This is a genomic window from Microbulbifer sp. TB1203 (assembly GCF_030997045.1).
Taxonomy (GTDB): Bacteria; Pseudomonadota; Gammaproteobacteria; order Pseudomonadales; family Cellvibrionaceae; genus Microbulbifer.
The window spans coordinates 1,614,805-1,845,490 of the sequence record NZ_CP116899.1 but is presented as its reverse complement, the minus strand read 5'-3'; the positions used below and the strand labels follow the sequence as shown (position 1 = coordinate 1,845,490).

The following is a 230,686-nucleotide window of genomic DNA, read 5'->3' as shown; positions in this document are numbered from 1 at the left end:
ACCCCAGCTTTTGCACCGGCGACAGGTCCTCCGGCGACAACCTCTCCAGGGCGAGAAACACCGCGAAACAGGCCGGGGCGAGCCACAGCAGCGAGCCGCGCAATTTCCCCAAGGTCTGCCAGAGCGCGGCGTTGCCGGCCAGCAGGTAGCCGTAGACAAAAAAGGTGAAGAATTGCGCATGGCCGTACCAGTCGTCCAGCAGTGCGTGGTTGGAGTTGCCGAAGCGGGGGAACAGGGTGAAACCGTAGACCAGCATCGGCAGTACAGGGAGGGCGATCAGGCCGTAGCCGTTGACGCGGGACAGCAGCCGCTGCAATGTCGCTTCGCGCTGGCGCAGCCAAATTGCGGCCGGGATCAGCACCAGGGTGTAGCACAGGAGGTAGGGCAGGTACCACAAATGGTTCCAGGTGATGCCGGCGAAGTCGCTGCCGGCAAAGGCGCCATCCGGCCATGGCTGGAAAGTGAAATACTGTTTCAGGAAGGCCAGATAGCCCGGTTGCGTCGCGCCGTTGGTCAGGGCTTCCAGGTAGGCCTGGGGTGGGACCACCACCAGCATGCCGAAAGCCAGCGGCAGCAGCAGTCGCACCAGCCTGTTGCGGGTAAACTCCCCGGCTCCCGATTTACGGAATATGAACCAAGTGGCCGTGCCGGAAATCAGGAACAGTAAGGGCATGCGCCACTGGTTGACCAGAAGCATCAGCAGTTGCAGCGTGTCGCTTTGATATTGGCTCTTGATATGCCAGCCCCAGTCCGCCACATAGAACATTCCGACGTGGTAGAGAATCAGCAGGGCGAAGGCCAGCACCCGGATGGCATCGATATCGTAGCGGCGGGTACCGCTGTCCAGAGTAGGTTGCATCGTGATGGCTCCCGTTGGATATATCGTCATGCTGCCGCCGGATCGGGCCCTTCGCCAGCGCCCAGGGGCGGATCGCGGGGCATTGGGGGCGAACGGCGGAATAGGGGGGCGGACGGCGGCATCCTCGCAGAGCGTTTTGGGTAGAATGCCGGGAAGAGGAGTTTGAAATGACGTTGCACAACTATCTTTCCCGGCGCAGGGTGTTCGAGGTCGGATTCTGGGGGCTGTTCTTTCTGGTGCAGTGGTTGGCGCAGAGCGCCGTGGTGCTGATGGAGAACGCCCGCCTGGATCTCGGGTTCGCGCCCTGGATGCCGTTGCTGTGGGAGGGCAGCAGTCTGGCCGTGCAGGCGGCGCTACTCCCCCTGGTGTTGCACTGGGACAGTCGCTTTCCGATCCGCACCGGCCATCTGAAACACGGCTTGGCCATCCACGCACTGCTGACTGTTCCCTGGTCGTTGATACACGTGCTGGGGATGGTGGCGATTCGCGAGTTGGCCTACGGCCTGCAGGACAGTAGCTACGACTTCGGCCACTGGCCCAGCGAACTGTTTTACGAATACCTGAAAGACTTCCGCGCCTACGCCGGCTATCTGTCTTTGATTTACTTGTACCGCTTTATCCTGCTGCGCCTGCAGGGTGAGGCCAGCCTGCTGGGCCGGCCGGACGAGGGCGAACCGGTGGAGTCGGTGGAGAGGCCGGAGCGGCTGCTGGTGAAAAAGTTCGGCAGGGAGTTTCTGGTCAATGTGAAGGACATTGAGTGGGCGGAGGTGGCGGGCAACTATGTCAACCTGCATGTGGGCAACCGCATCTACCCGCTGCGGGATACGCTGAGCAATCTCTATCGGCGTCTCGACCCGGACAAGTTTGTGCGGGTGCACCGCTCCTACCTGGTCAACCTGGACTCGGTGGCCGAAATCGAACCGCTGGAAACCGGCGATGCGCGCATCCATTTGACCAGCCGGATCCAGGTGCCGGTCAGCCGGCGCTACCGGGAGTCGTTGAGAAATTGCCTGGCCTGAGCCCGATATTGCAGAGCGCCGCTCAAATCAATCCCGGTTTTGGGCTTGCAGCAATCGTTCGATACCCCGCGCCGCGGCCACAAAACCGAAGGTGCCGGTAACCATGGTGGCGGCGCCGAAGCCGCCGCTGCAATCCAGTTTGACTCCGTCCTGCATGGCGCTCTTCTGCCGGCACACTTCGCCTCCGGGCTGTGGATACACCATGGGTTCATCGGAGTAGACGGCGTCCACGCCGAACTGGCGTTTGCGGGATTTCTGGAAATTGTGGAAGCGGTATAGGTGCTGGCGAACCTTGGCCAGCATGGGGTCGCTGACCGTGCGGCCCAGGTCGGCGCAGGTCACCCGGCCGGGGTCCCGTTTGCCGCCGGCGGAGCCCACGGTGACCAGGCGCAGCTTGCGGGCCTTGCAGTAGGCGATCAGGGCGGCTTTTACCCGCGCCGAGTCGATAGCGTCGATTGCGATATCGATGGGCCGATCAGGGTCGAGCAGTTGGGCCAGGTTGTCCGCGGCGATAAAGTCTTCTTCCGTGTGCACGGCGATTTCCGGGTTGATCTGCCGCAACCGCTCGGCCATCACATCGACCTTGATTTTGCCGATGGTGTCGGCCAGCGCGTGACTCTGGCGATTGCTATTGGTGATGCACACGTCGTCCAGGTCGATCAGGGTGATCCGTCCCACGCCGGAGCGGGCCAGGGCCTCGGCGGTCCAGCTGCCCACACCGCCGATACCGATTACCGCGAAGTGGGCCCGCTGTAGTTTGTCCAGGGCGCTCTCCCCGTAGAGGCGGGCGACGCCGCCGAAACGTTGCAGGTACTGATCAGTCAACATCAATCTCTTCCAAAAACCTCTGCCGCTCCTCCGGGCTGGGCAATTTGCACTCCTGCCGTTTGCCGAACAGCCGGTAGCGGTTGCGGGCTATGCCGTCGTATACAAGATCCCGGATCGCCCGCGGTACGAAGCGCAGCGAGGCCAGGTAGCGCCAGGGAGCGGGCAGTTGCGCCAATATCCGCTGGGCGGCCTCGCTTTTGTGGTAGTCCACAAGGGTGTCCCCGCGGCGCTCCAGGTAGATTATGGTTTCATAGGTGTCCAGCGGCAGGCCCAGGCGGGCCAGCAGTTGCTGTCCGGCGGGGGATTGTACCCGGCACAGGGTAAAAATGGCGTTTTTGTCTCGGTGAAGAACGAAGCGGCTCCAGCCGTTGCAAAGGTTGCACAGGCTGTCGAAGAGGATGATTTTGTCTGGGAGGGCCCCTGGCATTTTCCGTCGGTGTTCGGTCTGGAAGCGGTCGCTGGCCGCGATCGATCCGGGATCAAGCCGTCAACGATCGCGGCCAGCGGCCGCTCCTGCTTTCCCCAATTCCAGTGGGAGGGGGATCAGTGCACGTGGCCGTGGTCGATCTCTTCCGGGGTGGCTTCGCGCACGGAAACCACCTCGATATCGAAATGTAGCTCTACACCGGCGAGGGGATGGTTGCCGTTGATGGTCACCTGGTCACCGTCGATATCGATAATCTCCACTTCGATGGGTTGGCCCTCGGTACTCTGGGCGCGAAACGCCATGCCCACTTCCAGCTTGTCAACACCTCCAAAGGCGCTGCGCGGCAAGGTCTGGATCAGTTCGGGGTTTTGCGGGCCGTAAGCCTCTTCGGGGGGGATCACCGCGGTGAATTTGTCCCCGATACTCTTGTCCAGCATCTCCTGTTCCAGGCCGGGGATAATGTTACCCACGCCCTGCAGGTATTTCAGCGGTTCGCCATCGGCGGAGGAGTCGATGACGGTGCCGTCGGCATCTTTCAGGGTGTAGTGCATCTCCACTACGGAGTGGTTGGCAATCTTCATGGGTAATCCTAAGAAAAGGTAGGTGGATTGAGTAGCGCTTACCGTACGCTACGGAGGATATAGGCTGTGAGTGGCCATTGTATTGAGCGGCCCGCCCGGTCGCAACTGGTGTCCTGTCCCGCCTCTAATGGCGCATGCGGCCATATGCTAGGCGCGTGAGCGCAGTAGTAGCCAGCTAATTCAAGCGAGCGCAACGACGCAGATGGCCGCTTATCGGCTTGCCCGAAGGGAGCCCCGGCCAGACGCCAATACTATGTTGCAGCCCTTGGGGCACGCCATTCCCGGCGGACTGCGCCTTGCCTTGGCACCCTGGGCGGGGCTCTGAATACGCCATTAGAGGCGGGACAGGACACTAAGGGTAGGGGGGGCAGGAGGCCTCAGCAGGCGATGGAGAGATCCTGCTCGCAGCTGAGATACAGGTCGCCGGCGGTTTCCACCAGGCGCCTGCTCAGCTGGCAGGTGAATCCCAGCTCGATAAGCCGGGCCTCGATGAACTCCAGCAATGCCCCAAACAGGGGGGAGTCGAGTCCCTGGGCGAGAAAGCTGGCGCGGGCTGAATGGATTGGTTCCGGCTGTGCGGACAGCGCGTGGTTGAGAAACTGGGCTTGTCGGCTTTGTTGTTTCTTGTGGTCGCAGGATTCGAAGCTGGAAAGGTGTCGGCCGATTGCCTGGTAAAACTCACTGACGGTACGGTTGACAATTCGAGAGCCGCCGACCTGATCTAACAGGCTTTGCATATCGCTTCCCCCCAAGAGAAGTTAAAGCTAAAAATAACTGGAACAGATTTTTCCGCGGAGCTTGAAAAAAGCGGCAAGGGCAAGCTGGCGAATGCCGGGCTCCATGCGTAACAACGTTATGGGGGGAGCCTAAGGCATAACACCAATACTGCCAACGGCACTCCAGAAAATTGTCATCTTGTTCGTCGGGTTGTTTTACTGCATTAAAATAGGGGTTTTGGGAATAGGTGCGCGCTGTTTTCCCGCCGCTTCTTTTTGGCTTTGCCATCAATCGGTTAGCGGGCAAAGGACGAGTGATTTGCGATTGTCTGCCGATAGCCACGGAAAGACGACGCGTGCGCCGGCCTTTGCCACCGGAGTGGAAAGGGACGACTCCGGGGCAGTGAAGCGGGCAGCTGCACTTTTTTTCCAGGCTGATAGACTTGCGCAGACCGGCGGGTCCGTGGGCCCGCACTCCGGACTGACCTATCTGGGGAGGGGGTGTCCCTCTTCCCACCCGTTAATCAAGGGGCTGACATGGCGAGCATCTTTACTCAGATTATCAATGGCGATCTGCCCGGGCATTTTATCTGGCGCGACGAGCAGGCGGTGGCGATTATGACAATCGCGCCCATCAGGTCGGGTCACTGCCTGGTGATCCCGGTGGAGGAGGTGAATCACTGGGACGATGTGCCGGAGGAGACCGCCGCCCACCTCATGCGGGTGTCGCAGAAGGTCGCCAAGGGTCTCAAGGCGGTCTACCAGCCCAAGCGGGTGGGGGTGATGGTGGCGGGCCTGGAGGTGCCGCACACCCATATCCACCTGATTCCGGTGGAGGCGCTGGGGGATTTCGATTTCTCCAAGCAAAAGCCCGCCGACGCCGAGGCGCTCGCAGCGGAGGCGCGCAAGATACGCGAGGCCCTGGTGGACATGGGTCACAGCGAAGCGAATTGCGGCTGAATCCGGTAAAGTTGTCCCCGGCCTGCATCCAGGATGACCCGGCGGTTCGTCTATATGGCAGTGTCGGCAACTTCAGATCGAGAGGAATCCATGATCACAAAATCCTACCTGACCGCTCCCCTGGCGGCGCTGTTGCTGCTGGCGGCAACCCTGGCCGGCGGCATCCGCGCGGAAGAGGCCACCAGCAGGCAGTTCCCCCTGTCGGGTTTTACCCGCGTCGTCCTCGAGGGGAGCTCCAGTCTGGAACTGGTGCAGGGAGATGGCTTCGAAGTGATAGCCACCGGCTCTGAGGAGGCCATGCCCCATGTGAAGGCCGAATTGCGCGGCGAGTCCCTGGAACTGTCGGTGGAGCCGGAGCGAAAGTTCTTTTTCGGCGTGATCAGCGTCAGCGATGAGTCGTCCGTTCGCTTTCGCGTCACTCTGCCGGTGGTGGATGCGGTCGTGGTCACCGGTTCCGGGGAGGTCCGTGCGGACACCCTGGAGAGTGAAAACCTGGAGCTGCGGGTCACCGGTTCCGGCACACTGAAAGTGAACAAGGTGGCCGCCGAGTCTCTCTCTGCATCCCTCACCGGCTCCGGCGACCTGCTGCTGGGAACGGTCCTGGCAGTGCGCGGTGAAACCTCTATCAGGGGCTCCGGTGACATGCGCCTGGACAGCTTTGCCGGGGAGACGCTGGCGGCGAATATTACGGGTTCCGGCGACATGGTAGTGGGGGGCCGCGTGGGAGAGCTGGACATCGGCCTGATGGGGTCCGGCGATTTTGTCGGCCGCGGCCTGCAGGCGAAGAGTGCCGGTGGATCGATCATGGGCTCCGGCGATGTGGTGCTGCGACGCCCCGGCAGGGATTCCTTCTCGGTGATGGGCTCCGGCGACGTGGCGTTGGTGGAGTGACCCCCTCCTTATGAGCGACAGCCGTAGTGCGCGCCTGAAAGGCAAAGTACGCCAATGGCGCCGTGAGGCGCGGGAAAAGTCCCACTGGGCCGCCGAGCGGCTGCTCGACCGGCGCGTTTGTATCGGCATCACCGGTCTCAGTGGCGCCGGTAAATCCACCCTGATCACCAGCCTGATCCACCAGTTGAAGCACCCGCATAAGGCCCAACTGCCCGGCTTCGCCCCGGCCCTGAACGGCGACCTGTTGGGTGCGGAGATCAAGCCGGCCTTGGACAGCGGTCAGCCGCCCTTCGAATACGAGCAGTGCCTGCAGGCGCTGCTGGCGCAGCCACCGCGCTGGCCCGAATCCACCCGTGAGCTGTCCGCTCTCGAGCTGCATATCCACCTGCGCCGGCGGCACCGGTTGGGTCGCCCCAGCACTCGGACACTGGTCCTGGAATTGCGCGATTATCCGGGCGAATGGCTGATGGACCTGCCGATGCTGCGATTGGATTACGATGACTGGTGCCGCCAGCAGAGTCATATCATCGGCGCCGACTCCCGCGCCGGAATGGCGCCGCAGCTGGTTTCGCAACTGGCCGGCCTGGCGCCGGAGGCAACCGCAGAGCCGGGCCGGCTCGACGCCTTATGGCGGGACTACCGCCAGTTCCTGCTCGACTGCCGCAGCCAGCGCAAGCTCAGTTATTTGCAGCCGGGACGCGCGCTGCTCGACGGTGAAAATTACGGCGTACTGCCGCTGCTGGATCTGCGCGGCCACAGGCGCGACCAGTTAGAGGCGCTGCCGGCGGAGAGCAACTACCAATACCTGGCGCAGCGCTACCGGGATTATTTGCGCGAGCAGGTGGCCCCCTTTGCGGAGAGCCATTTCCGTCACCTGGATCGGCAACTGGTCCTGGTGGATATGATCGGAACCCTCTATGCCGGCGAGCAGGCACTGGATGATATGCGCCTCGCCTTCGGCCATATCGCCGACACTTTTCGCTACGGCCGCTCCGGCCCTCTGAGCAAACTGTGGCGGCCGCGGGTGGACCGGTTGGTATTCGCCGCCACCAAAGTGGACCAGGTGCTGGCCGCGGACCACGACGCCCTGCGCCAGCTCCTGGGGCAGCAGTTGCAGCAGGCATTCGCCGGCGCCCATCACCGCGGCTTGCCGCTTTTCTGCGAGGCCATCGCTGCAGTGCGCTGTTCCAACGAGAGTCAACGGGAAGGCCGCCGCATGCTGGTGGGACACGATATGGAGGGGCACTACCTGGGGTTCGAAAATGCGGAAATCTTTGCCCATGTGCCCCGCGCCGGAGAGGAGTGGCAGCACTATGCCGGCGCCGCTCCACCGCAGTTGCGCCCGCCGGCGGGGATGGGCGCGGGCCAGGGTATTCCCCATATCCGCGTCGACGCGTTGCTGAATCTGCTGCTGGGAGACAAAGTGTGATGAATGGAGAGACCGGCGGGCGTCGGCGGACGCGCATCGAATCTCTGGATGAACCGGAATCCGTTTCCCCCCAGCGGGCCTCCACCCGGGTGGAGGCCCTGGAGGAAGAGGCAGAGGAGCTGCCGCGCTCCATCACCACCGGCGAGTCCCTGCCGGACCGGGTGTCCTTTTCCGAGCTGCGCCTGCCGGTATTCCGCCTGCGCCTGTGGAAGCCGGCGCTGTTGGCGGCGCTGGGGCTCGCCGGTGGGGCTGTGGGCTGGGAGCTACGCCAACTGTTTACTTGGGCGATGGACAGGCACTGGAGTCTGGGAGTGCTGGCGGGCACGATAATCGCGTTTTTTGGCATCACTATTATCAGTGCGGTGTGGGAATATTTTCGCGCCGGTCGGCCGCTGCGCAAGCTGGAGAAAATCCAGGGGCGAGCCCGGGAATTGCGCGATTGCCGCAGTGCCGGGGAAGTGCCGCCGTTTCGCCGGGAACTGCAGCAGCACTTTGCCGGCGAGCCGCAGGGTGTGTTGTTGAGCCGGGTACTGGACGAGGCGCCGGACTACTACGACAGCAGCGAGTTCCTGCAGCACTTGGAGGTGACTTTCTTTGAGGCGCTGGACCAAGAGGCGCTGCGGCGCATCGTGCGCCACGCAACTACCACCGGCGCCCTGGTGGGTTTGAGCCCCTTTGCCACCATCGATGTACTGGTAGCGTTGCGCCAGTCCCTGCGCATGATCGACGACGTCGCGCAGATCTACGGCGTGCGACCGTCGGTGGTAGTCCGCTGGCGGCTGTTCAAGAAAGTGCTGGCACTGGTTGCCTACAGCGGCGCCAGTGAATATGCGGTGAGCGAGTTGTGGCCGGAACTGGTGGGAGACAGCGTTCTGAGCAGTGTCTCCGCGCGCCTGGGCCAGGGAATGGGCGCCAGCCTGTTTATGGCTCGCATTGGTCTGGCGGCGATCCAGGGCTGTAGGCCGATTCCGTTTTCGGAAAAACAGCGCCCGCGTCTGGGCGCTCTGACCAAACGCATCGCCAGCAGCCTGAAGGAGCGCTTCGTCGGCAGCGGCGCGGCCCTCCAGCCGGAACAAAACAAGCTTTAGGGGTTCAGGCGGTAGATTCGGTAACTAACTCACACCCCGGTACTGTGTTGGAAAAGCCCTGCGAGTCTTGCAGTTTTTTCCCTGCCGTGCGGCCTGGGTGAAGAGATTGGTTACAGAATTTATCGCTTGGACCACCGGGGTACCGTTTACCGGAACTGCTTCTTCATCAGCATGCGCGTATGATGCCGATCCACCAGTTGCGCCAGCGTTTCATAGCGGCGCTTGATAAAGGGCGCGGGGTTGTTGTTTCCTGCGTCATCGGGGTATTCGACACCCTGACGCACATGCTGCAGCTCTTTGGCCAGGGCGTCCATCGCGGTAAATATTTTCCGGCTGATTTCGCTGCTGTAGAAAACGTTGCCCTGCGCGGTGTCGATCAGGTAATCGTCGCATTCCTTGAGCCATGCCGAGCGCTGCTCCAGGAACTGAATGGTATTGCGAATGCCCCCCCGATACGCTGGGTTGAAATTCTCATTGACATACTTGTCCAGGCTTCGCATACCCGAGCCGACAAACTGCTCCACCAGGCTCTCGCAGTATTCCGGGGTGAGGTATGAAGGGTGTGTTTTGGCGTTGCTGATACCGCTGACCATCAGAAGGCAGAGAAACCAGAAAGCTCGCTGGATAGGGAAAGTGAGGGTGTCCATTTCTGTATCGCCTATATTTTGTTGTTTTTCGCTACCAAGCTTATTTTTGTGACAAGCATCACATGAATAGCGAAAGTGTAAGCTGAAGTCAACGACTAAAAGGTAAAAATAGTCATTATTGTACCAATTGCTTTTTGGGAAATCGTTCGTCGCGTTAAATTGGATAGAACGTCGGCAGTTTGCCGGTGTTGTTTGGATACACTGCACGAGTAACGGGAGTTCACCTTGTCGGAATTCGAATTTGATTTATTTGTGATCGGTGCCGGGTCCGGGGGCGTGCGCGCAGCCCGCATGGCAGCAGCGGCGGGCATGCGCGTGGCGGTGGCGGAGGATCGCTATATGGGCGGTACCTGCGTCAATGTGGGCTGTGTGCCGAAGAAACTGTTTGTCTATGCCAGCAGTTACAGCGAGTCCTTCGAGGATTCCGCTGCTTATGGCTGGCGGGGCAAGACCGCCGACTTTGACTGGCCGATCCTCCGCGACAACAACGCAGCGGAAATCACCCGACTCAACGGCATCTATCGCAACCTGCTGGCCAATGCCGGTGTGCTGGTAGTCGACGGCCGCGCCCGTGTTGAAGGTCTCCACCAGGTTGCAGTGGATGATCGGGTGTACACCGCCGAACGCATTCTTGTGGCCACCGGCAGTTGGCCGTATGTGCCGGAGTTTCCCGGTCGCGAGTACGCCATTACCTCCAATGAGATTTTTTCCCTGGAGACATTTCCGCGGCGCATCCTCGTGGTCGGGGGCGGTTATATCGCCGTGGAGTTTGCCGGGATCTTCGCCGGGCTGGGAGCCGAGACCCATCTCTCATACCGGCGCGACCTCTTCCTGCGTGGCTTTGACCGGGATATCCGCGAGTTTGTGCGCGACGAGATTGGCAAGAAGGGTGTGCGGTTGCATTTCAACCACCGCATTGAAGCAATTGAAAAGCAGGATGACGGTAGTCTGCTAGTGCGAGCGGACGGCGGCGGCGCCCTGGCGGTGGACACTGTGCTCTATGCCACCGGCCGTGTGGCGAACACCAGGGGGCTCGGCCTGGAGGCTCTGGGGGTGGTGCTGCATCGGGATGGCACTATCTCAGTGGACGATAACTTCCGCACCAGTGTGCCGTCGATTTACGCCCTCGGTGATGTCACCGGGGAGCCGCAGTTGACGCCTGTGGCGCTGGCCGAGGCGATGGCGCTGGTCAAGCATTTGCAAACTGGCCAGCCGGCGGAGATCGACTACAACCACATTCCCACCGCGGTATTCTGCCAGCCCAATATCGGCACTGTGGGACTCTCCGAAGAGGAGGCCCGCGATTCCGGTATTTCCGTAGTGGTCTACAAGTCCGATTTCAAGCCGATGCGGCATACCGTCAGTGGGCGCGACGAGCGTACGCTGATGAAGCTGGTGGTGGATGCCGACACCGACCGGGTAGTGGGCGTTCATATGGTGGGCCCCGACGCCGGCGAGATTATCCAGGGGATGGCAGTGGCGCTGAAGGCTGGCGCCACCAAGGCAGTCTTCGACCAGACCATCGGCATACACCCGACGGCGGCCGAGGAGTTTGTCACCATGCGCAATCCGGTTGCTTAGCGCCAGTTTGGAGTCTTCAGAAAATCGCTCCCAGGCCAGGTCTCAATAAAAAAGGCGGTGCAGGGCACCGCCTTTTTTGTCCGATGTTCCATCTAGTCGACGACTGGATCCAGGCTCTGATGACGTAGCGTTTTACGGCGTTCGCTGCGCTCTTTCAGGCAGCGTTCGGCGGATTCAAAGGCGCCGTTCACCGCACGGTGAATGGATTCGCTTTCGTTGCTGATGGTGAGGGGGCTACCGCTGAGCGCGAGTTCCACCGAAGCCTTGAACTGCTTTCCTTTGGTTTTGTGTTGGTGGGGGGCTTCGAGAACCACGCGGCTTCGTATGATTTCGCCACAATAACGTTCCAGCTTATGTAACTTCTTCGATACCGTGTTGGCCAGGGTGGGAGACTTGTCGATATCGCGGAACACAATGTTATCGTTGGGCGCAGATTTCATGGGCAATTACCTCCGGTTAAGAGAAACCTTGCAGGCCGCATGTGCGGTTTGCTGAAAAGAAGGTAGGGCGCCCTTGAGGGGGGATGTCCAAGAGTGACAGCAGTTAACCGGATCACCAGGGTCGCAACTAAAGATTTGCTGACTGAACAGCTGGGGATGTTTTACGCCCGGGCCGGAAACCTACTGGATTCAGGAATCCTCTCCCTGTCACCCATAATGCTTGCATGCACAGAAAAATCAAGCGTTGTGATGGTAAAAATGTCACAAAAAGCTGTTGGCGTGCGGCCACAGGCATATGATCTTGCCATTTATCACGTATTGGAGCTTATCTGTCGGATGGTCATTGCCCGCCGGGGGGCTGCTGCGTAGAATTGTCCCCTCGTGTAGCGGGCTTCGCCGGCGAATGGCGATTAGTGACTAAAAAATGACCGCGCGCGCTTTTTGTCTACTGATTCCAAAAAAACCGAGTAACGGGTTCTTTACTATGACGGTAATGCGGTACAGCTCGCTGATACTGGCGGGTCTTGCAATATTTTGGGGGGTGGAAGTCGCGGCGCAGAGCCAGGCATCCCTGTCGGCTGAGAAAAATCGACTGGCACGTATGGAGCAGTCGATGGAAAACCACATGGTGGAAATCGAGGACATCGAAAACGAGCTGGTCTCCTACGAATACAAGCTGAAACGCGCCAAGGAGTCCCTCGCCGATGCCCGCAAGAACTACGAGGAGAGCCGCCGCGAGCTGCAGCAGGCGGAGCGCGATTACCAGCTCAACAAGAGCTCCGACAGTGAGCGCCGGTTCAACAAGGCCAAGCACGGCTTTTCCATGGCGGAGCGCGGAGTGGACAGCCGCAGTCGCCGCGTCGAGTTTATCCAGTCCAACTACGACGATCTGAACGGCCAGCTGAACGTTGCGCGCCAGGCCGTTTCGCGCAGCGAGAGCCGTATCGCCGAGCAGCGGATCAAAGTGGAGCAGATGGTCAATGCCATGCTGGCCAAGGCGGATGCGGAGAAGCGCGCTGCAGCGATGGCCAGGAAAGCCGCTCCTGTCAAGCCTGAAGTCCCGGCCCCCTCGGTGGCCGCGATGAAGGTAGAACCGGAGCCGGAACCGGAAGAAGAGGTGGCCGCGGAACCGCAACGGGAGGTGGACGCGGAGCTGGTGGAATATGTGCGGCGGGAGAAGACCCGTCTGGACAAGCTGTTGGCGGATGGGGATAAGGGCAAGCACACCTTCCGCAGCCTGGAGCTGGAACCCTCTCACGGAGAGTCGCTGTCGTTTGAATTCCTGGGCCACAACCAATACCGCCTGGTTGCACCGGTGAAGGCGGGGCGCCAAGTATACCAGATCAACACCTGGAAGTTCCGCCGCACCATTCCCAGCGACGACGACGGGGAGCGCTATGTGTTTATCTTCGATGGCCGGCGCCTGTCCCGCCCGCGCCTGGTGATGTATCCGGAGTATGTGCTGTCGCACCTGGATTGAGAATCCCGCAGGGCCCGCATTCGCGGGCCTTCTTTTTTGCTGTCGCAAAAATTTACCGACCGCTTTTCAACTGCGTCTCGAATAGGGGTACATACTGGCTGCCTCCCGGTGCCGTGTGGCTTCGGTAGAGGGTGATATTGTCCAGACACAGGGTGAAGTCCAGCGCCAGCGGGTCCAGGCGGGCGAATCCGCGGCGACTGCGCGCCAGGGTGAAATGGGGGCGATACACGGCGCCTTCCGGCGTCATACCCAGGCGCATCATCAGTTGGCGGCACTCCTCGTGCAATCTGTCCAGTTCCGGGTTGGTCAGCAGCTCTGCAGCGAGCAGCGGTGAGCGGCCCTTGGGGAAGGGGTGCAGTGACACTATCCGGGCCTGGCAGGGAGGCAGCTGATCGGCGATCGCCGCCAGTTCCACTTCGATCGTCGGGATCAACTCGTCCGGGGTTTCCCCAAGGAATGCCAGGGTGAGATGGCGGTTTGCATGGCTGGTCCAACGCACCCGCTCGGATCTGCCCAGCTGCCGCCGGCAGCGGTCGACCAGGCCGTCCAGGAAACGCTGGGTGGCAGTATCGGGGCTGATGCCGATAAACAGGCGGGAGCTGGCTGTTTCTCCAGTGTCTTGCCCGAGCCGCATAAATTTTTTCTTCTCCCTTGAAAACGCTTTTACCAGCCATATTTATTGTTACAGGCGGCGGGCTCCAGTGAGGCGCCGCCCAATCAGCGCCCGGTCTGTCTCGCCCGGTCCGTCTATAGACGGGGGCGGGCGAAAGACGGGCGAACTTTAAATATTGCTCTGAATTGAGGATATGACAATGCGTAATTTAGACTTTTCTCCCCTGTACCGCACCGCCATCGGCTTTGATCGCATGGCCAGCCTGCTGGACGCGCTCACTACCAGCGAGCAGAACCAGCCCGCCTATCCGCCCTACAATATCGAGTTGACCGGTGAAGACAGCTATCGGATTACCATGGCGGTAGCCGGCTTTGAGCAGTCCGAGCTGGATATTCAGGTGGAACAGAACCGCTTGGCGGTCACTGGCAAAAAGCCGGCGGAAAACGAGCAGCGCAATTTCCTGCACCGCGGCATCGCCGCGCGCAACTTCGAGCGCCGCTTCCAACTGGCGGACCATGTCAAGGTAACCGATGCCAGCCTGGCCAACGGCTTACTGCATATCGAGCTGGTGCGGGAAATTCCCGAGGCGATGAAGCCGCGCAAGGTCGCCATCAGCGAGAGCAACCTGCTGCAGGCGGACGAGGCGCATAAAGCCGATTCTGAAGCCGCCTGAGTTTGTCGGCTCACTGCCCCCTGTGCCGCCAGACGGCGGCACAGGCCTACTACTGCGATCGATTTCGCAGCTATCACCAGTGCGCCAACTGCGCGCTGGTTTTCGTTTGTCCCGAATACCATCTGAACCCTGCAGAGGAGCGGGCCTACTACGATCTGCACGAAAACTCCCTGGAGGACAGTGGCTATCGCCGTTTCCTCGATCGCTGTGCGCAGCCTCTTCTGGCCGAGCTGCCGCCGGCATCCGAAGGACTGGATTTCGGCTGCGGCCCGGCACCGCTGCTCGCGGAAATGCTGCGTGAAGGCGGACACAGGGTGCACACCTACGATATTTTCTACGCGCCGGATCCACAGGTATTTGTGCGGGAGTATGATTTCATCGCCGCCACTGAAGTGGTGGAGCACCTGGTCGATCCCCGCGGGGAACTGGAACGCCTGTGGTCGCACCTGCGCCCCGGCGGCCTGCTGGCGCTGATGACCAAACTGGTGATTTCCCGGGAACGCTTCGCCAGTTGGCATTACATTCGCGATCCCACCCATATCTGTTTTTTCAGTCGGGAGACTTTTCGCTGGCTGGCGCACCTGTTCGATGCCGGGTTGGAACTCGTGCACCGTGATGTGATTCTTCTGCGAAAAAATAATTAAGGATCGCAGAACGGAGTTCGGCGCTCCGCCCCCATTGTTCAGGGTACGCACAGCACCTTGTAGCCTGCTTGCAGGGCCAGGCCGCGCGTATACAAAGCATCGCTTTGTGCGCGGTTTGGCGACCCGCCATGGATGGCGGGGCCGGGGGCCAGATAGAAAGCATAATAGGTGTAGCGCCAAGGACGGCGAGCGCAGGGCCAGATGCCGACACCGTCCGCCTGCAAGCAGGCTCCTGGCCACAAATTCCGAGTCCCGACTTACGTATTCACCCGAAACAGTTTCGCCCGCACCGTGGTGCGATACTCGCTCGGCGTCGTGGACAGAAACTTCTTGAATAGCGCGGTAAAGTGCCCCATGTCCTGATAGCCCACCTTCTCGGCAATCTCGTTGACCGACAGGTTACTGGACTGGAGCAGTTCCCGGGCCATATCCACCCGCACATTCTGCAGGTATTGCAGCGGTGTCTGCCCGGTGGCCAGTTTGAAGCGGCGGTTGAAGGAGCGCACGCTCATATCGAAGTGGCCGGCCACCTCGCTCAGGCGAACTTCCTCGCTGCAGTGTTCCTTGAGCCAGGTTTGCGCCTGCACTATTTCCTCGTCCGGATGCAGATGCACGGCGCCCTCGGAGTAGGCGATTTCCTCAAAGGGGCGGCGGATCTCGTGGGAGAAGTTGCGTTCCACATGGCTGGCCACCGCCGGCCCGTAGAGCTGGCGGATCAGATGCACGGTGACATCGGCCAGGGCGTTGACGCTGGCGGCGCAGAACAGCTTGTCCGCCTGGGTGATAAAGTATTGGCGCTTCAGCTTTACCTTGGGGTAATCGGCGGCGAAGCGGTCGAAATAGTGCCAGTGGGTTGTGGCCGGTTTGCCATCCAGCAGTCCCGCGGCGGCCATAAAGCAGACTCCGGTGCCCACGGCGGTGATAGCGGCGCCACGCTCCGCCTGGCGCCGCAGCCATTCCAGTAACGGCCCGCTGCGTTTCAGCGCCGGACGCGGGTTGCGCCACAGGGCAGGCAGGTAGACGATATCGCTATCCGGTGCCTCCTCCAGGGCCAGATCCGGCGTCAGGGGGAAGCCGGAGCGAGTCTTTACCGGGGCGCCGTCCAGGCCGACGGTCACAAGGCGGAGCGGCGTGGCGTCGCCGCTCACCCGGCCGCGGCTCTCGGCACCGCGCAGCATTTCCAGCGGCAACACGGTACCGGTTGCCAGCATCTGGTCGATCAGCAGAAAGGTGACTGTACGCATTACATCTCGGGCGCTTCAGCGCTTTTGGCCAGATAATCAATTTTGCTGGCCAGTATGCCCATAACCGGGCCGAATCGCCAGCCCCTACACTGCCCTTCATACGCAATTGGTCAATTTTTCTCAGCGTCACGCTGGAGGTCAGGATGCAGCGGCTACCCGTAATAACCGCATTTGGCGGCTTCAACCCCGCCGGGCGCAGCTCTTTCAACCGCGGCTACCGCCGCCTGGTTCTGGATAGCCTGAGCGCCGCCGAGCGTCGGGACACCCTGTCGGACCTGGCGGCGCTGATGGGCCTGCGCAAGGGCGCCGAGGCGGACGGGCCTCTGGATGCGGAGCTGGAACGGCAGGTGTTGGATGGGACCCTGGTGCGCGAGCTGGAGCAGCGTTTCTACGATTACCGCCACTGCCACTTTCACCAGGCCGCGGAACTGAAGAGTACCGAGGGCTTTACCTTTGAAATGGCCGCCCGCCAGTTGCCGGAACCCCTGCCGGCGGACTGGCAGGTGGAATCCCTCGGCGACGGCCGGGTGCGCGTGCGGGCCGGTGGCCTGTCGGTGATGCTGGACAGCTACCGGGAGATCTCCGTGGCCTCCGCCGGGCAGTTGCCCACCGGCTTCGAGCCGGGAGAGAAGTACAATTCCCGCTTTCATCCCCGGGGATTGCAGTTGGCGATCCTGGGGGCTTCCGATGCGGTTCAATCGCTGGGTATCGACTGGGACAGGGTGGTCGCGGCGGCGGGCCCGGACAGAATTTCCGTGTACGCCAGTTCCGCCATGAGCCAGTTGGACCCCTATGGTAACGGCGGCCTGCTGCAGTCGCGCCTGCGCGGTGGACGCGTCAGTTCCAAACAGCTGGCCCTGGGATTGACCAGTATGCCGGCGGATTTCGTCAACGCCTATGTACTGGGCAGTGTGGGCACCACCGGTGCCGTGGCCGGCGCCTGTGCCACCTATCTCTACAACCTGCGCAGTGCAGTGGAGGATATCCGCTGCGGCCGCTCGCGGGTGGCGGTGGTGGGGGCCGCTGAGGCCCCGCTGGTGCCGGAAGTGGTGGACGGCTATACCACCATGGGTGCGCTGGCCAATACAGACGGCCTGCGCAAGATCTTCGGCGAACAGGTCGATTATCGACGCGCCAGCCGCCCGTTTGGCGAGAACTGCGGTTTTACCCTGGGTGAGGGCACCCAGTGGGTTGTGCTGATGGACGATGAGCTGGCATTGGAGCTGGGCGCGACCATTCACGGAGCGGTGGCCAATGTATTCGTCAATGCCGATGGCACAAAGAAATCCATTTCCGCTCCGGGTCCGGGCAACTATCTCACTGTGGCCCGGGCCATGGCTGAGACCCGGGCCATTGTGGGGGACGAGAGTCTGCGCCGGCGAAGTTTCGTGCAGGCCCACGGTTCCAGCACGCCGCAGAACCGGGTCACCGAGTCGGCGATTTTCGACCGCCTGGCCGGCGCCTTCGGCATAGAGGCGTGGCCGGTATGCGCGGTCAAGGCCTACCTGGGGCACACCGTCGCCGCGGCCAGCGGCGACCAGCTGATTGCCAGCCTCGGGGTTTTCGATCGCGGCATCCTGCCGGGCATCACCACCATTGAGCGGGTGGCCGACGACGTGCACCACAAGCACCTGGATATCGCCCTGCAGCACACTGAGCGGGACCCGGAATCCCTGGATGTGGCTTTCCTCAACTCCAAGGGTTTCGGCGGCAACAACGCCACTGCCAGCGTGCTCGCACCGCACCTGGTGCGGCGTATGCTGGCCAAGCGCCACGGTGAACAGGCGTTGACCGCCCACCGCAAGCGCAATGAAGCGGTGAGCGAACAGGCCGCCGCCTACGATAGGCGCGCCAGCCGCGGCGAACTGAGCGCTATCTATCGTTTCGGCGAGGGACTGGTGGACGAGAGCACCATCGAAATGTCCGCCGAGCGGATCACGCTGCCGGGTCTCCCGGCCGTGGAACTGCCGGACAGCAATCCTTTCGAGGATATGGTGTAAATACACCGGGTCGGAAGGAAAGGTTATTCATCTCCCGGGATACGGGTGGGCGCCCCCTTAGATGCATCCCTGCACTTCCGCTGGATGGCACCCCGCCATCCCTAGCGGTCGTACGCTCGTAATCAGCATCCCTGCCTCATATGGTCCCGGGAGCCTTCCTTCCGTCTAAGTTAGAACGTGGCCACTGAATAGTGGCCATTGGCCGGTAGTTTGCGGCACACTAGCCACTCGACACCCAACCACCGGCCACTAATCAGCATGGCGAACATGGAATCGGTGATCCAGTCACCGGAAGTCAAGGGTAATGACGACGTGGGCGCGCGGCTCAAGGCGGTGCGCAAAATGCACGGCTGGTCCCAGCGCGAGCTGGCCAAACGCGCTGGGGTTACCAACGCCACCATCTCCCTGATCGAGCAGGGGCGAGTCAGCCCCTCGGTGGGTTCCCTGAAAAAAGTGCTCGACGGCATCCCTATGTCCATGGCGGACTTTTTCACCCTGCAGTTCGATGATAACCCCCATATCTTTTTCCGCGCGGACGAAATGCCCAACGTCGGCACCGGTCCCATCCAGTACCGCCTGCTGGGCGCGAGCAATGGCAAGCGCGCCATGTCCATCCTCTACGAAGTCTATCCGCCGGGCCAGGATACCGGGCCAGAGCTGTTGAGCCATGACGGAGAGGAGGGTGGAATCGTGGTGTCCGGGCGATTGGAGGTAACCGTGGGTGCCGAAGTGGCGATGCTCGGCCCGGGCGACGGCTACTATTTCAGCAGTCGCCGGCCGCACCGCTTTCGCAACCCCGGCGACTGCGACTGCATCCTGGTCAGCGCCAATTCACCGCCCAGCGTGTAACGGCCGGGCCATCCGATTTGTAAGAAATAGTATTCAAACAATCGTTTGAATCTGGCTATACTAGGACTTGACTGACTGTAAGGGGGGGATTGCGTCACCGCTTGCGAGTGGGGAAACCCGACAGTCACGAAGGCAATTTTCGACCCCGGGCAGGATTCCGAGCCCCGAAAAAAAGAGGTCAATTCATGTTATTCAATGGCAAGGCACTCTCAGTGCAGATGCTGGACAACGGCATCGCCGAACTCAATTTCGACCTGCAAGGCGAATCCGTCAACAAGTTCAATCGACAGGCGGTTGCGGAGTTCTCCCAGGCGCTGGACGCCATCGAGGCGGCAGACGGCGTCAAAGGTGTACTTCTCACCAGCGGCAAGGATGTGTTTATCGTCGGTGCCGATATCACTGAGTTTGGCGGAGCCTTCTCCGCCGGGCCGGAAGGTATCGCCGAGCTGATGAACAAGAACAATGAAAATATCAATCGCCTGGAAGACCTGCCGGTGCCCAGTGTGGTGGCAATCAACGGCTACGCCCTCGGTGGCGGTTTCGAAGTGTGTCTCGGCTGCGACTTCCGCGTGATGAGCGACCAGGCCAAAGTGGGCCTGCCGGAAGTGAAGTTGGGCCTGCTTCCGGGCTGGGGCGGTACCGTGCGTTTGCCGCGCATCGTCGGCGTGGATGTGGCCGCCGAGTGGATCGCCGCCGGCAAGGAGCAGAAAGCGGACGCGGCGCTCACCGCCAACGCGGTGGATGCGGTGGTGCCCGCGGATAAGCTCAAGGACGCAGCGCTGAAGCTGCTCCAGCGTGCGATCGACGGCAAACTGGATTACCGCGCCGTCCGCGAAATCAAGAAGTCCCCCATCCCGCTGAACGACACCGAAGCGCTGATGGCCTTCTTCACCACCAAGGCATTCGTCGGCGCGCAGGCGGGCAAGAACTATCCCTCGCCGGTGGCGGCGGTGACCTCCATCGAGCAGGGTTACAAAGTCGACCGCGACGAGGCGCTGAAGATAGAGCAGCAGCAGTTTATCCAGTGCGCGCAGACCGATACCGCCAAGTCCCTGGTGGGCTTGTTCCTCAACGACCAGGCGATCGGTAAGGTAGCAAAGGGCTGGGAAAAGAAAGCCGACAAGAGAATCGAGCGCGCCGCGGTGCTGGGTGCGGGCATTATGGGCGGCGGCATCGCCTACCAGTCCGCCTACAAGGGCGTGCCCATCAAGATGAAGGACATCGCCCAGGACGGGATCGACCTGGGGCTGAAGCACGCCAATCAGTTGCTTTCGAAACTGGTGGAGCGCGGGCGCCTGACCGCGGAAAAAATGGGCGAGGTGCTGAACCGCATTGAGCCCACGCTCAGCTACGACGGCTTCGACGATGTCGATGTGGTGGTGGAAGCCGTGGTGGAAAATCCGAAGGTAAAACACTCTGTGTTGAAGGAAGTGGAAGGAAAGGTCACCGAAGATACGGTGATCGCCACCAACACCTCCACTATCTCCATCGACCACCTCGCAGAGCCGCTGGAGCGCCCGGAAAACTTCCTCGGTATGCACTTCTTCAACCCGGTACACAAGATGCCGCTGGTGGAAGTGATCCGCGGCGAGAAAACCTCCGAGAAGGCCATTGCCCGGGTGGTGGCCTATGCCAACAAAATGGGCAAGAAGGCCATCGTGGTGCGGGACTGCCCCGGATTCCTGGTCAACCGCGTGCTCTTCCCATATTTCGCCGGCTTTTCCATGCTGGTGCGCGACGGCGCCGATTTCCAGGAAATCGACAAGGTGATGGAGCGTTGGGGCTGGCCCATGGGCCCCGCTTACCTGATGGATGTGGTCGGTATCGATACCGGCGTGCACGCAGAGAAAGTAATGGCGGAGGGCTTCCCGGATCGCATGGGCAAGTCTTTCACCGCCGCGTCCGACGTGATGTACGAAGCCAAGCGCTACGGCCAGAAAAACGATAAAGGCTTCTACAACTACGAGGAAGACAAGAAGGGCAAGCAGAAGAAGGTGCCTACCGAGGAGTCCTACGATCTGCTCAAGCCCCATGTGTCCGAGCGCCGCGAGTTCGAAAAAGACGAAATTATCGAGCGCATGATGGTGCCCATGGCCACCGAATTGGCGCGCTGCCTGGAAGAGGGCATTGTGGAATCCCCCGCGGAAGCGGATATGGCGCTGATCTACGGCCTGGGCTTCCCGCCCTTCCGCGGCGGCATCTTTGCCTGGCTCGACAATATGGGCCTGAAGACTTTTGTGGAGATCGCCGACAAGTACGCCGACCTGGGAGAGCTGTACAAGCCCACCGAACGCATGCGGGAAATGGCCGCCAAGGGCGAAACCTACTATTCATAACAGAACAATCTTCCTGTAGGAGCGGCGGGGCGGCCATCCGCCGCTGGCCGCGATAGCAGAGAGTCGCGGCCAGCGGCGGATGGCCGCCCCGCCGCTCCTACAGCGATACTGGAGAATTGAAATGAGTTTAAATCCCAGAGATGCCGTAATCGTCGACTATGCCCGCACGGCCATGGGCCGCTCCAAGAACGGTATTTACCGCCATGTACGCGCCGACGACATGTCCGCGGAGCTGCTGAAGAAATTCCTGGAGCGCAACGACAAACTGGACCCCGCGGAGATCGATGACCTGATCTGGGGCTGTGTGATGCAGCGGGACGAGCAGGGCTTCAACGTGGCCCGTTTTATCCTGCTGCGTGCCGGCCTGCCGCACACCGTACCCGCGCAGACGGTCAACCGCCTGTGCGGCTCCTCCATGTCCGCGCTGCATACCGCCGCCGCCAGTATCCGCGCCGGCCTGGGCGATGTCTACGTGGTCGGCGGCGTCGAGCACATGGGGCACCTGAACATGATGGAACACGTGAGCCCCAACCCAATGCTGGGCCGCACTATGGCCAAAGCCGCGGGCTCCATGGGCATGACCGCGGAATACCTGGCGATGATGCACGGTATCCAGCGCCAACAGATGGACGAGTTTGGCGCGCGCTCCCACCAGCGCGCCGCCGCGGCCACCAATGAGGGCAAGTTCAACAAAGAGATCATCGCCATCGAAGGCCACGACGACGACGGCGTGCCCTACCTGGTGGAGAGCGACCAGACTATCCGTCCGGACACCACCGTGGAAAAGCTGGCGGAACTGAAGCCGGCGTTCGACCCCAAGCACGGCCAGGTGACCGCTGGTACCTCCTCGCAGATCACCGACGGCGCCTCGGTGATGCTGGTGATGTCCGCCGAGCGCGCCCAGTCCCTGGGCCTGACGCCCATCGCCCGGGTGCGCGAGATGGCCGTGGCCGGTGTGGATCCGTCGATTATGGGTTACGGCCCGGTGCCTTCCACCCGGAAGGCACTGAAGAGCGCCGGTCTCAGTATCGGGGATATCGACAAGATGGAGCTGAACGAGGCCTTCGCCGCCCAGGCGCTGCCGGTGTTGAAAGACCTGGAGCTGCTCGACCAGATGGACGAGAAGGTGAACCTCTACGGCGGCGCCATCGCCCTGGGTCACCCCTTTGGCTGCTCCGGCGTGCGTATCACCGGTACCCTGCTGTCGGTGATGCAGAACGAGGGCGGGGACCTGGGTGTGTCCACCATGTGCATTGGCCTTGGCCAGGGTATTACCACGATTGTGGAAAGAGTGTAGGCTTTGTCGCGGCCTTTATAGGGCCGCGTGAAAGCCCGGTAGGAGCGGCCGTTGGCCGCGATCAATTGTGGATTGAACCACTCTCGATCGCGGCCAACGGCCGCTCCTACATTTAGTGGAGAGTCGTTTTGTTGCAAGTCGTCGATCACCCATCTCCCGAAACCTGCCTTGACCAACTGCTGGCCGCGCGGGATCAGTCCCCTTTCTCCCTGACGGTGCGCTTTGTGCATTGCCAGTACTACCTGCCCGGTGAGCCGGAACTGCCGCTGCTGACACTCTTCTGGCGCGAGACGGAGGGCGGCCCGGTGTACGCCGCCGTTGGGAAAAAAGCCGAACCGGACGAGGGGGAGGGCGCGCGGCAACTGGCCGAGCGACTGGAACTCCCGGTTTTCGACCTGGATGCGCCGCTGCCGCTGCAGCCGGTATCGGTTCCGAAACCCTGGGGGCGGGAGATCTGGTACAGCGGCATCGAGCAGCGGGGTCAGTCGGGGGTGGGTGAGCCGGGGCGGCTGGTACCGCTGCCCTGGCTGCTGGCGGCGCTGCCGCGGCGTTTCGCCGCCGGCGACGAGCGGGGTATAAACCTGCTCAAGATCCTCGACCCCTTGCCGGATGAGGTCTACGGCGACCTCTATTTCGAGATGCACGAGGAAAAGCGCGAAATCTATATCGTCACCCGGGTGGATCCGCGGGCCTGGCCCGATGGGCGCGGTGCCATTCGCTTTGGGTTCAACCAGCGCAAGCGCCGGGAGATGGGATCCGACGAGGCGTTTCTCGCCGCCTACCGCGAGGCCGTCGCCGAGTACCGGCTGGTGCGGGAGGAGGTGGATCACCGCTTCGATATCCTGCGTGAAGGGGGGGGATACGACGCCAATGAACCGCTGCCGGCGGAGCTGTTGAAGGCGTGGGCGGACCAGCTTCCGCAAGAGCTGCACGGGGAAGAAAAGCGCCTGCGCGCGGCCATGGACAGCTTTACCGCGCTGCGCCCGCTGGAGGTCGGCGATGTGATTTCGGTCCCCACCCATACGCCACACTCGCTGCAGCACGGTGTGCGCACGGTGGAGTTCCAGACCCCGGTGTACGAGCGCAAGATACTCTCCTTTGCGCAGAAGGTGCTGACCCAGGGGCATTGGGATACGGAAGAGGCGCTCGCCAAGGTGCGGCTGGATACGCCGGAACAGGCGCCTTTCCTGGAGCTGGAAAGCGACGGCCACTTTGTGCGCGAGCGCATTGTGGACTTTGCCGACTTTACCGTCGACCGCATCCGCTTCTTTGTTCCCGGCGACTATCACCTGGATGGCGGGGAGAGTTATCGGATCGCCATGGTGGTCGGTGGCGAACTGAAGTTAGGCGGCATTCCAGCAGAGGCGGAGACCGCCTGGCTGCTGGCCTCAGGGGCGGCAATGGACGTGGTTTCGGCTGTAGCGGGAACGGCTCTGCTGGTCGCTGAATCCAAGCGTTGAACTCGATGGCGGCCCCGCCGCCGGTGGCCGCTCGCCCGACAGCCTGATCGGCAAATGTTTCACGAATGCCCCCGACAGCGGGGCCTTCGCATCAGATGTCGGCATTCTTTCCCGGGTCCCTATATATTGAAGCCCCCCACCGCCTGTGGCACAATCTGCTCCCCTCGCCGCCGGGCCCCGGTGTGTATGCGGTAAATTGCATAGATATCAATGAGTTAGCGTCGGGGAAGTTTTTGGGGACGTGGTGGAATTGGTAGACACGCCAGATTTAGGTTCTGGTGCCGCAAGGTGTGGGAGTTCAAGTCTCCCCGTCCCCACCAAAGCGAATTCCGCAGCCCGTGCCGCCTGAGGGTGTAGGCGCGGGCTGTTTGTATTTGGCGCCCCGGCGCAAAAAGCAGAAAGAGTCTCACGAGGATCAACATGCAGGTTTCCATTGAAACAACTTCCGGCCTGGAGCGTCGCTTAACGGTTAATTTGCCGGCGGAAATCGTCGACAAGGAAGTGGACAAGCGCCTCCAGCAGGCGGCCAAAACCGTGCGCATCAACGGCTTTCGCAAAGGCAAAGTGCCGTTGAAAGTGGTACGCCAGAAGTTTGGTGCCGGTGTGCGTCAGGAAGTGCTTGGCGAAGTCATGAGCCGCTCTTTCTACGAAGCGGTGCAGAAAGAACAGGTGAAACCCGCCGGCCAGCCGAGCATCGAGGCCAAACAGACCGCTCCCGGCGAAAACCTGGAATACACCGCTACTTTTGAGGTTTACCCGGAAGTCGAGCTGACCGACCTGGGAACGCTGAAAGTGGAGCGTCCCGCGGCGGAAGTCACCGACAAGGACGTGGACAATATGATCGAAGTGCTGCGCAAGCAGCAATCCGATTGGAAGGAGACCAAACGCAAGGCGCAGAAAGGCGACCGTGTGACCATCGATTTCGTCGGCCGCAAGGACGGCGAGGAGTTCGAGGGCGGCAAGGCGGAAGGCCAAAAGCTGGTGCTCGGTTCCGGCCAGATGATCCCCGGTTTCGAAGACGGCATTCTGGGGATGAAGCCCGGTGAGGAAAAGGATATCGAGGTCACCTTCCCGGAGGATTACCAGGCGGAAAATCTGCGCGGCGCCGAGGTCACTTTCAATATCAAGGTCACTGCGTCCGAAAAACCCGAGCTGCCCGAGCTGAATGAAGAATTCTTCAAATCCTACGGTGTGGAAGAGGGCGGTGAAGAGAAGTTCCGCGAGGAAGTGCGCGGCAACATGCAGCGCGAATTGAAAAACGCGGCGTTGAACAAGGTCAAAACCCAGGTGATGGACCAGCTGTTCGAGAAGCATCAGGTGGAGCTGCCGGCGGCACTAGTGGCCGGCGAAGTGCGCACCCTGCGCAGCCAGATGGTCCAGCAGTTTGGCGGCCAGATCCCTGCGGAAGACGCGGCGAGAATGCTTCCGGATACCATGTTTGAAGAACAGGCCAAGCGTCGCGTGGTGCTCGGCCTGGTGGTTGGCGAGATCGTCAAGCAAAACAAAATCTCGGTGGATGCGGATCGCGTCAAGACCAAGGTCGAGGAGCTGGCCTCCACCTACCAGCAGCCGGAAGAGGTGGTGGAATACTATTACAGCAACCGCGAACTGCTGTCCGGTGTGGAGTCCGTCGTGCTGGAAGACCAGGTGGTGGATTTCGTGTTGGAGGCCGCCGAAGTCAGTGATGTTGAAAGCAACTACGACGATGTGATCAAGCCCCAGCAACAGGGTTGATGCCTGCCGATCGGCGTTCGCAAGGGTGGGCGCCGATCTTTTCCTTCCCCTTCCCCGGCTGGCTTTCTCACGCCTGACCGGTTAAGCTCAGAAAGACCGATTTTTTCAGTTTTGCGCCGCCGGCCCGGCGTTCTCGCCTAATAGCCAAAAAAGGAAGCAACGGTACCTATGGCACGTTTCGAATATCCCCAGTCCTCTATTGATCCGACAGCCACCGGCCTGGTGCCCATGGTGGTGGAGCAGACTGCCAGAGGCGAGCGCTCCTTCGACATTTACTCCCGTCTGTTAAAGGAGCGGGTGATTTTTCTGGTTGGCCAGGTTGAAGACCATATGGCCAATCTGGTGGTCGCGCAGCTCTTGTTCCTCGAGGCGGAAAACCCCGACAAGGACATCCACCTGTATATCAATTCTCCCGGCGGGTCGGTGACCGCCGGCATGTCTATCTACGACACCATGCAGTTTATCAAGCCGGACGTGAGCACCATGTGCATAGGTCAGGCCTGCAGTATGGGTGCCTTCCTACTGGCCTCAGGCGCCAACGGCAAGCGTTATGCGACTCCAAACTCCCGGGTGATGATTCATCAGCCCAGCGGCGGTGCTCAGGGCCAGGCCAGCGATATCCATATCCACGCGCAGGAAATCCTCAAGATCCGCCACCGCCTGAATGAACTGTTGGCGCATCACAGCGGTCGCAGTGTGGAGGAAATAGAGCGGGACACTGAGCGCGACCACTTCCTGGCCGCCGAGGAGGCGAAGGAATACGGCTTGGTGGACGATGTGCTGGCACGCCGCCTGGTTGCCGAAAAATAAGACCGGTTGGTCATTTCTGGTCGACTGAGGTGCCGATTGTCTGATCTGGCATTCGGAACCCCGGGTGCCATCACAAAGGGCTTGAAAAACCCGCCAAAACACAGCATCTTGCTATTGAACAAAGACCGATTGATAGCCGGGCCGCCGGCTGGCTGAGAGACCACGGAGTATTTTGATGACCGACCAGAGCAGCGGAGAAGACAACGGCAAACTGCTGTACTGTTCCTTCTGTGGCAAGAGCCAGCAGGAAGTGCGCAAACTGATTGCGGGCCCGTCTGTGTTTATTTGCGACGAGTGCGTCGAGCTCTGCACCGATATCATTCGCGAAGAAGTGCAGGAGAGCGCCGAGGGCCCCGAGGGGCGCCTGCCCACGCCGAGGGAGATTACCGACATCCTCGACCAGTACGTGATTGGCCAGGAGCGCGCGAAACGGGTGCTGGCAGTGGCGGTGTACAACCACTACAAGCGACTGCGCAGCAAGAGTGGCGTCAAGGGCAAGGAAGAAGTCGAGCTGAGCAAGTCGAATATTCTGCTGGTGGGCCCCACCGGCAGCGGCAAGACCCTGCTGGCGGAAACCCTGGCGCGGCTGCTCAACGTGCCCTTTACCATCGCCGATGCCACCACCCTCACGGAGGCAGGCTACGTCGGCGAGGACGTGGAAAACATTATCCAGAAATTGTTGCAGAAGTGCGATTACGACGTGGAAAAGGCCCAGCAGGGCATTGTCTACATCGATGAGATTGACAAAATCTCGCGCAAGTCCGACAACCCCTCCATCACCCGGGATGTCTCCGGCGAGGGCGTACAGCAGGCGCTGCTCAAGCTGATCGAGGGCACTGTGGCCTCGGTGCCGCCTCAGGGCGGTCGCAAGCACCCGCAGCAGGAGTTCCTGCAGGTGGACACATCCAACATCCTGTTCATCTGTGGCGGCGCTTTCGCGGGGCTGGACAAGGTGATCCGCGACCGTTCGGAGAAGGGTGGTATCGGCTTCAGCGCCGAAGTGAAGTCTAAGGACAGCAAGAGCAACTTCGGCGAGGTACTGCGCGACCTGGAGCCGGAAGACCTGGTGCGCTACGGCTTGATCCCGGAGTTTGTGGGCCGCCTGCCGGTCACCGCCACCCTGGAGGAGCTGGATCGCGTCGCACTGGTGAAGATCCTCACCGAACCTCGCAATGCGCTGACCAAGCAGTACGCCAAACTGTTCGAGATGGAGAGCGTGGAGCTGGATTTCCGCCCCGATGCCCTGGACGCCGTGGCCACCAAGGCCATGGAGCGCAAGACCGGCGCCCGCGGCCTGCGTTCCATTATGGAGTCCGTGCTGTTGGAGACCATGTACGACATCCCGTCCACCGACAACGTGGCCAAGGTGGTGATCGACGAGGCGGTCATCAAAGGGGAATCGGCGCCGCTGCTGGTCTACGAGAACAACGAGTCACAGAAGGTCGCTCCCGAGGAGTAAACCGGCAGGCTGCGAAGAAAAGCCCCGCTAAGGGGCTTTTTTTGTTCGTGCCGACCACCAGATGGCTTGACCGGTCAGATCTTCGGCCCTGCCGTTTTTTATGTCGGCGCAAATTCCCGTTTAGATTAGACTTGTATTCCAGTCGCCGGCCCCCAATCTTTAGCAACTAGCTGGCGGTGACCACTTGAGACTGACGGTTCTTTGACCAGAAGCCATTGAATGCCGCGCCAACCCCCAGTGTTCGGGCCGAGAGGAGTTCCATGGACCAGCCATCCGATACCACACTTGAATACCCGCTGTTACCGCTGCGTGACGTCGTCGTCTATCCGCACATGGTGATTCCGCTGTTTGTCGGCCGGGAGAAATCCATCGATGCGTTGGAAGCGGCGATGCGCAACGACAAACAGGTACTGCTGGTGGCACAGCGCCAGGCGTCCGAGGATGATCCCGGTGCGGAAGATATCTACCGGGTAGGCACCGTTGCCAGTGTCCTGCAACTGCTCAAACTGCCCGACGGCACCGTCAAGGTGCTGGTGGAGGGCAGCCGCCGGGTCAATATCCTGGAGGTCACCGACGGTGACACCCACTACCGGGCCACAGTCGAACCCATGGAGACCGAAGAGCTGCCGGAGGCTGAAGCTGAGGCTCTGGTTCGCTCGGCGATGACCCAGTTTGAACAGTATGTATCGGTCAGCAAGAAGGTCCCCAATGAGGTGATCACCTCCCTGTCGGGCATCGACGAGCCGGGCCGCCTGGCGGATACGATCGCCGCGCATATGTCCCTGGAGCTGCCGCAGAAACAGGAGCTGCTGGAGACCGCCAGCGTCAAACAGCGCCTGGAACACTTGCTCGGCCTGATGGATTCGGAAATTGATCTGATCCAGGTGGAGAAGCGCATCCGCGGCCGGGTCAAGAAGCAGATGGAGAAGAGCCAGCGCGAGTACTACCTGAATGAGCAGATGAAGGCCATTCAGAAAGAGCTGGGTGAAATTACCGAGGAGCCCAGCGAAGTCGAAGAGCTGGAGAAAAAAATCGCCGAGTCGGGTATGTCCGCGGAGGCGGAGAAGAAAACCCGCGCGGAACTGGGCAAACTGAAAATGATGTCGCCTATGTCTGCGGAGGCGTCGGTGCTGCGCAGCTATATCGACTGGATGCTGAGTGTACCCTGGAAAAAAGCCAGCCGCGTGCGCCACGATCTGAAAAAGGCGGAGGAAATCCTGGAAAAGGACCACTACGGCCTGGAGGAAGTCAAGGAGCGCATCCTCGAATACCTGGCAGTGCAAAAGCGGGTGAAGAAGGTCAAGGGGCCTATTCTCTGCCTGGTGGGGCCGCCCGGGGTGGGCAAGACCTCATTGGGTGAATCCGTCGCCCGTGCCACCAACCGCAAGTATGTGCGCATGGCCCTGGGCGGTGTGCGCGATGAAGCGGAAATCCGCGGCCACCGGCGCACCTATATCGGCTCGCTGCCCGGAAAGCTGGTGCAGAAGATTTCCAAAGTGGGGGTCAAGAACCCTCTATTCCTGCTCGACGAAGTGGACAAGATGGGTATGGATCAGCGTGGTGATCCCGCCTCGGCACTGCTGGAAGTGCTCGATCCGGAGCAGAACAAATCGTTCAACGATCACTACCTGGAAGTGGATTACGATCTATCCGACGTGATGTTCGTATGCACATCCAACTCCATGAACATTCCCGGCCCGCTGCTGGACCGCATGGAGGTGATTCGCCTGCCCGGTTACACCGAGGATGAGAAACTCAACATCGCACAGCGTTACCTGGTGCCCAAGCAGCGCAAGGCCGCCGGTTTGAAGGACGACGAACTGTCGCTGGGCAACGATACCGTGCGTGATATCGTGCGCTATTACACCCGTGAGGCTGGCGTGCGCAACCTGGATCGCGAGATTGCGAAGATCTGCCGCAAAGTGGTGACCAAGCATGTGCGCGAAGAGACCAGTGAAAAAATGGTCGTCAAACCAGAGCAACTGGAAGACCTGCTGGGTGTGCGCAAGTATGATTTCGGCCGCGCGGAAAAGGAAAATAAAATCGGCCAGGTGATCGGCCTGGCCTGGACCGAGGTAGGCGGCGACCTGCTCACCATCGAGGCTTCTGCAGTCCCCGGCAAAGGCCGGGTGGTCAAGACCGGCTCCCTCGGCGACGTGATGCAGGAATCGATCCAGGCCGCGCTCACTGTGGTGCGCGCGCGGGCCCAGTCTCTGGGCGTTGCCCCGGACTTTCACGAGACCCGCGATATTCATATCCATGTGCCGGAGGGAGCGACGCCCAAGGATGGTCCCTCGGCGGGTATCGGCATGTGCACCGCGCTGGCCTCGGTGCTCACTGGAATCCCGGTGCGCTCGGAAGTGGCCATGACCGGTGAAATCACCCTGAGGGGAGAAGTTCTGCGGATTGGTGGTCTCAAGGAGAAGCTGCTTGCGGCACACCGGGGGGGAATCAAGACGGTGCTGATCCCGGCAGATAATGAACGCGACTTAAAGGATATTCCGGACAATATCCTGCAGGACCTGGTCATTAAACCGGTCAAGTGGATCGATCAGGTGTTGGAGCTGGCGCTGGAGCACAAGCCGGAGTCCCTGTCCGACGAGGAGTATTCGGCGCTGCAGAAACAGGCTGAGGAGCGCTCGCAACGTTCTATACACACTCACTAAAAACTCCGTTGAATCAAGGACATCGACAGCAGGATCTTCGCATTGCAGCCTGTGGAATAGGCGCAAACCGGCGGCGCGCCGATCTGGATGCCGAAAGCGCCTGTCCATGGATGGAGCGGGGCGACGAAAGTGCAGTGATGGACAATTCCAGGACTTGCCCGCTTAGGCTAAAAAATAATCTGCCCGTGACAGAAACCTGTTGGAGTTTTGTCCAACTACCCGGAAAGCCCCGTGGTTCCTTGACCCGCTACCGGGCAGTTGGTATAAATCGTGGCTTATTGACCGGCACCTAAGTGGCCGGCGATTGAAGGCTCGAACGCAAAGGCGTTCCGGAAGGAGGTGTTCCGGAAGGGGCGCCTGAAACATACTTAAGAAAAGAACAGAGGGATTAAGCGTGAATAAGTCCGAACTGATTGAAGCGATTGCCGCATCTGCAGATATTCCGAAAGCAGCTGCCGGCCGTGCTCTGGACGCAATGGTAGATAGCATTACCGGTGCCCTGAAAAAAGGCGATCAGGTGGCTCTGGTAGGTTTCGGCACTTTCGCCGTTAAAGAGCGCGCTGCGCGTACCGGCCGCAACCCGCGTACCGGCGATGAAATCCAGATTCCCGCGGCCAAGGTTCCGGGCTTCAAAGCCGGCAAGGCCCTGAAGGATGCGGTAAATTGAAGGATGCGGTAGAGAGTGCGGTAAATTAAGAAGCCTCACACCAAACCGAAGCTTCAGAGAGGCGTATCACTCGGATGCGCCTTTTTTGTATCTGATACGGGAGCCCGATACATTGGGCTTCAAGAATAAATTTTAGAGTCAACAGTCGGAGCTGAGCATGCTTCAGTCCATGCGAGACAACCTGAAGGGCACCGCGGCAGTTATTGTGGCGGGCTTTTTTGGTTTTATTATGGTCATTGGGGGAATTGATTTTTTCACCGGTGCAAGTGGTGGGTCCGCCGACAAGGTGGCGGAGATCAACGGGGAGAAGATCACCAATCTGGATCTGCAGCGCGCGATCCAGAATCGCCGGAATATGATCATGAGCCAGTATGGTGACAACGTCCCGGCGGACCTCCTGAGCGACGAACAGTTGCGCGAGCCGGTTTTACAGCAGCTGGTTAACAGCGCGGTTATGCGCCAGGCGGCACAGGACAGCGGCATGGTGATGAGCCCGGCGGGAGTGGACAAGGAAATTGTGCAGATTCCGGGTTTCCAGGTAAACGGCAAGTTTGATCCACAGACCTATCGCGACGCCCTGCGTCGTATGGGATATAGCCCGGCTGGTTTCCGCCAGATCATGGAGCGGGACATCGTCCTGCAGCAGTACACAGACAGCGTGTCGGAAAGCGCCTTTGCCACCCGCGAGGATGCCGAGCAGGTGGTGGCCATTTCCATGGAAGAGCGCGACTTCGACTACGTGGTACTCCCGGTACAGGATCTGCTCGCGGAAACCACGGTTCCGGACAGCGAGATCGAAGCCTACTATCAAAACCACCAGGACGAATTCCAGCGCCCCGAGCAAGTGGCCATTGAATATGTTGAGCTGAAGCCGGCGCTGTTTGCCGACAATATCGATGTGTCGGAAGAAGATGTGCGCGCCCAGTACGAGCAGGAGGTGGCCAACTTCCAGGAGCAGACCCGCCGTCGCGCGGCGCACATTCTGGTGGAAGAGGGTAATGAGGAGAAAATTGCCGAAATCCAGGCCAAGCTGGATGCCGGCGAAGATTTTGCCGAACTGGCGAAAACTTACTCCGATGACATCGTTTCCCGCGAGGAGGGGGGTGATCTGGGCTTTACCACTGGCGACGTCTTTCCTGAGCCCTTCGAGGACGCCCTGGCGGGCCTGGAGGAAGGGGAGGTATCCGCACCGGTAACTACTGAGAGCGGTACCCACTTTATCAAGCTGTTGGAAGTGGCCGGCGCCGAGCCCCCAAGCTTCGAGGAGCGCAAGGCGGCCATTGCCGCGCAGCTGCGCAATGCGGAAGCCGAGCGTGAATTTGTCGACGCCCTGGGGCGCTTGGCGGATCTCGCCTACAACGCCGAAACCCTGGCCGGGCCGGCGGAGGACCTGGGTGTTCCGCTGCAGACTGCCGGGCCGTTCAGCCGTGAAGGTGGCAGCGGCATCGCCGCCAACGACAAGGTGGTGGCTGCGGCCTTTGCTCCGGAAGTCATGGTTGATCGCAACACTTCCGACGTGCTCAATCTCAGCGAAAATCACGCCCTGGTGCTGCGGGTTACCGAGCATCAGCCGGCCGGGACCTATCCGCTGGCGGATGTTCGTGAGCAGATCGTCGACCGCCTCAAGCGCGAAAAGGCCAGTGCACAGTTGGCCGTTCGCGCGAAGGAATTGGAGCAACAGTTGGAGCAGGGGAGCGATTTCGCCGAGTTGGCGGAGGCGCAGGAGTTGACCCTGGAGACCAGCGATAAGACCCGCCGCGGGGGGTTCGGCCAGCGCGGTGAGATTATCGAGCATGCTTTCTCTCTCCCCGCTTCGGATTCCCGCGATAGGACGACCAGCCGTTTCGCCACTAGCGCCGGAGACCAGGTAGTGCTGCAACTGCGCGACGTGCGTCCCGGAGAGCTGGCCCGCCAGAGCAGTGAGCAGCGCCGTGCGCTGATGCAGCAGTTAGCGTCGGTAAACGGAAGGGCGGAGCTGGCCGCGGTACAGAAGTTCCTGGCCGACAAGGCGGATATTGAGGTTCAATAGTGGCGAGTGGTCGGTGCGCTGTGTGTCGCCGATCACCCGGAAAGCAAAAAGCCCGCTCGTGCGGGCTTTTTGCTTTCTCACTTCCCAATTGACTGTTGATTATCCGCTCGCGGCGCTGTCAACAAACAGGGTCAGATGCTGGCCCGGCTGCAGGTAGCTCTTCTCGGTGATCCTGTTCCAACGCAGGATATCCTTGATTTCGAGACTGAATTTCCTGGCGATGCGGTACAGTGAGTCTCCGCTGCGGACACGGTAAGAGAGCTTGCGGGTGGTGGGGCTGTCGCCGCCGGTGTTGTAGGCGACCAGCTTCTGTCCGGGACGCAGGGTGTCCGCGGGGGCCATGTTGTTCCAACTGGCCAGTTGGCGGATCTCCACGCCGAGGGAGCGGGAGATTTCCCACAGGGTATCGCCGGGGCGCACGGTGTAACTGGTCTTGCGTCCACTCCCGGAGGACTGGCGACCAACCCGTTGGTCCAGGGTGTAAGCGTACTGCGCGCCGGGGCCGGAAGCGCTGGGAATCAGAAGAGTGTGGCCGGCGCGGATGGTATTGCCGCGCAGTTTGTTGGTCTGACGGATCGCTGCCACGGTGGTCTCATAGCGCCGCGCGATGGTGGACAGGGTATCGCCGCGGGCGATCGTGTAGCGCTGCCAGCTTACTCTCTGGTCTTCGGGCAGTCGGCTGAGAGCATTGACAAAAGTGTCCCGTTTTTCTATCGGCAGCAGCAACTGATGCTTGCCGTTCGGATCGGTGGCCCAGCGGTTGTAGCCGGGGTTGAGTAGCTGGAGTTCCTCGATCTCGATCCCCGCCATGTCCGCCGCCTGGGCCAGGTCGATTTGGCTGCCCACATCCACGACGGCGTAGTAGGGCTGGTTGTCGATATCGTGCAGAGGGACGCGGTAGTAGTCGGGGCGCGAAACCACCTCCGCCAGGGCCAGTAGCTGGGGTACGTAGCGCTGGGTTTCCCGTGGCAGCTTCAGATCCCAGAAACTGGTGCCCAGGCCGCGGCGGCGGTTTCTGTCTATGGCGCGGCTTACGGTGCCTTCGCCGGCATTATAGGCGGCCAGCGCCAGCTCCCAGTCGCCGTTGAAGCGCTCGGAGAGATAACTGAAGTACTTGATGGCGGCGCGGGTGGACTCGTGGACATCCCTGCGGCCATCGTACCACCAGTTCTGGTGGAGGCCGAAGGAGCGACCGGTGGCGGGGATGAACTGCCACATACCGGAGGCGCGGGCGTGGGAATAGGCGAAGGGGTCGTAGGCGCTCTCAACGATGGGCAGCAGTGCCAGCTCCAAGGGGTGCCCCGCTGCTTCCAGCTGTTCCGTCACATGGAAGATGTAACGGCGGGAACGCTCGGTGACCCGCGCCATATAGCCTTCATTGCGGGAAAAGTAGGCGATGTAGTCCTTCACCTTGGGATGGTCGATATGCCGCTGCAAACGGAAACCACGGCGCAGCCGGTCCCAGATGTCCACCGGCGGCAGGGCCCGCTCTCTTGGGGCCTGGGTGTAGCTTTCGGCGGTACTGGCAGCTATATCAATCCCTTTGCCCGTGTGTTCTTGCGCAATATCGGGTTTTGGCGCCTGGGCGCAGCCCCCCACCGCCGCGGCGAGCAGCGCGACGGCAAACTTTCTGTGAACCATGTGATATCCAGGTGTCTATTATGGCTTGCGGCTCAAGGCTCTTATTCGAGATATACCTGAGCTTTTCGTTGTAATTATCTGATTCTAAAGACGAGGAGAAGTTTCGGTCAATGATAATTGACTAAAAATTGTCCTTCCAGCGGCGCAGATAGGCGAAGACTTCCACTTCATCCGGGTTTTCTGCGGCCCCATGGTTGGCTGCCTGGCGGGCCAGGGCGGGGATGTGGCAGCGCAGGAAGGGGTTGGTGGCCAGTTCTTCACCGATGGTGGAGGGGAGCGTGGTTTTGCCGCTGGAGCGCAGTTCCTCGACTTGCGCGAGGCGGTTGTGCACCGCCTGGTTGCCGGGTTCCGCCGCCGCGGCGAAACGCAGGTTGGCGAGGGTATATTCGTGGGCGCAGTAGACGCGGGTTTCCGGCGGCAGGGCGCTGAGTTTGGCCAGGGAGCTGTACATCTGCGCCGGTGTGCCCTCGAACAGCCGGCCGCAGCCCGCCGCGAACAGGGTATCGCCACAGAAAAGGTGGTTCTGCTCGACTCGCCCGTCATTTTCGCGCAGCAGCAGCGCCAGGTGGTCCAGGGTGTGGCCGGGCACGCCGATCACCGAAACCGGGAATCCGAGCACTTCGCAACGGTCGTCGGCGGTCAGCGGGTGGGTGATCCCCTCTACGGAGCCGGGGCCGTACACCGGGCAGTGATACTTTGCCGTCAGTTCAGCGATGCCTCCAGTATGGTCCCAGTGATGATGGGTGATCAGGATACCGTCGAGTTTGCGCTCCCCCAGGGCATTCGAAACCGGGCCCGCATCGCCGGGGTCTACCACCCAGTCCTGCTCGTCTCGCTGCAGGTGCCAGATATAGTTGTCACTGAAGGCTGCTATGGGTGAGATTGTGAGCATTTCCACGGCCCGTTACTCTTGGGTGAATAACAGTATCATAGGCTGAAGGGCGTTTGCCGGGAGGGGCTGTGAAAACTGGTCGAATATTGCGGCTTTTTCCGGGAAAGTAAAAAATTCATACTGTCCCAGCAGATCGGGTAAAACCGGGTTTCAGAGACAGGGACAAAGAGGGAATCTATGGAGCAGAAATCCATTCCGGGCCGGCGGCGGGGTGAGCAACCATCCCTTGCGCAGTCCTGCCCAGCCCTCGCCAGCTGGTTTGCCAGCCGGCTGGGAGAAGAGATACTGTCACAGCAGCTCGCCCTGGCCCAGCCGCTGGTGGAGCGCCTGTTCGGCTACCACTTGATGCAAGCGGGGGTGACCAGTGCGGTGGATTTCGCCGCGTGTAGCCGTATCAACCACCGCTTCCGCTTCAGTGCCTGCCGCGGGCAGAAGGGTGCAGCCCAGGTGGAGTTCGAGCAGTTGCCACTCCCTTCGGAATCGATCGATGTGGCTCTTCTGCACCACCTGCTGGATTTTTCCCCCCAGCCCCACCAGGTACTGCGGGAGGCGGCGCGGGTGCTGATCCCCGGCGGCCATATGGTGCTGATCGGCTTCAACCCCTTTTCCCTGTTGGGGCTGTCGCGGCTGCTGTTCTCCGGCAGTGCACACCAGCGGGGTAACCAGTTGCGCGCGGCGCGGGTGGCGGACTGGATGAATCTGCTCGACCTGCAGGCGGGCAAGGTGGAGAGGGGATTTTTCCGGCTGCCGTTGCAGCAGCGCGAACTGTTGGCGAAGACCGCCTGGATGGAGCGCCTGGGGGCCCGCTGGCACTTGCCTTGGGGAGGCTTTTACATCATAGTCGCGCGCAAAGAAGTTGCGCGTATGCGCATGATCAAAATCGACTGGCGCGGGGAGCGCAAACCCGCGATCAACGTGGTCCCTTCGAGTTCACGGATTGCCGCGCGACGGCGCCATCAGAAACATTAGGAACCTCTGAAAAACTACTGAGTGTGCCTGGCGGTGTCCGCGCGCCACATTTTTTTTAGAGGCTTCCTAGAGCCGGTATCGCCGGCTTTTTATTGCAATACAAAAAAGCACTCATCTTGAAACAAGTCACTATTTATACAGATGGCGCCTGCCGCGGCAATCCCGGGCCGGGCGGCTGGGGAGCTCTGCTGGTTCACGGCGATGCGGAGCGCGAACTGTTCGGTGGTGAGAAACACACCACCAATAATCGAATGGAACTGATGGCGGCGATCAAAGCCCTCGGGGCGCTCAAGCAGCAGTGTCGCGTGGATCTGCACACCGATTCCCAGTACCTGCGCCAGGGCATTACCAGTTGGATACACAACTGGAAACGCAATGGCTGGAAGACCGCGAATAAAAAACCGGTAAAAAACGCTGACCTCTGGCGCCAACTGGAAGAGGGCATAGCCCACCACGAAGTGCACTGGCACTGGGTCAAGGGCCACTCCGGGCACCCCGGTAACGAGCGCGCGGACCAACTCGCCAATCGCGGCATCGATGAATTGGGAGGATAGCAATGCGTCAGGTTGTTCTGGATACCGAAACCACGGGCCTGGACCCGAAGAGCGGTCATCGCATTATCGAGATCGGCTGCGTGGAAGTGGTGAATCGGAAGCTTACCGGGCGTCACTACCACCAGTACGTCAATCCCGAACGGCAAGTGGACGACGGCGCTATCGAAGTGCACGGCATCACCAATGAGTTTCTGGAGGACAAGCCGGTCTTCGCGCAGATCGCCGATGAGTTTATGACCTTCTGCGAAGGTGCGGAGTTGGTGATTCACAATGCGCCTTTCGACGTGGGCTTTATCGATTGGGAGCTGAAACGGCTGGGCAGCCCGCGCTGGAAGAGCGTTATCGCCCACTGTGGGGTGTTGGATACCCTGGCGCTGGCCAGGGAAAAGCACCCGGGGCAAAAGAACAGTCTGGACGCCCTGTGCAAGCGCTATTTCGTCGACAACTCACAACGGGACCTGCACGGCGCCCTGCTGGATGCCGAGATTCTCGCCGACGTCTACCTGACCATGACCGGCGGCCAGACGGATCTTATGCTGGCCCAGAGCGGCGAGCGCAAGTCCGAGGCCGGGGAAAACCAAAGCGAACAACGGGATCCCGCTCCTGGCGCCATTCGGCGGCTGGCAGCGGACAGACCGCAGCTGGCGGTGCTTCAGGCCAGTGCCGAGGAGGAAGAAGCGCATCGGGAGATGCTGGCGCTGCTGGAAAAATCGGCCGGCAAGCATTTTTGGTAGGGTGAAGCCTGCCGGGTGCCCCTGAAATTGGTTCGTGGCGGCCCTCCTGTTGCCGGTAGCCGTTCGTTCAACAGCCTCATCGGTCTGTTTTTCAGCCGCAGGCGCTTTTCTTGAACGGCTCCGGCTATCAGGGCCTTCGCATCACTAAGTCGAGGCCTGGGCGGCCCCGCTGCCGGTGGCCTTAGCATCAAGTTCGGTATTCTTTCCCGAGTCCCGAGTCCCGAGTCCCGAGTCCCGAGTCCCGAGTCCCGAGTCCCGGGGGCGAGTAGCTACACCATATAAATTACACAGACCAGCGCCACTATACTGAGCACCACCGTATAGGGCAGGGCCATAATCACCATGCGCCCGTAGGACAGGCGGATCAGCGGAGCCAGTGCGGAGGTCAGCAGGAACAGGAAAGCCGCCTGACCGTTGGGTGTTGCCACGCTGGGCAGGTTGGTGCCGGTGTTGATGGCGATGGCCAGCTTGTCGAAATGCTCGCGGGTGATCTCCCCCGCAGTCAGGGCCGCTTTCACTTCGTTGATATACACCGTGGCCACAAACACATTGTCGCTGATCATCGACAATATGCCGTTGGCCAGGAAGAGCATGCCCGGCTGCTGCGCCGGCTCCAGCCCGAGCACGAAGTGGGTCACCGGTTCGAACAGGTGCTGTTCGTGAATCACTGCAACGATGGCAAAAAACACCACCAGCAGGGCGGTAAAGGGCAGGGCCTCTTCGAACGCGTGGCCGATGCGGGCTTCCTGTACCACGCCGTTGAAAGCGGTCAGCAGTACGATGATCATCAGGCCGATAATACCCACTTCCGCCACATGAAAGGCCAGCGACAGCACCAGGATGACCGCGACTATGCCCTGTACCCAGAGCTCGGCCACGTCGGTAGAGTTGCGTTTCTTTTCCTCCTCTTGGGAGAAATTCATCAGCACTTCGCGCACCGCGTTGGGCAGTTTGGCGCCGTAGCCAAAGAGGCCGGTCTTTTCCAGCAGTGCGCAGGTCAGCAGGCCGGCGAAAAGCGTGGGGATGGTGACCGGGGCCATATTCAGGAAGAACTGCAGGAATTCCCAGCCCGCCTTTTCCGCGATCAACAGGTTTTGCGGTTCGCCCACCAGAGTGGTCACGCCGCCCAGGGCGGTGCCCACGGCACCGTGCATAATCAGGCTGCGCAGGTAGGCGCGGAACTGGTCCAGGTCTTCCCGGTGGTATTCCACCACGTGGTCATCGTTGGAATGGTCGTGCTCGTGATGGTGGTGAGGCTGGTTGGAGGCCACCCGGTGGTATACCGAGTAGAACCCCACCGCGACGGCGATCAATACGGCGGTGACTGTGAGTGCGTCCAGGAAGGCGGAAAGCACTGCGGCCACAGAGCAGAACAGCACCGAGAGCAGTGTCTTGGACTTCACATTGATCAGTATTTTGGTGAATACGAATAGCAGCAGGCTCTTCATGAAGTAGATTCCGGCCACCATAAACATCAGCAGCAGGATTACTTCGAAATTTTCCGTAACCTCGTGGTACACGGCGTCGGTGCTGGTCATTCCCAGCAGCACCGCCTCCATCGCCAGCAGGCCTCCGGGCTGCAGCGGGTAGCATTTGAGGGCCATGGCGAGGGTGAAGATGAACTCGCCGATCAGCACCCACCCGGTAATAAAAGGACCGGTGGCGTACAGCAGGACCGGGTTGGCGATCAGGAACAGGGCAATCGTCAGCTTGTACCAGTCGGGCGCTTCGCCCAGGAAGTTCTCTGTAAAAGCCCGGCCGAAGCCGTTGCCGGAAGCTGTGAGGGCGTTATTGTATGTGTTCATTTTAACTTTCTTGGTTAACTGCTGGCCTGGATAGCGCATCGTGGGCCGGAAGACCCGCGGGTATACCGAGGGGAACGCTACCCAGTTTGGGGGAAAATTCAAGTAGTTTCGCCAGTCCTTGCCTCTATGCCACTCGATTTGTCGATTATTCGATAGAATTTGTCCGCTCAGAGGTGGACTCTTGAGGGGTTTGGTATAAATTGCTTTGTGGTCGACCGAAACCCCCTGTTCTGGTCGAATTTTGTGCAAAATAATAATGCAGCGGTGTAAGCAGTGACTGAAGTGCGCGATATCAATATAACTTCCGTGAATGTGGTGAAGGAAGAACTGGTGGCGACTATAGACGGCGCTGCCAGTTGCCTGGACCAGTTTGCGGCGGATCACAACAACAAGCAGTCCCTGACACAGAGCCTGGCGGCATTGCGCCAGGTGAGTGGCGTTTTGCAGATGGTACAGCTGCACGCGGCGGAGCTGTTGGCCCAGGAGATGCTCAGTGCATTGACTGATCTGCAAGAGGGGCGCCAGGAGGCCTCCAACGACCTGATGGAGGGACTGGGTACCGGGTTCTACGTGATTACCCGCTATCTCGATTTCGTGCAGAACCGCAGCACCGCCCGGCCGGAGTTGCTGATTCCCTATATCAACAACCTGCGGGCGGCGCGCTCGCAGCCGCCGGTGCCGGAGAGCCATTTCTTTCGCTGCCGCCTGGATGCCAATGTGCCCGGCGCGGTGTCCTCGGCGGTGATGTCCGAGGACCTGAACAACTTCGTGCGCCGTTTCCGCCACATGTACCAAGTAGGGCTGCTGGCGCTGCTGCAGGGCAAACCCTGCAAGCCCGCCTACACCATGATGGCGCGCGCGCTGCAGCGTGTCGCCAGTATTTCCGCCGGGCGCCCCAATGGCAGGCTGTGGGCGGTGGCGGGAGCGGCCCTTGGGGGAATGGCCTCGCGGGAGATGCACATCAACCGCGCCCGGGTGATGGTGTTCAGCATGTTCGACCGGCGCCTGCGCACCCTGCAGAAGGAGGGGGATTCAGCGCTGGACCAGCCAGCACCCCCGGTACTATTGAAGGAGTGCCTCTACTGGCTGGCGCTGTCCGTGCCCGGCGGTCAGGGCGCCCGGGTGCTGGAGGCCTTCTCGGTGGCGCCTTTGGGCTACAGCGAGGCGGAGCTGGAGCGTGAACGAGCCAGCCTGGGTGGGCCGGGGGCCACGGCGATCACCGCGGTGGCCGGCGCCCTGGATGAGGAACTTTCCGGCGTGCGCCGCATGCTGGACGATATCGAGATGATCGGACTCACCGGCCTGGATGACGAGGACGGACTGGTGGGTACTCTGCAGCGCATTGCCAGCACTCTGAAACTGCTCAATTTCAGGCGGGTCGGCGACGGTCTGAGCGAGGCGGTGGAGGAGTACCACAGCGCCGCGCCGGCCGGCGGTGCGGCGGCGGAGTCGGCGCTGCAGAAGCTCACTGGCCAGGTGCTGATGGTGGACAGCACCATCCGCGCCCTGCGCCAGAGTTCCAGTATCGACGTGGACGAGTACGGCCAGGCGGACATCGCCCTGGAGCACAGCCAACTGGCAGAGGCGGAAGTGGCGGTGCTCAAGGAAGCGGAGGCGGGCCTGTCGCTGATCAAACGCGCACTGGGATCCTATGCGGAGTCCGGGTTCGATCACGGCCATATACGCAATGTATCCACCACTCTCAACAGCGTGCGCGGTGGACTGGTGGTACTCAACCTGCGCCGCGCGGCGGCGGTGGTGGAGCGCCTTGTGGACTTCGTCGAGGCGGTGATGGACCAGCGGGAGGCGGCTCCCGGCCTGGAGCAGTCCCTGGATATTTTCGCCGACGCCATTATCAGCCTGGAGTACTACCTGGGCGAGGTGAAACTGCACCGCGATGCGGACATGCAATCCCTCAACCTGGCTGTGGAAAGCCTGGAGGCCCTCGGGTATCCCGTTGAGGTAGCCTGAGCCGGTGGCCGGATTGGATTTCATTCCCGCTGCCAGTGCCCGTCCACAGCCGCAGTTTTCCCTGCATATCGCTGTGGCGGAGGGGCAGTTGCTGTGCTCTGGAGCTGAGTTCCTGCACAGCGATTTTCCCTTCCCCGCCAGCGCTGTCGTGTCCAGCCACTACCTGGGAGAACTGGGCGGAAGGGCGTGCGGCGTGCACCTGCTGTCGGAGCGCCTGCCGGCGGGGACCTGCAACTGGCGGGGTCTGCGCAGTTTGCTGGGGGAAGTGGACGAACTGCATTTTACTCTCGCCGGACGGGCGCTGCAGGTGGCCAACTGGGACATCGACCACCGTTTTTGCGGCCGTTGCGGCGACGTTACCGACTACCACCCCAGCGACCGTGCGCGGGTCTGCCCCCGTTGCCAACTGGCGGTGTACCCCCGAATCTCCCCCTGTGTCATCATGCTGGTTACCCGTGGAGGGGAGTGTCTGCTCGCCCGCCACCGGGAGCACCCCCACGGCCTGCTGACCGCACTGGCGGGCTTTATCGAGCCGGGAGAGAATGCGGAGCAGGCCTTGGCGAGGGAGGTGCGCGAGGAGGTGGGCCTGGAAGTGGGTGCCTGCCACTACATCGGCAGCCAGCCGTGGCCCTTCCCCGGCCAGTTGATGCTGGGGTACATCGCCGAGTGGGCCGGTGGTGACCTGAAACCGGACGGGCTGGAAATTGCTGAGGCGGCGTGGTTTCACCACAGCGAACTGCCCTCAGCCATCCCTCCGCCGCAGACCCTTTCCGGACAGTTGATTCGGCGGTTCGCGGAAGAGGCAGCGTAAGTCCATTAACAAGAGTCCAATAACAATATGTATATCGCGATAACTTTCCTGTTCGCGCTGCTGGCGCTGCTGTTGATTTTTTGGGGCGGCAAGGTACTGTTCGGCGGCAGCTGGCTGCTCGGCTTTATTCGCGGCAGTATCGGTATCCTGCTGCTCGGCGGTGCCCTGTTGATCGTGCTGGTGGCGGCGGATATCTACAGCTACAGAAACCTGGCGAAGGAGCACAGTGTGGGCACTGTGTCCTTCGAGAAGCTCGGCGACCAACACTTCCGGGCCAAGTTTGCCGACGAGGACGGAATGGCTCAGCACTTCGAGCTGCGCGGCGACCAGTGGCAACTGGACGCGCGAATGCTAAAGTGGAAAGGCCCGCTGGCGCGCTGGGGCATCCAGCCGGCCTACCGCCTGGACCGCCTCAGTGGCCGTTATCTCACCCTGCAGGATGAGCGTGACAAGGAGCGCTCTATATACCAGTTGCGGGAGAGTGATTACGGTGTCGATATCTGGCGCACCCTGCGCGGCGTTGATAACCAGTTGCCGTTTGTGGATGCGGTCTACGGCAGCGCGACTTTCCTGCCCATGGGAGACGGCGCTGTCTACGAGGTGCGGATCAGCCACACCGGCCTGCTGGCGCGGCCGCTGAACCAGCAGGCCACCTCGGCGCTCGACGAGTGGCAGTGAGTAAAGTTGTAATTCAAGTTTCGAGGCTCAACTTGTGCCACCGGCAGACGCCTCGAACTCTGAAACTTGAGTTGTAACGGCCCGAATGGAATACGTCTTTCCGGCCCGAGCCGGATAGATTTGAACTCCGAAATCAAAGTAATAAATACGAATATGGAGGTTTAGTGGAATTTCTCAGTGAGTATGGCCTGTTCCTGGCCAAGGTGGTGACCATTGTCGCCGCACTGTTGTTGATTATCGGTTTTGCGGTGGCCAATCGGGAACACCTGAAAGAGCGTATGCAGGGGCATATCAGTGTCACTCACCTCAATGACCGCTACGAAGAGATGAAAGAGACACTGCTGGAGGCAGTGTTGGACAAAGGTGAATTCAGCCACCGCAAGAAAGAACTGGCGAAGGAGAAAAAAGCGCGGGAAAAGGCGCTGGCCAAGGCGAGAAAAGAACGGCAAAAGGCCGAGCGCCGGGAAAAATCCGCAAAGAAAACCGATAGTTCTGTGCTGGAAAGCACCGATACCCCGGTGCCGGAGCAGGCGGAAGCGGACGCCGAAGCCGGAGATAAACATCCCGCCGCAATATCCGCGGCGCCGGAGAAAAAAGGCCGTCGGCGTATTTTCGTGATGCATTTCGACGGCGACATCAAGGCCAGCGCGCTGTCCCAGTTGCGTGAGGAAATTACCGCAATCCTGCAGGTGGCGGAGCGCGGCGACGAAGTGGTGGTGTGCCTGGAGAGCCCCGGCGGTCTGGTGGCCAACTACGGGCTCGCCGCCAGCCAGCTCGCGCGGGTGCGCGGCGCCGGTGTGTGGCTCACGATTGCCGTGGACAAGGTGGCAGCCAGCGGCGGCTACATGATGGCCTGTGTGGCGGATCGCATACTGGCCGCGCCCTTTGCCATGCTGGGGTCCATCGGTGTGCTGGCGCAACTGCCCAACTTCAACCGCCTGCTCAAGCGCCACGATGTGGACTTCGAATTGTTCACCGCCGGGGAGTACAAGCGCACCGTGACCATGTTCGGGGAGAACACACGGGAGGGGCGCGAGAAATTCCAGAGCGACCTCGAGGATATCCACCAGCTGTTCCAGCACTTTATCGCCGAGTACCGTCCGAAACTGGATATCGCCAAGGTAGCCACCGGCGAGGTCTGGTTCGGCCAGCGCGCGCTGGACCTGGGCCTGGTGGACGAACTGAAAACCTCGGATGAATATCTCACCCGCTGCGCACAGGATTCGGAACTCTACCAGGTGGAGTACAAGGAAAAGCGCAATATCGCCCGCAAGATGGGGCTGGCGGCGCAGGCGGGCGTGGAGTCGGCGCTGATGCGGCTGTTTTCCCGCCTGGCGGCCTGGCGCCACCAGGCGCAATAATTTTTATAGTGGCCGGTAATTGGCGAATCAGACGCGGAAATGGTGGCTGGCTGCGATCGGAATAAGTTTATGGATAAGACCTTTCGCGCAATCTGGGTCGAAGAGGTGGCTCCCGGCAAATACGACCAACGGGTGGTGCGGCGCCGGTTGCAGGACCTGCCGGACCACCCGCTGTTGCTGGCGGTCTCCCACTCTTCGCTGAACTACAAGGATGCGCTGTCCGCCTTCGGCAATCGCGCCATCACCCGGGAGTATCCGCACACTCCGGGTATCGACGCGGTGGGAGAGGTCCTGGAGGACAAAAGCGGTACCTATGCCCCCGGTGAGCGGCTGTTGGTCACCGGCTACGACCTGGGGATGAACACTCCCGGGGGCCTCGCCGAGCGCATCGCCATCCCCCCGGGCTGGGCTCTGCCACTGCCCGAGGGCCTGACTGCGCGCGAATCGATGATCCTGGGCACCGCCGGCCTCACCGCCGGTCTCTGCGTGGACAAGCTGCTGGAGGCTGGAGCCCGTCCGGAAGACGGCGAGGTGCTGGTGACCGGTGCCACCGGCGGCGTGGGTTCTATCGCCGTGGCGTTGCTGGCCAAGCTGGGTTTCCGCGTGGCAGCGGTGACCGGCAAGCTGGAATCCTCGGGATTCCTCACCGGTTTGGGGGCCTGGAAGGTGCTCGATCGTGAGTCCCTGGCGCCCTTCGCCAGCAAGGCCATGGCCAAGCCGCTGTGGGCCTGGGCAGTGGATACCGCGGGTGGTGAGACCCTGTTCAACGTCATCAAATCCCTCGCCTACGGCGGCGGTGTGGCCGCCTGCGGCATGGCCTCCGGCGCTCAGTTCCAGGCCAATGTATTCCCGTTTATCCTGCGCGGTATCAGCCTGCTGGGGGTGGACAGCGTGGAACTGCCACTGGAGAAGAAGGCCGCCACATGGGAAAAGTTGGCGGGCGACTGGAATATCGGTGAGAAGCTGCAGAGCATTGCCGAAGACATCTCCCTGGAACAGGCGCCGGAGTTTCTCGCGCGGCTGCACCGTGGGCACGGTATCGGGCGCTATGTGGTGGATATGGCCCTATGATGGGATCATATGGACCCGGCAGAGCCGAGCAGGTCCGTTTTACGGCAACCCCGGGGAACTCTGTTGTCCGCAAAGGTCTTACTTTGGCTGAAGTTTATCTCCGCTAGGTATCGGTAAAACAAAATTGTCCTCAAATAACGAATTGCCCAAACTCCCCTACAAATCCAATGCCCTGGTGCTGTCCGGCGGCGGTGCCCGTGCCGCCTACCAGGCGGGGGTGCTCAAGGCGCTGGCGGAACTGGTACCGGAGAGCGAGCCCCATCCCTTCCAGATTATCTGCGGCACTTCCGCCGGGGCGGTGAATGCGCTGTGGCTCGCCTCCCATCCGGGCAGTTTCAGGGAGTCGGTGGATCGCCTCTGTGCCCTGTGGATGGATCTCACCGTAGACAATATCTACCGCAGCAGCTGGCGCAGCCTGCTGGGCAATATGCTTTCCATCACCTGCTCACTATTCAACCAGGGGGTGGCGCGGCAGAGACCACTGGCACTGCTGGACAATACGCCGCTGCGGGAGCTCGTGGATGAGATTATCTATTTCGACAATATCCAGAAGCATATCGACGCCGGCCACCTGCGCGCCGTGTGCGTGAATGCCCTGTCCTATAGCGAGGGGGAGTCCGTCAGTTTCTTTCAGGGCGCCGAGGAACTGGACGAGTGGCGCCGGTTCCGGCGCTACGGCCTGCGCACCCGTCTGACCGCCGACCATCTGATGGCCTCGGCGGCGATTCCCACCCTGTTTTCCACGGTCAAAATCGGCGACGACTATTATGGCGATGGCGCCGTGCGCCAGCTGGCGCCCATCAGCCCGGCGTTGCACCTGGGGGCCAACCGGGTGTTTGTGGTGGGGGTGTCGGACAATCGCTCCCCGGTGCACTGGGGCAAGAAGCGCCACAAGCCGCCGCGGCATTCTCCCTCCATGGCGCAGATTGCCGGGCAGCTGTTCAACGCCGCCTTTATCGACAGCCTCGAGGGGGATATCGAGCATCTGGATCGGGTCAATCATTTGCTCGGTTCGGTGTCGGAATCGAAGCTCGGCGACCTTGCGCCGCTGCGTCCGGTGGAATCGGCGGTGATCGAGCCCTCCCAGAGCCTCGACCGTCTGGCGGGGCGCAAGGTTCGCTATCTGCCGCCGGCGGTACGCTGGCTGTTTCGTTCCACCGGTGCCACTACCTCCGGCGGCGGCGCCTCGGCGGCCAGCTACCTGTTGTTTGAAAAGCCCTTTATCGGCGAGTTGATCGAACTGGGCTACCAGGACGCCATGTGGGAACAGGACAAGTTGCGCGCCTTTCTGCAGCCGGAGACCGAGTCGGTGCAGGAAGAGCGTAAGGGCCTGTTCGGAATTCGAGTAAAACCGGCAACGGAAGCAGAAAATGGCAATACGCAATCGTAATTTCGGGATCTCCCTTTCCATCCTGTTGCTGACCGCGGTCGTTTCCGGCTGCAGTGCACCGGGAAGCCGGCCGGAGCCGTCCCGTCTCCGCACCGCGGAGGAGAGCGAGTACCGCCGCCTGCTGGCTGAGGCACAGCAACTGTCCTTCACCCTGGATTTCAACCAGCTGCGCCGCGCCTTCGTGGCGTCGGCGGAATACAACCCCCATGGGGGTGTAAAACTGGCGGGATTGCCGGAGGCCTACGGCGCGGTGGAGAGCGCCGAGTTCGGGGACTGCCTGAAGCATGTGGACCGGGTGCTGGACAGCAACTACATGAGCCTTGAGGCGCATATGATCGGCGTGGTGTGCAGCGGCCAGGCCGGCGACTTCGAGCGGGAGGACCGCCACCGCTATATGGTGGAGGGCCTGATGTCTTCCATTGAAAGCAGCGGCGACGGCAGGACCCAGGACAGCGCCTACCAGACCATCAGTACGTCGGAGCTGCGCGGCTTTGTGCGCCTCAAGGGATTGCAGGTGCTGGACCAGGATATCGTCTACGACAGAGAGGGTATCTACGACAAGATGCGCGTGCGCGATCCGGAGTCCGGAGAGGAGTATCCGCTGTTTTTCGATGTCAGCCGGCAGTTTGCGAGCGAGATGGATAACCGCAAGGAGTAACGCGCTCTATTTACTTGTCATAGCGGCTTGCGCCGGCGGTAACGCGTTGTAGGAGCGGCCCGTGGCCGCTCCTACATCAGGAACTGCGAGAGTTTTTCCCAGTCGAAGCGCCGCGTCTTCCGGTCGCTGAACAGAATTTCCACCCGCTGCTCCTCCCATTTGATTACCCGTCCGTAACCGAGCTTGCGGTGGCGGATGCCCTCGCCCAGGGCCGGCTTGCGTATGGCCGCGCGCGGGGCCTCGATCTCTGGGTTGTAGTCGCAGGCCTCCAGATAGCGCAATGCCAGCCGGGTGACCGGCACCGGACTGTGCAGCGCCTGCGGGCGCTCACGCAAGGCTTCATCTACGAGTCGGCACAGCGGCAGCTGCATTTCCTCGAGGAACAGCGAGGGGCACTGCTGCGCCTCGCTGTTTTCCCCCGGCCGGGGATTTTCCGGGGTCAGAAGGTAGAGTTTTTGGCGCGCGCGGGTCACAGCCACATACATGAGCCGCCGCTCGCTTTCCACCGACGCCGGCGTGGAGAAATCCCGCTGTGGCTGGTAGGGCATATGGTGTCGGGTGAGGGAGGGGATGATCACCTGATCCCACTCCAATCCCTTGGCCTGGTGCATGGTGGTGATCTGCACCGCCTTGGCGGCGGTCTGTTCGCCCTCGCGGTGCTGGCGCTGCAGCTCGCGCAAGTGCGCCAGTGCCTCGGCGGGAGGGCGGCGCAACTGATCCAGGTACTGGCAGAAGGCCTGCACGGTCTGCTGTTTTTCCTCCCCCTGCTGGCGGGTAAAACTGTCGTCGCCGATGCCGTCGAGGTAGTCCAGAGCCGTCAACTGCCGACGCAGCAGCTCGCCCGCCTGGCCGCGCCACTGTTCGATCTCGGTGAGCAGTTCGGCGCGTTGGCACAAGCGTCTGGTCTGCGCTTTGCTCAGGGATTCCGGCAGCAGGCGCAGCAGGTTTTTTCCCCAGTCGCTGTCGCAGCGGGCCAGCTCGGTACACAGGGGCTCCAGCTGCGCCCGGGGGATGCGGATATGCGGTGCGGTCAGCCATTCGTAGAGTCCCCGCTGGCGCCGTTCCGCAGGCAGCTCGGCAAAGCGGCCAGCGGCGATATTCAAACTCCAGAACAGCGGGCGCAACTCCCGGCGGGACAGCACTGTGTTGCGATTTCCGGAACGGTAGGGGATATTGCCGGCGAGCAGCGCCAGCTCGATGGGCGCGGCCACGGACCAGAGGCGCACCAGGATGGCGATTCCCTTCAGCGATTCGCCGCGTTTGCGGCAGCCGCGCAAATGGTCCACCAGCCAGCGGCTCTCGTTGCCGGTGGCCACGGTTTCAATCACCGTCCGCTGTTTGCCGTTGGCGGATACGCAAAAAATATCCGCGCGCTCGCGATTGTTTTCGATAAAGTGGTTGGCGGCCAGGGAAAGGGCGTGGCCGTAGCGGAATGTGCGGCTCAGCTGGTAGACGTTGGACGGGGGAAAATCCCCGTCGAAAAATTTCAGCAGAAAGCTGGGCTTGGAGCCGCGCCACTCGTAAATGGTCTGGTCTGGGTCGCCGATGGCGATCACATTGCAGCTCTTGTTACTGGGGCGGCCATAGAGCACGCGCAAAAGGAAGTGCTGTACCTCGTTGATATCCTGGTACTCGTCCACTAGGATATCCTCGTAGTAACTGCCGTACTCCTCGGCGATTTCCGGGCACAGGCTGAGCAGTATCGCCGGGTCGTAGATCAGGTCCGCGTAGGTCACCGCGCCCTGGCTGCGTCGCCACTGTTCGAAGCTGCGGAACACTTTCAGGAAATACATGTACTCGTCGCCGAGTTTCAATTCCTGGAAGGCGCTCAGGTCGCCGGTGAGAATGGACTTGCTGTAGTCGATAAAAAATTCCGCGGCCTCGATTTCCGACTGCTTGCGCGCGCGGATGTCCTCCAACTCGTAGGGGGCCGCGCACTTTTCGATGGCTTTCCAGATCTGCAGTTGCACCGTGGGCTGGGGCAGGGGGGTGAGTCTGGCGGGGGCGATATGGCCATTGGCGATCATGCGCTGGTAGAGGCGGTAGCCGAGGCTGTGGAAAGTGTGCACCGCCGGCGCGGGCGCGCAGTCCAGCTGCTGCAGCCGCCGCTCGAAATCCTCCCGCGCACTGCGGTTGTACATCAGCACCAGCATGCGCTCCGCCGCCACCCCGGCCCGCAGGCGGTTCTTGATGTAGTGCAGCAGCGCGGTGGTCTTGCCGGAACCGGCCACGGCGATAATCTTTGCGTGGCCGCCGGGATGGTCGGCGACGGCCTGTTGTTCTTCCGTGAGTGGGTGCATGGGGACTGCCGATCAAATACTGGATATTTTACCAGTGCAGTGCGCCCTGTGCACTCCCCGCTGAGTGGAATGCCACTAAGTTACGAGAGTTGGCAGCAGGGCCTTCGCATCGAGGTTATCGCTCGAGTTACTGTCTCGTGCCACTCACCACTGATCACTCCCCACTGGCCTCCCCCCTGCGCAGCGCCAGTTCAGCGATATAGGAAGACAGGAACACCCGGCCGCTCAGTTCCTCCAGCAGGCGCGAGCGCCCCAGGCGGTCCAGTACCGGACCCTTTACCTCCGACAGGTGCAGGCGGATATTCCGGTCCTTCAGGTCCCGGTTCACCTGCTGCAGCCGCTCCAGCGCGGTACCGTCGATTCGGTTTACCGAAGACAGGATCAACACCAGTTCGCGCGCCTGTGGATGTCGTTTCAGCTCGCTCAGCAGGCGGTCTTCCACCGCGCTGATATTGTTGAAAAACAGGCTCTCGTCGATACGCAGGAAGAGTATTTCCGGCGATGTCTCCACCGTGTGGCGCAACACGTTGCGGAAATGCTCGGTGCCCGGCAACCTTCCCATCACCGCGATATGCGGGCGGCTGCTGTGCCAGATCAGGGAGGCGAAGGAGAAGCCTACACCCAGGCCGATGCCCGCCTCGATCCCGAATAGCATTACGCCGAGAAAGGTGCCGAGCATCGCCAGGCCGTCGGCGCGATCGTAGCGCCAGATACGTGCGAATCCCCGCATATCGATGGAGCTGGCGGCGGCCACGATGATGGTGGCGGCCAGCACGGCAATCGGCAGGTGGGCAAAGATTCCGGTGAGAAACAGCAGCACCAGCCCGATCATCAGGGCGGTGAGCACTCCGGCCATCGGGGATACAGCGCCGGCTTCCTCGCTGATGACGGTGCGCGACAGGCTGCCGGTCACCGGCATGCCGCCGGACAGGGCGCTGGCGATATTGGCGGCGCCCAGCCCCCGCAGTTCCGCGTCCGCGTCCAAGCGTTCGCCGCGCTTGGCCGCCATGGCCTGGGCCACGGACAAGCTGCCGATGAAATTGAGCAGGGCGATGATCAGTGCGGGCAGCAGCAACTGGTAGCTGGTATTCCAGTCGAAAGGGGGCGGGCGGATTTGTGGCAGGCCGGGGGGCAGGGGACCCACAACCGGCAGGAATTGCTCCAGGTCCAGCGCCACCACCAGGGCAGTGGCGGTAAGTACCACCGCCATGGGTATGAGCGAGGCCAGCAGCTGCGCTGCGTTTTTTCCCATTCCAAACCGGCACAGCAACAGCGGCAGCCAGAGGCGGGCGGCGATCAGCACCAGCAGCGCCGCCAGCCCCGTCCAGGTGGAGAGGGGGATGGCGTCCGGCAGATTGCGCAGGGTGGCGAGGACCAACTGCAGCGCGGTGACCCCGGTCGCAGGCACGCCGAGCAGGGTGTCTACCTGGCCGACAATGATCAGCACCGCGGTGGCGGCGATAAAGCCGGTGATCACCGGATGGCTGAGCAGGTTTGCGAGAATGCCCAGGCGCAGCATCCCCAGGGCGAAGGAAAACAGTCCGGCGAGCGCGGCGAGCAGTGCGGCGGCGGCGATGTACTCCGGGCTGCCGGGAGCGGCCAGAGGGGTGAGGGCGGAAGCGGTCATCAGCGACAGCACCGCCATCGGCCCCACCGATAGCACCATGCTGGAGCCGAAGAGCGCATAGCCGAGCAGCGGCAGCAGGCTGGCGTAGAGACCGATATGCGGCGGCAGTCCGGCGAGCAGCGCATAGGCGAGCGACTGGGGCACCAGCATCATGGTGGTCACCAGCGCGGCGCTGGTATCTCCCGCCAGCCACTGGCGCTGATAGCCCTTCAACCAGTCCGGGACCAGCCTCTTTAGCCGCATAGTTTCGCGCTTTCCCTCGCTGCTTCGGTCAAGCCGGGTTTCGGGAGTACAGATTCAAAAACCTGACCGGTAAATATTAAACCCATCTCGCCGTCCCTTCGGGCTCAATGTCACATCGATGGTCTGGACTCCGAAACCTGAATATCAAGATATCAGAAAGCGGTGGTCCGCAGGATGCGGAGTGCCGCGACGGCTGGAGTTGCTCTGCCGTCTCCTGTCTCAGCCGTCCGATGTGGCGCGGCGGCTTTCAATTACCTGAAAAATACCCATGCCTACCACCATGGCGGCGGCGAACACCAGCGCCTTGAATTCACCGGCGCCAGTGGCCACGATGCCAGGGCCCGGGCAGAAGCCTGCCAGGCCCCAGCCGATGCCGAATACCAGACTGCCCAGTACCAGCCGACGGTCGATATCCCGACGCTCGGGCAATTTCAGCTCGCCGCCAAAAAGCGATTTGCCGCGCTTCCCGGTCAAATAAAAGGCCGGCATGCCGACGCAGATGGCGCCGGCCATCACCAGTCCCAGGGAGGGGTCCCAGGCGCCGAACAGGTCGAGGAAGGCCAGCACCTTTTCCGGGTTGGCCATTCCGGAGAGTAACAGGCCGACGCCGAATATAAGCCCGGCGAGGAAAGCGGAAAAGAGTGATCTGTTCACTTAGACTCCCAAAAGGTGGCGTACGACGTAAACCGTGGCAAAGCCGCCGCCCATAAATGCCAGTGTCGCCACCAGCGAGCGGGGGGATAGTCTGGACAGGCCGCAGACCCCGTGGCCGCTGGTGCAGCCTGCGCCATAGCGGGTGCCCACACCCACTAGCAGCCCGGCGGCGATCAGAACCGGGTAGCCCGCCTCGATGCGAATCGGGGGCAGGGCGGTGAACAGTGCCCAGAGCACGGGTGCGGCGAGCAGGCCAAGTATGAACGCCAGCCGCCAACCGGTCTCGCCGGCGGTGCGCGCGAACAGTCCGCCGACGATGCCGGAGATTCCGGCGATACGCCCGTTCAGTGACAACAGCAGCGCGCTGGCCAGGCCGATCAGTCCCCCGCCCGCCAGTGCAGACAGGGGGGTGAAAGCATTCCAGTCTATGGTCATACAAGTTATTCCGAACAGTAGAGTTGGTAGAGGGTTTGCAGCAACACCAGCACCCGCTCGTCCGCCACCCGGTAGTACACGTGCTTGCCCTCGCGGCGGGTGGCCACCAGCCCCTCCCGGCGCAGCACGCCCAGTTGCTGGGACAGGCTGGGCTGGTAGATGCCCAGCCTGTCCTCCAGGTCGCCGACACAGAGCTCTTCCTGGCTCAACTGACACAGCAGTAGCAGGCGGTCCCGGTTGGCCAGGGACCGCAGCATCAGCGAGGCATCGCCGGCAGAGGCGCGCATCTTGTCGAGACTGATGTTGGAAGTGTCGGCCATGGTTGCCCTGTGTGCTCATAAAGTTTACATGTAAACATTATATTGATTTATATAATATCCACAAGTATATTGTTGGTGTTGAGATTGGGAGACGAGCCTATGTCAGCCGCTAAACCGCTTACCCAGGTCCAGCCGTTCCTCGACCCGGATACCGAAACCTGGAGCTATGTGGTCTACGACCACCCGGGCGGCGCTGCCGCGGTGGTGGACCCGGTGTTGGACTTCGACCCAGCGTCCGGTCACACCAACACCGCCGGCGCCAAGCGCCTGGTGGAATTCATCCACGCAGAAAAACTCTCGGTGGAGTGGATACTGGAGACTCACGCCCACGCGGACCATCTGTCCGCCGCGCCATTTATCCGCAAGCAGCTAGGTGGAAAGATTGCTATCGGTGACAAGATCCGAGAGGTGCAAAAGATTTTTCGCGAGGTGTTCAACCTGGAGAAACAGTTCCTTATTGACGGCAGCCAGTTCGATTACCTGTTTCACGATGGCGATGTATTCAATGTTGGCGAATTGGAGGCGCGGGTATTCTATGTGCCGGGTCACACGCCGGCGGATATGGCTTGGATGATCGGTGACGCCCTGTTTGTAGGCGACACTCTTTTTATGCCGGACGTGGGCAGTGCCCGCTGCGATTTCCCCGGAGGCGATGCGGGCAGCCTGTACCGCTCGGTGCAAAAACTGCTGGCGCTGCCGGAGGATATTCGCATGTTCATGTGCCACGACTATCCGCCCGAAGGTGGCCGCGAGCACCGTTGCGAGACCACCGTGGGCGAGCAGAAACGCAATAATATCCACCTGCACCAGGGGGTAAGCGAGGCCGAGTTTGTTGCCATGCGCACCAAGCGCGACGCCAACCTGCCCATGCCCCGGCTGATTATTCCGTCTATCCAGGTGAATATCCGCGCGGGGCAGATGCCACCGGCGGAGGACAACGGGGTTATCTACCTCAAGGTGCCGATCAACCATCTTTAAACCCGGGTTTCGGAAGGCAGAATGATTCCTTGGGGCTCGAAGCCGACATGGGCGGTGAGGGTGGGCTCAATATTTGCCGATGAGGTTTTTGAGCCCGCCCCACCGCCCCTGTCGGCGCCCCGGACCGATTCCAGAATTCAGCAGTTGGAGAGAGCGATGGATATCAAACAGTTGGACAGCCAGGTGTCCATATCCGCAGACATCACCTGCGCAGACCTGCAGCAGCTGGCCCACTCCGGCGTACAGGTCGTGGTGTGCAACCGGTTGGAAGGAGAGGTCGATGACCAGGCCTCATTCGCGGAACTTTCCCGGGCAGCTGCGGGTTGCGGTATCGAATTTGTGGCTATTCCCTTTGCGCGCGGCCAGATGCAAGCGGTCCACTGCAAGGAGTTCGCGAAAATCCTGGACAGCGGCAAAAAGGTCCACGCCTTCTGCCGCACCGGCAATCGCGCCTGCAATTTGTGGGCAGCGGCAAAATGCACGGTGGGAGAAGACGGAAAAACCCTGATGGAAAAAGCCCGCGGAGCGGGGTTTGACGTCAGCGGTACGCTGGTTGTCTTCGGCCGCTAGCGGGATGGGCGCCGTGTATCGACTGGCGGGCTACCTGGCCATTCCCGGCTGGCTCAGGCAGTACAATCGCCAGCAATTGGGGCGTGACCTCCTGGCTGCGGTTATCGTCACCATTATGCTGATTCCCCAATCGCTGGCCTACGCACTGCTCGCGGGCCTGCCCGCCGAGGTTGGCCTCTACGCGAGTATCGCGCCGCTGATCGCTTACGCCTTGTTCGGCAGCAGCCGCAGCCTGTCGGTGGGCCCCGTGGCGATAACCTCCCTGATGACCGCTGTCGCCCTGAGTCAGGTGGCTGTTCAGGGCACCGGGGAATACCTGTTGGCGGCGTCGATGCTGGCGCTGCTGTGCGGGCTGTTTCTGGCATTGATGGGATTTCTGCGCCTGGGCTTTCTTGCCAACTTCCTCTCGCACCCGGTGATTTCCGGGTTTATCACCGCTTCCGGATTGCTCATTGCTCTCAGCCAGCTCAAACATATTCTGGGTATTGATGCGGGTGGCGAAAACCTGTTGCAGTTGGGTACATCGCTGCTGAAGAACCTTCCCGGAATGAATACTCATACACTGGCGATAGGCACTCTGGTGGTGCTGTTTTTATTCTGGTCGCGGGGTGGTGCCACAATTTTGTTGACCCGCTTGTCATTATCTACCCACAGCGCCGCGCTGTTGGCAAAAGCGGCCCCGGTAGTGGGCGTGCTGGTCACTGTTATGCTCAGCCTGGTGCTAGGTCTGGAGGAGAGAGGTGTGGCGCTTGTGGGTGCCATTCCCCGCGGGCTGCCAGAGCTGCAGATACCCGGTCTTTCCTGGGAACTGGTCCGGGCGCTGATGCTGCCGGCGGTGATGATTTCGGTCATCGGTTATGTGGAATCCGTATCCGTGGGCAAGACTCTGGCTGCCAAGCGCCGCCAGAAAATTGATGTGAACCGCGAGCTGGTCGGCCTGGGTGCGGCCAATGTGGCCTCTGGATTTTCCGGCGCTTTTCCGGTGACCGGGGGATTCTCCCGCTCAGTGGTCAATTTTGACGCGGGGGCGGAGACGCAGATGGCGAGTGTCTTTACCGCTATCGGTATCGCCTTGGCATCAATGTTCCTCACCCCCTTCCTGTACTATCTGCCGAAGGCGACACTGGCGGCCACCATTATCGTCGCGGTCCTGTCGCTGGTGGATTTTTCCATACTGAAAAAAACCTGGAATTTCTCCCGCAGGGACTTCGCCGCTGCGCTCGTCACTATCGTGGTGACATTGCTTGCGGGAGTTGAGGCGGGTGTTGCCTGCGGTGTTGCCGCCTCGATTATGCTGTTCCTATACCGCACCTCCAGGCCGCACATCGCGGAAGTGGGGTTGGTGGAAGGTACTGAACATTTCAGGAACGTCAGGCGGCACAATGTGCTGACGGTGCCACAGATACTGACCATCCGCGTGGATGAAAGCCTGCTGTTCTCCAACGCCAGCTATCTTGAGGATCGTATTTATGCCGACCTGGCGGGAAATACGCAGGTTTGGCACGTGATCCTGATGTGCAGTGCCGTGAACGAAGTGGACTGGAGCGCGCTGGAGGTACTGGAGTCGGTGAATGAAAGGCTGCAGGAACTGGGTGTCCGCCTGCACCTGTCCGAAGTCAAGGGGCCGGTGATGGATGGGTTGCAGCGCAGTGGTTTCCTGCGGCGGCTTTCCGGGGAGGTTTTTCTCACCCAGTTCCAGGCTTTTTCCAAAGCCCGGGAACCGGGCAGTGTTGATGCCGGGCAGCCGGCCGCGATAACCGAAAATGTCTGAGGGTCGGCGCCGGGGATGGCGCCGGTCGAAAAATATCAGTTTTCGAAGTATTCGAAGGCGTCGATTCTGTCCAGGTAAACGCCATCGAAACCGGCCTCTATTATCCTGTCCAGGTAGGCATTGTTCTCTCCGTAGATTAACGTCTGCCAATCCTGTTCCCAGTACTCCACATAGTAGTTGCCAACCCAGTCGGGGTCTTCTTCCTCCAGCCATTCCGGGGGATTGGATGGCCAGTGGCTCTGCCAGTAATAGCGATAATTCTCCGCCTGGCCAATGCTCATATAGGCGATCAGTAACCGCTTGCCACCATTGCGCTTTTGCTTTAGCTGCTCTATCTGCGCCGGGGTGTACTCCACTCCATCGAAGAAGAAATCGATAATGACCACGTCGTAGTTGGTATCGCTGATATCGTTGACCAGCTCCTGGCGAGTCGAGGAGAGCCTAGGATTGATCAGGTAGAGGAAGTTCCTGGCATCGGAGAGCTGTTCGATATCCTCGGCATTTTCATTGTTGATGGTGAGTGGGTAAGTGGGGATATTGTCCAGTTCCCGGTGGTCCGCAGCGAAGGAAATATATCCGAGGTTGGCGTTTTGCTCGTAGGAATCATCCATATTGTTCTGGCTGAAGGCGTAGTCGGTAACCAGAATGGTGATGTCGCCGCTGTCCTTGGCCATATCCAGGAAGGTGCGGGTCCACAGGCGTTCCTTTGCCGGCGTGGGTTGGTCATCCTCGTCGTAGCCATAGAACAGGGACTCCTGTCCGATACCGTCTATGGCGCTGACATAGTCCGCATCGGCGGTGCCTGTGTCGTTCCCGGTTGTGCTGACGATTTCTGCGCCATTCTGGGGAATAATGATAAAGTTTCCGTCGGCACCTTTTGCGTACTGACTGATATTCCGGACGAAATCCCGCATCTCTTGTTTGTACTCGACGCTCTCCTCTCCGCCGCCGCCACCGGGACTGCGTTCCGGAAATTCGTCCAGGTTGCAACCAAACAGAAATAAAGGCAGTAGGAAGATTGCGTAGCCGAACCGTTTCACATTACATCCCTCCGGGTAAAACTCGTAGGGGCCGACGGTAACAGGGATGGGTGGAACGGGCAACCGAAAAGCGGCATCGGTCGGATGCCGCTTTTGCAGGCTGATTTTGTCTGAGGACTACTGGTAGACCCTGGCGTAATCCACATACATGCGCTGTGGAAATACACTGGAACCATCCGGGCTGCCCGGCCAGGTGCCACCGACGGCCACGTTGAGCAGAATAAAAAACGGAGCTGGGCGAGGAGATGCGCGCTTCGATGCGGCCGTAGGTGGCACTGGGATATGGGGAAGATTGGCGTTGTTTTTGTGTTGGGGGAGGAAAGAGCCGGGTGGGTCAATTTGCAGCGCTCCACGCCTTCAATGTTCTAGCTGTCAGCCGTTTTGACCTGAAAGACGCCATCCGTATCCTTTTCCAGTTCATAGTAGAACCAGCGCTTGGTCTGGCTGGACTTTTCCCGGCGAAATGCAATCACCGCCCGGTGGCCGTCGGTGCGCAGGTTGATGGAGCCGTAGACACCCACATTGCGTTTGAACAGCTCGTCCAGTATCTCGTTGCGCTGGTTTTTCAATTCCTGTTCCCTGGCCGGGTCGTCTTCTCTTTTGATTTTCTCCACCAGCCCGTCCAATTTCCGGCGCAGGGACTGGTCTTCGTGTTCGCGGGTGGAACGCTGCAGTTCGGTGCTGAGAATCAGCGGGCGCTCGCCCCGCCCCTTTTTGCCCAGCAGGCCGAGCAGGTCGGGGCGCGGGTGCACGTGGCTCTCCTCATCGCCGGAAGAGACCACATAGCCGGCGGGCGCCGTGGCCTCGAGAAATTCCTCGGTGACATCGGAAGAGCCGTGGTGGCAGCATTTCATCAGGTCCGCGCCAAAGCGCTCTCTGGCCCGCTCGATCATCGCCCGGGTCTCGGTCAGGGTGGTGGGGGCCGCGCCACCGTTGCCGTAGTGACGCATCAGGAAGTGTTCTGCGGGTACATTGAGATCTCCGCCGAACAGGATGGAGAAGCCCCTGTATTGCAGGCGCAGCAGTACTGAGTGGCCGTTCTTGGTCTTGGCGGTGTTCATCGCGGTTCCGCCCATGGTGGCGGGCAGGGCGCGCAGGCCGGGTTTGCCGTTGGGAGCTCTCTCCACCACCGGGCCCAGCACCTCGATGTTCAGCTCCGGGTTGTCCGAGGGGGAGAATCCGGGCATCCAACTGCGGCCGTCTTCTTTCTCTCCGTGAGCGGTGGACAGCATGGCCACATCGCCAAAGCGCTCGCTCTCCAGTGCAGTCCAGATCAGTTCCGGATACCACTTGCCCCCGCGCACCGCCGGGTCGGCGTATAAGGCACGGGCGGAGAGTTTAGTGGGGCGGATATCGGTGAGAAAACCGCCTTCGAGCGGCCCCAGCAGGTCGGGACCGGTGCGCTCCATCAGGCCGTTGTGGTAAACGTTTTCGAAGGAGATCTGCGGGTTTTCAAAAACCTTCTGAAAACCCCGGTAGTGGTCGCTGTCCGGATGGGTGATCACCGCGGCGTGGAAGCGGAATTTGTTCTTGAAATCCCGGAATCGGTACTCCAGGTAGCCCTTCATGTTGTCGCTGATACCGGCATCGATGATCAGGATTTTTTCTCGCGTGCCGATCAGCGGTGTAGTGAGGATGCAGCCATCTCCCTGTCCCACGTCGAGGAAAATCATCTCCAGCAACCGCTCCTGCTGATAGTCCTCTTTTTTGATGGCAAAGGTATCCCCGCCCCAGCGCACCCTGGACCACTTTTCGTCGATATCGTCGACTATGCGCAGCCAGTCCCCCCAAAGCAGTTGCCGCTTCCTGGTTCTCAGGTTGTCGATATCGTAGAGATAGACAACCGGCCCTTTGGCATAGCGAATCCTAACCACGGCCCCGGACCTTCCTGTTTTGCGGTTGACGGTGCTCTCCCGGCGGCGCCGCAGTCTCCAGTCAGGCAGTTGGCCGGTTGTCGCCGGGAGCCTCGGCTTATCCTACTTCGGCGGACCGCGGCGGCCGAAAATCAGTGCCAGCACAAAAAGTATGATAAATATAAAGAAGAGGATTTTTGCCGCGTCCGTAGCGACGGTTGCGACACCACCAAAGCCGAAAAAGGCGGCGATAATCGCAACAACAAAGAAAATGATTGCCCAGCGCAACATGTTTGAACCTCCTGCCCGGCCTTTGTCTACTGGATGATTACCTAGTCCAATAGCTGCTATGCGGGCTAGCGTCTAGATTAGGGTGCCGAAAGCGGAGCCACCATATTTCCGCGTCAATGACGGATCTAAAGTGGACTGCAGGATACTGGTCAGTATGGCCAACTGTGACTGGCGCTCCAAACTCAGTACCGCAAACGCCATCATCCTGGACAGACGTCCCTTCTCGTCAAGAAGAGACACGGCGCCATACGAATTCTCTTGATGCCATAACGATAGACCGTTTAGTCATTCAGAAGTGAGCTAGGGTTAAATACAGTCATAGCGATGACATGGCCAAATGCGGCCTGTCCAACCGGCTGCGGCAGCGTAATTCCCCGGCGCATCGATGGCAGCCTCCGCACACTGCTGGCAATGGCTGGCCTCGTGCCCAGCCCTGTAAATCTCTGCGATATGAGGAGAAACCCCCATGGCTGAGCTTATTGAAAAAGGCGACATCTACTTCTTTTATCGTCCCAAGGTGAATAAAGAGAAGGTCACGGGTATCGACGACATCCAGCGCTTCCATCTCGTTCTGGTACCCGAGGGACAGGAGAAGGCCCGGCTATTCATCGTGGGCAAGAAGCGCCTGCCCGAGATTGCAAAAGGCAAGTCCCGTTCCACCACCCGGGAATGGATGATGAATGAGCTGACGGACAAGCCGGAGAAAATCGGCGAAGAGTTCAAGCCGCTCAAATACACAACCAAAACCCGGGGGAAGCAGGATCAGGGCGAAGCCGTCCCGGTCGGCGAAGGCCGCTATGCCCTGTTCGAGCGGGAGGATAGCACCCGGTTGGGTTACAAGCTCAGCCGTCCCTCCAAACCGGGAAAGGCCCAGAAGGAACTGGGTATATTACCGGAGGCGAGCTTCGTGATCTCCGTACGCAATCCCGAAGTCAAAGTGCGTGGTTTTCCAGAATCGGAACCCGCCTATCCCAAGAAACTGCAGAAAAAGTTTGCCGACGAGCGCTGGATCGATGTGGACGATCCCAAGCTGCTGAATTACGAGAGCGCACAGCTGGTATTGATCGGAGCACACGACACCTTGGAAAAGTCCGATGTAAAGATTACCGGCAAGCCGAACCTGTTCAAAAAGCTGGGTTTGAAATCTGCTGATTGGCCCACCGATGCTCTGGAAAAGGGAAAATTTGCCAAACCGCAATTCAACGTGGAAGCAAAATCTCCGGAGGGTGATCGCGGCAAGGGTGGCAGGCGGGGCGGCGCCAAGGCGACCAAAACCGGTTCGGCCGCAGGTATCGCCCGCTCCCTGAAAGGGGTGGATTTTCCCAAGGATCATGACGGCCTGGTGCAGTACGCCAAGTCCCTCGATGCCCCGGACGAGGTGGTCGAGGTGCTGGAAGAGTTGCCGAAGGGCCCGTTCCGCAATATGGCCGAGGTCCAGAGAGCGCTCGGGGAGGTGAGGTAATGGCCCAGTTCAGCTGCGACACCTGTGGCGAAACGTTCGACCAGAAATCCCGCTACGAGCGCCATAAAATGACCTCCCATCCTCCGCGAGCCCCCTCGGCGGCAGACCTGGAGAAAGCTTTGGGAGGCGTGGATTTTTCCCAAGCGGCGCGATGAGCTGGTGGACGTGGCCGAAGAGGATGAGATAAACGCATACTCAAAGACCTGCCGGACAGGCGATATAGAGACGCCGCCGAGGTGGCTCGGGCCTTTGGCAAAATGCGCAGCCACGAAGAAAAACCCGAATATCAGCCCAGCAAGAAAGGTGGCGCCGAGGCCATGAACGCACCCTCCGCTGCCAAGATTGCCAGCCTCTTCTCCGGCGTGGATTTTCCCGCGTCAAGCCACGAGTTGAAAAACTATGCTCAGGGCAGAGCCAGCGATGAGGAGATGCGGGTGATCGAGAAGTTCCATGACCACACCTATCGCGATATGTCGGATGTGGCGAAGGAGGTGGGTCGGGTGACCTGATTGGGGCGGAGCGGGATGCTCCGTTACTGAAAATCGTTATTCGCGTTAATCATCCCCCTCCTCTCAGCGGAGCGGAATTCCCGATACATATTGGTGACTGGGTTTTACTGGCCATCGCATAGGATTATTAAGGATGGGGGCTGCGGGAAGAATAAAAAAGGGCAAGACCTTCCGGCCTTGCCCTTTCCGTATTTTCACCTCAGGGGTGAAAATTCCCCCAGTGGTAGCCGGGGGAGAATGTCACAATGAATTAGAGTGCGACAATATTTTCCGCCTGCAGGCCTTTGGGGCCCTTGGCTACGGTGAACTCGACTCTCTGGCCTTCGACCAGGGTCTTGAATCCGGTATCGGCGATTGCACTGAAGTGTGCAAAGACGTCGGGACCTGATTCCTGCTCAAGAAAGCCAAAACCCTTGGATTCGTCGAACCACTTTACGGTTCCTGTAGTTGTATTACTCACAATCATTTCCTAAAACAATAACAATGTTGTGCCATTGAAAATGGCGGGTGTAGCGGGAAACAAGCGGGAGTTACTAACTAAAGGACGAGGATTATGGGTATAACTTCGTAACAGGAGAGAATAAACAGGTAGCTTGTGTTCTAGCTGTCCGACAGTGTATAGCTGTTTGGAGGAAAGTCAATCTATTAATGCAAGGGCATTAAACATAGCCGCCGATGGCGCGGTGACCCGCCGGGACGGTTGTGACCGTATCACTGAGTGACTCGAACTGCCAGAGTGGTCCCCTGCTCAGGGTCCAGGGCGCAGATCTGCCTGCGGCAAGGTGAAGCGCGGCTGGTGGCGACTGCTACGCAACGATGGATATGCCCGCCGGCGTATACAGACTCGTCGGTCGCGCCGCCAAAGATGGGATCAGGGCCGGAATGTGCCGTCAGTTGTTTGCAGTTCTCTGGTCATAAACACACTGTTCGGATCTTCCCGGTAATCGGCAAAGGGTCCGCAGTATTCAAATCCGAAACTGGCGTAGAGCCTTCTCGCCGGTTCGAAGGCGGCCATTGAGCCTGTTTCCAGGCTCAGGCGCCGGTAGCCGCGACTGCGGGCCTGGTCGAGTATATGTTGCAGCAGTTGCCGTGCGACACCTTTTCTCAGGTAGGCCGATGCGGTGCGCATGGATTTTATTTCCGCATGCCGGGTATCCAGTGCCTTCAGTGCCCCGCAGCCCATCAACTCGGGGCCATCCCAGGCGCTCCAGAAAGTGATTTCCGGCCGGCGCAATGCCTCCAGGTCCAGCGCATGGATACTTTCCGGGGGAGAATGCTGGGCCATGCCGCTCAGATGCTCGCTCAATAGCTCGGCCACTTCCGGGCCGTTCAGGTCATCTACTTTGATTTTCATACAGGTTGAACTTCTCTATCAAAAATGCGCTAGAGGACAGACTCGATATACTCTTTCAACGCGGCGGCATTGTTATAGCGAGTTTCCTTCGAGCTGAACAGGAATACGGCTTTCCGGGACTTTATGTTATCGACCAGTTCATCGACCGCTTCACGGTTATCGTCGAGCTCGGAAAAATATCGCTTCTTGAACTCGGGCCACTTCTCCGGATCGTGCTGGTACCAGCGCCGGAGTTCATCGGAGGGAGCGATATCCTTTAGCCAAAGGTCGACAGCCGCCTTGTCTTTCGACAGGCCCCTGGGCCATAGGCGGTCTACCAGGATTCTCATTCCTTCTCCGGATTCCGGCTTTTCATAGACTCTTTTAATACTAATGGCCATAGGGACTCTCCTGTTGCGGTGTAAACAGAATAGTCGTGGCACCGGGTCTCTGTAAGATGGACATGTCGCTGCACTCAGTTGACTCGCGACATCCCTGGTGCTCGCCCGCTTCGCGGGCGCCATCGGCGTCCAAATCGGCTTTCCTGTCGATTTGTGCCCATTCTGCAATCACAGCTAGCGAATCCCGGTTCCCATCACGCAGCTGGCTGCGCATACGCTGCAGCGGAGCCTGGCCCACTCTCCCTGGGAATTGCTGTATCGCATAGTGGCCGCGATCTGTTCGTCGTCTCTCCCTCCGTAAACGTAATTTAGCCATCTTCTCCGGATGCAGAGTGGATAAGCGAAGCGCATCCACCACAGCTCCGTGCGATAGAATATACAGTGTTGCCCTTGATCAAACCATTGTAATCATGCACAAGGTAGTGCCGGCGCGAGTAAATACTTTGGCTCCCGAATGCGAATTTTGACTATCTATAATGACTTAGTCACAATCTGCTTTCAATTGTTTTGCCCTATTGAGCTGATTACAATAAACACTTCCCCTCAATAACGATTTATAAACTGGGATTTCCATGAAATTGCGTTCTTCTATCTTTACCCTGGTAACATTTGCTCTCACATCCTGTTTGACTGCATGCGAACAGGGCAACAGCGAGAGCCAAGTCTCTCCACAGGATGAAATAAAACAAACGGAAAACCAGCAAGTACCCGGGCTTACAGAAGCGCGCAATCCGGTGATCTGGGCCGATGTCCCCGATCCGTCCGTACTGCGTGTGGATGATACTTATTACATGAGCAGTACCACCATGCACATGAACCCCGGGCTGCCGATTATGAAGTCCAAAGACCTGATGAATTGGGAACTGGTGAACTATGCCTACACGACACTCACCGATTCAGCGGAAATGAACCTGGAAGAAGGGCAGGACTCTTACGGCCGTGGCTCCTGGGCAAGCAGCTTGCGTTATGTAGATGGTGTCTACTACGTGAGCACCTTTGCCAACAACACCAACAAAACCTATATCTATAAAACCCGCGATATTGAAAATGGGCCATGGACTGTATCGGTATTGCCGGAGCTCTATCACGACTCCTCATTGTTTTTTGAAGATGGCCGGGTATTCCTGGTCTACAGTCGAGGTGATATTCGTATTGTTGAGCTGACTGCAGATGCTTCGGCGGTTAAACCCAATGGTATAAACCAGCTGTTGATACCCGACTCATCGGCCATTGCAGGCGACGATATTATGCTGCATGCAGAGGGCTCCCACGTACAAAAAATCAACGGCCGCTACTATGTATCATTGATTACCTGGCCGCGAGACGGTATGCGAACCCAATTGGTATACCGCGCGGACAAGCTCACCGGTCCTTATGAAGGCCGAGTTGTTCTGCAGCATCAAGGTATCGCACAGGGTGGCTTTATCGATACGCCAGAGGGTGATTGGTATGCATTCTTGTTTAAGGACAATGGTGCGGTTGGCCGCATACCCTACCTCGTGCCGGTAACCTGGGAGGACGGCTGGCCCTTACTGGGGGAGGGCGGCAAAGTCCCGAAGAAGCTGGGTTTTAGTGTTAAAGGCACCAGCTTGCAGGGCATTGTGGCGTCGGACGAATTCAATGCTGGCGAAAGGCAGGTCGAATCCCTGGGGCTGGAGTGGCAATGGAATCACAACCCCGACAATAGCGCCTGGTCGCTCACCGAGAGGCCCGGATACCTCAGGCTGACCAATGCCCGGCTGGACGAAGATTTTCTTAACACCCGCAATACCCTTACGCAGCGGACTTTTGGCCCGCAAAGCTCCGCTCAGGTCGCGCTGGATGTAACGAATATGGAGGATGGCGACGTAGCCGGCCTGGGCGCCCTGCAAGCCAACTACGGCTATGTGGGCGTGAAGCGAAACAACGATGGCTACGAGCTGGTGATGGTTGAGGGAAGCTCTGAGGAAGTTCGGGAGCTGGGAGCGCTACCCATCGATCAGAAAACTGTGTACTTGAAAATTGATATGGATTTTCGCGATCAAGCCGATCTTGCCCACTTCTACTACAGTCTGAATGGAACCGAGTGGGACTCTATCGGCGCCCCCCTGAAGATGTCTTATACATTGCCCCACTTTATGGGTTATCGTTTTGCGCTGTTTAATTACGCTACCCAAAAAACCGGTGGATTCGTGGATTTCGACTACTACCGGATAGGCGCCCAGTAACCACAGGAGCTCGGCTGGCCAATGGACAGCCGCATAGAGATGACACAAGAGAAGGTTTTCCTCCCCTCTACCGCACTAACGCATCTCTATAGAAACCATCTACAGAAAGGAACTCAAAAGCTATCACTTTTCTCATTTGGTATCTCCCCGGTTGGTGATGATGCTCTTAATCGTTCCCCTGTGGCATGATTCGACATGAATACACGATTTTTTATAAACTGCAGAAGCATACATCCTGCGAGAAGGAGTACACGCCATAAACAGATCTGCCCTCTCTATCGAAGCGGCCGGTCGGTGGGCTTCGCAAAGAGGAGGGGTGAATATGTTGGCTGTGGGGCTATACTCCTGGGACCATTTCCAAGGTTTTTGAAGCAATCACGGTCGGTGGGATCAAGCGCCGAAAGTGCTAATGGAAACACCTGCGGAGCAGACAGAAGGAATTGAATCCATGTCAAATCACGATTCAAGCAGCGCTAACTTGGCAGTCCAGAGCCCGTATATCCTGGTTAACCGCTTTGTTCCCAAGCCGGGTATGATGGATCGCTTTATCACGCTGCAAATGGCGGAGACTGAGAAAATGCAGGATACGGCAAAGCAGTACGGCTGGCTGGGCAACCAACTGTACCGCGCGCTCGATGACAGTAGCGTTACCGTAGTCACCTTCTTTACCAGCCGCTCCAGCCAGCGGCAGTGGGCGGATTATCCCGGATTTACCGATCACCTGGAGCGCATCAGGCCCCTGCTGCAACAAGTGGACTCTGTGCCCTGCGCCCTGGCCGCCAGCTACGGTGATGAATTACCGGTTTAACCGGAACTGCGGCCAGATTGCCATCAAATAGCTCGACGCGATCTATTTTTCAGGATCTTCTGGCCGCCATCATTAAACGTAACAACAATACTGTTATCTTTTTTGGAGCGGCTAATGCCCTTCACAGGAAGCAGCTCTTCATCGGTCCATTTTTCACCGGATTTTTTCCAGAGCATTAGCGTGGCGTAGATAGCAGGTTGTTCTTTGCTTCCAGCAAGCTTGTGTGAAAGGTTGATTACCGCACTTTCATCACTGACCGGGTGCAGCCCCCTGGTGCTCAGGGTCGTCATATTCTCCCAGCCGAGCAGCGGAACCATTGCCAGTTGGTAAGCGCCGTTGTCGATAATTTGCGCATCGTGTCCTCTCACTTTGCGCAGGCTTTTACGAATGTCTTTGTCGAGTCTTGGCAATGCATAGTGCCCCAAGCGAAACTCCGTCGGGGTTGTACTGAGGTTCTCGTCTACGCGTAAAATTCCATTTGGTAGTGGTATGTCCGCAAGATTGAGGCGCACCTTTTCGTCGGTTTCCAGCACGGCGCTGCGGTAGTAAACGCCGTCGCTATATTGATTGAATTCAAACAGACGCAGAGCTTCCCACTCATCTTTCTTATTTTTGATGACGTAGTTCATGGCTACTTCGCCATTCGCGCCATCGGCCTGCCAGGGAAAGGCGCTGTTATAGGCCAGGCGGTTGTAGTTTTCGCTGCCGCGGAAGGCCTCCCAGTTGTCGATAACCGCTACATGACACCACGCTCTCACTTCCGATGCGCCGATACTTGGGTAGTTAGTGATGAGAATCTCTGAGCCCTTTTGAAACCTGTTGTGCACAGTATTCTTGGCTAGCTGCCCTTCCCAAGGGCCTTCATTTTCTTTGGCAGTCCAGAATGCGTTATCTTCAGGTATGAGTAACGCCATAAATGCTTTAAGCGACCAGTAGGTGCTGCCGCGTACGCTGTAGGCTTGCACGGCAGGTTCATAGGCGCCATAGAATCCCAGGGTGGGTACGCGCTCATGTAGGAATTGCGGATTCTGTAAAAATTGCAGCAGGTTGCCCGAGGCAATACGGCGCATCCAGCCGTAGTTGATTTCCGGGTCATCGTTCAAACCCATTAGCGGGAAAGGTGTAATGCTTGCAAAGCGATAGGCGATACTGCGTCCCCACATGATCATCTCGCCGCTGCGGCTGAACAGGTAGGGATAATTGCCGTTGAGGTCACGAAAATTGACGAGAAACTGTTTGGCAATTTCAGGGTAGTGCTGTTTGCCGAAAAATTCGGTCCACAGAATACCGTACATCTGAAAAGCCCACATGCTGTAGTAGTCGTACGCCGGATTGTCGTTGTACCAACCATCGCCGCGATAGTGTGCGAGCGATGCTTGTAAATACTCGACCAGCAGCGCGTCGTTGACCTCATAGCCCTGGGATTTAAAGAAGCTCAGAACATAGATATTAAAAAATTTCCAGTTGGAGGGTACCGTCGGCCCGTCTCCATAGCTGATCATGGTGGCGGCGAGTGCATCTTGTTGCGCCTTTGTGAGCGGGTCCCAGAGTACTTCGGGCGCGACGAACAGGGATATCGCTACCGCTCCAAACTCCACCAAGTTTTGGCTCGGCCCACCATCTTTGGCGCGCGGGGGTATGTAGGTACTGCTTTTCGGGTTGGTTAACTCAACGAGATGGTGACGATAGTAGTCTGCGAGTCTTATACCATTAATTTTCAGATCGGGATTCTGCTTGAGCAGGACACTGGCATCGAATAGCGTACGCGAGAGACCTTCCAATTTTGCAGTGACTGAAACCGGATCTCTTACAGGGCGGGTGGCGCTGGGATGGCTCGGAAACAACATTGGGTTATCAATATTGTCGATATGACTAAAGGCGCCCTCCAGTAAGTATAGCGCAGCATCTTCCCAGTGCTTTCTGGTCATGCCCGTGTGGGGACTGAGTTGGTAGTTCGGTTGGTCGATTATGAATATATTGTCCTGAGGAGGGGGTTGGGCATTTGCCAAACTCACCAAGGCCGCTAGCACAAGGGCGCTCAATGTGTGAAAGCTGAACTTTAGAGTCCTATTCATCTACTTTTCCAAGGTGGCTGAGCTACATGGTTCAACTCGGTTATTCTTTTACCAAACGATACATTTCCGAGGCCGCGAGCAGGAAAGCGCCGACGCCAAAGTTGGCGGTGGATTCTGCATCTACCACTTGACCGGGAATGGCCCTTTCGCCAATTGGCTGAACGTAGCCAAGTTTTCCGTTTTCCTGGAGTGCTGTTTCGGTAAGGTATCCCCAGGACTTCGACACAACAGGCAGATAAGTTTTTTTATCGAGATAGCCGTTATTTATGCCCCATAAGTATCCGTAGGTAAAAAATGCAGTGCCGCTGGTTTCGTAGCCGGGTGCGTGTTCCGGGTCAAGCAGGCTGCGCGTCCAGTAGCCGCCGGGTTGCTGTGCGCCAGACAGGGTGGCGGCCATTTTTTGATAAATGGCAATATATTCGTCGCGATGTTTGTTATCTTTGGGTAAATCGGCCAGGACTTTTGCCAGGCCGGCAAATACCCAGCCGTCTCCCCGAGCCCAAAAGTCTTTGCGGCCGTTTAAACTTTTATGCGCGGGGTAAACATATTTAGCATCGCGAAAAAACAGACCGGTTTCTTCGTCGTACATAATGCTTTTGGCGTAAGTGAAGTACTCGTGTAATTTTTCCAGGTAGATTTCGTCGCCGGTCACTTGATACAGTTTTGTCATTACCGGCATCACCATGTAGAGGCCGTCGGCCCACCACCAATAGTCAACCGCATCGGTGGCCATTTGATATTCCATGACTTCCAATGCGCGGGCGATTTTCTGTCTGTCGCCGGTAATTTGATAAAGATCAATATAGGTTTGAAAACAAATTTGCCAGTCGCCGAATAAAACATGTTCATCGGTTTCGCCGTAGCTGTATTTCCACTCCGCCCGGTTATTCGATTTGGCTCCCATCCACTGATTGCGCTCACCCCAACGCAGGGAATAGTCCAGATAGGCTTGGTTGCCGCTGACGAAGTAGGCCTCCATGTTGCCGGTATGGTAGGCCGCATGTTCCCAGAATGCCCAACCCGGTTCCGGATTTTGGGTCTGCCAGTAATCGTTGACGCGGGCCAACTGTTCCAACACCTCCGTTGGGGCGGGCAGGGGTTGCACAGATTGATGGCTTCGCGTTGCACAGCTACTGGTGATTAAGAGAAGGGGGAGCACAGCGAGCAGGTTGCGAAGGGTATTTCTATTCATGTTATTTCAGCTCTGATGATGCCGATTTTTATGGATAAACGTTTAACTGCTAACATTAAATCATATAAATAATATTGTAAAGACTGGTAGCGCTCTAAGAGGTTGACCTAAACTTTGGCCAAATATGAGGATGTTTTAACGATAAGAGCAACTTTTTTAGAGCTATTTTGCCAGGTGAGAATGCGGTTGCAATCACCAGAACCAGGGAAAGGTGGCGGATAGCGCTTCGGTATGTTGGGGGGCGGGGGATGCGACTACTTCGCGCCGCAATCAGGCTGAAACAGGCCAAATGTATTGCCCTCGGGATCTATAAAGTAACCCTGCCAGCAGACACCCGGAACTGCAAATTTCTCCAGAGCCAACTGGCCGCCATTTTCGATTATTTTCTCTGCCACGGCATCGAGGCCATCGACCTCAACGGAACAAACATAGGCGTTCGTGCCTTGTCCTGATGAAGGGGTTGGCGCGGGGCGTTTGAGCAGAGCTCTGCGTATGCCATCCGTTTCGATGCGCCAATACGGAATGGGTAATTCTTCCTGCTTCGTAAAACCCCAGCCAAAAACCTCCCGGTAAAATTGTACTGCAGAGGCTGGGACGTCAGCTCGAATCTCGAAACACGCTATTCCCATTCATCCTGTTCTCCCGGGGCGTCAGCGCTGGTCCCGGTTCGGAGAAGCGCCAAAATATAGCATGTTATTGGCTCCGGAGCGGGCCATGGCGATGTCCAGCAAGCCATCCTCATCAAGGTCCGCGACCGCGAAACCGTACGCAACGCCCTCGCCCTCGCCGAATGGTATCGGCGTAAAAGCTTCCGGACCGTCGTTGAAGTATACGGTCGGTCGCGATTCGACATATCCCACGATCACATCCGTACGGTCGTTTTGATCCAGGTCGGCTATGGCTATCGCGTACGGCGTCGCCTGAGAGGCTCCGAGCCGCTCTGCCGGGGAGTAGGTCCCGTCAGCCCGGCCCCAGAGGATGGCCGGACCGGTACTTTCATCAATCACGACCAGGTCTAGCAGCTGATCCCGTCAAGGTCCGCTGCCTTGGCACTCCGAATCTCAGCATCGGGCGGGCCAAACGGGCGACGTTCCTCAAAACCACCCTGCGTGTCGTTGAGATAGATGTAGCTCTGTCCTTCGTCCCGATGGGGCACGGCCAAATCGAGAGCGCCATCGTTGTTGAAGTCGGCAGTTGTGATCGTGGTTGCCGAACCCTGGGCAAAGCCTACACACTTTTCGTCAAAGCGACCGTCGTCGATGCCGAAGCAGATATGGCTCCTGCCGAGATCGCCACGACTACGATTCGCAAGTACTATGGTGGATCTCGCTTTCATAGAACTTGAGACTGATACGCGGCGGATGAACTGCAACGTTCCTGCGAGAACATCCGTAGCGCAAACCGTCCGGCGTCGGTGTTCCGCAGGCGCAAGACCTCTTCGCGCATTTCGGCGGGTACAGTGTCGAGTGCGGGATGGACAGCACGGTATTCGGCAGGAAACAGCACCGGCGCCGCGAGTGCCGCAAAAGTCAGGTCGGCGGCGGTAAAGCGATCGCCAGCCAGAAACCAGCGCCCGTTACTCAGGCGTTCGTTCACTTGCCGAAAAACGCCCCGCACACGCTCAAGTGAGTGCTGCGCGCTTTCCGGCGTGATCTTATACGCCGCGCGGACCAGGCGGCGCGCGAGCGGAGTGATCACTGGAAGCAAGTACGCCTCAAGCCGCGGTACGCCCTGCGACCATGCCGAGCGAACCAGCTTCGCTTGCGGGAGCAACTGGGCGTAGGCCCAATGCCGCGTATGCGGGCCAAGCTCCGTGTCGAAATACTGCTCAAGCCTGTCAACGTCGCGCCGAAGCGCGGCATCGCGCGGGTACAGCAGGTCGCCACCGCAGATCGCATCCGCATGCACGAGGATATCGGTGGAATCAATGAAACGATTGCTTCCATGTACCAGCACCGGTACGGTGCCGCCGTCATTGCGTTTCGTCGCAAGTCGGTGGAGCAGGGGCGCGTGCGGCTCTTCCCGGTACGGCAGCGCGACCCGGTCGAGCGCCCATCGCGCCTTCTCGCAGTAGTGGCTGAGCGGGATGGTAATGAGGATGGCGGGAGCGGTGTCGCTGCTGATCATGGGTTCGGACCGGTTCATCAATCAGGAACACCAACGCCGCCCGTCTTTTGTGCGCGGAGTTCATCAAAGGCTTGCAGAGCTTCATCGGCTACGTGTCCTTCACCTATCTTGCATACTGCTCCTTTCATTTTCGCAGAGAAGCCTTCTCTGAACGCCACTTCGATAACTCCACCGGGCATGTTTACCGAAACTTTTGAACCACATAAACCAAGTCCGAAAGCAACGGCTGCTGCAGCTGTACTGCTGCTACCTGAAGCGAACGTATATCCCGCTCCACGCTCCCAAATCTCAATCTGAATCTTGTTTCTATCAATAACCTTCATAAACTGCACGTTTGTCCGATTGTCAAACTTCTCATTGTTCTCAATAACAGGGCCATATTCTATAGCCAATGCGGGCGCCAGCTTATCCACAAGGATCACGCAGTGAGGATTTCCCACACTGGCTCGATAAAACTCGAAAAATCTTCCAGCGATGTTTATAGTTTCAGATCTAGGACTTTGAAACTTCTCAATGCTGTGACTAAATCTTACCTCACCCATTTCGATTGAGACTAGATGGCCGAGGTCGTGAATGGTCGCGCGGACATCTCCACCTTTAGTTTCTACTGAAAATTCGTCCTCGCCTACCAAGCCAGAATCCCACAGATACCTGCAAAATATCCTTAGGCCATTCCCACTTTTTTCAGCTTCACTGGCATCAGGATTGAAAATCCTAAGCGCGAAATCGCTGCTCTGGCTCTTCAAAGGCCCGTAGAGTATGCCGTCTGCCCCTATCCCGTAGTGGCGATCACACATCATCCTAACTTCGGAGGCAGTGATTTCGTGGCCCAAGTCTTTAGGATCTACTACTAAATAATCATTACCCAGAGCATGGTATTTAGTAAATCTCATGTATCCTTAACCTCCCCAAAACCATAAAAAAACGCGCAATTTATTGCAAATCCAGTACACGAAGACCTTTTGGAGGACTCGTTATATGCCTCTGCAACTGGCTTCGCTCCAAGCTTCTTTTTGTAAATCATACCTACTTTATAGATCTTTAAATCTACATTCATAATAATTTTGAAAATTTTCCGCAATACTTGCGCGCGAAGTGCGCGGTATTGGATATCCCGCGGAGGCGTGAAGCGTCGGAGTAAGCTAGAAAAGAAATGCCAAAAGCCACCTGGGCAATAAAAGGATCAGTCATTGTGCGCGACGCTACTAAAACCAGCCAGCACACTCTATCCGCGCAGCTTGTAGAACCGGACGTACCAGTCACGTGCACCGCCTACTGAAACATTGTCCATATGGCGATGGAAAGTTGGGGCAAACTTTCGGTGATTCGTTCCACTGTCATCGGTAACCGTAATTAAACCACCGCCGCAGTCGTATCCGCTACAGCTTCCGCCTTCCGATGGCATGCTCCTTGGTGAAAACCATTTGATGGCACCGTTCGTGGTGTCGTGCCCCATATCAACGGCAAGGACCTCTTGGGCAATCTGGCGCGTGTCATCAGTGGCGGCCTGGCCGTGGGCGTCAGAAAAATGGTCCCGCGCCGCAGTTGCATCTCGGGTGTTGAGGCGCACCATTTGGTTGCGAACCGCCCAGGCAATAGCGCGTTGTTCAGATTCGTTGCCGACGCCCATTTCGGAGCGGATGATTCGGGCCACGGTTTCGACGTTTGCGCTACTGTAGTGATTACTGCGGTAATTGCTGAAGGCACCGGCACGAGTCGATACCTGAACATTGGGAGAAACCAGGCCGCTACCGGTCGCGTAAAGGTTTTCACTTTTCCGTGTGGTGGAATTGTAGCGGTATGCATAAAGAACGCTATCCAGGCGATGGCGATATGATCCGTCATCCACCATATAAGTGCCTACATGGGAATAGCCCCGCTTTCCGTCCCAGTTTCTTGTATAGCTATCTCTTGGAAATGATGATTGAGGAGGATAGGTCGCCAGGTTGAGTGAGTTCCCACTACTGTCTTCGAGGTCGGACCGAAACCCGCGAACTTCACAGTTAAAGCGGACCCCGAAATCGACCGCATCTCCCGGTGCATTGATGCTGGCCGGGTTAACGGTATGGTCGTCAATGATCGTGTCGGGCGCATCGCTGCTGGTACAGCGGCGTCGCTGAATAAATGGTTGTGGACCGCTGGCACCGGTGCTTTGTTGCACTACGTGAGTCAGCTCATGGGCGAGTAGGTGCCTTCCATCGCTCGTTTCCGGAGAATATTGTCCAGCTCCAAACACGACATCCTGTCCTGAGGTAAAGGCGCGGGCGTGCAGGGAGTGTGCAACATTTCCAGCGTTGGAATCCGTATGAACCCGAACTTGACTGAAATCGCGACCAAACCGTGGTTCAAAAAAGCCTCGTACCGAATCGGATAACGGGCGGCCCCCTCCCTTTATGTTGTTAATTTGTGCGGTAACGTTGCTGGAGGCAGCGGTCGTCGCTGTCGAGTTCTTTTTCTTCAGTTGCAGCGTTTCGCCCTCCGTTTCCGGAGTTTGACGCTGTATTACATCGCCTTCATCTTCATTCGGCTGCTGTTGCAGCTCGTCCGAGCATTCAGCGCACAGCCTTTGCACCGTCGATGGTTCCGCCTTGCGTTGAATGTCCGGTGTCTCCTCCTCTTGTTGAGGTTCCGGCATTCGCATTACCCTGTCGGCAACGTGATCGGCTTCCTGTTCGTAGCTGTCGTTTGCGCCACCAACAACGAGCTTGGCTTGCACAAGGGCGCCTGCGGCCGGATCGAAAGTTGCGGATTGATTAACACCTGGGAGTTCCGCAATTTTCCCGCTTTCCATCTCAGGCAGTCGCCTGCCCTGATCGCCACTATCGATTAAGCTCCGCTTGTCCATAGCGATGTGCGACCAAAGTCTATTTGGCCTGGAAAGATTGGAGGCGTTTTCTTTGTGTTCGGCCTTTCGATGGTTCGCCAGAGCTTTACTTCGCGGCTTGCGTTGAATTGTGGAAGGTTGCATTCGGCGCCTCCTCCTTGCTTACAAAGTTGTGCGCCACAAATTTGCGCAAAATGCTACGCCGGGGTTGAAAAGCGTCGTCTTTATACTCACGTAAATCCCGGAGACGACACTTGGCAATCTTGCGAATCACATCCTCTGGCAGGGCTTTGTTGTAGGCAACCTGAAGGCCGGGGTCTCCAGGCTTATAGCTAATAGATACTTTTAGCAAGAATGCTTTCATAGCCCAGCCCGTCAAGCCTAAAGATAAAGTAGTACGTTTCGACCTCTTCCTGTTCTGCCTCATCATTCGCTCCGGCTGGAGTGACCGGGCCCGTCGACCCAGTAGCGCCGGCATACCTCAATAAAATCCTGGGCTACCGGGCTCAAATCCCGGTCCTTGCGATAAAACAAACCCACCTGGCGTTCGATACGGGCAAAGTCGAATTCATTCAGCGCGCGGAAATGCTGGATGTGCGACAACTGCCGTGTCACTTCCGTGCTGATGTAGCCCACGGCCAGGCCCCGGTCGATAAGGTTCAGGCGCACGTTCAGGCTGCTGATCTGCCAGATCATGCGGAAGTTATCGCGCAGCTTTTCCTGGTAGGGCCGTTGGTCCGGCTCGTCCAGGGAGGACACCACCAGGGGGATGCGTTGCAGATCCTTGGCGGTCATCTCGACGCGGTGGAGCGGGTGCTCCGGGCTGATCATCAGCAGGCGGTGTTCGTTGTACAGCGGGGCGGTACTGAAGCGGTCCATCCGTGTCTGGAAGGGGCCGAGCCCCAGTTCAACCTCACCGCTCATCACCGCTTGCACGATGGCGCGTGATGGCTGCTCGACCAGCCGCAGCCGGGCCTCCGGCCAGCGGCCGATAAAGGTGTGGATCAGATTCGCCCCGGCGAACCGGTTGTTGGTGCTGTCGATGGCCACGCTCAATTGCTGGTCCAGGCCGCGCGCCAGCCGCGACAGGTCTCCCAGCACCGCCTGCTCCTGCTGTAACTGGTCGTCCACGTAGCGGTAGAGGCGGCGGCCCGCCTGGGTCAGGCGCACGGGCCGGTCGCGGATCAACAGCGGCTGGTTCAGCTTCACTTCCAGTTGCTTGACGGCCTGGCTGACCGCCGACTGGGTGAGATGGAGCTCCTGGGCCGCGGCCCGAAAGCCACCGGAGCGGGCCACGGAGTGGAAGATACGCATTTCACTGCTTTCCAGACGCATGATAAGCCCTGCTAATCGTTCGTTTATAAAGTTTAATTAGATTAACAGCGACCCTCGCATTTTAATAGCGCCATCACAAACACAGTGTGAGGAGATTGTCATGACCGAGGAAATCAACGCAGGTTTGGAAGGCGTTGTCGTAGGTGAGACGGAACTGTCCAACGTGGAAGGCGATATCGGCCGCCTGACCTATCGCGGCGAGCCCATAGAGGCGCTGGTTGAGCGGGACTTCCCCGCCGTGATCAACTGGCTGATGACCGGTGAGTGGCTGGATGCGGAGCAGTGCCGGGAACTGGACCGCTGGCTGGCTGACGAATCCGAGCTGAGCGCAGTCGAGGCCGGGGTGCTGGAACAACTGCCCCGCGACATCCACCCGATGGCGGTGCTACAGGCCCTGGCACCCATCGCCGACCTGACCCCGGCCCAACAACCGCCGGCGTGGCTGGACGGGCAGTGGGTGCCCGGCATGGTCCTGGCCGCCCGCATCAATGCCGCCGTCCGGGTATGGCACAACCTGAGCCAGAGCGGCGACGTCTTCGCCGTACCCGCCGGTCTGGGTTTCCTGGAAAAACTGCTCTACGGTATCAACGGCGCCGCGCCCGGTGAACAGGCCCTGCAGGCCATCAACGCCACCCAGATCCTGCAGCTGGACCACAGCTTCAACGCCGGCACCTTCGCCGGACGGGTTATCGCCAGCACTGGCGCCAGCCTGTCCGCCAGCGTCGCCGGCAGCCTGGGGGCTCTGTCCGGCCCGTTGCACGGCGGTGCCGACGAAGCGGCGGTGATGATGGCGCGCGAGATCGGCAGCCCCGAGAAAGCTGACGAATGGGTGCGCGACGCCCTGGCCAACAAGGTCAAGATCATGGGCATGGGCCACCGCGAATACAAACGCCTCGACCCCCGCGCCGCCATTCTCAAACCCATGGCCCGCCAGTTCTGCGAAGGCACCGAATGGCAGCTGCTGATGGAAACCCTGGTAGCGGTTGAGGACACCTGCCAGGATGTCTTCAGTGCCAAGGGGAAGGAAATCCATGCGAACCTGGAATTCTACAAAGGCGCCGTCTACCTGGCGCTGGGCATTCCGGAGCGATACTTCACCTCCCTGTTTGCCTGCAGCCGTGTGTTCGGCTGGATCTCACACTTCCACGAGTTCAACAGGGACCCGCGACTGATCCGCCCGCGTGCGCTTTACGTCGGCCGTTGATGGTAATCTCCTCCCTGATTCGAAAAGCACCCAGTGCGCTTTGCCATTCCTGTTCATCGTAGTGTTGCACGTTGTTTGGAACTTATAATTTCGGGTGGGCAAAGCTTGTAGAGTGACACAGAGAGGATAGCCCTTCGCGAGACGGTGACTCCGGGCCATCCATGGCCCTGGCCCTTCGGGCGCCTTCGGCGTCCAAAACGCAATCCTGCCGTTTTGTTTGCGGTCATGGATGGCCGTGGAGAGCGTACAGGGATGTATTTAAGGGGGGCGCCCAGCCCGTGTCCCGCAAGGGGCTACCCTCTTCGGCTCCCAGGTTTGAACTGCGAAACCCGGGTTAATAAGTTCTATCAAGAGCAAAACTCTACGCTAGGTTGCAGCCTGATCGTCGAATAGGAACATTTGCACGTCCTTATCGTCAGGCGCCAGAATTCGGCGATCCGCCGCGCAAGCGCGTCCGCACTCAGTTATAAATGCCTCTTTGATCTCAGCCAGAGAGTCAAAGTGCAAAGTTGCAACAAGGTAAGGATCAGTAGCACCTGCCATGGCAACTATAGGGCCCTCGCTGACCTCATACCTCTTGAGGCCGGGCAATTGTTTGGCCAGTGGGACGGTGACACTGAAGTAGTGTTTATCAAACGCAGCGGGATCTTTCGGTGTTTTGTAAATGACTACCATACGTGCCATTGAATGCTCCTTCGAGTCAGTGTGGATGATCTTCAGGCTGTGCAACCTAACCGGTTCATAACGAGCTTTGTTTGTAGTGTTCGGGGGGCAGTATGGTTTTTCCCGTCCTTGCGAGCGATGCGGCCAAATGACATTGAGAGGGTGATTTTGTGCCATATCTTCCGCGTATGATCTTTCGGAGTGAAAGAGGTGGAGGGGCATACGACGCTGATGAATGTCTACATCCTGATTTATGAAGAGGTTGTGTTCTCATTGGCGGCAGCGCATGGCCGGCGGCTTTTGAGATATCCCTGGTTGCCCAGAGTTGGTTACAACGATGGCAAAACCTTTCGCAGTACTTTTAAGCGCTTTTAGGATGTCGCCGAAATTCTGAGCGTTTTGACCAACAGTCTGTGGAGGCTGTCTACGGCCTCGGAACCCTGCGAAGCTTTACTTCGATAGACCGACACCTCCATGGGTTCAAGCGGCCCCAGGCCATGGTCGCTGCCGAGGATTTCCAGATGGGATGGAGCGCTGCACTGGGTCAATACGGCAACGGCAAGGCCACTTTCAACGGCTGCAATCTGCCCCGCGAGACTGGAACTGTTGTAAACCAACCGATACCGACGACCCTGTAAGGCCAGCGAGTTGATTGCGCTGCGTCTTGCAAGGCTGGTGCTCTCATAGACGGCTATGGGTAATGGGTCTCGTCTCCATATCTGGAATTGAGGGGATCCTACCCAGACCATTGGTTCGTGGAATAATAACGTTCCGTGCCGAGGGTGATCCCTTGAGACCAGTGCCAGATCCAGATCACCACGCTCAACACGGGGAATCAAAGAGGTCGATTGTTCGCAGTTCAATTCAATTTCCACTGAGCCATGATGTGGCGCAAAGCGTTTCAGCGCAGGGGTAAGGTACTTGGCTGCATAGTCATCCGGAACGCCGAGGCGAATACGACCTGTCAACTCTTTGCCATGAAACGCAGCCTGAGTTTCGGCATGCAGGTCGAGTATTCGGCGGGCATACCCTAACAATCGCTGCCCTTCGGGTGTGAGCTGATGTTGACGTGGGCCTCGCACAAGAAGCCGGCAGCCCAGGGCGGATTCCAGCTTTTTCAGTTGCATACTTACGGCGGACTGAGAGCGATGTACCTCCGGAGCAGCCGCGGACAGCGAGCCTGCATCCACCACCGCAACAAAGCATTTGAGCCAGTCCATCTGGATATCCTGGTTCGTCATCGGCGTAACTCAACTATCAGTTTATCGAATAGCTCATACCCGAATTATGCGCTTTTCTCAAAGCCGCGCCCACTGCATTGTGCCGAATGAAGCGTGAAAATCAGAGGAGCAGGAAATGGAAAGCACCGATATGGAGCTGCACCAACTTAACAAACCGCTGGTTTGGGCCGGTTTCAAGCAGTTGGCTCCAATTTCTGTCTTTGTGATCGCATTCGGCGCCGCCTTTGGCCTGGCTGCGACACAGGCTGGGCTGAGCGACTCAATGATTGTTGTCATGAGTACGCTGGTCTTTGCCGGTGCTGCCCAGTTTGCCGCTCTGGATCTGTGGGGGCCACAGATACCGTTTTTCACCATGATGATTACGGTGTTTGCGATCAATGCACGGCACCTGCTCATGGGCGCGACACTATATCCCTGGCTACGCCACCTGCCACCGGCAAGACGTTATGGAGTGATGCTTGTCGCATCTGATGCCAATTGGGCGATGTCCATGCAAGTCTTCAGCCGTGGGCAGCCAGGGCTGGGACTGTTGCTTGGTGGTGGTCTGGCCCTATGGTCCTTTTGGGTGTTCGGCACCTGGCTGGGAATCTATTTTGGTAACGCTGTGAGTGACCCCAAGAGTCTTGGACTGGATATGGTCATGGGGTGTTTTCTGCTTGCCATGGTGGTCGGTGGAGAAAAGAACCTGCAGGTGTTGGTCATCTGGACCATCGCAGCTATCGCATCACTGCTGGCTTACTGGTACCTGCCGGAAAACAGCCACGTGATTGTGGGAGCACTGGCAGGCGGCGTTGCTGGAACGATTGGGGGGAATCAGGAAAATGAACGTTGAAACGGCGGGAGTGGGCACCCTGGCCATCGTTCTGTCCATGGCGGTCGTGACACTCGCAACCCGCTGGGGTGGCATCTATGTGATGTCTTTCGTACCGATCAGCTACCGGGTAAAACAGTTTATTCAGGCCATGTCCGGCTCTGTGCTGGTAGCACTCCTGGCACCTATGGCGGTTGCAGGTGATAACGGAGCTCGTTTGGCGTTGTTGACCACGGCAACCATTATGCTGTTGTTGAAAAAGCCGTTACCAGCAATCGCTGCCGGCATATTGGCAGCAGCGTTATTAAGGCAGTTCTAGAGGTACCAGGATAAGCGGATCAACTTACGGAATCCTTGTCATAGATTTTTATTAAATATTTCCTGGTTAAATAGGCGGCACCAATTGCCATTAATATGCCGAGAGTATCTGCGGTTAGATCTGCCAAATCAAAAGTTCGAAATGGTATAAACGCTTGACTGATTTCTTCACCCAGAACAAATAGTGCAACCAGAACTCCACCATAATAGATATTTAGCCAACCAACAGTAAATGAGCGAAATCGGGAGGCGACAACGACAGTCAAGGTTAGTGTGCCAAAGAGGAAAAAATGCCCGATCTTGTCTCCGTAGGGAATGGACTTTACAAAATCGAAAAACAAGCTGTCACTGCCATTATTGGCAAGGTAAATAACCCATAAAATAAATAGGAAAAAACTCGTAGATATCGCAGTTGTTAATTTAGGCATAACTCTTACCCGGAAAATTCTTTGAGTCTTATCCCGCTTCGGCGGTATACACAGCCGGGCCGGACGTTGGGGGCGGCGGCAGGCGGCCGCCTCGTTCGCCGTTTCTAAAGGGTTTTCATCCGGCAGGGTCCGACGCGGTCTTGCCTGTGCTGCGTACCGAGAAGGCGTACCAGTCCAGTCTTCGGGTCACCAGCATGACTGCCGCCAGGGCCGCGAACAACAGCAAAGCCCCCAACAACAATGCATAGTCTTCCGCCATCAGGATGCCGTAGATCAGCCCGAGTACCAGCAGCAGGCTGCCGGCAAACCCCCAGCCGGCCCGGGCCGAGCGCAGCACCGCCATCAGGTAGACGCCGATCAGGCCGCAGCAGGCCAATGCCGCCGACAGGTAGGCCAGTACGAAATCGATATGCTCGCTGAGGGCCACCAGCAACAGGTAGAACATGGCCAGTGCCAGCCCAACCAGCAGGTACTGCATGGCGTGCAACGGATAGCGGCGCAGCACCTCGAACAGGAAGAAGGCGGCGAAGGTGAGGCCGACAATCAGAAAGCTGTATTTCAGGGCTCTTTCGCTGGATAACAGGCCGGTGACCGGCTGCACCAGCCGCACCCGCATGGCCTGGCCGGCGTCGTCGCAGGCCTGGCCGTTGCGGGCGCAATGGATGGCGCTGGCGGCGGCCAGGCTGTTGGTGCGCCACTGGCTGGTAAAGCCTTCCGCACTGATCTCCCGGTCCACCGGCAGCACCAGTCCTTCAAAGCTGGGATGGGGCCAGTCGGCGCGCAGCCCCAGGCGAGTCTCCTTGGCCAGGGGCAACAGCGCCAGGGAGTCGGTGCCGTTCAGGTTGAGCCGCACCTTGACGGTAAAGGCGCCGGTCAGGTCCGCCGGCAACTGCACCGCAATCACGGAATCTCCCAGTGCTTGCGGCAGTTGTTCGGTTTCCACCAGTGGCAGGGGCGTGTCATTGACCAGAATCTGGGGCCGTTCCACCAGGCCTCGCAGGTCACTGATGCGCATGATTAGCAGGGGCGGCCGGGACGATACCACCTGCTCCGGCTCGTCCACCGCCTGCCAGTTGGCGGGGAACACCGCTTCCAGAGTGAGCAGGCTGCGATAGACCGGGGTGCCGTAGATGCCCCGGTAGCGCATTTCGGTCTGCAACTGGCCGTCCACGCTCAGGGTGTCGGGAATCTGGCTTTCCAGCACCGAGCGCTGCTCCACCGTCGCGCAGCGCTCCTGGCGCCGGCAGTCTCCGCGCTCCACCAGTTGTTCGCGCACCCGGGGCACCACCACCAGGGGGCCACTGAGGGTCTGTTCGCCGCTGACTTGCCGGGCGATCTGGTATTTCACCTGCCGGGCCTCGTTGCTGCGCTCGGCAACCTTGCCCTGGATCATCAACAGGGGCACCACCAGCAACAGCATGAGGCCGGCGATGGTGAGCAGTTTTAAAAACAGTGTCTGACGCATGGGGTTCCTCTCCCTTCTTCTAACGGGGTTGTTCGCGAGGTCCCAGCATGGCGGGTCGGTTTGGGGGTTTTATGGGGATTGTGTGGGGAAGTGGTGGATAGTCGGGGAAACTATTAAGCAATCGCTGAATAAATGCATTTCGTCACTCCGGCGTAAGCCGGAGCCCAGAGAAACCGTGGATTCTGGATTCCGGCTTGCGCCGGAATGACGTTAATCAGAGGTCCTTAACCCGCCGGCAGAACCAGGCTGGCGCACACACCGTCACCGGTGTTTCCCACCGACAGACGCCCCCCATGGAGAGCGGCGATTTCCCGCACCATGGCCAGGCCCAGGCCGGAGCTTTTTTCCCGGCCCGGGGCGGGCAGGGAATAGAAGCGTTCACTGACCCGCGCCAGCGCGTAGTCGGGAATAGTCGGGCCCCGGTTGGTTACCGCCAGGCATTGTTCCCCGCCGGCATCAGTGACGGTGACACTCAAGGTAGAGCCCGGTTCGGCAAAACGCAGGGCGTTGTCGAGCAGGTTGAACAGGGCCAATTGCAGGGTTTCCGGCTCCACCCAGAGGGTTTCCTCCTGCGGCCCCTGCACGGTGAGGTTTTTTTCAGCGAGCAGTGGATAGCGGCTTTGCTGCCAGTCCCCCAGCAGGGGGGCCAAGGCCAGCCGTCGACGGGCGGGCAGGCTTTCCAGCTTTTCCAGCCGGGCCATGGCCAGCAGCCGGTCGAGCAGTTCACTCAGGCGCTGGCTTTCATGGATCACGTTATCGGTGAAGCGGTGCAGGGCAGGGTCCGTCACTTCCTCGGCGAGGATTTCCCCCGCACCACGAATCGCCGCCAGCGGGCTCTTCATTTCGTGGGTGAGCAGGCTGACGTTATCTTCCAGCCGCGCCCGCTCTTCCAGGCGACGGCGCATAGCGGTGACAGCTTCGGCCAGATCGCGGATTTCATCGCGGCCCCGCAAGCGGGGCGGCGCCGGTCGCTCGCCCTCCGCCACGGCCTGTGCATAGTGACGCAGCCGTTGCAGGCGGCGGGTCAGCCACCAGGCCAGCAACATCCCCAACAGCAAACAGGCGCCCAGCACCAGCCCCCCATAAAGGGTCAGTTGTCGTTCCGCCCGGTCCACAAAGGGCTGGATGGAGCGCCCCGGTTTACCCAGGCTTACCACCCCGACCAGGGTTCCTTCATGGCGGATCGGGGCGGCCACGTACATCACCGAGGTGCCGGGATCGGCCGGATCAGTGCGGGTGGTCCGCGCGCCGTAGCGACCCTGCAGGGTCAGGTATACGTCGTTCCAGCGGGAAAAGTCCATGCCCTCGTCCCGCCCTCGGGAGTCGAACAACACCGTGCCGGTGGGGCCGGTGACATAGACGTGGGTATGGATGGCTGCCTTTTTCAGGCCCCAGATATCCGCATCCAGGTCGCGGCCGGCGTAACGGTTCAGGGCGGCGCGCAGCTCGGGTGTGATCACCACCTGGCCCTGTCGGGTATCGCTGGCGATGATTTCCGCCAGCAGGTTGGCGGCATCCACCAGGGTTTCCTCGGCGGATTGACGCACCAGTGGTTTGGCCTGGCCGAACACCAGATCCAGCACCAGCCAGCCCAACAGGCCGAGAATGAAAAAGTAGAACAGCAGCAAGCGCCGGCCCAGTTTCATGGGGACTCCGTTTCCAGGTAGTAACCCAGGCCCCGGCGCGTGGCAATCAGGCCGTCACCGCCCAACGGGCGCAACTTGGCGCGCAGGGTTTTGATGTGGCTATCCACACTGCGCTCGAAGCTGTCTTCGTCGCTGTCGCAGACATCCAGCAATTGCGCCCGGCTAAACACCTGCCCGGGACGCTGCACCAGCGCCGCCAGGATGCGGAACTCGGAGCGGGTTAATGCCAACGGCTGGCCGCGGAACAATATCCGCGCCCCGGTCTCGTCCAGCTCCCACGTTTTTTTTCCAATAGGCGCCGACGGCGCGCCCTGCAGTCGTTTGAGAATGGCCCGGATCCGCGCCACCACCTCACGGGGACTGAACGGCTTGGTGACATAATCATCACCGCCCAGTTCCAGCCCGAGGATGCGGTCGACCTCGTCCTGGCGCGCGGTCAGGAACAGCACCGGTACCTCGCTGAACCGGCGCAATTCCTTGAGCACCTCGAAGCCGTTCACATCCGGCAATCCCACATCCAGGACCACCAGCGAAAAATCCTCCTGCCGCAAGGCGGCCAGCGCCTGCTCGGCCAGGGTCACATGGGCGACTCCAAAATGCTCGCGTTCCAGGGCAAACATCAAGGGCTCGGCGATACGGGGTTCGTCGTCTACGATCAGGATTTCAGGCACGGGCTGTATCTCGTCTGCAGGGGAAAAAGCGCTGGTAGGGTGCGCCGCGCGCACCGGAAGGCTGAGAACCGCCCGTACGGGTTTCCTCGCATACGGCTCAAGCTTCTCCAAGGCTTTTTTAATCCGGCGGTTTGGCTCGTCAATCAACTGGCGCACCACATTACGACGCCAGTCGGTGCCTGGCAAGATACACGCTGCGTATCCTCCGGTCTTCGATGCCAAGGGACGCGCCTCAATCCCCGCTTGCGGAAGCGCTTGGGCGCGGCCCCGAGAAAGGCAGCTGTGCTGTTTGTAAAGGCAAGCGCGTCCTGCCTTTGATCAGAAAGCATCTCCGGGCCGGGATACAGGGACTCGCGACTGATCCGCCCCCGCGTGCTTTACTTCGGTCGTTGAAGTGGCTGTGTCGGCGGGGTGCCGACGCTCCCGCCGGCCTCCCTAAACGAATCGTCAGATGGAGATACTCTTCGTTTGCGCCAGTAAATAACCGCCGTGGCGGCGCAGCTACTGCCTAAACCTCCGGCAAGTATCCAGGTCGTCAGCCCGGTCGCGGCACATAGCGGACACATCGTCAAGCTCCTCAATATTCATCGTGCTTGCGCCACCACTGGTAGGGTGGGGTTTGCGGAACTTCTCCCGGGCTGTCCTCCCAGAGTTCCTGGCGGCCCATTGGCGTGAGATCGAGATAAGAAAAATTGGAACCCAGGTATTCCGCGCCGCGCAGGGTGGTGTGGTAGCTGCGGTAAATAGTGTCGTTATCGCGGATAAATACGCTTACGCCAAACATTTCGCCGTTCTCGCGGGTCGCGCCGAAATCCCTGTTGAAATCGCTACTCTCGGAGGAGTACCACGGAAACTGCCAACCCATACGTTCCTTGAATGCGGCGAGCTTTGGATATGGGGCGAGGGAAACCAGCGCCAATGAGGTATCGCGCGCGTGGATATGGGCGATATGCCCCATATTGTCGACCATCATCGAGCAGCCGGTGCAGGGCGACTCGGCAAACATAAAATGGTAGACAATCAGCTGCTTGCGCCCTTCAAACAAGTCCAGCAAGCTGACTTTGCCCTCGGGGCCGGTAAAACTATAGGTTTTGCTGATTTCCGTCATCGGCAGGCGGCGGCGCTCGGCGTTTAACGCATCCCGGAGCCGGGTGTGCTCCTTTTCCTTGATTCGAAAAGCATCCAGTGCGCTTTGCCATTCCTGTTCATTAATTATCTGGTTCATATCGATCTCCGTTTGTAGTACTGGGGGGGCAGTATGGTTCTTCGCGCCCTCGCGAGCGATGCGGTCAAATGACGTGGAGAGGGTGGTTTTGTGCCATATCCGCGCGTATGATCTTTCGGAGTGAAAGACACAGAGAGACATGCGACGGTGAAGAATGTCTACATCCTGATTTATGAAGATGTTGTGCTCTCCTCGGCGGCAGCGCCCCTGGATATATTCATGCGCACCAACGACATCCTCACGCAGATGGGGCGGGCGGCGGCTTTTGAGATCTCCCTGGTTGCCCAGCAGGCCAGCGAGATTCAGCTCGGCAGTCCCGCGTCATTCGCTTGCCAGCGCAGCCTGAAAGAGGTGCCGCCAAGGTCCGACGGCCATAATCAGAACCTGATTCTCGTTCCCGCTTTCGCGGGCGAATGGGATCTGTTACGGAGAAAAAGCAGCGCGGCGATAGCATGGCTAAAGCGGCACTATGAGGCGGGAACGGAAATCGCGAGCTTGTGCAAGGGCAGCTACTTCCTGGCGGAGGCCGGATTGCTGGAAGGTAAAGCCTGCACTTCGCACTGGGCCGTTATCGACGATATGCGTCAGCGCTTCCCGAAAGTGGATCTGCAACCGGATTCCGTACTCACCGATCAAAACGGCATATATACCGGTGGCGGTGCATTTTCGTCGTTGAATTTGATTTTGTATCTCGTTGAGAAATTCTGCGGGCACGATGTGGGAGTGCAGGTCGCCAAGAACTTCTCCATCCATCGCGATCATATGAGTCAAGCGCATTTTTCCGTATTCAGTGGCCTGAACCGACACGGTGACAAGGCAATCCTGAATGCACAGAATTTTATTGAAGAACACTACGGCGAGGATATCAGCATCGAGCAGGTTGCCTCGCATGTGAATATGAGCAAACGCAATTTCATCCGCCGCTTCAAACAGGCGGTTCAGGTTACGCCGATTGAATATATTCAGCGTGTGAAGATCGAAGCCGCCAAAAAAGCACTGGAAAGCGGCAAGAAAAATATCCAGGCCTTGACCTACGAAGTTGGCTACAACGACAGTAAAACCTTTCGCAGCACTTTTAAACGCCTTACCGGAGTTACACCGCAGGACTATCGTAACAAGTACGGACGTTTGTAAGGGCTGTAGGGGAGGGCAGGTGAAACCAGTGAACTATAAGTTGCGAGATTGAAATACAAAAAGCCTGTGGAATTTATAGCCCGCACATAGCGGGCATAGTACTCAAGAATCTCTGAACAACGACTTCGTCACTCCGGCGGTGATCATCGCTTCGAGGGCAGAGAGGCGCCAGGCCGGGCCTCGAACTTCGGCACGGTTTGGTTTTCCATTCGCTCGCCTTGCTTATCCCATACCACGATCTCCACCGGGAACGCCTCGCTCCGGGTCATGGCATCGACCTTGGCGACGATCACCTCGCCGGCGCCGTCCACTTTCGGATTCCACACGAACACACCGACATTGCCGTACCATACCGCGGGCGCATCGGCCTCCAGGCGCAGGTCGGGACAGATCACATAGCCTCGGTCCTCCAATACACGCAGAGCGCCCACCGGCGCGGCCTTGATCACCGGGGGCGTATTTTCTTTGCTGTACGCAGGGCAGATGCGAGCTGCGCGCTTGATGGCGTATTCGTACACTTCGCGGTCGGATTGCGCCAGAGCGGTGGTGCTCAGGCCCAAAGCCAGCGCGGCGGCGCCGAAGGTGATCTTGAGGATATGGGGCATGGGGTTGACTCCTGTTCCATAGAGATTAAGACGTGCCCAAGGATAGCGGTTCTTGGAGAGAGATTTAAGCCACTATTTTAGACGGTCGCCGGACGGTCGTTCATGGAATGCCGACGGTATCGCAGATATGATGTGACCCCCGTTGTGTTTTGCCGGGGCGCTAAAACAAAAGGTCTAGTGCCTGATCGGACGGCCAGATTAGGCGCTCCCATGTTTACGTTCCCATGGTTCAACGTCTCCCGGGTACACTTCCATCAGCGGGTGGGCTTCGGGGAATTCCGTCTTTCGCCACATTTGGTACGTCTCGGGGCTTCGGGTGCAAAGCTTCTCCATTAGATGATTCCATTCGTACTCCAGTTGTCCGGACGTTACCGGAAGAGTGAGGTGCTTGCGAACGATCCGGAACTTGCTCCTATCGAAATGATAGCCGCGCGCCATCGCCTCTGAATAAATCCCACTCAAATAGAGCGACATCGCCGTGAGTGGTGCAGGGTGGTTTCTGAACCGGTCGAGTTGTGGGTGGTTGCGGTATCCCCGAGTTTCGCCTCGAAGAACAGCTTGTGCCAAGAGGGCTTCCCGCCACAGGGCTACCAGTCCCTGGCGGTCCAGATATTTCGGGTGCAATGACCACAGTCGCATAGCGGTTAGCTGGTGGCCTCATCCATGGTACTTGTTCGGATTGCTGCTCATATGGAACCTCAACAATACTTCTTCATTATAGCTCGGGAGCTGAGCCACATCCCGCTGATCCGCTGTCTCCCGAGCTGCTCGTTGTACTCCTGCTGCTGCCAATCTTGAAGCCGGCACGGCTTTCGTCCGCCGGTATGCTGCGCGGCCGGACGGCCACGCAGCAGTTTTGGAAATCGTTTGGGAAAACAACTCCGCTCCCATTTCAAAAGCATAAACAGCCGTAGCTGTTTATGCTCCTGAGGTTTACTTGCGATAGTTGTCCAAAACCATGCCCGCTTCGCCAATGCCATCTGCGACAAAGCGCGCGAGATTACGTGCCCCATTCTCTTGGAAATGTGTGCCGTCGATCGAGCCGTCAGCACGCACAAAAAAGAAGTCCTCTGGCGTCGGTGAGGGACAAATCGCCGTTAAGTGGTCCACTGTCTTTCGATTCAAATCGATCAGGGGTATACCTTCGGCAGATGCGAGCTCCCGCATTGCTTGCGCCCACCGGCCGGTGCCGTTTCCACCAGTACAATACGCGGAATTTCTGGGGGTCGGCGTAACGAAGCCCAGATTGATTCCTCGCGCACGGGCACCGTTTATGTATTGCGACAAGTAGGATTTAAAATCGGTATCCGGATCCAGATAGTAGGGAATAGTTTGCCCATTGATGGTATAGGTTGCGGTTCTGTGGCCATCATTGGTACCAAACTGCACCAGTAAATAGTCACCTGCGTTGGCCTCTGCCCAAATAGCATCGAGACGCCCTTCGTCAATAAAACGGCGTGCGGTACGCCCCCCAACTGCGTGGTTATAAACATTGACATTGGCGTTATACTGCTCCGGCAACATTTGGCCCCAGCCTGCCATATCGTTAGGGCTTGACGTATCGGTATAACTTGAAACGATGGAATCGCCTGCCAGGAAAACATTTACCGGGGTTGAGGTATCAACTTTTAGGTGTTGGGCCAAAGGAATATTCAGATCGCGGAGACCTTGCACCACGAGACCAGCAATATCGTAGGCTCCACTTGTGTCGAAATGGGTATGGTCGTTACAGAAGAACGCGCCGACCGCTCCGCCAGTGCTTTCCGATACGTCACCGCCACCCGGAATCGGGCAGAAACCCCGCTCGTTATACAGCTGAATACTGCGTTGGTGTAGATCGATGACGGGCACACCAAGACTTGCACCTAAATTAATGGTTTCTGATAAAAATCCGCGTGTTGCCACAGCGGTACTGCCAGAACAACGGATCGCTGATACAGGTGTGATAAATATCGGCGTTGCGCCTCTTGCTCGAGCCGCTTCGGCCATCATTTGATAAGCCTCCATGAAGGCATTGGAACCGACGTGTCGCGGACAGGTGCTGGAACCATCATTAATACCAAACTGAATGAATAAATAGTCACCGTTTTTCATGCCGGACAGCGTGGTTTGCCACCGGTTTTGCAAGATCGGATTCCCACTGGAGTCGGTATTTAAAATACACTCCCCATCACTGCCAACACTGGATTGCACGTCGTAAAGCCAGGTGCGAACACTACGCCCACCGACTGCCAGGTTTTGCACGCTGACATTGCCGTTAAAGTAACTTGCAAAGTCGCGGCCCCACCCGTGTGGACAGGAAGACCCACCATTCATCACGGTAGAGTCGCCAGCCATCCAGAGGGTAATGGCGTCGCTGCTTCCACACTCATTGGCGCTGATGCCGCTGTTCCCGGTGATGCTCAAGGAGTCAATATTACCCAGACCATCGGCAGTGGTGGCTTGCAGGCGGATCGTGTGCGTGCCCTGCTCAAGCCACAGTTCAATCGTCTCGCTGTTCGCCCAGGTTGTCCAGCCATCGGTCACCGCAAACGCCACGCCGTAAAACTGTGTCTGGCCGTCAATCAGCACATCGCCAGGGCGTCCATTCGCGCCGCCATTGGCATAGCGCCACTGCAAACTGTAGGTGCCCGCCTGACTGACCTCGATTTGCCAGTTGACCCCAGTGCCTGTGGCGTTGTCGGTGTTGGCAAAACCAGTGCCGGTAAAGCCGTCATTGTTATTGTCGACCGAGCCGTCAACACGGCAGAAGCCGGTGGTGTTTTCCTCGATTACGATTTCCGTAGCTTGGCTGCTCTCGACTGTCAGCGAAAAGTCTTGTGTGCTTTGGGCGCCGCAGCTGTTGGTGTAGGTCGCCGTCGCGGTGCAGGAAGAGTTGGGGGATACCGTCTGCTCCCGCGATGAACCCGATGTGCCGCAGCCGTTCCAACTCCAGGAGCCCGAAGTCGGATGCGGGCCAAGCTCCACGGTGCTGCCGGCTGAGAGAGTCAAACTGGAGGTTTCCTGCCAGCTGCCGCCATCCACACTCGCGTAAGGTGTTATCGCCGTTGGAGCGCATCCGCCGCTGGAGGACGAACTGCTTGACGAGGAGCTGGTACTCGACGAACTGGAACTCGACGAGCTGGAACCCGTTCCCCCGTCACCCCTTACCGTCACGCTCGCCGCCGGTACGTTGCCCGGTGTCGCGGTGAATCCAAAGGAAGTCGAACCACCCGGTGCGATCTCGGCGTTCCAGCCTGCCGGCCCAATTGCGAAGTGTTCACCGTCGCTGGATTGCACCTCGCCGTTCCAGATGCTACCGATTTCAACGGGCATGTCGAACTCGGCGGTCCAGTTCGACAGCGTGGTGGTGCCATCGTTGGTAACAGTGACCTCGGCCTGAAAACCCGAGCCCCAGTCGTTGGTGATGGTCATGGAACCCTGGGCACCGTATACCGTCTGCCACGTAAGGCATAGAAGTATTGCAGCCAAGCTGCGCTTGATGTTTATCATGATAAACTCTCCACTAGTGGGCCATGTGCCCGGTTCGCTTTCGCCTAAGTTCACGTTATGGATTGCGCAAGTAATCTATGATGCCAATATTTTGTTGGCGAAGTTCACTAACGATCATTTGCGCAAACAATTCCGCTCCCATTTCATTAGAGTGAGTCCTATCGTTATCGACAAAATAGGCCTGTGCCGCGGAGCGGCCGATACGTTCCGCCCATTCACTGGAAAGCTTCATCAGGTCGATCAAAGGCACGTTTTGCGCGTTTGCCACGCCGATAAGTTCATTGCGGATGTTCAGGTCACCCCAGATATGCTGCGCGGATAATGGATCGCCAGTGTTGCGTATCATCGGGGTGATCAGTATCGGATTTGCACCTTTACTGCGAATGGCGGTCACCATATTCGTGATCCTCGATCGATAGAGCGACCCGGAGGTGGTTTTATCGTTATGGCCCAGTTGGATCATCACCCAATCACCGGGGTTCAATCGGGCATTAATCCTGTTCCACAAGCCGCCCCCGTCGGTCCTGAATGCCGCGGTGCCTTCACCGGAATCCGCGTAATTGGAAATGGATATGTCATTTCCAAAATAAGCCGGGATAAACTGGCCCCATCCGGTATATCGGGATTCGGCCGGCGCCCACAGTTGGGGTAGCTGATCGGCGACGGTCGAGTCCCCGGCAATAAATAACGTTCTCGGGCTGGTCACCGGGCTGGCGCTTAATGCAGTCAAGGCTCCGGTACCCTTGGTAATGCGCAGATTCAATCCCGATGTACCATGGTCCGACTGGTAGGGCTCGCCCTCCGGATCTCGGACATCCACCAGAAAATCCACGCAACGGTCGGCGGAAGCGCTTTGTTGGGGCGAAGTAAACATTCGCCGCCGGGATTCGGCGAAGACTTCGAGGTCGCCACTGTATCCGGTATCAAACCTCATGGCCACACGGTAGCTGCCAACACCGCCGCCCAGGAGGCATACGGCCGGATCGCCGCTGCAGGATAACAGCGAATCACCATCTCCATTCATGTCATTACATGAATCCGGGACAGCATTACACGCCCCGGGATTTAAGCCACTACCGACAAGCGTCAGGGAATCGACATTGGGCAGACCGTCGGCGGTTTGCGGCACCAGACGTATGGTGTTTTCACCTGCCTGCAGCGCAACGGTAATGCTTTCATTGGCCCAGTTTGTCCACGAATCGGTTGAATTAAAATTGACGGTGCCTGCTACGAAACCATTTACCTCGATGCTGGCCGGGCGATTACTGGCAGACGCAAATCGAACATCCAACGTCGCGCTGGTCGCGTGGTCCGCATCCACACTGTAATCCACGCTCGCACCGAGTGAATTGTCGGCATTGGCAAATCCACTGCCGGTAAAACCGGCATGGTTGTTGTCTATCGTGCCGTCCACACCGCAGAAGCCGGTAGTGTTTTCCTCTATTAGGGTTTCCGTGCTTCCGCCGCTCTCCACTGTCACAGGGAAATCCAGTGTGCTTTGAGCGCCACAGCTGTTGATATAGGTTGCCGTTGCCGTGCACGAGGAGACCAGCGACACAGTTTGCTCCCGCAGGGAACCGGACGTGCCGCAGCCGCTCCAGCTCCAGGAGCCGGAAACCGGGTGAGGGCCGAATTGCAAGGTACTGCCGGCGGAGATGGTAACTTCGGCAGTCTGCTGCCAATCGCCGCCGTCCACACGGAGATATGGTGTGATCGCCGTCGGAGTACACCCGCCGCTCGACGAACTACTGCTGGAAGTGGACGACGAACTGGAAGACGTGCTGCTCGATGATGAATTGGAGCCGGCTCCACCGTCGCCGCTGACGGCTACACTTACTGCCGACAGGTTGCCCGGTGCCGCAGTGAACCCAAAGGCAGTGGAATCGCCTGGTGCGATGTCGGCATTCCAGCCCGTTGGCCCAATCACGAAGTGTCCGCCGCTGCTGGATTGCAGCTCGCCGTTCCAGATGCTGCCGATTTCAACGGCCATGTCGAACTCGGCTGTCCAGTTGGATAGGGTGGTAGTACCGTCGTTGGTGACGGTCACCTCGGCCTGGAATCCCGAGCCCCAGTCATTGACGATTGTCATGGAACCCTGCGCAGCGAAAGCCGGCGAAAATACGAGATACAACAGTACCGACAACAGGTATGTTTTTGTGCTGGTCATTTGATAATCCCTCGCTTCAGAGCGGCTCGAGCAGTGTGCAGAGGCACCATCTGAACCCCCCGTAACTTGTTAACTTCCGTATTGATACTGCGGCCGTTATCTCCGCATGGAGGCGCTTCGGCCGATAAATGCCTCTGAAAAACACCGCGCTGGGGTCCGGCAGTACCCGGCATCCCATTCCACTACTCGTACGTTCTGGTGACCGCGTTCAGTCAACCGCCGCCACCATTCGCTACGCTGTAAAACCGCTTCCAGGAAATCCTCTTTAGATTTCTCTGTCAGCGCCTTAGCCACCCAGTGAGGTCCGAAACAGGACCGCTTGCAGCACAGAGATAATGCCCGTAAGACACAGGTGAGAGGGGAAAAAGAAAAGCAAGATGGGAAATACTGATCGCTGAATTGTGACGGATATCACTTTCTGAGTGCGGCTGTGAAATGTGGATATTTGGCGGCAGTTCCCTCCTGCGGAGGCCGCCACCTGACTTCTCTGTCATCGCTCTCAACCATCTCTTTTTATATTCTCACCCTGGAGGCAGGGCAAAACTGTTATTTATAATATAAATTAAATGGTATTGTCAGCGATAGGGGCATAATGCTGTCGTCCAACTTTGATCCGGAACAAATATTTTTACCAGGTTTAGAGGCAGATGACACAATCTTTTACTTATTGGAGCTGACTGCGGGGCAAAGCTCGTCTTTAGGTCGGAGAAGGACCGCGCAGGTGTCGCAATATTCATTGTTTCGGTGCGCCAGTGGAAAAATCAAGTCATCACCTGGAGGGTCACAGAGGCAGGAACTGAATGGCACTACACTAAGTTATCTTATTGCCATCCTTTACATTCTGAATGCAGCGTGTTAGATCAAACCCTTTGAAATTATCCCTTCGTGGCCTCGTCCTTCGTCTTCATTACCCCCCAGACTCTAATCGATAGCTTATCCGCTGAGGGAATTAGTTTCTCGGAACACAAGCACCTTCTGTGCGAAAACGCTAGCGCAGCGAGCCGCACAAAAGGTACCTGTAGTAGCCGTCCCATGGAATAAAATGCTAGGTGTTAGGCTCTAGAAGCTCGAAGCCGTAGGAATTATCAATGGCGCACAACCACTTTCCGTTGTTGTCTTTGATATAGACATAAATGGCATCACGCTCCTTTGAATAATCCGAATCAAGCTTTTTGGGTGACTCTATAAAAGATTTAGCAAGTACTAAAGCGATATCACCAGCTTCGATTATAACCATCTCTCCCTGTGAGACTTCTAAGCTGTCATTGAAATATTCGGAGATTTTTTGGTGCGCCTCTCGAATTTCTCTTCGGCCATTAGCTAAAAGTCCAGGCCTTACAACCAAGGCAGCATGCTTAGTATAAAATTCTGACGATTGCATCAAAATCTCTAGTATTGATGGCTTGGTCAGCTTGGTGGATCTCTTGCTTTATTGGATGGTTTGTCATATTGCCTCCTTTGGCTTTAGTTGAACCCCGGAGGCAGAAACAAAAAAACCCGCCTCTAGGGCGGGTTTTGTAATCAATCACACGTCAGCAAACCCACCATTCGTTTTGAATGATGAAAATAATTTGCTCAAATTTGACCGATTTAGTATTCATTTTTGTAATGCTGGCCTACTTTGAAAAATATGTCAACTGTGAGTTTACTGCTTAACACATTTGTATAGTGACCATGGAGGCCAATATCTCTTGCCTCATATCTCAATTGGTATTTGGGCAAGAATGCCTAGGAAGCCCCATCCCGTCAAGCCTGAAGATAAAGTAGTACGTTTGTCCACATTGTTCGGGCGTAGCGCCAAGCTTGGCCACCAAGCGCCCCTCGGATAGCTCAAACTATTTGAAATGGCTCGCTTACTATTATTACGCGCTATCGCTCTCAAATTTTGTCTATATCCAGAAGCTGCCGAGTAAAGCGAGATAAACCCACAAATAGAGCAAAAAAATACCAAAATATAAAAGAGCATTGGCTGCTCATGAACTGTCAACAAAACTTCTTTTGGCCTGAAATCTCCTTTAAGAAGAAACTTCCCATCAAGCAATAACCATGGAACTACGCCAAAGAAAAGGATCAAACTGATGACAAGATTGATAATTGGTGGCTGGCTGGCCTGTCTCTTCTTTCCAAATTGTAGTAATGCTTTGATTTTCATTCTCTAAATTACTAATCTATCACGTATAGTAAGCTGTTCCCTGGAACGATCCGTTATGTCGATGATGGCACTAGCCAAACTATCACTCCCAGTACTCAATAATTTTAGAAACCTCATTACCTTCAAATTCAAAAACTGATAGATGAATCTTTCCGCTGGCAACCTCAAGCCTTTCTACAGCTGCGGCACCGAATCCAGGTAAAATCCTCAATATTTTGTATCTTCCTTCAGTAAGCTTGTAGTGCTTGGTAGTAATATATTTCGCAGCATTGCCGTAGAGTTCTTTTCTGGTGTAGGTGCCACCATAAACTTTATGCACATAAACGAAATATTCCGTATACATATTAAACAACTTATCTAAATCATTGATGGATGCAGTGGAAAGCATTGCTCTATTTTGTGCTTCATTTACAGCCTTGACTGCATTCTCAAGATCGATAGAAGAAGGAGTTTTAGCTCCACAACCTCCCGAAATGCTGAGCATCAGGAAAACAGAAAAAATGCGCAGTTTGTTCATGAATAATTCCTTTTTATTACTGCAATGCGATAGACATGACGTCGCAGTCATGCGTTTGTCGCGCGGATTGCTGGTCTATATCCATATGTCATTAGTCGCTGTACGTTCACTAACATCTCCGTCACCAGTATTTAAGACGCCTTGCGGTTCAATTAATAGCATTTTGACTTCTTTTTCGGCATAGGGCTTATGGGCCACACCCGAATGGCACTGACTTAAGCGTAAGTTATTGAGTGTGCGGCACATTTTATGCGGCCAGCCCCATCCGCTGCTTTGGAGGGTGCCCATGTTTTCTCACATACGCCCTCGCTTGTTCTCGCGGCAGCATCAGGAGCGAATAAGGCTTTGGTCGTCGCTTTATCGCTCGTGGCTCAATCCTGCCAGGTCGGTTACCGACGATATTTTTTGCAATCATATGCAACAGCACTAACAACTTCTCATTGTCGCTGATATCAAAAGAGCGCTGACGGCATGCCTGCCACAGCTGTAGACAGTGCTTGAAGCTCAGTTGGCGAGGAAGAATTTCTGATAGGGATGCCGCCTCAGCCATTATTGTTCTGATCAGATTGTGCGCCAGAAAATAGACCCAGATTTCCTTGATGACCATGTCTGGAGTCTTACAGCTTAAAATTTCCATGCCGAGTGTGGTCTTTATGTTGCGAAAATCAAGCTCAATATGCCAGCGGCTTTTGTATAAATCCTTTATTGCTTTCCTTGGTGCATCGCCTTCAGAGAGAAAGGTTGTAACCAAAATTTTTCCGCCGACCTTGATCTCACGCATAGTAACGGAGTCCGGCGCAGCACGATAGGAATCTTCTGTCATCCAATTCGGTTTTTGCTTCGGCTTACAATAAGTGACCAAGTGATCTTTTGGGCCAAGCCTTTTTCCTTTACGAAAGTCAGTCAACTTTTTACGCATCCCATTTTGTTCAAAGATGCAGTCAACTCCCTTCGATACAAGCTCTGCAAGCAGGAAATAGCTGGGATAACAAGCGTCTCCTATGGCAACATCACCTTCCTCAAAGCAACCGATTATCGACCGTAGAAGCGACTGTTCTCCGCTTCCCTTGCCGCGATAAGGACCTATGCCAGCATCCAAAATGGTCCCGCTGCCCAGGCATACAACTCCGACGATACGACAGATCGGAAAACCAAGCCCTGGGGCTTGGGCCTGCTGCTGGGGGAAAACCTTTTGGTTTTCCACTGTGTCCGGCATTGTCGTCGTAGTTCCATCTATCAGTTTCACTGGCCGTCCTCGCCATTTCCAGTGATCAGAGGCCGTAGCGCTTGTCAGCTTACCGGTGAACCGAACCAGTTCGGAAATCATTTCTAGTGGCAACCTCTTGCGGGCTTTACAGTAGGCACTGGTACCGGTGCTGATCGGGGGTAAGTCGCCAGTGAGGCGCGCTATGGCAGCTTGATTGACAATATTCTGGCAGGAGCGATCGGCATGCATCGCTTGCGCCAGGAACATGGAAAGTGTTTCTGTGGGCGGAAAGGTTCGTTCACGATGATCTGGAAGCAGCCCTTCAACAATCTCGAACAGTTCCTTGCTTGTCAGTAAATTGAAGAAATCGTAGGAATTGGTACGCTCTGCGCATTTCTTGATCCGACACCGTTGAATGCTGGCATGTTTCTTATTAGGATGCATGTAGGCTGGTCCTCCGTGATTAGCGTTTTGTTTGGTCGCAATTAGCTTATCACGGAACCAGCCTTTCTTTATACTTTTCAAACACTTACGCTTAAGTCAGTGCCATTCGGGCCACACCCTTGGGTACAACAAACATCTCCCCTGCTGACAAATTTACACACCCATCTCTAAAATCAATACGAAGATTCCCTTCCAGCACTATAAAGGTCTCGTCAGTATCTTTATGATCGTGCCATACGAAATCACCTTCAATCTTCACTATCTTGAGTTGATAGTCGTTCATCTCAGCAATTACTTTTGGCGACCATTGTTCATCAAATAGGCTCAGTTTATCTTCAAAATTTATTGGTTTGTATTTCATGTTATCCTCGTGTCGTACAACGGCTCAATCATTCGCCGCGTTAGCTGCTGCATTGACTCGGTTATGTGATTCCATTGTTCTAATTTCTTTCTGCAATTGTTCAATATAATCCGTCATTGAATGATCAGATGATGATTTGGAAAATGGGACTTTAAGAGCATTTTAAAAGCCCAACATTCGTAGATAAGCTATCTTTTTGCAACCAAATCTCAGTGCCAACATGTTTACAAAAAAATGGAGGGGTAAAAGGAACCGCATCCGCATTGTTCACTACCCGAATCGTTTTTTCGGCTAAATTTCCATAGAACTCTTTGAATCTACTCAAACCTACAGCTGGAGATCCAAATGTTATTACATGTTCCAGGTTAGAGTGCATTTCATCTGGGAACAAACTCCGAAACTTAGCCGCGAACAAAACTGCAAGAGCCCCGCCAAGTGAATGCCCAGTTATTACTAGCTTTCTATCTAATAGTTCGTATTCTTTAAGGTAGTCAACAATTGCATCAAGGCTACGTAATTCAGTAGTCTTATCTCCATAATCTAATGTTCTTTGGAATCCTCTATGAACAAATACATTGGGTGCTTCTGGACAATCTCGCAATAGAACAGGAAAAGCTTTTAAATTGGCAATAGCCCAATCTACACACTCACTCGTCCCTCTGAAGGAAATAACAACCGTATCTCTGTTACAAAAAAATCGGCAGTATCCACGGCCAAAGGAACCATGAATTATTTTTTGATGTTCAAATGGAATATCCCTATAGCTATAGATGTTATGACGGATTGGACCTGCATAAGTAGCTTTACTAATTCGCGCTAGCTCCCAACATTTTTTTAGTATTTCAATGTTAAGCATAGAGCTTTCCTAGCACATAACGTTTGGCATGAGCGCAGCCGGTCGGGCATCTGCTCGATGGAAGGGTTAAGCGCCTGCATGCCTACTGCTGAGCCCTGAGCATTGAAGCCATCTTCTGATGGATCAAGTTGATTGCTTTGAGCGGCCGAATCAGAACCTTGAACTCTACGATCCTTCCATCATCGTTCCACTTGATCATGTCCACACCGTTGACCGTGATCTCTTCAAGTTCTACCTGAAACTCCAACACGGCGTCTCGTGGGCCGACGACTTCTCGAACGTACTTGAAGGTTTCATTGAAGAAGACGTGGAGCGCGACAGCAAGGTATTGAGCGGTGATTGCTTTGCCGGCCTGAGGCCTATGAACCACGGGTGAGTAGAAAACCACGTCTTCTGGTAACCGTTCATTGTAGGGCGTCATTCACCACGGCAATCTGAAACACTATTCTGGCCACCGTCAACAACACGGAGGCCAACTATGAATTCTACAAATACCCACACCCCACGCCCGCGTCGATCCGCGGAGCAATGGCAATCACTCATCGACGAATGGCAAGTCAGCGGTATGCCCGCCACGCAGTTTTGCACCGAGCGTACGATCGGCTATGCCAGTTTCTGCCAGTGGCGCAAACGTCTGGCCACACCGGATCTGAATATTGTGCAAGACCGGAAAGCAGAACCTGACTTTATCGATCTCGCCACGCTGAACGTTGGTTCATCCTCAGGCTGGGAGATCGTACTGAGCCTCGGTAATGGCGTTGAGCTGAAGCTGAGTCAGAGCTAATGTTCTCGGTAGGAACCCGCGCGAGGATCCTGCTGTGCACCGAGCCCACGGATATGCGCAAATCCTTCGGTGGGCTATCGGCGCTGGCCAAAAACCAGCTCGATGAAAACCCGCTCGAAGGTCAGTACTTCGTCTTTATCAACCGCCGCAAAACCATGATGAAGGTGCTGTACTTCGAGCCCTCCGGCTACTGCCTGTGGAACAAGCGCCTGGAGCAGGGCCAGTTCCCTGTGCGCTCTTCAGCATCGGGGAGACGCTGGCTGAGCTGGTCCGACCTGCAGCTGATCCTCGACGGGATCGAGGTGCAAAAATCCCGGCAATTGAAGCGCTATAAACACAATCCATAGTGTCATCTTGGTACAATCCACGTCATGAAACGCGCTGACAAATCCGAAGACATCTTCTCCGAAGAGGCCCGCCAGGACCACGCACTCCTGTCTGCAGAGCAGCAGGAGAACGCGCGTCTGCGCGAAGAAAATGCGCAGCTGAAGAAGCGGCTCGACTGGTTCAATAAACAGCTCTTTGGCCAGAAGTCGGAAAGACGTCTGGCGGAAGCCAATCCTCATCAGCCCTCCCTGCTGGGCGCGGCTACTGAGTCCGCCCCCGTCGAAGGTGAGAAGATCACCATCACCTACCAGCGCGGCAAGGCGCCCAAGCAACGCGGTGAAGATTGCGTCAATGACAGCGGCCTGCGCTTCGGCCCGGACGTTCCGGTGCAGGTCATCGAACAGACACCGCCGGAGCTTATAGGCCCTGAAGCAGATCAATTTGAAGTGATCGGCACCAAAACCACCCACCGCCTGGCCCAGCAACCGGCCAGTTACGTGGTGCAGGAATATCGGCGCCCGATCTTGAAGCGCAAAGGCGAGGACAAGCCACTGCCCAGCCCGGCACCGGCCAATGTCCTTGAGAAGAGCATCGCCGACGTCAGCTTCCTGGTGGGCATGCTAGTGGACAAGTTCCAGTACCACCTGCCGCTGTACCGCCAGCACCAGCGCCTCACTCAGGCGGGTGTAACCCTGAGTCGCGCCACTCTCACCAACTTGTGCAGGCGTTCCATCGAGCTGCTACGCCCCATCGCGGCGGCACAGCTCCTCAGTATCCTGCAAAGCCGGGTGCTGGCTATGGATGAAACCCCGATCAAGGCCGGCAAGAGCGGCAAATCCAGTGCCGGCCCCGGAAAAATGAAACAGGGCTACTTCTGGCCTCTGTACGGGGAACGCGACGAAGTGGCCTTTACCTTCAGCGCCAGCCGCGGGCGCGCGCATATCGAGAAAATCCTCAAAACGGACTTTACCGGCACGCTGCTGAGTGACGGCTACACCGCCTATGCGCGCTTTGTCGAAGAGAATACCGGCATCACCCACGCCCAATGCTGGGTGCACAGCCGTCGCTATTTTATCGATGCAGAACAGCAAGAACCGCAGGCAGTTCGTTACGCCCTGGACCACATTGCCCGTCTGTACAAGATTGAAGAGGAAATTGCCAAGGCAGGCTTCACTGGCGACAAGAAGCGTAGCTACCGGCTCGCCCACAGCAAACCGGTAGTGGATCAGTTCTTCCAGTGGTGTCAGGCCCAAATACAGCGCACAGACCTGATTCCCTCCGACCCGCTCACCAGAGCACTCGGCTATGTGATCCAGAGAGAGCAAAAGCTCAGAGTGTTCCAGGAGGACCCGGATTTACCCCTGGACACCAATCACCTGGAGCGCGCCCTGCGTCCGATTCCAATGGGCAGGAAGAACTGGATGTTCTGCTGGACCGAGCTAGGCGCGGAGCATGTGGGCATCATCCAGAGCCTGATTACCACCTGCAAGCTGCACGATATCAATCCGTACACGTATCTCACGGATGTGCTCCTTCGAGTTGGCCAGCATCCGGCCAGAGAAGTTGCAGATCTGACACCGCGAATGTGGAAGGAAAAGTTTGCAAGCAATCCCTTGCGATCAGACATCTACCGCTGGGGCAATGACGTCTTAGAATGAGCGGTTACGTCTTCTGCGAGGAGTGCATTGAGGCCCTTCGCATTTCGTGACGCCACAAGTTCGTGCCATGTGGACAGTGTGTCGATAGTCATGTGCTTCCTCTTGGTGAGATTTGTATTGAGGTGCCTAACGATTCTGAAAAATCAGCGCTTCCAGCCATATTATTGGCAGATACTTGTTCGTTATTTAAACACAGCCCTTTCGATATAGTCATCTATCCCGGAAGAGGACCAGTGCACCAGCCGTTTCTGGGAAGGCCGCTTCAAGTCCCAAGCGTTGCTGGACGAGCGGGCGCTGGTGGCTTGTCTGGCCTATGTGGACCTGAACCCGATTCGTGCGCAAATGGCGGAGACTCCGGAGGAATCCGCGCACACATCGGTCAAGCGGGGCATCGCAGCCGCCAAGCAAGGTGAGCAACCACTGTCACTCTTCCCTTTCACCGGTAATCCGCGAGAGCTCATGCCCGAGGGCATACCCCCGCGGCTCGAGGACTACCTGGCGCTGGTGGACTGGACCGGAAGCGCTCTTCGCGAGGACAAACGTGGAGCCATTTCCGACCGCCTACCACCCTCTGGAGCGGTTGCAAATCGACCCGAGAGACTGGCTCTACCTGAGCCGGAACTTCGAAAGCCGCTTTAGGTCTCTGGTTGGCTCCGCCCAAGCGATACGCGCCGCCTGCGAACAGCTCGGTAAACGCTGGGCGCAGGGAGTTCGTGAGTGTGAGCGATTTTCTCTCCGTCGCCCACATCCTGACTCTTTGCCTTCCTCTTAAAGAGCACCGTCGCAGCTCAACTGCGGGGGTTTCTTTGACCTTAAGCGGTTGATTGGGGCTCACTTCCACCCTATATTGCCAATAAAACTTCCGCTAACGTTCGAAAGATTTTTCAATACTCAACATCATCGGAATACCTTCCGATTTTTCTATTTATGGCTGTCCTTTTTTATTAATCCGGTAGTTAAGCATTTATAGGTTGTGTGTCAGTGTGATCTATAAATGCTTAACTGTTATGATGAACCCATAATTATTCTTTTCCAAAGACTCAAAATCCGCAGCGCAGACAAAATTGGAGTGCAGTGGAAATTTGATGCAAATGCCTAAGATTATTATGTGGGTTTATAGCCCGCACACAGCGGGCACAGTATAAGTGGTAGAGGCAGGGAGTTCATGAGGCTAATATTCCCCAAATTTATCTTTGAATAACTTGGATATATTTGATTCGATACCTTTCAAATTTTCTGCATCATTAAGAAGATCTGATAGGGTATCTTCATCTACTGAATCCTCATCAAGGTTTTCTATGTATTTAATGTAGTGACGGAGAGAGTCCAATATTAGTGTTAAATCTGTATATGGGAGTTTCAAGTTCAAAGTTTCCATAATCCTTCCCTCAGCTTATTTTCTGTGCGTGTTCTCTAACTTGATCCATTAATGAATGAAATTCGCTCAACTTCATTGTTCTGGATGGTGCCAGCATGAAGTGATTTTCATGGCCAGGACGTTTGTCAATTACCAATTTTACCCCGTTAGGCAAGGGGGTTCCTTTGCGTATTTTCCATGCGTTCTTTCTGCCTGCAGGAACTGATGAAAAGGCACTTACTCCATTGCCATCGGCAACAATATACTTGATACCATTTCGATCTTGTATCATTGCATCTTTCATTGGACGAATGTTGTCGAATCTTGGACTTTGAGAATTTCCAAATCGATACAGATCAAGAAACAATTCGGTATAATCTGTGATGTATATTTCTTCCGGTGTTAACATCGTCTCCCTCCGATAGAGCGATTTCTATAAGAAATAACTTTCTAAAAAAAATAAAGATTAAATTCAAGTTCCATGGTGAATATTGGATTAACTCTTTACTATTCTTTCTTCTCAGTTACAAGAGTGTTGCGTTCCTTCATTTTATCATCTTCCAATTGACATTTTTCTGCATAGGCTTCTTCATCAAGCAATATTACCGGCACAAGGCAGCTTGACTTGTAAAGAAAAACTTCTCCGGGACTTTCGCTGTCACGATCCAGGAATGTCGTGACTTCTGCCTCTTCTTCAACAAAGTCATGTGAGATGCTGTAGGGGACGTGTTTGTGCACAGTAACCGTAACATCGTGGGCCCCTGAACCTTTCAGGCGCATCTTGCACAGTCCTCTCTTGGCAAGCTCTCTCAACTCTTCTGCGTGTTTTTGGTCCACTGGCATTTCCTCTTTTGTAATCAGACTGCTCTTTTTTAGCAGGCATATAATTGACTTTACTGTCAATTCGGATATTTTATTGAAAAGGCTATCAGGTTTACAAGGTTTTTCAGCGAAGTCGTCCATGCCCGCATCATGGCATACCTGTTTGTAGGAGGAGTTGGATGTAAGGCCCATGATGGGGAAGTATTTTGTTGTTTTGCGAATAATCTGGGTTGCCTCTATGCCGTTCATTTTTGGCATTTCGATGTCCATTAGACAGAGGTCGTATCCGCCGTTGTTCTTTCTTGCGTACTCAATGGTTTCTATGCCATTTGAGGCTATATCGAAATCAAAGCCCCAGCTATTCATTAATTCTGAATTAAGCTTCTGTATAATTGGGCTGTCTTCTGCTATCAATATTCTCATGGTCAATATTTGGTGTAAATAATTATTACTTTTTAACGGGTAACTTGGTGCTCAGATGCTTAGATTAGCAGTCGAGAAAATTGGTGTACAAATTTCGGAAGAAATTTATGCGACGTATTTAATGGCCTGCTGCATCGCACTTGTTGGTTTACTTCGTGTAGTGCCTGTCAAACTCTTTTTGGATGTTTGTTTGCATATTTGGTAGTCACTACTTTCTATAACCTTTTTACCAAAGATTTGATCCATGACATACACGTCTCAATTGCCCAATCTGTTTGCTGAGGATAGAGCTTTGGCATTTCTTCACTACCGGCTCCATGCCCAAATGGGTTTCTGACTTCTGTAAAAAATATCTTAAGACAATCCCTTTCCCAAGCGTTAATGAAGGAGCCATTCTTTTTGCTTCCTAGATTATCGATAAAGCTATGGGCACCCTTCTCACCACTGTGTGTCCATCCCTTTTTATCAGAAATTATTTTTATTGCGCTTTCTAGAGCTCTAGCAGCATAAAAGGCGGGATCTCGCCCACCGCTGTCGCGCAAATCAATAGCTTCTTTCATATCGATATCTACATTCTTCCAAAGTGGATCTTTTGTTATATTCCAAAATCCTTTTTCAATCTGAGATTCTATTAGTTCATCTTCTGATATCTGAATAAAGCTATTATGGTAATTCAATTTATAGTTTGCACGTCTTAAGCGTTCATTCAATTCTTCGACGGAAGCTCTAAAATCATCATTGATTTTATCGTTCATTGCTTGGATAGTTTCTTCCATGCTTCCAGAGATACGAATAACTCCTGGCCTTTTCCTCTGCTCTCTGAGCTTTGCATCTAGCAATTGCTTTGGAAGGTTTGTATTAATTTCTTTGATTTGCTCTTCGCGCTCTCTAAAGGCAAGCTCAATAAAACTTATCCGTTCTTTCATAAAGCGATCTGGAGTGGAATTTCCGTCATATTCGGCACAGACAAAATCCTTGCAGACCTTATCCATAGACCACGAGCCAGACTGTGTATGTGGCTTACCATTCCACATACTCTGGAAGGAGTAATACTTAGGTGAAAGCTCTGAAAGGCCGAGTTCCATACTCAATTTGTCATGTATGGCAGTCCATCGGGCTTTCGCAGTTGAGCTTTCTTTTCCATCTACCCAATAAGGATACAAATGCTCACTTATCATGCGAAAACCTTGAACTATGAAACGTTTCTCAACTTCCCCGAAAGAGTCCCACATGGGAACGCCGATATATCTGTCGACAAAAATATCCGTAAGCATTGTTTACTGTTTAATCTCCTTGCATAGTGACGTATCAAAGTACTAACGCTGGCAGCACCGGTTCCATTGCCGGAGCGACGAAGGAGCGTAGGCAAAGCCGCCCAAGTGACTGCCTTGTATGCTTTATCTCGGTGTGTGATAGAGCATTACTGCCAATTTAACAATCCTATTTCTATCACCATCTAAATGAAATTCATAATTTAGCCACGTTTCTTCTTTCTCATTTACGTATTTAAGGACATTTGGATGATTCAGCGCGGCCTCTTTTGCAATACTCACGACACTGCTGAAATCTTTGTTTGGTACAAACATAATGACAGCCGCTTTAGAATCTCTCCAAGTGAGATACCCTAAAAGTTGGCTTATGGTAGATAGAAAGCTCTTTTCACCTTTCCAGAATTTGCATTCCCCGATAAATACATTTGTACCTTCATGTCTAAGCAGTATGTCAGTTTTGCCTGTTTTGTTGAATGTCTCACCTGTAGCAGAGCCCTCAAAATTTGGCTCTAACATCATTAAGAAATGGTCTCTAAGATGCTCTTCTTCTTTGCCCGCATACAAGCTTGGCAATCTTTCAAATTCCTTGCCGACATCATGGATCAACTGCAAAATGTCATTATAAGTAGATTGATCCAGAGATGGTTCAGGGGTAAACCCAGTCTCCTTTACTTGCGGCTTGCTTAAAACTGTCTTTTTACGTTTCTGTGGCGCTGGAATTGAAAATGTATCCGGCGCTGAAGCAGCCTTTTTGATTGGAACACCTAGCGAAGCTAAAACACCCGAGCTCTTCTTGATCCGCTCTTTTCGCGAGTTAAAGGCTGAGCGGACATGCTGCTCTAATGTTTGATTGAACCTTTCGACCTCAGATCTCACGTTGTCGCATTGCTGCATAATGCTTCGCATATTCGAGTCTTTTTCACGGACTATCTCATCAACATTGTCATTGAAGTTAATTATTTCAAAGCAAAACTCTGTCTTGTTAATTTCAATGTCCATAGACCATAGAATTCTGCTACTAGGAATACAATGTATTAGTTGGATGTTTCCGCTAATGGGAACATGGAATTTGATAACATCCTTTTTGTATGACTTACCAGAATGTACGTAAAATGAACTGGGAAAATACTCCGCAGGGATCATTTGCTCACTTGATGATGCATAAATATCATCTGTGTGAATTTCGATATTCTCTACCGTGGTCTCAGCGATTTTATGAGCGATATAGTCATCTTCATTCACGTTTAAAATATAGTCGTCCTTTTCAGACTCTATTGACCTGACCACATTGCTTTTGGTGGCTTCAAGAAAGTCACGAAGCTCTCTTTCTGCAAAAATCCTACTCTTTCTCATATATACTTATTTCACCATTTGGAAGCTAACGTTTTTATAGTGATCGCAGAGGCCAATATCTCTTGCTCATTCTCAATGGGTACTTTTGGGCAAGAATGCTTCGGAAGCCCCATCCCGTCAAGCCTGAAGATAAAGTGGTACGTTTGTTCTTTTTGATGAAAACGTTCATCGAGCCTCATATCCTTCTTTTTTGCATAGCAAATAACCTGTTGTTTCTATTGGACTTTCAGTCGGTTTTAGCTTGCAGGCAGATATCGGTCTCGGTGATCACTTTTTCAGCTAAGTGGGGAGATGGGAGGGAGAGAAAGGACGTGTTTGGCCCTATGTGAGATGGTCAAAAAATGGCCGGAAATCTTCCGGCCACTTTTTGAGGTTGGTATCAGTAAGTTAAGCGCTGGCTGCAAGCACCTGGGGCTCGACTTCTTCCTGCACTGCCTCGTCAGCTACCGAGGAGCGAATCAGATAGTCAAACGCCCCCAACGCCGCTGTGGCCCCCGCACCCATGGAGATAACAATCTGCTTATAGGGCACGGTGGTGGCATCGCCGGCGGCGTAGACGCCGGAGACGGAGGTGGCTCCGCGCTCGTCGATCAGGATCTCGCCCATGCGGTTGAGTTCCACTTCGCTTTCCTTGAGCCATTCGGTGTTGGGTACCAGACCTATCTGGACGAAGACGCCGGCCAGTTCCAGTTGTTTGCTTTCACCGGTTTCCCGGTCGGTGTAAGCCAAGCCGTTGACCTTGTTGCCATCGCCGAGGATCTCGGTGGTTTGGGCGTTGGTGATAATGTCCAGGTTGTCCATCGATCTGGCCTTGCGCACCAGTACTTCGTCGGCGCGCAGGGTGTCGGCGAATTCCAGTACGGTGACGTGCTTGACGATGCCCGCCAGGTCGATGGCGGCTTCGATACCGGAGTTGCCGCCGCCGATCACCGCCACGTGTTTGCCTTTGAAGAAGGGGCCGTCGCAGTGGGGGCAGTAGGCTACGCCCTTGGTGCGGTACTTTTCTTCTCCGGGCACGCCCAGTTGGCGCCAGCGGGCGCCGGTGGCGAGGACTACGGAGCGGCTGGAGAGGGTGGCGCCGCTCTGCAGTTCCAGTTCCACCTGTTGTTTGCGCGTCAGGTTGGCGACGCGCTGGTCGGTGATTATGTCCACGCCGTATTCCTTGACGTGTTGCTCAAGGCCGGCGGCGAGTTTGGGGCCTTCGGTGTAGGGCACGGAGATAAAGTTCTCGATGCCCACGGTGTCCATTACCTGGCCGCCGAAGCGCTCGGCCACCAGGCCGGTGCGAATGCCTTTGCGCGCGGCGTAGATGGCTGCGGCGGCGCCGGCGGGGCCGCCGCCGACCACCAGCAGGTCGTAGAGTTCTTTTTCATTCAATTCGGCGGCCTTGCGCTCGGCGGCGCCGGTGTCCAGTTTGCCGACGATTTCCTGCAGGGTCATGCGGCCCTGGGCGAAGTGTTCGCCGTTCAGGTAGACCGAGGGGACCGCCATCACCTGGCGCTGCTCCACTTCGTCCTGGAAGAGGGCGCCGTCGATCATTTCGTGGGTGATATTCGGGTTTAAAGTCGCCATCAGGTTCAGCGCCTGGACCACGTCCGGGCAGTTCTGGCAGGACAGCGAGATGTAAGTTTCGAAATGGTATTCGCCCTGGAGATTGCGGATTTGTTCCAGCAGTTCCGGGTCGGCCTTGGACGGGTGGCCGCCGGCCTGGAGCAGGGCGAGTACCAGGGAGGTGAATTCGTGGCCCAGGGGAATGCCGGCGAAGCTGACTCGCGGTTGTTCGCCCGCGGGGGCGACGGCCATGCTGGGTGTGCGTTTGCCGCTGCCGCTATTGAGGGCGATTTTGCTGGAGAGGCTGGCGATTTCTTCGGCCAGGGTTTGCAGCTCTGCGGATTTGGGGCTGCTGTTGCCGGACACACTGATTGCAATCGGATTGACGATATTTTGCAGGTAGGTGTCCAGTTGCTGTTTCAGGTTTGCATCCAACATCGGTGTGTCCTGTGGTTCTTTGGGGTTAAAAAGGACCCGCTTGGGGGCGGGCCAATATGGGGATGGTGGTCCCAATTCACGGTTTCAGTTGGCGGGCCTTTGGCCCGCTTGCCGAGCTGGGGCTCGGCGTTCCCAGGGGCGGGCCTGCGGCCCGTTTGCGGAGCTGGAGCTCCGCGGTCCCGGGGGGCGGGCCTTTCGGCCCGGTTGCCGAGCTGGAGCTCGGCGGTCCCAGGGGGGGCCCTCTCCCCCGGCCCCTCTCCCGCGGGCGGGAGAGGGGAGTAGGGGCGGCTTTAGATTTTGCCGACCAGGTCGAGGGACGGGGCGAGGGTTGCTTCGCCTTCTTTCCATTTGGCCGGGCAGACTTCGCCGGGGTGGGCGGCGACGTATTGGGCGGCTTTGATCTTGCGCAGCAGTTCGCTGGCGTCGCGGCCGATACCGCCGGCGGTGATCTCGACGATCTGGATCTTGCCGTCCGGGTCGATCACGAAGGTGCCGCGGTCGGCGATGCCTTCTTCCTCGATCATCACCCCGAAGTTGCGGCTGATGGTGCCGGTGGGGTCGCCGATCATCGGGTACTGGATCTTGCCGATGGTGTCGGAGGAGTCGTGCCACGCTTTGTGGGTGAAGTGGGTGTCGGTGGATACGGAGTAGATCTCCACGCCCATCTTCTTGAACTCGGCGTAGTTGTCCGCCAGGTCGCCCAGCTCGGTTGGGCACACGAAGGTGAAGTCCGCCGGGTAGAAGAAGACCACGGACCACTTGCCTTTCAGGTCGGCGTCGCTGAGTTCGATAAACTCGCCGTTCAGGTAGGCTTTGGCCTGGAAGGGCTTGAGTTCGGTGTTGATGTAGTGAGACATGATTGCTCCTCGTTGACTGTCTTGGGTTCAGAAGTTGTCTTGGACGAGGGCTATACTATGGGTTGATAGTGATTGATAAAAATAATCTATTCCAATGGGTCTAATAGTCCCAGCTGATCATTCATGAGCAATCCATAGCCAAGGGTCATGGATTGCTTTGCGCCAAACCTTTCCGGATACTCGGCTGCTATGGCCGGGGCCGGTTCCCGGAACAATAAAGAGAAGAGGGGAGAGGGATGCGGCTGATTCGGCTGTTGAAGAATGACCTGGCCCGGGAGACCGCCGATTGGGTGGCGGAGGGGATTGTCAGTCGCGAGCAGGCGGAGCGGATCTGCACCCGCTACGGCACGGACTTCGAGCAGGCGCAGGGGCGCTCCCTGGGCTACAGCGTACTGACGGGCCTCGGCTACCTGTTTATCGGCCTGGCGCTGATCACCCTGATCGGCGCCAACTGGGAGGAGATTCCCCGCGCCCTGCGCATGTGGGGGCTGATCGCGATTACGATGGCCACCCAGGGATTGGCCTTGCGGCGCTATCTGTCAGGGGACGAAGGCGGTGCCACGGGGATCTTCCTGCTGGGCAATCTGTTCTTCGGTGCCTCCATTATCCTGATCGCGCAGATCTACCACCTGGGCGAGCATATGCCGGACGGGGTCTTCTGGTGGGCCCTGGGCTGCCTGCCCTTTGCGGTGCTGCTGCGCAATCCCTGGCTGGCGCTGCAGGCCGGCGTGCTGGCTCTGGTGTGGTTTTTCCTGGAGGTTTCCCTCGGCTTTTACCCGGCGCTCTTCCCTCTATTTATTGCCGCGTTCCTGTGGGTGCTGTGGCGCGGGCGGGAGAGCATTCTGCTGTTGTTGCTGGTGGTGGCCGGTATCGGTTTCTGGACGGAGTATTCGCTGGCGGCCTGGTGGCGGGAGTCGGGTCATTTCGATTTCCGCGCGGAAAACCTGGCGGTGGGCGTGGCCCTGTTTATCGCCCTCTACGCCCTAGGCCACTGGCTGGCTGTGCGCACCTCGGCGGTGGCTCGGGACTACGGCGCGGTGCTGTCGGTCTGGAGCCTGCGCTTCGGGCTGGTGCTGATGCTGGTGTTGAGTTTTGCCGGCCCCTGGGAGGAACTGATCGAGGCGGAGTGGCGCTACTGGCTGCCGATGACGGTGGTGTCGGGCCTGCTTGCCGCCATCGCGCTGGTATTCGCCGCCGGGGGAGGGCGCCTGCGGGCCACCGCGGGGCTGCTGGCTTTCTATTTTCTCTCGCTGCTGGCGGCAATTCTGGTGGGCAATCAGGAGCACGCGGTTTACTTTCAGCTGGTTTACAACGTCGCGCTGATCGGCATGGGTATCTGGCTGATTGTGCGGGGGATTCACAGCGGCATTTCCCATTACTTTTTTCTCGGCGTGGCCGCGATACTGCTGACCGCGTTGATGCGCTATATCGACCTGATCGGTGACTATATCGGCGGTGCGGCGGTCTTTCTGCTGTTCGCGGTATTGCTGCTGGCGGCGGCCAGGTATTGGCGAAGATTCCATTCGCGGGAGGGCGCGGTATGAAAAAGAAAATCGTGATCGGCCTGATCGCCGCCATCGCCTTTCAGTTTGTCGTCCTCTCCGGTATGTATGTGAGCGCGCAGATGCCGCTGTGGACGGGCACCGAAATAAAACTGAAAACCGTGCCGGTGGACCCGCGTTCCCTGTTCCGTGGGAATTACGCCCGGCTGGAATACGAAATTTCCCGGGTGGATGCGAACCTGTTTCCTCCCGGCAAAAGACTGCGCAACGGCGAGGTGGTCTATGTATCCCTGGAGCCGGGGAAAAACGCTCTGTACGAATTCTCCGAAGTGAGCCTGCAAAAACCGCAATCCGGGTTGTTCCTGCGCGGCCGCGTGTCCGACCGGTGGTTTGAAGGGCCGGGGGGATCGGTGCGGATCAAATACGGTATCGAGGCTTTGTTCGCTCCCAAGGAAAAGGCCCTGGCACTGGAAAAGGAACTGGCCGACGGCGGGGTGGCGGTAGTGAAGGTGTCGGGTGGCGGAAAGGCGCGGTTGCAGGGTGTTATTGCCCAGTGAGCGCTGGCGACGGCCGCGCAAGGTGCAATACACCGACTCGAAAACACTCTGTTTCAAATCAAACTTCCGTTGACTCGTCATACCGGCGCAGGAGCCGGGCTTGATCCGGTGGCCGGTATCCAGCCTGGTGGCATCTGGGTTTCAGCCTGCGCCGGAACGACGAAATTTGCGCTGAAGGAGCACCGCGATAGGGCGGTGCTACCTCTGGCTGTCTGCCGTTTAAGTCACAGGGTTATAAGAATCTCATCTCTTTATAGCCAAATTATCCAATTTTCCTTTGTTCATGTATTGCAATCGATTGCAGTGGCGGCTTATAGTGACCTCGGCGATGACAAGCGATCGCCCTTTCTCAGTGAATGCAATCGTTTGCATTGCTTTTGCCCGACAACAAGTGCCCGATAACAACAAGCGCAAAATTTGCACAGCACACAATAAATCCCCTATAAAAACGCGGATGAGAGGGAAGCCTTGATGAAGATAAAGATAAACAAGAAGCCCTTGGCCCGAGCGGTATCCCTGGCGGCGGTCTCCCTGGGTTTCAGTGGCGTCCTGGTCGCCCAGGAGGCGGAACAGCCGATCAATAGCGGCGATATGGTGATGGAGGAAGTCGTCACCACCGGTACTCCTGGCGGTGCCAGTATCCGCAAGCTGGACGCCAGCTTTTCCATCACCACCCTGAACGACGACGAGATCGCCCGCGTGTCCCCCGCCAGCACCGCGGACCTGATGAAGACCATCCCGGGCCTGTGGGTGGAGAGTTCCGGCGGCGTGTCCGGGGCGAATATCGATGTACGCGGCTTCCCCGGCGGTAGCGACGCGCCCTTTGTGACAGTGTCCATGAACGGCATGCCGGTGTACCCGGCCCCGACCCTGTCCTTTATGGAAAACTCCTCGCTGTTCCGGGTGGACGAGACCATCCAGCGGGTGGAAGGCCTGCGCGGCGGCCCCAACCCGGTGTATTCCAACGGCCAGCCGGGCCTGACCACCAACTTTATTCTCAAGGAAGGCACCGAGGAGACCGCCGGCAAACTCAAATATTCCGCCTCCGACTACGACCTGCAGCGGGTGGACGGTCTGCTCACCGGCAAGTTGAGCGACGACGTCTACTACATGATGGGCGGCTACGTCAGCTCTTCGCCGGGCGTGCGCGACGCCGGCTTCAGCGCGGAGGAAGGCCACCAGTTCACCCTGCACCTGACCGCGGAACTGGACAACGGCAAGGCCGGCTTCTACCTGCGCGATACCGACGACCACGGCACCTGGTACCTGCCCGGTGCCTCTTTTCTGCCGGCGGACTACACGCAGGTGGGGCCCAGCAACCGCAATGCGCTGGTACCGGTTTCCCGGCCGGACAACAGTGGCGGATCGGAAACCGTCTGGGAAAGTTACGACATGGGCGAGGGCCGCGGCTGGGACGGCAGCATCGGCGGCGCCTATGTGGAAATGGATCTGGGCAACGGCTGGAGTTTTACCGACCGCTTCGCGCTGACCACCGGCAATGCCGACACCCTGGGCTATGTGCCCGACGGCGGCCCGGTGCGCCTGGACAGCCTTACCGATATCAATGACGACCCCATCACTTCCGCCACCACCGTTTCCGGCGCGGAGGTAGGCGGCGATACCCTGGTGCAGTTGTTCGGCCCCTGGGTGGTGCGCAAGGAGATCGAGGCCAAGAGCAACGACCTGAGCATCGCCAAGCAGTGGGATACCGCCAAGGTCACTTTCGGCTACTACGCTTCCGCCTGGGAAGTGGGCGAGTGGTGGTCTCTGGGCAACCAGAAATATTTTGTGCTGGATCACGACGGCGAGCAGATCGCCAGCACCGGCGCTGCCGGCGAGATCGAGTGCAACGCGCCGGGCGTGGTGACTTGCGGCTGGAGTTACGATGTGGATGCCAGCGGCGATGCGCGTGAGGACGCGTTGTATATTGCCGGTGAATTCTATGTGGGTGATTTTACCTTCGATTTGGGTGTGCGCTCCGCCAATCGCGAGACCAATTATTCGGTGGACGATGGCGCGCGGGACGGTGTGTATAGCATATACAAAGCCGATGAGGACGGCACCGCCTACACCGCCGCGGTGGACTGGGCCTTCGCCGACAATATGGGCACCTTCTTCCGCATCAACTCCGGCTTCAAATTTGCCGACTTCGACGAATACCGTAATTTCGGCGGAAGCTTCCGCGCCGGTTCCGATCTGGTGATCGATATCGACCAGTACGAGTTGGGCTACAAGCTGCAGGATGCAAATTACTCCCTGTTCGCCACTCTCTTTTACAACGAAACCGAGGGGATGCCGGACTGTGTCGTCGGCAGCGGTGTCTGCACCCGCCTGGAAACCGAGGCTCTGGGAGTGGAGCTGGATGGCAAACTCTACTGGGGCGACTTCACCCTTGGCCTGAATGCCACGGTGCAGGAACCTGAAATCACCAGCGGCGAATTCGAGGGCAACCAGGTATTGCGCCAGCCGGAGCACCAGGTGCGCCTGAGCCAGAGCTACGACTGGACGCTGGGCAACGGCGTGGATATGTCCCTCTACGGCGCGGTGAGCCGCATCGGCGACCGATACAGCGACAATGGCAACTCGGTAACCCTGCCCGGTTACACCAAGGTGGACCTGGGGACCATGCTGTACCTCAACGATTTCAGCGTACAACTGGCGGTGAACAATCTCACCGACGAGGAGGGTGCCACCGAGGGCGACCCCCGGGACCCGACCGCGGCCAATGTGCGCTATATCCTGCCGCGCAATATCAAGTTGAGTGTCGCTTACGATTTCTAGTCAGTCTGTTAGCGTGATCTGAGCTTGCCGCACAGTTCCCCCATTGTGCGGCTTTTTTTTGACCGGGAGCGCCGAGCCCCAGGCCCACCAATTACCTATGTAGGAGCGGCCGCTGGCCGCGATCAATCTCACTACGTAGCACAGTCCGATCGCGGCCATGGGCCGCTCCTACAAAATGCGAAATGCTCGATAACTGTTTGGATAAGGACCGAACAGGAGACTTGTTGATATATGTTCAGTCAAAGTCACCAGCCCCTGTAGGAGCGGCCCATGGCCGCGATCGATCTCACTACGTAGCACAGCCCGATCGCGGCCAACGGCCGCTCCTACAAAATGCGAAATGTTCGATAACCGTTTGGATAAGGCCGGACAGGATATTTCCCGATATAAATTCAGTCAAAGTCGCCAGACCCTGTAGGAGCGGCCCATGGCCGCGATCGATCTCACTACGTAGCACAGCCCGATCGCGGCCAGCGGCCGCTCCTACAAAATGTGAAATGTTCGATCACCGTTTGGAGAAGAGCCGGACAGGAGATTTCCCAATATAAATTCAATCAAAGTCACCAGCCCATGTAGGAGCGGCCCATGGCCGCGATCGATCTCACTACGTAGCACAGTCCGATCACAGCCAGCGGCCGCTCCTACATTTTCTCTGCCATGTTTCCTTACTGAAGGGCGCAGGCTCTTGCCGTATCCACCGGCTCGCCGCTTCTAGGTCCGGCCCCTGTACTGCAGCGAACGGTCACTATGCAAGAGGCACTATCTTTCGCGCCGTCGTTGTCGGTAACTGTTAAAGTTGCTCTTTGGATCTCGGTAATGGAGGGATCCCTGCCGACGAACGTATGATGGACAACTTTGCCAGTGGCACTTCCGCCATCGCTGAAACGCCAGTGATAGGATCTAATACTACCATCCGTATCATAGCTGCCGGATCCACTGAGTTCGCTATAAACCACACCGGTACCCAAATTGGGCGTGGCGCTACACCTGGCAACCGGCGGTTTGTTTGGCGGGTTTACCCAGGTGCCATTCACCAGAATCTCGTTAACACGCACATGGGCAGGTTGATTAACGGGCCCCACTAGTCCAAGAAGACGTATTTGCGTTGTCTCGATTTCATTGAACTCATGTGCAATGCGCAGTTGCTGATTGCCGTAGATTGATTGGAGTGTTCGCCACGCTGAACCATCCCAGTACTGCAGTCGATAATTCTGGATCGGATAGCCTTCACTGGTAATGATTTCGATGTGCTCGGTCTTGATTGGTTCCGGCCAACGTAATTGAACCCACTGCGGTAATGAGGTATTACCATTAGTCCAGCTATAGTAGCCGCCAACCCGGGAGTCCATATTCTTATCATTGACGCGCCCTGGCGAATAACAATGTAATCCCGATGAAGCGCAGTAGGTGGATGAAGCCGAAGCCGTTGCACTTGGTGCGATATTGTTTGTCAGAATCGCCAGGTTGTCTTTCACATCCTTGAGCGCGGCATTGACAGTCACATAGGTTTTGGCTATTTCGACATGGCCCCCGGCATTTTCTGCGGAAAAACCCAGCTGCGGCATGCTGTACCAACGCTGTGAGTACCATCCAAGATCGGTTTCTGTACCAGTGCCGGACTTGTGAGTCACCGCTCGAACTTCCTGGGCCAACCCAAAGATTTTCCCGCCGACCAGATAATTGGAAACTGAAAAATGCTGTTTATTGTCATAAAAGGTTCTGAAATCTGACGTCCAGCCCCAGTTGCCTTTATTCTGAGTGAGAATCGTATCGCGAGGATAACCGGCTTCAGGATTGTCGATATAACCGGAAGTGGCTCCCAGCTCACCCTCTTTCTTATTTGTCACCGGATCGAAGGTATGGACAATAACGGCGACATCAGGAAATTCACGTTGAAATTTCTTGGCCAGTCTCATCACCAGAGCACCACCGCGGCTATGACCAGCCAGGTAAACAGATTTCAAATTGGAGTTATAAAATTTCCCTTTCAGCCAGGTAAAATAAGCATTGACGATATCTCTTTTATTATCCTTTGAGAAACCCCAGTTAAAGCGCGCATCAACGGCCAATGCGGAGAAAGTATTGTTCTCGGGATAAATGTTTTGCGAAAACAACTTGTATGCCAGTGACTCAGTTGAAACGCTCAGTGTTCGACCAGACTCCTGCTTCTCAAACTTGCGCGTATCTGGCTGGCCTGTAAGCAGGTTATCGTCAATGCCGTCGAATCGCTGCCCTGATGCCAAGAACACAATGTGTTCAACCTCGGAGCGGCTCGGTTCATTATATTTTCCAATATAAGTATTCTTCTGGATCTGATCCGGCACCCCGTGATCTTCCCAAGGCTGATAATCCGACTGTAACTTGTCATTGCAGACCGGCCATATCGTACGACAATAGCGGATTTTATCCACCCTGACAGATGTTCCTGCAGCCAGCGCATCGGGAACTAACGAGAATGTATAGAGTAAACAGAGGATACAGACTGGGAGATGCTTCATAATTATTCCTTAATTTAATAACATCTTGATTTATTTATTAACGAGGACAGGTAAGAGGCCTGGACGACGACTACGCTACCGTTACTACCGCTGCCATAAGCAGTACGTAGAAGAAGAGTGAGAAGTGGGGGTAAGAAAACGGGGAAGCATAACTCGATCCTTGTATGCTATTTCATTTAACGTACGAGAGGTCTCCGCTCATCGCCTAAAAAATACCGCCAAATGATAGCTGACCCGTTTATTGCCATGCAAGGGGTCTTGAAATCTAAATCATAGCAGTAGCCAGGACAGCGGCATCACTCCGGCTTTACGCCAAGCCGGTGGCATGACGAATTCAAGGCGGTCAGGAGGAGATCAAAGCCCTGTCACTGACAATATATGATCGAGGTGGACGGCAGGCGGTCTAACCAATCCAGGGCGCTTTCCCAGGGAGGAGCGGCCGTTGGCCGCGATCGATCTTACTACGTAGCACATATCGATCGCGGCCATGGGCCGCTCCTACAAAATGCGGAATGTTCGATAACTATTTGGACAGGAGACTTGCTGATATATGTTCAGTCAAAGTCGCCAGCCCCTGTAGGAGCGGCCCATGGCCGCGATCATTCCCGCTACGTAGTAAGATCGATCGCGGCCAACGGCCGCTCCTACAGGGTGGGGGAGGTGCGAGCATCGGGGTTGGGAAGTGTCTGCCGGAAAAACTCTTCGGGCACAAACTCATCCAGCCCCGCCAACAGATAATCCGCCCCCCGCAACGCCCGCATATCACCAACACCCACCGCCGTCATCCCCGCGGCCCTGATCGCCGCCACTCCCGCGGTGGCGTCCTCGAACGCAAGGCATCGGCCCGGTTCCACCGCCAGCTCCCGGGCCGCGGCCAGGAAAATATCCGGTGCCGGTTTTGGGACTGCCTTGGTGGGGTCCGCAATCACGGTAAAACAGTCGGCGATGCCCAGCGCCTGCAATACCGCTGGGGCGTTCTTGCTGGCGGAGGCGAGGCCGATGGGAATGCGCTCGGCGCGCAGCCAGTGCAGCAGTTCGTCGGCGCCGGGCAGCAGGTCCGCCCGGCTCAGGTTTTGGATCAAGTCCCGGTAACAGTCGTTTTTGCGCTCGGCCAGTGCGACTTTCTCGCCCTCGCTGAATTCGGCACTCTGTTCCCCCAGGATAACTTCCAGCGACGCCATGCGCTCAAGGCCCTTCAGCTTTTCCTCGATATCCTTCGTCCAAGGCAGTTGCAATTCATCCGCCAATTGGTGCCAGGCCTGCAGATGTAAGCGGGCGGTATCGGCGATCACGCCGTCCAGGTCGAAAATGGCCGCGCGGAAATTCATTGGGCGTACACCTCAGCGGATTCCCGTTTGCAGACGAGCGGCAGACCCGGTTCACTGAGTCGAAGAATTTCCTCGCCGTGATGGATGGTGACGGGATCGCCGCTGATCAGGGTGTAGCTGGTGCGGTCGGTACCGGCATCCAGCTCCAGGGTGCGCCCGCGGAACTGGATGCGGAAGCGGTAGCCCTCCAGCCCCTCGGGAACGTAAGGGTTGAAACTCAGCTGCTTGTCTTGCATGCGCATACCGGCAAATCCCTGCACCATGCACAGCCAGGTGCCGCCCATACAGGCGGTGTGCACGCCGTGCTGGGTGTTGTTGTGGTGGTTGTCCAGGTCCATGCGCGCCACTTGCCGGAAATAATCCAGGGCTTTTCCCGGGTAGCCCACTTCGCTGGCGACAATGCTGTGAATGCAGGCGGACAGGGTGGAGTCGTGGGTAGTGCGCGGTTCGTAGAAGTCGAAATTGCGGCGCTTCTGCCCAGCGGTGAACTCGCTGCTCTGCAGGAACATGCCCAGCAATACGTCCGCCTGCTTGCACACCTGGTGGCGGTAGATCACCAGCGGATGGTAGTGCAGCAGCAAGGGATAGTGGTCCGCCGGGGTGTTGGCGAAATCCCATTCCGGTTTGTCCAGGAAGCTGTCGTCCTGGGGGTGGATGCCCAGGGCTTTGTCTTCCGGCAGGTTAATGGCGTCCGCGGCGCGGCGCCAGGCTGCCCGTTCTTCCGGTTCCAGTTGTATGCGCCGCGCCAGTTCGGCGAAGGCCTGCGGTTCCTGTGCCCGCAGCCAGTCGTGGACCTTGCAGGCGTAATCCAGGTGCGCGCGGGCCATAAGGTTGGTGTAGAAGTTGTTGTCCACCAGCGCCGTGTATTCGTCCGGCCCGGTGACTTCGCAGATGCAGAAGCGGTTGCCGCGGCGCGGGTTGTAGTGGCCGATTTCCAGCCATAGGCGCGCACCTTCCAGTACGATTTCCGCACCCTTGTCGCGCAGGAAGTCCATATCACCGGTGACGCTGCAGTAGTGTTGCACCGCGTAGGCGATATCCGCATTGATATGGAATTGCGCGGTGCCGGCGGGGTAGTAGGCGGAGCACTCCTCGCCGCCGATGGTGCGCCAGGGAAAAAGGGCGCCTTTTTTTATCGCCAGCTCCCGCGCCCGGGCCCGGGCGGCGTCGAGAATCGAGTGTCGGTATTCCAGCAGCCTGCGCGCCAGTTGCGGTTGGGTATAGAGAAAGAAGGGCAGGATATAGATTTCCGTATCCCAGAAATAATGCCCTTCGTAGCCGTCGCCGGAAAGGCCCTTGGCGGCGATATTGGTGCGGCCATCGCGGCCCAGGGACTGGAACAGGTGGAAGAGGTTAAAGCGCATTCCCTGTTGCAGCGCCTTGTCGCCGCGCACCTCCACGTCCGAGGCGGACCAGAAGCTGTCCAGTTCCCGGCGTTGCAATTCCGCGTATTCGTCGAAACTCCGGGTAGCGCAGTTTTCCAGGTAGTCGCGCAGCTGTGCCGGGTCCGGCAGGTCCCGGTTCTGCTCGGCGAAGTAGGCCAGGTATTTGGTGAACTGTATCGATTGTCCTCGACGCGCCGTACAGCGGTATTCGACAGCTGCGCGCTCTTTGCCCTGTTGCGAAGATTGTTCGCAGGCACCGTCGCAGTCGATGCGGTGCAGGGCGCCGGAGGCGATAGTGAAGTCGCTGCTGAGCACTTTCTGCCTGAGTGCCAGATACCCGCCCTGGGCGGTGGATTCCAATGTACGGATATCCCTGCGGTCGATGGGGGACGCCAGGCGCGGGTCGTCGTTTTTTTTCATCTGCACCAGGCCCGCGTCCAGCGCAGAGATCACCCGCACTTCGCCGTCGAAATCCAGCGGCGTAATCCGGTAATGCAGAACACAGAGATGTTTCTCCACCAGGGAAACCAGCCGGCGGCTGTGCAATTCCAGGGTTTTTCCGGTGGGTGAGCGCCACATCAGTTTTCTTTCCAGTATCCCCGCGGCCATATCCAACCGGCGCTCGAAGCCGAGCAGTTCACCCTCCGTCAGGGAAAAGCGTTCGCCGTCGATAGAGAGGCGGATCTGCTTGCCGTCGGGCACGCTGAGTATCCGCTGGTTGTGTCTGGCATAGCCGTACGCGCGCTCGCCATAGGTAATGGGCTCGCTGGCGTAAACACCGTTGAGATAGCAGCCATCGGCGAAGGGCTCGGGATCGAAGCCTTCCTCGAAGGTGCCGCGCAGGCCGATAAAGCCGTTGCCCAGGGAGAAGAGGGTGGCATTGAGGCTGTAGTTTTGTGGGTGGAATTCGCTCTCCACCAGTTCCCAGGGATTGGGGACTTCTTGTTGTTTCATACCGCAGGCTCGGAGTGGACGGATCGGATGAGCACCACCGCCGGGTGGCAGCGGTGCGGCTGTTGTCAGTGTAGCGTCTTTGCGGTTTAATTTGCAATCGATTGCAATTGACTGGTTTCGAAAGTTGAAGGTTCTGCAGAAGTTGACCAATTTTATTGTAACTTATTGATTTTAAAATATATTTTTATCTGTCCGATACTCGATCCACCGAGCCGGAGCGCATTTTGAGTGCCTTTGCAAGACTTTGGGATGCAAACGATTGCACTACAGCGATGCCTGCGCCATACTGTTGCCCTCTGCCGGTGCATTGTCCACCGCAGTTTCGAGCCATCTTTCTATTTTGGTCGAAAAATATACAATAACGGGTTGGCGCGTCCTGCCAGGGCGGAGCCGCAGACAAAATAAGAAATCCGCTATGAACAATCAGCGCATCCTGTTCTCCCTTTTCGCCATCTACCTGGTCTTCGCCATCTTGCTCAACAGTGTCGGCACGGTGATCCTGCAGGTGATCAACACCTATCAGGTGAGCAAGTCCGCTGCCAGCGTATTGGAGGGATTCAAGGATATTCCCATCGGCGTGGTGTCCTTCTTGGTGGCCTCGCAACTGCCGCGCTATGGATTCAGGAACGCGATGCTCACCGGCCTGGGAATCGTCACCGCCGCCTGCCTGTGTATGCCGCTGCTCCCCGGTTTCTGGACCACCAAACTGCTGTTTCTGGCCGTGGGAATTTCCTTCGCGCTGGTCAAGGTATCCGTCTATTCCTCTATCGGTCTGCTGGCGCGGGACGGCAAGGAGCACGCGGGCATGGTGAACACCCTGGAGGGGGTATTTATGGTGGGAGTGCTCGGCGGCTATTGGCTGTTCGGTGCTTTTATTGATTCCTCCGATCCGGCGTCCACGGGCTGGCTCAATGTCTACTGGGTACTGGCGGGCATCTGTGCGCTGGCTTTCCTGCTGCTCTGGACCACCCGAATGGACGAGTCCGGTACCCGTGTGGAGGGCGAGAGTCCGGCGCGGGAATTTTTTGCCATGCTTCGCCTGGTGGCCAGGCCGCTGGTGTGTATTTACATCGTCTCCGCCTTTTTTTATGTGCTGATAGAGCAGGGCATAGGCACCTGGCTGCCCACCTTCAATAACGAAATTCTCAAACTGCCCGCGGCCATGAGTGTGCAGGCCACCAGTATTTTCGCCGCGGGCCTGGCCGCCGGTCGTCTGGGTGCCGGCGCGGTGATGCGCCGGTGGCACTGGTATCCGGTACTGAACGGGTGCCTGCTGGCGATGGCAGCGCTGGTTCTGGTGGCGCTGCCGCTGGCCGAAGGTGTTCGGGCCAACCCGGATATCAACTGGTTCAACGCCCCGGCGGCGGCGTTTATCCTGCCGCTGATCGGCCTGTTGATGGCCCCCATTTATCCGGCGATCAATTCGGTGATGCTGAGCTCGCTGCCCAGGCACCAGCACTCGGCGATGACCGGCCTGCTGGTGATCTTCTCGGCCCTGGGCGGCACCACCGGCTCGCTGATCACCGGTTCGGTATTCGAGGCCTTCGACGGCCGCTTCGCCTTCTATCTGTCCCTGGTACCTATCGGGGTGATCCTGTGCACCCTGTTCTTTTTCCGGCGCGCGGTGGAGCGTGACGGGCGAACGGATTTTGCCGGTGCGGCGGCTTCGCCCGGGCACTGAGCTATTTGTGGGGTGGATAACTTCGGGGCGGTTTTACAAACGATTGCGGCCCGCCTAAGATGGCGGGCCTGTCAATTTCCAAAGTGAAGTTTCCATGCCCAAGGATTCCCCCTCGCCCGTGTCCATGTCCGATATAGCGCGCCTGGCGGGAGTCTCGGAGTCCACTGTTTCCCGGGCCCTCAACAACAGCCCGCTGATCAACGAAAAAACCCGCGAGCGCATCCAGAAGATCGCCCGCTCCATGAACTACAAGGTCAATGAGAGCGCGCGCAACCTGCGCCTGAAGCGCAGCCACACCATCTCGGTAGTGATCAATACCGGGGAGGGGGGCGGCCAGTCTTTTTCCGATCCCTTTATGATCGATATGATCGGTGCGATCGCCGACGAACTGGCACGGCACAAGTACGACCTGCTGTTCTCCAGCAGTATCGTCACCAGTGCCGACTGGCACTCCTACCTGCTGGGCTCCCGCCGTGCCGACGGAGTGATCGTGATCGGGCAGGGCATCGACGACAGCCCGCTGCGCGAACTCCACCGGCTCGGCGATCCGCTGGTCGTCTGGGGAGGAACCCAAAAGCCAGGGGCCAATTACTGTATCGTCAGCAGTGACAATGTGATGGGGGGGCGTCAGGCCACCGAGCACCTTGTCGGGCTCGGGCGCCGCAAAATCATTTTTCTCGGCGATATTGCCCACCCGGAAATCGAGGCCCGTTATAGGGGCTACCGGGCGGCGCTGAAGGATGCCGGCCTGGAAAGCCGGGAGCGACATCTCGACGTGGCCTTTTCCAGCGAATCCGGCTACCAGTGCGTGATGGACTTACTTAAAGGCGCTCCCGATTTCGATGCCATCTTCGCCGCTGGCGACAATATCGCCATGGGCGCCATCAAGGCGCTGCAGGCCGGGGGGCTTCGCGTGCCGACGGATGTGGCGGTGGTGGGGTTCGACGATGTCCCCATTGCCCCCTTCTATACCCCGCCCTTGACCACCGTGCGCCAGGATATCCACCGCGGCGGCGAGCTGCTGGTGGACAAGGTGATGAAGCTGGTGGGAGGGGGAAAGGCCGAGTCCGAGGTACTACCGACAAAATTGGTGCAGCGCACCTCCTGTGGCGCCGATCCGGATTACCAGCCGTCGGCCTGACCTGTTGTTATCTAATGTGCAAATGCCGCCAGCCCATCAGACAATCTCCTGTTCAAACTCCTCAACCCGGTTCATCCAGCCGTTGAGAAAAACCTGTTGCGACGGGTTTGTCTGTACGATCAGGCGGTAGAAGTCCCTGCGTTCCTCCAGCAGGGCCTTGAGAAATGTTTCTCCCTTCTGCTCCTCCGTCCACTCAGCGCCCCGTTTTGTATTCGGGCCCATGACGCCATCCACGGAAAGTGGAGGTTGGTATCCCGCCCGGTTGCAGACATTCTGTACGAATTTTATCGCCCGCTGCGGCCCGTGGTTGACCGCGCAATCGAAGACAAACGGCTGTACGGATGGAGGAAGTTGATCGATTTGTGGAGCGATATAGTAGTTACGCCGATAGATTTCCCTGGCGACTTCCTCGCTCAGGGATTCCACTTCCTGGCGCTGCGCCGCGCGGCCCAGATAGGCGGACAGGGTTTTCTGGGTGATACCGTATTTGGTCGGCCCGCCGCGATCCGCCGGGTGATCGACAAAGCCTCCTTCCCGGCGAAGGATATCGTCGATCATCTGTTCGATATTTGGCATTTTTACCCCTCGCATGTCGTGCATATAGTAGAGAAGCTGGTTGCAGTATGACTTTATAATTCAGCTGTACACAGCCTTATCTATCGAATGCTTCTTGATTAACTTCCCCAGCGCCCGCCGCTCCTTGCCGGAGATTCTGGCGGCCTGGCTGACGTTGCCGCGGGCAAGCTGCAGCAGGTCACACAGGTAGCTTTTCTCGAACTCGCGGATGGCATAGGCCTTGGCGGTCCGGAAGTTGGGAAGTTCGGATACGGCTTCCGGTTCCGGGGGCGGGTATTCCACAAGGTAATCGCAGTCGCCGAGATGGATGACATTACCTTCCACCAGCAGAAATTCCCGCAACAGGTAATTTTCCATTTCGCGCACATTACCCGGCCAGGGCTGTTCCTGAAGCCAGCGCAGGGCTGCTGGAGACAGGCGCTTTGGGGAAACCCGGTGTTCCTGGTTAAACCGGTTGATCAGCTGCTCCGCGATCAGGCAGATATCCCGGTCCCGGTCCCGAAGGGGCGGCATGGTGATATTCAGCACATTGATGCGAAAATATAAGTCCTCGCGAAAGGTTTGCTCTGCAACGCGCTTGGACAGGTCGGCATTGGTGGCGGCGATAACGCGCACGTCGGCGCGGCGGCAGGCTTCCGCGCCCAGTGGCCGGTATTCCAGGGATTGCAGGAAACGCAGTAAAGCCGCCTGGGATTTGAGGCTGAGGCTGTCGATCTCATCCAGGAACAGGGTGCCACCCTCGGCAATCTCCACTAGTCCTTTTTTACTGGACTTGGCGTCGGTAAAGGCCCCCCTGTGGTAGCCAAACAGCTCGCTCTCCAGCAGCTCATCGGGAATGGCGCCACAGTTGATGGGGATAAATCCACAATCGGCACGGCTGCCCAGGTAATGGGCCGCACGGGCGGCATTCTCCTTGCCGGTTCCCGTCTCCCCGCGGATCAATAAAGGGGCGTCGCACTGGGAGACTTTCTGGATCAGCTTGGCGGTACGCAGGAAAGATTCCGACCTACCAATCAGGTTCATTTCAAAAAGCCGGCTGAGAATTTCCCTATCTTTTGGGGATGGCGTGTTGTACTTGGGGAATCTGTAGCGATCAATGCGGGCCCGGAATTCCTCCCTGCAGCAGGGCCAGACAATAAAGTCGTGGAACTGGCTGAGAAACTCTGTCTCCAGGTGAAGTGGATCACCATTTACAAGACAGAGATTGATACCCTTGCGGCGAAGATGGCGGGTCACTTGATCCCGGTAGGACGCGCTGCCTGCGCTTTCTGAGTCGAGAAAAAAAATATTTATCCCGGAAAAAGAATTCTCATGGGGCGTGTCACAAACGGGTTTTCCATTCGGGTCCGACAGGCCAGAAGGTGTAATCAGGTACCGGCATGCAGGATAGTCGGTAAGCAGCGGTAGAAAGACGGTATCCCCAACCCCGGGAAAAGAGAATATAAAAAGCGAATCCATTGCCTGGGACCCCTGATGATTTCCCAATCCATTGTCAATTATTTACTCTGGAAGAGTCCGCCTGCTAGACAATTGTGACAATTGTTCAGAAGTGGATTTTCGATGGTGGATGTCTTCCTGTAACAGCTCAATTACACTCCTCTTACACGGAAATATTTATAGTTGTTATGCCGTGAAAACCATTACACATCCTGATGGCTTATGGGGACCAATGTGGGTAGTAACGCTACGCCCAGATAGTCGATAAATCAAGAGGAATTTTCTTCTGCCAAAAGGAAAAGATGCCAGCTTGTTATCTCTTTCATGTGATTGGCGCAGATGGGAAAAGTATGACTTTTACAGGGCCATAAACAGTTGTGATGTATATCGCAATATTACTTGTGTGTTGTTGAAGAGTTGACCCATCGTGTTCTTTTTGACCCGCCAGAAAAAGGTTTTTCCTGCAAAACCGGGTCGCCATTGACCCACATCTCAGAGTCCTTCACTGGAATCCCATAAATATCAATAAGTTAGCAACCTGTTGGGATATGGCACAGGGATTGCTCTAGATCATGCAGAACACGGAGAACGGCTGTGACAGACGACAGACGTTTGCAAAGTCCGTAAAACCGGACGCCTTGGTTGAAGGCGATTCAGGAAGCAGCCACATAAAGGATTACTGTGCCAGACATCGGCGATCAAATAGAGCGGGAAATGGATTCTGTTGCAGAGGAAATTGCCCGCTATATGCGCCAGCGCGGAAGGGCGGCGGATACCCTGGAGGGAATCACTCACTGGTGGTTACTGCGCCAGCGCCTCTATGAAGGGCGCCAGCAGGTGGAGCACGCGGTGGATTACCTGTGCCGGATCGGCGTTGTGGAAAGCAGGACGCTGCCGGATGGATCGGTTGTCTACAGCGCGGCGACGAAGAAAAACGATCAGGCCGAATAACAGGGCAATAACAGCGATAGAGATGTACAGGAAAATAAATGGCAGATTTCAACAGTATCGCCGCAGTGAGCAGCAGTATCGTTCGTTTTCTCGACTTGAGTTTCCGGGAACTACAGCCAATCGCCGGCCGCAATACACCCGTACGCCTGCTGCGCACCAGGGACCTGGACCCGGAAACTTCGGCTCTAATTACTTTGCCCTCACTCTCCGTATTTTTGTACCGGGTGGATTTCAACAAGGTGATGCGCGGTGCCTGGTCGGCGGCTTCCGCCTACGACGGACACAGCCACCTGCCATTGGATCTGCACTACCTGATTATTCCCTGGGGGGAAAACGCTGATCACGAGCATCGTATTATCGGTCGTGCCATGCAGAGCCTGGAGGACACCCCCATATTCTCCGGACCCACTCTCGATCCGATCACGCCATGGGCTCCCAACGAGTCCATTCAAGTATGCCTGGAAGACCTGTCCACTGAGGATGTGATGCGCACCTTCGACTCACTGCCCCTGGACTACAAACTGAGCATTCCCTATGTGGCGCGTATCGCGGTTATCCACGGCCTGCGCGACGACCGGGCCCCGCGCGTGTCCACCACCACTTCGGGAACCACACCAGAGGTGCGTGGCGCGTGAGTATTGAGAATCTTGAATACGATTTCCACAGCAGGCGCCTGGCCCTCGGGCTGGATTTTGTCGATGCTGAGCGGGAGGCGGAACTCGCCTACCCTGTGCGAGTGGAAGTCGAATGGCAATCTCCCCACCGGACGCCGCTGCCGAGAAACCGATATGATTTTTCCCAGCTGGGCGTCGCGGTACACGGTTTTATGCGCAGCAGTTCCGGACGCTACTCATTGAGTTATTTCCCAACTATTCGAGAACAGGTGGACGTGCGTATCCACGATTATGGCCGCCGCTATATTCCCCGGCGGTTGCGGGTGCCCCTGCGCACCCTGGCAGAGGTGGAAGCCATTGAAGCGGCGGAGTCGACCGATTATTTAGAGGGCAGGGTGCGCACCATCACCCTGTTTCCGGGAGCGGCCTACTACCATTCCTCCTGCGCCACCGGCCTGCGCGGACGTGTGGTGCGCGACGGCGAACCCATGCGCTGGGCTTTTGTCGAGGCCCGCCTGCCCGACGGCGGTGCGACCGTCGCCCGCACCCGCGGTGACGACCGCGGCGAATTCCTGTTGCTGCTGTCTCCGGATGCGGTACCGGGCAGTGAACTGAACCCGACACTGGACATAGAGGTTTCCATCGCCGGCCCGGCAGCGCCCCCGGTCCCCCCTTCACCGGCGCTGCCGGAACAGGACTCCCTGTGGGATTTGCCGCTGGAAGAACTGCCGCCTTTCAATGTTGCCGACAATGTCAGCAACGGCGAGTCGGTGCCCCCGGGTTATGTCACAGCGCTATCGACGGTGCGCACAGTGCAGTTCGTCGTCGGTCGGGTGCTGACCGGAAGGGATGAAGAGGATTTTGATTTTGTTATGCCCTGATTGTTCCCGACAAGGCATCTCTGTAAATAGCGGCGTGGGGCGTGCCGTGCGCACCGGGAGGATCTGGAACCCGCGCAGCTCTGGTGCGCATGGCGCACCCTGCGGTAAGGGCCGGAATAGTCATTGTAGAGATGCTCTTCAGAAAACCGAGCTACCAGATAGCGCCACTGCAACAGGTAGTCAGCCAGGGTGCTAGCAAGAACCGATTATGCAAAGGAGATAAGTCACCATGCCTGAGTATCTAGCACCCGGCGTATTTGTGGAGGAAGTGAGCTTTCGCTCCAAGTCCATCGAAGGTGTACCCACCAGCACCACCGGTTTTGTCGGCCTGACCCGCTGGGGGCCGGTCTGCTATCGGGACGCCGATATCCAGGGGCCGTCCAGTTGCGAACCGCGGCTGATCACAAGTTTTACGGAATTCGAGCGGGTTTATGGCGGTCTACAGGAGATCTCCGTCGGCGCTGCCGCCCCAGGCGAGGAGCGGTTGCCCTACCTGGCGCACGCCGCGCGGGCATTTTTTGAAAACGGCGGCAAGCGACTGTACGTCTCCCGTATATTCGTTCCCCGAGGGGGTACCGGTGCCCCAGCCTGGGGTGTAGCCAGCCACAGTATTAACGTCAGTGATATCAATGCCACCTGGACTGCCCGCTGGCCTGGGGCGCTGGGCAATGTGTTCGTGCGCACCGAGGTGGTTCGCAGCAAGAACCTCGCCTACAGCCATCCGGAATTTGGGGTACAGGCCCAGCGGGCAAAGGCCGGTGCGGTGGTGGAGGTGATTGCCGGCGCCGCCACCGACCCGAATATTCCCGTGCCCGACGGCAATGACCTCCTCATTCCCGCCAACCTGCGCGTAGTTGCTCTGGATTCCGAAGGCCGCCAGAGCTTTATCGACTCCACCGGCGCGACGCCGGCGATCACCACCGATGACGTGATTCAACTGGTGGAAATACGCGTGCAGGTCACCGTTGGCAGCGATCGGATGGAGGAGTACCTGGAGCTGGCGGCGTCGCCGGCGCAGAAACGCTATATCGGCCGCATCCTGCAAAAGGATGACCCTGAGGATCAGGATGCTCCGGTCTACCTGGATTGGGACCCGACCACATCCGGGGCTCCCGCGGCAGAACTTCCATTTTTACCCGCACTACTGATGGTTGCCCTGCAAGGCAACACCAACGGTCGCCTCACCGGCGGACACGATGGCGAAATGCCTGGTCCCGATAATTTCGCAGGGGATCCTGCCGATCCGGACAATATCGAAATCAAGGCCACCGGTCTGGAGGCCCTGGCGGAAATCGATGATATCTCCATCGTCGCCATGCCCGACTCCGGCGACCTGGGCGGCGCCACCGTATCCCGTGTGGCCGCCCAGGCGCTGGTGACCCACGCCACCCGCATGCGCTATCGAATCGCGGTGGTGGACGGACCGGTGGGCAGCTCCCTGAATGAAATACGGGATTTTCGCGGACAGTTCGACAGCAAGTACGCGGCCCTCTACTACCCCTGGATCAAAATTTTCGATCCCAACGAGCGCTTTTCCCAGGGCACTCCGCCGCGGCAGATCCTGCTGCCGCCCTCTGGATTTGTCACCGGTATCTATGCGCGCAGCGATATCAACCGCGGTGTGCATAAAGCACCGGCCAATGAGGTGGTGCGCGGCCTCACCCAGTTCGAAGTCAATATCAACACCCCGCGCAATGAAGTGATCAACCCCGAAGGGATCAACGCCCTGCGCTTTTTCGAAGGGCGTGGCTACCGCGTCTGGGGCGCGCGCACCATGAGTTCCGATCCGGAATGGAAATACGTCAATGTGCGCCGCCTGTTCAATTACGTGGAGCACTCTATCGACAAGGGCACCCAGTGGGCGGTGTTCGAACCCAACAACCAGCGTCTCTGGGACAACATACGCCGCACCATTGAGGATTTCCTGCTGGTGCTCTGGCGCGATGGCGCCCTGCTGGGCGGCAAGCCGGAGGAGGCTTATTTCGTACGTTGTGACCGCACCACCATGACCCAGAACGACCTCGACAACGGCCGCCTTATCTGCCTGATAGGCATAGCGCCGGTCAAACCGGCGGAGTTCGTGATTTTCCGTATCGGGCAGTGGACCAGCGATGCGCGAACTTAAAACAGGATAGAGAGAACTCTGATATTTCCGCCAACGGATCAACGAGGAAAGCGAGATGGCAACCTACAGAGACAACCCCTACGGCGCCTTCAATTTTATTGTGTCCCTGGGTAATGGTACCGAATCGGAAACCGTTGGCGGCTTTTCCGATTGCAGCGGTTTGGGAAGGGAGGTGAATTACTCTGAATACCGGAATGGCAACGAGCCTTTCAACACGGTGCGCAAGGTACCCAATACCTACAAGAGTGACGATATCACTTTGAAACGCGGGCTGGTGGGAAGTCTGGAGCTGTTCGAGTGGCTGAAGAATGTCGGCGACGGTGCTCACGAACCGCGGCTGGTCACCATTACCCTGTTGGACGAAGCGCGCAACGCCGTCGCCTCTTGGGAGCTGCGCAACGCCCAGCCGAAAAAATGGACCGGGCCCACCCTCGCAGCCAAGGGAGGAGGCGAAGTGGCGATGGAAGAACTGAGCCTGGTTTGCGAGGAATGCACCTACAAGTAGGTGGCAGCTTTTCCCGGATAATCCTATGGCATTTGCACTGACACAAGGCACCGTATTCGGAGCGCCCAATCTCTACCGGGCGTCGGACGAAGAGCGCCGTACCCTGGGTGCGGAGCGCATGGATGTCTGCGCCTTCCTCGGCGTGGCGCCGCGGGGACCCTGTCGCGTGCCGGTGGAGCCGGAAGCCAGCTCGCGGGACCGCGCCTACGTGGAAGTAAATCGTGCTCGCCGGCGCTCAGTGGCGGTGGCTGTGCAGAGCTGGGACGACTACCGGCGTCAGTTCGGAGGCTTCGAGGGTCCCGGACGCCTGCCGTATGCGGTGGCGAGTTTTTTCGAACAGGGCGGTCGCCGCGCCTATATCGTGCGCATCGTGCACGAATACGGAGATGCGAAAAATCTGCACGCGGTGGCGCGCGCAGAAATTCCCGGCCTGATTTCCTCCGGTGGGGCGGTTACCCTGGCGGCGAAAAACGAAGGAAGTTGGGGCAATCAATTGCGTGCGGCACTGGGCTATCAGGTCCGGCCGCTGGTGCTGGAACCGGGTAGCAGCACGTCTGAACTGAGAATTGGCGCCGATGAGCATTGCCCGGCAGGGAGCCTGCTGCGGCTGACGATCCCGAACGGGGGCGGCTCCCCCCAATATGAATTTCGTTTCGTGGTGCGCCGCGGTGAACGTGGTTTGGCGCAGAGCACGGGCAGGGAAACCCTTCTGCTGCTGAACAGCGCTGCCGGCGACGTGCCAATGCTGGCGGAGGTGGTGGAGGCGAAGCTGGTACTGGAGGACGGGAGCGGTCTGCGGGAGGAATTCGACCACCTCGGCCTGGCGCCGGAGCATCCACGCTGGCTGGCCAATGTGCTCTACCGGCAATCCGGGTTGGTGAACCCGGAAGAGGGATGGCTGGATGCCACGCTCACGCCCGCCGAAGCGTATGGGTTACCCGTGGACTGCTACCGGGTACTGGTGGAAAACCCGATTCTGTTCGCCGGTGGTTTCGATCGCTACGAGGATATTGTTCACGGGGACTTTTTTGATCCCGGCTGGGTGCGTGGCAATCCGCAGCCCGGTGACGGCATTTGCGCACTCACTCACTTGCGGGATCTGTCCCTGGCAGTGGTGCCGGATCTCTATGTGGCAGAGCCGCTGTCGGAAACCCTGCCGGAAGAACCGGTAGCGTCCCTGGCCGGTGCCGAATTCGCCCCCTGTGTGGACCTGCCGCCCGCGCCGGAGCCAATGCAACAGGTACAGCACAACCTGCCCGGGTTACTGCTGGACCCGAAGCTGCCGGGAGACCTGGAGCAGATCATCGATTTGCAGAGGGCACTGGTGGATCTCGCACAGACCCTGCGCCATTTTGTGGTACTGCTGGACGTTCCGCCCGGTATCAGCCAGAGCGAGATTATCGCCTGGCGTGTTCACTTCAGCAGCGATTTCAGTGCCGCTTACTATCCCTGGCTGAAAATCTCCAACCTGGATTACGGTCGCGACAGGCTGATCTCCATCAACCCGGCAGCCGTGGCCGCCGGCATTATCGCCCGCCAGGAACTCACATTCGGCGTTCCCCATGGGCCCGCCAACGCCCTCGCGCGCAGTGTGGTAAGCGTCGACGAAAAAATATCTCCGCAGCGCCACGATCAATTACATCCATTGGGGATCAATATTTTCCTGCCGCGGCGGGACGGAATCTGGCTCTCCGCGGCGAGAACTCTCAGCCGCGATGTCGACTACCGGCAGTTATCCGTGCGCCGTCTGATGACCATGCTACAGCGGGTGCTCCGCCGGCAGATGCAGTGGGTGGTCTTCGAGCCCAACAATCGCCAGCTCTGGTCGCGCATCCGCCATCTGCTCAACATTTTTTTGCGACAGCTGTATATCGCCGGCGCCTTCAAGGGTGCCAGCGAGGAACAGGCATTTTTCGTGCGCTGCGACGGACAGTTGAACAACCGGCGGGTGCTGGATGCAGGCCAGCTGATAGTGGAGATCGGTGTGGCACCGGCGGAACCGCTGGAATTTATCGTATTGCGCATCGTCCACGACGGCGATGGCACCCTGGCAGTGGAGGCCTAGTCAATGGCGGAAGGATTTCCCAGGCTGCTTGGCAACTTCCAGTTTCGCATTTCGCTGCTCAAAGCCGCGGAGATCGAGGCCGGCAGTACTACAGGGCCGAATGATTCTCTGGCCCCACCCGGTGAGGGAGCCTCCGACGAGAACCTACTCGGCGATGGCGGGTTTCAGGAGTGCTCCGGCCTGGAGGTTTCCATGGATGTCCAGGAATACCTGGAGGGAGGGCGTAACGACGGCGTAATCCAAAGGGTGGGGCGCGCCAAATACACCAATATTGTCCTCAAGCGCGGCATGTTCTACGGAGAGGAAAACCGGGTGCAGCGGGAACTCTGGCAGTGGATACAGAAGGTGGTATCCGGAAAACGCCCGGTGCCCCGCTACGACGGAATTATAGAGGTACTCGACCCGAGGGGAGAGCGGGAGGGGGAAACCCTGGCCACATGGGTTTTCGAGCGCGGTCTGCCGGCGAAAATCGCCGGCCCGCAACTGAATGCGAAAAGCGGCGATATCGCCATTGAGGAATTGCATATCGCCCACCAGGGTCTGCGCCTTTTGGAAAGTTGAATGTGTGGGGGCCTGCTAACGGGCGAGGGAATCAGGGGGGACTATGGGTGAACTGATAAAAGCAAAATTGCAGGAAGTCAGAGCGGATGAACACCAGACTCCCGAAGGTGAGGCTGTGCCTGTGCAATTCAATCCGGAGTCACTCAAGCTACGCCTGCAGAACCAGACCGACGGCGGGCGCTCCCGCGGCCGCCAGCGGCGCCAGCACAACGGCTCCAGCTCCACCAGCCTGTCTATGGACCTGGTGTTCGACACCGCCGACGAGGGCACTGACGAAGCACCGGTTTCCGTGCGCACGAGAACCGCCATCGTCGAGAAATATGTGCTGCCCAAGGAAAACACCTCCGACGCGCCACCGCTGCTGCAATTCCAGTGGGACCAGTTGATTATCACCGGAGTTGTGGAAAGTGTGGATATCGAATTTGACCATTTTGCCGCAAACGGTGCCCCGCTGCGCGCGAAGGTCTCTCTCAGTATCAAAGAGCAGGACCCGAAATATACCTATGTAAATCCCGACGAGAGGAACTCCTCCGGTTCAGAGCCCGCGGGCACCGGTGACAACAATGCAGCGGCGCCAGGCAGCGGCACCAATGAAGACAATAAAAGCGGTGACGCCAACGAGCGTACAGATACCGCCCTCGACGGTGAAACCGCACCGGATTTTCTCGCCCGGCAGGGGCTGGACCCTTCCGCCTGGCGCGGTCTCGGTGTCGATCTCAGTGCGGGGCTGAGCCTGGAGGCGGGGATAGAAGTGGGTTTTAGTGCAAGCCTGAGTGCCAGCCTTGGGGTGGGCGTTTCCGTCGGGGTGCTGGCGAAGGCGGGCGTCTCCCTGGAGGCTTCCCTGGGCATCGGTGCCAGCGCGGTATTTTCCGCAGGAGCCGGCGTCTCGGTCGGCACCACCGGCGGAGACGTCGCGGGCAAATCCACCGGCAAGAAAATTGATGGCGACAGCGCCGGACTTGCCATCTCCGCCGCCGGCGGAATCCAGTCCGCAGTTGAAACGCTGAAAATCCGCGAGACCGCAAGTGCCGCCGGAGCTGCGCAAAGCGCTTTTGGTCTCGCAGTTTCCCCGACCGCCGGCATCCAGTCGGTGCAAATGGGGCCCGCGATATCCCGCACACCGCTTTCCCGCGCTGCGCCATCGGCAGTACCGGCGGGTGGCGTTGCGCAGTTGCCCAGGTCCCCGAAGGCCGATCCGCGCAGCACCAGCTACGGCTACGGTGTACCCCTGCGCGCCCTGTATCCCACCGCGCTGTCGCAGGAGGAGATCACAGTGTGCGGCCCGAGCGGCCGGGCTGGCGGCGGTGATGCCGGTCCGCAATTCCGCAAACAGAAAACCACTCCGCCCTGGGAGGCTCTGCCAAAAAGGGAAAGTGCGCGCTCCCTGGCGGACGGGGCAGAGTCGGACCGCCGCCGCGGTGTCTGCGGCCAGCTGCACAAACCCTGCGGTTGCCATTGAGGAGAAAGTACTGTGCCGACCTATATCGAACACGTGGTAACGGAAATAGTGCCGCAGGGCGGGAGCTCGACCAGTGGTGGTGACGAGAGCGGAGACAAGCGCTGGCGCGAGGCCGAGCAGCTGCAATCGATACTCAAGCGAATGGAGCGACAGGAGCGACGCCTGAGTGCAGGGGCTTTCGATGACTAGTGCAATGTTTATCGCCTCCCGCCCAGTTTTTACCGTCGACGACGAAGATGTGGGTGAGCTTACACGGGACCTGATGCACCTGCACTGTGAGGAGTCGGTCGATGGCCTGAAAACCCTGCGCGCACGCTTCGTGGCGGTGGGCCCGCAGTCCGGAGAGCAACAGCAAAAACTACTGTATATGGATGGTCGCATTCTCGACTTTGGCAAGGAAATCAAAGTGGCCATAGGCCCATTGGAGGGACAGCGCACGATTTTCGAAGGATTTATCAGTGCCCTGGAACTCAATTATGAAGAAGGGGAAGAGCCGGAAGTCTGCCTCTACGCTGAGGACAAACTGATGGACCTGCGCATGACCCGGCGAATGAAAACCTACGAAGAGATGAATGACGAGGATATCGCCAGTGCCGTTGCCGAAGAACACGGGCTGACTCCGGAAGTGGACGCCCCCGGTCCGACTTACGATCGAATCCAGCAGCTCAATATGAGCGACCTGGCTTTCCTGCGCGAGCGGGCGCGCCTGTTGCAGGCGGACGTGTGGACCGACGGCAGCAGCCTGTTTTTCAAGACCCGGGACAGGCGCGACGGCCTGGCCATGACCCTGGTGCGCGGCAACGACATTATCACGGCCACCGCCTGCGCCGATCTCGCCCACCAGCGCACCAGTGTGCGCATCAGCGGCTATGACGCCACCAGCCGGGAGGTGATCGATGAAGAGGCGGGCGAGGACGCGGTACGCGGCGAGATCACCAGTGGCCGCAGCGGGGTGGAGATCCTGAACAGTGCCTTCGGTGAGCGGGTGTCCCACCGGGTGCGGGAAGTGCCGCTGGAATCCGCCGAGGCGGCGGATTGGGCGCGCGCGGAAATACTGCGCCGGGCGCGGGGTTTCGTGCAGATCAGCGGCGTCACCAGCGGTCATCCGGACCTGATCGTGGGCGGTCAGTTGACCCTGGAGCGCATGGGCCCGGTATTCAGCGGCGATGGCTACTACGTCACCCAGGTGGCGCACACCTACGACCTGAGCAGCGGCCACCGTACCCAGTTCAGGGCAGAGAGAGCGGCAGTGGGGAATTACGCATGATCAACGATTTTACCCGGGACGGCGGCGAGCAGGCCTACTACGGTGTCTATCCGGCTATCGTCACCGATATTGTCGACCCGGACAGTATGGGCCGCATCGAGGTGAAATTCCCCTGGCTGGGTAGCGACGGCGACCGGGACGTGCGCGCCTGGGCAACTCTGTTGTCTCCCTATGCGGACAACGAACAGGGCATCCAGACCCTGCCGGAAAAGGACACCCAGGTGGTGGTGGCCTTCGAGGCGGGCAACCTGCGCCGCCCCTATATTGTCGGCGCCTGCTGGAATGGCCGCGAAGCGCTGCCCCAGGCGGCGGAGGAGGCCAACAATATCCGCGTGTGGAAAACCCGCTCCAACAGCGTGCTGGAATTCGACGATACCGAGGGCGCGGCAAAGATCACCCTGCAGATGGAGAGCGGGCACAAGTTGGTGCTCGACGACAGCGCCAGGACCGTCACCCTGAGTCATTCCAGCGGCCACGTGATCACCTTTACCGCCGCCGGCGTGGTGGAGATCAAGGGCAACCTGAGCGTGGACATCCAGGCGCCGATACTCAACGTCAAGGCGCCGGTGGCCAATTTCGACGGCATTATCAATTGCACCACCCTGACCGCCAAGGCCGTGGTCACCTCTCCAACCTATACGCCCGGCGTGGGGAATTTGCTATGAAAAGCAGACATCCCTGGATACTGGTTGGTCCCTGGTACCGCAGCGAATCCGTCGGCGGTCCGCCGGCCAACCGCAGCACTGCGCCTATATTGCAGAAGTATGGCGATGCGGGTTTCATGGATAAATTCACCCGTGAACCACAGCATTCACTGCGTTTTGCCTGCGAGGATTTTGTCGACCGTTTGTGTGTCGATCCCAACAAGATCATTACCCCGGAACTGCGTGAGCAGCTGGATGACAGCCTGAAGCTCTTCCAGCACGCACACAGCCGTTTCTACCTGGTGGTGTGCGAATTGCATTGCGTCGCGCCGGGCTTTCCCAGTGCGCGGCGGGAGCAGGTATGCGAAACCGGCTTTGTGGTGCGGCGCAAGGTGCCGATGGTGGGAAAGGCCCTGCAGCCGGAACTCCTAGCCAAACAGCACCGCCTGCGCCGGGTCAAGCAGCGGCTGGTAAAACTCGAAGGCAAGCACGGGAAAAAATCTGCGGTATTTTCCCAGGCTTTTGCGGAGATCGGGAACAAGCGGGTGGCGTCCCTCAAGGGCGAGCTGCAGGAAAGCATCGACGACCTGCAGACGTTTATCGTCGCCCACCATATCACCGCCCAGCGCCAGGGCTGGATTCCCAGTGAGAATGACGAAGCCATCGGCAACTGGCAGCCGGTGGAAAGCAAACCGCAAACCATTACCGAAAAGGTCTATCCGCTGTATCCACTGCAACCGGATCCACAGGACGACACCCACTCCGCTCAGGGCAAGACCCTCTGGTTCGGCCTGGTGCCCACCGCCGGCAGCGATATCGACAGCCTGGGCAATCCCCAGTTCGATGAGAGCGACCTCTATGAGATCCAGTGCTTCGTGCGCCGTAAAAAGGACTGTTGCGAGGGACGAGGGCGCAACTGTTGCCACGGAGAAGTCGTGTGGAGCCAGCCCACGCAGAATTACCGGCTGGCCGCATTTTTTGATATCGACGGCACAAGCCACAAGCCGATCAATATCAAGATGCCGGACCTATTGGCACTGAAAGACCAGGCCAATCTTGGCCCGCCGGGGCGGGGCGCCGGGGTCAAGACCATCGCGCCGGCGAATTCATCGTTGAATTTCGGCACGGACGGTATGGATATGCCCAGTATCAACGAGGAAATGCTTACCCGCCCGGGACAGCAGATCTGCTTCTTTGCCATATTGCTGTTCTTTATCGTCGCGCTGTTTCTGTTCCGCCTGTTCCTGCCCATCATCATGTTCCTGTTCCAGCTCTGGTTTTTACTCAAGCTCAAGCTGTGTATTCCCCCATCCATCGACCTGGATGTGGGCATTGCCGCGGACCTGGAGGTGCACGGCCCGGACATTGAGGCGGCGATCGATCTGGATGTCGGTGTGCTCGCGGAGATAGGCGGCGGCTTTAATAGCAAAGCGGAATTGCAAACCGCCCTGGCCAAGGGCTTGGGCGAGGAGTTGAGTTCCGCCGGCGGTAGCGAAGGCCCAGCCAACGCCTTCGCCGGAAAGCTGGAAAACAAACTGAAAAACAGCATCACTCTGAACGAACTGGCGGACTTGTATATCTCCATGAGCCGGGATTTTTCCGAAGACCCCAACCCCGAGGCACCCACAGGGCAGTTGCCGTTGCCGGAGGACGGCCTGGTCTATTTCGACAAGGTGGCCATGCCATGACTAAAGCGATTGGAATGAAACAGTTTCTCGGCAGTGGCTGGAATTTCCCCGTACTACCGTCCACCGCCGACCGCAGCCTCGTGCTGGCCAGCGGCCCGGACAAAGTCCGCCAGTCCATCTGGCTGATACTGGAGACCGAACCCGGCGAGCGCATTATGCGCCCGCAGTTCGGCTGCGGCCTGCGCCGCTACCTGATGAAACCCAACAACTCCGCCACCCGCGCGCTGATCCAGAACGACGTGATGCGCGCGCTCTCCCTGTGGGAGCCACGCATTAAGTTGCAACAGGTGAACGTGGAACCCGGCGGCGATCCATCCATGGTGCTGATACGAATCCATTATATCCATGTGCGTGATGGCAGTTCGGACAACTTGGTTTTTCCCTTTTATCTACAAGGAAGTGCCGATGTTTGATGCGTCGCCAGGGCGTTCAATGATGGGCACGCTGCGCTTTGCCCATCCTACAGACTACGGGACGACGGCTGATCGTAGGATGGGCAAAGCGCAGCGTGCCCATCAAAAACCACCCAAGGATGGGGTCTGAGTGGAAGCTGGAGAAAATAACTAATGCGCTTAAACCGCCCGGTACTGGACGACCGCAGTTACGAACAGCTCCGCAACGAGCTGGTCGCCCGTATTCCCGTGTACGCACCGGAGTGGACGGACCACAACGCCAGCGATCCGGGCATCACCCTGCTGGAACTGTTTTCGTTTCTCGGCGAAAACCTGCTCTACCGCTTCAACCAGATCCCCGAAGCCACCAAGCTGGAATTCCTGCGCTTGCTGCAGATTCCCCTGCGCCCCGCCAGTTCCGCCCGGGCCATGTTGTCCTTTACCACCAAGGAGAGCGCGGGAGTCAGGATCGAAAAGGGCTCCGTGGCCAGGGCCGGGGACATCAAATTCGAAACCCTGAATGAAGTGCGGGTGCTGCCGGTAACCGCCTTCGCAGTGGGAAAAATCGCCGAGGAGCTGCCGGAACCGGGTTCGGAGGAGGAGCAGTTTTTCGAACAGGCCTACCGCACCCGCGGCCTGGAATCCGCGGATAGCACCGCCCCCTACCGCACGAAAATTCTCTGGGAAGAGGAAGCCGGAGTCGCGGTCAATTTCGACGACGCGGTGGACGGCATGTTGTGGGTGCCGGTACTGGCGGAAAAGACGGAAGCTGTGGACAGCGTGCGCAGTGCCCTGGCCGAACACCCGGATGCGCCGCTGCTGCTGAACCTGGGATTCGTGCCGGATATCCGCATCGACCGCGAGCAGGATATTCACAACCCGGAATTCGCCCAGCGCTTCCGCTGCCCCGGCGCCGATGCCGGTAGCGACGGCCCGGCAGTGGAATGGCAGATATGGTCCGGCCTGTCCCAAGACAACGAGGCCAGATACCGTGCAGTGCGGGTGGAAGGCGATACCACTCGCGGCCTCACCCAGGAGGGGGTGGTCCGGCTGCGGCTGCCCGGGGATTTTGATGAGATCGGTATTTTTGCCGTGGACGATCCGGACGCGGTGGGGACCGGTGACCTGCCGCCGCCACTGGACGACGAGTACGGCGAGCGGGTGGTGTGTTGGCTGCGCGCCTTCCGCCACGACGGCAGCCGCTTCGGTTCGCTCATCTATCTGGGCGCCAACGCGGCGCAGGTGGAACAGACCCTGAGCGCGCGGGCGGAATTCCTCGGCACCGGTAACGGCCAGGCCAACCAGACTTACAACCTGGTCAATTCCCAGGTGGTGCCCGGCAGTGTTGTGCTGGAAGTGGAGGAGGCCAGCGGCTGGCGCGCCTGGCGGGCGGTGGACAATTTCTTCGCCAGTGGCGAGGGCGACCGCCACTTCGTGGTGGACGCCGCGGCGGGCACGGTGAAATTTGGCAACGGCCTGCAGGGTTTCGCCCCGCAGATCGGCCAGCGTATCCGCGTGACCGGCTACCGCTATGGCGGAGGCAGCGCGGGCAATGTGGCCGCCGATGCGATCGCCAAGCTGAGCCCCAGTCGCCCGGTAAAAGTTTCCAACCCGCTGCCCGCCTATGGCGGTGCCGAAGCGGAAACCGTGGCCCAGGCCCTGGACCGGATTCCCGGCGAACTGCGCCGCCGCGACCGCGCAGTGACCGCGGGAGATTTTCGCGAGCTGGCGCTGGCTGCCCCCGGCGCCAACATCGCGCGGGCAGAGTGCCTGCCCCGCTACCACCCCAGCCTGCCGGACCGGGAGTCCGCTGGCGTGGTGAGCGTGGTGGTCTGGCCCGGCAGCGACCCGGAACACCCGAATGCCCCCATGCCGGACAAAAACCAGCTGCGCAGCGTATGCCGATTCCTCGACGCCCGGCGCCTGGTGACCACCGAACTCTATGTGCTGCCCCCCAAGTATCGGCCGGTTGCGGTGGCAGTGGGCGTGGTGGTCAAACCTGGCTACGGCGTGGACGCGGTGCGCCACTGGGTGGAACTGGTGATCCGCCAGTTCCTCGCGCCCCTGCCGCCCTATGGTCCCAGCGGCCAGGGTTGGCCCCTGGGCCGCCGGGTGCACGGCCCGGAACTGGAAGCCGCGGCGCACCAGGTGGAGGGGGTGGAATACCTGGAAGACTTGCAACTGGTGGGCTGGGATGCCGCCGGTAACCTGTTGCGCAACACCGTGGTACTGGCGAAAAACGAAGTGCCGGAACTGATCGGAATCACCGTGGAATCCGGGCCCATTACCGTGGACCCGGGCAGCGCCATAGAACCGCCGCAGCCGGGCCCGCCGCCGGTACCGGTACCTGTACTGCTGGAGGAGTGCTGACCGTGGCTGCGCTCTCGCCTTTCGCCACCCTGCACAGCCTCGACCAGTGGCGGCGGGCGGCGCACGAGAATACGGCGCTGGAGGCCAGTGGGGATGAGTTCGGCGTTGTGCAGCTCGCCTGGCTGCCGGAGGATCGTTTCGACCTGGATTCCGACGAGGCGATTGTCGCGGAACCGGCGGGCATGGTCTTCGACCCCTGGTGCCGCCTCTATCGGGCGCGCCCGGAACTTGGGCAGGTGGAAAAAATCCTCTGGGCAGCAGAGGGTACAGCTGCGCAGCCGCGGCCGTTGTTCGAAGACTTGCCAGAATCCCTCGGAGACTTCGCCCCGGCGGAAGGGGAAACCGGCCCGCTCGGCGAACCTGTGGACCTGGCGGTGGACCGTCGCGGCCGCCTGTTTATCGCCGAGCGCAGCGACCGCCGCCTGACAGTGTTCGACCTGGTGGAGAACAAACTGCTGCGCCGGGTGAATTTCACCCGGGCGCCGGTGGCGCTCGCCGGAGACGGCGAGCGGGTATGGGTGTTGCTGAGAGACGGGGAGGGCGCCGCCCTGGCGGTGCTGGACGCGCGCGGCCAGCCCCGTGCCATCGAGCTGCCGCCCTCGGTAACGGACCCCACCGATCTGGCCATCGGCGAGGAGATCTACCTGCTGGATCGGGGGGGCAGTGAAGATGCGCGGATCGTGCCGCTTGCCGCCCCCGCGGACGCCTTCGACGTGCCCTGGGCCTCGGCCCTGGTCCGCCTGGCAGCCCCTCTCGGCAGTGGCGATATTCTGGTGGCGGCCCGCCGCCCCGGCGAGGACTTTTTACGCTTCAGTATCGAGGCCGGCGCCCAGTCGGAAATGCCCCACCTGAAGGTGCGCCACTACGATGGCCGCGGCCTGGTGGTGACTCCGGAAGGTGACGTGGCTTACTGGTCTCCTAGCGGATTGCGGCGCGCCACCCTGGCGCGGGTGCGCTACGAAAACCGCGGGCTGGTCACCAGCTTCCAACTGGACAGCGGCGATTTCCAGACCCAGTGGGGGCGGCTGTTTATCGACGCCTGCCTGCCCCGCGGCACCCGCGTCACCGCCCGTTGCCTGGTGCTGGACGAGATCCCGGAAACCGTCGAACCCCTGGAGCGCACCCCGCCGGACAATGTGATCGGCATGACCATCCCGCGCCCGGACCTGTCGCCCCCCATGCCACCGGAGCTGTTGCTGGACAATTTACCGGGCGCGCAGGATTTCTATCGCCGTCCCGCCGGCAACGAACTGCCCTGGGCCGGCTGCGATGACGAGGATTCCTTCCAGACCTACGAGGCCCCGATTATCGCCCCGCCCGGGCGCTATTTATGGGTGCAACTGGAACTCAGCGGCACCGCGCGCAAGACCCCCAGAATCCGGCGTCTGCGCGCCGAGTACCCCAGCCACGACCTGCTGCGCCGCCTGCCGCAGGTGTACTCGCGGGAATGGGCGGAGGCGGATTTCCTGCGCCGCTACCTGGCGATGCCCGAAGGAATGCTGCGGGACCTGGACCTGAAGGCCAGCTACCGCCAGCTGCTGCTGGACCCCCACGCCACCCCGGCGGAACTGCTGCCCTGGCTGGCGAGTTTTATGGGACTGGTGCTGGACCACCGCTGGCCCGAGGCGGCCAAGCGGGAGCTGGTGGCCAACTGCACTTGGCTGTTCCGCTATCGCGGCACGGTGATGGGCCTGCGGCGCTTTGTGGAAATCTACCTGGGCACCGGCGTCACCATTATCGAACACTTCAAGATGCGCGGCCTCGGCGGGGTGCTGCTCGACCGCGACGCCCTCGCCTCCAACTCGGTGGTGGGCGCCGGCTTCCGTATCGGCGGAAAACTGGGTGTCGACGAGCTGGAATCCGTCAACGAAGTGTCGATCGAGGACGCCATAGAGCTGCACGCCCACCGCTTCAGCCTGATCGTCGCCGTCCCCCTGGAGGGGGAAAAAATGGATGTGGTGCGCCACCTGCTGGAAACCCACCGCCCGGCGCACACCCTCTACGACATCTGCACCCTGGAAAGCGGCATGCGCGTGGGCCGCGGCCTCTACGCGGGGCTGACTTCCGTTGTCGGCAGTGCATCGGGCTTCGGCCAGTTGCAGCTGGGCGCCTCTTTACTGGGGCGCAGCGACACCATCGGGCGCGCCGGGCCGGGTACCAGTGTCGGCGGCAGCCGCCTGGGCCGCGATTCGCAGGTGGGCTGAAATCATGGAAACCACCATCAAACAATTGTCGCGCCGCTACCACCTGCAACCGGATCAACGGGATTTGCAGCGGGAGCTGGACGACACAGTGGCGCAGGCTTTTGGCGAAGGCCTGGACCTCGCCCTGGCGCGGCTTGGCATCGACAGCCGGGAAGAGATCTGCCTGCGCCTGGTGCGGGTGCCACTGGCTTTCGACCCGGATCAATCCCGACAGCGCAACGCCGAACTCTGGAGCCGGCACATCGCCGAGGCGATAGGCGTGGCGCTGGCCGGCCGCAGCGGCGAGGCCGGAAATATCGTTCGCTATCCGTCCCGCCTGCACGGCCTGCTCGACTTCGCCCTGGAGGTGAGCGCCGGTCGCACCGGTCGGGCCTGGGCCTGGAACCAGCTGGGCTGGTGCAGCCTGCCGGACGACCCCGCGCCGGCGGAGGCGCGGCGGCAGCTGGCAAACGCCCTGTGCCGGGAGCCGGCGCTGCTGCTGCCGCTGTTTGTACGCCTTGCGGAGGCCGGCAGGCTGCGCCCACTGCTGCGCGAATTGCCGCAGGCGGACTGCCGCGCGCTGTTGCAGGGAATTTTGATCACTGCCGGTGTGGAGCCGCGCTGGCTGAACAGCGAAGCGCCTGAAATTCCCTCGACGGAAAGAGGTGTTGTTGGCGGGGAGATTCCGGCACCGGTTGCCCTCGGCAATTCCGTTATTGCCCGCCACCTGACGGAGAGCCCCCGCGCATTGCCCCATCACAGCGCTATACCCCGGCGGCAATGGTTGCTGTTGGGCCTGATTGAACTGGAGCCCGCCTTGTCTTCCCGCACTCCCGGCGCCATCGCCGCACAGCTGGCAGCGGCGGAGGTGCAATGGCGACGGCTGACCGGAGAGGGCAGCGAAGAGCTTTCGAGTGCGCCGCGTTTGCAAAAAACGCACGATGAATCTCTTGAGGAAGTGCGAGGGGAAAACATTTCCTCCGCGGAACAACAGGAAAGTACTTTTTCCAATACCGGCGATTTGCACAGAGGCCTCGGCGAAATTGGGGATTTCCATTCTGATAAAGCTGCGCGGGAGCGAAGCGCCACAGGGCGCCGAAAAATCATTGCACCGGGAGCGGAGAGCAGTGAAATAACCCCGCTGCGGGAGATCGAAGTAACAGAAGAGGCCAGCGTCGATCCCCGGCTTGAACCGGCGACATTCCACAGCGAATGGGCCGGTCTCTTCTACCTTCTGCCGATGCTCGACAGAATTCTGGCGGAGGAGGGCATTGCCTTTGCGCTGGCTGGGGACGACGAGTTCTCCCGGCGTTCCCTGGGCTGGGTTTTCTTCCAGTTTTTCCGCCGCGCCTTTGAATGTGCGGATTGTGAAGACTTTCCCGCCGGGGACCCTGCGCTGCGCCTGCTGTGCAACCTCCCCGCAGACGAGGAGATGCCGGATTTCGAAGACCCGGAAGACCGCGAAGTAGAAATACTGGATACCCAGGTACGGCGACTGTTCTCCGCCTTGGAAGAATCGCTGCCGCAACCGGAACTATCCCCGGGTGGACGGTGGCGCTGGCTCTGCCAGCGGGGAGCCAGGTTGCAACTGGACCCCGCCTGGGCGGAGGTGATTTTTCCACTGCAGGGGCTGGATACGGAAGTGCGGCGCGCGGGGCTGGACCTGGACCAGGGTTATGTCCGCTGGCTCGGCAAAGTGGTGAAAATCCGCTATGAATAATCCACTTGCCAATTCGCCATCCAATACCCAGCCGGATGCCGGAGCCCCGGAAAAACTTCCCATGCTAAAACGGGAACTGGCGATTATGGCCGGCCGCTTCGCCCAGCTGTTGCGCCGGCGTTTTGCCGACGACGTCTCTCCCGTTTCCGTATCCCTGAATTTTCTCGAATACCGCTATCGCGAAGCCTGCGGCGATACCCCCCTGAGCGACTGGCAGGGCGATTGCCGCGTGCGCATCGCCACCGATCCGCAGAGTCGCTTAAACCTGCTGGTGCAGCGCTTGCACCTGGAATTGCTTCAGGTGGAAATGCTGCTGGTGGCGGGGCTGGCGGAGGAGCACGAGGGCTATGCGGATATTTTCCGCAGCCTGCACCCCGGCGGTCTGCCGCGGCCGACCCTGGGCCTGGTGGCACAACTGCTGTGCCCGCAGGGCCAACAGCGCGTACGGCTGCGGGAATTGATTGAATCCACCGCGGGCAATCGCTTTCCGTTGTTTACCGGCGATGCCGGGCAACCTTTCTTTACCCGCAGTCTGGGCTTGCAGGAGGGAATCTGGCCGCATCTGCTGGGCATCGAGGTGTGGCCGGAAAAACTGTCGATTTTTTTCCCCGAGCCGGTCGACGCGGGCCTCGCCGCCTGGCTGGCGGAAGCGGAAGTGCGCCGCGCCGGGCAGCAACTGCGCGGGGGCCGGCCAATCACCCTGCTGGTGAGCGGCGAGGTGGTTGAGTCCGCCGTCAACCGCGCCGCGGTACTCTGCGAACACCTGGGGTTGGGTTGTTGTGCCGTGCGCGTCGATGGAGAGTTGCAGGGGGAAAACCTGCGGCTGTTGCAGGCGCATTGCCTGATGCGCGGCCTGGTGCCATTGCTGGTGCTGCCCGTAGGCAGTGGGGATATCCCCGCTCTGGATTTCTGCGACTACCCGGCGCCACTGATTGTCTGCGCTGACGGCGACAGCAATACCACTGCGATGATGGGGCGGCGTCCGTTACAGTGCCTGGCGATAAAAACCCCGGGGGTATCCAGCCTGCGCGCCATGTGGCGGCAGCTGCTGCCGGAAATGGCGGAGCAGGCAGAGCATCTGGCCGCGCGCTACCCCTTCGAGCCGGCGCAGGCGAAGCTGGTGTGTGCCGATCTGCGCAGCGGCGGCCAGCTGCGCGCGGAATCCTCTATGGCGGAGTTGGCGGCAGCGGTGCGCGCCCGCTCCGCCGGTTCCCTTGCCGCGGGCATCCAGTTGATTCACGCCGACGCGGACTGGTCGCAACTGGTGCTGCCCGAAGAGCAGCTCCGCCAGTTACAGGACGCCGCCAGCCGCCTGTTCCTTCAGTCCCGGGTGCTGGACGACTGGCAGTTCCTGCGCGGCCGCCGCGGCGCCCGCGGTGTGCGCATGTTGTTTTCCGGCCCGCCGGGTACCGGCAAGACACTGTCCGCCGAAGTGATGGCCGGGGCCATGGGAGTGGACCTGCTGCAGGTGGATCTGTCCCGGGTGGTTTCCAAGTGGATCGGCGAGACGGAAAAAAATCTCGCCCAGGTTTTTGCCACTGCGGAAAACTCCCGCGCAGTGCTGTTTTTCGACGAGGCGGACGTTCTGTTCGGCAAGCGCACCGAAGTTTCCGACGCCCACGACCGCTACGCCAACCTGGAGACCGCCTACCTGCTCTCGCGCCTGGAGTGCTACGACGGCTTGGCGATACTGGCCACCAACTACCGGCAGAACATAGATACCGCTTTCAGCCGCAGGCTGGAATTTATTATCGAATTCGAGGAACCCGGTTACCGCGAGCGCCTGCGCTTGTGGCAGTGCCATATTCCTGAAGGGGCGCCGTTGGCGGAGGACGTGAGTTTTTCCGAATTGGCCTCGCAGTTTCCCATCGTCGGTGGCCATATCCGCAACGCCGCGGTCTCCGCCGCCTTTTTCGCCGCACGGGAAGAGAGTCCGATCACCCGACAGCATTTTTTTGATGCCATCCGGCGCGAGTACGAAAAATCCGGCAAGGCCTATCGGGAAATATCAAAAAGATGAAAATTTTTGGGGGAAGTTTGGCAAGAAGAGTATCCAGTTGGTGATAAACGCGATGCGAAGGTGCTGCTACCGGGGGCTTTTTGCGGGACCGTATGAGGCATGGATGCCGATTACGAGCGTACAGGGAAGTATTCACAGCGTGTCCCGTAAAAAGCCCCCGGTAGCAGCGCCGCCCGGGTTCCTAATTAAGCGCGACCGTGATTTAAGCAGACTTCAGGAGATTGAACCATGACCGCAGCACTCACAACTTACGCCACCGAAAAGCGTGACAGGTATCAGGCGCTCAAGGTCGAGGCCCAGGCCGCTTTCGCCACCGCCAACGAGGCGTTCGAAATCGCCAGCGAGGAATACCAGGACCTGGTGAACCAGTCGGCCGCGTTGGAGCGCGATATCGCAGGGCTGCGCAAACAGCTTTCCGGCAGCAGCCATATGCCGGCGGATATCACCGAATTGAGTGAAGAGCTGCGCAGCCTGCTGATAGAGCGCAGCCATCTGACCGCCGCCCTGTCGATAACCGGCGAGGACCGGAACAGTGCAAAAGTGGCCGCAGAACTGCATCGCACACGGCTGACGGAACTGGACAGTGCCCTGAAGCAGGCGGAATCCGAGCTCGCCAGTGCGCAGGCGATGGAGGACCGCCACGATGCCTGGACCGACGCGGGACTGGAGAGCGAGATAGCCACAGTGCGGGACCATGCGGCGGCGCTGCTCGCCGATACCTTTACCCCGGACCCCGGTGACGAAATCAACCCGGCGGAAATTCTCGCCGCCGCCAGGGCGAGGGTTGAGGAGGATATTCCGGAAGTACTGCGCGATCGCGCCCGCGCCCGGGCCGCCCAGGCCGTCGCGCGCCAGACCGCCCACAACGACCTGCGCGACGCCGTAGTTGCCAGCGCCCTGGCACAGGGTGCCGCAGCGGGTGGAAGTGGCGGGTTGGTGGTACAGCGGCAAATGGAATTCAAAGCGGCGGAAGCCGACTTGAAAAGCTATGCCCTGAACAGTCTGGACGATTATCAACGGGCTATCGAATTGCTGCAGTCGGTGGTGAACAGCGAGGAACTCACCGACGCGGCGGCGGAGAGCATCGACGATGCCGCGCTGGCCGCGGGTGATCCCGCCATTACTACCGAGGAAGCGCTGCACGATGCTCGCGCGGCGGTGGAAGCCAAGGAGGTGGAGTTGGAACTGGCCACCGTCAACGCGCTGATCGGCGATATCAACGCCGACCCGGAAGACGACACAGATGTGCAAGCGCGCAGGTCCGAACTGGAATCCCTGGAGGGGGATCTCGAAGCCGCGGAGACGGCGCATACGGAGGAGCTGGCCACTGCCATGGATATCTGGGAGGCCGCGGTACCGCCCGCCATTTGGAACAACCTGCGGGCCTTCGATCGCGCACTGGAACTACTCACTGAGCTGAGTAGCAGCGACGCCAGCCCCCTGATAATTGCCCTTACCGATACAGAAAGCGCGCTGATCGACGCACTGGCGCTGGACGACGACAACCGTCGGCTGGCGGGCTACCTGAAATTTTCCACCGCGCTGACCCAGGCGGAGAGCGACTACCTGGCGCGTACCGGCAGTTCGATGACAAGCAGTGCCATGCGAGGGGATTTTTAAATAAATATCGTCATTCCGGCGCAGGCCGGAATCCATATCCGCCGGGAGGTAAATGGACTCCGGCCTTTACCGGAGTGACGAAGGGGAAATGTTTAATCAATGGATTTTCGGAACCCAACCGAAAATACAGGAGAATCACCGTGTCCAATACAGCGTTGAGTGAAAACGGCAAAACCACCGCCCTGGGGGAAATGCTGCCGATAGATCCATTCCGCTCCCTGTACGTGCACTTCGGCATGCTGCTGGGGGTGGAGGACTTCCGCACCCTGGACGCCTACCACCGCGGCAAAATGTGGTTCCACAGCAGTTGGCTGCACCGCCAGGGTACCATCTGGGGGCTGGGTGTGGCGCTGGACGGGGAACGTAGCGAAGTGCGGGTGGAACCGGGAGCGGCGCTGGACGAACTGGGGCGCGAACTGCTGCTGCACCGCGCCGCCTGCCTCAGCCTCGGTGCCTGGTACCAGGAGCACAAGGATGATCCGGAACTGGCGGAAATTGTCGAGGTGAACGAGGACACCGGCGCGGTAACTTTCTCCGCCCATGTGGTGATCCAGTTCAGGGCCTGTCTGGAGCGCCAGGTGCCGGCGATGACCGAACCCTGCGACGGCAGCAGCGCGACCACGGCCTACTCGCGGGTGGCGGAAACCGTGGAGCTGCACCTGCTGCCGGGCCCCGCTCCGGAGTGGCGATCGGAGCCCGGACAATTGCCGTTCCACCGGCTGCGCCTGCTGTTCGGCCTGGAGGAAGCGCTGGTCGATGAAGAAGACACGGTGATCGATAGCGACCAGGACGTACTGGACGCGCGTGCGGAAATCGAGGCCTTGTCCCCGGAGCAGCGCCCCGCCGCCCGTTTGCAGTGGCTGCGCCATTTCGCCGCGCTGGACGAAATGGAACAGTCGCCAGCCCCGGTGGACGAGGGCGAGCGCCTGTCCCTGTTCCCGGCCGCTGACCCGAATCCCATTCCCCTGGCAAATCTCTCGGATATCACCCTGCTGCCCTCGGAAGATGGCTGGGCATTGGACCCCGAGACGCTGACTCCCAATCGCGTGGACAACGGTATCCGCCCCGTACATATCCCCACCACAACTATTCAGGAACTGCTGTGCGGCCCCGCCACAACGGGAGCCATGGCAGCGGTAGCACCCGCCGAACCGGGGCCGGCAGTGGCCGATGCCGGCGGGCCGCGGGTGGAGCCGGACTCGGTGGAAGTGGACGGCGAATTTATCCGCTTTACCGTGCAGGGCGGCCCGCTGATGAAGGCCAGCGTGGACAGCCGTGCGCTGAGCGTCTCCGCCTTCGACAACCGCGACGGCTGGATCACCGCGGAAATCAAAAAAGTCACATACGAAGAATCCGATGGGCGGATTGAAATCGAATTGCGCGACGCCCCCGGCGGCAACCTGGTGCGGCTGATCGTCCGCGGCACCGGGCCCCAGCCGATGATGGGTCGCAACCGCCTGCCCCTGGCGGGTGCCGTGGGCGGCCCGGCAGCGGACAAAATGAACGGAAACGATTTTGTTTCCATGGTGAGAATCAGGAGCTAACTCATGGCAGAGAAAACGATCACCGGCACCGGCGCCAGCCTGGTCAAAATCGGCTCCAGCAGCGGTCACACCATTATCGACAAGAGCGGCCTGCTGCGCCGGCTTCACTATTTCGATGGAAAATTCCTGCGCGCACCGGATCTCCTGTTGGAGCAACAGGCCCTGCTCAACCAGGTGCGCATCGCCAACCGCGCCGGTGGCGCCGGGGTGGTGCACGGCTACGACTGCCTGCTGTCGGGCGGGGAGCTGTCCATCGGTGCCGGAATGGCCATCGACAACGCCGGCCGCGCACTGATGCTGCACGAGGATATCCGCGTGGGGATCGCCGAACTGATCGAAAAATCCCGCGCGGCGCTTGCCGCCGAACTGCGGGTTGCCACGGTGGAAAAAACGGATACGGGCGGCTTCGACGACTGCGTATTGCATACCGAAGAGCCCCCTCTGGGCGTGGCGGAGAGCAGCGACCTCTATTTGATTACCCTGCATCACGCAGAGGCTTACTGCGGTGAGGAGGATGTCTACGGCAAACTCTGTTCCGAGGCCTGTACCACCAGCACCGAGCGCTCCTACATTATCGAGGGAATCGAAGTGCGCGCCACGCCGCTGGAATTGACGGTGCCGCTGAAGCAATCCCAGGCGGTCGCCCTGGGCGAAGCGCACCTGCGCTCGCGCGTGGCCTCCGCTTATTTCGAACAGGAGCGCCGGCAGGTTGCCGCGCAGATCTCCGCCAGCGGACTCACGTCCTCCCTCTGGTGCCTGGGTGCGGCGGCTGCGACAGGCAATGGTGTGCCTATCGCGGTGCTCGGGCGCCGGGGTGGAACAACCCTGTTCCTGGATGCCTGGACCGCCCGCCGTGAGCGCATGGAAGTGCCGCCGCGCCACTACTGGGCCTACCGCATGATGATGCGGCCGTGGAAGGTTTTCCTTGCCCAGGTATTGCAGTTCCAGTGCCAGCTGCGTGCCTGCCTGACCGCCACGGACCCGGAGGCGCCCTGTAAGAAACTGGTGGATTTCGATCCCTGCGCCGACACTCGCAAAGTGGCCGGCAAAGCGGCGGAGGGTATGCGACTGTTGCTGGACCGCATGGGCGCAGTGGCCGGGCGTCTGGCGGAATTTGACGAAAGTGTTTTGGCCGCGGCGGATTTCGATTTCGCAAACGACCTGTCGCAGCTGGAGCGCAACTACCAAAAGCTGGTGGATGTATCGCGTATCGAGGTGCCGGACCGGCTGATGATCAACTGCGGCATTGTCGAAGTCCCCAGCGCCGGCTACCTCCCGGTCAATGCCAACAGTACTGTGAGTGTCAACGAACAGGTGACACGGATGTTCGGTCCCGGCGTGGACCTGCGCTTTTGTGTCGTGCGCCCGGACTTTGTGGCCCACGCCTTGGAGGAGGCGCAGCATATGGAGCGCATCTGCCTGTTGCAGGGGCTGGAGGACGCCGCGAAAAAACCGCGGGTGGATGTGCTGGTGCCCAACGGGGAAATCCAGCAACTGGAGGTTGAGAGCCGCGGCACCGGTTATCGGGCGAAAATCCAGTTGCGCGGCGAACTGTTCGCCCTGGGGTGGCCGCGCAAAGTGCTGAATCGACTCAGTGCCCTGCGCGGCAATGAGACTGCCGAGGCTGCGGAGTTTTCCCGCGTTATCTCCTACGCGGCCACTGTGTCCAGGCAACTGCCGGAGATGTCCGGCGCGGCCCGGGGCGAACGGCTGACGAGCGGCGGCTTCAGTTTCCACTGCGCCGCGCAGAGTGGCCGCCAAGCGCTGCAGACAGCCACCCTGGCGGCGGCCAGGCGCGCGGCCGATTCGGTGCTGAATTTGCTGGGCGAGGGCGACAGTGCAGGGCGCTTGAGTAGTGGGCTAAGGATCAATACCAATATCGATGCGCTCGCGGGGTCCACGCTGGTGCCGGGTACGGCGCTCTGGCTGGACCTGAAGACCGAGCGCAACCCTTTCGAGCTCGCCACCGGTGAATCCACCGATGTTCGGGGAAAATGCACGGTGGTGGTCTCGCGCACCATCAACAATGTAAACCAACTGACTGTCGAAGAGCGTCGTATCAGCGGCCAGCTGCATATCACCCAGGGCGCGGCGCAGAAAACCGACACCAAACTGGTGGGCCGCCTGATTGCCGACGGCACCTGGCAGCGGGTTACCCTGGCCGATGGTGAGCGCAGCGAGCGCTCGGACCCGGTGGAGCTGGATGAAAAGGTGATTATCAGCCGGGCCGCCCTCGCCGGCCTGCCGCCCAGTATTTCCATCGCCATTGTCAATCCGTCCTTTTTCGCCGGCCTGGACAATGTGCAGCTCCTGTTCGAACGCAGCTGGGTATCCGCCACTGAATCGCGAGCCCGCGTACTGTTGCGCTATCAAAGCAAATACACCAGTTCCGGAGCCGAGAAATTTGTCGCGGGGATGGCTGCCAACCTGGCCGCGGCAGAGGGCTCGGAAGAGTTTGTATTTGCCGAGGCTTCGTTGGTTGAGGACAGCGCGGTACTCAAGCCGGGCAATGAATTCCATAGCGCCTCTCTCAATGCGCTGAGCGCCATTGGCAAGGCCACCGAGAACAATGGCTTTGCCGACCGCGCCGGCAAGCTGCTATTCCCGCCGCCGCAGAAACTGCCGGAGGAACTGCGGATTCTCGCCCGGGAATCCTGGGTACTTTTCCACCGACGCAGGGAGAAGACCTGTGAGCAGATCGCGGTGCCCGAGGTTTTGGTCAGGGAGCGCCAGTACCGGGTCTACCATATCCACCTGCCCGTGGAGATAGATGTGGACAAGCTGGCCGAGGCGCTGGCTGCCGATGCCGACGGCGTAATCGCCGGCTTCAAGCCCAAGGCTGTCACCACCGTCGCCTTCGCCCCCGGCCTGGCCGCGGTGGAAACCTCCCACGGAGATGTGCGCAGCGACTGGCAGGCGGCTGTACAGGTGGACGCGGATATGCATATCGGCCTGATCGCCAGTGAAGGCGAGGTGATCGACGACGGCGAGGCGCTGGCCGACGCTCGCCTGCAGCGGCTGACAGATCTGCTGGCTCCGGTAAGCGAGCCGGCGGACGACCTGGAACTGCTCAGTATCAACCACGTGCCCGAGTCTCTGGCCGCCGGCGAAGTGGATGGCGTGATTGTCTATTTCACCAAGGCGGTGGCCACGGAGTGCCACGCCACCTATCGGCTGGTAACCGACAACCTCGATATCCTGATGGGGCGCCTGGAGGAATTCCTGAAATCGGATAGCGACGCATCGCTGGCGGAATTTCTCAAGGATTTCGGTGGCCAGACATTGTCCACCAGCCCGCGCTTCCAGGGTGGCAGCGACGAATTTTACGGCGCCGGTGAAGCGGATCAGTTGCACGCGAGCTGGGATCTGGCCGGCGATGGTCCAGTCAGCCGGGCGATGACACTGGCCGCGGAGGAAACGGAAGAGCAGCAACAGCTTACCCGCGCACAGGCCCTCAGAATTGCAGGCGTGTTGAACAGCAATATCAATGCCGAGGCCGTGGACTACTTCCCGGCACCGCCGAGACTGTTCCCCGCATGTCCCAAGGCCACGATACTGGTCGCCGAGATACAGTGTCACGACGTTTATCTCTATACCCCGCCTACGGAAGATCCTCTGGCAACTCTGAAAGAGCTACAAAAAATCGCTGGAAGCCAGGGTATTACCGCGGAAATGCTGAACAACAGCGAGCGGGAAAATGTGTTTTCCAATCTGCAGCCGTTGGATTTCTACCGGGATAGTGGACAGATCGAGGAATTGTCCAAGAAGCAGTTCTTACTGAAGTGGCAGTCGGAACTGAACGGTACCCCGCCCTCCAGCTTTACCGGCTACTACCTGGCCGTGGCTCGTGCCGGAGGAACCGAGGCTGAGACCGCAGCCAACCTGGAACTGGCGAAACTGCAGGCGGAAAAAATCAATGGACTGATGGGAATCAACAGCGAGGTATTGATCGCAGTTACCAATAGTCAGGAAGTGGAATTCCCGGTGAACTGCCGGGCGTTAACCATAGCACTGCTGCCGATGAAACTATTTCGGGCGTCGACGCTTACCGAGCGCGTCGCCCTGGTGCGCGGCGAAGAGGGTGAGACCGGGGAGCCGGCATTGTCTCTGGAACTGGCCCGCTCCATCCGCTTCGACAGCGACAACGAGCTGATCCGCGACGAGCTTTTCTCCGCGGCAGTAGAGAGCTTTGGAAGCAGCGATACGAAAATCAAAACCCTGGAACTGGTGAGCATGGAGGGCACCGCCAGCGAGAAGGATGAGGCGCGGGCGAAAGCGCTACTCAAGGTTCTCAAGGACGAGGGAGTAGCCAACCGCAATGCCAAGGTGGTGGTGCGCGAGGCGGATGCCAAAGAGAGGGTCGAGATAGTGCGCAGTGGTTTTGTGCTTGATCGCGGCATAGTGCTCAAGTAGCACTGAGAACCGAAGGGCAGTAGCCATGGGCAATCTGCGGGCCAAGGCCGGAGAAGCGGCTGCCATCAAGACGAAAAGCACCGTCAGTCGCAGCCGCAGCCGCGAGGGCGAGAGCGCCTCCGCCGAGGACGGGTTCAATCCGTTGTGGCAGAGTATGGCCATTGGTGCCCGGCAGGAGGCGGTCGCTTCAATCTCCCCACAGCCGCGCCTGGTGCAGCGTATGTGTGCCGAGTGCGGCGCGGAGAAGCGTGAGGAGCAGCCCGCCCGCGTTCAGGCCCAATTGACCATCGGCGCCGTCAACGATCCCTACGAGCGGGAAGCAGATCGCATGGCGGAAGGCTATTTGGCCGGCACCGCGCAGGACCGGGACACACTGGAAGCTGCGCCCAGCGAACAGGTACAGCGCAAATGCGCGGCCTGTGCGACCGGCCCGGAGCTGCAGATGCAGGCCAACTCCGGTCCGGAGTCATCTGCCAACCAGGCCAATGCCGATGTGGAAAGCCAGCTCGAACGCAGGGCGGTCGGTGGCGATGCACTGCCCAAGGCGGTGCGCGAGGGCTTTGAAACCTATTTCAATACCGATTTCAGCAATGTGCGCATACACAACGATCCCCGAGCCAGCGAACTGTCGCTGGCGCTCGGCGCCGAGGCATTTACCTACGGGAGTGACATCTACTTTGCGCCGGGCCGTTTTCGTCCCGGCACCACTGGCGGCGACCGCCTGCTGGCCCACGAATTGACCCACGTGGTACAACAGGCCGGCGGCGCGCCGTCGGTGCAGCGCGACAACAAGAAAAAGACCGCACCCTACGTGCGCCAGGTAACCGGTTCCAAGCCCGGCACTGCCATTCACAACGAAGTGGAGGCGCGCCTCATAAAGGATTCGGGCAATTCCGCCCTGGTGACCGAAGCACCGATCCCCGGCAATACCGCCAGAGGTAAAAGCAAATACAACAAGTGCGCGGTGGGCTGGGCCGATTTTTATAAGTCCAAACCTGCCACCACTGTCGCCGGGATTTTTTACGATTGTGAGGTGGATAAAATAACCAGCCAGAAAAAAGGCTACGCCAACTTCCCCGACGATTACCCCGACAAGGCACGCTTGGTTCAGCACCCAACCAAAACGGCCGGAACGCTGAAGCGCGAACCGCGTATGGTTGGCGACAAGGTCAGCGGCAGCTTTCCCGGCGAAGTGTGGGTGGGAGATTTAAAACCGGCGACCAAGGCCTCGATTCTGGGCGGCAACAAACAGCTCACCAATTATCAAACCGGCCTGCCGCGCTTTGCCAAGGACGCCAACAGCGACACGGTGGAGGTAAAGGAACTCAAGCAGAATCAGCTCAAAATACCCGATGCGCTCAACTACAAGGATTTTGATACTCAGGCCACGAAGAAAGGTGATGCCCTGCTGCACCCCGCTGGTTCTGAGCACAGAATCTGGATGTACCCCTACCGCGACGGTCTGTGGCTGTATTTCGACTTGCACAAAAATCTCAACACCCAGGGTTTTGGCAAGCGACTGAAAGCCGTAAGCGACCACCTCGATTCATTGAAGAAAAATATTCCGCGCAAGAAGAAGCCGACAACCCTGAACAAATCTCCGCTGCCGGGGTCCGCGCAGACCGGGGTTGGCAAGCCCGCAGACAAGCCAGATCGCGGAAATAAAGACCTGCGGCAAAAATCGATATCCAAAAGGCCGCTGTTGCGAAAATCCAGGCCGCTGGTGCAGCGGGCGGAAAGCAAAGCCCTGGACGCCTGGGAGTCGCGTCGCGGTAAGTGGTCAAGGGATATGGCCGAACCTTTTCTGACCAATGAATCCGCCATCATCGTCAAAGTGGAAATCGACGACCTTCTCAATATCAGCGGTGGCGATTCTCTGGCGTCCTTTCACAAGGATACCCGCAGTATCTGGTTGTGGAGCGGAAAGCTGGGCGCCCTGATCGGAAAGATCGCCTTCCATTTTGGGGAGGGTTGGGAAAAAGTTAAAAAATTCTTCGCCGGAATAAAGGATCGTTTCAATAAATCCGTCGATAAGTTGCCAAAGGCCGGTGATGTCAAGCTGGGCGGATGGAAGAAAAGTGTTCTATCGACCATTTTGAAAGGCATCAAGAAGGGCTTTCCGATCGTCGCAGCTTTGATGCTGCGCCTGTTCCAGAATTGCATCGATGCCATCATTGATGGCGCCGCGCAAAAATTCTGGAAGCTGATCGACAAGGAAACTGGTATCGGCGAGGCGATGGAAGATTTGCTTAAGCCGTTTAAGGAAGCAGGAGAGAAAATCCACGATCTGGTTGATAAAATAAAGGCCAAGTTCGAGGATGTTTTCGAAGTTATGAAAACCTTTAGTGCTATGGTTACCGAAGGACAAAAAATCAGTTCCTTTATCGGCCAGTTGGAAATTCCCATCCGCCTGATATTTCAGGCTATTTCCTGCGGCTTTCCACCGGGTTGGGGCTGCCTGTGGGGCATCGTCGGCCAGTTTGCGATGTCCTTTGTGGTATGGACGGTGACCAAGGCCTGCGCATTCCAGTCACTGCTCAATCGCATGGCCTGTAAACTGCTGGAAACTGAATTGCTGACTTCGTTTGTGAAATGGATCAAGCAGACAATCGAGGGTTTTGGCTTGAAGGAGGTGATCGAGCTGGGCGGTAGCAGTTGCAGTTTCGATGAAAAACTGGATTGCAAGATTGAAGCCGAACCCGGCTGCTTTGAAATCCCGGGTGCCGGAAAAATGGGCGAGTCCAGCGGTTCGGGTAAATCCTCAGGGGGCGAGGACGGTGGCGAGGCTCAGGAAAAGCCGCCGCCTGCCAGCTACAAGGAAGCACGCAAAGCCATTGACGCTGAGGCGCAGAAGAAACCGCTGCCTTGCTACGAGCTGGAACCCGGCGTCCCGGCCACCTGGCAACACGTGCAGAAATTCCTGGATCTGGCGAGCGCCAACCGCTTGTCCGGCGATGTGATCCGGGCCATTCACTACCAAAACTGCAGTGACACCGCAGGCAAGTACATCCTTTCGCAAATGATGACCGACGTCGCCAGCCCGCCCGCGCCGGTGGCACCGGGCACGCAGCCGCCCTCCGCTTGCGCCACTTGCACGCCGAGCGGCGGCGGCAAAGACGGCGGTGGAGACGGTGGGGGTAACGCCGGAGGCAAGCAGGGCGAGAGCGGCGGCGGACAGGGAGAAGGTGGCGGCCAGGGCCAAGGCCAGGGTGGTAAAGGCCAGGGTGGTAAAGGCGAGGGTGGTAAAGGCGAGGGTGGTAAGGGCGAGGGTGGTAAGGGCGAGGGTGGTGGCAAAGGTGAAGGCAGCGGCGCCGGCCAGGGCGGCCAAGCGCAGCAGGGTACTCCACCGGGTAAAGGCGCGGGCCAAAAACCGCCAAGTGGACTTCCTCCCGAGGAAAAGCCGCCCGAGGAAAAGCCCGAAGACAAACAAGAGGATAAACAAGAGGATAAACAAAAGGCGGAAAAGCCGTTGGAGTGGACCGACGAAGATCAGCAATGGTTGGAAAATTTATTGAATCCACCACCTCAAGAAACCGAGGACCAAAACGCACCTAAAGGTAAGCCTGAAGGGGGTGGAGCTGGCGAACAAAGTAAAGCCGACAAGCTGGAGACTATCGGCGGAATCCTCAAGGAATGGGCTCGCGATGCGCGCAACAGCGGCGACGAAGACACTGCCAAAAAATTGGATCAACGCGCGGATAAATTATTCGATGAGGCAAGTAAGGCACTCGAGGAGGAAATGGAATAAATTATTGAGGATGTCGGCTGGACTGGCACGTCAGCACCGTCGAACGCAGCCAGGCGCACGCGCAGTAGTTGTGAAACATCTTCTGGGGAAAGGGAAGTATTGGAAGGATTATAAGAAAGAAAAGATCCTGTCTAAGTTTTTGGAGGAATTTATATGAATCGCATGGATTATGGGGTAAAGGTTTCCAGCAGATTTCCGGAAATTGTTATAGCACGCAGTAGTTTTGTGCTCGATCGCGGCATATTGTTTAGGTAGCGCCGAAATTCCATGGGCAATTTGCAGGCCAAGGCCGGAGACTCGGCCGCCGCGAACAAGACAAGCCCCGCCGGCCGCAGCCGTGACGGGGAGACTGCGGCCGCGGAGCGTCAGTTCAACCCGCTCTGGCAGGGTATGGCTACCGGCGCCCGGCAGGAAGAGACCGGTTTTTCCGCGTCGCAGTCCTCTCTGGTGCAGCGCATGTGCGCCGAATGTGCCGAGGAAGAGGAGGAGGAGCAACAGGAGGCTGCCCCGGTCCAGCGGCTGTGCAGCGAGTGCGCTGAGGAGGAGAGGGAGGGCGAAGCCGCCACTCAGTTCCAGATACACCCGGTGCAGATGTGGGACTGCCATGACTACGGTCCGCCCACTTGCAGTGTTCAGGCCAAATGCGCCAGTTGCGATCAGGAGCTGGTGCAGCATCGCTCCTCTGCGGAAGGGCAAAAACGCAGTCCCGGAGCTATCCAGCGCATCGCCAGCGAGGGGCTGTCCGGCGCCAACCAGCCCCTTCCCCACGGGGAGCAGATTCAGGCCTCCTTCGGCCGCCACGATATTTCCGGTGTGCGCACCAGTACCGGCGGCGCCGCCGGCAGGGCTAGCGAGCAGATGGGCGCGCTGGCCTACACCTCCAGCGATCGCATTGCCTTCCGCCAATCTCCAGACCTGCGTCTCTCCGCTCACGAGGCGGCGCACACGGTGCAGCAGCGTTCCGGCCTCAAACTTCCTGGCAATGTGGGCCGCCCCGGCGACCGCTGGGAGAGACACGCGGACCGGGTGGCGGATGCAGTTGTAGCCGGTGAATCCGCGGAACCTCTGCTGAATGAGGTCGCCCCGGGTCCCGGCCGCGCAGCCCCGGCGAAGGGGGACGGTATTTCCGGGGCGGTGCAGCACCAGATCACCTCCATCGCCTCGCACCGGGTGGAGAGCCCCGTCTCCGCTACGGGGGGTATAGGTGGTGAGGCTGCCGGCGAAAAGACGGAAGGCGCCGCAAGCGGGGAAGTCGGAGGCAAATCGGAAAGCGGCGAACAGGCCGCCGGACAAGAGGGGGAGCAGGCCGCGGAAACCGAAGCCGCCGCGGAGAGCCCGGCCGCCGAACAGGCGGAGCCGGAAGCGGCCTGTGAGGCCGCCGAAGGAGAGGAGGGTGGAGAAGCCGCGCCGGCGGCGGGACAGCCCGCCGCTGGCGCCGGGGGAGAGGGCGAAGGAGGTGGCGAGGGCGGTGGCGAAGATCAGGGGCGGCGCCTCGGTGAGTGCTATAACGCCGCGTCGCCACCGCGATCGGAAGACGCGGAGGAACCGGAAGGGGACGCACCTCCCAACGATGTCCAGGAAGAGAGTGAGGTCTCTTTCCCCGAGTGGGAAGAGCCCAACGATGCCTGTGAGTGCGAGGTAGGCGAGGAATTGCAGCAGACCGCCGAGCAGATACCTACGGAGGTGGCGGCTAGCTCCGGAGGGGAAAGCGTCGCTACGGCGCAAGCGCCAACTGGCGGGGAGGGCGAGCACCGGGAAACCGAGGGGGGAGAAGCGGTGGCCGCCGAGACCGGGGGTATGGCAGCCGGAGAAGGTGGTGGAACTGGCGGCGGCGAGGGAGGCGAGGGAGAAGGCGGTGACATGACCGGGGGCGGCTTCCTCCAGGGGGAGGCCGCGCGGGATGCGGCCATCGAGGACTACACAGCCGCCAGCGAGGAACTCGGTTCCGTTCCCGGCCGTGCCGCACTGCTGTCCCGAGGCTTGGTGTTTGCCGGTGCACAACGGGGCAGCGCCGCCGACGAGGTGCGCCGTGCCACCGCCCTGGCCACTATCGGCGCCTTTATGCAGGGTGCTGCGGCCCAGGTGCAACAAGCGGTTGCGTTTGTGCAATTCGAGGTTCCAGCGCGCCTAGGAGGCATGGCTGAGGCCACCAAAGCCGCCATCGAAGACAGCATGGCGGAGCAGCGGGCCGCCATCTCCGCGCGTATCGCCGTGGCGCGCAACCTGGCTACCGGCACAGCAATCGCCGCCCGCGCGCACGTTGCCGTCCAGCACGTCGCCAGCGTGGCCCGTGTGAATGCCGAGACCGACGCCGCCATCGCCAGCCTGCAGGCCGCCTACACCGGTGCCACTGAATCCATCGCCCGCCGCGAGACCACCGCCCTGGGAGAGGTGAATTCCCGCTTCTCCACCGGGCGCGAGAATCACGAGGCCAAGGGCGTGGAGTACGGCAACCGCGCCATCCGTCGCGGCCAGGAACACGTGGATCACTACGAGGGGTGCAAGAGGGACCGCAACTACGCCGACGACGGTTTCTGGGACGGTTGCCTCAGTGTGCGCCGCTACCACGCGCAGCAAAAGGCCGCCTGCAAGACCGCCAGCGGCTTCTACAAAAATATGACCGAGACGGCCCAGCGAAAGGGCTACAACCTGCGGGAGCAGCGCACCCAGTACCGCTGCGCGGTGATCTCCGGCGCCGGTCAATCCCAATCCACCCTGGACAGCACCATCGAGCGGCTTACCTCCGGCCTGGAGAGCGGTCGCGCCGGCACCCTGGCCGGTCTCGCCCAGGTGCGGGACATGAACCTGCAGGCGGTGGACGCAGCCCTGGCCGCCACCTTGCAGAGCCTGGACCGCCGGGAGCGGGAGCAGCGTCAGGCAGTCAACGATTCAGGTTATATCCAGCAGCTGGCGGTGGAACAGCTGGCCCACAGTGTCTCCGCAAGCCTGGCCCGCAGCGTGGGTTCCGCGATGACTTCCCTGGAGATAACCCTGGCGCAGTTGCGTGAGCAGCTCACTGCCGGTGATGCGCCGCAGCCTGAAGAATTGGCGGCGATGTTGGCTCCGGCCCGCGAGGGGCTTGAAGGGGGCATGGGCTCCCTGTTGGGAAAAATGGAGGAAGGTGCCAGTCGCGCCGAGATGCAGTTGCTCAATGCCGGGTTCAACGCCGCCGAGGCGCTCGGCGCCATCTCCTCCGCCAACGACTCCGCCACTGCCGAGGCAGAGGGCCGCTTTGTCGGGCAGATGACCACGTTGATGGGCGCGGCTACTTCCTCCATGGGCCAGCTCGCCGACAAGCAGGTGCTAAAGGCCCAGGAGAGTGCGGCCCAGGGGGCCGACAGCATGCAGCAACTGGCCGCTGGTTTCGAAAGCGCCACCGAGCAGATCTACACCAGGGTGGACGAGGCCATTGCCAACTCCCTGTCCGAACTGGTCCAGGATCTGGACCATATGGAGGGAATGCTGGACGGCAAGATCATCCGCGAAGCCAATATGGCCGCCTCCAAGGAACAGCCGGCTTGGAAGGACGTGGTTGCGGTGGTGCTGATCGTGCTGGTAATCATCGCCTCCATCGTGGTCAGCGTACTCACCCTGGGAGCCGGCGCACCCTTCCTTGCGGTGGTGCTGGTGGGGGCCATAGTCGGCGCCATTACCGCAGGGTTGATCCAGGTGATCAACAACTGGGCCGCCGGCGAAGAGTGGGACACCGGGCTGGTGCAGGCCATGGTGATCGGTGCCGTCGGCGGCGCGCTGGGCGGGGCCATCGGCGCCGGTGCCAACGGCCTGGCCCAGGCGGCGGTACAGGGCGCGGTGCGCGCCGGCGCCAGCCGGGCGGCGCAGACCGCTATCAATGTGGGGGTCAACTTGGCTGGCGACATGCTCTCCGAGGGGCTTTCCCAGGGTTTTGCTTACGCAGCCTATGGGCAGGACTTCAACTGGCAGGGATTCGTTATGGCTGGCGGCATGTCCGGTGCCTCCTCGCTCCGCGCCCGCCCGGGGGCTGGCGCACGGCCCGGTACTCGCGGAGCGGACGTAAGCGCCCCAGCGCCCCGGACCGGCGGAGCGGATGTGGGGGTACCGGCGGCCGGTGGCAGCTCGGTGCGCGGCGCCATGGCGGACCTGGGTGTTGGCATGGGTCTGGCCGGCGCGGTGGAGCTGGCGGATGTTGCCATGGGCGGCGAATTCGATGCCAGCCGTTTTGCCTCCAGCGCGGCATCCGGTGCCGCTGGTGCCAGGGCCGCCGCCCGCGGTGCCCAGGGCGGCCCCAGCAGGCCCAGCACACCGCCCACCTCACGCCTTGGCCGCGCCCGTGCGAGACTGACGGATTCCGCCATCGGACGTTTTGCTGGCAGGGCGCAAACAAGAGCCGGCGGGTTGCGCGATCGGGCCTTTTCTCGCCTGGAAATTTCAGACACCTCCAGCGCCAGCCGACGTTGGGGCAGTACCCTCAAATCGGCGGAAGACTGGTTTGCGGGCGGTGCCGGGGGACTTTTGGGGCGGCGTAGTGCACCGGAAGCACCGGGATCGGCAAGAGCGAGACTGGAAGAAGCTGACTCTCCCACTTCCCGTTCGACTGAAGAACAAACAAGGACGCGCAGCGATTCCGAGGTCGAAGCCGCCGCGGCGCGATCGCAACAGAGTCGTTCAAGAACGGACATAGACCCGCGTACGCCGGCCAAGAATCTTTCGGATGCAGAGCTCGCCTCCTCAACTACTACTCGCATGCGAGTGGGAGATACCGATCACCATGTCTCCGCGAGAAAGCCGGTCGACCAGGTCGTATGTGAGGTCTGTAGCTTTGCCTGCGGTAGAATCAAAAATAAGATCGACGAAATAGAAGCGCACCTGCGTGCCTTCGATCCGGATCATCCGCTGCTGGAAGGACTCGATGCTTTGAGGCAGCGCGTTACCCAAGTGGAAGAGGGTATTGAAAACGCATCGGTAACTCACCGCGATGTGGTCGATGCCAGCGCCGAAATCGCCGGGCATTTCCGACGGTTGGGTGAACTGGAACCGCGCCTGGGAGAAGCGCTCAACCATCCGGCGAGAATCGTTCCTGAAACCGGCGCTCCCCATGGCCGGATCAGTACGGTGGATCTCGGCGTAGATACCGGAACTCGGCAGGTTAAGCCTATTGAAAACTTTGCTGATTTGGATATTCCCGACGGAACGCCCGTGCTATACGTTTTGCGTGACAGAGAAACTGGTGCCGTAATGAAAGTTGGGCAGACCACGATGGGTACGAACTCGGATGCACGTTTCGGTCGCTACCACACGGCGGGATCAGAACTTGGCATCAGGTTGGAACTCGAGGTTACGCCGATAGCGAATTTGCGCGGCCAAAAGATCGAAGTACCTGAAGGCCGTTTGCGAGCTGCACTCGAAGATCAGGGACATGTCATGCCGTGGGACTACACCAAACCCCACCAATATCGCGATGTACGTGGGCAGGGAAGATTAGGTCGATTGGGGAGAGAAGGTCCGGGCGTTCCGTTTGAATCATTGCCGAGCAGCAAGTACAGTCGCCTGCGCCGCGAAGGCTATGACTGGGAGCGCGGTGAAGTACCGAGTAAAGGATATCTGCAACATCCGTCCAGACATTCCGGCGTTCAACCGACGACTCCGCTGGACCGTACCGCGGAGGTTCTCAGAGACATGCCCGGCGCGACGCGGGCGGAGCAGGCCGCAGCACTCGGGATCAGCACAAGACAACTTCGCTGGCGACTGGCAGAATGGGCACAACAGCTTCGCGACAGGGGTGTTTCGGTTACGCGACGGTAATAGTTCATACAGTAGGTTTTCGCACCAACAGCTAATCCTTTGCCAAGGAGTTACTTCATGTTATCAAATCATCCTCTCGACGATATTCCGGACTCGTTTTGGCAGACTATTGAAGTCGCGCGGAAAGATCAAGATCAACTTATTGCAGCAGTTAATTCCATGAGTCGAGATCAGTTGCTTGAGTTTATCTGGACGTTTCAAGAAGTTGCGGCTGAGTTCAAATACGAACCCTATACGGACTACGTCAGCCCCGAGCTATCTGAAGATGGTATCGATGACGTTGCCTCCTGGGTAGTAGAGCAGGGAAAAGAATCCACCTATTCAGTGTTCGATAACCCATCGCGCATGCCGGAAAGAGTCGATCATCCTTTGGGTTTTCTGAGCAAAGCCGTCCGTGCATTTTACAAGCGCTTCGGCGGACCAATACCACTTAGGCCGTAATAGACACAATAAAAGTTACACCGAAGGAATCGACAATATGATCAATGAACTGAAATTATGTCATCAGGCCAGTCGCACCGTCAGAAACATACATCTCGCTAATTGCAATTTAAAAGATAAGGGTCTTTCCGGTTTGCGCGCGGATAGTATTAATCTCGAGAATGCCAACTTGCGTGAAGTTATCTTGACAAATGTCAACTGGAGAAGCTGCTCTCTGAGGGATTCTGATCTTAAAGCGGAAAGCTTCACTGATGCCATTGTTAGAATGTGTAATTTTGATCATATGCGTGCCGAGGAGGCTAATTTTATAAAGACCCGTTTTGGGAATTGCACCGCTCTCGGGGCACAATTTAAAAACACTTCTTTTTCCAATGCTGTACTGTCCGAAACGGACTTTTCCCGCTCCAGTTTTTTCGCGAGAAACTTTCCTCAGTAGATGCCAGCGGCGCCAACTTCCGCGGCGCGGACCTGCGCGAAGCCGATTTGAGTAACACCAATTTCAGCGATATCGACCTGTGTGTCATTTTTGACGAGGACCGGCAGCTAGAAGAGGAATAAACCCCATTGTTCTTCCCGCCGATTCAGGAACCGGCGGACTCAGTGGCGCCTCTTGTTGCAAACCTTTTGATCCAAAAGAGGCGGTTATGAGGGTTTGCGAAGATAAATATAAGTTTTATTTTGGATGATTTAGATGAATATGATTGAAGTATTAGAGAAAATATACAGACAGGGGTGGACAGTTAGAGGCCTTGTGGTAGAAAGTTGCGACTTGAAAATGTCTAACTTTCAGAGTATGCGGGCTGATGGTTTACAGTTAGCGGGAATTGATTTGACAGATTCAAATCTGAGTAATGTCCATTGGAGAAATTGCCGACTGCGAAATGTGTGTGTTGAAGATTCCAGTTTTCGCGATGGTGTCTTGCGCCTGTGCACGCTGGAGTCGGTGCAGGCCTCGAACGCGGATTTTTCCCGGGCCGTATTCGAAAACTCCAAAGCCTGTGGTTGTATCTTTGATAATGCCGACTTTGCTGAGGTATCTCTGGTAGACAGCGACTTCTCCCGGGCCAGTCTCAGAAATGTAAACTTCCAGAGAGCCAGTGCCAGCGGCGCCTGTTTCCGAGGTGCGGACCTGCGGGGGGCAAAGCTCTGCCATGCCGACCTTGAGGATGTGGATTTCCGAGGTGCGGACCTTACGGGAGCCAGCCTGGAAAGCGCCAACTTGCAGGGTGCCGATTTCAGGGGGGCGCTGCTCGATGACAGCGCCTCCCATGAGGAGCCGGGCGGTGATTTTTCACCGGCGTTCCGCGAAGCTACCGCTGCCGCGGGGCCATTGGTGGCCGCGCTGTTGCGTGAAGGTGAAAATACCGGCCTGCTGGATTCGGATACTGTGATAAAACTGACGGAACAGTTGCAAAGCCAGTTGGGTGTTGAGTCCGTTTCCTCTCCCCCGACACCGGAGCTGGATAGGATACTACGAAGCATTGTCGACACCGGTGTTACCCCGTTGATAGAGGCGCTTCGGCAGGGGGAGCAGGCGCCATCCGACACAGTGGCGACTATGCTGAAAAACCTTTCCGATGACCTGGGGTTGGATAACGATGCTACTGCTGAAGACCTCTTGGCTCGTCTTGTAACCGTCTTCCGCAGTCCGGAGAGTGATATAGAGAAAGAATAGCTTTAGCTCCCCGGTCCGTATCTCTGCGGTTACAGGGAAACAGCCGCCGGAGAAATGCGCAATGCGAGTATGCCCATGGCTACCAAATATGATTAACTAAGGGTATTCGCATTCATGTGGCAAGGGAGCAGACACGATGGCTTTCGCCAACCCCGCAACCAGGGATATCAGCAGGGCGCCGCCGGTTCCGCCGGCACAGCAGATGCCGGCAACGGATACACCTGCACAGGCCGCCAACAATCCCGCCTGGAGCCAGCTGGCTACCGCGGAACATGAATCCATGGATGCCGGGGTGGCGGATGCCGCGCCTGTGCCGTCAGATGCTTCCGTCCCCATCCCTGGCGGTGTCGGCCCGCCCGCGCCGAGTGGGCCCGATGCCTGCTCGACGCAGGATGAGGAAGACCGCAAGAACGCTTTTCGCTACTCGATCAAATCTGTTTCCCGCTTCCGCCCGTCGGCGGGCTATGGCATGTTCGATGCCACTTATATTCCCTTTGCCAGCCTGATGACAGCATCGGTAAAAATGAAGTTTAATTTTCTGCCCGCCGAAGACATGCCAGATATATGGACGCTGGCCCAGCTTATCGCCGATGGCAACACCGCGGAAGTGGCCAAATACTTCTGGACAGAGCCGCAACAGCGCCAGTATGAGACGGACTATGTGACGCAGGTGGCGTCGAGGTGGTCCCTGCAACATGCCTTCAGGTCGACGAAACCCTGCTGGCCTTTTGTTGCTCATCCCGTGGTCTACCCATCTATCGTGGCGTCGGATACTGATGCGCATTTCAATGTGAATGTTTTTAAAATGTCGAGCGCTTCTGCAAGTCGAAAATCCACATTCCGTGCGCGCAATCCCGGTACGGCAGATTGGCAGGGTAGTGGAGAGCTGGATGAAAATGATGTGGTGGACAAGCAGAACCACAGAAGTCGCGATGTTGCCCGATCGGAAAGAATGAGGTTGGAGCGGGCGATTTCCTCAACGTCGGCATCTCCCATTCTTTTTGAGCAGGGCAAGAGCGCAATCCGGCCCGGAGAGGAAGTAAAGCTTCGAGCCTTGGCGAACCTGATGAAACAGAAAAATCCCTCGGACCCCGTCATTCCACTGCTGATCGACGGCTTCGCCAGCGCGGAGGGGCGGGCTGCCTTCAACCAACGCCTGTCTGAAGACCGGGCTAATGCGGTGCGGGATCTGTTGCAGTCAGAGGGAGTGCCCCAACCTGCGATACCTGATGGCAAGGGGGCAGTCGGTGCTCCAAACGATCCGGCAAGCCGAAAAGTGGAATTGACGCCGGATTCGAGTTTCGAGACGAGCTATAGCGGCAATGTATATGCAGTTGCCGGGCACGAGTTTGGGCACACCCTCGGACTGCCCGACGAATACAGGAATCGTACCTCCGGCAACTTGGGGCAGAAACAAACAGATTTTACCAACCTGGCGCATGCAGCAGGAGTGGAACCACCGGACAGGTGGGGAGACAGGACTTCCAGCATCATGGCGAGTGGCGTTGACGTTTTACCACGGCACTATCTCACCTTATGGGAGGCTCTGGGGGCCATGACAGATCCCGATATCACGAGAGACGAGTGGTCCGTTGATTAGTAGTTGCTATGGAGCCTTATATTAAGCTTCAGGCGGCAATATAAGGGGATTGGACACCGGTGCCCCCTTAGAATCGAAAAATGGGGAGGGTTGCCCCTGACCGCGCAATTTGGCCATAAGTATTTTGCGCAGGAAACGCAAGGTGATACCCAGCAGAACTCCCGAGTGATTGCGGTCGGGAGGGAGAGTCCCCTTGGCAAACTTCGCCTGTACATGGCCGAGCACCGGGCCGAGATCGGTATTCCGGCTTTTGGCGTTGTCCATAAAGTTGTGAATCATACCGACAAAGGGCATACCGCCGGATACGGTGTTGCCAATCGGCGTTTTGCAGCAGTCGGTGTACCAGCGGTACATGCCTTTGGGAGTCAGGCGCATACAGCGTAACTGCTCCTTACCCTTGCTTATTTCGATGCGGGATGGCGGCAACTGGAAAATATCCGTTCCACCATACTGGTCCAGTATCTCTTTCTCCCGGCCCAGGTAGCGGGCGAAAGCCTGGCAATCATCGCAGTAACAGACGAGGCGGGTCCCCGTATTCGGTGAAATACCCACAGCTTTGCCTTCAACTGCGCCACAACTACACTTCAGTTTTATATTTACCATTTGTGTGTTTCATTCCCTGGATTTTTTCTGTGCCTCAATCAGTAGAATGATCGCGTATTGTTCAAATCAGGGCAAGGATAACCAGTCCAAACGTGGCTGTAGTAAATACAAAGGCTAACATGGCCAATAATCCATCTTGAGCGACCAGTGCCAGGCCGAAAGCGGTCAGTGTCAAACCTGCAGCGGTTGCGGAGAAGGGCACCACTTCCATAATCGGTAGCACCAGGGCGATAACAACACAGATTATCGCGATTACGTAGGTGCCTGTACGCCCTACCAATAATCTCAGACGGGGATGCAGCCAGCGGTCAATAACTCTTGTGGGGGATTGCAGCCAGTACAACGCCTTGATCAGTCTGGCCTTGGAGATGGATCGGTGCAGTATCCATCCCGGCATCCAGAAATGTTTACGCCCAAGGAGGAGCTGAACTGCAACCAGTAACACCAATAGAGCCATGGTCGTGGGAAGGCCGGGAATACCGCTGAGGGGCGAAAACAGGATAATACCCACCAGTAACAAAAGGGGGGCGAAAGAACGCTGCCCGACTGCCCTGACCACCATGTCCAGGGAGATCCGCTTGCGGTGCCGGGCAGTTTTGGCGATATGGTCGAGCAGTTGCTGCAGGCTGGTGAATTCATAGGCCATATTGGCCCTCTAGCTAGATGGATTTGGGGAAGTTATGAACCTGTTACCAGACAGGGGCACTAGGGAGTTTAGTAGGCCTGATCAGTAAAATAATTACCCCGGCGAATGCCGGGGTCCCCTGCGGGCGCTCGTGCCAGTTTAATAGGATAACCGCCAATGCCGGCACGGTGTCACAGCCCGGTAGAGCCGCTTCACAGCCGCCCGGGCATTTTACTTCTCCGTACGAATCGACAGCGCAGCCACCGGCCGTCTTGCGGCAGTGGGAGCAGTAGCAGCGATTGAGGGGGAAGGGGCCGGGACTCGACACTGAAGTGGACGGCTTGGTTCATGGTGCATCCGTGCTTCCAGAACTGTTTCCGCTCCCGCTACGGACGGGTCACAATATCCGGTTTGGTGGAATTGACGATATCCAGCAGCTCCCGGCTCTCCTGCGCCGGCACCTTATGCTTGGCAAGGACCTGCTTCAGCAGCGTGACCATGCGCTGCCATTCGCCCTCGGTGATATTCAGGTGGGCGTGGGCCTCTTTCATACTGCGCCCGGTGTACTTGCAGGGGCCACCAGTGACCTGACAGACCTGTGCGGTCACCTGGAATTTCAAATAGGGAGCCGGCACCCGTTTACGGGCCGCGTCTACCGCGGGATTGCGGTTGATCTCCGGATCTGTGACCAGTACGTCGATAAGATCGCTCACCACCACCGAGATTGGCATGAGGCCCCCGAGCCGCTGGTACAGAGTGCGGGACTCGGATTCAGATGTGGACTGGGCGTTTGCCATCGCCGAGGTCAGGACGGTAACCAGGGTCAGGAAACCTGCAGCCAGAGGAAAACGGGCATTGTGGCACATCGACATGGCGTAACTCCCCACGTATAGGGTGGTTCCCGGCGGCGCAGGCCGGCCGGGGCTGCTGGCGCATATCTGTTCGAAGAAATTCGCGCCTATAGCAATAATAGCCAAGGGCACCGGATATGCCTGTGTGGAATGATCTCTATTGCGCATCTGGACCGGTCCATCCCGGTCAGTTCGCTAATATGCCCGTTGGCCCTTGAAGAGGGTGGTGGCCCTCGGGTTTATTCGGAAATACCCTGCCTGGGAAATTTCTGTGCGGGGTATTGCATTCCCTTACCCTTTCCTTTACCCCGCAAAGTTATAGGTGATATTGGTGATATGCCCGCGCCAGTATGGCTTTGTGCCCTCGGGCAGCAACCAGGCCCCCTCGCTATTGAGCGGCACCCGCATGCCCTTGCGCTCTCGATAGTTCCAGAAATGCCCCTGCCAGGGTGTCGGAACAACCTGATTCCTCAGGGTACGGCCGCGGGCTTCTGCATGTACTGTCTCGATTACACCGGCATCGTTGAAGCGGAACAGCAACGTCGGGGCAGCCGTGCCGTCGAACAGTGTGGCCTGCGCGGAACGCTCATCGACCGGCTCCCAGCGAACTCCCTGGCTAGGGAGCAAGGCGGTTGGATACCACGCCGCCTCGGCGAAGAAACGCATGAGTTCGCCTTCCGCGATTTCGTGTGTGCCGCGCAGATCGGCTACGGTAAACAAGCCGAGCAAGGCGGCATGCAGGATACCTTCGCCGCCGATATAAGCGTCATACACGCGGGCCGGGAAGCCGGGGGTTATTGCAATCTTGCCATCCCAGTGGAAACCCGGCCTCCGGGTGATCACCTGCTGGTCGGAAGAAAACGGTTTCCAGCGGTCCGCTGTTTCACCCATATTGAAGGTTCCCCGATGTCGCATAAGGACACCGCTGACCATCGGTTGGCCCTCCTTGAGCACCGTCCGGAAATAGCGCTGCACCGGCACCGGCAGTCCCTTGAGTTCGCGAAAATCGACGATTGCCGGGGCGACCGGCAGGGCGCCTGCTTCGAGACGGGCACGCAGTTTCCGGGTGCTCGCCTCCCAGCGGGAGGTGCCATATACAACGGCCGCCGCCAGTGAGCTGATCGCAATGATTACAAGGATGACAGTTAGATCCATAAACTATTCCCCGGAATGTCCGGGTTGCTACCGGGTCGGAAGGGCAGGATACTCCTCTCCCGGGACACGGACTGGGCGCCCCCCTTAAATACATCCCTGTACGCTCGTAATCGGCATCCCTGCCTCATACGGTCCCGGAGAGGAGTATCCTTCCCTTCCGCCTTATTAGTATATTGAACTTTCCTGATTGCCTCCGCCACCGGTCGACATCGCCGGGGCTCAGGTGACATTTCGCTAATCTTCGCTTCTCCTGCAGTATCTTGCCTGAAAGCAGCTGCGGACGCTCCCCTCCCTGTGGTGATGGCGCCGGGGCGGTTTAATTTTCCCCTGGCGGCGCCTCGAAACGCACCGCATCTATCTGCGGGAATTGCTTCAGATTCAGAGCGACCAGTGGATGCACCATCGCTATTGCCACGGAAACCCCCGCCCAGCCATCCACATCCATACCGAACTGGATATAGGCGGTGCTGCCCTGGAGCTGGAACTGAACAATCTCGGTTGCCCCGGGGCGGTTCTCCAGTACCGCGGCGGCAGTCTTGTGCGCCAGTGAGCGGGCGCGCTCTTCCACACTGCCTTGGAGATCCAGGGGCTTGCGTACCATGGGAATACCTGGAAAAGGGTCTGCACCGCCGGTCTGGGCAAAGTCGGTCATCTGTTGTCGATAGGCATCCATATTGGTCGGCAAAATCCACTGCACCTGGCTGGACTGGGCTGTTGGCTCAAAGGCATACGAGTCCTGTTCGGGCCCCGGTGTGCTCACTCGGGAGCTGTCGTCGTTGCGGTGGCAGGCCGTTGCTGCCAGTATCAATGCCACCAGCAGCAGGTATGTTGCGAGTTCTCGAAGCAGAGTGGCGATGGACATAATTGGAATACTTGAGGTTGTCGGGAAAAGATTAGGTACAGAATAGGCGAATTCTGGCCACATCGAAGGCGGGAGACGCCGACATCCGGAAATCCTGAATTTATTCGGAGGAGAAACTGTTCAGGGTGACATTTGCGGCGACAAGTTTTTTTGCCCAGGATGCAAGAACGGCTGCGTAGCAATAGCTTTCCCTCTCAATGCTTCGAGAAGAGCCTCACGTGTAATTGCCTGCTGCGCCTCCCGGGTAATCGTCGCCTCGCCATCGAAAAGCTGATGCCCATAGTGCCCGAACTGGGAATGATTTCCTCCCGGTATCCGGACCCAGTTCGTCTCTTTTGGCAAAAGGGCCCTGGAAGCCATGACTCGATCAACCGGAGCAACACCATCATTAGTGGCGTAAATTTTTGTAAAAGGAGCATCAATTCCCGTCAGGTCGTCCTCTTTCGGGTGTGTGGTGCCAATCAAAACGAATGCGGTATGCAACCCTCCAGTTGTGCGGGCAACGCGTGCCGCCAATGCCCCGCCCAGAGAATGACCGGCTATTACCCAATGGGTAATTTCCGGATGACCGGAAATCACTTTCCTTGCTCTGGTTACAGCCTGACTCTTATGGGAATCCAGCGGAGCGAAGCGGTAGGGCAATTTGATAGTGAATACCGGATATCCCAAATCGGCAATTGGACGCAAAAGAGGAGCGTATGCCTCTGGGTGGATACCGGAGCCGCAAATGAATACCAGTGCCGACGCGGCATGCCGCTTTCGGGGCAGGAAGTCCAATGTGGTTGTCCGGTGCAGGACTGTCACGTCATTGCTGCTGCGGAGCAGTTCATCGGCAACATTCTGAGTCCGCACGGAATTCGCAAGCCACGAGAGCGAGATCATCGACCACAGCAGAAAGGCCAACTGAATTCCCCGGTGTATTGTCTGCGCTCTGGACCTCTTCTTTAAAGAAGCGGGTGCCATGGAGGCTCCTTCTCCAGCCTGGAGGTTGGCATTCGCTTACTTTGCGTTCCACTCGTAAACCGCAACAATCGAAGACTTTGAGGTGTGTACCGGATCGCTGAATGCCAGGGCCTCGGCTTCCTCCAGGTTCTCGGCTTTGATCAGGTAGGCGCCACCGGACTGGTCTGTGAAGGGGCCGGCGAGCTCCAGTTTCCCCTGCTCCCTGAGGCTGTCCAGGAAGGCGCGGTGTTCGTCGATCACCAATGGGTCGAATTGCGGGGTGCGGAAGGCCGTGACAAGGTACCGAGACATTTGTTTTCCTCTATTGTGGTGTAAGGCATCGGTTGAGCCCGCGCCAGGAAGCGCTATTTGAGGGCTCACTTTACCATGATCCAGGTTATTCGGCGCGCGGATATGACGACCGTTTACAAACGTTTAGAATGACTATTTCTCAGGGTGAAGTAACACTCACCTGGCCGTGGCCTTACGGCAGCGGGAACAATGACAGTGGACCATTTTATGGAAGGGCGGATTAATCTCATCTCAGGTCACCTCCCCGCAAAGACAGCTGCCGGGAACAATGGATTCATCCATACACACCTCTCCTTGGCTCCATACTTAGCTTAAACACCGTAAAAAACGGCGTTACGACTGACATATTTTAGCAAACACGCCATTGATCAGTCTGTTCAAATCCTCCGGATTCAACTCTATTTCCAGCCCCCTGCGGCCGGCACTGACATAGATAGTGGGGTGATTCCTGGCTGAGCTATCGATAATGGTCCGGAGGCGCTTTTTCTGGCCGAGAGGGCTGACACCGCCCAGAACATACCCGGTCGAGCGTTCCACATCGGCTTTGTCTGCCATAGCGGCCTTCTTTGCGCCAGCGGCTTTCGCGACAAGTTTCATGCTCAGCATCGAGGAAACAGGGATAACACACACCGCCAGCTCTCTTCCGTCAAGGCTTACAACCAGTGTCTTGAAAACTCTTTCTTCAGCAACGCTCAGCTTCTCGGCGGCCTCCAGGCCATAGGATTCACTGGATGGATCATGAGGATATTCATGTACCCTGTAATTGATCTTACTTTTCTTGGCGGCAAGAATTCCTGGGGTCATTTTTTCTGCCCTTCTGGCGTACATCCCTATATCGCCAGAAATAATGCATTATACAGGTGCTTTTATTGCGCGTGACTAGCGTTAGGTTTTTCTATTTTACTGGCAAAGTCACTAACCCCTTGAGCGGTCCTTTCGACTTTTTGGATTGTGCCGTCGTCATTAAAATAGAGGTATTCCGCAGCAACGTGCCGCTGTTTCTTTTTACAGCTTGACTCAGGGGTGTCCAACCAGCGGTGATAAAACAAAATCCACTGCCCTTTAAATTCAACAATCGAGTGATGATTATTACTGCTGGCTTCTTCATCCATAATAGCACCCTGATATTTCCAGGGGCCTTTTGGTGATTTCGCCATGTAATAGGTCAGGGTTCTGTTGTTTTCCGGCATGGTGAAATAGTAAATGCCGTTTCGTTTAAACACCCACGGGCCTTCCATCTTGGGCTCATAACCGCCCATATCCATTTTATAAAAGTCGCCCTTTACGCTGAGTAGGTCATCCGCCATTTCCGCGACATAATAATCGCTATTGGTGCCGTGAAAATACAAATAAGCCTTGCCGTCGTCATCGATGAAAAGACTGGGATCGTTCGCATAGGGGTCTTTCCACAGCGGTCCGCCAATCGCATCCTTGAAAGGCCCTGTTGGCGAATCGCTTACCGCAACGCCAATCCCCATCCACTTTGTGCTGTTTTTCGGGTTCTTCCGGTCCTTCATGCCTGTCCCGGCAGGAAACACCAGGTAGTATTTACCATTCTTATAGGCTGCATCCGGTGCCCAGGCATAATTATCCGCCCAGGAGAGCTGATCCACCGATAGGCTGGGGCCATGATTTGTCCAGTTGACGAGATCGTCAGATGAAAAGGTATACCAGTCCTTCATGTAGAAATCTTCCTGGCACTCTTCATCATGAGAGGTGTATAGGTACATTCTACCATCGGCCCAGACATGACCCGATGGATCGGCTGTTCGTATATTACTGCCAAAATCGAGTGGATTTTGTGCAAAGCACATCGAAGAACCTAATAAGAGGGGTAGTAATGCAGATTTAAAAAGAAACCGATTCATTATTGTTTTTCCAGGATTGATGCTACTGACAGGATAATTCATAAGGATACTCATGGTTGTATAGCTGATCTCTTTCTTGGTATCCGGAAGTCCTGGGTTGTTTCCATTGCAAAATTTGGCTTATTGTCTGCTTATATGCTTTGCTTTATCGTGATATTGCCATAAAACATTGATTATCTTCCACTCACCGTTGTCGTTTTTAAAGAGGTGCATGTAATCGATCCAGTCGTCTGCGGTCAACTTGACCGAGGCAACCCTGCCATCGATATCCAGTATTTCAATCTCCTTGCGAGGCTTCTCGGGGAAGCTGTCTCCGTTCTTATTGTAGGTCTCCGCAACCTTGACCATAGTGTCGTAATCGGTCTCCATTACAAACTCATCCTGATCCTGCCGTTTCCAGTAGGTTCTTTTGGCAAGCTGCTTGTGAATGGCAGTCTCCATTCTGTCTGGAGAGACATTGTGCTGGGATTCGATGTAGTCCAACGCAGCCTGCCTGATTGCCGCCATATCGTCCGATTCGCCGGCAAACAGGGCTGTGGGCAGCAGTAGAACGGAAATAAGGGGAAGCGCCTTATACATGGGACAAATTCCTCGGCATTGGAATCCCGGCGAACACCGAAATCCATTTATCTGAACTCTTTACCTGAATTCCGACTTTTTCGCCATTCTGAAGCATTGTGAAGAACTTCTCAAATCGCTTCTGCTGTGTTTCCGGCTTACTTGTCGTCTGGGGGCGATAGGCAATGGTATAGACATTCTGCCCACTCTGCGTCTTGAAGAATACCTTCGCACCGGGGTGCTTCTCCCAGGCCATCAAGAAGTCACCGGGAACCATCATCTCGCTCCCCAGGGCATAGGCGGCCTCCCAGCGGTCATCTGACCGGGCTGCGCGCACCCGCTCCATGCCCGGCTCCTGCATCCTTCCTTCCGCAATAAGCCGCTCCGCCTGTGCGGTTAAGTTTTGACCAGTTGCCGCCCTTCCGGCGCGGGGTGAAGCGCTGGAGATAAGCTTCGTCATCCAATGGCTGCTTGATCCCATCGATCCAGCCCCAGCGCAGTGCCTCAACCACCGCCTCGGGCCTTAACTTTGCGCCATTCTGTTCAGAGCCCTTCTTGAAGATCCGACCACAGTTCTGGCTCAGCTTTGCGGTTAACTTTTAACCTCTTTCGGAATGCGGAAGAAGTTTCGAATGTGTGTATTCGGATCATATCGAGTTAAGGCATATAGGCCTTTTATTCGCCAGGAAACCTCTGAACATCGTCATTCTGGCGAAGGCCGAAATCCAGGGGATGTTGATTTCTTTGGCTCCGGCCATCGTCGGAGTGACGAAATGGGCTGTTCAGAGGTTCTCTAGCATTAATAGGACTGTTTTCCTGGAGACATTATATCCTATCGTCTGGAGACAATTTTATTGTGTGTAATTATCTTGTCCTATTTGTTGATAAAACCCACTTGAATCATAAGTAACACAGAATCCTATATTCCATTGAACGCCGTCCCACCAACAAACCCCCGACGTATTTATATCATTCTCCTTCGGGTCATACTGCTTTGCAGATAGTGTTAATTGATAGTCGCTCAGCTTGTTTTTATTTGGGTTGGGGTCATGGGCAAACACCGTATTTGGTGAATTCGTGTTTAAAATTCCAATGGAGCACCCGCCCAATTGCTCCGTGAAAATAAAATAGGGAGCGCGATTCGCCACTATATTACAGGCTGTAAAGCTTCCTGAGGAGTTAATTGGAATCCAGTTGCCATAAATAGGGTTTGTAAACATTCCGACATCTTTATCTCTTCGTTCCATAGTAGTTAAAAGACAACACTTGCGGCCAAAGATGTTTCGATTATCCCTGCGAAGGTCGAAGGTTTGAAGGCCTGAAGAAAACCGCCATGAACCTTTATCGATACTCGGCATAAGAATTATATATTGATCTAAAAATTTCTGGGGATTTCGTAGAAATTTTCTATTCAAACCATGCATGTTGTCTCTCCAAGAGATTATTTTGTTTTATTGATTACTGCTAGCCGAGATTCTCCCTGCGGAAAGGTGAACCTGGTCGTTCATGGGGTGGCGTCCTTTCCTTATAGTTGTTTTTCTGCCGGACACTCTAGCGAATCTGGGGCTGGTCCGCTACGGTGACGGAAAGTCCGCCCTGGCTTACCCGAGGAAGCTATCTATAGGTGTATTGCTTTTCCAGATCAGCCCGATCACGCCCGCGGCCAGTAGGGTAAATAGCGGGATTGCCAAGGGTGCGCCCAGCACCAGCAGGGTCAGCCTTCCGCCATCGTAGGGCCGGTTGGCGATCACGGCGATACCTCTTTCCTTCGCCAGCGGCAACTTTCCACCTCGCGGTGCGTAATGTTGTAGGTGAGCTGGGCGAAGTCGATACCCTCGGAAGCCATGATCTCCTCGAACTCGCGGTGCCGGCGGCCGTGCGAGGTGGTAATGCCGATGTAGCCGATTTTCCCCTCGGCCTTCATATCCCGGAGCGTCGCCAGGTGTTCGCGCCAATCAGTCAGGTTGTGTACCTGTACCAGGTCGAAGCGTTGTACGCCTCAGCGTCCAGCCAGCTCAGCCACCTGCTCCCGCGCTGAACCGCCGGCCCCGGGCTCCAGACCTTCTCGGCTGAAAACAGGCTGGCGGGTTTTCCGAGATGCTTCAGGGCATAACCCATCACGTCGGGCGCGGAACCATACATGGGAGAGGAATCGATCAGGCCGCCGCCGTGCTGGAAAAATGCCCGTACCACCTCGGTGCGCGCGTCAAGCAACAGCGGGTCGCTGCCGACGTTGAAAGTGCGCCAGGTGCCCATGCCGATCACCGGGAGCCGCTGTTCCGTTCCGGGGATCGGCTTTTTATGCCGCTCTGCAGGGCCGGCGAGCAGCGGGCCGGGCGGAAGTGCGGCAGCGGTGCCGATTAGCTGGAGGGTTTGTCTGCGAGTGAGGCGATTTTTCATAGCGGGCGCGCTTTCAGGGTTTCGGGCCGGCTCAGGGCAGTGATCAGAACCAGGACAAAGCATGCCAGCACGAACACCTTGTTGACAAACCAGTTGGTGCGCCAGATGGACCATTCGGGGTCAGAGAGGAAGCGGGCGAATAGCATGCTGATGATGATGATCTCGACGACCGACATGCCGATCGCGAGTGCGCGCGTATACCGCGGGCGCGCCAGCAGTGCCCAGCCCATCCAGACATGTGCCAGCGGCCACAGGTCCCAGTAGATATGGCTTGTCCAGGGTTCCCCGTTGGCCAGCGCAAAGCCGATCGGAAACAGGTATTTGATAAAAACCGTCCAGGCCGCCAGGATAAACAGCAGATGTGCGAGAAAGGTGATCCAGGCGTTCGAGGCCTGTTCCGTCGCGGGTCGCATGGAGGAGGATCGCATTGAGGGTGTTCTGTTGTCTTTGCAGGTTGAACTGTTTGATTAGTGCCATTGAATCCCGGCCCAAGCGACTGTCGGGCGTTTGAGCCCGAAGTGCACCGCACTGCTGCTAGCCACGATTCTCACTGTAGGGCTGCACCTGCGCCCATACCTTGCCCAGTCCCACCACCTTGACCTTTTCCACTTTTAATCTTGTATCGGGAGAAGCCTCGGCAATCTGGTTGCCGAAGTCGTAGCGCAGCCCTTTCAGCTTGGGCGACTGGTCCATCAGTGGGCGCGGCCTGTCCGACGTCACGGTGATCACATCCCCCGGCAGTTTCAGCTGAATGGCGCCAGGAATGGCCGCACCCACCAGGCCCGCCCCCAGCGCCATAAACAGGGACAGGGGCAGCTGCGCCGCGGCAAATTGCTCGGGAAACCTGCCAATAAACACCAGCGGCACTGAGCACATGGCGATGCCGACGAACAGCAACAGGTAGGGATTGATTTGTTTAACGGGAGGATGAACCTGATCGTTCATGGGGCGGGCTCCTTTCCAGATTGTTGTTTTTCTGTCGGACACTCTAGCGAACTTGGGGCCGCTCCGCCACGGTAACGGCGAACCCAGCCCCGGCTTATCGGAGGGAGCTGCCTATAGCTGCACTATTGAAGTATCTGTCCGCTTCCTTTCAGCACAAATCCCGGATATGTCTGGCCAAACCAGGTGGTACGATCGTACATGAAATCGTGACTTCTGGACCCCACTGTTCGCGTCTTCTATGCAACGGTGCCCTTTTCATCAACACGTTCACTCGCTCTTTGCTCCCACTCGAAGCGCAAGGGGCACTTGGCAGTCCAGTTCACATCGGCGATCGGCAGGCTGATATAGATGACTTGTGGTACCCCGATCCTGCTCGCTAAGGCTCAAGATCAAGCGCGGCCTGATCGCTCCCGTCCATATAGAAGGGTACAGAGGTGTGCTCGTGAACGATGCGCCATCGCCCATCTGCTTTGCAAAAACAGGTGGTGGAGCGGAACCAAAGGTCCTGTTCTGCACCACCCTGGAGGCCGCGCATTCTATTCAACGCCGTTGCGAACGCCAGATCGCCATCGATGGTAAGATCGAGGTCGCGAACATCAATACGGATGGGCCCATCCCAGGTCGCGAGCCACTCCGAAACTCTGTGGCGATCTATACCGCGACGCCCCAGCGGGGGTGCGAGATCGTAAATCACTGCATTCGGAGCATAGAGCGCGACAATGGCACCGGCATCCCGCTCGGCAAGGGCCTTGGCAAGACGCTGGAATATTGCCTCGATTTCGGTTCTGTCTGGGGTCAGGCTCATGGCAATTGCCTTTTCTTGGATAGGGAGTAGGAGCTTATAGTCGGGCGACATACAAAAATCGACAGGCGCGGGGAAAACCTCCTTAGGGCGCCTCTGAATAAATCCAATTCGTCACTCCGGCGAAGGCCGGAGTCCAGAGAAAATCACCGTGCCCTGGATTCCGGCCTTCGCCGGAATGACGATAATCACGCTGTTTTGATTCCGTATTTAGGTATTAAACCAGCGACAAGATCTACTTTAGCGTGAGGCCACGAAGAGACATATCAGTCCAACATGGCCATGCGTCGCAGCATTTTCTTCCGCAAACCGGGAACACGCAGCGCCAGGTTGGCGCCGGACAGCGCCAAGCGTATAAAACGGCCCTGCTTGGCCAGAAGAACGCGGGTCATGATATCCGTCACACGGTTCACACCCTGGGCAATCTGAGCCCTTCGGCTGTCGCCGTACGCCTGCAATGTTTCCTCCGGATTGGATCGCAACGCTTGTTCAATGGCGGGCGCCAGACGCGACGCGTCCTGAATGCCGGCGTTCATACCCTGACCACCCACCGGACTATTCAGGTGAGCCGCGTCGCCGGCCAACACAACACGGCCGCGACTGAACACAGAGCTGATGCGACGGTGGAGCCGAAATTCGCTACGCCAGACCGGCTCCCAATCCGAACGATGAAACAGATTCTCCACCGCCTCTTCGACTCGCCGCTCCAGTGAGATCGAGTCACTTTTGGCAAATGGCAGGATCAGTCGCCAGGTATCCGCCTCGATTCGAATGCCGACAGCGATTCCCGGCGTTGTGGTCAGGCGGGGAGAATGTAAAGCTGTACTGTCACTGATTCGAACGTCCGCCAGCGCCGCCTGCATGGCATAGGTCAAGCCTTCCTGGTGAGCCCCTATGGCGTGGCGCACAAAACTGTGGGCCCCGTCACAACCGACCAGTATGTCCCCTGACGCCACCGACTCGCCCGCCGGGGCAGTAAAATGCACCTCAACGCATCCGTCCCGCTGATCGAGTTCAGTGACCTCGGACGAAAAACGGATGGTGGCGGAGGATTGTTGTTCCAACGCCTCCAGCAATAACGACTCGGTGCGGGCCTGGGGAATTATCAGCAACCAGGGAAAGCGGGTTTGATCCGACAGGGACTCCAGGGGCGCCCGGAACAGGCAAGTGTCGCGATCCACGTCATAGATCTCCAGAGAGGGCTTCAGGATACCTCTCTCTGTGAACCGATCCATCACGCCCAGATCTGCCAGGATTTCCTGAGTTCTGGGCCAGATGGCCGGCGCGCGGGAATGCTTCGCCGTGCCCACTTCTTTTTCCAGTACCAGTACCCTGTAGTTCTTCAGGGCCAACATCAGGGCCAGACTGAGCCCCACCGGGCCGGCACCTACGATGATAACCTGATAGCCTTCGCTCTCTGAGCTCAATTTCTCTCCGTTATTGAGTTGGCTCACATCGACAAACGTTCCTATGTGGTCTCGCGCGTACGGTGGTAGGGAGGGGCGGGCTGGAAATCCGCCCTTATCTGATTAAATGTAGCTAGAACTGGTGGCGGTGCATTGATTCCCAAAAATTTCGTTATTGGGTACCACGGGCTGAGTCTACAGTACTATGTGCCTTTGGCGCGAAAATAGGGCGTAGCTTCCCCGCACAAAAATACATAGTATTGGCCGTTCCTGAAGCGAATGATTATTCGCGATCCGACACACAGTAGAATGCGGTTCCATAGTAGATTCCTCTTACAGTATGCCGGATGCCTATGTACAATTCGTCTTTTAAGAATTCAACTAAAACATTCCCACCAAGCTTTGCCGTTTTCAGTTTGGCCTCTCTTAGCGACTCAAACTTATCTCGGCCTGACCCGGAGATGAAACCCAACCGATTACAGTTCGAGTTTGGCTCACGATACTTAATAGTTACCTTGCTACTGGAGTGGGAACACCCAAAAACCAAAAAAGTAACTATCGCAAAAAGTGGCAATTTGATCACTTTTCGTAACAAATAACGTCCGGCTTTTGGGTGGACTTGGATCTGGGGAGCAGCGGAAAGGCCATCCCGACCTTGGAAGGGTGACAACAGCCATCTGTTACGTGTGACCGGCACTCTGCTAGTACCCATAAGCGTACAAAACTATGGCAACAATAAAAGATATTGTTGCCAATCCAAATGTATAAATAAGTACCCTTCGAGGAATTACTGCTGAGCCGTTTCCAAATGTAACACTCGGAAGGCCAAATATTTTTCCATATTTGTACCTAGAATCTGCCCTGCCAAATATTTGGTAAAAAAATATGACTCCGAATAGTACAGCGGCCCCAGCCCAGGCGAAATATTCTGAAAAGGCCATAAGCTATTTATTATCCTTTGTTTGCCAATAACGAAACCGCTAGGCGCATGGCGCTGAGTTTAGAGGTAGGCACGCTTCATGCTTATTTTATGGGAAAATGTGAGCGTAGCGAATCGCATAAAATGTGTATAGAGTGGCCTGTATCCTAGAACAAACGGTTGGAGTTCACAACAGCCACCAAACCACCGAGTAAACTATGGCAACCCGCACAACTTAGCAAGTTAGACATCCGCTGGGTGCCCGCTCTTCGCTCCGCCTACTTAGGGCCATATTATGATTCCGCCGGATCGCGGACAAATTTCATTCTCAGCTATTCATATTTCACATTTGAAATAGCCTCGACCAAATGGCCAGGGCTATTTCAATAGTCAAAGCGATCAACTTCACAGGTCGATCCTATTCGCTTGGTCAGAACTGCATAAAGAAATCCCAAGCCTCTGCGGGAATCCAGGATTCAGCCGCGCCGGGCTCCCGATGGTCGTGAATGTGACCTCCGTCGAAGGTGCAGACTTTCACGGGATAACCCTCATCACAGCCTTCCATATTAACGCATAAATGCTGGGAGGGACTTCCTGGAACCCAGGTTTCAATGTCGTTTGGCACGTTACATCCGTTATCGCGCGCTTTCTCCAAAGCGATGTACTTCGCACCGCGTCCGCCGCCAGCATCCCAAGGCGTGATGGAGTCGGCCATGCCGGTTGTCTGCATCCAGGCGATGGGTTCAGTGCGTTTTGGGTTAGGCAACCAAATATTGAAGTTCGCGGGAGACATCCCGAAACCTGCGCGAATTACGCCCTGATGATTGGTGGACAGTGAATAAGAGATCATCCCCCCGAAGCTCATGCCCGAGACGAATACCCGCGTGGTATCGACACACAGGCTATTTTTTACGAAATTAGTGATGTCATCAAATAAAGGATGATCGCGTTGATCCCACCGATCGATGGCTGTCGGCGCGATCCAAATCGCCGGGACATTATCCCTGAGCGCCTGGGTCCTTAAGCCAAACCAGTTTAAGAAGTCAGTATCATAGACATGTTCGCCAACCCCACCTAAACCGTGCGAAACGTAAAACAAGCGGTAAGGTTCATTAGGATCGTAATTAGAGGGAAGGGTGACAAAGTATTCGCGCTCTATACCACTGCTAATAATGGTGTTCCTACCGTTCGTAAGCGATAGGGGGTTGCCGCAACCCGCGCTCTTTTCCGGGGGGTTCTTCACACCGCCGGAGCCGGAACAATCACCGACGCTGACGGCGCTGCCAGTTACGGTCAAGCTATCGATATTGCCCAGTCCCTCAGCAGTAGTAGCCTGCAGACGAATTGTGTGGCTGCCTTGGTCCAGCCACAATTCGACCGTTTCGCTGTTACTCCAGGCTGTCCATCCACCTGTGGTGGCCTGAGTTAGTCCGGTGTATTGAAGCTCACCATCAATAAGCACATCAGCAGAACGTCCATTCGCACCACCATTAGCATAGCGCCATTGCAAAATGTAGCTGCCGGCCTGACCAATCTCGACTTTCCAGGTGATCCCCGTACCGGTGTTGTTGTCAGTGTTAGCAAAACCGTTACCGTTGAAGCCGGAGTGATTTGTGTCGACACTACCATCCACGTCACAAAAGCCACCTTGCTCTTCAAACGTCACACTTGTTGGGTTGGGGTTGTTGCCCCCGACAAGATCAAGTGCCCACAGTTGGGTGTCGCCACCCCACCATTCCCACTGCGCAATGTTTGCGCCATCAGAGGTATCCCAATCTAACAGGTCGAGACTTTTGCCACTGTGTTTATTGATAAAACTAAAATAGCTATCACCCTGATCAGTGATAGTCCACGTTTGTGATTCACCCCCCCAGTATTCCCACTGGGTCACATTGCCACCATCTGCGGTGCTGAAGTCGTACACCTCCATGGCCTTCCCACTATTCACGTTAACGACGGAATAGTCATCGCCCCCTACATTAGAAATTTTCCACTGCTGGGTGGCGCCTCCATTTGCAGACCATTGACTAACGTTTGCCCCATTGGCGGTATCGGCGGAACCCACCTCTACCAACTTTTCACTGTATTTGGACGTGATGGTATAGATTCCATCATTAATGGCCCAACTTAGTTGATTACATGAAAGTAAAACTATCAGCGTTCCCAGCCGCCAGATTATATTTCTAATCATAATATGCTTCTCGCTTTTGTCAGGGGTTAGACAACACACGCCTTAAGCGGACAAAACCCGTTGATGAATGTTTTTATTTAGTACAACCGTACAAAAAAACTAGATTTCACTAAGGGAACCTCTGAACATCGTCATTCCGGCGAAGGCCGGAGTCCAGAGGACGGTGACTTCTCTGGACTCCGGCCTTCGCCGGAGTGACGAAATGGACTTATTCAGAGGTTCCTAAGATAGGAAGACAGATAATATCTAATATAATATGACCATACCATAATCAGCCCAGACAAGATTTTCAAACTACGCATGAGTTCTAGAACTTGGAAAAATTCCGATAATGCGCATAAATCATTAAAATTAGGCAAGTTTTGTGCTAGGCAACGCATGAAAAATCCGCCATGCTATGCAGTATCTCGACTCACACCAATTGCAGGTTAGGTTTCTTGTGCCATTCACATGGAAATTTATGACATAAGCGCCAACCGGCAGATAACCCCCTCCGATCTTTTGATCTTTTGATCTTTTGATCTTTTGATTTTTGTGCACAGTCCACTCAAGGCCATAACGATCATTCTGGTATCCATTTCTGCGTTTGGCGCTTAGTGCTCGGTATTGCTTACCGAAAAACAGCCGGCGGCGGTGGGGTGCATATCAAGTTCGACAACGCCGGCATCGGCGGCGAAAGTGGCGCGCGTTAATGGAAGGGTGTTTTCAATGTAGTCATGCGTTGACGAATCGGTTCAACCGGAAGTACAGGTATCGTTCGTCAGGCCTTCTTGATGGTGCGTTTGATGAACGCCGCAGTGGAAGAGTAGTTTCGGTCCAGCAGGTCGTGCTGTTAGGTACCAGGAGGCGTTAAGCAACTAACGAGGCTGTAGAAAAACTATTTCGGAGAATCAGCTCTTCCAGCCATATTTTGATTGATCATTGAGCCCGATTAAAACACAGTCCTTTCACATAGTCATCCAATCTGCGCAGTCAATAGAGAGGCTTCGCCAAGAGCCTTCTGGCTCAGTGAATCGCTCCATAATTCATCAGCTTTTCAATGTTATGCACCAAACAGAACATCCGCCATTGCCCCTGGACCTTGTCCAGGCCGCGTAACGTGAATCGATTTAGGCCCTTGTTGGTGCCTGTATTGCCAAATACCGGCTCCACCACGGACATTCGGTGCCCGTAGATCACCTTTCCTTCCTGGCTGTCGATGCGTCGCTTCATCCAATCTGTCGCGGTGTGGCCATTGGTCACTGTAATCGAGACCTGGCGACCGTGCCCCTCCCTTGTGTCGGCGGCACTTGGATTGCGCATACACTGGTCTTTCAGTTGGCAGCTGCGACAGTCGGTCAGGTTACCTTCAAAGACCAGCTTTCTTTTACCTTTGACAGGTCGAGATTCACCAACGAACCAAAGAGACTTTCCGGCCGGACAGATACAGATCTTGTTCTTGGCATCGATTTGAAATTCGCTGGCCGGGATGATCTTCTTCTGGCCTTTGGCATTGTACTGATTCCGCTTACCGTACTTCTTTTTCTGCTTAGAGAAAGCTTTGTCTCTGGATCGGAACTTATTGTCAGGGATGTAGGCGTTGATGTTCTCTTTACGGAGATAATCATTATTCTCCTCACTGGAGAACCCGGTATCTGCGGTTACGATTACCTGACTTTTGAGGATATCGTCATGGATTCCGGTATCACGATACCGCTTTCTGATACCGTCCAGAATCGACTTCAACGTATGCTGTTCCTGGCCGGAGCCAAAGGCCTGGGCTTCGACAATGATCTGGTGTTCCTTATCGACGGCGGCAATACCGTTGTAGCCCTGTATTGTGCCTTTGCTGGTGGTCATTTTGGCGGATTCGTTATCGGTGATGTTGCTCTTTACTTCTTTCTGGTTCTTTCCTTGCCCCTTCCTTGGGGTTGCCGTCTTTAGGAACTGATCAATCTTGTCGAAGTGCTTTTGGAGGGTTTCAGTGGCCTGGGCGAGCTGCTTCTTTCGGTCTCGCTCTTTGGGCTTTCGCCCGTCGAGCCGTTTGTGCTCTTCGATGCAATGCCGGATCTTCTTCTGGATTTTGTCTCGCTTCTGTTCCAGTTCTTTGAAAGTGCCGGAATGCTCTTTGGAGGCGTCTGAGGGCATCTTGCAGCCGTCAATGGCAAAGAGTTCATTGCCCAGTAGGCCCTGCTGGTCGCAGACAAGCAGTACCTGCTCGAAGACAGACTCAATGGCGTCGGGGTAGCCGCTGACAAAGCTCGCGATACTGGTGAAGTGGGGGACGGTGTCGCAGGAAAGGGCTTTGAAGATGATGTTGTTTTCACATTGCCACTGGATCTCGCGGCTGGAGGTGATGCCTTTGGCGTAGGCAAACAGGATGATCTTGAGCAGAATCGCTGGATCGTAAGCGGCTCTGCCGCCCTGATCATTGCTGTATTTGTCGTAGAAGGGGGAGAGGTCGATATGCCCGTCGATCAAACGGTGGAGAGTGAACTCGAAAGTGGCAGGCTGGAGTTGGTCTTCGAAGTTAATGACGACCATGGCGTCCTGGCTGTAGCTGTATTTTCTGAAATTTGGCATATCCCCTCCCTTTGAGGGTCAAATTTTACCAAAAAACGCTGGGTTTTAAGAGTTTTTCTACAGCCTGAACGCCGAGATCAGGGGCAGTTTACAATATGCACCTTTTTGTGAAAAATGGGAGGGCAGCGACCGCATAAAAAGGTGCATATTGTAAGCTATCCCTTGCATCGACTCGTTAGGTGTTTCTGGCACGATCCACTCTATCAATTAACTCCTCGGCTATAGGGTTTTTGGAAAAAGGATTGAGCCTTATTGGGGGATTAAAGGCTAACTCTTTTCCTATAGCCCCATTGGATCTAACTTGTATAACTATTTTCTCTGGAGAACTCATCTTAACATAGCTAACGTTGATAACTTCGTTGAGATAAACTCTTTGTTCTTTACCCCCTTTTCGAAACAGCAAAGAATCTCCCTCATCGAAAACCTCGTCCGCTAAATCCCAAACCAGATCTTTAAAAAGGACAACCCCGAAAATGGCCATAATGATGGGCACAGAAAGAGACAATAATGACTCCTTTGCCGCTCCAGACACCAATGAAGTAAAAAGAAATATGGCCAAAAATCCAAACCATAGAGAAGGAAATAATTTCTTAAAATAGAATGTTGATCCGGATATTTTCTTCATGCTCTCAATGGGCACCTAACGAGGCTGTAGAAAAACTCCGGCCTTTCGTTCTGGTTATATTTTGCCCAGAAAATCGCGCTCCTACGTGAATTCTGGACCTGTTTTGTATGGCGAAAAGCATTTCAGAGCACTCTCCGCACGAAAAATTTGCTACTTCAAGAAGTGCTCGAGTTTTTCTACAGCCTGAACGCCGCGCTCAGCCGCAGCTTACTTTGTGCGCATTTTGCGCGAAAATGGGAGCGCAGCGACCGCGCAAAAGGTGCGCAAAGTAAGCTGTCGGTCTGCGGCGCATCGTTATGAGTTACTGCTCCGAAAGGTAGAAGCAACCATCGTGGTCTTCTCGCCGGATACCATCTTCTGGTATCGGAAGCTTGAATACATTGCTGCCTTTTGCCGTAGTACGGATACCCAGTACAGGCATTAATAACTTTTTCGCGCCATTTTCCTCAACAAATTTTCCTTTTCCGTATGGCACGCATGCTGAGAATGATGGGTCAAAACCTTCCATGCCGAGACCAAACGAAACAATACTCAGCTGACTTAACCTGACGATGTCAATTCCGATGAATTGTGACGCATCAAGGGTAGTTTCACCGTAGTTTGAACGAATAACTACGCTTTCTATTTTCCCATTTGGCGCATTCAGAACCATTTCTACAGAAGCCCGCCCTAAATCGTGCCCGAGATCCGCGGTCAATTTAGACTCAACTAGCTCATGGAAATGAGGTTCCCATGAAAATGCCTTCGCACTAACCAGTATGAAAATTATTGTTATAGCTCTGATCATGTTTCTACTCATAACAGTTTTATTCAAAAGCCCGGGGCTCTATATCACTCTGGCTCCTGTCCACCGGCTTTTGCTCCCGTTTTTGGGAGATAAATCCAATTAAATCAATAAGATACGAGTATCACCGTCTAGTGTTACACAGGATAAGCAAGTCTATGGCCCGTTAATTCAGAAACCGGAATGGCTCCCGATCATATTGTGAACCCTTTAAAAGTCAACGCGTTACAAGCAATCCCACAGTATTCAAGAGTCAATGGCTCGTGAAGTCGGCCTGATTGGTCGTTTTTTGATCCCGTCTGCTTTGTAGCTGACAAAAAAAAGCCCCGCCGATAAGGGCAGGGCTTTTCAATCGGAGACAGGGCTATCGCTTAAACCGCAACATCCTGAATCTCCGTTGCCGCAATCCGCTTGCCTTCCTCGGCGGATTTCTGGAAATCCTCGATCTGGTCGAAGTTCAGGTAGCGGTAGATTTCCCCGGCCATGGAGTTGATGTTTTTCGCATAGGCCTGGTACTCGGCCGGGGTGGGCAGTTTGCCGAGGATGGCGCCTACCGAGGCGAGTTCCGCGGAGGTGAGGTACACGTTGGCACCGTCGCCCAGGCGGTTGGGGAAGTTGCGGGTGGAGGTGGAGAGTACGGTGGACCCTGCGGCTACCCGCGCTTGGTTGCCCATGCACAGGGAGCAGCCGGGCATTTCGGTGCGGGCGCCGGCGGCGCCGTAGATGTTGTAGAAGCCTTCTTCCATCAACTGGTGCTCGTCCATCTTGGTGGGGGGAGCAATCCACATGCGAGTGGAGATGCTGCCCTTGTGCTGTTCGAGCAGCTTGCCGGCGGCGCGGAAGTGGCCGATGTTGGTCATGCAGGAGCCGAGGAAGACTTCGTCCACCTTGTCGCCGGCCACTTCGGAGAGCAGGCGGGCGTCGTCCGGGTCGTTGGGGGCGCAGACGATAGGTTCCTTGATTTCCGTCAGGTCGATTTCGATCACGTCCAGGTATTCGGCGTCCTTGTCCGCTTCCAGCAGTTCCGGGTTTTCCAGCCAGGCTTCCATGGCGCGGGCGCGGCGTTCCAGGGTGCGCTTGGAGCCGTAGCCCTCGGCAATCATCCAGCGCAGCAGGGTGATATTGGAGCGCAGGTATTCGCCGATGGTGTCCTTGGAAAGCTTGATGGTACAGCCGGCACAGGAGCGCTCGGCGGAGGCGTCGGAGAGTTCGAACGCCTGCTCCACAGTGAGGTTTTCCAGGCCTTCGATTTCGAGAATGCGGCCGGAGAAGATGTTCTTCTTGCCTTTCTTCTCAACGGTGAGCAGGCCTTTCTGGATGGCGTAGTAGGGAATCGCGTGCACCAAGTCGCGCAGGGTGATGCCCGGTTGCATTTCGCCCTTGAAGCGCACCAGTACGGATTCCGGCATATCTAGTGGCATCACGCCAGTGGCAGCGGCGAAGGCGACGAGGCCGGAGCCGGCGGGGAAGGAGATGCCGATGGGGAAGCGGGTGTGGGAGTCGCCGCCGGTGCCCACGGTGTCGGGCAGCAGCATGCGGTTCAGCCAGCTGTGGATGATGCCGTCGCCCGGGCGCAGGGAGACGCCGCCGCGGTTCATGATGAAGTCGGGCAGTTTGTGCTGGGTGTCGATATCCACCGGCTTGGGATAGGCGGCGGTGTGGCAGAAGGACTGCATCACCAGGTCGGTGGAGAAACCCAGGCAGGCCAGGTCTTTCAGTTCGTCGCGGGTCATGGGGCCGGTGGTGTCCTGGGAACCCACGGTGGTCATCTTCGGTTCGCAGTAGGTGCCGGGGCGGATGCCTTCAACACCGCAGGCGCGGCCGACCATTTTTTGCGCGAGGGTGTAGCCCTTGTCGCTTTCCGCCGGTTGCTCCGGCTTGCGGAACAGGTCGGAAGGCTCCAGGCCGAGGGATTCGCGGGCCTTGGTGGTGAGGCCGCGGCCGATAATCAGGTTGATGCGGCCACCGGCCTGCACTTCGTCCAGCAGTACCTGGGATTTCAGTTCGAACTCGGACAGCACCTTGCCGTCTTCGGAGAGGATCTTGCCTTCGTAGGGGCGGATCTCAATCACGTCGCCCATATTCAGGTCATCGACTGGCGCTTCGAACACCAGTGCGCCGGCATCTTCCATGGTGTTGTAGAAGATGGGGGCCACTTTGCTGCCGATACAGATGCCGCCGGATTTCTTGTTGGGCACGCCGGGCATTTCCTCGCCGAAGTACCAGAGCACGGAGTTGGTGGCGGATTTGCGCGAGGAGCCGGTGCCGACCACGTCGCCGACAAAGGCAACCTGCAGGCCTTTGGCCTTCACTTCTTCGATTTGCTTGAGCGGACCTTTTACGCCGGGCTCTTCCGGTTCCAGGCCGTCGCGCTGCATTTTGTACATGGCCAGCGCGTGCAGCGGGATGTCGGGGCGGGACCAGGCATCGGGGGCGGGGGAGAGGTCGTCGGTGTTGGTTTCGCCGGTGACCTTGAATACGGCCACTTTGATGCTCTCGGGTACCTTGTTGCGCTTGGTGAACCACTCGCCCTCGGCCCAGGATTCGATCACTGCCTTGGCGTTGGCATTGCCCGCCTTGGCTTTCTCTTCCACGTCGTGGAAGGCGTCGAACATCAACAGGGTGCCTTTCAGCTGTTCTGCGGCCAGTTCGCCCAGGTCTTTGTCGTCGAGCAATTCCACCAGGGTGACGATGTTGTAGCCGCCCAGCATCTGGCCCAGCAGTTTGGTGGCGTGTTCGCGGTCGATCAGCGGGGACTCGGCCTCGCCCTTGACGATGGCGGACAGGAAACCGGCTTTGACGTAAGCGGCTTCGTCCACGCCCGGCGGCACGCGGTGGGTGAGCAGTTCGACCAGCTCCTGTTCCTCGCCGGCGGGGGGATTCTTCAACAGCTCTACCAGCCCGGCCACTTGTTCGGCATCTAGAGGCTTGGGTGGAATACCCTGTTCGGCGCGTTCGGCGACGTGTTTGCGATAGGCTTCAAGCACGGATAAGTCCTCTTGGTATATGGGGTGGCACCAACAGCTGGCGGATGCCCCGGGCAACTGCTGAATTGGCGGGGCTCTTTGTGTTCGCGTTGTGTTCGCGGCCGCTGGAGGCGGGGGTGGCGAATTCTACAGTAAAGCCGAATTGCTGTTAAGTTTATTGAAAAATCAATAACTTACGCGAATTCCGATTATTTGTTTGGTGAATAATGGTCAATTTGTGGGCGGTGACTTTCTTTCGGAATCCAAACAAAATAGTCTACCGGGCAAAATCATCCCCACCCGATTTCAGACTGGTTGATACCAGCGCAGACCGGCTTGATTATTCGATGTACAAAAAAGTCCGCACTCCCTGTATCGGCGTTTGTTCCACCGGCATCGGCGACGATGTGTGCCGTGGCTGCAAGCGCTTTGCCCACGAGGTGATTCACTGGAATGCCTATTCCGAGGAGCAGCGGCGGATTATCGCCGAACGCCGCGAGGGTTACCTGGCCAACGCGGTGCGCAGCCAGCTGGAGATTGTGGATGAGCGGGTGCTGCTGGTGCAGTTGCGCCACCAGCAGATCGCCTTCAACACGGACCAGAATCCCTACTGCTGGGTGTTCGAACTGCTGCGCGCCGGCGCCAGCCAGATCGACAACCCGGCGGACTACGGCCTGCGCCCCACAGCACAGGCCCGCGATGTGCCGCTGACGGAACTGCGCCGGCGTATCGATGAAGATTTTTATGCGCTATCGGTGGCTTACTACCAGCGCTATGTGGCCCCCGGGTTGCAGAAAGCCTGATTCCCGGAATTTCCCGTTGCTTGCCCAACAACAAATATCCTTATCTATGTAGGAGCGGCCGTTGGCCGCGATGGGCGTCATTTCGTAGTTGAAGACGGACGGCGCTGCTATCGGTGGCCGTTTTGCATCTCGCCTTCCGTCCTTGCCTGATACCGATCGCGACCAACGGCCGCTCCTACAACAAGGGCGGTGCCCGCACTATCCTGCTTCCCGCAAATACACCCGCAACGCCGCCAGAAACGGGTCGCGGGACATCGCCAAATCCCGCCGTTGCCGGCGCAGGCTCACCGCCGGTTGGTGATCCACGCGGGTAAATTCCGGCAACTGGCCGCTTTCATCCCCCAGCACAAGAACCGGCATGGCCGCGTAGCCCACCTGGCGATAGGTCTCGCCACTTTTGTCGCGAAAAATTTCCGCCACCTGCAGGTTGGGGCGGCTCTGCACCTGCACCTGGCGCAGGTCGCCGTGCTGGTTCCGGTGCAGCCCCGCCAGCAACTGCCGCTGGTACTGGATGCCCGGGTCCGCCCCCTGGGGGTCCAGCTGCACCAGTTTTCTCTCGCACCATTCCACCGATACCTTGCGGATCGACTTGCGCGCCTTGATCCAGCTCAGTGCGATGGCCCGGGGCCGCTCGGGGCAGAGCAACACCTGGCGGTAGCACTGGCGCAGGTGGGCGCGGGGGTGGCCGGCGCTGGAGAGCAGATCGCGCAACTGGCGGTCCCGTTCCGGGGCGGGGCGTTCCGCCAGTGCGGCCTTGAATTCAGCCACGGCTTTGAAGAAGGCGTCTTTGTCCATATTCAGCTGTTGCGCAAGCTCGATAACTGGCGCGGGCACGCAGAGCAGGCCGGGAATCTGCAGGGTGGCGCGGGCGTCGCCGGGAGTGCCCGCGGAATCACAGTAGTCCAGTTGGGCGTAGAGGGCGCCGGCGAGGGCGAAGGGTTTTTCGAAACTGCCGCCCAGCAGTTCGGCGGCATTGCGGGCGAAAACCGGTTGCAGCAGATAGTGCTGCCAGGACCTGGGTGAATCCTGCAACTGTTCCAGCGCGTTGCGGAGTTCGCCGGCGCTGGCATGCAGTTTGTCGAGCAATGGCGGAATGCGCCGAGCCAGCTTTTGCTGTTCGCCCATCTGGAAATCTCCCATGTATTTCCTGCAATATTAATCCACTTAATAAGCCGTTATCAATTTGGAGTTTAATCAGGGTCAGGTTTCGGAGTACAACCAGAAGTCACCAGGGTGGAGGATTAGTAGGGTGAATAAGCGCAGAGACCGATTAGTGCCGGCGCCCGGATCTTCCTACCATTCTCCCCATGAACCGGAGCGAATTTCGAGAGGGACTGCTGCGGGTGATGGAGCGCAAGGTGCACTGGGCCTGTCCGGCGTTTACCGGCGGGCTGGTGCCTAAGGAGCGGTTGCATATCCATCTGGAGCAGGAATACGCGGTCTATGTGCGCGATCTTCCGATAATGATCGGCCGCGCCTATGTGCAGTGTCCGGTGGCCAAGGTGCGACAGGAACTGGCGGAAGATCTCTACGAGGAGGAGACCGGCGGCCTGAGCGGCGGCAGGCCGAATTCGGAGCTGTTCCTGCAGTATCCCCGCGGCCTGGGAATGAACCTGGATCGCTTCAGGCGGGTGAGGCTGCTGCCGAAGGCAGCGGAGTTTCGCGCGCTGTTGGATGTGGCCGTCAGCCATCACGGCTGGGAGGTGGCGGCGGCGGTGACCACGATTTTTCTCGAGGGTACCCAGTACGAGCGCGGTGAACTGGAGCCCGGTGCGCCCCGGCGCCCGCAACTGCCGCTGTCCCAGCACCCGCTGGTGAAACACTACGGGCTGCCGATCGAGAACCTGGCCCTGGCCCGGGTGCACCGCCAGGTGGAGCGGGGCCATCGCAAGGTCGCCTGGCAGCTGATGCTGGATTTTGTGGAGGAGGGCGCCCGCCCGCGGGTGCTGCAGTGGATGGGGCAGGTATTGCACGGCTGGCAGGCCTATCGCGATGAGGTGGCCGAAGCCTGTGGCCTGGTGAAGTCAGACAGCGGCGCTGCAAATCCGCGGGCGTCGTCGCTATAATCCCGCGCTCGAATCAGCCAACTGCTAGTGTCCTGTATGGTAGTGATACCAGAGCCCCCCAGATTGTTCACGGTTAGGCGCAGCTCGCAGGGAATGGTCATTCCATTTTCAAGAGCTGCAACGCGGCTGTGGGCCCTCTCGATTGGTGAAGAGGGGGGGGCTCCCTTCGGGCGGGCCGCTAAGCAGCCATCTGCGGCGTTGCACTTGCTTGACGTAGAATGACTACGCCGGCGCAAGTGCGCCTTGCATCTGGCCGCTTAGCGGCCCGCTGGTATCACTATTTAGTTCCATACAGGACACAGTACCGCCCATGAACGCTCCGGTCCCCGACCTTTCCGCCATTCACGATTTTCTGCTGTGCCCCACACCGGATGCCTGGGTGCGGGCCGCGCTGGAGTCGCCGGAATTGATGCTGGTGGACCACGCCAACTGCGAGAAAAAGGCGGCGGGAACGGCGTTGAACCTGATGTTCCGCTACCTGGACAACTTCGACCTGCTCAACAAGATGTCGCGCCTGGCCCGCGAGGAACTGCGCCACTTCGAGCAGGTGCTGGCAATTATGAAGAAGCGCGGTATCGCCTATCCCCATATCAGCGCCTCCCGCTACGCCGCCGGCCTGCGCGAACAGGTGCGCAGCGCCGAGCCGGGACGGCTGGTGGATACGCTGATCTGCGGCGCGATTATCGAGGCCCGCTCCTGCGAACGCTTTGCGCGAATCGCGCCGCACCTGGATGAGGAGCTGCAGAAGTTTTACCTGTCGCTGCTGAAATCCGAGGCGCGGCATTTTCGCGATTACCTGGCCCTGGCGCAGAAGGCCAGTGAAGAGGATATCGAGCCCCGGGTGCGGCAGCTGCTGGAAGTAGAGAGAAAACTGGTTGAAGGGAATGACGGCGAATTCCGTTTCCATAGCGGAGTGCCCGCCGGAGTCTAGCTGCATTCTGTAGGAGCCTGCTTGCAGGCGAAAAGATCAGTGCTCTTAGCGGTTCGCTTGCAAGCAAGCTCCTACAAAATGCGGCCTTCTAGCTGCGGTCGATTTTCGCCAGTAGGTCGACAAATTCCTCCAGCTCCATCGCGTTCGCATAGTCGACCGTGTACTTGTTGTGAAAGAAAATGGTCAGCTGCACCTTTGATGAACTGATAAAAACCGTATAGCCGTCGAAATCGGTGCTTGCGGTCAGGCCGCGGTAGTGCCAGCCGTCTTCCTCTTTCACGCCTTTTCTGGTGATCTTGTCAAACACGCGCAATGCTTGTTTGACGTCGATTTTGTGCTCTTGGTCCACGTCTTTGCCCGTTGTCGGAAGTCGCTGATACCACGCTATAGTATCTATTCGATCCCGGCAATCCCACACAAGGAGCAGACCATGGGTGAGAGCATTTCCAGCGAGTCCCTGAAGCAGCTCTTTACCGAGGCGCGCACCCACAGCCACTGGCTCGACAAGCCGGTGAGCGATGAGACTCTCCGGCAGCTGTACGACCTGATGAAAATGGGGCCCACCAGTGCCAACTGCTGCCCAGTGCGGGTCCTGTTCCTGCGCAGCAAGGAGGCCAAGGAGCGCCTCAAGCCGGCGCTGAATGAGGGCAACGTGGATAAGACCATGGCCGCGCCGGTAACCGCGATCATCGCTCACGATATGAAGTTTTACGACTACCTGCCGAAACTGTTCCCCCACGCGCCGGCGCGGGACTGGTTCGTGGACAACTCCGAACTGGCGGCCGCCACGGCCTTCCGCAACGGTTCCCTGCAGGGCGGTTACTTCATTCTCGCCGCACGCGCGGTGGGGTTGGATTGCGGGCCAATGTCCGGTTTCGACAACGCCGCGGTGGACAAGGAATTCTTCAGTGAACCCTGCGAGGACAGGGCATTCCAGCAGGAGCACTCCCCGGACAGCCATATCAAATCGAATTTCCTGTGCAACCTGGGCTACGGCGATCCCGTATTGCTGCACCCGCGCAGCCCGAGGTTCGATTTCGACGACGTCTGCAAAGTCATCTGACAAATCGCAGGGGCGAACGGAGTTTCGTCATTCCTGCGCAGGTATGGGGAGTTGATTTGAAACAGGGGTATCTATAAAGACAATTTCGTCGTTCCGGCGCATGCCGGAACCCAGGGAACACTGAACTGGATACCGGCCTCCGCGGGTATGACAATCGATAATGGCTTAACTGACATCAAAAATGCGGTTTTGCCACCATCAGAAAAACAATGGCAATCATCAGCGGAAACACCACGGCGCCGAGCGCGCACCAGAGTTTCATCAGCCGGTGGACCTCGACGTCACTGGACTTGTGGGCGTGCAGTCTCAGGCGATATTGCAAAATCACCACCGGGAGCCACAGAAGGAAAACCAGCACAGTCAGGGTCATGGCGAGTTTTAGCCAGGATTGCTGCAACCAGGCGGGGTTGATGGACAGCATTCCGATAGCGCTTCCGAGCAGTATAATGATAGCGCTGGCGGTAAATACCCAGTCTGCGGTGACTGTTTCGCGGCTGATCCAGCGGAATACCTGCCGGTCTCCGGAAAGCCAGCCGCGCAGCGTATACCAGGCGATACCGACGCCGGTGCCGAGCACGACAATGGCGCTGATGACATGCAGGGTTTTCAGCAACAGGTAGATGGACATGGGGCACCGCGGTGAATTTCGCGCTCAAATTACCACAGTTGCCCGGTGCAGCATCAATGTCTGTGCCCGAACCTTCGTCCGCTCACGGACTATCGACCGTGACCACGTCACCCAGCCGGCGGCGTATGATCTCCCGCGTATGGGCCGCCAGTTCCCGGTAGAACCGCCTTCCCGGCGCGCTGGCGCGCCACACCAGCCCGTGTTGGCGGAGAATGGGCTTGGCCTTGAGTTCGCTCACATGGAGCGCTTCGGGGTTGTGCATTTCGGAGTGCACGTAGAGCCCGGGCAGGAAGGCCACGCCGAGCCCCATCACCACCATTTGCCGCAGGGTGTCCAGGCTGGTGCCCTCGTAGTCCCGCTGCAGCTGCGCTCCCAGGTCCTCGCAGATTTCCTGTACCTGGTGGTGGAAGTGGTGCTGCTCCTCCAGAGTGAGTACTTTCTCGCCGCGCAGTTGCGATGGTGCCACTTGAGCTTTTCCCGCCAGGCGGTGGTCCGCCGGAACGACAAACTTGAGGGGTTCGGTAAACAGCGGCTCTACCGCCAGTTCCTCCGCGGTCACCGGCAGCGGGATGATGGCAAGGTCGTAAGCGCCTTCCACCAGCCCCCGCTGCAGGTGCCGTGGCGCGGCCTCCCGCACGTACAGTTTCAGCGCGTGATAGCGGGCGTGTAACTCCGGCAGGACGTTGGGTAGCAGGTAGGGGCCGACGGTGGGGGTCACGCCCAGTTTGTAGGTGGTCTGGTACCCCTGGGCGAGCATCTGGGCATTTTCCTTGAACTCCCGCATGGCCAGCAGAATCTGGCGCGCCTGATCCAGCAGTTCTCGGCCCTCCGGCGTGAGCAGGGTGCCGGCGCGGGATCGCTCGAACAGGGAGAGCCCGAGCGCGCTTTCCAGCGCTGCAATCTGGGTGGTCAGGGCAGGCTGGCTGACCCCCAGTTCCTCCGCCGCGCGGCGGTAGCTGGACCGCCCGGCAATGGCCGCGAAGTACTCCAACTGCTTGATCGTCGGCGCCTGTCGATTGGAAGCCACGGGATCCTCCGGCGGTTATCTGATAATAAAAAATTATCATTAAATGGTATTTTATCCTATTGAACTATCAACAAATAATGATTGCCACAATTGTTCGGTAGTTTCGCAAAAGGAGTTTCCATGGAGCACGTGATATCCGGGGTGGCCAAGTTTCAGAAAGAGGTCTATCCGGCGAAGAAAGAGCGGTTTGCCAAACTGGCAAACGGCCAGAATCCGGAGGTGCTGTTTATCACCTGTGCGGATTCCCGTATCGATCCCAACCTGGTGACTCAGACGGAGCCGGGGGAGCTGTTCATCTGTCGCAACGCGGGCAACGTGGTGCCGCCCCACAGCAGCCAGACCGGCGGCATGACGGCGTCCATCGAGTTTGCGGTGGCCGCCCTCGGCGTCTCCCATATCGTGGTCTGCGGCCACACCGATTGCGGTGCGATGAAGGGCGCCATCGAGCCGGAAAAGCTGGAGGGCCTGCCCCACGTGAAGGAGTGGCTGGGCCACTGCCGTTCCGCCACCGAGGTGGTGCGCGGGCGGCGGGGCGGCCTGAGCAAAGATCACCTTGAGGAGGTGACCTGCGAGAACGTGGTACAGCAATTGCAACACTTGCGCACACACCCTGCGGTTGCCACCGGCCTGGCCAACGGCCGCATTGAGCTGCACGGCTGGCTGTACAACATCGCCAGCGGCGAAGTGCTCTATTACCACGAGCAGTCCGGTGGCTTCAAACCCATGGACGAGGAATACCGGGCCGCATTCGGGGCCCGTTCAATGGAAGCAGTCGAGGAGTAAGGCTGAGATGAAGTTCGATCTATCTACGTTGCGAGGCGACATCACCGGCGGCGTCACCGCCGGTGTGGTGGCGCTGCCCCTGGCCCTGGCGCTGGGGGTGGCCTCGGGGCTCGGCCCCATGGCAGGTATCTACGGTGCCATCGCGGTCGGTTTTTTTGCCGCTCTGTTCGGCGGTACCGGTCCGCAGATCTCCGGCCCCACCGGGCCCATGGTGGTGGTTCTCGCCGGTCTCTTTGCCAGCCTCTCCGGCGATGCTGCGCTGATTTTTACCGCTGTGATTCTCGCGGGCCTTATCCAGGTGGCATTCGGCCTGTTTGGCCTCGGTCACTACATTCGGCTGGTGCCTTACCCGGTGATCTCGGGCTTTATGACCGGTATTGGCGTCATCATCATTATCCTGCAGCTCAACCCGCTGCTGGGCCATGACTCGCCCAGCGGGACCCTCGGGGCCCTCGGCTTCCTGCCCACGGCGCTGTCGGACGTCCATCTGGTGAACCTGCTCCTCGGCCTGGGCACCCTGGCGATGGTGTACAGCTGGCCCGCCCGTTTCGGCCGCTACCTGCCGGCGCCGCTGGCGGCTCTGATCGCCGGTACCCTGGTGGCTTACTTCGCGTTTGATGTGCCCGTGCTCGGCAATATTCCCACGGGCCTGCCGGAGCTGCACCTGCCGGTATTCAATGGCGACAAGATGTTCCTGGTGGTGGAAGCGGCGGTCATTCTCGCGGTGCTCGGTTCTCTCGACAGCCTGCTCACATCGCTCGTTGCCGACAATATGACCCGCGAGCGGCACCACAGCAACCGGGAACTGATCGGGCAGGGGCTCGGCAATACCGCGGCCGGCCTGGTCGGCGGTATCGCCGGGGCCGGTGCCACCATGCGTACCGTGGTCAACATCCGCTCCGGTGGGTGCAGCCGCCTGTCGGGGATGATTCACGCCCTGGTGCTGTTGGCGGTGGCTCTGGGACTGGGTCCGCTCGCCGCGAATATCCCGATGGCGGTGCTGGCGGGCATCCTGGTGAAGGTCGGCCTGGATATCATCGATTGGCGCTACCTGAAGCGCGCCCACCAGGGCCCGCGATGGGACTTGATCCTGATGGCGCTGGTACTGGTACTGACCATTTTCGTGGACCTGATCACCGCGGTGGCCGCCGGTGTGGTGCTGGCTGCCCTGGCGTTCGTGAAGCAGGTGGCCCAGTTGCAAATTGCCGGCCTGCGTCACCTGCCGGAACACCTGGACTCCCCGGAGGACAAGGCGATTCTCGAGCGCAATCGCGAGGCCATTGCGCTGTTCGAGTTCAGCGGCCCCCTGAGCTTCGGTGCCGCCGCCGATCTCGGTCATCACGTGCGCGAGCACAGCGAGCCGGGCTCCCGGATTCTGATCCTGGATTTCTCCTCGGTGCCGTTCCTGGACCTGTCCGCTGCACTGGCGGTGGAGACTATCGCCGCGGATGCCCGGAGCAGCGGCCGGCAGCTGTATCTCGCGGGCATGAATGAGGAGGTGCGCTCCGTACTCGCCAACCTGAACGGGGGGCTGCCTGGGGATGGCCAATTCCGCGATCGCAGCGAGGCTCTGCGGGTGGGGGACGGAGCTCTGCGGCAGCGGGAAAAAGATAGCGGCGGCAACTGGCTGCCGGCGGGTGCCTGAGCCGGTGCATCCGGTGATTCGAATGGCATAAGCGCCCCTTGTAGGAGCGGGCCATGCCCGCGATCAATGTGGAATTCAACCACCGCTGATCGCGGGCATGGCCCGCTCCTACAGGTTAGGTTCAAGGCTCAACGATCCGGTTCCAGCCTCTCCACGGCGGTCACTACCGAGAAGCGGGTCAGTTCGCGCAGGATTTCGTCCAGGCTGAGCAGTTGCCAGCAGGCCTGCGCCCCCGCCCGGCTCCACTCGCCGCGCAGTATTTTCCTGGCCATGGCCGCCGCCGGCGCCGCGGGAATCCAGGGCCCGTCACCGTTCAGGCCGAGGGCCTGCCAGCGGTAACCCAACGGCTGGCCATTCCGGTCTTTACCGCCCAGGTGGATCAGCATACCGCCGTGGCCGCTGCCGCCGGGCCAGTGCGCGGCGAGCCGGTAGCCGAGCCTCGACAGTTGCAGTCTGTTGAACGGCAGCGGCTGCCGGGCCAGCTGCGCGCACAGGACCAGGCCCAGTTGCAGGGCGCGCGGCTCCAGGCCGGTGGCGAAGCGGGCATTTTTCAGGCCGGGCAGGGCGCGGGGCCAGAGTTCCAGGTCCGGCACGTCGAAGTCGCACAGCCAGCGTTCGCCCACAGGGTGGGCCAGCCTGTGCCGGCGCAGGTGATTGCCGGCGTAGGTCTCGCGCCACTGGCCGTCCTGCAGTTGGGGAAAGTTGTCGCCCAGGGACTCGAAACCGGCGCGCACCGTGGCCAGCCCGCGCTCGATACGGTGCGCGGGGGCGATGCTGATATCCACTGAGTCCAGTTCGGCGAACTTGTCCTGCAGTTCCTTCAGTACCGACGAACTGAGCGCCGGCAGGCTGCTGGCGCCGGAGACCAGCGGCACACCCGCGGCCTCGGCGGCGGGGGACAGACGCTGGAAATCGCATACGAAGCGGCGCCCGTCGGCGATATCGATATAGGGGGTGCGGGCTTCGATACAGGCCCGGGCCACGCGGTAGTCCTGATGCTGGAAGGGGCCGGCACAGTGAATCAACAGGTCCAGGTGCAGGGCCTTGAGCTGTGCGGCGAGGTTGACTGCGTCGCGCTCCAGGCGCAGGCCCTCGGCAAAATTGGGGAGCTGGGAGGCGCAGAGTTCTGCTTTGAACTTGTCGTGCCCGGCGATGATCAGTTGCAGTTCGCTGTCGCTGCTGAGCAACCGGGCGATGCGAGAGCCGAAGGTGCCGTAGCCGCCGAGGATCAGTACGCGTTTTTTCAGGTTCTTCACGTCAGCGGTTCTCTGATCCGTTATTTCTCCAGGGCGGGGCTCCGGCCCGATGCCTGGCTGGGCTCGGCGGTGATTCACTCTATCCCTGGCGCTCGCCCGCGTCGCGAGCGGCTGCGGTGTCCTAATCGGCAATCATGCTATGGGCCAGTGGATCAATTCAAGCGAATCCCCGTCTGCCTTCACGCACCAGCCCAGGTCTCCCCAGTCGCCGAGCACGATGCGCTCGGCGGCTTCGCCGTCCACGGTGATCGCGTGGCGTGCGGGCCTGTGGGTGTGGCCGTGGATCAGGGTGCGCACGCCCTGTTCGCGCATCACCCTCTCCACTTCCTCCGGGGTGACGTCCATGATGTCTTCCGCCTTGCGACTGTTCATGGACTTGGATACCGCGCGCAACTGCGCGGCGATAGCGCGCCGCTCCTCGAGGGGCTTGGCCAGCATTTCCCGCTGCCAGTTGGGATCGCGGGCCTGCTGGCGGAAGGCCATATATTCGCTGTCGCGGGTGCAGAGGCTGTCGCCGTGCATCAGCAGGACGCTCCGCCCGGCCAGGGTGACTGCGGTGGGGTCCGGCAGCAGGATGGCGCCGGCGCGGTGGGCGAAGTCCTCGCCGATCAGGAAATCCCGGTTGCCGTGCATCAGGTACAGCTCGGCGCCGGTGCCGCTATAGGCGCTCAGTTCGGTGGCCACCTCCGCGGCCAGCGGGGCGTCGTCGTCATCGCCGATCCACACCTCGAAAAAGTCGCCGAGGATATACAGGGCCCCGGCACCGGCGGCGGGGCCGCGCAGGAAGTCGAAGAAGGCCCGGGTTACCTGTGGGCGGCTCTCGTCCAGGTGCAGGTCGGAGATCAGGTAGCTGGTCACAATGCTTGCTTCCCTCGCATTCCTCTTCCCTGTAGGAGCGGCCCATGGCCGCGATCGGCATCGCTACGTAGCGGGAAAGATCGCGGCCATGGGCCGCTCCTACAGGAGATAGGTTAGTCCTCGGCGACGGTCACACCGGTGATTTCGATGGTCTCCACCGGCACATCCTGGTGGAAGCCCTTACTGCCGGTCGGCACGCCCTTGATCTTGTTGACCACGTCCATACCCTCTACCACCTTGCCGAATACGCAGTAGCCCCAGCCCTGAGAGTCCTTGCTGCGGAAGTTGAGGAAGTCGTTGTCGTTGACGTTGATGAAAAACTGGGAGCTGGCAGAGTGCGGCTCCATGGTGCGCGCCATGGCCAAGGTGCCGGTATCGTTTTTGAGACCGTTGTCCGCCTCGTTTTCGATAGTGTCGCGGGTGGGTTTCTGCTCCATATCCGGGGTCATGCCGCCGCCCTGGACCATAAAGTTGTCGATCACCCGGTGAAAAATCGTGCCGGTATAGAAGTCTTCGCGGCAGTACTGCAAGAAGTTGGCGGCGGTTTTCGGGGCCTTGTCGAAATCCAGTTCAACGACGATATCGCCATAGGTGGTGTGCAGGGTGATCATAAAACATCCTGTGAGTGGCTGGTTAGGTAAATTGCGGCCGGCATCATACCTTAGGACGCCGTTCCGCAAAACCGAAGGGGCCCTTTAAAAATCGTAGCGAGCGGGTGGCTGGTGGTGGCCGCCGGAGCGGAGCAAGCGGAGTGTACAAATAGTACATGAGCATTGCGACCGGGCTGGCGCACCAGCACCGCCGGCCGCCGCCAGCCGCACGCGCAGTAGATTTTTAGAGGTGCCCCGATGTTCCGGGGCGCAACTGCGCTATAATCCGCCGCTTACATTGCACAGCTGTAATCGAGACATCTATGACATCCGAGAGCAAGCCGGCTCACTTTTTACAGAATATCATCCGCGAAGATCTGACCGGGGGCCGGGTATCCGAGGTGGTCACGCGCTTTCCGCCCGAGCCCAACGGCTACCTGCATATCGGCCACGCCAAGTCCATCTGCCTGAACTTCGGCCTGGCGCAGGAGTTCGGCGGCAGCTGCAACCTGCGCTTCGACGACACCAACCCCGCCAAGGAGGAGGAGGAGTACGTCGAATCCATCAAGCGGGACGTATCCTGGCTGGGCTTTCAATGGGCCGGCGAAGCCAAATACACTTCGGACTACTTCGATCAGTTGTACGACTGGGCCCTGCACCTGATAAAGGAAGGCAAAGCCTATGTTTGCCACCTGTCGCCGGAGGATGCCCGCGCCTACCGAGGCACCCTGACCGAGCCGGGCAAAAACAGCCCCTACCGCGACCGCTCCGTGGAGGAGAACCTGGCGCTGTTCGAGCAGATGAAGAACGGTGCAATGGAAGAGGGCGAGTGCAGCCTGCGCGCCAGGATCGATATGGCCGCGCCCAATATCAACCTGCGCGACCCGATCATCTACCGCATCAAGAAGATGGCTCATCACCAGACCGGCGACAAGTGGTGCATCTACCCCAGCTACGACTTCGCCCACGGCCAGTCGGACGCCATCGAGGGCATCAGCCACTCCATCTGCACCCTGGAATTCGAGGACCACAGGCCGCTGTACGACTGGTTCCTGGAGAACCTGCCGGTGCCGGCGCGCCCGCGCCAGTATGAATTTGCGCGCCTGAACCTGAATTACACGGTGGTCTCCAAGCGCAAGCTCAAGCAACTGGTGGACGAAAAGCACGTGGACGGCTGGGACGATCCGCGCATGCCCACCCTGTCCGGCATGCGCCGCCGCGGCGTGCCTCCCGCGGCGATCCGCAATTTCTGCGAAATGATCGGCGTGACCCGCTCCGACTCGGTGGTGGATCTGGGCATGCTGGAGTACGCTATCCGCGACGACCTGGACAAAAACGCCCCCCGCGCCATGTGCGTGATGGACCCGCTAAAGGTTACCCTGACCAACTACCCGGAGGGCGCGGAGGAAAGCCTCAGCGCCCCCGGCCACCCGGTACGCGACGATCTCCCGGCGCGGGTGCTGCCCTTTACCCGCACTCTCTATATCGAGCGGGAGGACTTCCGCGAAGAGGCCAACAAAAAGTACAAGCGCCTGGTACTGGGCAAGAAGGTGCGCCTGCGCAACGCCTATGTGATCCACGCGGACGAAGTGGTGAAGGATGCCAACGGCGAAATCGTCGAACTGCGCTGCTCCGTGGACCGGGATACCCTGGGCAAAGATCCGGCGGACGGCGTCAAGCCCAAGGGGGTGATCCACTGGGTTTCCGCGGAAAAGAATGTCGACTGTGAAGTGCGGTTCTACGATCGCCTTTTCAGCGACCCGGCGCCGGATGCGGGGGACAAGAATTTCCTGGATTTCGTCAATCCGGACAACCTGGAAATCCTCAGCGGCTGCAAGGGCGAAATCGGCCTGGTGAATGCCGAGCCGGAACAAAGCTACCAGTTCGAACGCAACGGCTACTTCTGCCGCGACAGCAAATACGGCAGTGCGGAAAAACCGGTGTTCAACCGCACCATCGGCCTGCGGGACTCATGGGCCAAGGAACAGAGCAAGTAACGCAGTTGGGTACTGGATGCCGGCCTGCGCCGGCATGACGAGGTATTTCAATGTCGTCATTCCGGCGAAGGCCGGAATCCAGATGCACCGAACCCGACGAGCACACTGAATTCACAAAAAATAGTTATCGGAACCAATGGCTCTACAGCTTTACAACACCCTTTCAGGGCAGAAAGAAACCTTCAAGCCACTGGTGGAAGATCGGGTGCGCATGTACGTCTGCGGCCCCACCGTATACAACCGCGTGCATATCGGCAACGCCCGCCCGGTGGTGGTGTTCGATACTCTCTACCGGCTGTTGAAAAACCGTTTCAGCGACGTGGTCTACGCGCGCAACATTACCGATATCGACGACAAGATCATGAAGGCCGCGCGGGACAACGGCGAGGAGATCGGTGTGCTCTCCGCGCGCTTCGCCCAGGCCTATTTCGAGGATATGGCCGCGCTCAACAACCTGGAGCCGGACGTCACCCCCTACGCCACTGAACACCTGCCGGAAATGATCGCCATGATCGAGCGGCTGGTCGAGAAGGGCCACGCCTACGAGGCCGAGGGTCACGTGCTCTTCGCGGTGGAATCCATGGACGGCTACGGCAAGCTCTCCAAACGCTCCCTGGACGATATGCTCGCCGGCGCCCGCGTCGAGGTGGCCCCCTACAAGAAATACGCCGGCGACTTCGTGCTGTGGAAACCCTCGAAAGACGACGAGCCCGGCTGGGACAGCCCCTGGGGCCGCGGCCGCCCCGGCTGGCACCTGGAGTGCTCGGCGATGATCAAGAAGCACTTGGGGGACACCATCGATATTCACGGTGGCGGCCGCGATTTGACCTTTCCTCACCACGAAAATGAGCGCGCCCAGAGCTGCTGCGCCAACGGTGTGGACTTCGTGCGCTACTGGATGCACAACGGCTACGTCAATATTGAAGGCGAAAAGATGTCCAAATCCCTGGGCAACTTCCGCATGGTCAACGACCTGTTACAGCAGTACCCGGGCGAAGTGCTGCGCTTCGCGCTGCTCTCCGCCCACTACCGCTCGGAGCTGAATTTCAGTTCCGATCTGCTGGACCAGGCCCAGCGCAGTCTCGATTCACTTTACGGTGCTTTGCGCGAGGCGCAAAGCATAAAAATAGACGAGGCGGATCTTGAGGGCACTGCATTTATGAATGCGCTCGAGGACGACCTGAACACGCCGGTGGCCATCGGCGAACTGCATCAGATTGCCAGGGAGCTGAACAAGTCGGAGACGGCAGGGAAGGCGCGTTGGAAAGCTTTATTGCTGGCGGCAGGCCGGCAACTGGGCATACTGCAACAGGACCCGGAAGCCTGGTTCAAGCAGGCCCGGGGAGCGGAGACGATTTCTGAACAGGAAATCGAGCAACTGATCGCCGAGCGTCAGCAGAGCAAACTCGACAAAAACTACGCCCGTGCCGACGAGATCCGCGAGGAGTTGAAGGCCAAGGGCGTGGTTCTGGAAGACAGCCGCGAAGGCACCAAGTGGCGGCGGGAATAATTCAATCTCGTCATACCGGCGAATGCCGGTATCCAGGCAATTTTTCCGCAGGCACTGGATTCCGGCCTGCGCCGGAATGACAACGCAATATGTAGGATGGGCAAAGCGCAGCGTGCCCATCAAGACCCGGGAAGATGGGCACGTCGCTGCGCTCCTTTGCCCATCCTACAAAAGAAACAACAGATAGCAGAATGAAAAAACTATTTATCCTCACGACCGCCATTATCGCCGTACTAACCCTCACCGCCTGCGAACCCAAGCGCGGCTCAGAGAAGTGGTGCAAAAAAATGGACGAAACCCCCAAAGGCGACTGGACCCTGACCGATGCCGGTGACTACACCAAGTACTGTGTGCTCAACCAGAAGCCCGAAGAAGAATAAGCGGAACCTGTCCTGTTGTTTTTCGCGGATGCCTACCAGCACTTCTTCCGCCCGCTCACCGGAAAATACCGCGAGCAGGTGGTGGAGTGTTTGCGCCTGCTGTACGAGCGCCTGTACACCGCCAAGGCAGACTACGGCGAATCCCTGGCGCGCGAGCAGATCCTGGAGATTTTCAGCGAAGCGCTGACCCGCGCCCCGCAACTGGACAGCGACGACAATAATCCGGATTCCGAAGGGCGTTTTCGCAACCTGCGCGAGCAGGCGGTCTGGGTGCTGAACAGCCTGGTGGAATACGGCTGGCTGGAAAAGCAGGTGGACAGCGCCACACTCAGCGCCAGCTATCCCTTCAGCCGCCGCGGCCGCCTGTTTACCCAGCCTCTGGTGGAGGTGAACAGCACCCGTGTGCGCACCCGCCACCGCAATACCCGCAATACTCTCAACGCCCTGGAAGCCTTTGCCAGCCGCGGAGAAGTGCACGACCTGATCGACGCCTGGGAGTATTCCGAGCGCATCGTCGCCGACTTCACCGATATGATTGCGGAGCTGGAAGAGCGCAAGCGCGAACTGGTGCGCGAGGTGGAGGCGCAGCTGCTGGTGCAGCAGGCCACGGATGAATTCTTCTCCTTTATGGAGAGCCGTTTCCAGCCGGACCTGGCAATCCGCCTCTCCGCCGACAGCGTGGAAAAGCACCGGGACGCCATCGGCCGGGTGATCGCGCGTATCCGTCGCAAAGACAGGGAGCGCAAGGCGCAGTGGGAGCGCCGCCTGCGCCAGCTGCTGCCGGAACTGGCGGAAGAGGGCCGCTCGCTGCTGTGGCTGATGCTGGACACCATCGAGGACCGCATGCGCCGCGCCTGCGAGGTAAAACTGCCGGCGCTACGCCGCGCGCTACAGGGCTTTACCAAGCGCGCGGACATCATTATCCGCCAGCTCAGCTATCTGCACAGCCAGTCCGAGGGCGAGTTTGCGGACCTGTGCCAGCGTCTCGGTGAGCAGTCGGAAAAAAAGGAATTGCTGGAGCGGCTCGGCGATCAACTGGGTGGATTTCAGCTGCGCCTGTTCGACCCCAGGCAGACCCAGCTGTGGCAGCGCAGCCGCCGCCAGCCGGTGAATACCCTGGTGGAGGAAGATGTGCCGCTGGCGGAGGAAAACCAGCGGGATATTCTCCTGCAGCAGTTGCTGGACCAGGCGTTCAATTTCAACGGTAGCGACCTGCGGAATTACCTGCAGACTGCCCTCGGCAGTGGCCGGCGCATCAATAGTCGCGACCTGCCGTTAAAAGACGCGCGGGATCTGCTGGCCATGAGCCACGCGCTGGAAGCGGCCGCGGTCAACCAGGATTCCGCCGCGGCGCTGCGGGTGGAGTTTACCGGGGAGACCGCGAGCAATGACTACTTTGCCCAATTCGACGAGTACTTTTTAGAGTTGAAAGAAAGTGATTGAACAGGCCTTGGAAGAAGCGCTGGCCCAGTGCCGCCTGACCCGCGGGGAATTTTCCGAGCTGCTGGTGCGCCTGCTGGACTACGGAGTGATCTGCCGGGAGGAGAGCCAGGTTGAGGCGCAACTCTACGACCGCTTCCAGCGCTGCGAACAACTCATTCGCGAGTGGCTGGCGCCGCTGGGGCTGCGCCTGCAGCACGACAGCCGCTTCCAGTTTATCCGCGTCTATCCGCCGGGTTCCGAAGTACCGGGCCTGCCGGACCAGGAGGAACCCCACCACGGCGGCCTGCGCGCGCGCCTCAGCCAGTGGGAGGTGGCGGCGATCCTGGTGTTGCGGGTGGAATACGACAAGGCGCTGCGGGAAGGGCAGGTGGACGACAGCGGCTGTGTGGCCCTCTCCCTCGAGGCACTGGAACTGGGCCTGCGCAACCTGCTGAAGATGTCGCTGCCGGACAAGTTGGCGGAGCGCAAAAGTTTATTAAAGAAATTGCGTCAGCTGCGCCTGGTGCAGTTTGCCGGCGACGACGCGGAGCCCCTGGCGGAAACCTGGCTGCGGGTGCGCCCGACCATCGCGCACTTTGTCACCGAGTCGACCTTGCAGCAGTTGCTGGACACGGCGCCCACCGGCGAAACCGAAGCGCGTATAACACCGGAGAGTGAAGACCACAGCCTCTTCGTTGCCACTGAGTCCGAGTAAAAACCGTAGGATGGGCAAAGCGTAGCGTGCCCATCAAGGCCGGCTGATGGGCACGTCGCTTTGCTCCTTTGCCCATCCTACAAAACTGTTTAAACAAGCGAAAACCGCATGTTTCTAAAAAAACTGATCCTGATCAACTGGGGCAATATCCCCCAGCTGGAATACGAATTCGGCCCCATCAACCTGTTTTCCGGCGGCAACGGCTCCGGCAAGACCACTGCGGCCGATGCTATCCAGACACTGATGACCGCGGCCCACGACACCCTGTTTACCTTCAATCCAGGGCAGGACGAAACCACCCAGCGCGGCCGCGGCGGCAAGCAGGTGCGCACCCTGGCGTCCTACGTGCTGGGCTGTGACGACGGCAGCTACGCGCGGCTGCAGCCCACCGACTGCTATATCGCCGGAATTTTTTCTCCCACGGAAGGAGAGGACAGCGAACCCTTTACCTCGGTGATGGCGATCCGCGCCCACCTGGACAACAGCACCAAGCCGGCCCAGGCCCGCCAGGACGACTTGCGCTTCTTTATCTTTCCCGGCGAAGAGCTGGCCATCGGCGATTTTATCCGCGAATACAAGGACGGCAGGCATCTGCTGCCGCTGGACAAGTTCCTCTCGGTGCTGGGCAAGCAGTTTGCCAAGGTGGAGCAGTACGATAAAAAGAAAGCCTATCTGCGTCGCCTCTACGGCGCCCTGCGCGGCCGCCGCGATGCGGTGCCGGATCGGGAGGCCATGCACGCCGCGCGCACCTTCTCCAATTTCATGGCCTACAAGCCGGTCAAGAGCATCAACGATTTCGTCGCCCAGGAAGTGTTGGAAAAGCGCGACCTGGGCGAGGCCATCCGCTCCGTCTCCGAGCTGATGAAAACCATCCACGCCATGGAGCAGGAGGCGCGGCAGATTGTCGAGCGGGTCGGCGCGCTGGAACAGATAGCACAGTCCGCAAGCCTGTACCGCGAGCAGTGGCTGCAACTGCGTCTGCAAGAGTATCTGCAGGCGCGCCATCGCCAGTTGCGGGTGCAGAAAACCTATCTCGCCGGCAAGAACAGCCAGCAGCAGTTGCGCGCCGATCTGGAGAACAACGGGCGCGAAACGCGCATCGTCGGCGAACGACTCGAACAGTTGAACCAGCAGTTGGTGGAATTGCAGGCCCAGCGCCTGGGTATCGATGCCCTGCGTAGCAAAGATGAGCTGGAGCAGCGCATCGCCCGCGCACGCCAGCAGCTCTCCGACCAGGGTGGGCCGCTGGCAACCCAGGAGCAGCGCTGGCAGCACAATCGTGATGCCGCTGGCGAGTTGCTGGAATTGCTGAACAGCTCCGCAGCGGAACTGGAAATTCCGGCACTGCGCAACAAGGCATTGGTCCAGTGTGTCAAACAGGTGAGCCGGGAGGAGGATCTGCCGGATCTGCACAAGCTGCTGGGCAAGGATTGGATAGACCTGGCCGCGCTGGAACCGTTGCGCGAGCGTGCCGCCGGCAGCGAAGCGTTGCACAACAAACTTTGCGATCTGCTGGCCGGCACAGACGCGGGCGAAACCTCGCTGCGCGAACAGATCAGCCAGCAGGTCTCCCGCTGGGAGCTGCAGGTGCAGCAGCTGCAAAAACGATTGCAGGCACAGGAGAGCCGCATCCAGCACCTGCAGGCCAACCGCGTACGCTATCCGCAGTCGGTGGAGCAGGCCCTGGCCGCCATCCGCGAGCAGTGCCCCCGGGCCGAGCCGCGGGTGCTGTGCGACTATGTGGAAGTATTGGACGAGCGCTGGCAGATGGCCGTCGAAGGCTATCTCGGCGGTGCGCGCTTCTCGATCATCGTGGAACCGGAGCACGAGGCCACCGCCATCCGCATAGTCCGCAACCTCCCCGGCAGGAACAACCGCGCACGGGTGATCCAGGGGGACAAGGCGCGCCGGGATGCAGAGCGTGTGCCGCTGCCCAAAAACTCCATCGTCGAACTGATGGAGTTCAATCACAAGACCGCCGAATACTACCTGCGCGCTTCCTACGGCTCGGTGCTGCAGGTGTGCGATGAGAACGAACTGCGCGGCACCCGCCGCGGCCTTACCGCGGACGGCATGGCTAGCGGCAATTACAGCATGTGGCGCTGCGATATCGACGACGCCGAGCTGGTTTTCGGCCAGGGCGCTCGCGCCCGTGCACTGGCCGCCCAGCAGCAGGCGCTGGAACAGTTGCTGACGGAAGCCGCGCAGGTGCACGAACAGCACCGGCTTTACCGCCGCGTCGCCTCCGCGGTGCGCGACCTGAACGGCCTGCAGCTGCTAACGGTGGTGGACGCGGCGCTGGCCGCCCAGCGCGACTGGCGCAGTGCTGAACAGGCGCTGGAAAACCTGGACCTGAAGGACTGCGAACAGCTGGAGCAGCAGGTGGAGGAACTGAAGGCCCAGCTGCAGGCGCAGCAGAAATTGCAGTCCGGCCTGCTGCTCGACGCCGGCAAGCTGGGGCGGGACCTGGAAAATACCGGCAGGCAGCTGAAGGCACTTTCCACCGAGCTGGATACACTGGACGATGCCCTGAGCAATTGCGAGTCCGCGGTGCGCCGCATCGCCCGGATCACTCCGGACTACAATGCAGAAGAAAGCCTGGAACAGGCGGATGGGCAGGCGGAGCGTGCCGGCGACAGCTTTGATTTCGGTGCGGATATCGAAGAGATGCAGGGGCGCCTGGAAAAATACTGCCGCCAACTGGACCGATCAGTAATGGAATACAATGCCAGCACCGCCGCCGGCGATACCCTGGCCTTCGAGCCGGACCTGGGCGCCGGTCACAACGAGGCGCTGTTCAAACTGGTGTGCAGCCTGCGCGACCAGGTGGAGGCGCTGCGCAACCGATTGAAAAACAATCTGCTGGTGGACCGGCACGAGCAGTTGATGGGCCTGAAAAAATCCTTCAACACCACCTTCGTCACGCATTTGTGCCACGCTATCTACCAGTCGATCAACGATGGCAAGCGGGTGCTGGACGACCTGAACAGGGAGCTGGAACACCACCGCTTCGGCGCCGACCGCGAGCGCTTCCGCTTCGCCTACAGCTGGGTGCCGGAGTTCAGGGAATACTGGAATTTCTTCAAGGCGGTGATCGAACTGCCGAACCTGGGCGAGGAGGAGAGCCTGTTCGACGCGCAGTTAAACCCCGCCCAGCAGAAAGTGCGCGACAAGCTGCTGAATATGCTGCTCAGCGAAGACGAGCAGGTGGCGCGGCGGGAACTGGATCGCATCAGCGACTATCGCAATTACCGCAGCTACGAGATCTTCAAGGAGCCGGAGGGCAAGGAGCCGATTGCACTGAGCCAGTACGGCACTGGCTCCGGCGGCCAGCTGGAGACCCCCGCTTATATTATCCGCTCCGCCGCGGTGACTTCGGCCTTCCGTTTCAACGAGGGCAGCAGTCACCTGCAGATGGTGCTGGTGGACGAGGCCTTCTCCAAGATGGATGAATCCCGCTCGCGGGAGGTGATCCGCTACCTGACGGAAACCCTGGGCCTGCAGTTGCTGTTCATTATGCCGAGCAGCAAGTCCGGCCCGTTTATGGACCTGATCTCCAATCAATTTGTGTTCAGCAAGTGCCCGAGCGCCAAGCCCATCGGCCAGCTCAATACCCGAGTCTACGTGGATCGCAAAATCTGCAACCGGGAGAAGATCGCCGAACTCTGGGCCAACCACCGCCGCACCATCCGCCGGCAGGCGTCGCTGGATTTTATGGAGTTGGTGGAGGCATAGAAACTCCATCTTTGTTTTTATTGTAGGAGCGGCCATGGGCCGCTCCTATAGGAGGGTTCAAGGAGGAGAATATGACAAGGCAAATCCCCGAACTGGCCGCGGCCAACCCGGTGATTATGGGGCTGCTGGAATACGTGCTCGACAGGCGCGACGAGCAGATTCTCACCGGCGAGGAAAAGCCGATCGGCATGACTCTGGACCCGAGGAAGGCACCCCGAGCGCTGCGCGCCGCGCTGGCTCCATTTACTGATCCCGTGTACGACGACGGTGAACTCTGGGACGAACTGGTGTGGCTGTCCCGCGATTACCGCTGTTTTTCTATCAAGCCTCCGGGGCGCCGGCCAGCGGGCAGCGCCGCCTGGGAGGGGGCGCGGCTCTACTTTGAAGACAGCCGCGAGCCGATGATCCGCGAGTGGTTGGACAGGTCGCGCCCGGTGCGGCTGGACCCGGAATGGCAGGCTGCGCTGACAAAATTTGCCGGACGTTTCGAGGTCCCGGATGCATTTCCGCCCGGCGGCCTGGAGCTGGACCCGGGCTTCGAGGATTTCGAACAGATGCTGGCCTGCTGGGCCGGCCTGGGCGGGGAACTGAACCGCGCGGAAGGCGATCCCACGGAGGGCCGCCCCGCGAAGCGCCTTTCCTGGCGCCAGCTGTCGGCGCGCTGTTTTCTCGGCGATTCCAAATACCTGGATGGCGATGGGCGCCAGGCACTGGTTCGCGCGCTCTTCCCGAGCCAATGCGACAGAGTTCACGAGCGGCCGCTGCTGATGCACTTGTACCTGCCGGCGCAAACGGAGCGGGTGCTGCTGATAGAAAATCAGGACTCTTTCTTGATGCTGGCGGACTGCGGGCCAGAGCGCACGGCACTGGTATATATCGAGGGCTACCGCGGCGGCGCGGCGCGGGTGCGTACGCCCGGTGTGGCCCGCTTCAGCACCCTGAACAATGCGCAGCAGACAGCGCGCAGGGATTTCCTCCAGTGGTGGCAGGGGCAGGGCGCGGTGGAGCTGCCGGTGTACTTCTGGGGTGACCTGGATTACGAGGGCATGCAGATCGCCGCGGCTCTCAAGCGCAGCTTCGCCAACCTGGTTTGCTGGCGGCCGGGCTATGAGCCATTGCTGGAGAGGTTGCTCGCCGGTGACGGCCACCTGCCGCAGCAGACCAGAAAGACGGGCCAGCGGCCAATCGAGAGCACCGGCTGTGAATACGCCGACGGGAAACTGATCCCGGCGCTTCGGCAGAGCGGATGCTGCGTGGATCAGGAGGCGGTGACGCCGGAACAGCTGCTCGCTGCGGTATCGTCCGACAAGGAGTGAAATTAACCCACAGCTTTTTAGGGAACTTCTGATTAACGTCATTCCGGCGAAAGCCGGAATCCAGAAACCCCCCGTTTCTCTAGACGCCGGGGTGACGAAATGGACTATTCAGAGGTCCTCTTAGGTGGCGGGTTAATACAGCACAGGTGTGCCGTTGCCGGATAATAAAGCAGGCTGCCCGGTCACCATCCGCTATTGAGATTTATGCACAAGTTCGCAGAAGATAGCCGCAGTTTATTCGGATAATGCAGTTTACTTTTAAGCCAATGGGGCGAAAGGGAATTTATCGGAGATTGTTATGCGTCAGTTTTCCATTCTGGTTGTTTTTGCCCTGGCCTTCGGCGGCGCGGCGGTACTCTACGAGCAGGAGAGCCGCAAGGTAAAAGGGGTGTTGACCCAGATTACCGAGCTGCAGGCGCAACTGGGCGATCTGCAGGCAGAAGTTAACCGGCTCAGCGCTGAGCTGGAGGCAACAAAGCTGGCCGAGCGGCGCCGCCCCGGTTTGAAGTCCATGGCCAGCCGCGTGTTGCGCGATGAAAAGCCGGCTGACAAGCCGGCGGTCCAGGTGCGGGATTCCTCCGGCAAGCTGATTGCTTCCGATGTCACCAGCGCCCCGCCCGCCATTCACGGCCGTGGAGAAGACCCGGATGAGGACGAATGGAGCAGGCCGACGGTGGACGCGGAGCGGTATCAATCGGAGTCTGCCGGTTCTCAGTCGGAACAGGCCGTTGCCGATCCCTATCAGTAGTTGAAGACGTATGTCATTAACACCTTTTTATTCTTCCCTTTGTGCCCAGCTATCCGGCCTGCTGACCGATGAGCGCGACTGGCTGGCGAACACAGCCAACGCCAGTGCGCTGCTGTTCCTGGAACTGCGGGATATCAACTGGGCCGGTTTCTATTTCCTGCATGGTGATGAGCTTCGCCTCGGGCCTTTCCAGGGCAAACCGGCCTGCACCCGCATCGCCGTGGGTTCCGGTGTCTGTGGTACCGCGGTGGCCAGTGGCGAGCCGCAATTGGTGGAGGATGTGCACCAGTTTCCCGGGCATATCGCCTGCGATGCGGTTTCCGCGTCGGAAGTGGTGATCCCCCTCTATGCTGGCGGGCGCTGCCTGGGCGTGCTGGATATCGACAGCCCCTCGCTGGCGCGCTTCGATGCGGAGGACCTGGCGGGCCTGGAAGCGTTCGCGGAGGTATTGCTGGACCACTCGGATACCCCTGGCGCCTGATGGCTGTCGTATGGCAGCGGCAGGTGGGGGGCAACTGCTACCAGGTGCGCCGACACGGTGCCAGCGTGCGCCTCTACAGCAACGGCATATTTCACTCCCAGTGGAATCCCCGCGATCCGCTAAAAGGTTCGCTCTGGGAACTGTTATTGTTGCCGGCTTTCTTCCTGCCGCCGCGAAAAATTCGTTCGGTGCTGGTCCTGGGTGTGGGCGGTGGTGCGGTGATACGCTTGCTGCAGCAATTTGTCGAACCCGAATGCATTGTCGGTGTGGATCTGGATGCAGTTCACCTCTCGGTTGCGCGCCGCTATTTTGGTGTGCGAGGCGCCGAGCTGGTATGTGCCGATGCGAGGGAGTATGTTGCCGGCATCCTGGCTGCAAAAAAACAAAATTCCTATGACCTGATAGTCGATGACCTTTTCGGCCACCATGAGAGGAAAGCGGAGCGAACGGTTGCCGCCGACCTGGACTGGTGTAAGAGCCTTTTGCAACTGCTGGCGCCGGATGGACTGGTAGTCAGCAATTTTGGAAGCCGGCGGGAAATGATTACCAGCGGCTGGCGCCGTACCGGGCTGCGCGAGCAGTTGACCAGCTGGAGCGCGGAAATGCTCCAGTATGAGAACTGTGTGTTGACCGTGAGCCGCCGGCCGCTGGCGATGGCTGACTTGATCTCCCGGGCCCCGGGGGCCATCAACCCCCAGAATCCCCGCCGGCGGCTCAAGTGCCGGCTGCGGCGCCTCTGAGTTATTTGATTGGCGCCTTTTCGCACTGGCTGTCTATACTCAGGAAGAGACAGAATTTCCCTGAGGCGGGGCGATGCGGTACAAAACCTTGGAGGATGTGATCCAGGAGGGAAGGGATTTCCACGCGAAGCTGGCTCAGCAGTATGGTGAGTACGAGCAACTTGCCAGCGATGAGCGTATAGAGTTGCTGTTGGACCAGCTGCGACGGCGGGAGGATTCCATGACCCACTCGCTGGAAAACTTCCGCGAGGATATTTCCCCCGGTGCTTTGCACACCTGGTTCCAGTTCGCCCCAGAAGGACGCGAGCAGGAATTCCTGAAGCGGGTGCGCAATCTGGATATCAACAAGCTGGACAACATCGCCGAACTGGCGATGGATATCGAGATGTACCTGGCGGATCAATACCGGGACCTGTTACAGGGGGCGGACACACCCTCCGCCCGCGAAGCGATGGAGCGGTTGCTGGAACTGGAGGAACTGGAGGAGCACACGCTTTCCAGGAATCTGTTTAATCTCCGCGACTATTGAGCCGGTATCCAGTCTTCTGATGGTGTCTGAGCTGAATACCGCTACCTTAAGCGTTGTTTCGGCCGTAGGATGGGCAAAGGAGCGTAGCGACGTGCCCATCTTCCGGGACCTTGATGGGCACGCTACGCTTTGCCCATCCTACAAATATGCCGATTTTCGGCTTAAGGTAGCGGTATGTGTCTGAGCCCGGCTTGCGCGGGAAGGTTCTCCCCTACGTATGGAAACCACTCGACGATCGTCCCGGGCCGCGTAGGTGGTAGACACAGAAGCCCTTATCCCTGGCAATCAACTCGGTTTCAATAAAACAGCCCGCGGCTTTTTTCCCCAGCGGAATAAATTCATTCACCACAAACAGCGCCTGGCCGCCGGGTTTCAACAGCCGTGCGGCCTGCTTCAGGAAACGGTCGGTAAGATCCCCTTCCACCTGGAATCCCTGGTGAAAGGGCGGGTTGCAGATCAGGTAGTCGGCGATGTCACTTTCCAGCTCATCGCCTGCATTGGAGGGAAGTACAACGCCCTGCAATCCCAGGTCCTGGAAATTTTTCGTGCAGGCGAGCAGGGCGGCCGCATTGTTGTCCGTTGCGGTGAACTGGTAATCACCCTGCGTTGACAGTTGGACGCAGAGGTAACCGTAGCCGCAGCCCAAGTCCACTACACGGGCATTGTCCGCCGGTGGGTAGTGGGTGAACTGTTGCGCGAGCAGGGCGCTGCCGGTATCGATCTTGTCCCAGCCGAACAGGCCGGGCTTACTGTAGAGCCCGTTCAGCGTCTCCGGCTGGCGCAGGTGGGAATAGTCCTGGTCGTCCAGCATTGTGCCACTGGCAGTTTCGCCGGAGTGGATATTGGTGCTCGAGTAGCTCGCGCCGTGCTTCTGAAGATTTTTCCCGCCGGCATAACGCTGTGCGGCCCTGGCCGCATAGGTTTTGATGCCGCTCTGCTTGCCGCCCAGCAGTATCAGTTCTCCACCTTCGGTCAGCGCGTCCGGTGCGCAGTTGATAATATGGTGCACCACCGCCTTTTCCTTGGAGACCGGGTAGACGATACGGCGATAGCGCCGCTCCAGTTCCTCGAGCTGGAAGTCGTTAAAAAAGCTGCGCCCTACCTTGCCCTCCGCCAGCCTGGCGATATCCCAGCGGTTGCTCAGCAGGTCTCCGGCAAAAGTGATGCCTTCAAGCAGCAACGCCTTGCTGTTCTCGTCGGCAATCCACAGAGTTTCCCGTGGATTTTGTTGCAGCAATTGGCTCAGCAGTGTGTTCATTTAACGGAGGCAATTTCTTCCGGGGTGAGCGGGCGATATTCGCCTTCAGGCAAATCCTCGTCGAGCTGGATTTCGCCGATGCGCTCCCGGTGCAGCTCCAGTACCCGGTTGCCCAGGGCGGCGAACATGCGCTTGACCTGGTGGTAGCGGCCTTCGCTGATGGTGATGCGTACTTCGTTGGCAAAGAGGATTTCCAGCTTTGCGGGCCTGGTTCTTTTCTTTTGCCGGACACGTCCCTGTGTCCGGCCCTTCGGGCCGCTGCGCGGCTCAAAATCGTTCCTGACGATTTTGTCGTTGTCCAGCCAGATGCCCTTGGCAAATTTTTCCACCGCACTTTGATCAATTTGCTCCGCCAAGTGGGCGTAATAGGTCTTGTCACAGTGATGGCGGGGGGAGGTGATCCTATGGGACCACTGGCCGTCGTCGGTGAGCAGTACCAGGCCGCTGGTGTCGATATCCAGGCGGCCGGCGATATGCAGTTTGTGCTTGTTGGGCTCGTCGATCAGGTCGAGCACCGTGGGGTGTTCGCTATCCTTGGTGGCGCTGATGTAGCCGAGCGGCTTGTGCAGCATAAAGTAGCGCGGCCCCGGCTCCAGCAGCGGCTCACCGTCCAGGCACAGAGTATCCGATTCCGAGACTTTGGTGGCGGGATCAGTCACTACCGCGCCGTTGACGCTGATGCGCTCCGCTTTGGCGGCTCGCTTTACCTGGACGCGGGAGAGGTCGGTGACCTGGCTGACGGCTTTGTCTAAGCGCATGGGTTTCCCTTCTCCTCAACCCTCTTTCCAGCGGAGAGAGGGGGGCATGGCGACGATCGAACTGTCCGGAGTGCGACTCCCTCTCCCCCTATGGGGGAGAGGGCTGGGGAGAGGGGGATACTAACAGCCAATTTTGCGCTCGCCGGAATCTACGGACTGATAGATCAGGGTATTGATCGTCATGGGGCCGACCCCGCCGGGCACCGGGGTGTAAGCGGCGACGCGGTCCACCAGCGGGCCGAGTTCGATATCGCCGACGCCGCCCGGGTGATAGCCGGCGTCCACAACCACGGCGCCATCCTTGATCCAGTCTGCCTTGATAAATTCCGGTCGGCCCACGGCGCCGACGACGATATCGGCGCGACGGATATGCTCGGCCAGGTCCCGGGTGCGGGAGTGGCAGATGGTCACGGTGGCGTTTGCGTTCAGCAGCATGGCCGCCATGGGCTTGCCCAGGATGGGGCTTCGGCCCACGACCACCGCGTGCTTGCCGGCGATCTCGATTTCGTAGGCTTCCAACAGGCGCATAATGCCCTTGGGTGTGGCGCAGCCGTAGGCTTCTTCGCCCATGGCCATGCGACCGAAGCCCAGACAGGTAACGCCGTCGACGTCTTTATCCAGCGCGATGGCATCGAAGCAGGCGCGCTCGTCGATCTGTTCCGGCACCGGGTGCTGTAACAGTATGCCGTGCACATTGGGGTTGGTGTTGAATTCTTCGATCTCGGCCAGCAATTGCTCGGTTGTGGTTGAGGAGGGCAGTTCCACCTGCAGGGAATCCATGCCGACGCGGCGGCAGGCATTGCCCTTCATCTTGACGTAGGTTGCGGAGGCTGGGTCGTCGCCCACCAGGATGGTGGCCAGGATCGGCGTCTGGCCGCCGCTCTTTTCCTTGAGTGCGGCCACGCGGGCCGAGAGCTCCTGTTCGGTCTTCTGCGCCAAGGCCTTGCCGTCCAGAACGAGTGCGGACATAGATGGTCTCTCTGATTTTCGAAGGGCGCTATTTTGGCACAGCCCGCGGGTAATTTCCCGGCCGATAAACCGTTGCAAAAAGAATGGCTTAGCGACGTTGACTCCCCCGGGGGGCGCAAGTATTATGCGCGCTCTCGCAAGGGAGGCAGCTGCTGACCAGTGAGATTGCGGGGAACTTTTTAAACCCCGTTGGAGAATCGGGGCATAGCGCAGTCTGGTAGCGCGCCTGCTTTGGGAGCAGGATGTCGGGGGTTCGAATCCCTCTGCCCCGACCAATTTGCACCGGGTATACCATGCGCCCGTAGCTCAGCTGGATAGAGCATCCGCCTTCTAAGCGGATGGTCGCAGGTTCGAGTCCTGCCGGGCGCGCCAATCTTTCGGGATGGGTTCGAAGTTTGGCTGCTCCAATTGGCTCATCGCCGGATTGTAGTCGCAGGACTATTCCGGCCCATCAGCACAGCTGATGGGCGCCGAGTCGGCCGCAAAGCGGTGCTTTGCAAATAGCCGCCCCGGCCCTGCCGGGCTAAATGCTCGGCTCAAATTCACAGCACCGCCACAAGGTGCTGACATATCACGATTTATGGTGGCCGTAGCTCAGTTGGTAGAGCACAGGATTGTGGCTCCTGAGGTCGCGGGTTCGATCCCCGTCGGCCACCCCATATCTTCTGGCCCGCTTTTCGGGCCCTGAAAAGCCCGGCCCTTATGCCGGGCTTTTTTGTGCCGCCGGGGTGGCCGGCGCAAGTGCTTTACGCTGCCTGGCTAATGTTCGATAATTAGCCATCGAGTGCACTTCAATAACTTTTAGTTATAAAGAAATTCCATTGAAGTGCGGTGAACAGAGGCCATTGAAGAGACTACCCGGGGGTATCGGTGACAGCGACGATAGAACGCAAGGCAACCAACATCCATTGGCACGACGGTGATGTAACTCGTGAAGATCGTGCGAGCATGCTCGGCCATAAGGGCGCGACTCTGTGGTTCACCGGCCTTTCCGGCTCCGGCAAGAGCACGGTAGCCGTGGCCCTGGAGAAGGCGCTGGCCGCCCGCGGGGTGTTGAGCTACCGCCTGGACGGCGACAATATCCGACATGGTATCAACGCCAACCTGGGCTTCTCCGCCGAGGACCGCCAGGAGAATATCCGTCGCGTGGGTGAGATCTCGCGCCTGTTTGCCGACAGCGGCGTGATAGTGCTGAGCAGCTTTATCAGCCCCTACCGCGAGGATCGTGAATTGGTGCGCCGCATGCACGCGGAGAGCGATCTGGATTACCTGGAAGTGTTTGTCGACTGCTCCCTGGAAGAGGCGGAGTCGCGGGACCCCAAAGGTCTGTACAAGAAGGCCCGCGCCGGAGAAATCCGTGGCTTTACCGGTATCGACGACCCCTACGAGGAACCTGCGTCCCCCGAACTCCACCTGCGAACAGACTCAATGAGCCTGGAAGAGGAGGTGGAAATAATGATTTCCAGTCTTCAGGCCCGCGGCATTATTGCCTGACCCGCCGCGTCACGGGAGGCTTTCAGCCGTTTGAAGCCTCCCGAAGTCCCTCTCTGACCTCAATCCCTTATTCCTTTTATACGTACTCTTGTACGCCAACTCCCCGCCAGCTCGCCCGTCTCTACATATACTCAATTTGTACCAATTAGGCAGTCGGCTGTGTGGAGGCGGTTATGGCGGTACGGAGGGCAGGGATTCTCTCTGGAGTAGTGTTTGCGGTTGTGGGCCTGTTGATTTTCGGCGCCTGGTACGGCTATCAGGAGCTGCCCAGAATGCCGGGCGTGCCCGAGGCGCCGGTGGTTGGCGTTCCCGATGGCGCCCTGGACCACCAGCCGCTGCCCGCCTATTCCGGCGCCCACCCGCGCGTGCAGGAGCGCCCCCCGGAATACTATCCCTTCCCGATCGCCATCGGCGAAATCGGCCCGGCGGAGACACTGTTTGCCGGGCCCTCCACCTATCCCTTTTATTGTGGTGAAAATTCGGTCACCGATCGCCAGCCGATGGTGGACAACCAGAAGGGTGAGGGGGTGCCGGTCTACGCCCTGGATGCGGAGGGCAACAAAACGAGTGACATCATCGGCTACAGCCGCGACTGCAGCCACCCGACCCATGTGACCTACTACTATCGCAGCGTGATCGATGGCGACTTCCATCCCCTGGAAGAGGCGGATGGGGACATCGACCAGGTCACGGTGAATGGCAGGGCCGTCGACTTTGTGGTGCGCCTGGAAACCGGCACTATCAACCGCTTCTTCTACGCCATAGCGGCGTTGAGAGGAGAGGGGGAGACTCCCGAAAACCCCAGCACCAGTAACTGGAACCGGCGGTTGATCTATCAATTCCGCGGTGGTGTGGGAATAGGTCGCCGGCAGGGCGATATCGGCAAGGGCGACGTCGTCGACCGCCGCGCCGACCAGTTGGCGCGGGGCTATGCCATTGTCTATTCCACTGCCAACCAGACCAGCAATCACTACAATATCTGGCTCGCCGAGGATACCGCGCGCCGGCTCAAACAGCAGTTCAGTGCGCTCTACGACGAGCCTCTCTACACCGTGGGCATCGGCGGCTCCGGTGGCGCCATCCAGCAGTACCTGATCGCGCAGAACGCCCCGGGCCTGCTGGATGCGGCGATTCCCCTCTACTCCTATCCGGATATGGTCAGCCAGACCATCTACGTGTTTGACTGCGAGCCGCTGGAGTACTACTTCGATGTGGTGGACGGTGACAACCCCCGCTGGCGCAACGCCGAGGAGCGCTCGGTTATCCAGGGGCTCCCCGCCAGTAACAATGTCAAGAATCGCTTCCATCTTCTGGAGGTGGCCGCCACTCTGTTCGACGGTCGCTATCGGGACGGCACCGAGGGGGCCACCGAGTGTATCCAGGGGTGGCGCGGCCTGGTCCCGCTGGTAAACAATCCCCACTTCGTGCACTTTATCAATAATTACGCGGACGATATTGCCCGCAACACCCACTGGTCCCACTGGGAGGACCTGCGTAGTTTCTACGGGGCGGATGAGACCGGTTATGCCAACAGTGCCTGGGACAATGAAGGGGTACAGTACGGCCTGCAGGCACTGCGCGACGGCGATATTTCCATGGAGACTTTCCTGGAACTGAACGCCACCATCGGCGGCTGGAAGGCGCCGTTGGATCAGGGGGATGAGAAGCTGTGGTTCCTCAACGGCGACCTGTTCCCGGTGCAGTTCTCCGTGTGGAGCGACCATAATATGAACCTGGGTACCCTGGACCGGCCGGCCCGGCGCAGCCGCGCGAATATCGACGCGATCCGGGGTATCTACCGCTCGGGCCACGTCTTCCTGGGGGATGTGGAAATTCCTATTATCGATCTGCGCCACTATCTGGATGGCGAGCTGGATATGCATCACAGCCTGGCATCCTTCTCCAGTCGAGAACGCATCCGCCGCGCCCGCGGTCACGCCGACAACCAGCTGATCTGGGTCAGCCACAAAAAGTACACGCCCCTGGACGAAACCCTGGACACCATGGACCGCTGGATGCGGAACATTATGGAGAACCCCCAGCGAGGCGTTGCAGCCAACCGTCCGGTGGACGCCAGCGACCAGTGTTTCGACAGCGAGGGCAATGTGATCGCCGCAGGCCCCGATGTATGGAACGGCGAGTGGAATCGCAAGGCCCGGGGAAAGTGCATGCGGGAGTACCCCATCTACAGTACGCCGCGCCAAGTCGCTGGGGCACCGATCACCGGGGACATCTTCAAATGTGCGCTGCAGCCCATTGAGCGTGCCCTGGCGAAAGGAGTGTATGGCTCCGCCTCCGAGGATGTCGCCGAGCACATAGTGGAGATGGGACGAATCTTCCCCTCCGGTGTATGCAATTACAACTATCCAGACGAGGGACGCCCGAAGGAGAACCTGATTCCCGGCACCGCGCCGGTTACCATCGCCGGCCACAAAATCGCACCGGACTACCGCCTCTCGTCGAAAGGCTATGTGCAGGAGCCGATACCCGAGGAGGTCGAACAGCCCGTGCCAGTCTCCCTACCGGGGGAAAAGGCCGCCAATGAGTAATCCGAAATTCCGGCGCGCCATTTGTTGACAGACCAATGCAATCCGGTATGATGCGCGTCGCTCCAGGGGCAGTGCTCCGAAGAAGCGCAAAGGGTGGTTAGCTCAGTTGGGAGAGCGGCGGCCTTACAAGCCGTAGGTCACAGGTTCGACCCCTGTACCACCCACCATCCCCACTGGGGATACGCGGACCGGTAGTTCAGTTGGTTAGAATGCCGGCCTGTCACGCCGGAGGTCGCGGGTTCGAGTCCCGTCCGGTCCGCCATATACAAAAAAGCCCTTCTCTTGCGAGAAGGGCTTTTTTGTATATGGCGACCGCTGGATGACAAAATTGTCAGGAACAATTTTGGACGCCGCGCGAAGCGACGGCGCCCGGAGGGGGAGGGCCGGGACGGCCCGAATCAGTACCCTCGTTCGACAAAATTGCCGGGAGCAATTTTGGACGCCGAAGGCGCCCGAAGGGTGAGGGCCAGGACAAATCCGCCGGGAGCGGATTTGGGCAGCTTTGGCTGGCCGTAGGCCGTGGCGAATCATTGCCCGAGTTAGTCCCGTCCGGTCCAGGTAAAGAGCAAAGCCCGCGAAGCGGACTTTTCATAATTTAACGAGCTTCCAACTGAAAATCCCGTGAGCCCCAGATACCTCTCCAGCCTGGACCTGCATGACTTCACTCAAGCCGCCCGCGAAGTTCCCTATCAACGCATCGAAAGCGACCTGTTTCCCGGCGTAGAAGTCTGGATCCGCCGCGACGACCTCCTCGACCCGATCATCTCCGGCAACAAGGCGTATAAACTGCTGTTCAATTTGCTGGAAGCGAGGGAGCAGGGCGTCGATACCCTGATCACTTGTGGTGGCGCTTGGTCAAATCATATCCATGCCGCTGCCGCTGCCGGCGCTCGCTTCGGCTTCCAATCCATCGGCATAATCCGCGGCGATCGCCCCCCAACGTTGAGTGCCACTTTGCAGGATGTCGAACGTTTCGGCATGCAATTGCTGTTCGTCAGCCGGCAGGTTTATAAAAAAAGGAGCTATTCAGGCTTTCTGTTGGAACTAAAGATCGCTGCAAACTGTTCTTCTTTTATACCGGAGGGCGGAGCAAACCTGGCCGGAGCCAAAGGCGCGCAGTTATTGGGAAAAATAATTGAAGAGACGAAACCAATCAGGTTTGATCAGCTATGGATTGCCTGCGGCACAGGCCTGACGCTCGCCGGCTTGCGGTCCTCGATAAAGTGCGCCCCGGTACGTGGCGTGGAAGTACTCAAGGCGGGCGATTCGATCCGCTATCAGGCACAGCATTGGCTAGCGGCTCTTCAAAACCCCTCTCCCGCTTGCGGGGGAGGGGTTGGGGAGGGGGAAAATGAGCCGAACCCGAGCAGCTGTTATCACTGCGGCGGCTATGCCAAATACCCTCACTATCTACGCGACTTCCAGCAGACATTTGAGCAAGAAACCGGCATACCACTGGACCCCGTCTACACCGCAAAGCTGCTCTACGGCCTACATCGGGAGGCTACACTCGCCCGAATCCCGGCTGGCGCCAAAATACTGGTTTTGCACTCGGGGGGCCTGCAGGGGCGACGGGGATTTTTACTGGAATAGATTAAAAAATGGACAGCGGAATATTATTTGAACAATTTTCCCTGACCACCCGGACGGAGTTCGACTCACAAAACAAGCTCAGGCATAATCGCCTGTCACTGAAAAGTCGGGAAAAATCTTCCCGCCAGTGCGCAAAAAATATACAGATATAGCGTGCTGGGCCAAGGAACAAATCGCAAGGGCCCGAATTTGGGCACCATGGGGGAACGGTGTCGGAATTCCATAATATCGGCCTGATCGGCCGTACAGAAAGCGACAGTGCCGTCCTCTCGCTCAAGCGCCTGATGGCGTTCCTGGAGCGGGAGGGCTATGCCGTGGTTCTGGAACAGGAAACCGCAAGCGCCGCGCCCAACCACGGTACCCGCGTGGCACCAAAAGGCAAGCTCGGCGAACTCTGCGACCTGGTCATCGTGGTTGGCGGCGACGGCAGCCTCCTCACCGCCGCCCGCGCCCTGGCCAAATTCAGTGTGCCCCTGCTCGGCATCAACCGCGGCCGCCTGGGATTCCTCACCGATATCACTCCAGACGAGATTGAACAAAAAGTAGGCGAGGTTCTGGCCGGCAAATATATGGCCGAAAGCCGGTTTTTGCTGGATATGTCCGTCACGCGGAACGGCAAGCCGATAGGTAACGGCTCCGCGCTGAATGATGTGGTGGTTCACCCCGGTGAGTTTATCCGCATGATTGAATTCGATTTATTTATTGATGGGCAATTTGTCTACACCCAGCGTTCAGATGGGCTAATCATTTCCACTCCCACCGGTTCCACGGCTTATGCGCTTTCCGGGGGTGGCCCAATAATGCATCCCAAGCTGGATGCCATTGTTGTTGTTCCTCTTAATCCCCATACGTTGAGTAGTCGACCGATAGTGGTAGAGGGGAGTAGTGAATTCAAAATCATTGTGGGTGAACACAATTTGGCCAGACCACATGTCACCTGTGATGGCCACGACCAGATTATTACGGAACCGGGAGATGTGATTCGTATTCATAAGAAGCCACACCGCTTAACGCTAGTACACCCTCTTGAGCACAATTTCTATGAGACCTGCCGATCAAAACTTAACTGGCAGGTAAATTGAAGTGCTTACGTTGAACCCGAAATGGATGTTCAGAGTCGGCCGAATCTGCACCAGTTTCATCTTTCTAGCCGGGGTTGCAATATCGGAGGGCATTGGCAGAATGTGGCAAATTTTTGCGCTGGCAGTCAGAGTTTCAAGCTGCTACCCGCAAGGTAAATCAACACTATTCGACAATAGGATGGATCGGCTGTGACAGATGCTACTTACCCCAGAGGGGTGCCAGTGGGTGACGAAATCGACCTGGTCGCGTTGCTACAGAGCTTGTGGGCTCAAAAATGGCTGATCGCGCTAGTAACCCTGGTGGTTACCCTGGGCGCTGCCTCTTATGCGTTTCTTAGTAAACCAATTTACGAATCGCGTATTGCCGTGCTACCACCCACGCTCAGCGATATTGCTGGCTTCAACCTAGGGCGAGATGGAAGGAGTGGGCTAAAGCCTTTCTCGGTGGGCGATATATACACTGTGTTCACCCGCAACCTGCAAGCTGAGGACAGCCGCCGTCAATTCTTCAGGGATGTGTACTTGCCGTCTCTGGATGAAGAGCAGCGTTCAGGCTCTCAGGACCGGCTCTACCAAGCGTTTGCCAAAGTGCTTAGCGTCAAGGCTCCGAACAAAAGCCAACCGGATCGCTACGTCATTGCTGTTGAGCACCGTGACCCAGCACAGGCGGCCAACTGGGCCAAGCACTATATGGATCAAGTAACCCGGCAATCCCTCGATGAAATGTTGCAAAACATCCGACGTGAGGTGGAAGTGAAGGGCAGGCAGGTTCAGCAGGAAATCGAAACCTTGCGGGAGTTTGTCAAAATTCGCAAAAACGATCGTATCTTTCAGCTTAAGGAAGCACTGACGGTGGCCGAAGCGGTAGGGTTGGCGAATCCCCCTGTTATCAGCGGGCAAATCGCAGAGCAGTTGTCCGCTATTATGAATGGCGACTTGATGTATATGCGTGGTTCAAAAGCGCTGCGGGCCGAGATCGAGGCCTTGGAAAACCGTACTTCGGATGATCCATTCATTCCTTCGTTACGTAATCTGGAAGAGCAATACGATTTTTATGCTGGCATACAGGTTGTCCCAGAAAAAGTGGCTATTTCCCGCCAGGATGGTGCTGTGGTAACACCGGATGCACCCATCAAGCCTAAAAAGGCATTGATCCTGGTGCTTGGAATACTTCTTGGTGGCATGCTCGGCGTCTTCATAGCATTGGTTCGTTTGATGCTCAGCAAAAATTCTGCCACAGCTCAAGTGCTCCCCACCTCGATAAGCCAGTCTGTGGGGGCAACCTGAAAGCCTTATTGATATTAGCAACAGCGAGCGTCATGCCTCCGAGCAGGTCGAAACCTGTGATTGCTTCGGGGCCGAGAGGGTGCTCCGCAAGCAGCAGGTGAATGTGGTAATCATGGAGTCGGTACGATCAGCCGACGGCAAACAGGAGCGAACGATCGGTTTGGCAAAAGCTGCACCGATAGTGTTGTTACAGATATGAATATAAGTACTGCGAGTGCCCGCTGCATTGAAGGTCCGGCCGTGGCTTGGTACCTCGTGCAGTGCAAGCCCCGTCAGGACGAGCGTGCGGAAGAAAACCTACAGCGCCAGGGCTATGCCTGCTATCGGCCGCAGCATAGCTGCGAGCGGATAGTGCGTGGCCGTCGACAAATCATCGTCGAATCGCTGTTCCCCGGTTATCTATTCATTCAGCTGGACGCCGATGCCAACTGGGTATCCCTGCGCTCAACCCGTGGGGTCAGCCGCATAGTGGGTTTCGGCGGCATGCCGCTACGGCTCGACAACAGCTTGATCGTGCATCTGCAACAACGCACGGCCGCAGCCGTTAAACCGGTCCTCGATGCAGGGGATAGCGTGCGTATTACCGAAGGCGGCTTTGCCGAGTTGGACGCCATCTTCGTAGCAATGGATGGCGAGCAGCGCGTGATACTGCTGCTCAATATGCTTAACCGCCAGCACCAGATCAGCATGCCGCTGGCGAGCATTGTCAAGAATTGAATAAGCCTCGGCACTGGCCGAGATCAAGGCTGCGCCAGTAAAAATTTGAAGATTACGACGTTCTCAGGAAACCAACGGTAAATCTTGGGGCGGTAGCGTGTCTGATGCAGATCAAACCGCTTCAGGCAGGTCACTCGCACAGGAGCTAGACACCACCGAAGGCATAACCCTGGAGTTTGAATAGTGGCGCATTGAGCCTACGCTCGTCGAATGCCGAGCCGCTGTTGCGGTTGAATATTGGGGCAAGAAGAACCCTGAGTTGGCTGCGAAGCAGGTCAGCTCCGTTGAGAGCATCATCCCCGTTTCGTGAGACCAGGTTTTGTGCCCCCGTTGGGCTGCTTGGTGTCAAAGCCCCCGAAAATAAAGACCCCAAATTTTATGCCAGCTCATAACATTACCCGTCTTGCCAATATCTCTTTAAGAGGCATGACGCTGGCCAGTAAATTTTTGCTGATCTTCTTCCTTGCGCGTTTTCTTGAACCAGCTGAGCTAGGGCTGTATGGGTTGCTGGTCGCGACCATCGGTTATGCCTTGTACCTGCTCGGGCTAGATTTCTACACCTTTACTACCCGCGAGATTCTCAAGCGCGAACGTAGTGAGTGGGGCGGCTTGCTGAAGGCTCAGGGCGCACTGGCGTTGCTTCTATATGCGGCCTTCATGCCGTTACTGCTATTGATCTTCAGCACCGATAGCTTGCCCTGGACCGTAGCGGGTTGGTTCTTCGCGCTTCTGATTCTGGAGCATTTAAATCAGGAGCTGATGCGCCTGCTGATAGCTATCTCCGAGCCGTTGCTGGCGAGTCTGGTATTGTTCCTGCGCTCGGGAATCTGGGCGATCGCTGTCACGGTATGGATGTTCGTCACGCCGGAGACGCGTAACCTGGATGCAGTTCTGCTGGCCTGGGCCCTGGGTGGTTTAAGCGCTTTCCTGCTGGCCGTCTGGCGTTTGTATCGATTGAAAATTGGCGGCTGGTGGAAACGGATCGACTGGGCGTGGATCCGTAAGGGTATCAATATTGCCTTGCCTTTACTGATCGCAACTCTTGCGCTGCGCGGACTATTTACGCTGGATCGCTACTGGCTGGAAGCCTTAGCTGGCCTTGAAGTGCTGGGCGTATACGTACTTTTCATGGGTATCGCCAACGCCATGATGTCTTTTCTGGACGCTGGCGTATTCGCCTTTAGTTATCCGGGATTGATCAGCGCTTTCCAGAAACAGAGTACGGATGCATTCCGTCAAGGCGTCAAAAGGCTATTCATCCAAACGACCGGTTTTTCCCTTATCTTTGCCGTGATGGCGCTGTTGTTGATCGGTCCACTGCTGGACTGGCTGGACAAGCCGCTGTATCGAGAACAACAAGGAATGTTCCCTTGGATATTGATGGTAGCGGTGTTGTATGCGCTTAGTATGATTCCGCATTACGCACTCTATGCCCAAGACCAGGATCGCCCGATTATTCGCAGCCATATTGTCAGCTTGACCGTATTTATACCGGCAACTTGGTTATTTTCTAAACAATGGCCACACATTGCCATTCCACTGGGTCTCTGTGTGGCGTTTTTCCTGATATTGCTCTGGAAGTCATTAGCCTATTTCAGGCTCACTCCTGTGCAATATCGCTTACTACAACCCTGAAACTTTTCCAGGCCTCAATCAAAGGTACTGCTGCATGTTCGATAACGCATCCATTCTCATCACCGGTGGCACCGGGTCTTTCGGCAACACCTTTGTGCCGATGGTTCTAGCCAAATACAATCCCAGAAAAGTAATCATCTACTCCCGCGATGAGATGAAGCAGTGGGACATGGCGAAGAAATTTGAGGGTGATCCCCGCGTACGTTTCTTCATCGGTGATGTGCGTGACAGGGATCGCCTTTACCGTGCCCTGGATGGCGTCGACTACGTCGTGCATGCGGCCGCCACCAAGATTGTTCCGACTGCCGAGTACAACCCATTCGAATGCGTCAAGACCAACATCAATGGCGCCATGAACCTGATCGATGCCTGCATCGACAAGGGCATCAAGCGCGTGGTTGCCCTATCCACTGACAAAGCCAGCAGCCCCGTCAATCTGTACGGCGCGACTAAGCTGGCTTCCGATAAGTTATTCGTAGCCGGAAACTCCTATGCCGGTGGGCATAACACTCGTTTTGCTGTCGTGCGCTACGGCAACGTAATGGGCTCGCGTGGTTCAGTGATTCCGTTCTTCATGTCGATCAAGGACAAGGGTGTGTTGCCTGTTACCGACGATCGCATGACGCGCTTCATGATTTCTCTGGAGGAAGGCGTCGAATTGGTTTGGCACGCCTTCGAAGACATGGAAGGCGGCGAGATCTATGTGAAGAAAATTCCGTCCATGAAAGTGACGGATCTGGCTCGTGTAGTTGCGCCCGAAGCCAGGCAGGAAATCATCGGTATTCGTCCCGGGGAGAAGCTTCACGAGCAAATGATCAGCGCGGAGGATTCGTACTACACCTACGAATACCCCGAGCATTACAAGATCCTGCC

199 protein-coding genes, 6 tRNA genes and 1 pseudogene (2 of these 206 running past the window's edge) are annotated in these 230,686 nt (G+C 58.2%); 109 read left to right on the top strand and 97 right to left on the bottom strand.

The features are described from left to right. Positions 1–859: the 5' portion of an acyltransferase family protein gene (locus PP263_RS07850; protein ID WP_308367843.1), read on the bottom strand. 350 nt of this gene lie to the left of the window's left edge; 859 of the gene's 1,209 nt are visible here — the first part of the coding sequence; its start codon is at positions 857–859; its stop codon lies beyond the left edge, outside the window. 167 nt (positions 860–1,026) lie between these two features. On the opposite strand from PP263_RS07850, the gene PP263_RS07845 reads away from it, so the two are divergent. Then, positions 1,027–1,878: a LytTR family DNA-binding domain-containing protein gene (locus tag PP263_RS07845; RefSeq protein ID WP_308367841.1), complete on the top strand. Its 852-nt coding sequence runs from the start codon at positions 1,027–1,029 to the stop codon at positions 1,876–1,878. A 27-nt stretch (positions 1,879–1,905) separates the two neighbouring features. Here the strand turns inward: PP263_RS07845 and tcdA are convergent, their stop codons facing one another. The 4 genes from tcdA to PP263_RS07825 form a co-directional block, all read right to left on the bottom strand. Continuing rightward, entirely contained in the window at positions 1,906–2,709 is an 804-nt protein-coding gene (gene tcdA / locus PP263_RS07840) for a tRNA cyclic N6-threonylcarbamoyladenosine(37) synthase TcdA (protein WP_308367840.1), read from the bottom strand. Then, positions 2,696–3,133, bottom strand: a complete 438-nt coding sequence (locus tag PP263_RS07835; protein ID WP_308367839.1) for a DCC1-like thiol-disulfide oxidoreductase family protein — start codon at positions 3,131–3,133, stop codon at positions 2,696–2,698. Before PP263_RS07835 ends, tcdA begins: the two co-directional genes overlap by 14 nt. A gap of 116 nt (positions 3,134–3,249) precedes the next feature. Next, entirely contained in the window at positions 3,250–3,714 is a 465-nt protein-coding gene (locus tag PP263_RS07830) for a peptidylprolyl isomerase (protein ID WP_308367837.1), read from the bottom strand. 377 nt (positions 3,715–4,091) lie between these two features. Then, positions 4,092–4,451: a hypothetical protein gene (locus PP263_RS07825; protein WP_308367835.1), complete on the bottom strand. Its 360-nt coding sequence runs from the start codon at positions 4,449–4,451 to the stop codon at positions 4,092–4,094. 516 nt (positions 4,452–4,967) lie between these two features. Between PP263_RS07825 and PP263_RS07820 the strand changes: the two genes are divergently transcribed. The 4 genes from PP263_RS07820 to PP263_RS07805 all read left to right on the top strand — a co-directional run bounded on the left by PP263_RS07820 (position 4,968) and on the right by PP263_RS07805 (position 8,798). Continuing rightward, a complete protein-coding gene (locus PP263_RS07820) occupies positions 4,968–5,390 on the top strand; it encodes an HIT family protein (protein WP_183458497.1) in 423 nt (140 codons plus the stop codon). Positions 5,391–5,480: 90 nt separating this feature from the next. Beyond that, on the top strand, positions 5,481–6,281 hold the full coding sequence (locus PP263_RS07815) for a GIN domain-containing protein (protein ID WP_308367834.1): 801 nt from the start codon (positions 5,481–5,483) through the stop codon (positions 6,279–6,281). A gap of 10 nt (positions 6,282–6,291) precedes the next feature. After that, a complete protein-coding gene (locus PP263_RS07810; RefSeq protein ID WP_308367833.1) occupies positions 6,292–7,710 on the top strand; it encodes a YcjX family protein in 1,419 nt (472 codons plus the stop codon). After that, complete coding sequence (locus PP263_RS07805; protein ID WP_308368582.1) at positions 7,710–8,798, top strand: TIGR01620 family protein; 1,089 nt, start codon at positions 7,710–7,712, stop codon at positions 8,796–8,798. Before PP263_RS07810 ends, PP263_RS07805 begins: the two co-directional genes overlap by 1 nt. A gap of 146 nt (positions 8,799–8,944) precedes the next feature. Here the strand turns inward: PP263_RS07805 and PP263_RS07800 are convergent, their stop codons facing one another. Continuing rightward, positions 8,945–9,445 carry a hypothetical protein gene (locus tag PP263_RS07800; RefSeq protein WP_308367832.1) on the bottom strand — a complete coding sequence of 167 codons (501 nt, stop codon included), beginning with the start codon at positions 9,443–9,445 and terminating at the stop codon, positions 8,945–8,947. A gap of 225 nt (positions 9,446–9,670) precedes the next feature. Between PP263_RS07800 and gorA the strand changes: the two genes are divergently transcribed. After that, complete coding sequence (gene gorA, locus PP263_RS07795) at positions 9,671–11,026, top strand: glutathione-disulfide reductase (protein ID WP_308367831.1); 1,356 nt, start codon at positions 9,671–9,673, stop codon at positions 11,024–11,026. 92 nt (positions 11,027–11,118) lie between these two features. Here the strand turns inward: gorA and PP263_RS07790 are convergent, their stop codons facing one another. After that, positions 11,119–11,466 (bottom strand): HPF/RaiA family ribosome-associated protein, encoded by a 348-nt coding sequence (locus PP263_RS07790; protein WP_308367830.1) that lies wholly within the window; start codon positions 11,464–11,466, stop codon positions 11,119–11,121. 93 nt (positions 11,467–11,559) lie between these two features. Between PP263_RS07790 and PP263_RS07785 the strand changes: the two genes are divergently transcribed. Next, positions 11,560–11,835 carry a hypothetical protein gene (locus PP263_RS07785; RefSeq protein WP_308367829.1) on the top strand — a complete coding sequence of 92 codons (276 nt, stop codon included), beginning with the start codon at positions 11,560–11,562 and terminating at the stop codon, positions 11,833–11,835. A gap of 115 nt (positions 11,836–11,950) precedes the next feature. Further along, positions 11,951–12,946, top strand: coding sequence for a hypothetical protein (locus PP263_RS07780; protein WP_308367828.1), 996 nt, complete (start codon positions 11,951–11,953; stop codon positions 12,944–12,946). A 52-nt stretch (positions 12,947–12,998) separates the two neighbouring features. Here the strand turns inward: PP263_RS07780 and thpR are convergent, their stop codons facing one another. Further along, a complete protein-coding gene (gene thpR / locus PP263_RS07775) occupies positions 12,999–13,580 on the bottom strand; it encodes an RNA 2',3'-cyclic phosphodiesterase (RefSeq protein ID WP_308367827.1) in 582 nt (193 codons plus the stop codon). A gap of 178 nt (positions 13,581–13,758) precedes the next feature. On the opposite strand from thpR, the gene PP263_RS07770 reads away from it, so the two are divergent. Both PP263_RS07770 and PP263_RS07765 read left to right on the top strand, forming a co-directional pair. Then, positions 13,759–14,232, top strand: a complete 474-nt coding sequence (locus PP263_RS07770; RefSeq protein ID WP_308367826.1) for an Hsp20 family protein — start codon at positions 13,759–13,761, stop codon at positions 14,230–14,232. A gap of 2 nt (positions 14,233–14,234) precedes the next feature. Then, positions 14,235–14,876, top strand: a complete 642-nt coding sequence (locus tag PP263_RS07765) for a class I SAM-dependent methyltransferase (protein ID WP_308367825.1) — start codon at positions 14,235–14,237, stop codon at positions 14,874–14,876. Between the two features lie 257 nt (positions 14,877–15,133). Here the strand turns inward: PP263_RS07765 and PP263_RS07760 are convergent, their stop codons facing one another. Beyond that, positions 15,134–16,120, bottom strand: coding sequence for a helix-turn-helix domain-containing protein (locus PP263_RS07760; RefSeq protein ID WP_308367824.1), 987 nt, complete (start codon positions 16,118–16,120; stop codon positions 15,134–15,136). A 143-nt stretch (positions 16,121–16,263) separates the two neighbouring features. Between PP263_RS07760 and PP263_RS07755 the strand changes: the two genes are divergently transcribed. The 12 genes from PP263_RS07755 (at position 16,264) to PP263_RS07700 (ending at position 33,427) form a co-directional block, all read left to right on the top strand. Continuing rightward, positions 16,264–18,120, top strand: a complete 1,857-nt coding sequence (locus PP263_RS07755) for a beta-ketoacyl synthase (RefSeq protein ID WP_308367823.1) — start codon at positions 16,264–16,266, stop codon at positions 18,118–18,120. A gap of 267 nt (positions 18,121–18,387) precedes the next feature. Continuing rightward, the gene (locus PP263_RS07750) at positions 18,388–18,969 is read left to right on the top strand and encodes a cupin domain-containing protein (protein WP_308367821.1); all 582 of its coding nucleotides are present in this window, start codon (positions 18,388–18,390) and stop codon (positions 18,967–18,969) included. 185 nt (positions 18,970–19,154) lie between these two features. Then, positions 19,155–21,305 carry a fatty acid oxidation complex subunit alpha FadB gene (gene fadB / locus PP263_RS07745; RefSeq protein WP_308367820.1) on the top strand — a complete coding sequence of 717 codons (2,151 nt, stop codon included), beginning with the start codon at positions 19,155–19,157 and terminating at the stop codon, positions 21,303–21,305. A gap of 121 nt (positions 21,306–21,426) precedes the next feature. Then, positions 21,427–22,602 (top strand): acetyl-CoA C-acyltransferase FadA, encoded by a 1,176-nt coding sequence (gene fadA / locus PP263_RS07740; protein ID WP_308367818.1) that lies wholly within the window; start codon positions 21,427–21,429, stop codon positions 22,600–22,602. A 128-nt stretch (positions 22,603–22,730) separates the two neighbouring features. Then, on the top strand, positions 22,731–24,062 hold the full coding sequence (locus PP263_RS07735; protein WP_308367817.1) for a hypothetical protein: 1,332 nt from the start codon (positions 22,731–22,733) through the stop codon (positions 24,060–24,062). Between the two features lie 235 nt (positions 24,063–24,297). Further along, positions 24,298–24,382: transfer RNA gene (locus tag PP263_RS07730), tRNA-Leu, on the top strand. Between the two features lie 100 nt (positions 24,383–24,482). Further along, positions 24,483–25,796: a trigger factor gene (gene tig, locus PP263_RS07725; protein WP_308367816.1), complete on the top strand. Its 1,314-nt coding sequence runs from the start codon at positions 24,483–24,485 to the stop codon at positions 25,794–25,796. A 168-nt stretch (positions 25,797–25,964) separates the two neighbouring features. Next, the gene (gene clpP, locus PP263_RS07720) at positions 25,965–26,606 is read left to right on the top strand and encodes an ATP-dependent Clp endopeptidase proteolytic subunit ClpP (protein ID WP_308367815.1); all 642 of its coding nucleotides are present in this window, start codon (positions 25,965–25,967) and stop codon (positions 26,604–26,606) included. Positions 26,607–26,781: 175 nt separating this feature from the next. After that, positions 26,782–28,065, top strand: coding sequence for an ATP-dependent Clp protease ATP-binding subunit ClpX (gene clpX, locus PP263_RS07715; RefSeq protein ID WP_308367814.1), 1,284 nt, complete (start codon positions 26,782–26,784; stop codon positions 28,063–28,065). 260 nt (positions 28,066–28,325) lie between these two features. Beyond that, the gene (gene lon, locus PP263_RS07710; RefSeq protein ID WP_308367813.1) at positions 28,326–30,731 is read left to right on the top strand and encodes an endopeptidase La; all 2,406 of its coding nucleotides are present in this window, start codon (positions 28,326–28,328) and stop codon (positions 30,729–30,731) included. 394 nt (positions 30,732–31,125) lie between these two features. Beyond that, entirely contained in the window at positions 31,126–31,398 is a 273-nt protein-coding gene (hupB, locus tag PP263_RS07705) for a nucleoid-associated protein HU-beta (RefSeq protein WP_183458451.1), read from the top strand. 157 nt (positions 31,399–31,555) lie between these two features. Further along, positions 31,556–33,427: a SurA N-terminal domain-containing protein gene (locus PP263_RS07700; RefSeq protein WP_308367812.1), complete on the top strand. Its 1,872-nt coding sequence runs from the start codon at positions 31,556–31,558 to the stop codon at positions 33,425–33,427. Positions 33,428–33,526: 99 nt separating this feature from the next. On the opposite strand, the gene PP263_RS07695 is transcribed toward PP263_RS07700, so the two are convergent. Next, complete coding sequence (locus PP263_RS07695) at positions 33,527–35,068, bottom strand: LysM peptidoglycan-binding domain-containing protein (protein ID WP_308367811.1); 1,542 nt, start codon at positions 35,066–35,068, stop codon at positions 33,527–33,529. A gap of 121 nt (positions 35,069–35,189) precedes the next feature. Next, complete coding sequence (gloB, locus tag PP263_RS07690) at positions 35,190–35,960, bottom strand: hydroxyacylglutathione hydrolase (protein ID WP_308368581.1); 771 nt, start codon at positions 35,958–35,960, stop codon at positions 35,190–35,192. Between the two features lie 177 nt (positions 35,961–36,137). Here gloB and PP263_RS07685 point away from each other — a divergent pair, with 177 nt between their 5' ends. From PP263_RS07685 to dnaQ, 3 genes are all read left to right on the top strand, one after another. Further along, positions 36,138–36,929 (top strand): class I SAM-dependent methyltransferase, encoded by a 792-nt coding sequence (locus PP263_RS07685; RefSeq protein ID WP_308367810.1) that lies wholly within the window; start codon positions 36,138–36,140, stop codon positions 36,927–36,929. 116 nt (positions 36,930–37,045) lie between these two features. Then, entirely contained in the window at positions 37,046–37,483 is a 438-nt protein-coding gene (gene rnhA, locus PP263_RS07680) for a ribonuclease HI (RefSeq protein WP_308367808.1), read from the top strand. A gap of 2 nt (positions 37,484–37,485) precedes the next feature. Next, positions 37,486–38,217 (top strand): DNA polymerase III subunit epsilon, encoded by a 732-nt coding sequence (gene dnaQ / locus PP263_RS07675; protein ID WP_308367807.1) that lies wholly within the window; start codon positions 37,486–37,488, stop codon positions 38,215–38,217. 269 nt (positions 38,218–38,486) lie between these two features. On the opposite strand, the gene nhaB is transcribed toward dnaQ, so the two are convergent. Then, positions 38,487–40,022 carry a sodium/proton antiporter NhaB gene (nhaB, locus tag PP263_RS07670; RefSeq protein ID WP_308367806.1) on the bottom strand — a complete coding sequence of 512 codons (1,536 nt, stop codon included), beginning with the start codon at positions 40,020–40,022 and terminating at the stop codon, positions 38,487–38,489. Between the two features lie 273 nt (positions 40,023–40,295). Here nhaB and PP263_RS07665 point away from each other — a divergent pair, with 273 nt between their 5' ends. The 7 genes from PP263_RS07665 to PP263_RS07635 all read left to right on the top strand — a co-directional run bounded on the left by PP263_RS07665 (position 40,296) and on the right by PP263_RS07635 (position 47,962). Continuing rightward, positions 40,296–41,993, top strand: coding sequence for a hypothetical protein (locus PP263_RS07665; protein ID WP_308367804.1), 1,698 nt, complete (start codon positions 40,296–40,298; stop codon positions 41,991–41,993). Between the two features lie 13 nt (positions 41,994–42,006). Beyond that, a complete protein-coding gene (nudC, locus tag PP263_RS07660) occupies positions 42,007–42,804 on the top strand; it encodes an NAD(+) diphosphatase (protein WP_308367803.1) in 798 nt (265 codons plus the stop codon). Positions 42,805–42,831: 27 nt separating this feature from the next. Further along, a complete protein-coding gene (locus PP263_RS07655; protein ID WP_308367802.1) occupies positions 42,832–43,482 on the top strand; it encodes a cation/multidrug efflux pump in 651 nt (216 codons plus the stop codon). Positions 43,483–43,646: 164 nt separating this feature from the next. Beyond that, on the top strand, positions 43,647–44,843 hold the full coding sequence (gene sohB / locus PP263_RS07650) for a protease SohB (RefSeq protein ID WP_308367800.1): 1,197 nt from the start codon (positions 43,647–43,649) through the stop codon (positions 44,841–44,843). A gap of 69 nt (positions 44,844–44,912) precedes the next feature. Then, on the top strand, positions 44,913–45,914 hold the full coding sequence (locus PP263_RS07645; RefSeq protein WP_308367799.1) for a YhdH/YhfP family quinone oxidoreductase: 1,002 nt from the start codon (positions 44,913–44,915) through the stop codon (positions 45,912–45,914). 124 nt (positions 45,915–46,038) lie between these two features. Continuing rightward, a complete protein-coding gene (locus tag PP263_RS07640; RefSeq protein WP_308367798.1) occupies positions 46,039–47,304 on the top strand; it encodes a patatin-like phospholipase family protein in 1,266 nt (421 codons plus the stop codon). Continuing rightward, positions 47,285–47,962 carry a DUF4919 domain-containing protein gene (locus PP263_RS07635; protein ID WP_308367797.1) on the top strand — a complete coding sequence of 226 codons (678 nt, stop codon included), beginning with the start codon at positions 47,285–47,287 and terminating at the stop codon, positions 47,960–47,962. Before PP263_RS07640 ends, PP263_RS07635 begins: the two co-directional genes overlap by 20 nt. Positions 47,963–48,033: 71 nt before the next feature. On the opposite strand, the gene PP263_RS07630 is transcribed toward PP263_RS07635, so the two are convergent. The 5 genes from PP263_RS07630 to PP263_RS07610 all read right to left on the bottom strand — a co-directional run bounded on the left by PP263_RS07630 (position 48,034) and on the right by PP263_RS07610 (position 53,541). Further along, positions 48,034–50,262 (bottom strand): ATP-dependent helicase, encoded by a 2,229-nt coding sequence (locus PP263_RS07630; RefSeq protein WP_308367796.1) that lies wholly within the window; start codon positions 50,260–50,262, stop codon positions 48,034–48,036. A 154-nt stretch (positions 50,263–50,416) separates the two neighbouring features. Next, positions 50,417–52,132 (bottom strand): sulfate permease, encoded by a 1,716-nt coding sequence (locus PP263_RS07625; RefSeq protein WP_308367795.1) that lies wholly within the window; start codon positions 52,130–52,132, stop codon positions 50,417–50,419. A 219-nt stretch (positions 52,133–52,351) separates the two neighbouring features. Then, on the bottom strand, positions 52,352–52,786 hold the full coding sequence (locus PP263_RS07620) for a DUF6691 family protein (protein WP_308367794.1): 435 nt from the start codon (positions 52,784–52,786) through the stop codon (positions 52,352–52,354). Then, the gene (locus tag PP263_RS07615) at positions 52,787–53,221 is read right to left on the bottom strand and encodes a YeeE/YedE family protein (protein ID WP_308367793.1); all 435 of its coding nucleotides are present in this window, start codon (positions 53,219–53,221) and stop codon (positions 52,787–52,789) included. It lies immediately after the preceding gene. A 5-nt stretch (positions 53,222–53,226) separates the two neighbouring features. Next, positions 53,227–53,541: a metalloregulator ArsR/SmtB family transcription factor gene (locus tag PP263_RS07610; protein ID WP_308367792.1), complete on the bottom strand. Its 315-nt coding sequence runs from the start codon at positions 53,539–53,541 to the stop codon at positions 53,227–53,229. 99 nt (positions 53,542–53,640) lie between these two features. Between PP263_RS07610 and PP263_RS07605 the strand changes: the two genes are divergently transcribed. From PP263_RS07605 to PP263_RS07595, 3 genes are all read left to right on the top strand, one after another. Further along, positions 53,641–54,519, top strand: a complete 879-nt coding sequence (locus PP263_RS07605) for an MBL fold metallo-hydrolase (RefSeq protein WP_308367791.1) — start codon at positions 53,641–53,643, stop codon at positions 54,517–54,519. Between the two features lie 156 nt (positions 54,520–54,675). Next, positions 54,676–55,089, top strand: a complete 414-nt coding sequence (locus PP263_RS07600) for a TIGR01244 family sulfur transferase (protein WP_308367789.1) — start codon at positions 54,676–54,678, stop codon at positions 55,087–55,089. Between the two features lie 4 nt (positions 55,090–55,093). Continuing rightward, the gene (locus tag PP263_RS07595) at positions 55,094–56,860 is read left to right on the top strand and encodes a SulP family inorganic anion transporter (RefSeq protein WP_374693719.1); all 1,767 of its coding nucleotides are present in this window, start codon (positions 55,094–55,096) and stop codon (positions 56,858–56,860) included. A 35-nt stretch (positions 56,861–56,895) separates the two neighbouring features. Here PP263_RS07595 and PP263_RS07590 read toward each other — a convergent pair whose 3' ends face one another. From PP263_RS07590 to PP263_RS07580, 3 genes are all read right to left on the bottom strand, one after another. After that, positions 56,896–57,900 (bottom strand): endo alpha-1,4 polygalactosaminidase, encoded by a 1,005-nt coding sequence (locus PP263_RS07590; RefSeq protein ID WP_308367787.1) that lies wholly within the window; start codon positions 57,898–57,900, stop codon positions 56,896–56,898. 365 nt (positions 57,901–58,265) lie between these two features. Next, positions 58,266–59,774 (bottom strand): hypothetical protein, encoded by a 1,509-nt coding sequence (locus PP263_RS07585; protein ID WP_308367785.1) that lies wholly within the window; start codon positions 59,772–59,774, stop codon positions 58,266–58,268. A gap of 102 nt (positions 59,775–59,876) precedes the next feature. Next, positions 59,877–60,044, bottom strand: a complete 168-nt coding sequence (locus PP263_RS07580; RefSeq protein WP_183458395.1) for a DUF1328 domain-containing protein — start codon at positions 60,042–60,044, stop codon at positions 59,877–59,879. Positions 60,045–60,510: 466 nt separating this feature from the next. Here PP263_RS07580 and PP263_RS07575 point away from each other — a divergent pair, with 466 nt between their 5' ends. From PP263_RS07575 to PP263_RS07565, 3 genes are all read left to right on the top strand, one after another. Continuing rightward, positions 60,511–61,506 (top strand): DUF2795 domain-containing protein, encoded by a 996-nt coding sequence (locus PP263_RS07575; RefSeq protein WP_308367783.1) that lies wholly within the window; start codon positions 60,511–60,513, stop codon positions 61,504–61,506. Further along, positions 61,506–61,661, top strand: coding sequence for a hypothetical protein (locus tag PP263_RS07570; RefSeq protein ID WP_308367781.1), 156 nt, complete (start codon positions 61,506–61,508; stop codon positions 61,659–61,661). The genes PP263_RS07575 and PP263_RS07570 overlap by 1 nt, the downstream gene beginning before the upstream one ends. Before the next feature lie 102 nt (positions 61,662–61,763). Next, complete coding sequence (locus tag PP263_RS07565) at positions 61,764–62,015, top strand: DUF2795 domain-containing protein (protein WP_308367780.1); 252 nt, start codon at positions 61,764–61,766, stop codon at positions 62,013–62,015. A 250-nt stretch (positions 62,016–62,265) separates the two neighbouring features. Here PP263_RS07565 and PP263_RS07560 read toward each other — a convergent pair whose 3' ends face one another. The 3 genes from PP263_RS07560 to PP263_RS07550 all read right to left on the bottom strand — a co-directional run bounded on the left by PP263_RS07560 (position 62,266) and on the right by PP263_RS07550 (position 63,749). After that, positions 62,266–62,481: a cold-shock protein gene (locus tag PP263_RS07560; RefSeq protein WP_308367778.1), complete on the bottom strand. Its 216-nt coding sequence runs from the start codon at positions 62,479–62,481 to the stop codon at positions 62,266–62,268. 405 nt (positions 62,482–62,886) lie between these two features. Further along, positions 62,887–63,369, bottom strand: a complete 483-nt coding sequence (locus PP263_RS07555) for a GNAT family N-acetyltransferase (RefSeq protein ID WP_308367777.1) — start codon at positions 63,367–63,369, stop codon at positions 62,887–62,889. Positions 63,370–63,398: 29 nt separating this feature from the next. Beyond that, entirely contained in the window at positions 63,399–63,749 is a 351-nt protein-coding gene (locus tag PP263_RS07550) for a DUF488 family protein (protein ID WP_308367775.1), read from the bottom strand. A 572-nt stretch (positions 63,750–64,321) separates the two neighbouring features. Between PP263_RS07550 and PP263_RS07545 the strand changes: the two genes are divergently transcribed. Both PP263_RS07545 and PP263_RS07540 read left to right on the top strand, forming a co-directional pair. Then, positions 64,322–65,956: a glycoside hydrolase 43 family protein gene (locus PP263_RS07545; protein WP_308367774.1), complete on the top strand. Its 1,635-nt coding sequence runs from the start codon at positions 64,322–64,324 to the stop codon at positions 65,954–65,956. 448 nt (positions 65,957–66,404) lie between these two features. After that, positions 66,405–66,764, top strand: coding sequence for an antibiotic biosynthesis monooxygenase (locus PP263_RS07540; RefSeq protein WP_308367773.1), 360 nt, complete (start codon positions 66,405–66,407; stop codon positions 66,762–66,764). 23 nt (positions 66,765–66,787) lie between these two features. On the opposite strand, the gene PP263_RS07535 is transcribed toward PP263_RS07540, so the two are convergent. The 10 genes from PP263_RS07535 to PP263_RS07490 form a co-directional block, all read right to left on the bottom strand. Beyond that, positions 66,788–68,839: a DUF2264 domain-containing protein gene (locus tag PP263_RS07535; RefSeq protein WP_308367772.1), complete on the bottom strand. Its 2,052-nt coding sequence runs from the start codon at positions 68,837–68,839 to the stop codon at positions 66,788–66,790. Positions 68,840–68,879: 40 nt separating this feature from the next. Next, the gene (locus tag PP263_RS07530; protein ID WP_308367771.1) at positions 68,880–70,031 is read right to left on the bottom strand and encodes a glycoside hydrolase family 88 protein; all 1,152 of its coding nucleotides are present in this window, start codon (positions 70,029–70,031) and stop codon (positions 68,880–68,882) included. Between the two features lie 254 nt (positions 70,032–70,285). Beyond that, positions 70,286–70,660 carry a VOC family protein gene (locus PP263_RS07525; protein WP_308367769.1) on the bottom strand — a complete coding sequence of 125 codons (375 nt, stop codon included), beginning with the start codon at positions 70,658–70,660 and terminating at the stop codon, positions 70,286–70,288. Positions 70,661–70,681: 21 nt separating this feature from the next. Then, complete coding sequence (locus PP263_RS07520) at positions 70,682–71,038, bottom strand: VCBS repeat-containing protein (RefSeq protein WP_308367768.1); 357 nt, start codon at positions 71,036–71,038, stop codon at positions 70,682–70,684. An 8-nt stretch (positions 71,039–71,046) separates the two neighbouring features. Next, a complete protein-coding gene (locus PP263_RS07515; RefSeq protein ID WP_308367767.1) occupies positions 71,047–71,367 on the bottom strand; it encodes a VCBS repeat-containing protein in 321 nt (106 codons plus the stop codon). Next, a complete protein-coding gene (locus PP263_RS07510; RefSeq protein ID WP_308367766.1) occupies positions 71,364–72,158 on the bottom strand; it encodes a glutathione S-transferase family protein in 795 nt (264 codons plus the stop codon). Before PP263_RS07510 ends, PP263_RS07515 begins: the two co-directional genes overlap by 4 nt. 17 nt (positions 72,159–72,175) lie before the next feature. After that, positions 72,176–73,051, bottom strand: a complete 876-nt coding sequence (gene dapF, locus PP263_RS07505) for a diaminopimelate epimerase (RefSeq protein ID WP_308367765.1) — start codon at positions 73,049–73,051, stop codon at positions 72,176–72,178. A 332-nt stretch (positions 73,052–73,383) separates the two neighbouring features. Beyond that, on the bottom strand, positions 73,384–75,126 hold the full coding sequence (locus tag PP263_RS07500; protein WP_308367764.1) for a DUF4157 domain-containing protein: 1,743 nt from the start codon (positions 75,124–75,126) through the stop codon (positions 73,384–73,386). Next, on the bottom strand, positions 75,089–75,346 hold the full coding sequence (locus PP263_RS07495; RefSeq protein ID WP_308367763.1) for a hypothetical protein: 258 nt from the start codon (positions 75,344–75,346) through the stop codon (positions 75,089–75,091). The genes PP263_RS07500 and PP263_RS07495 overlap by 38 nt, the downstream gene beginning before the upstream one ends. 62 nt (positions 75,347–75,408) lie before the next feature. After that, positions 75,409–76,317, bottom strand: a complete 909-nt coding sequence (locus PP263_RS07490; RefSeq protein ID WP_308367761.1) for a LysR family transcriptional regulator — start codon at positions 76,315–76,317, stop codon at positions 75,409–75,411. 100 nt (positions 76,318–76,417) lie between these two features. Here PP263_RS07490 and PP263_RS07485 point away from each other — a divergent pair, with 100 nt between their 5' ends. Further along, positions 76,418–77,521, top strand: coding sequence for a citrate/2-methylcitrate synthase (locus PP263_RS07485; protein ID WP_308367760.1), 1,104 nt, complete (start codon positions 76,418–76,420; stop codon positions 77,519–77,521). 366 nt (positions 77,522–77,887) lie between these two features. Here the strand turns inward: PP263_RS07485 and PP263_RS07480 are convergent, their stop codons facing one another. Beyond that, on the bottom strand, positions 77,888–78,205 hold the full coding sequence (locus PP263_RS07480) for an EthD family reductase (RefSeq protein WP_308367759.1): 318 nt from the start codon (positions 78,203–78,205) through the stop codon (positions 77,888–77,890). 350 nt (positions 78,206–78,555) lie between these two features. After that, positions 78,556–79,404 (bottom strand): LysR family transcriptional regulator, encoded by an 849-nt coding sequence (locus PP263_RS07475; protein WP_308367758.1) that lies wholly within the window; start codon positions 79,402–79,404, stop codon positions 78,556–78,558. Positions 79,405–79,540: 136 nt separating this feature from the next. Between PP263_RS07475 and PP263_RS07470 the strand changes: the two genes are divergently transcribed. Next, positions 79,541–80,257 (top strand): AzlC family ABC transporter permease, encoded by a 717-nt coding sequence (locus PP263_RS07470; protein ID WP_308367757.1) that lies wholly within the window; start codon positions 79,541–79,543, stop codon positions 80,255–80,257. Continuing rightward, positions 80,247–80,555, top strand: a complete 309-nt coding sequence (locus PP263_RS07465) for an AzlD domain-containing protein (RefSeq protein WP_308367756.1) — start codon at positions 80,247–80,249, stop codon at positions 80,553–80,555. The genes PP263_RS07470 and PP263_RS07465 overlap by 11 nt, the downstream gene beginning before the upstream one ends. Before the next feature lie 19 nt (positions 80,556–80,574). Here the strand turns inward: PP263_RS07465 and PP263_RS07460 are convergent, their stop codons facing one another. The 5 genes from PP263_RS07460 to PP263_RS07440 all read right to left on the bottom strand — a co-directional run bounded on the left by PP263_RS07460 (position 80,575) and on the right by PP263_RS07440 (position 85,989). Then, positions 80,575–80,982: a VanZ family protein gene (locus PP263_RS07460; protein ID WP_308367755.1), complete on the bottom strand. Its 408-nt coding sequence runs from the start codon at positions 80,980–80,982 to the stop codon at positions 80,575–80,577. Between the two features lie 115 nt (positions 80,983–81,097). Further along, positions 81,098–82,447, bottom strand: a complete 1,350-nt coding sequence (creD, locus tag PP263_RS07455; protein WP_308367754.1) for a cell envelope integrity protein CreD — start codon at positions 82,445–82,447, stop codon at positions 81,098–81,100. A 224-nt stretch (positions 82,448–82,671) separates the two neighbouring features. After that, positions 82,672–84,093 carry a two-component system sensor histidine kinase CreC gene (gene creC / locus PP263_RS07450; protein WP_308367752.1) on the bottom strand — a complete coding sequence of 474 codons (1,422 nt, stop codon included), beginning with the start codon at positions 84,091–84,093 and terminating at the stop codon, positions 82,672–82,674. Next, positions 84,090–84,764: a two-component system response regulator CreB gene (creB, locus tag PP263_RS07445; RefSeq protein WP_308367751.1), complete on the bottom strand. Its 675-nt coding sequence runs from the start codon at positions 84,762–84,764 to the stop codon at positions 84,090–84,092. Before creB ends, creC begins: the two co-directional genes overlap by 4 nt. 577 nt (positions 84,765–85,341) lie before the next feature. After that, positions 85,342–85,989, bottom strand: coding sequence for a DUF899 domain-containing protein (locus PP263_RS07440; protein ID WP_308367750.1), 648 nt, complete (start codon positions 85,987–85,989; stop codon positions 85,342–85,344). Between the two features lie 147 nt (positions 85,990–86,136). Here PP263_RS07440 and PP263_RS07435 point away from each other — a divergent pair, with 147 nt between their 5' ends. Then, entirely contained in the window at positions 86,137–87,123 is a 987-nt protein-coding gene (locus PP263_RS07435) for an AraC family transcriptional regulator (protein WP_308367749.1), read from the top strand. Between the two features lie 143 nt (positions 87,124–87,266). On the opposite strand, the gene PP263_RS07430 is transcribed toward PP263_RS07435, so the two are convergent. The 11 genes from PP263_RS07430 to PP263_RS07385 form a co-directional block, all read right to left on the bottom strand. Beyond that, positions 87,267–87,728 carry a hypothetical protein gene (locus PP263_RS07430; RefSeq protein WP_308367748.1) on the bottom strand — a complete coding sequence of 154 codons (462 nt, stop codon included), beginning with the start codon at positions 87,726–87,728 and terminating at the stop codon, positions 87,267–87,269. 198 nt (positions 87,729–87,926) lie between these two features. After that, positions 87,927–88,367 (bottom strand): pyrimidine dimer DNA glycosylase/endonuclease V, encoded by a 441-nt coding sequence (locus tag PP263_RS22690; RefSeq protein ID WP_374693702.1) that lies wholly within the window; start codon positions 88,365–88,367, stop codon positions 87,927–87,929. A gap of 294 nt (positions 88,368–88,661) precedes the next feature. Beyond that, a complete protein-coding gene (locus tag PP263_RS07425; protein WP_308367747.1) occupies positions 88,662–91,142 on the bottom strand; it encodes a GDSL-type esterase/lipase family protein in 2,481 nt (826 codons plus the stop codon). 133 nt (positions 91,143–91,275) lie between these two features. Beyond that, positions 91,276–93,387 (bottom strand): cellulose binding domain-containing protein, encoded by a 2,112-nt coding sequence (locus PP263_RS07420; RefSeq protein WP_308367746.1) that lies wholly within the window; start codon positions 93,385–93,387, stop codon positions 91,276–91,278. A gap of 1,045 nt (positions 93,388–94,432) precedes the next feature. Beyond that, a complete protein-coding gene (locus PP263_RS07415; RefSeq protein WP_308367745.1) occupies positions 94,433–94,768 on the bottom strand; it encodes a DUF4440 domain-containing protein in 336 nt (111 codons plus the stop codon). A gap of 315 nt (positions 94,769–95,083) precedes the next feature. Beyond that, the gene (locus PP263_RS07410; protein WP_308367744.1) at positions 95,084–95,539 is read right to left on the bottom strand and encodes a hypothetical protein; all 456 of its coding nucleotides are present in this window, start codon (positions 95,537–95,539) and stop codon (positions 95,084–95,086) included. A gap of 82 nt (positions 95,540–95,621) precedes the next feature. Beyond that, a complete protein-coding gene (locus PP263_RS07405) occupies positions 95,622–96,056 on the bottom strand; it encodes a hypothetical protein (protein WP_308367743.1) in 435 nt (144 codons plus the stop codon). A gap of 247 nt (positions 96,057–96,303) precedes the next feature. Then, the gene (locus tag PP263_RS07400; RefSeq protein WP_308368580.1) at positions 96,304–97,707 is read right to left on the bottom strand and encodes an IS4 family transposase; all 1,404 of its coding nucleotides are present in this window, start codon (positions 97,705–97,707) and stop codon (positions 96,304–96,306) included. A gap of 91 nt (positions 97,708–97,798) precedes the next feature. Continuing rightward, a complete protein-coding gene (locus PP263_RS07395; RefSeq protein WP_308367742.1) occupies positions 97,799–98,068 on the bottom strand; it encodes a cupin domain-containing protein in 270 nt (89 codons plus the stop codon). A gap of 151 nt (positions 98,069–98,219) precedes the next feature. Next, on the bottom strand, positions 98,220–98,924 hold the full coding sequence (locus PP263_RS07390; RefSeq protein WP_308367741.1) for a lipase family protein: 705 nt from the start codon (positions 98,922–98,924) through the stop codon (positions 98,220–98,222). A gap of 82 nt (positions 98,925–99,006) precedes the next feature. Then, entirely contained in the window at positions 99,007–99,345 is a 339-nt protein-coding gene (locus PP263_RS07385) for a nuclear transport factor 2 family protein (protein ID WP_308367740.1), read from the bottom strand. 57 nt (positions 99,346–99,402) lie between these two features. On the opposite strand from PP263_RS07385, the gene PP263_RS07380 reads away from it, so the two are divergent. From PP263_RS07380 to PP263_RS07370, 3 genes are read left to right on the top strand one after another with little or no spacing between them, the layout of a single operon-like run. Beyond that, entirely contained in the window at positions 99,403–99,708 is a 306-nt protein-coding gene (locus PP263_RS07380) for an IS66 family insertion sequence element accessory protein TnpB (RefSeq protein ID WP_308365343.1), read from the top strand. Beyond that, a complete protein-coding gene (gene tnpB, locus PP263_RS07375) occupies positions 99,708–100,055 on the top strand; it encodes an IS66 family insertion sequence element accessory protein TnpB (RefSeq protein ID WP_308365342.1) in 348 nt (115 codons plus the stop codon). The genes PP263_RS07380 and tnpB overlap by 1 nt, the downstream gene beginning before the upstream one ends. A gap of 24 nt (positions 100,056–100,079) precedes the next feature. Beyond that, positions 100,080–101,693, top strand: a complete 1,614-nt coding sequence (locus PP263_RS07370) for an IS66 family transposase (protein ID WP_308365341.1) — start codon at positions 100,080–100,082, stop codon at positions 101,691–101,693. Positions 101,694–102,864: 1,171 nt separating this feature from the next. On the opposite strand, the gene PP263_RS07365 is transcribed toward PP263_RS07370, so the two are convergent. The 7 genes from PP263_RS07365 to ahpC all read right to left on the bottom strand — a co-directional run bounded on the left by PP263_RS07365 (position 102,865) and on the right by ahpC (position 109,765). Then, positions 102,865–103,071 carry a hypothetical protein gene (locus PP263_RS07365; protein WP_308367739.1) on the bottom strand — a complete coding sequence of 69 codons (207 nt, stop codon included), beginning with the start codon at positions 103,069–103,071 and terminating at the stop codon, positions 102,865–102,867. 10 nt (positions 103,072–103,081) lie between these two features. Further along, the gene (locus PP263_RS07360) at positions 103,082–103,459 is read right to left on the bottom strand and encodes a hypothetical protein (protein WP_308367738.1); all 378 of its coding nucleotides are present in this window, start codon (positions 103,457–103,459) and stop codon (positions 103,082–103,084) included. Between the two features lie 98 nt (positions 103,460–103,557). Then, positions 103,558–104,295 (bottom strand): response regulator, encoded by a 738-nt coding sequence (locus tag PP263_RS07355; protein ID WP_308367737.1) that lies wholly within the window; start codon positions 104,293–104,295, stop codon positions 103,558–103,560. Positions 104,296–104,510: 215 nt separating this feature from the next. Further along, on the bottom strand, positions 104,511–105,569 hold the full coding sequence (locus tag PP263_RS07350) for an AbiJ-NTD4 domain-containing protein (protein WP_308367736.1): 1,059 nt from the start codon (positions 105,567–105,569) through the stop codon (positions 104,511–104,513). Positions 105,570–105,692: 123 nt separating this feature from the next. Continuing rightward, positions 105,693–106,919: a hypothetical protein gene (locus tag PP263_RS07345; RefSeq protein ID WP_308367735.1), complete on the bottom strand. Its 1,227-nt coding sequence runs from the start codon at positions 106,917–106,919 to the stop codon at positions 105,693–105,695. 387 nt (positions 106,920–107,306) lie between these two features. Further along, positions 107,307–108,908, bottom strand: a complete 1,602-nt coding sequence (gene ahpF, locus PP263_RS07340) for an alkyl hydroperoxide reductase subunit F (RefSeq protein ID WP_308367733.1) — start codon at positions 108,906–108,908, stop codon at positions 107,307–107,309. A 290-nt stretch (positions 108,909–109,198) separates the two neighbouring features. Continuing rightward, complete coding sequence (ahpC, locus tag PP263_RS07335; protein WP_308367732.1) at positions 109,199–109,765, bottom strand: alkyl hydroperoxide reductase subunit C; 567 nt, start codon at positions 109,763–109,765, stop codon at positions 109,199–109,201. Positions 109,766–110,001: 236 nt separating this feature from the next. Here ahpC and PP263_RS07330 point away from each other — a divergent pair, with 236 nt between their 5' ends. The 3 genes from PP263_RS07330 to PP263_RS07320 all read left to right on the top strand — a co-directional run bounded on the left by PP263_RS07330 (position 110,002) and on the right by PP263_RS07320 (position 114,605). Then, complete coding sequence (locus PP263_RS07330) at positions 110,002–111,309, top strand: DUF2157 domain-containing protein (RefSeq protein ID WP_308367731.1); 1,308 nt, start codon at positions 110,002–110,004, stop codon at positions 111,307–111,309. Next, on the top strand, positions 111,306–111,824 hold the full coding sequence (locus PP263_RS07325; RefSeq protein ID WP_308367729.1) for a GDYXXLXY domain-containing protein: 519 nt from the start codon (positions 111,306–111,308) through the stop codon (positions 111,822–111,824). The genes PP263_RS07330 and PP263_RS07325 overlap by 4 nt, the downstream gene beginning before the upstream one ends. A 471-nt stretch (positions 111,825–112,295) precedes the next feature. Further along, positions 112,296–114,605 (top strand): TonB-dependent receptor, encoded by a 2,310-nt coding sequence (locus tag PP263_RS07320; RefSeq protein ID WP_308367728.1) that lies wholly within the window; start codon positions 112,296–112,298, stop codon positions 114,603–114,605. A 665-nt stretch (positions 114,606–115,270) separates the two neighbouring features. On the opposite strand, the gene PP263_RS07315 is transcribed toward PP263_RS07320, so the two are convergent. The 3 genes from PP263_RS07315 to PP263_RS07305 all read right to left on the bottom strand — a co-directional run bounded on the left by PP263_RS07315 (position 115,271) and on the right by PP263_RS07305 (position 120,770). Next, positions 115,271–117,103, bottom strand: coding sequence for a PKD domain-containing protein (locus PP263_RS07315; protein WP_308367727.1), 1,833 nt, complete (start codon positions 117,101–117,103; stop codon positions 115,271–115,273). A 644-nt stretch (positions 117,104–117,747) separates the two neighbouring features. Further along, complete coding sequence (gene pgmB / locus PP263_RS07310; protein WP_308367726.1) at positions 117,748–118,431, bottom strand: beta-phosphoglucomutase; 684 nt, start codon at positions 118,429–118,431, stop codon at positions 117,748–117,750. Further along, entirely contained in the window at positions 118,428–120,770 is a 2,343-nt protein-coding gene (locus tag PP263_RS07305) for a glycosyl hydrolase family 65 protein (RefSeq protein ID WP_308367725.1), read from the bottom strand. The genes pgmB and PP263_RS07305 overlap by 4 nt, the downstream gene beginning before the upstream one ends. 415 nt (positions 120,771–121,185) lie before the next feature. Here PP263_RS07305 and PP263_RS07300 point away from each other — a divergent pair, with 415 nt between their 5' ends. Both PP263_RS07300 and PP263_RS07295 read left to right on the top strand, forming a co-directional pair. Next, positions 121,186–122,451, top strand: a complete 1,266-nt coding sequence (locus PP263_RS07300) for an MFS transporter (protein ID WP_308367724.1) — start codon at positions 121,186–121,188, stop codon at positions 122,449–122,451. Positions 122,452–122,545: 94 nt separating this feature from the next. Then, positions 122,546–123,592 carry a LacI family DNA-binding transcriptional regulator gene (locus PP263_RS07295; RefSeq protein ID WP_308367723.1) on the top strand — a complete coding sequence of 349 codons (1,047 nt, stop codon included), beginning with the start codon at positions 122,546–122,548 and terminating at the stop codon, positions 123,590–123,592. 36 nt (positions 123,593–123,628) lie between these two features. Here the strand turns inward: PP263_RS07295 and PP263_RS07290 are convergent, their stop codons facing one another. Both PP263_RS07290 and PP263_RS07285 read right to left on the bottom strand, forming a co-directional pair. Next, positions 123,629–124,168 (bottom strand): glycosyl hydrolase 108 family protein, encoded by a 540-nt coding sequence (locus PP263_RS07290; RefSeq protein WP_308367722.1) that lies wholly within the window; start codon positions 124,166–124,168, stop codon positions 123,629–123,631. Positions 124,169–124,228: 60 nt separating this feature from the next. Next, positions 124,229–125,191 (bottom strand): sigma-54 dependent transcriptional regulator, encoded by a 963-nt coding sequence (locus PP263_RS07285; RefSeq protein ID WP_308367720.1) that lies wholly within the window; start codon positions 125,189–125,191, stop codon positions 124,229–124,231. Between the two features lie 1,128 nt (positions 125,192–126,319). Between PP263_RS07285 and PP263_RS07280 the strand changes: the two genes are divergently transcribed. The 27 genes and pseudogenes from PP263_RS07280 (at position 126,320) to PP263_RS07155 (ending at position 167,872) form a co-directional block, all read left to right on the top strand. Next, complete coding sequence (locus PP263_RS07280) at positions 126,320–126,556, top strand: hypothetical protein (protein WP_183463042.1); 237 nt, start codon at positions 126,320–126,322, stop codon at positions 126,554–126,556. Between the two features lie 38 nt (positions 126,557–126,594). After that, complete coding sequence (locus tag PP263_RS07275) at positions 126,595–127,191, top strand: DUF4255 domain-containing protein (protein WP_308367719.1); 597 nt, start codon at positions 126,595–126,597, stop codon at positions 127,189–127,191. Next, complete coding sequence (locus PP263_RS07270) at positions 127,188–128,051, top strand: hypothetical protein (protein WP_308367718.1); 864 nt, start codon at positions 127,188–127,190, stop codon at positions 128,049–128,051. Before PP263_RS07275 ends, PP263_RS07270 begins: the two co-directional genes overlap by 4 nt. Positions 128,052–128,280: 229 nt before the next feature. After that, positions 128,281–130,176, top strand: a complete 1,896-nt coding sequence (locus PP263_RS07265; RefSeq protein ID WP_308367716.1) for a phage tail sheath subtilisin-like domain-containing protein — start codon at positions 128,281–128,283, stop codon at positions 130,174–130,176. Between the two features lie 55 nt (positions 130,177–130,231). Then, positions 130,232–130,681: a phage tail protein gene (locus tag PP263_RS07260; RefSeq protein WP_183463034.1), complete on the top strand. Its 450-nt coding sequence runs from the start codon at positions 130,232–130,234 to the stop codon at positions 130,679–130,681. A 25-nt stretch (positions 130,682–130,706) separates the two neighbouring features. After that, entirely contained in the window at positions 130,707–132,746 is a 2,040-nt protein-coding gene (locus tag PP263_RS07255) for a phage tail sheath C-terminal domain-containing protein (protein WP_308367715.1), read from the top strand. Between the two features lie 3 nt (positions 132,747–132,749). Next, entirely contained in the window at positions 132,750–133,307 is a 558-nt protein-coding gene (locus PP263_RS07250; RefSeq protein ID WP_308367714.1) for a phage tail protein, read from the top strand. A gap of 43 nt (positions 133,308–133,350) precedes the next feature. Next, the gene (locus tag PP263_RS07245) at positions 133,351–134,766 is read left to right on the top strand and encodes a hypothetical protein (protein WP_308367713.1); all 1,416 of its coding nucleotides are present in this window, start codon (positions 133,351–133,353) and stop codon (positions 134,764–134,766) included. Between the two features lie 12 nt (positions 134,767–134,778). Further along, positions 134,779–134,955, top strand: coding sequence for a hypothetical protein (locus PP263_RS07240; RefSeq protein WP_308367711.1), 177 nt, complete (start codon positions 134,779–134,781; stop codon positions 134,953–134,955). Further along, positions 134,948–136,033, top strand: coding sequence for a contractile injection system protein, VgrG/Pvc8 family (locus tag PP263_RS07235; protein WP_308367710.1), 1,086 nt, complete (start codon positions 134,948–134,950; stop codon positions 136,031–136,033). Before PP263_RS07240 ends, PP263_RS07235 begins: the two co-directional genes overlap by 8 nt. Beyond that, complete coding sequence (locus PP263_RS07230) at positions 136,030–136,698, top strand: phage baseplate assembly protein V (protein ID WP_308367708.1); 669 nt, start codon at positions 136,030–136,032, stop codon at positions 136,696–136,698. The genes PP263_RS07235 and PP263_RS07230 overlap by 4 nt, the downstream gene beginning before the upstream one ends. Beyond that, a complete protein-coding gene (locus tag PP263_RS07225; protein ID WP_308367707.1) occupies positions 136,695–138,365 on the top strand; it encodes a hypothetical protein in 1,671 nt (556 codons plus the stop codon). The genes PP263_RS07230 and PP263_RS07225 overlap by 4 nt, the downstream gene beginning before the upstream one ends. Next, on the top strand, positions 138,362–138,778 hold the full coding sequence (locus PP263_RS07220) for a GPW/gp25 family protein (protein WP_308367706.1): 417 nt from the start codon (positions 138,362–138,364) through the stop codon (positions 138,776–138,778). Before PP263_RS07225 ends, PP263_RS07220 begins: the two co-directional genes overlap by 4 nt. A gap of 153 nt (positions 138,779–138,931) precedes the next feature. Further along, entirely contained in the window at positions 138,932–141,127 is a 2,196-nt protein-coding gene (locus PP263_RS07215) for a putative baseplate assembly protein (RefSeq protein ID WP_308367705.1), read from the top strand. A gap of 2 nt (positions 141,128–141,129) precedes the next feature. Continuing rightward, positions 141,130–143,331, top strand: a complete 2,202-nt coding sequence (locus tag PP263_RS07210) for a phage tail protein I (protein WP_308367704.1) — start codon at positions 141,130–141,132, stop codon at positions 143,329–143,331. Positions 143,332–143,335: 4 nt separating this feature from the next. After that, a complete protein-coding gene (locus tag PP263_RS07205; protein ID WP_308367702.1) occupies positions 143,336–145,030 on the top strand; it encodes a hypothetical protein in 1,695 nt (564 codons plus the stop codon). Next, the gene (locus PP263_RS07200) at positions 145,023–147,050 is read left to right on the top strand and encodes an AAA family ATPase (protein ID WP_308367701.1); all 2,028 of its coding nucleotides are present in this window, start codon (positions 145,023–145,025) and stop codon (positions 147,048–147,050) included. Before PP263_RS07205 ends, PP263_RS07200 begins: the two co-directional genes overlap by 8 nt. 228 nt (positions 147,051–147,278) lie before the next feature. Continuing rightward, positions 147,279–148,670, top strand: coding sequence for a hypothetical protein (locus tag PP263_RS07195; RefSeq protein ID WP_308367700.1), 1,392 nt, complete (start codon positions 147,279–147,281; stop codon positions 148,668–148,670). Between the two features lie 140 nt (positions 148,671–148,810). Next, positions 148,811–150,214: a hypothetical protein gene (locus PP263_RS07190; protein ID WP_308367699.1), complete on the top strand. Its 1,404-nt coding sequence runs from the start codon at positions 148,811–148,813 to the stop codon at positions 150,212–150,214. A 3-nt stretch (positions 150,215–150,217) separates the two neighbouring features. After that, on the top strand, positions 150,218–154,627 hold the full coding sequence (locus PP263_RS07185; protein WP_308367698.1) for a hypothetical protein: 4,410 nt from the start codon (positions 150,218–150,220) through the stop codon (positions 154,625–154,627). A gap of 442 nt (positions 154,628–155,069) precedes the next feature. Further along, a complete protein-coding gene (locus PP263_RS07180; protein ID WP_308367696.1) occupies positions 155,070–158,375 on the top strand; it encodes a DUF4157 domain-containing protein in 3,306 nt (1,101 codons plus the stop codon). Positions 158,376–158,642: 267 nt separating this feature from the next. Further along, positions 158,643–164,156, top strand: a complete 5,514-nt coding sequence (locus PP263_RS07175) for a DUF4157 domain-containing protein (RefSeq protein ID WP_308367695.1) — start codon at positions 158,643–158,645, stop codon at positions 164,154–164,156. Positions 164,157–164,213: 57 nt separating this feature from the next. After that, positions 164,214–164,597 (top strand): DUF4240 domain-containing protein, encoded by a 384-nt coding sequence (locus tag PP263_RS07170; protein WP_308367694.1) that lies wholly within the window; start codon positions 164,214–164,216, stop codon positions 164,595–164,597. A gap of 37 nt (positions 164,598–164,634) precedes the next feature. Beyond that, on the top strand, positions 164,635–165,033 hold the full coding sequence (locus PP263_RS07165; protein ID WP_308367693.1) for a pentapeptide repeat-containing protein: 399 nt from the start codon (positions 164,635–164,637) through the stop codon (positions 165,031–165,033). A 29-nt stretch (positions 165,034–165,062) separates the two neighbouring features. Next, positions 165,063–165,155 (top strand): annotated as a pseudogene (locus PP263_RS22685) (hypothetical protein); the annotation flags it as partial. A 133-nt stretch (positions 165,156–165,288) separates the two neighbouring features. Continuing rightward, a complete protein-coding gene (locus tag PP263_RS07160; protein ID WP_308367692.1) occupies positions 165,289–166,272 on the top strand; it encodes a pentapeptide repeat-containing protein in 984 nt (327 codons plus the stop codon). A 136-nt stretch (positions 166,273–166,408) separates the two neighbouring features. After that, positions 166,409–167,872, top strand: a complete 1,464-nt coding sequence (locus tag PP263_RS07155; RefSeq protein ID WP_308367691.1) for an OmpA family protein — start codon at positions 166,409–166,411, stop codon at positions 167,870–167,872. A 21-nt stretch (positions 167,873–167,893) separates the two neighbouring features. Here PP263_RS07155 and PP263_RS07150 read toward each other — a convergent pair whose 3' ends face one another. The 24 genes from PP263_RS07150 to acnB form a co-directional block, all read right to left on the bottom strand. Further along, the gene (locus tag PP263_RS07150) at positions 167,894–168,475 is read right to left on the bottom strand and encodes a DUF6151 family protein (RefSeq protein ID WP_308367690.1); all 582 of its coding nucleotides are present in this window, start codon (positions 168,473–168,475) and stop codon (positions 167,894–167,896) included. Positions 168,476–168,536: 61 nt separating this feature from the next. Then, positions 168,537–169,121, bottom strand: a complete 585-nt coding sequence (locus PP263_RS07145; RefSeq protein WP_308367689.1) for an exopolysaccharide biosynthesis protein — start codon at positions 169,119–169,121, stop codon at positions 168,537–168,539. Between the two features lie 365 nt (positions 169,122–169,486). Further along, on the bottom strand, positions 169,487–169,972 hold the full coding sequence (locus PP263_RS07140) for a group 1 truncated hemoglobin (protein WP_308367688.1): 486 nt from the start codon (positions 169,970–169,972) through the stop codon (positions 169,487–169,489). Between the two features lie 282 nt (positions 169,973–170,254). Further along, positions 170,255–171,106, bottom strand: a complete 852-nt coding sequence (locus PP263_RS07135) for a DUF6544 family protein (protein WP_308367687.1) — start codon at positions 171,104–171,106, stop codon at positions 170,255–170,257. Between the two features lie 316 nt (positions 171,107–171,422). Next, complete coding sequence (locus PP263_RS07130; RefSeq protein WP_308367686.1) at positions 171,423–171,968, bottom strand: hypothetical protein; 546 nt, start codon at positions 171,966–171,968, stop codon at positions 171,423–171,425. A 120-nt stretch (positions 171,969–172,088) separates the two neighbouring features. Further along, positions 172,089–172,871, bottom strand: a complete 783-nt coding sequence (locus PP263_RS07125) for an alpha/beta hydrolase (RefSeq protein WP_308367684.1) — start codon at positions 172,869–172,871, stop codon at positions 172,089–172,091. A gap of 96 nt (positions 172,872–172,967) precedes the next feature. Beyond that, the gene (locus tag PP263_RS07120) at positions 172,968–173,222 is read right to left on the bottom strand and encodes a YciI family protein (RefSeq protein ID WP_308367683.1); all 255 of its coding nucleotides are present in this window, start codon (positions 173,220–173,222) and stop codon (positions 172,968–172,970) included. Positions 173,223–173,555: 333 nt separating this feature from the next. After that, complete coding sequence (ybaK, locus tag PP263_RS07115; protein ID WP_308367682.1) at positions 173,556–174,026, bottom strand: Cys-tRNA(Pro) deacylase; 471 nt, start codon at positions 174,024–174,026, stop codon at positions 173,556–173,558. Positions 174,027–174,088: 62 nt separating this feature from the next. Then, on the bottom strand, positions 174,089–175,132 hold the full coding sequence (locus PP263_RS07110; RefSeq protein WP_308367681.1) for a family 43 glycosylhydrolase: 1,044 nt from the start codon (positions 175,130–175,132) through the stop codon (positions 174,089–174,091). 78 nt (positions 175,133–175,210) lie between these two features. After that, on the bottom strand, positions 175,211–175,669 hold the full coding sequence (locus PP263_RS07105) for a nuclear transport factor 2 family protein (RefSeq protein ID WP_308367679.1): 459 nt from the start codon (positions 175,667–175,669) through the stop codon (positions 175,211–175,213). Beyond that, positions 175,662–176,108: a YdeI/OmpD-associated family protein gene (locus tag PP263_RS07100; RefSeq protein ID WP_308367678.1), complete on the bottom strand. Its 447-nt coding sequence runs from the start codon at positions 176,106–176,108 to the stop codon at positions 175,662–175,664. The genes PP263_RS07105 and PP263_RS07100 overlap by 8 nt, the downstream gene beginning before the upstream one ends. Positions 176,109–176,499: 391 nt before the next feature. Beyond that, positions 176,500–177,072, bottom strand: a complete 573-nt coding sequence (locus PP263_RS07095) for a hypothetical protein (RefSeq protein ID WP_308367677.1) — start codon at positions 177,070–177,072, stop codon at positions 176,500–176,502. Positions 177,073–177,249: 177 nt separating this feature from the next. After that, positions 177,250–177,399, bottom strand: coding sequence for a hypothetical protein (locus PP263_RS07090; protein ID WP_308367676.1), 150 nt, complete (start codon positions 177,397–177,399; stop codon positions 177,250–177,252). After that, positions 177,396–177,572, bottom strand: a complete 177-nt coding sequence (locus PP263_RS07085; protein ID WP_308367675.1) for a hypothetical protein — start codon at positions 177,570–177,572, stop codon at positions 177,396–177,398. Before PP263_RS07085 ends, PP263_RS07090 begins: the two co-directional genes overlap by 4 nt. 35 nt (positions 177,573–177,607) lie before the next feature. Next, positions 177,608–178,048 (bottom strand): aldo/keto reductase, encoded by a 441-nt coding sequence (locus PP263_RS07080; protein WP_308367674.1) that lies wholly within the window; start codon positions 178,046–178,048, stop codon positions 177,608–177,610. Beyond that, a complete protein-coding gene (locus PP263_RS07075) occupies positions 178,045–178,476 on the bottom strand; it encodes a hypothetical protein (protein ID WP_308367672.1) in 432 nt (143 codons plus the stop codon). The genes PP263_RS07080 and PP263_RS07075 overlap by 4 nt, the downstream gene beginning before the upstream one ends. Before the next feature lie 106 nt (positions 178,477–178,582). Beyond that, positions 178,583–178,993 carry a hypothetical protein gene (locus PP263_RS07070; protein WP_308367671.1) on the bottom strand — a complete coding sequence of 137 codons (411 nt, stop codon included), beginning with the start codon at positions 178,991–178,993 and terminating at the stop codon, positions 178,583–178,585. Between the two features lie 376 nt (positions 178,994–179,369). Next, a complete protein-coding gene (locus PP263_RS07065; RefSeq protein ID WP_308367670.1) occupies positions 179,370–179,798 on the bottom strand; it encodes an SgcJ/EcaC family oxidoreductase in 429 nt (142 codons plus the stop codon). A 263-nt stretch (positions 179,799–180,061) separates the two neighbouring features. Further along, on the bottom strand, positions 180,062–181,249 hold the full coding sequence (locus tag PP263_RS07060) for an NAD(P)/FAD-dependent oxidoreductase (RefSeq protein ID WP_308367668.1): 1,188 nt from the start codon (positions 181,247–181,249) through the stop codon (positions 180,062–180,064). Between the two features lie 1,301 nt (positions 181,250–182,550). Continuing rightward, positions 182,551–184,311, bottom strand: coding sequence for an RICIN domain-containing protein (locus tag PP263_RS07055; protein WP_308367667.1), 1,761 nt, complete (start codon positions 184,309–184,311; stop codon positions 182,551–182,553). Positions 184,312–185,316: 1,005 nt separating this feature from the next. Next, entirely contained in the window at positions 185,317–186,873 is a 1,557-nt protein-coding gene (locus PP263_RS07050) for an IS1182 family transposase (RefSeq protein ID WP_308367666.1), read from the bottom strand. Between the two features lie 175 nt (positions 186,874–187,048). Continuing rightward, positions 187,049–187,498: a hypothetical protein gene (locus tag PP263_RS07045; protein ID WP_308367665.1), complete on the bottom strand. Its 450-nt coding sequence runs from the start codon at positions 187,496–187,498 to the stop codon at positions 187,049–187,051. A 301-nt stretch (positions 187,499–187,799) separates the two neighbouring features. Beyond that, positions 187,800–188,285 carry a hypothetical protein gene (locus tag PP263_RS07040; RefSeq protein ID WP_308367664.1) on the bottom strand — a complete coding sequence of 162 codons (486 nt, stop codon included), beginning with the start codon at positions 188,283–188,285 and terminating at the stop codon, positions 187,800–187,802. A gap of 368 nt (positions 188,286–188,653) precedes the next feature. Next, positions 188,654–191,269, bottom strand: a complete 2,616-nt coding sequence (acnB, locus tag PP263_RS07035; protein ID WP_308367663.1) for a bifunctional aconitate hydratase 2/2-methylisocitrate dehydratase — start codon at positions 191,267–191,269, stop codon at positions 188,654–188,656. A 326-nt stretch (positions 191,270–191,595) separates the two neighbouring features. Between acnB and PP263_RS07030 the strand changes: the two genes are divergently transcribed. Continuing rightward, positions 191,596–192,051, top strand: a complete 456-nt coding sequence (locus PP263_RS07030; RefSeq protein WP_308367662.1) for a DUF1289 domain-containing protein — start codon at positions 191,596–191,598, stop codon at positions 192,049–192,051. A 198-nt stretch (positions 192,052–192,249) separates the two neighbouring features. Here the strand turns inward: PP263_RS07030 and PP263_RS07025 are convergent, their stop codons facing one another. Next, positions 192,250–193,176 (bottom strand): hypothetical protein, encoded by a 927-nt coding sequence (locus tag PP263_RS07025; RefSeq protein ID WP_308367661.1) that lies wholly within the window; start codon positions 193,174–193,176, stop codon positions 192,250–192,252. 182 nt (positions 193,177–193,358) lie between these two features. Between PP263_RS07025 and PP263_RS07020 the strand changes: the two genes are divergently transcribed. Together PP263_RS07020 and PP263_RS07015 are read left to right on the top strand one after the other, a co-directional pair. Continuing rightward, positions 193,359–194,117: an iron-containing redox enzyme family protein gene (locus tag PP263_RS07020; RefSeq protein ID WP_308367659.1), complete on the top strand. Its 759-nt coding sequence runs from the start codon at positions 193,359–193,361 to the stop codon at positions 194,115–194,117. Between the two features lie 310 nt (positions 194,118–194,427). Continuing rightward, positions 194,428–195,048: a tRNA isopentenyl-2-thiomethyl-A-37 hydroxylase MiaE gene (locus tag PP263_RS07015; RefSeq protein ID WP_308367658.1), complete on the top strand. Its 621-nt coding sequence runs from the start codon at positions 194,428–194,430 to the stop codon at positions 195,046–195,048. 88 nt (positions 195,049–195,136) lie between these two features. Here the strand turns inward: PP263_RS07015 and PP263_RS07010 are convergent, their stop codons facing one another. Further along, entirely contained in the window at positions 195,137–195,397 is a 261-nt protein-coding gene (locus tag PP263_RS07010) for a DUF3081 family protein (RefSeq protein ID WP_308367657.1), read from the bottom strand. A gap of 81 nt (positions 195,398–195,478) precedes the next feature. Between PP263_RS07010 and PP263_RS07005 the strand changes: the two genes are divergently transcribed. Next, the gene (locus PP263_RS07005) at positions 195,479–196,111 is read left to right on the top strand and encodes a malonic semialdehyde reductase (protein WP_308367656.1); all 633 of its coding nucleotides are present in this window, start codon (positions 195,479–195,481) and stop codon (positions 196,109–196,111) included. A gap of 175 nt (positions 196,112–196,286) precedes the next feature. On the opposite strand, the gene PP263_RS07000 is transcribed toward PP263_RS07005, so the two are convergent. Further along, positions 196,287–196,739 carry a DUF2269 domain-containing protein gene (locus PP263_RS07000; RefSeq protein ID WP_308367655.1) on the bottom strand — a complete coding sequence of 151 codons (453 nt, stop codon included), beginning with the start codon at positions 196,737–196,739 and terminating at the stop codon, positions 196,287–196,289. Between the two features lie 82 nt (positions 196,740–196,821). Beyond that, positions 196,822–197,766, bottom strand: coding sequence for a hydrogen peroxide-inducible genes activator (locus PP263_RS06995; RefSeq protein ID WP_308367654.1), 945 nt, complete (start codon positions 197,764–197,766; stop codon positions 196,822–196,824). 120 nt (positions 197,767–197,886) lie between these two features. Here PP263_RS06995 and PP263_RS06990 point away from each other — a divergent pair, with 120 nt between their 5' ends. Both PP263_RS06990 and PP263_RS06985 read left to right on the top strand, forming a co-directional pair. Next, positions 197,887–198,549 carry a carbonic anhydrase gene (locus tag PP263_RS06990; RefSeq protein WP_308367653.1) on the top strand — a complete coding sequence of 221 codons (663 nt, stop codon included), beginning with the start codon at positions 197,887–197,889 and terminating at the stop codon, positions 198,547–198,549. A gap of 7 nt (positions 198,550–198,556) precedes the next feature. Next, entirely contained in the window at positions 198,557–200,194 is a 1,638-nt protein-coding gene (locus tag PP263_RS06985; protein WP_308367652.1) for a SulP family inorganic anion transporter, read from the top strand. Positions 200,195–200,322: 128 nt separating this feature from the next. Here the strand turns inward: PP263_RS06985 and PP263_RS06980 are convergent, their stop codons facing one another. The 3 genes from PP263_RS06980 to PP263_RS06970 form a co-directional block, all read right to left on the bottom strand. Further along, complete coding sequence (locus PP263_RS06980) at positions 200,323–201,450, bottom strand: saccharopine dehydrogenase NADP-binding domain-containing protein (RefSeq protein WP_308367651.1); 1,128 nt, start codon at positions 201,448–201,450, stop codon at positions 200,323–200,325. A gap of 132 nt (positions 201,451–201,582) precedes the next feature. Beyond that, a complete protein-coding gene (locus PP263_RS06975; RefSeq protein ID WP_308367650.1) occupies positions 201,583–202,308 on the bottom strand; it encodes a UDP-2,3-diacylglucosamine diphosphatase in 726 nt (241 codons plus the stop codon). Between the two features lie 113 nt (positions 202,309–202,421). Further along, positions 202,422–202,919, bottom strand: a complete 498-nt coding sequence (locus PP263_RS06970) for a peptidylprolyl isomerase (RefSeq protein WP_308367649.1) — start codon at positions 202,917–202,919, stop codon at positions 202,422–202,424. Between the two features lie 302 nt (positions 202,920–203,221). Between PP263_RS06970 and PP263_RS06965 the strand changes: the two genes are divergently transcribed. The 11 genes from PP263_RS06965 (at position 203,222) to PP263_RS06915 (ending at position 216,471) form a co-directional block, all read left to right on the top strand. Continuing rightward, positions 203,222–204,895, top strand: a complete 1,674-nt coding sequence (locus PP263_RS06965; RefSeq protein WP_308367648.1) for a glutamine--tRNA ligase/YqeY domain fusion protein — start codon at positions 203,222–203,224, stop codon at positions 204,893–204,895. A 136-nt stretch (positions 204,896–205,031) separates the two neighbouring features. Beyond that, the gene (gene cysS / locus PP263_RS06960) at positions 205,032–206,405 is read left to right on the top strand and encodes a cysteine--tRNA ligase (protein WP_308367647.1); all 1,374 of its coding nucleotides are present in this window, start codon (positions 205,032–205,034) and stop codon (positions 206,403–206,405) included. Between the two features lie 191 nt (positions 206,406–206,596). Next, positions 206,597–206,785 carry a DUF3012 domain-containing protein gene (locus PP263_RS06955; protein ID WP_308367646.1) on the top strand — a complete coding sequence of 63 codons (189 nt, stop codon included), beginning with the start codon at positions 206,597–206,599 and terminating at the stop codon, positions 206,783–206,785. A 15-nt stretch (positions 206,786–206,800) separates the two neighbouring features. Next, positions 206,801–208,228, top strand: a complete 1,428-nt coding sequence (locus PP263_RS06950; protein ID WP_308367645.1) for a Wadjet anti-phage system protein JetA family protein — start codon at positions 206,801–206,803, stop codon at positions 208,226–208,228. Next, entirely contained in the window at positions 208,221–208,922 is a 702-nt protein-coding gene (locus tag PP263_RS06945) for a DUF4194 domain-containing protein (RefSeq protein WP_308367644.1), read from the top strand. The genes PP263_RS06950 and PP263_RS06945 overlap by 8 nt, the downstream gene beginning before the upstream one ends. A gap of 108 nt (positions 208,923–209,030) precedes the next feature. After that, a complete protein-coding gene (locus PP263_RS06940) occupies positions 209,031–212,657 on the top strand; it encodes an SbcC/MukB-like Walker B domain-containing protein (protein WP_308367643.1) in 3,627 nt (1,208 codons plus the stop codon). A gap of 71 nt (positions 212,658–212,728) precedes the next feature. Beyond that, positions 212,729–213,973, top strand: coding sequence for a Wadjet anti-phage system protein JetD domain-containing protein (locus PP263_RS06935; RefSeq protein WP_308367642.1), 1,245 nt, complete (start codon positions 212,729–212,731; stop codon positions 213,971–213,973). Positions 213,974–214,271: 298 nt separating this feature from the next. Further along, positions 214,272–214,721, top strand: a complete 450-nt coding sequence (locus PP263_RS06930; RefSeq protein ID WP_308367641.1) for a hypothetical protein — start codon at positions 214,272–214,274, stop codon at positions 214,719–214,721. 10 nt (positions 214,722–214,731) lie between these two features. After that, positions 214,732–215,202, top strand: a complete 471-nt coding sequence (locus PP263_RS06925; protein ID WP_308367640.1) for a GAF domain-containing protein — start codon at positions 214,732–214,734, stop codon at positions 215,200–215,202. Beyond that, complete coding sequence (locus PP263_RS06920) at positions 215,202–215,942, top strand: methyltransferase domain-containing protein (protein WP_308367638.1); 741 nt, start codon at positions 215,202–215,204, stop codon at positions 215,940–215,942. The genes PP263_RS06925 and PP263_RS06920 overlap by 1 nt, the downstream gene beginning before the upstream one ends. Before the next feature lie 73 nt (positions 215,943–216,015). Beyond that, complete coding sequence (locus PP263_RS06915; RefSeq protein WP_308367637.1) at positions 216,016–216,471, top strand: hypothetical protein; 456 nt, start codon at positions 216,016–216,018, stop codon at positions 216,469–216,471. 211 nt (positions 216,472–216,682) lie between these two features. Here the strand turns inward: PP263_RS06915 and PP263_RS06910 are convergent, their stop codons facing one another. The 3 genes from PP263_RS06910 to folD form a co-directional block, all read right to left on the bottom strand. Continuing rightward, positions 216,683–217,729, bottom strand: a complete 1,047-nt coding sequence (locus PP263_RS06910; RefSeq protein ID WP_308367636.1) for a methyltransferase — start codon at positions 217,727–217,729, stop codon at positions 216,683–216,685. Next, a complete protein-coding gene (locus PP263_RS06905) occupies positions 217,726–218,487 on the bottom strand; it encodes a pseudouridine synthase (protein WP_308367635.1) in 762 nt (253 codons plus the stop codon). The genes PP263_RS06910 and PP263_RS06905 overlap by 4 nt, the downstream gene beginning before the upstream one ends. A 120-nt stretch (positions 218,488–218,607) precedes the next feature. Beyond that, entirely contained in the window at positions 218,608–219,456 is an 849-nt protein-coding gene (folD, locus tag PP263_RS06900) for a bifunctional methylenetetrahydrofolate dehydrogenase/methenyltetrahydrofolate cyclohydrolase FolD (protein ID WP_308367634.1), read from the bottom strand. Positions 219,457–219,654: 198 nt separating this feature from the next. On the opposite strand from folD, the gene PP263_RS06895 reads away from it, so the two are divergent. The 13 genes from PP263_RS06895 to pseB all read left to right on the top strand — a co-directional run. Continuing rightward, positions 219,655–219,731, top strand: a tRNA-Pro gene (locus tag PP263_RS06895). 20 nt (positions 219,732–219,751) lie between these two features. Continuing rightward, positions 219,752–219,828: transfer RNA gene (locus tag PP263_RS06890), tRNA-Arg, on the top strand. Between the two features lie 211 nt (positions 219,829–220,039). Continuing rightward, positions 220,040–220,115 (top strand) — tRNA-His (locus PP263_RS06885). Between the two features lie 211 nt (positions 220,116–220,326). Beyond that, complete coding sequence (gene cysC / locus PP263_RS06880; protein WP_308367633.1) at positions 220,327–220,950, top strand: adenylyl-sulfate kinase; 624 nt, start codon at positions 220,327–220,329, stop codon at positions 220,948–220,950. A gap of 173 nt (positions 220,951–221,123) precedes the next feature. Beyond that, positions 221,124–223,499 carry a DUF6351 family protein gene (locus PP263_RS06875; protein WP_308367632.1) on the top strand — a complete coding sequence of 792 codons (2,376 nt, stop codon included), beginning with the start codon at positions 221,124–221,126 and terminating at the stop codon, positions 223,497–223,499. 91 nt (positions 223,500–223,590) lie between these two features. Beyond that, a tRNA-Val gene (locus PP263_RS06870) sits at positions 223,591–223,666 on the top strand. Between the two features lie 18 nt (positions 223,667–223,684). Further along, positions 223,685–223,761, top strand: a tRNA-Asp gene (locus PP263_RS06865). A gap of 359 nt (positions 223,762–224,120) precedes the next feature. Continuing rightward, positions 224,121–225,092, top strand: coding sequence for a pyridoxal-phosphate dependent enzyme (locus tag PP263_RS06860; RefSeq protein WP_308367631.1), 972 nt, complete (start codon positions 224,121–224,123; stop codon positions 225,090–225,092). A 209-nt stretch (positions 225,093–225,301) separates the two neighbouring features. Beyond that, positions 225,302–226,174, top strand: a complete 873-nt coding sequence (locus PP263_RS06855; RefSeq protein ID WP_308367630.1) for an NAD(+) kinase — start codon at positions 225,302–225,304, stop codon at positions 226,172–226,174. 222 nt (positions 226,175–226,396) lie between these two features. After that, entirely contained in the window at positions 226,397–227,461 is a 1,065-nt protein-coding gene (locus PP263_RS06850; RefSeq protein WP_308367629.1) for a Wzz/FepE/Etk N-terminal domain-containing protein, read from the top strand. 195 nt (positions 227,462–227,656) lie between these two features. Beyond that, positions 227,657–228,178, top strand: coding sequence for a transcription/translation regulatory transformer protein RfaH (gene rfaH, locus PP263_RS06845; RefSeq protein ID WP_308367628.1), 522 nt, complete (start codon positions 227,657–227,659; stop codon positions 228,176–228,178). A 378-nt stretch (positions 228,179–228,556) separates the two neighbouring features. After that, a complete protein-coding gene (locus tag PP263_RS06840) occupies positions 228,557–229,813 on the top strand; it encodes a hypothetical protein (RefSeq protein WP_308367627.1) in 1,257 nt (418 codons plus the stop codon). A gap of 34 nt (positions 229,814–229,847) precedes the next feature. Continuing rightward, positions 229,848–230,686, top strand: partial view of a UDP-N-acetylglucosamine 4,6-dehydratase (inverting) gene (gene pseB / locus PP263_RS06835; RefSeq protein WP_308367625.1) — the 5' portion only. The gene runs 160 nt beyond the window's last position; 839 of the gene's 999 nt are visible here — the first part of the coding sequence; its start codon is at positions 229,848–229,850; its stop codon lies beyond the right edge, outside the window.

What these genes read in the sequence shown, in the direction of transcription:
- fadB (WP_308367820.1), top strand. Translation starts at nt 19,155, where the DNA reads ATGTTATTCAATGGCAAGGCACTCTCAGTGCAGATGCTGGACAACGGC.
- creC (WP_308367752.1), bottom strand. Translation starts at nt 84,093, where the DNA reads ATGAAACTGGGCCGGCGCTTGCTGCTGTTCTACTTTTTCATTCTCGGC.
- PP263_RS07230 (WP_308367708.1), top strand. Translation starts at nt 136,030, where the DNA reads ATGATCAACGATTTTACCCGGGACGGCGGCGAGCAGGCCTACTACGGT.
- PP263_RS07195 (WP_308367700.1), top strand. Translation starts at nt 147,279, where the DNA reads ATGACCGCAGCACTCACAACTTACGCCACCGAAAAGCGTGACAGGTAT.
- PP263_RS07100 (WP_308367678.1), bottom strand. Translation starts at nt 176,108, where the DNA reads ATGACGAAGCTTATCTCCAGCGCTTCACCCCGCGCCGGAAGGGCGGCA.
- PP263_RS07565 (WP_308367780.1), top strand. Translation starts at nt 61,764, where the DNA reads ATGCGCAGCCACGAAGAAAAACCCGAATATCAGCCCAGCAAGAAAGGT.
- PP263_RS07760 (WP_308367824.1), bottom strand. Translation starts at nt 16,120, where the DNA reads ATGCGTACAGTCACCTTTCTGCTGATCGACCAGATGCTGGCAACCGGT.
- PP263_RS07355 (WP_308367737.1), bottom strand. Translation starts at nt 104,295, where the DNA reads ATGAGAATATTGATAGCAGAAGACAGCCCAATTATACAGAAGCTTAAT.
- PP263_RS07075 (WP_308367672.1), bottom strand. Translation starts at nt 178,476, where the DNA reads ATGCGATCCTCCTCCATGCGACCCGCGACGGAACAGGCCTCGAACGCC.
- PP263_RS07255 (WP_308367715.1), top strand. Translation starts at nt 130,707, where the DNA reads ATGGCATTTGCACTGACACAAGGCACCGTATTCGGAGCGCCCAATCTC.
- PP263_RS07525 (WP_308367769.1), bottom strand. Translation starts at nt 70,660, where the DNA reads ATGGGAATAGCGTGTTTCGAGATTCGAGCTGACGTCCCAGCCTCTGCA.
- PP263_RS07480 (WP_308367759.1), bottom strand. Translation starts at nt 78,205, where the DNA reads ATGGCACGTATGGTAGTCATTTACAAAACACCGAAAGATCCCGCTGCG.
- PP263_RS07070 (WP_308367671.1), bottom strand. Translation starts at nt 178,993, where the DNA reads ATGAACGATCAGGTTCATCCTCCCGTTAAACAAATCAATCCCTACCTG.
- PP263_RS07400 (WP_308368580.1), bottom strand. Translation starts at nt 97,707, where the DNA reads ATGCATCCTAATAAGAAACATGCCAGCATTCAACGGTGTCGGATCAAG.
- PP263_RS07600 (WP_308367789.1), top strand. Translation starts at nt 54,676, where the DNA reads ATGGATATCAAACAGTTGGACAGCCAGGTGTCCATATCCGCAGACATC.
- tnpB (WP_308365342.1), top strand. Translation starts at nt 99,708, where the DNA reads ATGTTCTCGGTAGGAACCCGCGCGAGGATCCTGCTGTGCACCGAGCCC.
- PP263_RS07290 (WP_308367722.1), bottom strand. Translation starts at nt 124,168, where the DNA reads ATGCCAAATATCGAACAGATGATCGACGATATCCTTCGCCGGGAAGGA.
- PP263_RS07065 (WP_308367670.1), bottom strand. Translation starts at nt 179,798, where the DNA reads ATGAGCCTGACCCCAGACAGAACCGAAATCGAGGCAATATTCCAGCGT.
- PP263_RS07540 (WP_308367773.1), top strand. Translation starts at nt 66,405, where the DNA reads ATGTCAAATCACGATTCAAGCAGCGCTAACTTGGCAGTCCAGAGCCCG.
- PP263_RS07175 (WP_308367695.1), top strand. Translation starts at nt 158,643, where the DNA reads ATGGGCAATTTGCAGGCCAAGGCCGGAGACTCGGCCGCCGCGAACAAG.
- PP263_RS07225 (WP_308367707.1), top strand. Translation starts at nt 136,695, where the DNA reads ATGAAAAGCAGACATCCCTGGATACTGGTTGGTCCCTGGTACCGCAGC.
- PP263_RS07630 (WP_308367796.1), bottom strand. Translation starts at nt 50,262, where the DNA reads ATGCACCCACTCACGGAAGAACAACAGGCCGTCGCCGACCATCCCGGC.
- PP263_RS07645 (WP_308367799.1), top strand. Translation starts at nt 44,913, where the DNA reads ATGGATAAGACCTTTCGCGCAATCTGGGTCGAAGAGGTGGCTCCCGGC.
- PP263_RS07770 (WP_308367826.1), top strand. Translation starts at nt 13,759, where the DNA reads ATGCGTAATTTAGACTTTTCTCCCCTGTACCGCACCGCCATCGGCTTT.
- lon (WP_308367813.1), top strand. Translation starts at nt 28,326, where the DNA reads ATGGACCAGCCATCCGATACCACACTTGAATACCCGCTGTTACCGCTG.
- PP263_RS07025 (WP_308367661.1), bottom strand. Translation starts at nt 193,176, where the DNA reads ATGGGCGAACAGCAAAAGCTGGCTCGGCGCATTCCGCCATTGCTCGAC.
- PP263_RS07205 (WP_308367702.1), top strand. Translation starts at nt 143,336, where the DNA reads ATGGAAACCACCATCAAACAATTGTCGCGCCGCTACCACCTGCAACCG.
- fadA (WP_308367818.1), top strand. Translation starts at nt 21,427, where the DNA reads ATGAGTTTAAATCCCAGAGATGCCGTAATCGTCGACTATGCCCGCACG.
- PP263_RS07245 (WP_308367713.1), top strand. Translation starts at nt 133,351, where the DNA reads ATGGGTGAACTGATAAAAGCAAAATTGCAGGAAGTCAGAGCGGATGAA.
- PP263_RS07135 (WP_308367687.1), bottom strand. Translation starts at nt 171,106, where the DNA reads ATGGATCTAACTGTCATCCTTGTAATCATTGCGATCAGCTCACTGGCG.
- PP263_RS07280 (WP_183463042.1), top strand. Translation starts at nt 126,320, where the DNA reads ATGGATTCTGTTGCAGAGGAAATTGCCCGCTATATGCGCCAGCGCGGA.
- PP263_RS07685 (WP_308367810.1), top strand. Translation starts at nt 36,138, where the DNA reads ATGGAGCAGAAATCCATTCCGGGCCGGCGGCGGGGTGAGCAACCATCC.
- ybaK (WP_308367682.1), bottom strand. Translation starts at nt 174,026, where the DNA reads ATGACCCCAGGAATTCTTGCCGCCAAGAAAAGTAAGATCAATTACAGG.
- PP263_RS07365 (WP_308367739.1), bottom strand. Translation starts at nt 103,071, where the DNA reads ATGGAAACTTTGAACTTGAAACTCCCATATACAGATTTAACACTAATA.
- PP263_RS07055 (WP_308367667.1), bottom strand. Translation starts at nt 184,311, where the DNA reads ATGATTAGAAATATAATCTGGCGGCTGGGAACGCTGATAGTTTTACTT.
- folD (WP_308367634.1), bottom strand. Translation starts at nt 219,456, where the DNA reads ATGTCCGCACTCGTTCTGGACGGCAAGGCCTTGGCGCAGAAGACCGAA.
- PP263_RS07215 (WP_308367705.1), top strand. Translation starts at nt 138,932, where the DNA reads ATGCGCTTAAACCGCCCGGTACTGGACGACCGCAGTTACGAACAGCTC.
- PP263_RS07825 (WP_308367835.1), bottom strand. Translation starts at nt 4,451, where the DNA reads ATGCAAAGCCTGTTAGATCAGGTCGGCGGCTCTCGAATTGTCAACCGT.
- PP263_RS07165 (WP_308367693.1), top strand. Translation starts at nt 164,635, where the DNA reads ATGATCAATGAACTGAAATTATGTCATCAGGCCAGTCGCACCGTCAGA.
- PP263_RS07160 (WP_308367692.1), top strand. Translation starts at nt 165,289, where the DNA reads ATGAATATGATTGAAGTATTAGAGAAAATATACAGACAGGGGTGGACA.
- PP263_RS07750 (WP_308367821.1), top strand. Translation starts at nt 18,388, where the DNA reads ATGGAATCGGTGATCCAGTCACCGGAAGTCAAGGGTAATGACGACGTG.
- PP263_RS07605 (WP_308367791.1), top strand. Translation starts at nt 53,641, where the DNA reads ATGTCAGCCGCTAAACCGCTTACCCAGGTCCAGCCGTTCCTCGACCCG.
- PP263_RS07490 (WP_308367761.1), bottom strand. Translation starts at nt 76,317, where the DNA reads ATGCGTCTGGAAAGCAGTGAAATGCGTATCTTCCACTCCGTGGCCCGC.
- dnaQ (WP_308367807.1), top strand. Translation starts at nt 37,486, where the DNA reads ATGCGTCAGGTTGTTCTGGATACCGAAACCACGGGCCTGGACCCGAAG.
- PP263_RS07350 (WP_308367736.1), bottom strand. Translation starts at nt 105,569, where the DNA reads ATGCTTACGGATATTTTTGTCGACAGATATATCGGCGTTCCCATGTGG.
- PP263_RS07170 (WP_308367694.1), top strand. Translation starts at nt 164,214, where the DNA reads ATGTTATCAAATCATCCTCTCGACGATATTCCGGACTCGTTTTGGCAG.
- PP263_RS06970 (WP_308367649.1), bottom strand. Translation starts at nt 202,919, where the DNA reads ATGATCACCCTGCACACCACCTATGGCGATATCGTCGTTGAACTGGAT.
- PP263_RS07390 (WP_308367741.1), bottom strand. Translation starts at nt 98,924, where the DNA reads ATGCTTAACATTGAAATACTAAAAAAATGTTGGGAGCTAGCGCGAATT.
- PP263_RS07805 (WP_308368582.1), top strand. Translation starts at nt 7,710, where the DNA reads ATGAATGGAGAGACCGGCGGGCGTCGGCGGACGCGCATCGAATCTCTG.
- PP263_RS07315 (WP_308367727.1), bottom strand. Translation starts at nt 117,103, where the DNA reads ATGAAGCATCTCCCAGTCTGTATCCTCTGTTTACTCTATACATTCTCG.
- PP263_RS07420 (WP_308367746.1), bottom strand. Translation starts at nt 93,387, where the DNA reads ATGACCAGCACAAAAACATACCTGTTGTCGGTACTGTTGTATCTCGTA.
- PP263_RS07285 (WP_308367720.1), bottom strand. Translation starts at nt 125,191, where the DNA reads ATGAACCTGATTGGTAGGTCGGAATCTTTCCTGCGTACCGCCAAGCTG.
- PP263_RS06930 (WP_308367641.1), top strand. Translation starts at nt 214,272, where the DNA reads ATGCGTCAGTTTTCCATTCTGGTTGTTTTTGCCCTGGCCTTCGGCGGC.
- clpX (WP_308367814.1), top strand. Translation starts at nt 26,782, where the DNA reads ATGACCGACCAGAGCAGCGGAGAAGACAACGGCAAACTGCTGTACTGT.
- PP263_RS07835 (WP_308367839.1), bottom strand. Translation starts at nt 3,133, where the DNA reads ATGCCAGGGGCCCTCCCAGACAAAATCATCCTCTTCGACAGCCTGTGC.
- PP263_RS07560 (WP_308367778.1), bottom strand. Translation starts at nt 62,481, where the DNA reads ATGATTGTGAGTAATACAACTACAGGAACCGTAAAGTGGTTCGACGAA.
- PP263_RS07145 (WP_308367689.1), bottom strand. Translation starts at nt 169,121, where the DNA reads ATGGCCTATGAATTCACCAGCCTGCAGCAACTGCTCGACCATATCGCC.
- PP263_RS07610 (WP_308367792.1), bottom strand. Translation starts at nt 53,541, where the DNA reads ATGGCCGACACTTCCAACATCAGTCTCGACAAGATGCGCGCCTCTGCC.
- PP263_RS06990 (WP_308367653.1), top strand. Translation starts at nt 197,887, where the DNA reads ATGGAGCACGTGATATCCGGGGTGGCCAAGTTTCAGAAAGAGGTCTAT.
- PP263_RS07820 (WP_183458497.1), top strand. Translation starts at nt 4,968, where the DNA reads ATGGCGAGCATCTTTACTCAGATTATCAATGGCGATCTGCCCGGGCAT.
- PP263_RS06925 (WP_308367640.1), top strand. Translation starts at nt 214,732, where the DNA reads ATGTCATTAACACCTTTTTATTCTTCCCTTTGTGCCCAGCTATCCGGC.
- rfaH (WP_308367628.1), top strand. Translation starts at nt 227,657, where the DNA reads ATGAATATAAGTACTGCGAGTGCCCGCTGCATTGAAGGTCCGGCCGTG.
- PP263_RS07470 (WP_308367757.1), top strand. Translation starts at nt 79,541, where the DNA reads ATGGAAAGCACCGATATGGAGCTGCACCAACTTAACAAACCGCTGGTT.
- PP263_RS07330 (WP_308367731.1), top strand. Translation starts at nt 110,002, where the DNA reads ATGCGGCTGATTCGGCTGTTGAAGAATGACCTGGCCCGGGAGACCGCC.
- PP263_RS07635 (WP_308367797.1), top strand. Translation starts at nt 47,285, where the DNA reads ATGGCAATACGCAATCGTAATTTCGGGATCTCCCTTTCCATCCTGTTG.
- cysS (WP_308367647.1), top strand. Translation starts at nt 205,032, where the DNA reads ATGGCTCTACAGCTTTACAACACCCTTTCAGGGCAGAAAGAAACCTTC.
- PP263_RS07250 (WP_308367714.1), top strand. Translation starts at nt 132,750, where the DNA reads ATGGCGGAAGGATTTCCCAGGCTGCTTGGCAACTTCCAGTTTCGCATT.
- pgmB (WP_308367726.1), bottom strand. Translation starts at nt 118,431, where the DNA reads ATGAATTTCCGCGCGGCCATTTTCGACCTGGACGGCGTGATCGCCGAT.
- PP263_RS07185 (WP_308367698.1), top strand. Translation starts at nt 150,218, where the DNA reads ATGGCAGAGAAAACGATCACCGGCACCGGCGCCAGCCTGGTCAAAATC.
- thpR (WP_308367827.1), bottom strand. Translation starts at nt 13,580, where the DNA reads ATGCGGCTCGGGCAAGACACTGGAGAAACAGCCAGCTCCCGCCTGTTT.
- PP263_RS06905 (WP_308367635.1), bottom strand. Translation starts at nt 218,487, where the DNA reads ATGCGCTTAGACAAAGCCGTCAGCCAGGTCACCGACCTCTCCCGCGTC.
- PP263_RS07180 (WP_308367696.1), top strand. Translation starts at nt 155,070, where the DNA reads ATGCAGGCCAACTCCGGTCCGGAGTCATCTGCCAACCAGGCCAATGCC.
- PP263_RS07005 (WP_308367656.1), top strand. Translation starts at nt 195,479, where the DNA reads ATGGGTGAGAGCATTTCCAGCGAGTCCCTGAAGCAGCTCTTTACCGAG.
- PP263_RS07755 (WP_308367823.1), top strand. Translation starts at nt 16,264, where the DNA reads ATGCAGCGGCTACCCGTAATAACCGCATTTGGCGGCTTCAACCCCGCC.
- PP263_RS07110 (WP_308367681.1), bottom strand. Translation starts at nt 175,132, where the DNA reads ATGAATTATCCTGTCAGTAGCATCAATCCTGGAAAAACAATAATGAAT.
- nhaB (WP_308367806.1), bottom strand. Translation starts at nt 40,022, where the DNA reads ATGAACACATACAATAACGCCCTCACAGCTTCCGGCAACGGCTTCGGC.
- PP263_RS07120 (WP_308367683.1), bottom strand. Translation starts at nt 173,222, where the DNA reads ATGTCTCGGTACCTTGTCACGGCCTTCCGCACCCCGCAATTCGACCCA.
- PP263_RS07625 (WP_308367795.1), bottom strand. Translation starts at nt 52,132, where the DNA reads ATGCGGCTAAAGAGGCTGGTCCCGGACTGGTTGAAGGGCTATCAGCGC.
- PP263_RS07815 (WP_308367834.1), top strand. Translation starts at nt 5,481, where the DNA reads ATGATCACAAAATCCTACCTGACCGCTCCCCTGGCGGCGCTGTTGCTG.
- PP263_RS07325 (WP_308367729.1), top strand. Translation starts at nt 111,306, where the DNA reads ATGAAAAAGAAAATCGTGATCGGCCTGATCGCCGCCATCGCCTTTCAG.
- PP263_RS07535 (WP_308367772.1), bottom strand. Translation starts at nt 68,839, where the DNA reads ATGAATAGGACTCTAAAGTTCAGCTTTCACACATTGAGCGCCCTTGTG.
- PP263_RS22690 (WP_374693702.1), bottom strand. Translation starts at nt 88,367, where the DNA reads ATGCGACTGTGGTCATTGCACCCGAAATATCTGGACCGCCAGGGACTG.
- PP263_RS06920 (WP_308367638.1), top strand. Translation starts at nt 215,202, where the DNA reads ATGGCTGTCGTATGGCAGCGGCAGGTGGGGGGCAACTGCTACCAGGTG.
- PP263_RS06985 (WP_308367652.1), top strand. Translation starts at nt 198,557, where the DNA reads ATGAAGTTCGATCTATCTACGTTGCGAGGCGACATCACCGGCGGCGTC.
- PP263_RS07515 (WP_308367767.1), bottom strand. Translation starts at nt 71,367, where the DNA reads ATGAAAGCGAGATCCACCATAGTACTTGCGAATCGTAGTCGTGGCGAT.
- PP263_RS07410 (WP_308367744.1), bottom strand. Translation starts at nt 95,539, where the DNA reads ATGAAAATCAAAGCATTACTACAATTTGGAAAGAAGAGACAGGCCAGC.
- PP263_RS07305 (WP_308367725.1), bottom strand. Translation starts at nt 120,770, where the DNA reads ATGAAACAACAAGAAGTCCCCAATCCCTGGGAACTGGTGGAGAGCGAA.
- PP263_RS07615 (WP_308367793.1), bottom strand. Translation starts at nt 53,221, where the DNA reads ATGACCATAGACTGGAATGCTTTCACCCCCCTGTCTGCACTGGCGGGC.
- PP263_RS07265 (WP_308367716.1), top strand. Translation starts at nt 128,281, where the DNA reads ATGCCTGAGTATCTAGCACCCGGCGTATTTGTGGAGGAAGTGAGCTTT.
- PP263_RS07595 (WP_374693719.1), top strand. Translation starts at nt 55,094, where the DNA reads ATGGGCGCCGTGTATCGACTGGCGGGCTACCTGGCCATTCCCGGCTGG.
- creD (WP_308367754.1), bottom strand. Translation starts at nt 82,447, where the DNA reads ATGCGTCAGACACTGTTTTTAAAACTGCTCACCATCGCCGGCCTCATG.
- PP263_RS07320 (WP_308367728.1), top strand. Translation starts at nt 112,296, where the DNA reads ATGAAGATAAAGATAAACAAGAAGCCCTTGGCCCGAGCGGTATCCCTG.
- PP263_RS06965 (WP_308367648.1), top strand. Translation starts at nt 203,222, where the DNA reads ATGACATCCGAGAGCAAGCCGGCTCACTTTTTACAGAATATCATCCGC.
- PP263_RS07130 (WP_308367686.1), bottom strand. Translation starts at nt 171,968, where the DNA reads ATGTCCATCGCCACTCTGCTTCGAGAACTCGCAACATACCTGCTGCTG.
- PP263_RS07465 (WP_308367756.1), top strand. Translation starts at nt 80,247, where the DNA reads ATGAACGTTGAAACGGCGGGAGTGGGCACCCTGGCCATCGTTCTGTCC.
- PP263_RS07475 (WP_308367758.1), bottom strand. Translation starts at nt 79,404, where the DNA reads ATGGACTGGCTCAAATGCTTTGTTGCGGTGGTGGATGCAGGCTCGCTG.
- PP263_RS07500 (WP_308367764.1), bottom strand. Translation starts at nt 75,126, where the DNA reads ATGCAACCTTCCACAATTCAACGCAAGCCGCGAAGTAAAGCTCTGGCG.
- PP263_RS07300 (WP_308367724.1), top strand. Translation starts at nt 121,186, where the DNA reads ATGAACAATCAGCGCATCCTGTTCTCCCTTTTCGCCATCTACCTGGTC.
- PP263_RS07460 (WP_308367755.1), bottom strand. Translation starts at nt 80,982, where the DNA reads ATGCCTAAATTAACAACTGCGATATCTACGAGTTTTTTCCTATTTATT.
- PP263_RS07360 (WP_308367738.1), bottom strand. Translation starts at nt 103,459, where the DNA reads ATGTTAACACCGGAAGAAATATACATCACAGATTATACCGAATTGTTT.
- PP263_RS07395 (WP_308367742.1), bottom strand. Translation starts at nt 98,068, where the DNA reads ATGAAATACAAACCAATAAATTTTGAAGATAAACTGAGCCTATTTGAT.
- PP263_RS07105 (WP_308367679.1), bottom strand. Translation starts at nt 175,669, where the DNA reads ATGTATAAGGCGCTTCCCCTTATTTCCGTTCTACTGCTGCCCACAGCC.
- PP263_RS07295 (WP_308367723.1), top strand. Translation starts at nt 122,546, where the DNA reads ATGCCCAAGGATTCCCCCTCGCCCGTGTCCATGTCCGATATAGCGCGC.
- PP263_RS06935 (WP_308367642.1), top strand. Translation starts at nt 212,729, where the DNA reads ATGACAAGGCAAATCCCCGAACTGGCCGCGGCCAACCCGGTGATTATG.
- PP263_RS07275 (WP_308367719.1), top strand. Translation starts at nt 126,595, where the DNA reads ATGGCAGATTTCAACAGTATCGCCGCAGTGAGCAGCAGTATCGTTCGT.
- PP263_RS07700 (WP_308367812.1), top strand. Translation starts at nt 31,556, where the DNA reads ATGCTTCAGTCCATGCGAGACAACCTGAAGGGCACCGCGGCAGTTATT.
- gloB (WP_308368581.1), bottom strand. Translation starts at nt 35,960, where the DNA reads ATGCTCACAATCTCACCCATAGCAGCCTTCAGTGACAACTATATCTGG.
- PP263_RS07220 (WP_308367706.1), top strand. Translation starts at nt 138,362, where the DNA reads ATGACTAAAGCGATTGGAATGAAACAGTTTCTCGGCAGTGGCTGGAAT.
- PP263_RS07155 (WP_308367691.1), top strand. Translation starts at nt 166,409, where the DNA reads ATGGCTTTCGCCAACCCCGCAACCAGGGATATCAGCAGGGCGCCGCCG.
- PP263_RS07810 (WP_308367833.1), top strand. Translation starts at nt 6,292, where the DNA reads ATGAGCGACAGCCGTAGTGCGCGCCTGAAAGGCAAAGTACGCCAATGG.
- PP263_RS07425 (WP_308367747.1), bottom strand. Translation starts at nt 91,142, where the DNA reads ATGACCATCACCAACGACTGGGGCTCGGGTTTTCAGGCCGAGGTCACT.
- PP263_RS07545 (WP_308367774.1), top strand. Translation starts at nt 64,322, where the DNA reads ATGAAATTGCGTTCTTCTATCTTTACCCTGGTAACATTTGCTCTCACA.
- PP263_RS07830 (WP_308367837.1), bottom strand. Translation starts at nt 3,714, where the DNA reads ATGAAGATTGCCAACCACTCCGTAGTGGAGATGCACTACACCCTGAAA.
- PP263_RS07405 (WP_308367743.1), bottom strand. Translation starts at nt 96,056, where the DNA reads ATGAACAAACTGCGCATTTTTTCTGTTTTCCTGATGCTCAGCATTTCG.
- PP263_RS06955 (WP_308367646.1), top strand. Translation starts at nt 206,597, where the DNA reads ATGAAAAAACTATTTATCCTCACGACCGCCATTATCGCCGTACTAACC.
- PP263_RS07000 (WP_308367655.1), bottom strand. Translation starts at nt 196,739, where the DNA reads ATGTCCATCTACCTGTTGCTGAAAACCCTGCATGTCATCAGCGCCATT.
- PP263_RS07370 (WP_308365341.1), top strand. Translation starts at nt 100,080, where the DNA reads ATGAAACGCGCTGACAAATCCGAAGACATCTTCTCCGAAGAGGCCCGC.
- PP263_RS07095 (WP_308367677.1), bottom strand. Translation starts at nt 177,072, where the DNA reads ATGCATGGTTTGAATAGAAAATTTCTACGAAATCCCCAGAAATTTTTA.
- PP263_RS07045 (WP_308367665.1), bottom strand. Translation starts at nt 187,498, where the DNA reads ATGAAGAAAATATCCGGATCAACATTCTATTTTAAGAAATTATTTCCT.
- PP263_RS07440 (WP_308367750.1), bottom strand. Translation starts at nt 85,989, where the DNA reads ATGAACCAGATAATTAATGAACAGGAATGGCAAAGCGCACTGGATGCT.
- PP263_RS07485 (WP_308367760.1), top strand. Translation starts at nt 76,418, where the DNA reads ATGACCGAGGAAATCAACGCAGGTTTGGAAGGCGTTGTCGTAGGTGAG.
- PP263_RS07800 (WP_308367832.1), bottom strand. Translation starts at nt 9,445, where the DNA reads ATGGACACCCTCACTTTCCCTATCCAGCGAGCTTTCTGGTTTCTCTGC.
- PP263_RS06915 (WP_308367637.1), top strand. Translation starts at nt 216,016, where the DNA reads ATGCGGTACAAAACCTTGGAGGATGTGATCCAGGAGGGAAGGGATTTC.
- PP263_RS07495 (WP_308367763.1), bottom strand. Translation starts at nt 75,346, where the DNA reads ATGAAAGCATTCTTGCTAAAAGTATCTATTAGCTATAAGCCTGGAGAC.
- PP263_RS07150 (WP_308367690.1), bottom strand. Translation starts at nt 168,475, where the DNA reads ATGGTAAATATAAAACTGAAGTGTAGTTGTGGCGCAGTTGAAGGCAAA.
- dapF (WP_308367765.1), bottom strand. Translation starts at nt 73,051, where the DNA reads ATGAGATTTACTAAATACCATGCTCTGGGTAATGATTATTTAGTAGTA.
- ahpF (WP_308367733.1), bottom strand. Translation starts at nt 108,908, where the DNA reads ATGTTGGATGCAAACCTGAAACAGCAACTGGACACCTACCTGCAAAAT.
- PP263_RS07345 (WP_308367735.1), bottom strand. Translation starts at nt 106,919, where the DNA reads ATGAGAAAGAGTAGGATTTTTGCAGAAAGAGAGCTTCGTGACTTTCTT.
- PP263_RS07380 (WP_308365343.1), top strand. Translation starts at nt 99,403, where the DNA reads ATGAATTCTACAAATACCCACACCCCACGCCCGCGTCGATCCGCGGAG.
- PP263_RS07140 (WP_308367688.1), bottom strand. Translation starts at nt 169,972, where the DNA reads ATGTCGATGTGCCACAATGCCCGTTTTCCTCTGGCTGCAGGTTTCCTG.
- PP263_RS07790 (WP_308367830.1), bottom strand. Translation starts at nt 11,466, where the DNA reads ATGAAATCTGCGCCCAACGATAACATTGTGTTCCGCGATATCGACAAG.
- PP263_RS07200 (WP_308367701.1), top strand. Translation starts at nt 145,023, where the DNA reads ATGAATAATCCACTTGCCAATTCGCCATCCAATACCCAGCCGGATGCC.
- PP263_RS07430 (WP_308367748.1), bottom strand. Translation starts at nt 87,728, where the DNA reads ATGCCCCATATCCTCAAGATCACCTTCGGCGCCGCCGCGCTGGCTTTG.
- PP263_RS07655 (WP_308367802.1), top strand. Translation starts at nt 42,832, where the DNA reads ATGTATATCGCGATAACTTTCCTGTTCGCGCTGCTGGCGCTGCTGTTG.
- PP263_RS07695 (WP_308367811.1), bottom strand. Translation starts at nt 35,068, where the DNA reads ATGGTTCACAGAAAGTTTGCCGTCGCGCTGCTCGCCGCGGCGGTGGGG.
- PP263_RS07555 (WP_308367777.1), bottom strand. Translation starts at nt 63,369, where the DNA reads ATGAAAATCAAAGTAGATGACCTGAACGGCCCGGAAGTGGCCGAGCTA.
- PP263_RS06910 (WP_308367636.1), bottom strand. Translation starts at nt 217,729, where the DNA reads ATGAACACACTGCTGAGCCAATTGCTGCAACAAAATCCACGGGAAACT.
- PP263_RS07015 (WP_308367658.1), top strand. Translation starts at nt 194,428, where the DNA reads ATGAACGCTCCGGTCCCCGACCTTTCCGCCATTCACGATTTTCTGCTG.
- PP263_RS07030 (WP_308367662.1), top strand. Translation starts at nt 191,596, where the DNA reads ATGTACAAAAAAGTCCGCACTCCCTGTATCGGCGTTTGTTCCACCGGC.
- PP263_RS07550 (WP_308367775.1), bottom strand. Translation starts at nt 63,749, where the DNA reads ATGGCCATTAGTATTAAAAGAGTCTATGAAAAGCCGGAATCCGGAGAA.
- PP263_RS07085 (WP_308367675.1), bottom strand. Translation starts at nt 177,572, where the DNA reads ATGAAGGCCGAGGGGAAAATCGGCTACATCGGCATTACCACCTCGCAC.
- PP263_RS07260 (WP_183463034.1), top strand. Translation starts at nt 130,232, where the DNA reads ATGGCAACCTACAGAGACAACCCCTACGGCGCCTTCAATTTTATTGTG.
- PP263_RS07050 (WP_308367666.1), bottom strand. Translation starts at nt 186,873, where the DNA reads ATGCCAAATTTCAGAAAATACAGCTACAGCCAGGACGCCATGGTCGTC.
- PP263_RS07580 (WP_183458395.1), bottom strand. Translation starts at nt 60,044, where the DNA reads ATGTTGCGCTGGGCAATCATTTTCTTTGTTGTTGCGATTATCGCCGCC.
- PP263_RS07020 (WP_308367659.1), top strand. Translation starts at nt 193,359, where the DNA reads ATGAACCGGAGCGAATTTCGAGAGGGACTGCTGCGGGTGATGGAGCGC.
- PP263_RS07845 (WP_308367841.1), top strand. Translation starts at nt 1,027, where the DNA reads ATGACGTTGCACAACTATCTTTCCCGGCGCAGGGTGTTCGAGGTCGGA.
- PP263_RS07235 (WP_308367710.1), top strand. Translation starts at nt 134,948, where the DNA reads ATGACTAGTGCAATGTTTATCGCCTCCCGCCCAGTTTTTACCGTCGAC.
- clpP (WP_308367815.1), top strand. Translation starts at nt 25,965, where the DNA reads ATGGCACGTTTCGAATATCCCCAGTCCTCTATTGATCCGACAGCCACC.
- PP263_RS07575 (WP_308367783.1), top strand. Translation starts at nt 60,511, where the DNA reads ATGGCTGAGCTTATTGAAAAAGGCGACATCTACTTCTTTTATCGTCCC.
- PP263_RS07385 (WP_308367740.1), bottom strand. Translation starts at nt 99,345, where the DNA reads ATGACGCCCTACAATGAACGGTTACCAGAAGACGTGGTTTTCTACTCA.
- PP263_RS07530 (WP_308367771.1), bottom strand. Translation starts at nt 70,031, where the DNA reads ATGAATAGAAATACCCTTCGCAACCTGCTCGCTGTGCTCCCCCTTCTC.
- PP263_RS07415 (WP_308367745.1), bottom strand. Translation starts at nt 94,768, where the DNA reads ATGCAATCGTCAGAATTTTATACTAAGCATGCTGCCTTGGTTGTAAGG.
- PP263_RS07040 (WP_308367664.1), bottom strand. Translation starts at nt 188,285, where the DNA reads ATGATCAGAGCTATAACAATAATTTTCATACTGGTTAGTGCGAAGGCA.
- PP263_RS06940 (WP_308367643.1), top strand. Translation starts at nt 209,031, where the DNA reads ATGTTTCTAAAAAAACTGATCCTGATCAACTGGGGCAATATCCCCCAG.
- PP263_RS07780 (WP_308367828.1), top strand. Translation starts at nt 11,951, where the DNA reads ATGACGGTAATGCGGTACAGCTCGCTGATACTGGCGGGTCTTGCAATA.
- PP263_RS06840 (WP_308367627.1), top strand. Translation starts at nt 228,557, where the DNA reads ATGCCAGCTCATAACATTACCCGTCTTGCCAATATCTCTTTAAGAGGC.
- tig (WP_308367816.1), top strand. Translation starts at nt 24,483, where the DNA reads ATGCAGGTTTCCATTGAAACAACTTCCGGCCTGGAGCGTCGCTTAACG.
- PP263_RS07080 (WP_308367674.1), bottom strand. Translation starts at nt 178,048, where the DNA reads ATGAAAAATCGCCTCACTCGCAGACAAACCCTCCAGCTAATCGGCACC.
- PP263_RS07570 (WP_308367781.1), top strand. Translation starts at nt 61,506, where the DNA reads ATGGCCCAGTTCAGCTGCGACACCTGTGGCGAAACGTTCGACCAGAAA.
- PP263_RS07510 (WP_308367766.1), bottom strand. Translation starts at nt 72,158, where the DNA reads ATGATCAGCAGCGACACCGCTCCCGCCATCCTCATTACCATCCCGCTC.
- ahpC (WP_308367732.1), bottom strand. Translation starts at nt 109,765, where the DNA reads ATGTCTCACTACATCAACACCGAACTCAAGCCCTTCCAGGCCAAAGCC.
- PP263_RS06875 (WP_308367632.1), top strand. Translation starts at nt 221,124, where the DNA reads ATGGCGGTACGGAGGGCAGGGATTCTCTCTGGAGTAGTGTTTGCGGTT.